Genomic DNA, 190,900 nt, shown 5'->3' on the forward strand with positions numbered 1-190,900 from the left:
CAGCATTTGATGGACTTATGCTTATAAATGATTGCAGAAAATTCCACCCCTTTAGTTCTGTGAGAACATAAAGGGGTGGAAAAAGTGTATTTGATTAGTTTCATTTACAAAATTTGTCGAAAATAGATTAACTTTGTGGATAAATCAAATGTTCATCTGTAATATTTTCAAGAATTTCTGTGTAGTATTTGTTGCAAAGATATTTTGCCATATTAAGATTCATGTCTAAGTAGTTACCACAATCCTTAGCACATGCACCTGGCACTTCACCTTCAAAGTTTCTCATAAAGTCGAACATTTCTTTCATTAAATCAACAATATCTTTTGATTCGTAATCTCCGGCTAAAACTAAATAGAAACCTGTTCTGCATCCCATTGGTCCAAAGTAAATTGTTTTGTTAGAAAATTCCTTATGGTTTCTTAAAAATGTAGCGCCTAAATGCTCTATAGTGTGAACTTCCGCAGTATTCATAACCGGCTCAAAGTTAGGTTGTGTCATTCTAATATCAAAAGTTGTAATAGTATTCTCACCAACTTTGTCTTTTCTTGAAACATATACTCCGGGTAATAGTTTCAAATGGTCTATTGTAAAACTCGCAATTTTTTCCATAGTATGCCTCCTGATAAATAATAAATTTCTAGAAATATATTAAATAATTGTATGAGAAAAATCAACCAAAATCAATTATATGTTAAGTTAAGTATTAAGCAAAATCAAAGCTGTGTTAAGTTAAGTATCAAGCAAAATCAAAGCTGGGTTAAGTTAAGTATCAAGCAAAATCAAAAATGTGTTAAGCAAAGTATAAGCTAAAGTCAAAGATGTATTAAACAAGCAGTGGCTAAAATAAATTTGTTTACATTGTAAAGGTTGTATAATAAGATATATTGCATAAGAAAAAGTCTATAAATTATTTTTAGGAGAAAGTTATGAAAAAGAAAAAAAGAATATACTTAACTATTGTGATAGTTGTTATATTGGCAATAATGTCCGGAGTTACTTACTTACTGATTCAGAGAAAAAACACTGTAAATCAAATTGAAAAAATCGTTGAAAACTGCGCAAAAAATAAAATTGATAACAAGTTTATAAGTAATATTGATGGAGAGAAAATTTATTACTCAATACAAAACAATTGGACTGAAGAAGGTGGGATAAATCTGAAAAAGCTAGAGTTCTATATAGAGAGAAAGAATTGGTGTAAAAACTATATTTGTATAGAGATAGATTATAAAGGAACATTGAAGAATGGACAAAACAACGAAGGATGTGAGTATTACAAAATCTATTTCAGAAAGAGGAATAATGGTATATATATTACAAAGGTTGGTGTTTCTGTGGGTGAAGCAGGTGTTTATAGTTACGAACCGGTAAGTAGTATAGATGAATAGTAAACCGATTGTTTAAATCAAATAATTAGACAAGATAATTAAACAAAATAATAAGGTAGATAGTAAGCCAAATGGCAACCAAAGTAGTAAATTAATTAAATAAAATCAGTAGTAAGTTAAATAGTTACTGATAAACAAGAATACATTGCAAAAAAAAGGAGACCAAAATGGAAAATATAAAAGAAATCAATTCTAATAACATAGATAACCAGGTTGCAAATAATCAGGACAAGCCCCACAAGCGTCGTGTAAGGTATAAGGGAACTCATCCTAGAACTTTTGCGGAAAAGTACAAGGAGCACAATCCTGAAAAATACAAGGATACAATTGAAAAAGTAATTAGCAAGGGTAGCACACCTGCGGGAATGCATATTTCTATTATGGTTCAGGAAATTCTTGATTTTCTTGAAATAAAACCGGGACAAAAAGGCCTTGATGCAACTTTAGGCTATGGTGGTCATACGTCAAAAATGTTGGACAAGCTAGAAGGAAAAGGGCATGTGTACGGACTTGACATTGATCCTATTGAAATAGAAAAAACTAAAAAAAGGCTAAAAGACAAAGGCTTTGGGAAAGATATTTTTACAGGTGTAAATATTAACTTTAAGGATATTGATAAGGTAGCAGAAAAGTATGGAAAATTTGATTTTGTTTTAGCTGACTTAGGAGTATCGTCAATGCAAATTGATAATCCGGAAAGAGGCTTTACTTACAAATATGAAGGACCGCTTGATTTAAGGCTGAATCCAAATCAGGGAATTTCTGCAGCAGAACGTATTAATACAATTTCAATGGATGAATTGGAAGGTATGCTTATTGAAAATTCAGACGAACCTTATGCTTACGAAATTGCAAAAACAGTTGTTGAAGAAAGAAGAAAAAAGAAAATCGAAACAACAACTCAGTTAAAAGATATTATTGAGAAGGCTTTGATTTACCTACCTAAAAAAGAAAGGGAGGAAGCTGTCAAGAAAAGTTGCGCAAGAACATTTCAGGCACTTAGAATTGATGTTAATAATGAATTTGAAGTTTTATATGATTTTCTGGAAAAATTGCCGGAGGTTTTGGCACCAAATGGTAGAGTAGCAATACTCACATTCCATTCAGGAGAAGACAGATTGGTGAAAAAGTCATTTAAGGCTCTAAAAAAACAAGGTGTTTACAGTGATGTGGCAAGAGATGTAATAAGACCGGGAAAGGCTGAATGCAACAGAAACCCAAGAGCAAAGTCGACAAAAATGCGCTGGGCAATTAAGAAGTAAAGGTTATAAAAGTATTAATGTATTCTATATTTGACGTTCAAATATTTAAAACTTAATTTGCGAACATTTTAATATCATAATATCGAAAAATAATTTGCAGGTAAAAAGCTTTGTAATTGTAGTAATTAAAGAACTGGTTCTGTACTTTTTTCTATACAATTTATTACAAAAGTGATACAATACAATGGTATGTTAAATAATGAACAAACAATATATTCAAGGAGAAAAAATATGCTAGGAGATAAGAAAGTTTCATATAGTGCCATGCAGTCAACAGGCACACTTACATTAGGAAATTATTTAGGAGCTCTTGACAACTGGTTAAAGATGCAGGAAGAATATGAGTGCTTTTATGCAATTGCAGATTTACATTCATTAACTGTAAGACAGAATCCTGCAGAACTTAGAAAGAGAGCAAGAGATTTATATACATTATATATTGCAGCAGGATTAGATCCTGAGAAGAACTGTATTTACTTCCAATCACATGTATCTGCACATGCAGAGCTTGCATGGATTTTAGATTGCTTCACATACATGGGTGAACTTAACCGTATGACACAGTTTAAGGACAAGGCTGCAAAGCATGCTGACAATATTAATGCAGGATTATTTACATATCCGTCACTTATGGCAGCAGATATTTTATTGTATCAGGCAGATGTTGTTCCTGTAGGTGTTGACCAGAAGCAGCATTTAGAGTTGACAAGAGATATTGCTACAAGATTTAATGGAATTTACGGTGATGTATTTACAATTCCTGAACCATATATTGGAAAGTCAACAGCAAAAATTATGAGTCTTCAGGATCCATCAAGAAAAATGTCAAAATCAGACGAGAATCCAAATGCAAGTATTTTGCTTATGGATGATCCTGACACAATTATCAGAAAGTTCAAGAGAGCTGTTACAGATTCAGATATGGAAATCAGATATTCTGATGACAAGCCTGGAATTCAGAACTTAATTAACATTTATTCATGTATTACAGGAAAGACTATTGAAGAAGTTGAAAAAGAATTTGACGGAAAAGGTTATGGCGAGTTTAAGTTAGCAGTAGGTGAATCAGTTGCAGACAGACTTAAACCATTACAGGACAGATTCTATGAAATTCAGAAAGACAAAGCATATCTTAATGGTGTTATAAAAGAAAATGACGAAAAGGCTGCATATTTTGCAAACAAAACATTAAGAAAAGTTCAGAAGAAAGTCGGACTTACAGAAAAAATCAGATAATGATAAAAAATATATTATTAGATTTAGATGATACAATTTTAGATTTTAAAAAGTGCGAGCATGTAGCATTGGATAAGGCTTTAACAGTTCTTGGAGTGCCACATGATGAAAGTACGATTAAGCTTTATAGCAAGATAAATGATCTTCATTGGAAAAAGTTGGAAACAGGAGAACTGACAAGAAATCAGGTACTTCTAGGCAGATTTGAGATGCTGTTTGAGAAGATAGGTGTTCAGTGTTCAGGGCAAAAAGCTTGGGAAACATACGAAGAAATGTTAAGTAATCAGTATTTCTTTGTGGCTGGAGCAGTAGAGCTGTTGGAGAATTTAAAAGACAAATATAATTTATACATAGTTTCCAACGGAACCGCTTCAGTTCAGGATAGAAGAATAGCCGGAGCCCACTTAGACAAATATTTTAAGAAAATATTTATTTCGCAAAGAGTTGGAATAAACAAGCCGGACATTAGATTTTTTGAAAGATGTTTTGCTGAGATTCCTAATCTAAATAAAGATGAAACAATTATCGTGGGCGACAGCTTAAGTTCAGACATACAGGGTGGAATAAATGCAGGTATTAAAACATGCTGGTACAATCCACATAATCTAACCACACCTGACAATATGAAAATCAATTATGTTATAGGCAACTTAGAAGAATTGTATGATGTTCTAAAAAAAGAAAAATAAAGAATTATTTCCTAGTGGAATATTTTATAGGTAATAGGAATTTCAGAGAAATTTTATATTACTTACATAAAAAACATTAAGTATTTATTGAATGACCAAAAGTTAAATTGGTAATAAAAGTTAAACTTGTAATATAAGTTTAACTTGAAACATAACAGTTTAAAGGTTGATTCAAAGAAATACTTAATGTTTTTTTGCTTTTAAATTGCTTAAAAATTTATCTGCAAAAACAATAATAGTATTAACCGCCAGAAATATAACGGTAATTACCACAATGTAGAGTAAACACTTTCTCATACCCAAACAGTCATAATTTAGAAAGAAGTATGGGTATTTAGGTACATTTCTAAATTCTTCCGGTGTGTTACAGGCACATCTTGTAAAAAATGCGAAAATATATACTAATGGGAAAGCAAGCCAACTGAAAATATAACTCCATTTAAATAATCCCTTGGGCTGGAATATAAGCCAGTCAAAAACAAACATAAACGGCACAATATAGTGGGCGATGATGCTTTCCACAGGTAAGCCAAGAGGTGTCATAGTGTCTTGTTGCAATATTATTTTATGTTCTGAAAAATGATAAATTAAAAATGTACATGTAATGCAGGACAGTGCCATGCCCTTAAAATAAATTAAAAGAGTAGAGCGGGTATTCTTTTTTGTAAAATGTTTAATTAAAAGAACACTCATAAATACGGCACAGAAAATATTGCTCCACAATGTAAAAAAACTAAATTCGTGAACATTAACATCCCTGTCATTAATGTCAAAATGAATGGCGATTCCTGTAATTGATATGATTATAAATAAAATTCTGTAAATTAACTCAAATCTTTTTTTCATAAAACAAACACTCCTGATAATAATATTATTACCAGGAGTATGAAAAAAACATTTGTAAAATATTTCATTGTTAATTGCGTGTTTTAAAATCTCAAACACTTTTATAGATTAAAAAACATGTTTGAGTAATATGTTAAAAAATCTAATATATTTAAACTATTATATTAAAATTATTATATTTAATCTAATATATTTAAATTATTATATTGTTGTAGTTTTTACGATTACAGATTTTACATAACTATAGTTTGCGTATGAACATTTGTGTATGAACAAATTAAGTTCCCAAATAAGAGAAATGCATGTAGTCTTTTCTGTTGCCCCAAAAGCCTCTTTCAAAGCCATACTTATTTAAAATTTTTACAAGCGGGCATTTTAGTGGAATTGAATATTTGCTTTTTTTAGGTTTCCAAAAAGAACCTGCTAAAATCTGACCGTTGTCAATCATATAGTTTTCATTTGAATTAATATCAAAGGCTGTGCCGATACAGTGTTCAGAGGCTGAGCCGTTTCCACGCCAGTTGTAGCAACCAATGTCGTGAATAGGAAAACGTTCCTTTGTTTTGTAAATTTCTTTAAACATTTTTTTTACAGAAGGTGCCAGTCCCTTGTTCACCGTAACATAAAAATGTCTTGTATATTTTTTGCCACCGGTTGTTCTGTCCCAAACCTTAATTCTAACTGTTTTCATATTTTTATTTGCAATTTTTGAAGTTTTGTACCAGGCAGTTTTACTGTTGCCAAACAGTCTTTGTATACGACTGTCATAAGGTTCATTTTCAAAAGAGTAGTAGTTACAGTATTTTTCATAATAGCCGGGTTCAACGCTTAGAAGCATTTTTCCGGAAACTGTTTTATAGCTGTAAACCTTGTAATAATAGGCTTTGCCGTTTTTTACTTTTTTATGAGTGTAGTGTAATTTGTTGTTACCCTTTAAGGTGGCAAGCTTTTTGTATTTGCCATTGTATTTTGTTGAATAATAAATTACATAACCGTTACCATCTGAAATTTTCTTCCAGTAAAGAGTGTTGGTCTTTGGTTTTTTTGAATATGTAGTAGTAATTTTTGCACTGTCAGTTCGAACCTGGGCATATTTTACTGTAGAAAAATTACTGTAATATTTTACATTGTCATAAGTTACATAAGCACGTATTTTATAGTAATAGGTTTTACCAACTGTAAGTTTTTTATTTGTGTAACTGTAAGGTGCCATATAGTAATCAAAAGAGGTAGTCTTTACGGTTTTTATTAATGAATAACTTCCATTTGAAGTGGTGCTTCTGTAAACTTCGTAGCCTTGTGAGTCCTTTGTCCCGTTCCAGCTAAGTGTTATGCCATGAGACTTAACGGCAGTTGCTGTTTTTAATGTTGGTACAGCAAGAGGTGTAAAAACATCTTCTACGAAAATTGCCTCGCTTGTTTGCAAATCATCATTTTCATCGAAATATACTGTCTCGATTTTATAAAAATAATGCACGCCGGCACTGAAATTATAATCAGTATAATAAGGGAAATAGCTTTGTGACAATAACTGATAGTCGCCGTCCTTAGAAGTGGCTCTGTAAATATTAAAGTAGTAGTAATCATCATCACTAACATGCCATTGTAGTTCAACTGAGTCTGCAGTCTTATTTACATTGTCAATAACTGGCTGATAGTTTGTGGATAATGTGTCAGCAAAAACATTAACATTAAAAATAAAAGCAATATTAAATAGTAATGTGACAATGAAAAGCCCGACTAAACTATATTGTTTCTTTTTCATTTTCATATCTCCTTGTAAAATATTTTAGGCATAAACATACCCTGTCTACAAGTTTACCATAAAAGATGATTTTATAATAGAAAATAATATTTTATAACAGAAAATCATTTGAAGAAAGAAAATAAATATTGTATAATATATTGGTTAAAGTGGCTTTTTGCGTTCTGACGTTGGAAAGCTTAGACTTACTTAATGGAAAAGAGATATTATGATTTTAAAAACTAATCAATTGGACATAGATACATATTTAAAGTTAAGAGAAAAAGTAAACTGGAAGAAATTGACCAAAACTCAGGCAGAAGCAGCAATAAAGGGGAGTCTTTATACAGTAGTGGCTTATGAAGATAATGAGCCTGTAGGCATGGGAAGAATTGTAGGTGACGGGGCAGTAATCTGCTATATACAGGACCTTATAGTTGTTCCTGAATATCAGAAAAAAGGCATGGGACATGCAATTATTACTAAGCTTATTGATTATGTAAAGGAAATAAAGTTAAGTGACACAGAGATAATGCTTGATTTAATGTGTGCAAGAGGCAGAGAAAACTTTTATAAGAAGGAAGGCTTTATTTCAAGACCTAATGATAAGTTAGGTCCGGGAATGATTATGTACATAAAATAGAATTTTGGAAGGAGTAAGATTATGAATATTTACTTAATAAGACATGGTAGACAAAACAGTACATTATGTAATGTAGATGTGGAACTTTCAAAAGAAGGTAGAGAGCAGGCTGATTTATTAGGAAAAAGACTTGCAGAAAATGATTATGGCATAGAAGCTGTTTATTCAAGTCAGCTTATTAGAGCAAAAGAGACAGCAGATATAATTAATTCTCATTTGAATAAAAAGAGAGTAATAGATGAAAGATGGCAGGAAGCAAACTTTGGCGGTATGACAGGACTTGAGAATTCTGTTATTAAAGAAAAATATCAGGATTTTCTTTCTAAGAGAGTCTTAATGGAAGAAGATTTGCCATATCCTGACGGTGGTGAAAACTGTGAAATGGTGTTTAACAGAGTAATGGAAGCACTAAAGGATTTAACAAAGGAACCATACGAAAATGTATGCGTTGTAACTCATGGTGGAGTTTTAAGAGCTTTGCTTACAGGAATTATGGGAGCTGATTATTGTAAATGGCTTACATACGGAAGACAAATTGAAAATAGCAGTATCACTCACATTATGTATGATGAAAAAATGAAAACTTTCCATATTGAAAGATTTAATGATTTTGCACATTTGGAAGGAAAAGATTATTTAATGAGAAAGCATTTTGGAACAGGTTTTTTCAGAATGCAGAAAGATAAATAAATTTAAGACAGGGAGTTTTTTATGGCTAATAATTATGATGGAAATAGTATAGCGGTACTTGAAGGACTTGAACCGGTAAGAAAAAGACCGGGAATGTATATTGGTAGCGTAGGTACTAAAGGACTTAATCATCTTATATATGAAATAGTAGACAATTCGGTGGATGAACATTTGGCAGGGTACTGTTCTGAAATTACAGTAACTTTGGAAAAAGACGGTTCGGCTACAATTAAAGATAATGGACGAGGCATACCGGTAGATTTAAATGAACAAACAGGTAGGCCGGCAGTGGAAGTTGTTTTTACAACACTTCATGCAGGTGGTAAGTTTGGTGACAGCAACTACAAGATTTCAGGTGGTCTACATGGTGTAGGTTCATCTGTAGTTAATGCTTTATCACTTTGGCTGGAAGTTAATGTAAAAAGAGACGGAAAAGTTTATAATCAAAGATATGAACAGGGTAAGATTTGCTACGACTTAAAAGAAGTTGGAAAATGCAGAAAAAATGATACAGGTACAACTGTTAGCTTTTTCCCTGATGGAGAAATTTTTGAAAAAACATATTTTAAGGCAGATGCAATTAAAAGCCGTCTCCATGAAACAGCATACCTTAATCCTAATCTGACAATTATTTTTGAAAATAAAAGAGTAGGGGAAGAGGAGACAGTAACATTTTCTGAACCTGACGGAATTAAGGCTTTTATAGCTGATATGACTAAGGACAAGGAAAAAGTAACAGACATTATTTATTTTAAAGATGATATTGAGGGCATTGAACTTGAGATTGCTTTTCAGTATATAAATGAATTTACAGAAAATATTTCAGGCTTCTGTAATAACATTTACACACAGGAAGGCGGTACACACATAACAGGTTTCAAGTCAGTTTTAACACAGACAATTAATCAGTACGCAAGAGAACTTGGTGTGTTAAAAGAGAAGGATTCAAACTTTACAGGGGCAGATGTTAGAAATGGTTTAGTGGCTGTTGTGGCATGTAAGCATCCTGATCCAAGATTTGAAGGGCAAACAAAAACAAAATTGGACAATCCTGACGCTGAAAAAGCAACAAAGAGCATCGCAGGAGAACAGCTTGTTTTATTTTTTGATAAAAATATTGAGACTTTGAAAAATGTAATTAGCTGCGCTGAAAAATCTGCAAAAATCAGAAAGTCAGAAGAAAAAGCAAAAACAAACATGCTTTCAAAAAGTAAATTTTCCATTGACAGTAATGGTAAACTTGCAAACTGCGAAAGCAGAAAACCTGAAAAATGTGAGATATTCATAGTGGAGGGAGATTCTGCGGGTGGCTCAGCCAAGACAGCAAGAGACAGAAAGACACAGGCAATTATGCCAATTCGAGGAAAAATATTAAATGTTGAAAAAGCATCAATGGATAAGGTACTGGCAAATGCAGAAATTAAAACAATGATAAATGCTTTCGGATGTGGTTTTTCAGAAGGCTATGGAAATGATTTTGACATTGAAAAATTAAAATTCCACAAAATTATTATTATGACTGATGCGGACGTTGACGGTTCTCATATTGATACATTATTACTTACATTTTTCTATAGATTTATGCCTGAATTAATTAATCACGGTCACGTATATATTGCAACACCACCTCTTTACAAGGTTGTTCCAAAAAGAGGAGAAGGTGAATATTTGTATGATGACAAGGCATTGGAAAAATACAGAAAGACCCACAAAGGTTTTACACTTCAACGTTACAAAGGTTTAGGTGAAATGGATCCTGACCAGTTATGGGAGACTACGCTTAATCCTGAAACAAGAATTTTGAAACAGGTAGAAATAGAGGATGCAAGACTTGCTTCTGATGTAACAAGTATGTTAATGGGAAGTGAAGTAGGTCCAAGAAGAGAATTTATTTATAATCATGCAAAAGACGCTGATTTAGATATTTAGGGAGATATTAATGGCAGAACAAATTATAAAAACAGAATATTCTGAGGTAATGCAGAAAAGTTATATTGATTATGCAATGAGCGTTATTTGTGCCAGAGCACTTCCGGATGCAAGAGACGGATTAAAGCCGGTACAAAGACGTGTACTTTATGCAATGGATCAGTTAGGCTTATCTCATGATAAACCACATAGAAAATCAGCCCGTATCGTAGGTGATACAATGGGTAAATATCATCCACATGGTGATAGTTCAATTTATGAAACTTTAGTAGTTTTGGCACAGCAGTTCAAAAAAGGAATGGCGTTAGTTGACGGTCATGGAAATTTTGGCTCAATTGAAGGTGACGGAGCCGCTGCAATGCGTTATACTGAAGCTAAACTACAGAAATTTACAGAAGATGTTTATTTGGCAGACTTAAATAAAGATGTTGTAGATTTCGTACCAAACTTTGATGAAACAGAAAAAGAACCACAGGTACTTCCTGTACGTGTACCAAATCTTTTGGTAAATGGTGCAGAAGGTATTGCCGTAGGTATGACAACAAATATTCCTACTCATAATTTAGGGGAAGTTGTGGATGCGGTTATTGCTTACATGGACAAGAACAGCATTACAACAGAAGAATTAATGAAGATAATTCCCGGTCCGGATTTTCCCACAGGAGGAATTGTTGCCAACAAGTCTGATTTGCCTAAGATTTATGAAACAGGTACAGGTAAAATTAAGCTTCGTGGAAAATTAGAATTTGAAAAAGGCAAAGGCAGAGAAAAAGACAAATTAGTTATTACTGAAATTCCATACACAATGATTGGTACAGGAATAAGCAAGTTTATTTCAGACGTAATTGACCTTGTTGAAACAAAGAAAACAAATGATATTGTTGATATTTCCAACGCATCAAATAAAGATGGTATTAGGATTGTTTTAGAGTTGAAAAAGGGAGCAGATGTTGAAAAATTAACAAACATGCTCTATAAGAAAACTAAACTTGAAGATACATTTGGAGTTAATATGTTAGCCATTGCAGAGGGTAGACCGGAAGTAATGGGCCTTAAACAGATTGTTAAACACAGTGTTGATTTTCAGTATGAACTTGCCACAAGAAAATATACAACTCTTTTAAATAAGGCTTTAGAACAGAAAGAAGTTAAGGAAGGTCTTATTAAGGCAACTAACATTATTGATTTAATAATTGAAATAATCAGAGGTTGTCAAAGCCAGAAACAGGTTAAGGACTGTCTTGTAAACGGTAATACTGAAGGCATTAAATTTAAGAATCCTGAGTCAGCTTTATTAGCAGGCAATTTATGTTTTACAGAACGTCAGGCCCAGGCAATTTTGGACTTAAGACTTGCCAAGTTAATCGGTCTTGAAATTATGGCTCTTCAAAAAGAATACGAAGAACTTGTAAACCAGATTGCTGACTACGAAGAAATTCTTAACAGTAAAAGAGCCATGACAAATGCCATCAAGAAGGATTTAAGAGCCATTAAAAAGGAATACAACAGACCACGTAGAACTCTTATTGAAGATGGAAAAGAAGCTGTGTTTGATGAAAACGCATTTGTTGAACAGGAAGTTGTATTTGTTCAGGACAAGTTCGGTTATGCCAAACTTTTAGAGCCGGCAGCATTTGATAGAAATATTGAAAGTGTTACAGCCAATAACAAATATTACTTTAACTGTATGAACACAGATACAATTTGTATTTTTACAGATAACGGCAATGTTCATCAGATTAAGGTACAGAATATTCCAACAAAGAAAGTAAGAGAAAAAGGTGTCCCAATTGACAATTTAGGCAATTACAGTAGTCAGGGGGAAAACATAATTGCATTAATGTCTTTTGATATGATTAAAGATAAGAAACTTTTATTTACAACTAAAAAAGGAATGATAAAGCTTGTTGATGGTAGCGAGTTTGAGACTAACAGAAAAACAGTAGCAGCCACAAAGCTTGGAAAAGATGATGAGTTAGTATCAGTAGTTATTACAAGAGTTTCAGAGAAGGAAGTTGTGGAAGACACTGAAATGCCTATTGCATTATCAGGTGGTTCAGATGACTTTGAAATGCTTGATTATGAGCAAATGGAATTTACCAATATGGATACTGACAATCATCAGGAGAAAGAATTACAGTATACAAGAGAAATCTTAGTTTTACAGACAAACGACGGTATATTCTTAAGATTCCCAATTAAGGAAGTACCTGAATTGAAGAAGGCAACACTTGGTGTTAAGGGTATTAAACTTAATGCAGAAGACTTTGTTACACACGTATATCTTTTGGATATTGGTGATAATGAAGTTGTTGAATATAAAGGAAAACAGGTAGAACTTAGAAAACTCAAAATTGGAAAGCGCGGTACTAAAGGTGTAAAAGTTCGCAGATAATGAGACTTTGAAGAACTTGTAACTTGTTGTTATGCAAAAAAGGATGAAATATATGAGAGCACGCAAAAAAACAGTAAAAAACACAATTATAATAATTGTTATAGTAACCATGATTGTAAACTTGTTTTTTGGAATATCTTTTGACAGCAGAGAAGTAATGGCAGCAGATTCGTTTGAGACAAGTATTAAAGGTTTTCCTGGCAGTTATAAACCATATTTAAGGAAGCTTCACAAAAAATATCCTAAGTGGAAATTTGTTCCTTATAATACAGGTATTAATTTTAATACTGCAGTGGAAAATGAATTAAAAGATGACAGAAGCTTAATTGAAAAAAGTTACAGCAAGTATTTAAAGTCTACAGAACCCGGAGATTATAATGCTTCTACAGGAGCTTATATAGCAAAAGACGGTAGTAGTTGGGTAACAGCCTCAAAGGTAGCCGTCCAGTATTTTATGGATCCGAGAAACTTTTTAAATGATACGCATATTTATCAGTTTGAAAAATTAGCATACGATTCAACACAGACTGCAAGTGGAGTGGAGGCAGTTTTAGAAGGCTCTTTTATGTACAAAACAAACATTGGTTATTTAACAACTGCTGGCAAATACAAGTCAACAGATGTTAAATATTCATCAAAAATTATAGAAGCTGCAAAAGAAAGTAAGGTAAGTGCTTATTATATTGCCTCAAAAATACTTCAGGAAGTTGGTTCAAAGAAGAATTCAAAATATGCAGGTATGGGAGCAAGTGGTAGTGTTAATGGAGAGTATTCTTCTAAGTACAAGGGAATTTATAATTTCTATAACATTGGGGCTTACACAAGTTCTAATCCAATAGCTAACGGACTGGCATGGGCAAGCTCTGGTAATACATATAATAGAAAGTGGAATGCACCGGGAAAATCTATTATAGGTGGAGCAGAATATATAGGAGAAAAATACATTAATGCTGGTCAGTACACTACATACTTCCAAAGATTTAATGTAAATAAAAACTCTACATACGGTTTATACCAGCACCAGTACATGACTAATATTTACGGAGCAGCTTCAGAAGCAGCACTTGGAAGTGATGCTTATAATGAGATGGGTGTCACAAAACTTGCTTTAACTTTTGTAATTCCTGTTTACAAAAATATGCCATCTACAAGTGCCAAGGTAACAATAGGTAGCAGTTCAAAACAGGGGACGGTTATCTCAACAGTTAATTTAAGACAGGGTGCAGGCACTAATACAAATACATTAACAACTTTAAGTAAGAATACAAATGTTACAATATTAGAAGGTGTAAGAACAAGTAATCTGTTTGGCTCATCTTGGTTAAGTAACCCATACTGGTATAAAGTAAAATGTGTGAAAAACCACAAGACTTACACAGGCTATATTGCAGCATCTTATTTGAATGTTCACAGTGAAAAGTCAATTTCAAAAGGTGCTAAATACAAGTTACCGGTGTCAGTTACAAAAGGTCAGAGTGTTTATTATATGAGTGACAATCCGGCAGTTGTAAAGGTTGACCAATCAGGTTATGCTACAGCATTAAAGAAAGGCACAACAACAGTTAGAGCTTATACGGCAGCAGGCAATATGAGTGCTATGACAATAACTGTTGGACAATCCTATAAACCTTCAAAGCCTGTAGTTTCAGGTAGCTCAAAGAATTACAATTCTGTTACTGTTAAATGGAATGCTCAGAATAATATCAATGGATATTATTTATATAGAAAAAACGCAGCAGGAAAGTATGTTATAATAGCAAAGCCTAAGGGAAATGTTAACAGTTATGTGGACACAAATCTTGTATCAGGTACAGTATATAGCTACAAGGTAAAAGCCTATAGAACTGTATCAGGCAAGAAACACAAAAGTGCAAAATCAAAAGCAGTAACCATAAAACCAATACCTTCAAAGGTAAAAAAGCCAACTGTTACTAAGCAGGGCAAAACTTTGAAAGTTACATGGAAAAAGGTAGCTGGTGCAAGTGGTTATGTTATTTACAGGTCGACAGCAGCAAAGGGACCATTTACAAGAATAGCAGTTACATCCGCTAACAATGTAAATTGCGTTGATAAAAATGTTCAGGGCAAAAAGACATATTTTTATAAGGTTGCTGCATATAGAACAGTTGGAAATAAGAATATTTATGGAAAAAAATCAACAAAAAGGAAAATTATAAATTAAAAATAACTAGGAGGCAAAATGATTAATTTTATTGTGTGTGGTTTAGAAGGCACATTAATAGATGAAAATAATAAAACAATTTCAGAAGAAACAATTGACTTAATCGCTACACTGTTAGAAAATGATTTTAAATTTGCTGTAGCAACAGGATTAAATTACAATCTTGTTAAACCATTATTTGGAAAAATACAGGATGATATTATTTACATTTGTAATGATGGTGGCGTGATTTTTCAGGGAGAAAAAGTAATAAGCAAGACAACAATTGACCGCCTTGTTTGTTTAGATGTACTTATTGAAATGGAAAAAGATGAATATAATAATGATATTCGTTTGGTTTTTTCAAATGAGAAAGATACAGCTATAAAAACTCATGATTACGAGTTTCTCAAATACTTAAATAATAAAGGAATTGAGCCTGAACATATTGATGACTTAAAAGAATTAAATGGGGATGTTACAAAGATTACATTATGTTCCAAAGATGGATTTGATGAGAAGAGCTTTGAGAAGATTTACAAAAGATGGTCTGCAAAAGCCAATGTATCAATTTCATCTCCTAATGAAATGTTTATAACAGGACAATATGTAACTAAAGGTATGGCAATAGCCTTAATTCAGCATTTTTATGAAATATCAGAAGAAGACACAGTTGTGTTTGGAACAGGTTTTACTGATATAGATATGTTTGAACATTGTTTTTACAGCTATGCAATGCAATGGGCAGATTCTCAGGTAAGACATGCGGCAAAACATATTACGGAAAGTGTTGATACTATTTTGGAAGATATTATGAGAATGTAAAACATAAATAGAGACTGGCAGGAAGGAAGAAAAAATGAATTTTTCAAAATTGAAAAGAATTGCAGCTACAGGAATTGCAGTTACATTAACCGCATCATTTTTAACAGGTTGCGGCATAAAAAGTGACACATTCATATTAGGAAAAATCTTTGGATTAAGCAGTGATGAAATTTTTAAAATAGATGACTTAACATGTTCTAAAAGTGAATACAAATTGATTTTTATGAACTATGTGAATAAATATAAAAAGGACTTTGGCGGAAAAGTTGACTGGAATGCAAAAGTGGACAAGGACACAACGTTAAAAGATTTCGTTATGGAAAAAGTTAAAGAAGACATGACTGTTAAGTATACAATTGCAGCCATGGCAGACACAGAGGGTATCAAAATAGATAAAGATGACATGCGTTCAATTAATGATGTGGCAGACAAGTTTTATAATTCATTAAGTCAAAGTGAACTGGAATACACAGACGCGGATTTGGATACAGCAACAGTATTGTACAGAAATTATTATTTGGCGGACAAGGTTTACAACAGAGTTACCGAGAAGGTAGATGAGACTGTAAGTGAAGAAGATGCAAGAGTAATAAAAATACAGTACATTCGTATGTCATCAGATAATACAGCCCCTGATACAATCCAAAAGAAGTTACGTTCCATTGCTAAAAAGGTAAAAAAAGGAACTACGAATTTCGAAAAGGAAGCAAAGCAGATAAGCGAAGATGACTCAGCTACAAAAGTTATAAAGAAAAATGAAGCTACAACAACATTGGAAAAAGAAGCCTTTAACGTTAATAAAAATCAGACCAGTGAAATTATTAATGACGGAAATGATTATTACCTGATTTACTGCGTTGATAATTATATGAAAGATGAGACAGCTAAGAACAAGGAAAATATCATCAAGAAGCAAAAAAAGGCACTATTCCAGAAAGAATATAACAGTTTCCTAAAGGACAGCAGTTATGATTTTAATACGTCAGAATGGGAAGATATTGTCCCTGAAGATATAAAAGATTTAAAATCATCAAACTTCTTTAGTTTGTATGGAGATATTTAGTCGTATAATATTAAGCTATAAAAGAACAAAATACAAGAAAGATTTGGTTTGCAGTATTTGTTAGCAATTGGTACCGTAGGTCTTATAATGATAAAAATAGCAAATAAAATGGAACCGTAAAATGAGGGCAGTTGATATACCATTGATTAATAAATTTAAGATGGAATTTATTGCAAGTTTGATTTATTAAAATTTATAAAAAAGAAGTTTTGTTTAACAATTAAATTTGTTAAGCAAAACTTCTTTTTGGTTTTCTATAGATATTATTGATAACGATAATTATTCATCATCACTTTCATCTATTTATTATCACTTTCATCGCTAATTTCAACAGGTTTAGCTACCTGAACTTTCTTTACAGTACCCTTTGAAAACTTAGCTAAAATCTTATCTTTGAAAGTTAAGCCAAGGAATACAAGAAGTGAAAGCATACTGATTAAAATACCACTTCCAAGACCCTGTGGTTTATACTTAAATGTTACCTCATGTGTACCTGAATCAACTAAAACACCGATTTGAGCACCATCACAAATAGGGGTAATGGCACTTTCAATGCCATCTACATATACGCTCCAACCTTTGTCGTAAGGAATAGAAGTATACATAATACCCTGTTCTTCTGAAGTTACTGTACCTGTAATTTTTGTATCACTGTATTCTGATACAGTGTATGGATTTGCATTTAATAATTGGTAATCATATGACCAGGCATCGTTATCAAATGCGTATGCATAACAACTACTAATTGCCTGATTATCGCTGGCTGTAATTGTGATTTTTGAGCCAGGTGTTACATTTCCTAAATGACAGATATAATTCTGGTTTGTAGAAGAAAATGTCTTTGTTGTAGTAGATGTCTGTGTACCGTTCTGGTTTTCCATAATGCTACCGTCTGTAACTGTAGCAGTTAATGTTTCTGATGAAGTTACACAGAAGAAGTAAACATCCATTGTTTTCTCGTCTATTGAAGGAGTAAATTTGTCGCCTTTTTCTAAACTGTATTCAGCACTAAATTTACCGACTTCAGATGATGTAAGCTGGTGGAAAATATTCTTACCATCATTTACAGCAGACTTAATGAAATTATTCTGTGTAGCAAATGGATTGCCTGTATTCTTTTTCCAACTAGCTTCTGTATTTAGATTCATCATAAATCCAAGTGGAAGAGTCTGATTATATTTGTATAATTTAAGTGAACTCTGTCCGTTAACAGTTTTATATGACTGCTGACTTAGTAAAGTCATATAATTTGGCAAAGTAGGATTTCCTGTTGTATATTCATATTTCACTGCAGATAAAGCAGCAGTAAGAGGAGTATGACCATAATATGAATATGCGTTAAATGATGTCTGTAATCCAATCTCATCATAATAATCCTGCATAGCTGCTGATGCTACAGAAGAGAATGTTGAAATACTGTTGTACCCAAATCTTGCACCATCATTTCTTGTTGCATGGTATTCGCCTTCTGTTCTAAAGAAGTTGTAATTATCTTTCTTTGCATCGCTTTTGGCTACTTCGTTAAGTTTATCATAAGCTTCTGTTGCTTCATAGTAGCCGCTTCTAGAAGAAGTACTTGGAATACTTGTAACAGTCATGTTAAGAGTCAATTCACAGAATACAAGTAGAATAAGTAAATATGTGAAAAACGCTTTCATGTCACGATATTTTCTGAAACAGAAGAAGATTACAAGGTATGCACCAATAAACAAAATGCTTAAGTAAGCAATTTGTGTCATGTTTGTACTAATATCTAAATCTGTAAATAATTCTGAACTTTTGAAAATTTCTTCAAAAAGTAAAATTAAACCAACAGATACTCCTGCCGAACCGATAATGTGTGCCGGCTTAAATTCCCTAATATGAGTAAATGCTTCATATCCCATAGTTACAATTAAGAAAATATATAAGAATGATTCTCTACAAGGTAAACTATTTGGAAAATGTAAACCATGCCAAATATAGTTTGGAATATTGAAACTAAAACTTAATAACATAATAACAGCAATAACTGTTTTTCCGATACGTTCTTTTTTACTAATTTTTTTGCATAACCAAAATAGTGGTATTAAAATAAACATTGCAACACCACAATAGATGTTAGGATCATGTGGGTATTTCAAATCAGCTATTGGAACACAAATAAGTGATCTAAATAGCATATACATCATTGAAAAATATTCTTCCAAAGCTTCAGGGAATGATGTGTCTGCTGACTTAGTAATAAGCATGTTAAAATACTCAGGAAGAATAATGCAAGCAGCAAGCCCACCACCTAAAACTGAATATATTGCAAAATCCTTAAAAGCTAAAAGTCTTGCTTTTAAAGCACCGATTTCACTGTCAAAATCAGATACACAAAGAAGATATACAAAATATATTACACTGTAAAGACAAAGCATAATACCAATGTAGTAGTTAGAAAAAATACCAAAGGCGAGAGCTAAACAGTACATCTTGTATCTTTTTTGTGTTACTAATCTTTCAAGACCTAATATAATAAATGGAAGAATCCACATACAGTCAAGCCACATAATATTCCAGCTAAATGCTGCAAAATATGCTGACAATGCGTAAAACATACCAAAGATTACAGTGTTAATGTTTTTTGACTTAAATCTTTTTGAAAGATAATAAGTTGTAGCAAAGCCTGCAAGTCCCATTTTCAAAATAATTGAAAAGTTTACAAAATCAGCCATGTTTGTAGGCCAGAGAATTGTAAGTAAGTTAAATGGGCTGGATAAATAGTAGGCTGCAATTGCCACAAAGTTCATACCGGCACCAATTTCCCATGTGTAGAATAGGCTGCCACCACTTTGAAGTTTCTTTTGAAGTATTTCCAAATAAGGTGTGTACTGATGATAGCAGTCGCTTCGTAAGTACATTTCATCACCAAATGGGAAAACTCCCTTCACTGCGTAAACGACAAGCATTGATACTACCGGAATAAGAAATGCCAGTAAGTATAATCGGTTGTTGTCAAACCATGTTTTTAATGAAAAATTATGCTGTTTTTTGGATTTCATTATGAGTCCCCTTTCTGTTGTTAAAAATAAATAATATACTAAACACATAATTTAATATTATCGTAATAATCATTGCGATTAGTTTTGCTAAATATTTGTTACCGTTAATTAGCTTTTCGTTAATCAGCAGAATAATTTCAGTCATAATTAAAGTAGCAAATCTAACATAAGCAAATCGCATAAATTCTGCAAATACTTCAGTAAATCCGTGAGTTTTACTTTTAAAAACCCAGAGTTTGTTAGTAGTATAAGCAAAAACAATGGCACAAATGGTAGAGATTATATTTGAAATCAGTGCAGTACATCCATAGGAAGTTATTAATGAAAAAATACCTATATCAATAATGAAAGTACCAGCACCAAAAAAAATATAGTATACCATTTCGTAGCTTAACAAGCCTATAATTAAAGACTGTAATTTTTTGTTACTAACATGTGCCAACAAAAATTCCCTTAACCTAATTATAGTTTCTTTCATTTGTCTGTTGTCCTTTTAAATTATAAATGGTTTTCAATAGTTTAATTTGTTTATATTTTTAGACTTTTATGGGCTAGGGTAAATTAGTCCATAATCCTATATATTTTACTATAAATTGCCATTAGTGTAAATAAAAACAAAGATAATAGACAAAAATGCAAAATGTATGGATATAAAAATAATATAATTGACCCAGTTTTAAAAATATTTTATAATATATAGTAATTATGGAAACGTTTCCAAGGAAGAAATAATATTACTATACAAATTAAAATTATAAATGTACGGAGGTTAATATAATGGAAAGAAAGTGGTGGCACAACAAAGTTGCATATCAGATTTATCCTAAGAGTTTTAATGACACAAATGGTGATGGAATTGGTGATATTAAAGGCATAATTGACAAGCTGGATTATTTAAAGGAATTAGGCATTGATATTATATGGATTTCTCCAATATATCAGTCTCCTTTTGTAGATCAGGGCTATGATATTTCGGATTATTACAGAATAGATGAAAAGTTTGGCACAATGGAAGATTTTGACACATTGCTTGAAGAAGCAAAAAGCAGGGATATGCACATTGTTATGGACTTGGTTATTAATCATTGTTCAGATAAACATGAATGGTTTAAGAAGGCATTAGAGAATCCAGCAGGAAAATATGGAGATTATTTTTATTTTAGAAAAGGAAAAGACGGTAATCCGCCAAGCAACTATCGCTCATACTTTGGTGGAAGTGCCTGGGAAAAGGTTGAAGGTACGGATTTATATTATTTACATATGTTTGCAAAAGAACAGCCGGACTTAAACTGGTACAACAAAGAAGTTTTAGATGAACTTTATAAAATGATAAACTGGTGGCTTGATAAGGGTGTTTCAGGCTTTAGAATTGATGCCATTATTAACATTGCAAAAGATTTGAATTTTGAAAATCTTGAGCCTGACGGTGAAGACGGACTGGTACATGCCGGCAAGGTGGCAGAGCACGCAACAGGCATTGGTAGCATGCTTGAAAATTTAAAGAAAAATACTTTTGAAAAACATGATGCGTTTACAGTAGGTGAAGTGTTTAACATGAAAAAAGATGAACTGGGAGAATTTATCGGAGAAAACGGTCACTTCTCATCTATGTTTGATTTTTCAGCTCAGTGTTTGTCTTTTGGTGAACATGGCTGGTATGATGCACCTGATTTTACATTTAAACAATATAGAAATGCTATTTTTAATGCTCAAAAAGAAAGTGAAAATGTTGGCTTTTTGTCAAACATAATTGAAAACCATGACGAGCCAAGAGGGGCAAGCAGATATCTTCCTGAACATGCAAGAAATGCCCAAGGCACCAAAATGCTTGGGACAATTATTGTTTTGTTACGTGGAATTCCTTTCATATATCAGGGACAGGAAATAGGCATGACTAATACAAGATTTGAAGACATATCTGAATATGATGATATTAACACAATAAATGAATATAATTTGGCAATTGAAGCAGGCAAAACAAAAGAAGAGGCAATGGATATTTGTTACAAACACAGTAGGGATAATGGAAGAACTCCTATGCAGTGGTCAGATGAAAAAAATGCAGGATTTACAACAGGTACACCATGGCTTAAAGTTAATCCGCTGTATAAACATTGCAATGTAGCTGCTCAGTTAGAAGATGAAAATTCTGTTCTGAGTTATTATAAAAAATTGATTGCTCTAAGAAAACATTCTGAATATTCAGATTTGTTTGTGTATGGTAAAACAGTACCTGTTTTTACAGACAAAGATTATGTGTTTGCCTACAAACGAATTCTTAAAGATAAGGTAATATTAGTAATTGCTAATTTTGGCAAAGAGGAAATAACACTAAATATGGAAAAGGAAAAATGGAAAGTATTACTTAATAATATGAAAGAATATGAGATACTAGGAAAACAGCTTGTAATAAAAAGCTGTCAGGCATTGGTGATGGAATAGAAATGTTTACAAAAAATATTGTGCTAAATGTTGTTTTGCTAAAATGGAACATTTATGAAATATAATAGTTATAGCTATATAGTATAAGGCTGTCAGAAAATGTTTTTGATAGAAATTTTTTTAGAAAAAATTAAAACATTATTTTGACAGCCTTATTTTGCATATAAAAAGAAGTTTCTGTATTTTATTACAAAAATGTATGTGATATAATTTTAATTTGTTGAGACATATTCATAGAATAATTAAAAAGTTGAAAAGCTAATTATAGTCTATATTTGTTCCAACTCATAAAAGAAATACTTATAAAATATTACTTTTGTTTGACAACAGTAAAACAATAAAAGACATGTGTTGTTTACAAACAAAGGTTTTAAATAAATAAACTAACTAATTTTTATTAAAAGAAAGAGAGGAAAAATATTATGAAGAGAATTTTAAGTTTTGTATTGGCAATGATAATTGCTATTTGTGGTATTAGTTTTGGTGACTATAAAGAAGTAAAAGCAACAGAGTTAAAAAATATTTATGAAATAGGGACTTATGATAATAGTAACATTTATCTAGGTGGAAATCTAGAAGTTAAAATGATATTTTTAGATGAAAATATGGAATTAATCAAAAATCCTGATTTATCTAATTATACAATATTATGGGAAAAATATAATAAAAATAAAAAAAGTTGGGAATATTATTCAAATAATAAAAATTTAATAATTAAAAATGCTAAAAAAGATGATTTTACAAATTATAAAATAACATTAACAAATAAAAATACAGATGGATATAGTCCTTCATTAACATTAGAAATAAAAGAAATATCAAAAAATCAGTATGAAAAAGAAAATCCAACTGAAGAACCAACTACAGAACACAAATCAGAATTAAAAGATTTTAATTATAATTGTAGAATTTCTGGATTAAAAAATAACTATAATTATATAGGAAAAGAAATTAAGCCTTCAATACAGGTTTATTCAGAAAATTTAAATGGAACAAAAGCAGAAACTAAACTTGATCCTAAATATTATACAGTAACTTATAAAAATAACATTAAACCTGGTAAAGCAAGTATAACAATTAAAGGAAAAACTCCATATTATGGATCAAAAACTATTACATTTAAAATTAAGGCTATAAGTCCTAAATTATCAAAAGTTAAAGTTAAAAATAAGAAAATTAAAGTTACTTGCAAAAAAGTTAAATGTGATGGATATGAATTTAGATACAAAAAATCAACTCTTAAATGGGGTAAATCAGCATCTAAAAAAGGATGGAAAACAAAAACTCAAAAAAGTAATAAATTTACATCAAAGAAACTTAAAAGTGGTAATTATTTTGTTCAAGTAAGAAGTTATGTAAAGAATGGTAATAGTAAAAAATATTCTTCTTGGACATCAAGAGATCAGATGACAGTTGTTGGTAAATCAACAAAAATTGAAAAAGGCAGATTTAAAGAAAAATTTGAATGGGATGGTCAGAAATGTAAATTTTATGCTCCAAAATATGTATCAAAACGTTGGGGAAAATCAAGAGATTGGAGTTGCACTTGGGGTGATAGATCATTATATGGAGTTAAAGAATATAATTATGTTCCTGTAGTAAAATGGATTATATCATATAAAAGAAATACTGGATACATTTGTATGGCTGACAAAAATGGGGTTATAGTTGAAGAAGGTCGTATTGAAAAGATTTATAAATAAGGAGAACTATATGAAATTTTATACTGATGGATCAAGGATCAATGGTAAAGAAGATTTCATTATAGGATGGAGTGCTGTTTGTGAATTAGGAGTTCTTGCTTCTAGTTCACAAATTGGTGGTTCCAATATTAATGCTGAAATTTTTGCCATTAGAGATCTATTAAAATATTTAACAAATAAAAGAGTTAAAATATTTAACAAATAAAAGAGTTAAAATTTTAGATAACGAAATAGAAGTTGAAATAGTAACTGATAGTTTAACATCTATTCAGATTATTAATGGTTATTTAAAAGATCCTCTAAGTTTTAATCTATCTGAAAGTATCAATTATGTAACAGCTGATAAAATTTCTGATTATATAAAAGAATTAAATGAAAGAAATATAGAAGTTAAATTTAAACATGTTAGAGGTCATGGAAAAGATAGTTCTATGGAAAAAGAAGATGTTTGGGGAAATTTATTCGCTGATTATGTAGCTACTTATGAATCTCAGAAATTAAGAGATTCTTTATCTTAAATTTTGTTTAATATTATGGATATAATATTAATAAGGAGGAGTGCAAATGAACACTAAAGAAAACAGTTATATGGAGGTATTAGATAAGCAAATAGATTTATTAAACGAAGCCCGAAAAAAAATAGTTGATAAACTAAAAGGTTACAATTCAAGGTACATGAGTGTAGAAAAGAAAGGGGGGAGAGGATGTGGCTTGAACTCAAGGAGCGATAATGACAGAAGAATGTATATGTGGATACAGACCAATTACAATGGAAAAGAGTACATAATTAATTTGTTCAAGAGTGAAATTGATTATAAAAGTGGTAATTGTCATTCACAAATTGGAAGAATATCGTTTACAAAAGGATATGTTACAAATAATAGCAAAACAACATCTCCAAATGTTATACTTAAAGATATTAAGGGAAGATGTCAAACAAATGCTGATAGAACTGCGTTGATTTTTAATTCACGTAATTGGTTTGATCCTATTGAGTATTTTGAAAATAAAGATAAAAATAAAATTAAAGAACAATTGGCAAATAAGCATTGGATATCAATAGATGATATTTTAAATAATGAAGAAATATCAGAAAAATTAGTAGTGGCTTTCGAGAAATTTATAAAGGAAGATCAAACTGCTGAAGAAAATGAATAAATATAATAAATGGTCTCTTATGAAATTTCATAGGAGACCATTTATTATGTTAAATATTTTAATCAAATAAAATTCAATTATTTCTGAAGTCCGTTTTCTTTCTTCATCATAGCTCTAACCTTTAGTGGTAAGCCAAATAATGTGATGAATCCTTCAGCATCATGGTGGTCATATAAATCACCTGTTGTAAATGATGCAAGGCTTTCACTGTATAATGAATATGGAGAAGTAGTTCCGGCTTTGATGATGTTTCCTTTGTAAAGTTTGAATTTAACTTCACCTGTAACGTATTCCTGTGTTGATTCAACAAATGCCTGTATAGCTTCACGAAGTGGTGTAAACCATTTACCCTCGTAAACAATCTGAGCTAATTTGTTGCCCATATCTTTCTTTGTTTCCATTGTGGCACGATCAAGAACTAATTCTTCAAGCTGTCTGTGAGCTTCCATAAGAATTGTTCCACCTGGAGTTTCATAAACACCACGAGACTTCATACCAACAACACGGTTTTCAACAATATCAATAATACCAATACCATGTTTTCCACCAAGTCTGTTTAATTCACGAACAATGTCAGATACTTTCATTTTTTTACCATTAACAGATGTTGGAACACCCTTTTCAAATGTCATTGTTACATATTCACCTTCGTCAGGAGCCTTTTCTGGAGAAACACCTAACATTAAAAGATGTTCATAGTTTGGTTCGTTTGCAGGATTTTCTAATTCTAATCCTTCATGACTAATGTGCCATAAGTTTCTGTCACGGCTGTAGCTCTGGTCTGTACCAAATGGAAGATCAATTCCATGAGCCTTACAATATTCAATTTCAGCTTCTCTTGAATCCATGTTCCATTTGTCATCTCTCCAAGGAGCGATAATCTTAATGTCAGGAGCAAGAGCCTTAATTCCAAGTTCGAAACGAATCTGGTCATTACCTTTTCCTGTAGCACCATGACAAATTGCAACAGCATCTTCTTTTCTTGCAATTTCAACTAATTTCTTAGCAATACCAGGTCTAGCCATAGCAGTACCAAGTAAATATTTATTTTCATAAACTGCATCTGCCTGTACACAAGGTACAATGTAGTCATCACAAAACTCATCTGTAATGTCTTCAATGTATAATTTTGCAGCACCTGAATATTTAGCTCTTTCTTCAAGACCATCTAATTCTTCGCCCTGTCCACAGTTGATGCAACAGCAAACAACATCATAATTATAATTTTCTTTTAGCCAAGGGATGATAGCAGTTGTATCAAGACCACCTGAATAAGCTAAAATAACTTTTTCCTTTGCCATAATATTAATCCTCCATATAATATATATTCTTTCCACGAGTTACTATACATCAATAATGCATAAAATGCAAGAAAAAATATAAATTTATGTATAATTATGCATAAAACTTAAAGAAAACTTGCATATTATACATAATAGGTGTATAATTTCTACATTGCAGTAAAATCCCTTGTATTTTATGTAATATGATTATAAAATTAAACAGGTCCATAAATACCATATTTTATGGCTGAAAAACACTATTAACACATAATGAAATGAAGAGCTTCATTATTATAAAATGAATAGGTTCAATATTATATTTCATTATTATAATAGGTTAGATTAATAGATTTGACTGCTTATATATAGGAGGAAATTATGATCAAGGTTGGAATTATTGGCGCTACAGGATATGCAGGAGTAGAAATTGTAAGATTAATTATGCAGCATAAAGAAGCTGAAGTTGTATGGTTTGGCTCAAGAAGTTATGTTGATCAGGATTACGCATCAGTATTTAGAAATATGTTTCAGATTGTTGATGCAAAATGTTTAGAAGATAATATGGAAGAATTAGCAGAAGCTGTAGATGTTATTTTTACAGCAACACCACAGGGCTTATGTGGTTCATTAGTTAATGAAGAAATATTAAATAAGGTAAAAATTATAGATTTAAGTGCAGACTTTAGAATTAAAGATGTTGCAACTTACGAAAAATGGTATGGCATCAAACACCAAAGCCCACAGTTTATAGAAGAAGCTGTATATGGACTTTGCGAAATTAATAGAGACAAAGTAAAAGGTGCAAGAATTATTGCAAATCCGGGTTGCTATACAACATGCAGTATCCTTTCAATTTACCCAATGGTAAAAGAAGGCTTAATTGATCCTAAGTCAATTATTGTTGATGCAAAGTCAGGAACTTCAGGAGCAGGCCGTGGAGCAAAAGTTCCAAACTTATTCTGCGAAGTAAATGAAAACATCAAAGCATACGGTGTAACAACACACAGACACACACCTGAAATTGAAGAACAGTTAAGCTATGCAGCAGGTGAGGAAGTAATGATTAACTTTACTCCACATTTAGTACCAATGCAAAGAGGAATATTAGTAACTGCATATGCTAATTTAAAGAAGCCTGTTTCTTATGAAGAAGTAAAGGCAGCCTACGACAAATACTACGGAGACGAATTCTTCATCAGAGTATTAAATAAAGACGAAACACCTGAAACACGTTGGGTTGAAGGCAGTAACTTCGTTGATGTAGGCTTCAAGATTGATGAAAGAACAAACAGAATTGTAATGATGGGAGCTCTTGATAACTTAATCAAAGGAGCAGCCGGTCAGGCAGTTCAAAACATGAACATACTATTTGGATTACCGGAAAGCGAAGGCTTACAACAAGTACCAATGTTCCCATAGAACATAATTCTACCAGGCATAAGAAAAAAGGTGTTGCAAGCTCGCTTGCAAACAACTGAAAGGAAACTTAATAACATTAAAAAGAAAGCGCTGGTAGCCCGTCGGTTCATCAAGGCAGCAAAGTCGGCTTGATAGAACCGCTACGAGGCGGACGCAGCGGGAGCGGGCTTTCGATAATGTTATTAAGTTCCCTTTCAGATGGATAACATCTTGTTGTAGAAGGAATTGAAGTTGAAAATTTTTAGGAGGAAAACAATGAAAGTAATAGATGGCGGCGTTACAGCTGCAAAAGGCTTTAGTGCATATGGTCTTAGAGTCGGCATTAAAGAAGGTAATACAGAAAAGAAAGACATGGCTATGATTTATAGTAAAGAACCATGCGTTGCAGCAGGTACTTTTACAACAAATCAGGTTAAAGCTGCCCCTGTAAAATGGGACAATAATATAGTAGAAAACAGTGATTTTGTACATGCCGTAGTTTGCAACAGCGGAGTGGCAAATGCATGCACAGGGGCTGAGGGAATGAAATATTGCGAAGACATGGCAGAAGCTACAGCTACAGCTTTAAATGTAGGTAAAGATGAAGTATTAGTTGCGTCAACAGGTGTAATTGGTGCCCAGCTTCCTATGGAGAAAATCACAAAAGGCATTGAAATGCTTGTGCCTGAATTAAATGACACAGTTGACGGAGGTCATAATGCAGCATTAGCCATTATGACAACAGATACAGTTCCAAAGGAAATTGCCTACGAAGTAGAAATCGGTGGTAAGAAATGTACTATTGGTGGCATGTGCAAAGGTTCAGGAATGATTCATCCTAATATGTGTACAATGTTAGGTTTTATTACTACAGATATTAATATTTCAAAGGAACTTTTAACAGAGGCTTTGAAAGAAGACATTAAGGATACATTTAACATGATTTCTGTTGATGGAGATACTTCAACAAACGACACTGTTTTATTGTTAGCAAACGGTTTATCAGGTAATGACAAAATTACAGAAAAAAATGACGATTACTATAAATTTGTAGAAGCATTACATAATGTTAATGTATTTTTGTCAAAGAAAATTGCTGGTGATGGCGAAGGGGCAACAGCTTTATTTGAAGTGAAAATCGTTAACGGAAGTTCTAAAGAACAGGCAGTTACACTTGCAAAATCAGTTATTACATCAAGTTTAACAAAGGCTGCTATTTACGGACATGATGCTAACTGGGGAAGAATTTTATGTGCTCTTGGTTATTCAAGTGCAAAAATTAATCCTGACACAGTAGATATTTATTTTGAAAGTAAAGCAGGTAAGTTAAAGATAGTTGAAAATGGAATGGCAACAGATTACAGCGAAGAAAAAGCTACAGAAATTTTGTCAGAAAACTATGTTACAGCTATATGTGACATGAAAATGGGAGAGGCAGAAGCTACAGCCTGGGGCTGTGATTTAACACATGAATATGTAAGCATTAACGCTGACTACAGAAGTTAAAAATAATAAATATAATTATAGTGTCAAAATGTTTTATCAACTTGTGCTTATACAATATTGAAAAAAGACATTGAGCCACAACAGGACTGATAATAAATATGCAGATTAGGTAAAGAAAAGGAGAGAGAAGCTATGATAATGAAGGGACAGCAGCAACTTGATATGGATAAATGGATTGAAAAAGGAGATGTTCTTATTGAAGCATTACCTTATATTCAAAGATTTAACAGAAAAATTATTGTTGTAAAATATGGCGGTAGTGCAATGTTTGATGAAAACTTTATGAAGAGTGTTATTCAGGATATTACACTTCTTAAATTAGTAGGTTTTAAACCTATTATTGTTCATGGAGGCGGTAAGGCAATCAGCCGTCATATTGACAGACTTGGAATGGACACTAAGTTTATTAACGGACTTAGAGTAACAGATGAGGACACATTAGAAGCTGCTGAAATGGTTCTTAACAGTGTAAATAAGAAATTAGTTCAGATAGTAGAACAGTTAGGCGTTCGTGCCATTGGTATTAGTGGTAAAGACGGTAGACTTCTCACTGTAAAGAAAAAATTATCAGAGGGCGAAGATATTGGATATGTAGGTGAAGTTACACACGTTAATGAAGATATACTTCTTGAATTACTTGAAGATGATTTCTTACCAATTGTATGTCCTATTGGTTTAGATGAAGATTTCCATGGCTATAACATTAACGCTGATGATGCTGCAAGTGCTATTGCAGAGGCAGTAAAGGCTGAAAAACTTGCGTTTTTAACAGACACTGAAGGTGTTTATATGGATAAAGATGACAGCAGTACGGTAATTTCTGAAATGACAGTTTCAGAAGCAGAAAAGTTAATTGAAGACGGTATAATCGTAGGTGGTATGTTACCAAAGATTAGAAACTGTATGGATGCAATAAAAAATGGTGTCTCAAGAGTTCATATCCTTGACGGAAGAATCCCTCATAGTATTCTTTTGGAAATCTTTACAAACAAGGGTGTTGGAACAGCAATTTTAGGCGATGAACAGACAAAATTCTTTAATAAATAATTTAGATTAAAAGAAAGGTTTTGGGTGAAAATATGAAAGATACAGAGTATATGGACAAGGCAGAACAATATTTTGTACATACTTATAATAGATTTAAAGTAGTTATTGATAAAGCAGAAGGGGCTTATATTTATAATGTAAATGGAAAGAAATATTTAGATTTTGCATCAGGAATTGGCGTATGTAGTTTAGGCTATGGCAATGAAGTTTACAAAGAAGCCTTAAAGAATCAGATTGACAAAATAACTCATACATCTAATTTATTTTACAATATACCATCTATAGAAGCTGCTGAAAAAATTGTTAAGGCAGCAGGGCTTGAAAAAGTGTTCTTTACAAACAGTGGTGCAGAAGCTATTGAAGGTGCTTTAAAAATGGCAAAACGATATGCTTATGACAGAGACGGTCATGCAAATCATGAAGTGATTGCAATGAATCATTCTTTCCATGGTAGAACAATGGGTTCATTGGCACTTACAGGAAATGAACATTATCAGAAACCTTTTGGGCCTATGATTGGTGGCATTAAATTTGCAGAATATAATAATTTAGACAGTGTAAAAGAATTAGTAAATGATAAAACCTGTGCAATTATTTTGGAACCACTACAGGGTGAAGGTGGAATTTATCCTGCAACAAAAGAATTTATTGAAGGCATAAGAGAGTTATGTACAGAAAAAGACATAATTATGATTTGTGACGAAGTGCAGTGTGGTATGGGTAGAACCGGAAAAATGTTTGCTTTCCAAAATTATGATGTAGTACCGGATATTATTGCTTCAGCAAAAGGACTTGGCTGTGGTGTACCTGTAGGTGCATTTATTGCCGGCAAGAAATGCTGTAACTCTTTAGTTCCGGGCGACCATGGAACAACGTATGGTGGCAATCCATTAGCAACACAGGCTGTATCAACAGTCCTTGATATTTATGAAAAAGAAAATGTTTTAGATAACGTAAAAGTTGTTGGTGCATATTTAGAAGAGCAGTTAGACAAAATTGTAGAAGATTTCGACAACGTAAAAGGAAGACGTGGAAAAGGCATGATGCAGGGACTTGTTCTTGAGACACCTGTAGGCGATACAATTGCAAAAGCAATTGAAAACGGACTTTTTGTTATATCAGCAGGGGGAAATGTTCTTAGAATGTTGCCACCGCTTATTATAACAAAAGAGCAGGTTGACGAAATGATTACTATTTTACGTAAATGTTTATAAAATTATAATTTGACTGATTTAGCAATTTGGTGGCAGGTTTGTGTCATCGGATTGCTTTTTCTTTGTTAAATTGAATTGTTTTTACAAAAATTGCAATATTGTAAAAAAAGTTTTGTTTTTTGTAAAAACTGTGATAAAATTTTACATAGACTTTACATTAGATTGTTAAGGTGGTTTACGGAAAACTTATAAATTTATATGATTAAAATGAACTATGTTCAGATAATAAAATTTATGGGAGAAAGAAAATGTATGTATTAATTACACAATTGCTTAGTGGATTGGCACTATTCCTTTTTGGAATGAAGTATATGAGCGACAGCTTACAGCAGGCGGCAGGTGGTAGGTTAAGAACCATTTTGGACCGTTGTACAAGAAATAAATATATAGCTGTTGTATGTGGTGCTTTATTCACAGCGTTTATCCAGTCATCCGGTGCAACAACCGTTATGGAAGTTGGTTTTGTTAATGCCGGTATCATGACTTTGGAACAATCTGTAGGAATTACATTTGGTGCGAATATTGGTACAACAATTACATCACAGCTTGTTTCATTGAAACTTACAGCAGTGGCACCATTTATTATTTTCATTGGTGCGGCAATATTATCATTTTGTAAGAAACCAATGTTAAAGAAAATCGCAGCCGTTATTTTTGGTTTCGGTTCATTATTTTTAGGAATTAATTTTATGACAGAAGCACTTCATGGAATTAAGGAAATACCTGAATTAATGAATGTGTTTGGATATTTAACTAACCCAATAATATCAGTGCTTGTAGGATTGATTTTTACATCAATTCTTCAGAGTTCATCAGTAACAGTCAGTGTGCTTGTATTGTTGGCAGGTTCAAATATTATTATTGATCCGGTAACAGGTGGAACAGATTATCTTGCATGTTTATATTTTATTTTAGGTGCAAATATTGGTTCATGTATGCCAGCGGTTATGGCAGCAATGAATGCAAACCGAAAAGCAAAAAGAACAGCTTTTATCCATGTAATGTTTAATGTTGTAGGATTAGTTGTAATTGGTGCTATTTTAATCTTTGCTTCAGAACCAATTGTTAATTTGATTAATTCAATTAGTGGAACAGATAAGCGTTTTGTAGCAAATGCAGATACAATATTTAAGGTATTCCAGTGTATTATTTTATTACCATGTTCTAACTTACTTGTTAAGTTATCCAAGAAGGTTATTCATTCTAGATCTGGTGAAGAGCAGGATGAAGACGAGATGGTATTAAAGTATATTGGAAAATCAGGTCTTACAAACCCAACTACTGTTGTGGTTGAAGTTGTTCAGGAAATTCAGCGTATGGCTGACATGGTTAAGATTAACTTAGAAGAATCATCAAAAGCCTTAATTGACAAGGAATTTTCAACATATAAGGAAGTATATGCCAGAGAAAAATATATAGACTTTTTAAGTCATGGTATTACTGAATACATGGTTGATGCTAACAGATACGGTTTACCACTTAAGGATAAAGAAAGATTAGGTGGACTTTTCCATGTAGTAATTGACGTTGAAAGAATCGGCGACCATGCAGTTAATATTATGGATGATGCCTTGAAAGAGAAGAATCAGAAAATCGAGTTCTCTAAAGAAGGCAGAGACGAAATGCTTACTATGTATGAGAAAGTTATGGAAATATACGAGAAGGCAGTTGAAATCTTTGTAAATGAAGATAAATCAAAATTTGATGAAGTTGACCGTTTAGAAGATGTTATAGATCAGATGAAAATTGATTGTCAGGAAGGTCATGTTAAGAGAATGGCAGGCGGAAAATGCTCAATTGAATCAGGACTTGTGTTTACTGATTTAGTAATTGGTTACGAAAGAATTGCAGATCATGCTGTAAATATTGCATTTTCTATTTTATCTGAAAAGAAAATAAACTAGAAAAGATACTAACGAAAATGGGCATGGAAACGTGCCCATTTTTTTCGATAAGGAGAAAATACATGCAGAAAATATATATAGTTGAAGATGACAAGAATATAGCTGAAATCGAAGAGTTTGCATTGAAAAATTCAGGCTTTGAAGTTTATACATTTTCAAATGCCAAGGATTTCGATAAAAAAATGGAAAATAAATATCCGGATTTAATTATTATGGATATTATGCTTCCTGACAGAGATGGCTTATCCCTTGTAAAAGATTTAAGGGAACATCCTGAAACAGCTTCCATACCGGTTATTATGGTTACTGCCAAATCATCTGAAATGGACAAAGTAAAAGGTCTTGACCAGGGAGCGGATGACTACATGACAAAGCCTTTTGGTGTAATGGAGCTTATTTCAAGAGTAAAGGCAATGCTTAGAAGAGCTAATCTTTCTGTTGAAACATCACTGGAATTTGAGGGGATTGTTCTTAATGATGCAAAACATAAGGTAACTGTAGATGGTAAGCAGTGTGATTTAACATATAAGGAGTTTGAATTATTAAAATACCTTATGCAAAATTGGGGTATTGTCCTTCAAAGAGGCAGAATCCTTGACAGAGTATGGGGAATTGATTACGAAGGAGAATCAAGAACTTTAGACATGCACATTAAGACTTTAAGAAAGAAATTAGGTGACAAGGGTGCATTAGTTCAAACTGTTAGAAATGTTGGTTACACTTTAAATTATAAAAAGGAAAAGTAGATATACCTGTAATAATTAAAGTGGTAGAATGTGAACAGGTGAAAAATTAGTTCTATCCGGAATCATAAACAATATTTAATTACAACAGTGTATAGAAAAAGAGGATAAGATGAAAAGAAAAATCTATATTAGAATGACGTTAGTATCAGTAATAATGATGCTTTTTACAATGAGTGTTACAGTGTTTACCTTTTATAATTTGTTTAGTGAACAGGTTATGGAAGATTTGAAAACACACGTCCATATTCTTAATACAACAGAAGCTGTTTTGCAGTATGTTGAAAAAGATTTTGATCCCAGGATTGATAATTTAAGAATAACGGTTATTGATACAAAGGGCGACGTTTTATACGACAGTAATGCAGATATTGGAACTATGGATAACCATGTAAACCGACCTGAAATTAAAGAGGCATTAGAGCATGGACATGGTGAGGCAACAAGAAAGTCTGATACCTTAGACAAGACAACCTACTACTATGCCGAGAAGCTGGAGAATGGTCAGATTCTTCGTGTGGCAAAAGAAGTAGTAAGTGTCTGGCAGTTTATTTTTAAGATTTTACCAATATTAATAATGGAACTTTTATTGGTAGCAATAATCTGTTTTATCGTATCAAAGCTTCTTGCAAAGAGATTGGTAGAACCCATAGAACAGCTTGCTCAAAATATGGATGAGGAAGAAGTAACAGAAACTTACGAGGAAATTAAGCCGTTTTTAAATAAGATACACAGTCAGCATAAAGCCTTGAAAAAGAGTGCTAATATGAGACAGGATTTTACGGCAAACGTTTCTCATGAATTAAAAACACCTTTGGCATCAATTTCGGGCTACGCAGAGTTGATTGAAACAGGTATGGCAAAGGAAGAGGATATATGTAGATTTGCCGGTGAAATTCATAAGAGCTCATTAAGACTGTTGTCTTTGATTAATGATATTATTGAACTTTCAGAACTTGATGTTATGAATGGTCAAATGTCAAAAACTAAAGTAAGTCTTACAGATGAAGTGGTTAATTGTGTGGAAATACTTCAAATGAATGCAGAAAAGCATAATGTTAATATTTCATTGGATAAGTGTGAAGATGGCTGTGTAATTGATGCAAATCAGGATATGATACAGGAAATTATTTATAATCTTTGTGATAATGCTATTAGATACAACAAGCCGGAAGGAAATGTTTGGGTATCAGTATTTAGAGAGAAAGACAACATTATTCTTCAGGTTAGGGATAACGGTATTGGTATACCTGAAAAAGAGCAACAGCACATATTTGAAAGATTTTATCGTGTTGACAAGGCAAGGTCAAAGAAAACAGGTGGTACAGGTCTTGGACTTGCAATAGTAAAACATATAGCAGAACAACACAACGCAGAAATAAAAATAGAAAGTTATATAAATGAAGGAACTACAATTTCTGTGATTTTTTAACTGAAAAGAAAAAGTGATGTCGCCCCATTCCTGCATTGCGTTAAGAATAGGTCCCATGGTCTTTGAAGAAGATTTTTTAAATTGCATAAAAGTTACATATTTGGAAATCCTAAAGAAAAAGTTTTTTAGGAGGAAGTTATGTGGGGATTTATTATTGCATTAATATCAGGTGCGTTAATGAGTATACAAGGGGTTTTTAATACGGGAATAACAAAAAGCAGTAGTATGTGGGCAGCAAATTCGTGGGTTCAGCTAACTGCTTTTTTAGTTTGCGTAATTGCATGGTTTGTTACAGGAAAACAAAATGTAATGGGGATGTTTCATGTTGAAAATAAGTACATGCTTTTAGGAGGCGTTATAGGTGCTTTTATAACAATGACAGTTATAAAAGGTATGAACAGTTTAGGTCCGGCAAAAGCTGTGCTTATTATTGTTATATCTCAGATAATTGTTGCATATTTAATTGAGCTGTTCGGTCTGTTTGGCGTAGACAAAGTACCTTTCCAGTGGAGCAAATTGGTTGGTGCCTTAGTTGCAATTGTGGGAATTTTTATTTTTCACAGGTAATTCAATTTTAAAATTGTTAAAAAAGTCAGTTGATAAGTATTGTTTATTTTTGTACAATTAGAGTAGCGTTCGTAGGGAAGCTCCGAAAGGAGAATGAATGGCAAATAAAATAATTATTATGATAACAGTTGTACTTGCAACATGTTCTTTTTTTGTTGGCTGTGGAAAGGATAATTCGGTGCAATTATCCGGTGAAAGTTCTAACGAAAGTGTGTTAGAATCAGGTAGCAAAAAACAGGAAACAAAAAATGATAATATATACGTATATGTTAACGGACAGGTTAAGTATCCGGGTGTGTATAAATTGAAGAATGGTGACAGAGCTTATAAGGCAATTAAGAAAGCCGGCGGTTTAACGAAGAATGCTAAGAAAAACAACATTAATTTAGCAGAAACAGTTGTAGATGCTCAAAATATTTATGTAATGTCTAAGAAAGAATACAAAAAGAGTCTTTCAAAGAAAAGCATATCTGGTGAAACTAATGATAGTTTAAGCGAAAATCAGGATATAAATAGCAGTCTGATTAACATAAATACGGCAAGGGAAAGTGAATTAACCAAGTTGCCTGGAATTGGAAACTCAAAGGCGGCAGCAATTATAAAATATAGAGAAGAGAATGGTAGTTTTTCTTCAAAAGAAGACATTAAAAATGTATCAGGTATAGGCGACTCAACCTATTCCAATATTGAAGATTTAATTACCGTATAGGATATAGATAGTAGGAGAGAAATAAAATGAAGGCTTTAGTGGTAGATGATGAAAAGTTAATTGTTAAAGGACTGAAATTTAGTCTTGAGCAGGACGGATATGAAGTGGATTGTGCCTATGACGGACAGGAAGCCATAGATAAGGCAAGAGATAAAGAATATGACATTATGCTTTTAGATCTAATGTTACCTGTATTTGACGGATATCAGGTTTGTCAGCAGGTTAGGGAATTTTCAGATGTTCCAATAATTATGCTTACAGCAAAAGGCGAGGATATGGATAAGATTTTAGGACTTGAATATGGAGCAGATGATTATATCACTAAGCCTTTTAACATTCTTGAAGTGAAAGCAAGAATTAAAGCGATTATAAGACGTAATCGCAGAAAAACTCCTACAGTACAGGAAGAACCAAAAGTAATTGTGTCAGGTAGCATGAAATTAGATATAGATGCAAAACGTCTGTACATAGATGAAAAGGAAATAAGACTTACTGTAAAAGAGTTTGATATTTTAAAACTTTTAGCTGAAAATCCCGGCAAGATTTATTCAAGAGAACAGTTGCTTACTTTAATTTGGGGTACAAAGTATCCGGGAGATGCGAGAACTGTAGATGTTAATGTAAGAAGATTAAGAGAAAAAATAGAAGAAAACCCTGCAAAACCAGAGTATGTTCATACAAAGTGGGGCATGGGTTATTACTTCCAGGGATAGAACAATGGAAAAAAAGTGGTTAAAAAAAATAATTAATTTATTAAGAAGCTTAAGATTTAAGATATTTATATCGGTGTCTTTACTAATAATGATACCAACAATAATTGTTAGTATTGTATTGGTAAATTTATCGGTAGACTCTTATAGTGATAAGAAGATAGAACGATTTAAAATAAACAACTCCATGCTAAAAAATAGCATAGTAAGTGAGGGTTATTTAGAAAAAAATAACCAGTCTAAGGTTATAGAAACTCAAATAGCACAGCTTGCAGGGGAACATAACTGTAGAGTACAGATTATTAACAGCCAGTATGTTATTGTTGAAGATACAGACAACAGTGCAGTTGGAAAAACAAGTGTTGCTGAGAATGTAATCAAGGCAATGGAGGGAAAAAGCATATTTATTAACAGCAAAAAAGGTAAATATGTTGAATTTGCCCAGCCTTTGATTATAAGCGTTAATGTTTCAAATAATATAGTTAATAACAAGTCAAGCATTATAGGTGTTTTGTATATCAGATATTCTATGGAGGATGTACAAAGCTATAGAAAAACAGTTGACAGATTTGCAGCAATTGCAGATTCGTTAGTTGCTGTTTTTGCACTTATTATGGCATGGATTTGTTCGGTAGCGTTTAACAGACCGATTAAGGAAATGTACGGTTCAATTAAGAGAATTACACATGGTCATACACATGATGAAAATAAGAGTAAATATCCTGAAATAACGAAAATAACAGAAGATTTCTCTCATTATGTAGATAGAATGAAAGCACAAAATAAAACAAGACAGGAATTTGTTTCAAATGTTTCCCATGAGTTAAAGACACCGATTACATCAATGAAGGTGTTGGCAGAATCCTTAATTGGAAATCAGGGGATGCCTGAAGAATTATATCAGGAATTTTTAGGTGATATTTGTAAGGAAATTGACAGGGAAAATGACATTATAACCGATTTGTTAAGTTTGGTTAAAATGGAAAAGCCGGATGTAGAACTTAATATTTCAACTGTAAATATCAATGAAATATTAGAGACTGTATTAAAACGACTAAAACCTATTGCTGAAAATAAAAACATCGAGCTTGTATTTGAAAGTTTCAGACCAGTTATTGCCGATGTAGATGAGATAAAATTTGCAAGCGTTGCAACTAACTTAGTTGAAAATGCAATAAAATATAACAATACGGATGGGACGGTTACAGTTTCACTTAATTCAGACCATCAGTATTTTTACCTAAAGGTAATTGATACAGGTATTGGTATTGCAGAGGAAGATCAGGAAAGAGTTTTTGAAAGATTCTTTAGAGTGGATAAGGCAAGAGCCAGAGAGACCGGTGGAACAGGTTTAGGTTTGGCTATTACAAAAGATATTGTTCTCAAGCATCATGGATCAATTAAGATTCATAGTAAAGAAGGAGAGGGAACAACATTTATTGTAAGAATTCCGCTTAAATATATTGTATAAGGGTGTAAAAATGAAAACTACAAGAATTTTAATTATTACCGTAATGTTAAGTATGGTTGCATCTTTGTTTGTTGCCTGTGGCAATAATGAAGAAAAGAAAAAATCAGGTTTGTCGGTTTACTACGTTTCAAAAAGTGAAAATACAGTTGCAACTGAACAACATAACCTGAAAAATAAAAGTACAATTCAAAGTATTGGTGAAATACTTGATTGCTTAACTACTCAGGGAAAAGAGCAGAATTATAAAAGTGCAATACCAAAAAGTGTAAAGGTAAACGGCTATGACTTTTTAGACGGAGTAGTGAAAATAGATTTTAGTAAGAAATATTATGACTTAAGTTCTAAAAGAGAACTGCTGCTTAGGTCTTCAGTTGTTTTAAGTCTTATACAGTTAAAGTCAGTTGAGTACGTTGCATTTACTGTAGAAGGAAAACCATGTACAGGAAAAGACGGAAAGTATTTAAATGCAATGAATGCTTCTGATTTTGTATCAGATTTAGGAAACAATAAGCAGGATAAACAGGATTTTATTTTATATTTTTCTAATGAAAAAGGGACAGCATTAAAAGAATATAAATTAAAAAATGTTAAATATGGAAATAAAACAAAGGAAAGATACATTGTTGAACAGCTGATTAAAGGTCCTTCCAGAAAAGGATTTGTAGGAACTTTGTCTTCCCAAATTAAGATATTAAGCGTTGTTACAGCGAACAGTATCTGTTATGTAGACTTTGACAGTAATTTCTTAACAGAACGAAATCAGGTGGCACCTAAAGTTGTTATTTATTCTATTGTTAATTCACTATCGGAACTTGATAAAGTTCATAAGGTTCAGATAAGTGTTAGAGGTGAAACTTCAATTAAGTACAATGAGGAAATTTCTTTAGAGCAGCCATTTATAAGAAATTTAGATTTAATTAAATAGAAGGTGAAAAGCATTAAACGACCAATTTTTATATCATTTTTGGCTTTTGTATTTGGAGAGTTTATTGCTGAAACTAATTTATATAGTGGAATAAGGATTGGGATTATAATTACTTCCATTGTATTTATAGTAGGTTATACAATCATCACTAAACAACAGGTAAGTTTTTTAGTGGTGATTTTTTTGTTTTTGGTTATGGGTTTAGTTATTACGAAATCAGAACAGGCTACCAGAGATGAGATATATTCCATTGAAGACGGTAATGTTAAAGTAAGTGGGATAGTTGCAAAAATAACAGAAACGAAAATGGGGTACGGAATTTATTTAAGGAAATCCAAATTTGACGCTGGAAAAAATGAAAATATAATTGTATATGCAGAGGATGTTTCTAAAATAAAAATAGGCAATGTAATAGAAGTGCGGGGAGATTTTGAACAATTTGAAAATACACGTAATCAGGGCAATTTTGACAGCAGGAAATATTACGAAAGTCTTGGTATATACGGGACGCTTAGTGCTAATAAGATTGTTGTAATCGATAAAAGAGTCAACATTTTTAAAGAAAATATACGCCAGTTAAAAAGCTTTATTGAAAAAAGACTTGATGATATATGCAATAAAAATAAATGGAATTTGGAAATATTAAAAAATAAAGATTCCATGTATGAGGCAATACTGTTAGGTGATAAAAATAATCTGGATACTGAAATAAAAGACTTGTACGCTTTTTCGGGAATTGCTCATGTGCTTGCTATTAGTGGGTTGCATATAAGCATCATTGGCATATTTATTTACAATAGCCTTAGAAGGAAATTTAAGTTTTTTGTATCAGCATTTTTTTCAATAATAGTGGTGTTTTTATTTGGCTTTCTGTCAGGCATGGCTGTGGCAACAATTAGGGCAATGGTTATGTTTGCATTAAGATTAATAGGTGATGCCATAGGAAGAAATTATGATGGTCTTACGTCTATGTCCCTTGCAGGAATACTGTTACTTATCAACAATCCTTTTATTATTTACAATTCGGGCTTTCAGATGTCCTTTGCAGCAATTTTTTCCATAATAATAGTATGGAAAAAAATAGAGTATGTTTTTCAGTTTAAAGAAAAAATTAGAAATTTAGACAAAAACAAAGAGAACGATAACGTTATATCTAAAAAAGATAGAAGAATAAATAAATTAAAAAAAGCAAAGTACAAATGTGAAAGCTCCTTAATGTTTAGTGCAGTAGTGTCAATATTTATGAGCCCTATAGTAGCATATAATTATTATTCATTGCCAACCTACGGGTTCTTACTTAATCTTATAATTATTCCGCTAATGAATATTGTTGTTATATCAGGAATTGTTGGAATTATGTTGTCTTTAATAACAACAACGTTAGGAGTAGTAGGCATAATGCCGGGAGCGTTGGTTTTAGAATTTTATGAGAAATTATGTGATTTAATGGCTGATGTACCCTTATCAAATATAACTGTGGGAAAGCCTGAAGTATGGCTGATAGTGTGTATTTATATATTATTTCTAATAGGAGTGTGTTGGTTAGAAAAAAGAAGAAAACAATTTGAAAGGGAAGAAAAAGTATTACGGAAAACTGTTCCTTTAGGCGGGATAACAATGATTGAAAAATTAAATATAGAAAGAAATAGAAGAGTAAAGGAGTTACAATTATACAGCGTTTTCCTTTTGCAAATTGTTTTATTCCAAGTTGTGATTTATGGTTATTATCCTGTAAAAAATAACATTGTGAATAGTAGAAAACTAAATATATCAATGCTTGATGTGGGACAGGGTGATGGGATATTTTTAAGAATGCCTAACAACACAACAATGCTAATAGACGGTGGAAGCACCACAGTAAAAAATGTGGCAAAGAACAGAATTGTACCAACTATTCAGTCAAGGGGACATGGAACAATAGATTATGTGGTAGTTACACATTGTGATGAAGACCATGTTAACGGTATAAACGAGCTTTTAAACAGTAGTATCAAAAAACTAAAGATTAAAAATATCATATTGCCTGACATATATTTAAAGGATGAAAAATACATGTCAGTTGTAAACAGTGCAGAAAACAATAAAATAAATGTACTTTACATTACAAAAGGGAATAGCCTGAAAATAGGTAATGTGAAATTTACCTGTTTAAGTCCCGGAACGGAATACATAAATGATGACCGAAATGATTATTCAACGGTTTTGAGATTGGAGTACCATCAGTTTTCAATGGTTTTCACAGGGGACATATCCGGTGAAATCGAAGAAAAAATACTGGAGGACAAGTTAGTTGTTAATAATATAAGGGCATGTGTTGCCTTAAAGGTAGCTCACCATGGTTCAAAATATTCTACAACAGACAGGTGGCTTGAGAAAATAAAGCCAACTTATTCATTTATTTCCGTAGGAAAAAACAATATGTACGGGCATCCCACACAGGAAACTTTAGATAGATTGGAGCAGGTGACTTCCAAAATATTTAGAACAGACTATTCAGGAGAAGTGGATATAATAAGTGATGGCAAGGAGATTAATATAATAGAAAACATAAAAAATACAGATAAGTAATAGTGGTTACTTGTTCATAAATTTAATGTATGTTAAAATTATGAACAATGTAAGAAAAAAGATACAATTATGGAAAGGCAGAAAAGTGAAAACATTATCAGAAGATATAAAATCAGGAAATTTTAAAAATGCATATTTAATTTGTGGTGAAGAGGAATACCTAAAGCTTAATTATAAGAATCAGATGATTAAGGCAATTGCAGGTGACGATACCATGAATCTGGCTTTATATGAAGGAAAAAACTTCGATGTTAATGAAGTAATAGATAATGCTGAAACATTTCCTTTTTTTGCAGAACACAGATTAATAGTTATGGAGTCAACAGGGCTTTTTAAAAGCGGTGGTGAACAATTAGCGGAGTATATGTCAAAAATACCTGAAAGTACGGTTTTTTTGTTTGTAGAACAGGATGTGGACAAAAGAAGCAAGATGTACAAGGCTGTTAAGGCTAATGGTTATATTTGCGAGATTAACAGACAGACGGAAAAAGACTTAAGTATGTGGGCTGCAAGAATATTTGCACATGACGGTAAGAAAATAACTAATGCTAACATGTCGTATTTAATAGGTAATGTTGGAACGGACATGGAAGTCCTTTCCAGAGAAATCGAGAAGCTTATTAGTTATGATCTAGACAAGGACGTTATATCCAAAGAAGATATAGATGCGGTGTGTATTAAACAGTTGAACGTTAGAATATTTGACATGGTGGATGCAATTTCCGTAAAGAATCAAAAGAAAACTTTGGACTGTTATTATGAGTTAGTAGCAGAAAAAGAACCACCAATGAGAATATTGTTTATGGTTTCAAGACAGTTTAACTTAATCCTTCAGGCAAAAGATTTATCAGCAAGAGGCATGGATAGAAATGCAATAGCATCTGTAATGGGTGTGCAGGGATTTATTGCAAACAAAAGCATTAATCAAAGCAGAAACTTTTCTGTAAATGAATTAAAGCTGGCATTAGCAGATTGCGTTGCAACAGAAGAGAATATAAAAAAAGGCATAATGGATGAAAACATAGGAGTAGAAATGCTCTTAGTTAAATACAGTAGAAAGAATTAAAATAAGAAAAAATAAATAAAAAAATAGAAAGAATAAAACAAAAAGAATAAAATAGAAGAACTAAAAACAAAAGAGATAAACAAAAGATAAAAATAAGCAAAATAAAACGCCGGTTAAAAACCGACGTTTTATTTTGTTTGCTTAAAATTAAGCAATTGTGTTTACTAATTTTGTTAATCTAGAAACTTTTCTAGCTACGTTGTTCTTGTGGTAGATACCCTTTGAACCAGCCATTGTAATAGCCTTTGTAGCTGCCTTTAAAGCTGCTTCAGCTGCTACCTTGTCGTTAGCTGCTACTGCTGCTTCAACCTTCTTGATTGAAGTCTTAACTGCTGACTTAACGCCTTTGTTTCTTTCGTATTTTGTCTGATTAACTAAAATTCTTTTCTTTGCTGACTTAATGTTAGCCATTTTTCTTACCTCCGCGATAAATAAAAATTATAAAATTTGATTTCCGTTGAGAGAGATTGGAAATCAGTTTCATAGTCTGTATCCTTTGGAATATGCGGACTAGATACAGACATCAAGATTTATTCTAGTAAAAAAGCACAATGTTGTCAATACTATTTGTAGATAAAAACAGAATAAAAATAAAATAACAAATGACAGAACAAAAAAGGTAAAGCAAAAAGGAGATTAACCATGAAAAATATTTATACAGATTTAGCGCTGGAAGAAAGAGAAAAGTTTAACAGGGATATTCAAATAGAAGGAGTTGAAAGTTATCAGAAAAAAGAAAATAGCGTAAACATGCTGACCACAGTTGTAAAAATTGTTAATGAAAAAGGAAAAGAAACCATGGGCAAACCAATTGGAAGCTATATTACAATGGAATCTCCCAAAATCAGATATTCTAAAGAAGCCCATAGAAGAGAGCTGGGAAAGTTTTTATGCAATTATTTAAAAGAGATTACATCAAAAGAAAATATCAAATCAATCCTTATAGTAGGTCTTGGAAATTCAATGGCGACCCCTGATGCATTAGGTCCCAAAACTGTAAGGGATATAATATGCACTAAGAACATATATTGTATGGCACCGGGGGTTTTATCACAAACAGGCATGGAAACTTACGACATTATAAAAGGTGTGGTGTCCCAAATTGATCCAGATTTAATTATTGCAATAGATTCTTTAGCAGCAAGAAACGTTAGAAGAATTACAACAACAATTCAAATAACAAACACAGGCATTACCCCAGGCTCAGGAATCGGAAATCACAGAAAAGGTCTAAACGAAGAAAGTCTTGGAAAAAAAGTAATAGCCATAGGCGTGCCAATGGTTGTAAGTGGTGCAACAATTGTAAATGACACAATGGAAAATTTAATAAGAATACTTTCAAAAATAGAAAACAATCCGATTGGAAATGCTTTTAAAGACTACACACCACAGGAAAAATATCAATTGTTTGAGGAACTATTGTCAGAAGAAACAGAGGACTTGTTTGTGACACCAAAAGATGTAGATGAAATTGTTGACAACTTAAGTAAAATAATTGCACATGGCATTAATGATTTTTGCAGGGAAGTGTTGTCATAAACTAAAGCTTTTCCACATATATTATATAAGTGGGACAAAGGTGGGGGAAATATGTGTAAAGGTACTTTTTTTCAAAATCTCATGAAAATAATAATCGTAATATTATGTGTATATATTGGAGTAAGGTGCGTAAGCATAATGACTAAAGAGGAGATAAAAGACCAGACAGGCAATGTTATAAACGATGCATCGGACATAATTGTCAAGGAACTTGTGGAAAATGGTGATGTAATGAAACAATATATGTTATATATTGAAAATCACAAATCTTTATCGACAGCAGCAAAGAAAAAAGTCCTTAACGAAATAGTTTCTGAGTATATTGCAAAAAGTGAATACACTTATAATATTGATGATCCGGGTTACAAACAAGTAATTAATCTGGTGTATGAAAATGCGAAAAGCACGGAAACAAAAGAAAATCCCACAACAAAGAAAAATATAGATAAGACAAACAAAACAACAAAGAAAATCAAAAAAGATAAAGCTGTTAAAACAGCCACAAAAACAATTGTACCAAAGCCAAAAATTAATGGAAAAGTTTATACGGAAAGCAATATTGGAAGTTTCAACAACATTCTTAGCAAGTATTATATTGTAACGTCTGCCACAACATTTAAAGAAGCGGATATGCCTTTAAAATCAGCCATTAATGAAAAATTCAAAATAAAGGGAAATAATAAAAAGCCCCAGATTCTAATATATCATACTCATTCAAGGGAGGAGTTTGTAAATAGCAACGGAAATGATGACACCACAATAATCGGAGTAGGTGACAGACTTTGCAAAATCCTAAAGGAGCAGTTTGGTTATAATGTAATCCACGACAAAACTTATTATGACATTGTAAATGGAAGACTGGACAGAAATGAAGCTTATGACCAGTCAAGAGTAGGCGTAAGAAAAATTATAAAAAAATATCCGTCTATAAGTTTGATTTTAGATGTTCATAGAGATGGTGTAAATACAGGGACAAAACTTGTAACTGAAATAAATGGTAAGTCTACAGCACAGGTTATGTTTTTTAATGGGATGTCAAGATTTAAGACAACTGGAGATATAGGATATTTATACAATCCTTATTTATATGAAAATCTAGCTTTGGCATTTCAAATGAAACTTAACGCGGAATGTTATTATCCGGGTTTTGCAAGGCATAATTATGTAAATGCATATAAATACAATTTAGATTTGTGTAAACAATCTATGCTTATAGAAGTGGGTGCACAAACTAATACATATCAGGAGGCAAAGAACGCAGCAGAACCGTTAGCCTGGTTAATAAATATCGTAATGGGAAAAAATAAGGATAATAACTAAAAAAGTTACTATCCTTAAAAACATTATAAAATCCATATTATATATTGATTTATAAGTTATTTATTATTATTAATTAATAAATAGTTGATTTGATTATAAATAGTTAATAATCAAATAATCATTAATCAACTGTTATTTGTTTCCTGTAGAACCAAATCCGCCAACTCCACGAACTGTTTTTGAGAGTTTCCCAACTTCTGTAAAGTCAACTTTTAAAAATGGAGCAATTACCATCTGGGCAATTCTGTCACCAGGTTCAACAGTTTTAGCCTCGTTAGAGTGATTGTATAGTGCAACAGTGATTTCACCTCTGTAGTCAGCATCAACAACTCCGACTTTATTTGCAGGGGCAAGTCCTTCTTTACATGAAAGACCGCTTCTGGCATATACGAAACCTGCATAGCCCATAGGAATTTCCATTGCGAGTCCTGTGCCGATAAATTCAGTTGCTCCGGGAGCAATTGTAACAGGATTATCAATTGCAGCATATAAATCTGCACCTGCTGCGTATTCAGAACCGTATGTTGGTATTACAGCATTTTCCTTTAATTTTTTTATGTTCATAAAATACCTCGTCTATTAAATGTAAAATAATTTTTTTGACAATATTGCAAAACTACAGTTGCTTTTCCCACAAGACAATTTTCTTCTCTTTTAGAGTTTCAGGAATTTTAATTAATCTCTGATTCTCTGAGCCTCTAAATGTAAGAGAAATGTTTCGTAAGGCTTCAATGTAAGGCCCGTCAACTAAAACATCTATATAAGATAACAACTCTCTTGTCTCAGGATACTTAACATACATGTTTTCCATAATATCCTTTTCAAAAACATAACCTGTAAAACACCAGATGGTTTTGTCGGGATAGACTTCTTTTATTTTGCGTGCCAATGGTAAAAGACCACGTTGGTTTTCAATTTCCAATGGTTCGCCACCAAGAAAAGTAACGCCGGCATAAGCACCAAAACTTAAAGTGTCAATAATATAATCAATAGTTTCCTGTGTAAACTCTTTCCCGTAATTAAAATCCCAAGCCTGTTCATTAAAGCAACCGGGACATCTATGATTGCATCCGCTGACAAAAAGGGAAAGTCTGATTCCCGGTCCATTTGCAATATCATATGTTTTTAATTCAGCGTAATTCAAAAAATCACTCCTTAAATATTGTTTCTGACAGCTTTACTTACAACATCTGCAACATCAGGATTAAATGCTTCAGGTAAAATATTTTCATCATTTAATTCATCATCAGGAACAAGTGATGCAATTGCAAGAGCAGCAGCTAATTTCATTTCTTCTGTAATCTGCTTTGCACGACCTTCTAAAGCACCCTTGAAAATTCCAGGGAATGCTACAACATTGTTTACCTGGTTAGGGAAGTCAGAACGACCAGTTCCAACAACTCTTGCACCTGCAGCCTTTGCTACATCAGGCATAATTTCAGGAACAGGGTTAGCCATTGCAAAAATAATAGCGTCCTTATTCATTGTTTTAACCATTTCTGCTGAAACCATGTTTGGAGCAGAAACACCAATGAAAATATCTGCACCAACTAAAGCGTTTGCAAGTTTTCCCTTTTGACCTGAAAGGTTAGTAACTTCTGCCATTTCTTTCTGAGCCCAGTTTAAATCTTCAATATCTTTTGAAAGAATGCCGTATAATCCACAGATAGTAACATCCTTAAAACCGTAAGTTAAAAGAAGTTTGCAAATTGCAATTCCTGCAGAACCGTCGCCATTAATTACAACCTTGCAGTTTTCCTTTTCTTTTCCAACAACCTTAAGAGCATTAATAATTCCTGCTAAAACAACGATAGCAGTACCATGCTGATCATCGTGGAAAACAGGTATATCAAGTTTTTCCTTAAGTTTGCTTTCTATTTCAAAACATCTTGGAGCTGAAATGTCTTCTAAGTTAATGCCACCAAAGCCGGGAGCAATTCTTGCGACGGTGTCGACAATTTCATCAGGATCCTGTGTGTCAAGGCAAATAGGAACGGCATTTACACCACCAAATTCCTTAAATAAAACAGCTTTTCCTTCCATAACAGGCATTGCTGCTTCAGGACCAATATTTCCAAGACCAAGAACTGCGCTGCCGTCAGATACAACAGCTACAGTGTTTGCTTTCCATGTATATTTGTAAACATCATCAGGGTTTGCAGCGATTTTTCTGCAAGGTTCTGCAACACCCGGTGTATAAGCTAAAGATAAATCTTCGCGGGTTTTTACGTGACATTTAGCTTCTGTGCTTAATTTCCCATTTAATTCTTCATGCAATTTTAATGCTTTTTCATTAGTTGTCATGATAAACCTCCATATATATTTAATTTTACGTGTTATGAAACTACACAACTCAGATAAGTATACCATAATTTAAAAATTAACACTATGATTTTTTGGTGGTGTGTGTTAGAATATGTATCTAATGAATTTAAAAAGTCTTTAGGGAAGTCCCCTAGTGAATCCCATGTGAATTATAAATCAATATTACTTTTTATATTTACAATATGAAAATCAATTTATTTACTACGGACAGAAAATTTGGCTCTGTTTGTGAAAGGAGATTATTAGTAAAATGAGAGAAAAATTGCAATCATTACCAGTGGGAGAGTTAAGAAAAATTGCAAAAGAAAATGGCATAAAATCTGTTACAACATTAAGAAAACAACAGTTAGTTGACATGATTTTAGAAGTTACACAGAGAAAAGAAAAAGAAGCTTCAAGCAGTGAACCGGAAACAGTTGAAAAAAGTGAAGCAGAAACAGCCACAAACAGTGAAGCAATACAGAGTGACGATAATAATGAAAAGAATATAGAAAAAGAAAGTGGAAAATCTCATCCTACAGCAGAATATGGTACGGGAGAACATAGAGTTAGAAGAAGAGTTGTTCATAAGTCAAAGGAGGAACAGATAGAACATAAAGATGAAATTCCAAATGAACAAGGCAAAATGAGAACAGGTATTTTGGAAGTTATGCCTGATGGATTCGGCTTTATAAGATGTGATAACTTTCTACCGGGAGATAATGACGTTTACGTTGCACCATCTCAGATTAAAAGATTCAGACTTAAAACAGGAGATTATGTAACAGGTAGAGTTAGAGAAAAAAGAGAAAATGAAAAATTCGGTGCTTTATATTATTTAGAAAAGGTTAATGACGAACCACTAGATAAAGTAATGAACCGCCCTAATTTTGAAGATCTTACACCGATTTTTCCAAATGAAAGATTACACTTAGAAACAGATGGTCACAGTACAGCAATGAGAGTTGTGGATTTGGTAAGCCCTATTGGAAAAGGACAAAGAGGAATGATAGTTGCCCCACCAAAGGCAGGTAAAACAACATTACTTAAAGAAACAGCAAAAGCTGTATTAAAAAATAATCCCGAAATGGAAATCATAATTCTTTTAATAGATGAACGTCCGGAAGAAGTGACAGATATTAAGGAAGCAATCAGAGGTGACAATGTTGATGTTATTTATTCAACATTCGATGAATTACCGGAACACCACAAGAGAGTTTCAGAAATGGTAATAGAGAGAGCTAAAAGATTAGTAGAACATGGGAAAGATGTAATTATCCTTTTAGACAGTATTACAAGACTTGCAAGAGCCTATAACATGACTGTTCCACCAAGTGGAAGAACTTTATCAGGTGGTTTGGATCCGGCAGCACTTCACATGCCAAAAAGATTTTTCGGTGCAGCCAGAAATATGAGAGAAGGTGGCAGTCTTACAATTCTTGCAACTGCGTTAGTTAATACAGGAAGTAAAATGGATGACGTAGTATATGAAGAATTTAAGGGAACAGGTAACATGGAACTTGTACTTGACAGAAAATTATCAGAGAAGAGAATATTCCCTGCAATTGATATTGCACAGTCAGGAACAAGACGTGAAGATTTATTGTTAAGCAATGACGAATTAGGTGCTTCATATATAATAAGAAAAGAAATGAACGGCATGAGAAAAGAAGATGCAGTAGAGCAGATTCTAAATTTATTTGCCAGAACCAAAAATAATGATGACTTTATTAAGCAAATCGCCAAAATTCGAGTAAGCCATAGCAGAAGATAAGTTTTTTTATAAAAAAATGAAATCTTTTTGATAAAAGGGTTGTAAACTATGAAATGCTATGTTATAATGGCTAGGCTATTGAGTAAAAACGGATTGGCGTTGCCAATATGCATAAAAAATAATTCAAAGAGGTGAATGTAATGAGAGAAGGAATCCATCCAGATTACCAGGAAGCAACCGTTACATGTAACTGTGGTAACACATTCGTAACAGGTTCAACAAAACCAGAGCTTCATGTTGAAATTTGTTCAGCATGTCATCCATTCTACACAGGACAGCAGAAAGCTATTTCAGCTCGTGGTAGAATTGATAAGTTCAACAAGAAATATGGTATCAAATAATTTTTAAGGATAACAGGTTGAGAAGCAATTCTCAACCTATTTTCGTAATTAGATAAATTTTTGTTACAAAAGGTGAATTATATATGAGAAATAACAAACTAGGCTCTTCCGGCATTGGCGGTCAGGCTGTCATGGAAGGGATTATGATGAGAAATAAGGAACACTATGCTGTGGCAGTAAGACAGTCAGACGGTTCCATAATTGTAGATACACAGGAATATAAAGGCGTAACAGGAAAGAGTAAGAAATTTCAATTACCATTCATCAGAGGAATTTTTAGTTTTGTGGATTCTTTAGTATTGGGAATCAAGACACTAACATATTCCGCACAGTTTTTTGATGATGATGAAAACTTTGACGAGGAACCGGGACAAATTGAAAAATGGCTTTTAGGAAAAGTTGGTGATAAAGCTGAAAAAGTTATAATGGGACTTACAGTGGCGTTTTCCGTTATAATTGCAGTAGCTTTATTTATGGTTTTGCCATTATTTATTGCTGACTTAATGGAGAAATGTATTCCATGGGTTAAAACTTCTTACGTGCCGGCTATTGAAGGCGTGGTAAAGATTCTTATTTTCATAGGATATTTATTATTAATTTCTTTAATGAAGGATATTAAGAGAACGTTTATGTATCATGGAGCAGAGCATAAATGTATTAACTGTATTGAGAACGGTCATATACTAACAGTCAATAATGTAAGAAAAAGTTCACGTTTTCACAAAAGATGTGGTACAAGTTTTCTTTTAATTGTTTTGGTTATTAGTATTATGTTTTTTATGATTATAAGAACAGATGTTGTTTGGTTAAGATATTTTCTTAGAATTCTGATGGTGCCTGTAATAGCAGGCGTGTCTTATGAGTTCATTAGAAAAGCAGGTACATCTGATAACAAAATCATCAATGCTTTAAGCATGCCGGGCCTTTGGATGCAGAAAATAACAACAAAAGAGCCTACTGACGACATGATAGAAGTTGCCATTGAGGCTGTTGAAGCTGTATTTGATTGGGAACAGTATTTAATTGATAATGGAATTGCTGCAAGAAGACCAAGAAAAGTTAGAAAGCAGGTTTCAAAAGAAAATATAGCGGATATTAATCCGGATGTTGATAGAGTGTTAAATATGTCAATAGATAATGCATTAAAGAGAACATATGTTGATAATTCTGTGAATCCTGAAAGGGATAACATTGGAGATAATGACTTTGAAACATACAATCAGGGAGTTAATAATCAGCAGGAAGAAAAGAAAGTTAAAACAGGTTCAGGATATAATTGGAAGTTTTAGTTATTGAACTGATAAAAGATGCCATACAACAGTTAGAGAAAGCAAACATAGCAGATGCAACGGTTGACAGTTGGCTTTTATCAGAGGACATATTAAATGTAAAAAAACAAAATTATTATATGAATATGGGTATTACTGTTAATGAAGAATTAGCAGCAAAATACAAAGAAGCTGTTAATAAAAGAGCAGAGCATATACCTTTACAGCATATTATTGGGTATCAGCAGTTTTTGGATTATAAGATTTTGGTTAATGAGAATGTTTTAATCCCAAGACCTGAAACAGAACTTTTGGTTGAAAAAATTACTGGTTTTATAGGTAATAATGAAATGAAAGTTCTTGATATGTGTACAGGCTCAGGTTGTATAGCAATAGCTGTTGATAAAATGTGTGACAAGGCATCAGTTGTTGGAGCAGATATTTCAAAAGATGCCTTAGAGGTTGCTGTAAAAAACAACGCCTTAAATCATGCAAATGTTGAATTCACAAAGAGTGATATGTTTTCAAACATAGAAGGAAAATATGACGTAATTGTTTCCAATCCACCGTACATTCCAACTAAAGATGTTGTGGAATTAGAACAGGAAGTAAAGGAGCATGATCCACTTCTTGCGTTAGATGGAAGTGATGACGGATTAAAATTTTATAGAATTATTAGCGAAAATGCTGTAGAATACTTAAGGGAAAAAGGAATGCTTTTTCTGGAGATTGGATATGACCAGGGAAAAACAGTTCCTGATTTGCTAAAAAACAATGGATTTACAAATATAAAAGTTTTTAAAGATTTATCGGGGCTTGACCGTATGGTTGTTGCCGGAAAGGAATAAAAATGTTTGATAAATTAGATGGTATACTTGAAAGATATGACGAAATATTAGAACAGTTAAATGATCCTAACGTTGTTAGTGATCAGTCAAATTTTAGAAAACTTATGAAAGAACAAAGCGACTTGGCTCCTATTGTTGAATTGTACAAGAAATATAAAGAAGCTAAGCAAACTATTGAAGACAGCCTTGCAATTCTTGATGAAGAATCAGATGAAGATATGAGAGAACTTGCAAAGGAAGAATTAAACGGAGCAAAGGCATCTATTCCGGAAATGGAAGACCAGTTGAAAATTCTTCTTTTACCTAAAGATGAAAATGATGACAAAAACGTTATTGTTGAAATCAGAGGTGGTGCAGGTGGTGATGAAGCTGCTTTATTTGCCGCTGAATTATACAGAATGTATTGCATGTACGCTGAAAGCCAGAAGTGGAAAACAGAAATGATTTCTGTAAATGAAAATGGTCTTGGAGGTTTCAAGGAAGTTGTATTTATGATTAACGGTCAGGGAGCTTACTCAAGATTAAAATATGAAAGTGGTGTACATCGTGTACAGCGTATACCTGTTACTGAGTCAGGTGGTCGTATTCATACATCAACTGCAACAGTTGCAATTATGCCTGAAGCAGAAGAAGTTGACGTAGAAATAGATATGAACGATTGCCGTTTTGATGTATTTAGAGCATCAGGTAACGGTGGACAGTGTGTAAATACAACAGACTCTGCTGTAAGACTTACACATATACCAACAGGAATTGTAATTTCATGTCAGGATGAAAAATCACAGTTAAAGAACAAGGATAAAGCTTTAAAGGTACTTCGTGCCAGACTTTACGAATTAGAATGTCAGAAGAAACAGGACGCAGAGTCTGAAGCAAGAAGAAGCCAAATTGGTACAGGAGACCGTTCTGAAAAAATCAGAACATACAATTTCCCACAGGGACGTGTAACAGATCACAGAATTAAATTTACTACACATAGACTTGAAAACATTATGAATGGTGACTTAGATGAAATCATCGATAATTGCGTAGCAGCAGATCAGGCTGCAAAATTAGCACAAGTAGAAGATGAATAAAGTGGATCGAATAATTTATCTTTCCCAGTAAAAATAGCTACAGTTAGAAATACACCTTGTTCTAACTGTAGCTATTTTTTATTGTGAAAAGCAAATAACATAATTTTCTATACTGAATAGCATGGTGTGCCTAATATTGTTTCGTAGGATGAACAAATCTTGTCTGCCAGACTTACAATGTAGCTTTCTCTGTATTTTGGTGGCTTAATGTTTAATGGAAACATATGCTTGGCAATAATGTCCATTTCAATGTTTGTTAATTCAAAATCTTTACTTGCATTATTTAAGGCTGTTTGCGCGTGACTAAAACCATGCCATTTGTGGGAATCGTCTGCCACGTGCCAATCATAAAGAAAATAATCGTGTAGCAGTGCACCACGAATTAAACTGTTATAGTCGCATCTTAAATGCATTTTCTTTGCAATGTAAAAACTAACGTAGGCAACAGCTACACAATGTTCTAAAGTTGAAGTGTCGCCATGTTGAATGTATTTATCCATTCTTTTTACTTTTTCATTTTCAATTATAGGTTTTGCAATTCCTGCAAACTCAATTCTAATAATTTCCTTATTCATAGTAACCTCATTGTAAAAAACTCTAACTATTTAATTATATGGTAAAAAAACTGGATTTGCAATTGTTTACTTATTATTCTTAGGTTATAATTTAAATATGTAAAATTTGTGAAAATACTAAAGTGAATTATTTTTAAACGAAAGAGATTAGAAGGTTATTTGCCTGCTTATATGCAGACAAAGGTAAAATAAAAATTTTTGACTCTGTAGTTTAAAAAGCTTTTTTAGTATTTCAGAAAAGGAAGAATATGCCAAATATTATTGAAATACAGGATTTAAACAGTGAAGAATTAGATATATACGGAAGATTTTCAGAGAGCAGATTATTAAATTTATATGCACCTAATGGCGGGATTTTTATTGCTGAAAGCCCAAAAGTTATTGAGAGAGCATTGGATAGTGGTTACAAGCCTGTGTCTGCTTTAATTGAAAAGAAACATATTGAAACACAAAGTCAGGAAATCATAAAGAGATTAGGGGATGTACCAATTTATACAGGAGAGTTTGATTTGCTTACTAACCTAACAGGCTTCAAGCTGACCAGAGGAATGCTTTGTGCAATGAAGAGAAAAGAACTTCCTACGGTAAGTGAGGTTTGCTATAATGCAAAAAGAATAGCTGTGCTTGAAGACGTGGTAAATCCAACAAATGTGGGGGCAATTTTTCGGTCGGCGGCAGCTTTAAATATTGATGGAGTAATACTTACATCAACTTGTAGCAATCCTCTGTACAGAAGAGCAATAAGAGTAAGCATGGGGACGGTTTTTCAGATAAAATGGACAATTGCCCACACTAAGAAGAAAAACATTAACGAAATTTTACACGAATTAGGCTTTAAGACGGCAGCAATGGCTTTAAAGGAAGAAAGTGTAAATATTGATAATGATGCTTTAATGAATGAAGATAGGCTTGCAATAATTCTTGGCACTGAAGGGGAAGGTCTTACAGAAGAAACAATAAATGGAAGTGACTATACAGTGTGCATACCAATGTCTAACGGCGTGGATTCGTTAAATGTTGCGGCGGCAAGTGCAGTTGCGTTTTGGCAGTTGGGAAATAAATAAAAGGTATTGATTTTATAATGAAAGAACAAAACAACAGAATAGTTCGAAAAGAAAAATATAATATAGCCGGGTTGAAAGTTTTAATGACAACTTATTACGAAGAAACATACAAAAGAGCAGAAAAATATATTGCTAAAGATGAAAACTGGGATGAAAAGGAGGCTGACATTGTCATAGACTTGGGTAATGAGACCTATGAAAAAATCTATGACGAATATATGCCTTATTTAAACTGTGAAGCCATAGAGTATATATATACAGGAAGTTATTTTCATCATCTATTGTTAAAATACAATGGGTGTATGCTTCATTCATCAGGTGTGGTTGTGGATGGATATGCATATTTGTTTTCGGCAAATAGCGGCACCGGGAAATCAACTCATACAGGGCTGTGGTTGGAACATTTTAAAGATAAAGCTTATATAATTAATGATGACAAACCGGTGTTGAAAAAAGAAAATGACAGTTGGTACGTTTATGGAACACCATGGAGTGGTAAATATGACATTAATGCAAATAAAAAAGAACTTCTTGGTGGGATAGTTTTTTTGGAGAGGTCCAAGACAAATTATATAGAACCATTGCAGGTAAAAGATGCAATTCCGTTATTCTATAATCAGACAGTAAAAAGTTTCAAAAAAGTTGAAAACATCGAGTTAGTGTTAAAAACTTTAGAACAGGTATTAACGGAAAATCCCATATACAAAATGGGCTGTGACATATCAGATAGTGCAGTGGAAATGGCTTATAATACAATCAAAATTACGGAGGCTAGGATGAAAATAAAACAGGGATTTATTTTAAGAAATGTTGCCGGGAACAATGTTGTTGTGCCTGTAGGTGAGGCAACAATAGATTTTAATGGCATGATGAGTTTAAATGAAACAGGCGCGTTTTTGTTTGAGAAAATGATAGAGGGAACAACGAAGGAGCAGTTAATTGAGCAATTAATGAGCCAGTACGAAATTGATGCAGATACTGCAAAAAATGACGTTGAAGAATTTATTGAGAAGGTAAAGAAGGAGAATTTGTTTGAATAAAATAGTTCAAATAGAAGATATAGTTCCCATTATTGAAGAACAGCTTAAATCAGGCGGCAAGGTTAGTTTTACGCCAAGAGGAACAAGTATGTTACCTTTGTTTCGGGACAATGTGGATACGGTTATTTTGGCAACACCGGAATTTACATTGAAAAAGTACAATATTGTATTTTATAGAAGAAATAACGGTCAGTATATTTTACATAGAATTGTTAAAGTACAAAAAGACAGCTATAAAATACGGGGAGATAATCAGGTAGTTAATGAGTATGGTATATCAAAAGATAACATAATTGCTGTGGTTGTGGGATTTAAAAGAAATGGAAAAGAATATACAACAGCTAATATTTTATACAAAATTTACAGCATTATATGGGTTAAAACGGTTCTGCTTAGAAAATGTTATAGGAAGGGTAGAAGAATTCTGTCCGGAATAAAAAGAAAAACATTAAGAAAAGACGATTAAAACGATAAATGAAATGAGTAACAGAGACAATATGAATAAAAATTCAGGGTTAAAATGGACAATAAAAAATAGTAAAAAGCAAATGCCATGGATTATTGCACTAAGTGTTTCTAATATAGTGTTGGCTTTGATTGGCACTATATTAGCATTGGCAAGTAAGTTTGCAATAGATGCCGCTCAAAAAGCAGCTACGTCAAAGACGAATGTAGAATTTGTGCATTACAGAAATTTAATTATTATTTATGGCATTATAATTTTCGGTATAATAGCCGGAAGAATGATATTAAGAATTTTTGCACAAAGTCTGTCTGTGAAAATTCAGGCAAAATTGGAAATGAGTATGAGAGAAAGCCTATTCGCAAACATTATCAGCAAGGAATATGACAAAATAAATGTTTATCATAGTGGTGAACTAATGAACAGATTAACAGGTGATGTGGCAATTGTGGCTGGGGGAATAGCAAATATTGTCCCACAGTTTTTATATTTTGCAGCACAGTTTATGGGCGCTTTTGTTATTTTAATTATTTTTGATTGGAAATTTACACTGGTATTTTTAATAGCAGGCATAATAATCTTTGTGGTTACTTTATTTTTTAGAGGAAAATTAAAAAATCTTCACAAGAGAGTTCAGGAAACAGATGGCACTGTAAGGTCTTTTTTTCAGGAGACAATTGAGAGTATATTAGTTGTTAAAACTTTTGGCGTAGAAGAACAGTTTGAAGCAAATGGTAGAATTTTACAGCAGGAAAATTACAATACAAAAATGAAAAGACGTACCATAAGCATACTGGCAAACACAGGCTTTTCCTTTGTATTTAACGGTGGTTATTTATTAGGCTTAATATGGTGTGCCATGAAAGTTAGCATGGGGTTGATGACCTATGGAACTCTTGCGGCGGTGCTACAGTTGATTTCACAGGTGCAGACACCTTTTGTAAATATTACGAAAGTCGTACCACAGTATTACTCAATGATAGCCTCAGCTGAAAGAATACAGGAAATTGAAAAAATTCCAAGTGAAGATGTGGAAGAAACAAAGATAGACACGCAGGAAATTTATAAAAAATTAAAAGAAATAAACATTAATAATATTTCATTTAGTTACGGTAGGTCTGCTATTATAGAAAGTGGTAATGGTAGGATTGCAAAAGGAGATTTCGTTGCCATCAGGGGCATATCAGGAATTGGAAAAAGTACATTAATGCAAATACTTCTAGGTGTTTTTAAGCCAACAGAAGGTTTCGTTGTTTTAGAATTTGATGATAATAGTGTAATGGAAATAAGTCCTAAAACAAGACCGTTGTTCTCTTATGTACCACAGGGAAACTACCTGTTTAGTGGAACTTTGCGTGAGAATATAATGTTAGCAAACAACAAGGCTACACAAGATGAAGTGGAAGACGCTTTAAAAATTAGCTATGTAAAGGATTTTGTGGACAAACTTCCTAAGGGCTTGGATACAGTTATCGGTGAAAAGGGATTAGGCATTTCAGAAGGGCAGGCACAAAGATTTGCAATAGCAAGAGCGTTAATCAGCGACGCACCGATACTTTTGTTAGATGAAGCAACATCAGCATTAGACATTGAAACAGAAAAAGAAGTTCTAAAAGAAATAAAGAAATTAACTGAGAAAACAGTTATAATAATAACACATAAAGAGGCTGCACTGGAAGTGTGCAATAAAGAGATAATAATAAAAGATAAGATATTACATGTGAAAAATATTTAGACAAAAAAAGTCCGACATAAAAAGTGTCGGACTTTTTTGGAGCTGTCTATGTATATTTCGTTGTTACTTTAGCTGTAGTTGTAAGTTGCTCCCATAGGGCATCGTGGAATAACATTGCAAGCTCCTCCCAATGTTTGTGTTGTTGCTTTTCGAAAAAAAGTTCTTTTTTCAAATTATCAACTTCCTGTTGCAACTTCATTGTTTCTTGTAATAAAGACGTATCTTCGGCAAAATTCACACTATCACCTTCCCCCAAAAGTTATATGTAATTACCCTCTACAAGATTATAGCATTTAAAGTGAAATTTGTGGAAAATTTTCTTCGACTTTTAGCGACATAAAAATACAAAATAATATATATGGTCATAAAAACTATTCAAAACATTGTAAATAAATAGTTAATATTATATAATTGAAAGGATAAAATTCTGATGGAGGAATTACAAATGGGAAAATATTTTGGAACAGATGGATTTAGAGGGGAAGCAAATGTGAACCTCACAGCAATGCATGCATTTAAAGTAGGAAGATTTATTGGATGGTACTATGGAAGATTTCATAAATGTTCTGTAGCCATTGGAAAAGATACAAGAAGAAGCAGTTACATGTTTGAAGATGCTTTATCAGCAGGTTTAACATCAACAGGAGCCGACGTATACCTTTTACACGTAACAACAACACCTAGTGTTTCATACGTTGTTAAGACAGAAAACTTCGACTGTGGAATTATGATTTCTGCAAGTCACAATCCTTTCTATGATAACGGAATCAAACTTATTAATGGTAAGGGCGAAAAAATGGAACAGGAAGTTATTGATGAGGTAGAAAAATATCTTGATGATGATTTCGATTCTATACCATATGCAACAGGTGATAAGATTGGTAGAACAGTTGACTACTTTGCGGGAAGAAACAGATATATGGGTTATTTAATGACTCTTGCAAAACATTCATACAGAAACATAAAGGTTGGACTTGACTGTTCTAACGGTAGTGCATCATCAATTGCCAAAGGTGTTTTTGATGCATTAGGCGCAGAAACTCATGTAATTAACAATGAGCCAAATGGAACAAACATTAATATGGATTGTGGTTCAACACATATTGAAGTTTTACAGAAATATGTAAAGGAAAATCATTTAGACGTAGGTTTTGCATATGATGGTGATGCAGACAGATGTTTGTGTGTAGATGAGAATGGTAATTTAGTTGACGGGGACTTGATTTTATATGTTGCCGGAGTTTATTTAAAACAAAACGGAGAACTTGATAATAACACAGTTGTTACAACAATTATGTCTAACATTGGTTTATATAAGGCATTTGATGCAGTGGGAATTAATTATGAAAAGACAGATGTTGGTGACAAGTATGTATATGAATGTATGAGAAATAATGACTACAGACTTGGCGGAGAACAGTCAGGCCACATTATTTTTAGTAAACATGCTACAACAGGTGATGGTATTTTAACTTCAATTAAGTTAATGGAAGTTATGATTTCATCTAAGAAGAAAATGTCAGAACTTACAAGTCCTGTTACAATTTACCCACAGTGCTTAAAGAATATTAAGGTTATTAGCAAACCTGAAGCAAGAGCAGATGAGGATGTACAGGCAGAAGTAAACAAGGTTGCAGAGGCACTTGGTAACGATGGAAGAATTCTTTTAAGAGAAAGTGGTACAGAACCTGTTATCAGAGTAATGGTTGAAGCAAAATCAGACTTACTTGCAGAAAAGTATGTAGACCAGATTATTGATGTGATTAAGAAAAAAGGTCATGCAGTATAAATGAATAAGAAAAGAACACTATGGGCAGTAAGAATTATTCTTATTGCTCTTATAGTTTGCTGGATGATGATTATATTTGATTTTTCAGCTGCAAATGGTCAACAGTCCCAGTCTTATAGTGATGGGATTACAATTAAGATAATAAGACTTATAAAAAAAGACTGCAATATGTTATCTAAGGACAGGCAGCAGGAGTATTTTAATAAGGTTAGTTTTTTTGTGAGAAAGACAGGGCATTTTGGTGAATATGGAATATTATCACTTTTATGGTCAGGTTTTTTACTTACATTTAAATCCATAAGAAAAATAAAAAAGAAAATATTTATATTAATACCAACAGCAATTTCATTGGTATATGCGGCTACTGATGAGTTTCATCAGGGATTTGTTGATGGAAGAAGTCCTGGAGTAAGGGATGTATTTATTGACACTTTAGGAGGATTTACAGCTACAGTTTTTATAACGGTAATTGCATGGCTGGTATTTAGGAGGAAAGATGAACGCTTGGGAAAAAAATGTTAGAAAGGTAACACCGTACACACCGGGAGAACAGCCAAAGGTTGATGACGTAATTAAGTTGAACACAAATGAGTGTCCTTATCCACCATCACCTAAAGTTGTGGAAGCATTGGAAAACATGAACAAGGATAAATTAAGATTATATCCTGATCCTGATGCTACAGAGTTAGCAGATGCAATTGCAGAATACTACAATGTAAACAGCAATCAGGTTTTCGTTGGAGTAGGTTCAGATGATGTAATAGGAATGGCTTTCCTTACATTTTTTAATTCTGATAAACCCATATTATTTCCAGATATTACATATTCTTTTTATGATGTGTGGGCTGATTTGTTTAAGATTAAATATGAAACAAAGAAGTTGGATGATAACTTTAATATAAAAGTTGAGGATTATTTCGAACCAAATGGTGGAGTGATTTTCCCAAATCCAAATGCACCAACATCAATTGAAATCTCTTTAGATTCCATAGAAGAAATAATAAAAAATAATCAGGATGTTGTTGTAATTGTTGATGAAGCTTATGCTGATTTCGGCAAAGTTACAGCCCTTGATTTAGTAAACAAATATAATAATCTTCTTGTAGTTAGAACATATTCAAAATCAAGAGCAATGGCAGGAATGAGAATAGGCTATGCAATTGGAAATGAAGCTTTAATAAGTGCAATGAAAGCTGTTAAATTCTCTTACAATTCATATACAATGAACATGCCAAGCATTGTTGCCGGTGTGGCTGCAATTAAGGATGATAAATATTTTAAGGAAATTGTAGGTAAGATTATAAAAACAAGAGAAAATGCCAAGGAAAAATTAGCAGATTTGGGCTTTGAATTTGCTGACTCTCAGGCGAATTTTATATTTGCAAAGCATAAAAATGTTAGTGCAAAAACAATTTTTGAAAAATTAAAAGAAAAGAAAATATATGTGAGATATTTTAATAAACCACGTATAGATAATTATCTTAGAATAACTATTGGAACTGATGACGAGATGGACAGGCTTTTTAAGGCGTTAGAAGAAATAGTTAAATAAAAAATATATTCAGGAGAAGTTATGGGAGTTATTGATATCTTATTTATTGGAATAGGACTTTCCATGGATGCCTTTGCAGTGTCTATATGTAAAGGACTTAAAATGAAAGTTGTAGACCTAAAACAGTGCCTGATGATTGCTTGGTTTTTTGGAATATTTCAGGCTATTATGCCCACCATTGGTTATGTGTTAAGTTCAAAGTTTGTTGAATACATTAATGCGTATAGTCATTGGGTAACATTTGTACTTTTAACAATTATCGGTGCAAACATGATAAGAGAATCAGTGGGAAATGAAGAAGAGGAAACTGATGGAAAACAGGTTGTAGGAATTAAGGAACTTTTTGGACTGGCTATTGCAACAAGCATTGATGCGTTGGCAGTTGGAATAACATTTGGTACAATGGGAAGTCAACTTCACTTATCCATTTGGCTGTCAGTTACATTAATAGGAATTACAACTTTTATTATTTCAATAATAGGAGTTTTTATTGGAAACATATTTGGTTCCAAATACAAAACCAAAGCTGAAATAGTAGGTGGTATAATTTTGATTCTTATAGGAGTTAAGGTTGTATTAGAACATTATTTATAAAACACAATTAAGGAGGAAATATGCCGTACACAGAAGCAAGTAAAAGAGCAACTCTTAAATACATGAAGAAATTAAAGAGAATACCTCTTGATATGCAAATACCCCAGTATAGTCGACTTAAGGCATATTGCGACCATAAAGGTAAGCCGGTAAATACTGTAATTAAGGAAATTATTTTTGAAAAAATAGATTCTGAAATGGGTGAAGACTGGAAAAATTAAATAAATAGCATAAGTTAAGAATGTCTGAATACTAAGTGTGTTCAGACATTTTTGCATAACAAAAAAGTAACAAAATATTAAATTTATGAATAATGATTTATAAAAAATAAGTTGTATATTAATAAATAGTTCAAGAAATGGACTATAATAAGTATGGAATGCCACTGACCAAAGGGAGGAGACATTTTATAATTATATGAGGAGGTAGGTTGTATGAACATAAGTAAGTTTACACAAAAATCAATTGAGGCCATACAGAATACTGAAAAGATAGCAAACCAGTATGGCAATCAGGAAATTGATCAGGAACATTTAATATATGCGTTGATTAATTTAGAAGACAGTTTAATACTTAAACTTATTGAAAAAATGGAAATTCAGCCTGAACACTTTAAAAATAGAATTGAGCAGGCGATTGAAAAACGTACAAAAGTTCAAGGTGGAAACATGTACATGAGTCAGGCTTTAAATGATGTATTGATTAATGCAGAAGATGAAGCAAAAAGAATGGGTGATGAATATGTTTCAGTTGAACATTTATTCTTAATGCTTATTAAGAAACCAAACAAAGAAGTTAAGGAAATTTTTAGAGAATATGGAATTACAAGAGAGAGATTCTTAGGTGTTTTGGAACAGATAAGAGGTAATGTAAGAGTTACATCGGATAATCCTGAAGGCACATACGATGCTTTATCAAAGTATGGCGAGGATTTAGTTGAAAAAGCAAGAAATCAGAAACTTGATCCTGTAATTGGACGTGATTCTGAAATAAGAAATGTAATCAGAATTCTTTCAAGAAAAACAAAGAACAATCCTGTACTTATTGGTGAACCCGGTGTTGGTAAAACAGCAGCAGTTGAAGGTTTGGCACAGCGAATTGTTAAAGGTGATGTTCCTGACGGCTTAAAGGACAAAAAGATTTTTGCTCTTGATTTGGGTGCCTTAGTTGCAGGTGCAAAGTATAGAGGTGAGTTTGAGGAAAGATTAAAAGCTGTACTTGAAGATGTAAAAAATAGTGAAGGAGAAATCATTTTATTTATTGATGAACTTCACACAATAGTAGGAGCAGGAAAAACTGATGGTGCAATGGACGCAGGCAATATGTTAAAACCTATGCTTGCAAGAGGTGAGTTGCATTGTATTGGAGCAACAACGTTAGATGAATATCGTCAGTATATTGAAAAAGATAAAGCTTTGGAAAGACGTTTCCAACCTGTTATGGTTAATGAACCAACAGTTGAAGACACAATTTCAATTCTTCGTGGATTAAAAGAAAGATATGAAGTTTTCCATGGTGTAAAAATTACTGATGGTGCCTTAGTTAGTGCAGCAACTTTATCTGACAGATACATTACGGATAGATTTTTACCTGATAAGGCAATTGACTTAGTAGACGAGGCGTGTGCCCTTATTAAAACTGAGATGGATTCAATGCCAACAGAAGTTGATGAATTGCGACGCAAAGTAATGCAGTTAGAAATTGAGGAAGCTGCTCTTAAAAAAGAAACTGATAATCTAAGCAAAGAAAGATTAGAAGAACTTCAAAAAGAACTTGCAGAGTTAAGAGATGACTTTAATAACAAAAAGGCAAAATGGGAAAATGAGAAAAACTCTGTAAACAGATTGCAGGAGTTAAGAGAAAAAGTCGAATCAGTTAAAAAAGAGATTGAGATGGCTCAAAACGAATATAATTTGGATAAGGCAGCTCAGTTACAATACGGTACTTTACCTGAACTTCAGAAGCAGTTAGAAGAAGAGGAAGCAAATGTTAAAAATAAAGATTTGTCACTTGTAAGGGAAAGTGTAACTGATGAAGAGATTTCAAGAATTATTTCCCGTTGGACAGGCATACCTGTTGCAAAATTAACAGAGACAGAACGAAATAAAACATTACATCTTGACGAACAGCTTCACAAGAGAGTTATAGGTCAGGACGAGGCTGTAACAAAAATTACAGAGGCAATTATACGTTCTAAGGCAGGAATTAAAGATCCAACAAAACCAATTGGTTCATTTTTATTCCTTGGACCTACTGGTGTTGGTAAAACAGAGCTTGCAAAAGCATTGGCTGAGAACATGTTTGATGATGAAAGTAATATTGTCAGAATAGATATGAGTGAATATATGGAGAAATACAGTGTGTCAAGATTAATAGGAGCGCCTCCGGGATATGTTGGATACGATGAAGGTGGTCAGTTGACAGAAGCTGTTAGAAGAAAACCATATTCAGTTGTATTGTTTGATGAGGTTGAAAAAGCACATCCTGATGTATTTAATGTACTTTTGCAGGTTTTAGACGATGGTCGTATTACAGACTCACAGGGTAGAACTGTAGATTTCAAAAATACAATTTTAATAATGACTTCTAACATTGGTTCGCCATATTTGCTTGATGGTATTGATGATCAGGGGAATATCAAAGAAGAAAATCAGGAACTTGTAATGAATGATTTGAGAGGTCATTTCAGACCTGAATTCTTAAATAGACTAGATGAAATAGTGATGTTTAAACCGCTTACAAGGGAGAATATTGGTGGAATTGTTGATTTGATTATTAATAATTTAAATGAACGTTTAGCTGATAAAGAATTAAAGATTAGCCTGACACCGGAAGCTAAAAAGTACGTTGCTGATAACGGATATGATCCGGTATACGGAGCAAGACCTTTAAAGAGATATTTACAGAAGAATGTTGAAACATTAGCAGCAAAAGTAATCCTTGAAGGAAAAGTAAGCCTTGGAGATACAATTGTATTTGACGTGGAAGGTGATAAATTAGTAGTTAAATAAAACAATTGAGAATCAGATTAAAGAGAAACATTTCTAATATTGCTGAAATAATGCAATAGGAGTGTTTCTCTTTTTTTATATAATAAGAAATTACTTTGGAATTTCTTATTATATAAAAAATGTTCCACTAGGGAGGCACCCTGATGCAAAAAGAAAATAGTTGTATGACAACAAGCACTCGGTTCGTAGAATTTCGTAAGCGATATTCTTTCTTGCGTAATAAGAAAATATGTATTGACAGATAGAATACAAATATGTATTATAAACATATGAACAATCATTCATATGTTTATAGAAGGAAGGAGGATATATGAAAAAAGAAGACAAATTAGATGCCGAAGTAAAAGATGAAATAGAACATTGTTGTAATAAGAAACATGCAGAAGATATAGAACATTTAGATCACAATATGCCTGACGAAGGAACTTTATGTGACTTGGCGGAATTTTTCAAGGTGTTTGCAGATTCAACAAGAATTAAAATCCTATACGCATTATCTAACAAGGAATTATGTGTGTGTGATTTGTGGCAGGGATTGGGACTTACTCAATCGGCTGTATCTCATCAGCTAAGAATTTTAAAGCAGATGAGATTGGTTAAGTACAGAAAAGAAGGAAAGACTATATATTACTCATTAGATGACGACCATATCCAATCAATTTTAAATGGTGGATTAGAGCATGTAATGGAATAGTTATTCTTAAAAAATACCACTGCCCAAATGGAGGGCAATATGTATTATTTTAGGAGGAAACAAAATGAACGAAGTTTATTTTTAGAATGTTTTCGAGGAAATGCCTATAATCAAAGGAAAGGAACAATACATATAATAGTAGGAGGAAAAGAGATGAGATTGCAGGAAAATATAAAAAACAGAAAAATGATGCATCATGACGATACTGCAGGACATGGACATAATCATGAACATCATCACGACCACGATGACTGCTGTTGCGGACATGAACATGGACACAGTCATGGACATGGATGTGATTGCTGTGAAGATGGTGTAGAAATTGAAAAAAATAAAACAATAGCGGGAGTTGCAGTATTCCTTGTGGCTTTTGTGGTTTTCCATATACCGGGACTATTTAAGTCATTTAGTGATACAACAATGGAAAATATTGAATTAATAGTATTTTTACTTATTTATTTGGTTACAGCAAAGGACATTGTTCTAAACGCCATTAAGAACTTATTTAAGGGCAAGGCATTAGATGAACAGTTCCTTATGTCAGTTGCAAGTTTAGGTGCATTTATTGTTGGCGAATATCCTGAAGCCTGTGCCGTTATGTTATTTTACATGGTTGGTGAATTGTTCCAGGATTATGCAGTAGATAAGTCAAGAGATTCTATTACAGAATTAATGGATATCAGACCTGATTATGCAAACATCTTAAAGAAAGATGGAACTATTGAAAAGGTTGATCCTAACAAGGTAAAAGTAGGAGATACAATTATTGTAAAACCTGGTGAAAAGGTTCCTCTTGATGGTGTAATTATTGAAGGTCAGGGAACACTTGATACATCAAGTCTTACAGGAGAAAGCCTACCAAGAGAAGTAGGATTACAGGAAGATGTTATTAGTGGTTCAATAAGCGTAAGCGGTGTTCTTACAATCAAGGTTACTAAGGCATTTGGAGAATCAACAGTTTCAAAGATTCTTGAATTAGTAGAAAATGCAAGTAGCAAAAAGGCAAAAACAGAAAGATTTATAACAAGATTTGCAAAGATTTATACACCAATCGTTGTTGGTTTAGCAGTTGTGTTGGCAATTGCACCACCACTTATAATGGCAACAACAGGTTCAAACATTACTGATTTCTACGGTGTATGGAGCCCATGGATTTACAGAGCACTTACATTCTTAGTAGTTTCATGTCCTTGTGCGTTGGTTATTTCAGTTCCACTTAGTTTCTTTGCAGGAATTGGAGCCGCTTCAACAAAAGGTGTTTTAGTTAAGGGAAGCAACTATTTAGAGTTAATCTCAAAATGTGACACTGTAGTATTTGATAAGACAGGTACATTAACAAAGGGTGTTTTCAAAGTAAGTAAGATTAATGCCAATGTAGATGAAAAGAAATTTCTTGAAATGGCAGTTGTTGCTGAAATGTATTCTAATCATCCAATTGCAAAATCATTAAAGGATGAATTAATTAAGAAAGACAAGAGTGTATTTGACGGCATTCAGGCAAGACAGAAAGACATTAAGATTGAAGAAATTCATGGTAGAGGAATTAAGGCAGAATTAGACGGTAGTGAAATTTTAGCCGGCAATGGCAAATTGTTGGATATGTTCAAGATTCCTTATGAAAAAACCGGAGAAATAGGAACTATTGTTTATGTTGCTGTTGATAACCAGTATTTAGGATATGCCGTAATAGAAGATATAGTAAAAGAAACATCATTAGAAACAATTAAGCAGTTAAAGTCATTAGGTGTGAAAAACACTGTTATGCTTACAGGTGACAGAAAAGAAATTGCTGAAAAAATAGCAAAGGAATTAAATCTCGACAGTGTTTATTCAGAATTACTTCCTGAAGATAAGGTAAGACATGTTGAGGAACTTCTTAAAACAAGTGGAGTTTTAGCGTTTGTTGGTGATGGTGTAAATGATGCTCCTGTACTTGCAAGAGCTGATATCGGTATTGCCATGGGCGCAATGGGAAGTGACGCGGCAATTGAAGCAGCAGACATTGTTTTGATGGATGATAATCCTAAAAATATTGGCAAAGCAATTAAGATTGGTCGTAAGACAATGGGCATTGCTAAACAGAACATTATATTTGCTTTAGCTGTTAAAGTTTTAGTATTAATACTTGCAGCAGTTGGTATTGCATCAATGTGGGCAGCTGTTTTCGCAGATGTTGGTGTATGCGTAGTTGCTATTTTAAATGCAATGAGAGCAGGAAAATTAAAATAGAAAAACATATTCTGTAAGAAATGTTCATAAGATAAATAATAATATGTACAGAAGGTTTTTTATGAAAAAAGTATATGTATTAGTAATTTTTGCATTAGTTGTGCTAAATGTTTTTCTTTGGGGCGTTTTGGTCATTAATAATCTAAATGAAAAAAACAACAGGCTTAATGAAACTACAACTTATAAAAAACAACCAAAAGTTAAAAACAATGGTATCAAAAAAACAGATTCAAAAATATCGAAACCAAAAGTAGCAATTACTTTTGATGATGGACCAAGCACAGTTTACACAAAAATACTTTTAGATGGTTTAAAAGAACGTGGCGTTAAAGCTACGTTCTTTTTGACTGGTCAGGAAATACAATACAGCAAAGCAGTTGTTAAAAGAATGGCAAAAGAAGGGCATATAATTGGTAATCACACCTATTCCCATATTGATTTGAAAAAGGTAAACTATGCTCAGGGAAAAGATGAAATAGAAAAAACAAATGACATTATTAAGGATTTAACAGGAAAAAAGCCGGAATATATAAGACCACCTTACGGAGACTGGGACAAAAGGCTAATGAATGAAACAGATATGTCAATTGTGTTATGGAGTGTGGATCCTGAAGACTGGAAAGACCAAAATGCCAATATAGTTGCCAACAGAGTGATTAAAAACACCTCCGATGGTGACGTGATTTTGCTACATGATATTTTTAAAACTTCAGTGGATGCAGCGTTTATTATAATTGATGATCTACGGGAAAAGGGCTATGAATTTGTTACAATAGATAAAATAGACAGTGTAAAAGTAATAAAAAATAAGAACATTAACAAATAAAATATTGTTAAAAACATACACGGATGTTATACTGTCATAGATGTAAAAAAAATAAGAAAAGAGGATAGTATGATCAAGTATTTAACAATTTTTTTAATATCAATGGTACCTATTGTTGAGTTGAGAGGGGCACTACCATACGCAGCAGTATTCGGTTTGCCAATGCTTCCATCTTACATAATCTGTGTAATAGGGAACATGCTTCCGGTACCATTTATTTTCTTTTTTGCAAGAAAGGTATTAATATGGGGGGCTGATAAGAAGTTTATAGGAAAGTTTTTCACATGGTGTCTTGATAAAGGAGAACGTGGTGGAGAGAAATTAAAGTCAAAAGCAGGAAAAGGTTTATATGTGGCATTACTTCTTTTTGTAGGAATTCCACTTCCGGGAACAGGCGCCTGGACAGGAACATTAGCCGCAAGCTTTTTAGACATGGACTTTAAGAAAAGTGTTGTTGCATGCATGGGAGGCGTATTACTTGCAGGTGTAATAATGGGAACATTAAGTGCATTGGGAGTAACAGCTTTTTCAGTAGCATTTTAACGTAAGAATAGAGATTACAACAATGTTTGAAGTTTTCAAACGTGGAAATTGGAGTAAATAATGAGCAAAAAACAAATGAATTATGATTATATGTATAAGGGCAAAAAGAACGGTTCCCCAATGAGAACAGGTTATGAAAAATATACACCTGGAATTGTTGGGAAAATCGCTCTTGGAATTACAGTTCCTTCAGCATTAATTGCCTTAATATCTGTTTTAATAGCAGCTTTTGGAATGATACAGGCAATAGTAGTTACATTCTTTACTTTTATTATTGCTTTCGTAGGAAGTGTTGTTATTGCCATAGATATTGTCAGATTTAACAGACAGCAGAAGAAAGTAACAGACAAAAGGGAAGGCCCAAAGGAAATGGATATTATGAGAATAGTTCATTTGCTTATTGGTGTTGCCGCTGGTGTTATTATAGGTTATTTAATCTGGGGTGTTAAACATTAATTATATGGAGGAAATATAATGAGTCAGTTACCAAAGGATCCTGTAATGCTGCTTAGCGTAGTTAATACAAATCTTAGAGATTTTTATTTAAGTCTTGATGAATTTTGTAACGCAAAAGATGCAGATAAGAATGAAATAGTTAATGCATTATCAGCAATAGGATATGAATATAATGAGGAAAGTAATCAGTTTAAATAAAGATTACATAAAAAGTGGGTATTTATTACGAATGACTGTAATAAATACCCACTTTTTTATATCTTATAATATTAAGAAAAATTAGCTTTTTCTACGTTTGCTTAATGGAACATATTTTGTTGGTTCAGCAACATTCTTATATGCAGGACGAATAATTTTACCTGCATTAATGATTTCTTCAATTCTATGAGCACTCCAACCTGACATTCTTGCAGCTGCAAAAAGAGGTGTATATAATTCATCAGGCAGGCCTAACATTGAATATACAAATCCGCTGTAGAAGTCTACATTGGCACTTACAACTTTTTTACGTTTATGTGCTTTTGAAATTACATCAGGTGCAAGACGTTCAACATTCTTGTATAATGCTAATTCATCAGTACGACCTTTTTCAACAGCAAGCTTTTCTGTAAACTGTTTAAGAAGAATTGCTCTAGGATCAGATATGGCGTAAACTGCATGTCCAATACCGTAAATAAGACCTGACTTATCGTACAGTCTCTTATCAAGTATACCACGAAGATATTTCTTGATTTCTTCATCGTCATTCCAATCATTAACAGCTTCCTTCATGTTGTCAAACATACGCTTAACCTTTACGTTAGCACCACCATGTCTAGGACCTTTTAAAGAACCAAGAGAAGCAGCAATGGCTGAATATGTATCAGTACCTGATGAAGATACAACGTGAGTAGTGAAAGTAGAATTGTTACCACCACCATGCTCAGCGTGTAATACTAAAGCTAAATCTAATATTTTGGCTTCCAGTTTTGTGTATGTACTGTTTGGTCTAAGCAGTCTTAAAATATTTTCAGCTGTCGAAAGATTTGGATCTGGATTAATAATATGCAAGTCATCACCATAATGATAATGTCTCATTGCGTGATAACTGTAAACAGATATTAATGGAACTCTTGAAATAAGACTGATACACTGTCTTACAACATTTGGTATGGATGTGTCATCGGGATTGTCATCCCATGAATAAAGAGATAAAACACATCTTGCCAATTGGTTCATCATATCTGAACTTGGTGCTTTCATTATAATATCTCTAACAAAAGTAGCAGGCAATGTTCTGTATTCTGCAATTACTTTATTAAAATTTTCTAATCTGCGGGCTGTTGGTAATTCGCCAAATAAAAGAAGATATGTAACTTCCTCAAATCCAAAACGGTCTTCTTTAATAAAACCATTAACAATATCATTTATATCAATTCCACGATAAAACAATCTACCTTCACAAGGAACAGATTTACCATCGACAATATCAAATGAGTGAACATCACCGATTTCTGTTAGCCCTGTAAGAACACCCTGACCACCTTTTTCACGAAGACCACTTTTTACGTTGTATTTGTCATATAAAGCAGGGTCAATACATGAATTAGTTATGCATCGGTCAGCATATTTGTTTATTTGTGGCATTAATTTTTCTTCGTCTACATGTTTACGAATATTTGGCATAAAATGTGCCTCCTCTCTGTAACAATAAAATATGTAATTATGTAAAAATTAATAAAAGTAATTAATCTGCTAAATAAAATTAAATGGCAGGTTAATTAAATAAATAAACTGTAATGAGATTTGTACTTTCACAGTTTAACACTTTAATTAAGTATTTTACCATAAAATAGCATTTTTCTCAATGAGTGTTAAAAATATAGATTATTTCTTCATATTCTTATTTTTATGTGGTAGAATATGTAGGAATATGGGGTTATATACCCTAATATAAATGATTATGCAGAATCAAGAGACGAAATCTTTTGAAAATGTAATTATTTTAGTTAAAAAAATTAGAACAAAAGAGGCAAAATATGGATATTTTTGACTATGCAAGAAATATAAATAGCGAAAAAGAATCACCTTTGGCAAGTAGATTAAGACCGACTACTTTAGAAGAGGTTGTAGGTCAGGAACATATAATTGGCAAAGGCAAATTGTTATATAGAGCAATTAAAGCTGACAAGATAAGTTCAGTAATCTTTTACGGCCCTCCGGGAACGGGAAAAACTACATTGGCGAAAGTAATTGCAAATACTACAAGTGCAGAATTTACACAGCTTAATGCAACTGTAGCAGGGAAAAAAGATATGGAAGAAGTTGTTGAAAAAGCCAAAAACAACATGGCAATGAGTGGTAAGAAAACAATTCTTTTTGTAGATGAGATTCACAGATTTAATAAGGGACAGCAGGATTATCTGTTACCTTTTGTAGAAGATGGAACGGTAATCTTAATAGGTGCAACAACTGAAAATCCATATTTTGAAGTAAACACAGCTTTAATATCAAGATCAATTATTTTTGAACTACAACCACTTACGGCAGATAATATTAAAACGCTTATATATAGAGCTGTTAATGATGCAGAAAAAGGTATGGGTGTGTACAATGCGATTATTGACGATGAGGCAGTAGGCTTCTTAGCAGAACTTTCAAATGGTGATGCAAGAACTGCCCTTAATGCAGTGGAACTGGGAGTTTTAACAACTGATCCAAGTGAAGATGGAAAGATTCACATAACCCTGCAGGTAGCAGAACAGTGTATTCAAAAAAGAGCCCTTAGATATGACAAAGGTGGAGATAATCATTACGATACTATTTCTGCATTTATAAAAAGTATGCGAGGTTCTGATCCTGACGCAGCAGTGTATTATCTGGCAAAAATGCTTTATGCAGGAGAAAGTGTTGATTTTATAGCAAGAAGAATTATGATTTGTGCTGCAGAGGATGTGGGACTTGCCAATCCACAGGCGTTAGTTGTTGCAACATCTGCGGCTGATGCAGTTCACAGAGTGGGTATGCCTGAAGCGCAGATTATTTTATCAGAAGCTGTTATTTACGTGGCAACTTCTCCAAAAAGCAATGCGGCATGCAATGCAATTTTTAGTGCCATGTCTACTGTTAAGAATACAACAACAGAGAAGGTGCCAACTCATTTAATGGATGCACATTATAAGGGTTCAGCGAAACTTGGACATGGAATAGGTTATAAATATGCTCACGATTATCCAAATCATTATGTGGACCAGCAGTATTTACCTGATGGTTTGGTGGGAACCAGATTTTATGAACCCGGTGATTTAGGATATGAGCAGGAAGTAAAAGAGTATTTTAAGCTAATAGGAAAATAATTTTTGAGGTAATTTAATTGAAAGTATTAATGGAAAGACTTGCATCAGGTAATGTTTCATACGAAATTGCCGATGCTTTAATATCTGAAAATAAAATAACTGTTGAACTGGATGCTGATGAAACTATTGAAGGTGACATTGCAATTGTTGGAAAAAACTCAATGGACATAAAAGGGATTGCGTATTCTTCAGACAGCCATTTTGTGTTTAGATACAATCAGTTTAACGGTATAAAAAATAGATTACATTATATTATAAATGGGAAAAATCTTGTACCAAACAAAGTGTGTATAGGAAAAATAAATATAATAACAACAGCAGGTGAATTTGAGATACCTTTTGAAATAAAAGTAAAAGAAAGGGAAATTGTTACAGAAATAGGAGTGCTAAAAACACTTGAGGACTTTGTGGAATACGTTAGAACTAATTATGACGAAGCCTTGATTTTGTTTATTTCAAAGGAATTTTCTGAATATTTCTTAAAGGGTGATAATCATGGTATAGCTCTCTATAAGCAGTTAATGAGAAACGCAAATAGAGATGTTGCCTTAGAAGAATTCATGGTTGCAATGGGCTTAAAAGAACCTGTAAAAATATCATTAAAAAGTGAAACAAAAGAATATGAGAATTTAACAGACAATTATGGTGACACATTAATTATTACAAGAAACACATGGGGCTATGCCGAAATTGATGTGGAATTAGAGGGAGAGTTTTTCTATAACTGTAAGGAAAGAATTACAAGTGAACAGTTTAACGGAAAGACAATGGAATATTCTTATTATTTAAACACTGCAAAGCTTCATTGTGGCATGAATGAAGGAAAGATTATTTTTAAAACAGCAGGTGGAAAAGAAGAATACAAGGTTGTTGTAAAGAATCCCAAAAATGACAACAGTGATTATATAAAGCTAAGAACAACAGACGGTTTCTTAATAAAGAATTATTTGAAATTCAGAACAGGTAACATAACAGGCAGAAAGTGGATTGATGATGCGGCAGATATTGCTGAACAGAGATTAACTGTAGATAACAGTGATATTACAGGTAATCTGTTAAAGGCGCAGGTGGCTATTCTTAATAACAACAAAGAACTTGCCAAGTTAGCATTAGATGAGTCAGCTAAATATATTCAAGACAGCAATCCTAAAAATGTAATTGCCTACTGTTATTATTTATATCTGGCAGCTTTGTACAAGAACGAATATGACTTTACAAATGAAGCTAAGAAAAAAATAGAACAGTATTATGAGGGTGGTCACGATAACTGGCAGATACTTTGGATTTTATTTAATATGGACAGCAGATATGACGAAAATCCAAGTCTTAAATACACATTAATTAAAAGAATGTTTAATAAAGGCTGTACAAGTCCTGTTATGTATTATGAAGCTGCTAAAATCATTAATAAGCAGCCTGAACTTCTTCGTGTAATGAACAGATTTGAAATTCAGGTTTTAAACTTTGCAGGAAAATATTCAATGGTAAAAGTAGAGCTTGCAAAGCAGGCAGCTGACCTTATGAATAGCGAGAGAAGTTTTAAGCCGTTATATATTGATATTTTAAGCAGAATTTATAAAGAAACTAAGGACAATGAAGTTTTAACTTCAATATGCAGTGAAATAATTAACAGCGGAAAAATCAATAATGAATATTTTAAGTGGTTAAGAGAAGGTGTAAGAAAAGAATTAAAAATTACTAACCTTTATGAATACTACATATATTCAATAGACATTAACAGTTATGAACCACTGGAGAAAACAGCCTACAAATATTTTTCTTATGGTACAGATACATTGGTTTATAACAAAGATTATTTTTATGCCAATATGCTTGAAAACTTAGGAAAAAATGATGAACTATATCCTAAGTACAAAGCCGGCTTGGAGAAATATGTAACAGAACAGTTGCTTAAAGGAAACAACAATATACATTTAAAGAGAATATATTCGTATATATTAGATGATGAATTTTTAGATGGTAACTTAGATGAATATATGCCTGGAATTATGAACACTTATAGAATGAAGGTTAATAATCAGGACATAACAAATGTTATTGTTTCCCACAAAGAAGTGGAAAGTATACAGAGCATGCCATTAACAGATGGTGAAGCGTATATTACATTGTATACAAAAGAGCCGGTAATTGTTTTCATTAATCATAGTGGAAAAGTATTAGCAGATGTAGATTATACCATGGAAAAAATGGAGGTTACGGCACCACTTACAAAGACAGGCAATAATCTAATGACAATGCTATGTCAGTTAGAAGATGTTATGGATTCTCCTGAAAAATATGTAGGGCAGGTTGTACAGCTTAAAGAAATAGAAGAATCTGACACATTAACAGTTGAGTTTAAAAATTACTTAAAAGAGTTTATTGTTGACTATTATTACAAGGAATTTGATAAGGGACAGTTTGATGACTATATACTTGAGTTTGACATGGAAGAGTTGTCAATGGCATCAAGAAACAAGTTACTTGAAATTCTAATTAAAAAAGAACTTTGGGAAAAGGTTATGCCATATTTAGATAAGTATGGTTATTTGTCAATTAACGAAGGTCTTTTAGAAAAAGTCTGCAGGCATTATGTTGCAGAACAACACTACAGTGAAAATGAATTATTAACAGAAATCTGTGGTTATGTATTTGAGAAAGGCTGTACGGATGAAGCTGTTCTTAAATACATGGCAAAATACTATAATTCAGGAACAGAGAATTTGTACAAACTTTATACTCAAATGAAAGTAATGAATATAACAGACAATGAATTTGTAGAAAAATTACTTGTACATGTTATTTTTGAAGGACAGGTTAATGACAGATTATATGAATTGTATAAAGAGTATATAAAAGGCGTAACAAGAACAGTAATAAGAAAAGCATTTTACAGTTATGTAACATACAATTATTTTGTTAAAAAAATCCAATGTCCGGATAGTGTTTGGGAGATTTTGGAACAGGAATATTTTAACGGGTTGGCAACACCTGTTATTGTTAAAATAGCTTTTGTGGAAAAAATGTCCTCAAAAACTAATATTACTGAAAGACAAATTAAAATTTGTGAAGGATTAATAAAGAGTCTTGTTAAGGATAAGATTATTTTTCAGTTTTATAAAAAGTTTAACAGATGGTTTAAAATACCATTTGACTTAATAGACAAAACAATAATTGATTATAGAACTAATCCAAAACACAGAGTTAATATTGTTTATACAATTAACAAAAACGGTGGTGAACAGGTAGAAAATACTGAAGAAATGAATAGCATTTATCCGGGGATTTTTACAAAGAATATCATTATGTTCTATGGGGAAAAAATTACTTACAAGATTTTGGAATATTCTGATGAGTATCCTTATGGAAAAGAAGTTGCAACTGACTCAATATGTATTAGTGAGAAAAATACATACAATGATGAAAGTAGATTTGGAATGATTAACAGTATGATGATATGCCGAAAAATTGGAAGAGAAGACGCAGCGAGAGAAATGATGCAGTCTTATCAATTGTGTAAGGAAGCAGGTAGAGAAATATTCAAATTACTATAAATTATTGTAGAAAACACAGAAATATATTTGAGATACAAAAACAAGGGAGGAATGAAAGTTGGCAAAAGAAATAATTTTAGGAATTGATTTTTCAAGAGATTATTCACAACTATCATATTTAGATGATACAGGAAAACCAAAGTCGGTTAGTATAGGAACAGAAAATAACTATCTTATACCAACTGCTGTTTGCTTTAACAGTGAACTAAAAGAGTGGTCTGCAGGAGATGAGGCAATAAACAAAAGCCACAGTGAAAACAGCAGACTGATTAGGGAACTACCTTTATTATTTAATGAGGATACAGAAGAAGATGTAGGGAAAATAATGACGGTTTTCTTTGCATATTTATTGAAACTTGCAGTTAATCAATGTAATGGAAGACTTATAAAAAATATTTTAGTAACTGTTGAGGAAGTTAATCAAAATGTACTAAAAGGCATAAAAGAAGTTTTGACTGACCTAGGTTACCAGAAAGATGATATCAGAGTAATAAGTCATTCAGAAAGTTTTGTTTATTATACACTTAATCAGAATAAAGATATTTGGATTAACAAAGTTCTGTTTTTGGAGTTAAACGAATATGAATTTGCCTGCAGACGTTTAGAGGTTGTAAGAGGTCGTGAACCACATGTTGCCGATGTAAAAGTAGAAGATTTAAGTAATCTTTTTGACTTGGAAATGGCAAAAAAAGACATTCATTCATGTGATAGAATTTTGGCAGATTACATGGATGAGTTATTAAAGAAACATGTAGTTTCAGGAATTTATTTGTCAGGTGCAGGTTTTTATCTTGATGGCTGGCAGAAGACTCTTCAGACAATCTGCAGAAACAGAAGAGTATTCAAAGGTAATAATTTAATTGTAAAAGGTGCGGCATACGGAGCAAAAGAATGTTTCCTGCCACCTACTCTTGATAAATATCTTATTTCATGTAAAGGAAGAACAAGAGTAAAGATAACAATGGCTGTAGAATACAAAGGTAAGGACAGTAACATAACCTTATCAAACATTGGAGATTACTGGTATGATGCAACATCGAAAATGGAATGCATTATGGAAAAGCCAACAAAAGCAGTTTTTGAAATTCAGGATTTAATTAATCATTCTAACGATACATTCAAAATTGACTTAAGGGATTTTCCTGAAAGAGAGCCCAACACCACAAGAATAGAAGTTGATTTCAGATATGTGGAAGAAAACAAATTTGAAATAACAATAAAAGATTTAGGCTTCGGTGACTTTTTTGAAAGTTCAGGTATGACTGTCACAAGAGAAGTGACTTTACAGTAAATCATGGAAAGGCAAGGTACAAAACGTGAACTATATTAGATTATGTACAACTCATTGTGATAAACCTTTTTACATAAAAGAAGTAAATAAAAATATTTATTCAATTGAGGAATTAAGTTATTATCTGTACAATTATCTGTATTTAATTGATGACAAATTTTTTAGTGATGAGTTAATAGATTACATCGACAAGGATTTAAAGCAGCATAATATTGCAGCAGGCATAAAACAGATAATTGCTAATGAAGGTGAAATTGGTGAGAAGATTGCTTATGTTATAAAGAACTCAGAGTATTTTACAGATAAAATGGCTGAAAAGCTGGGTAATCATTTAGAGGCTCTTTGCTCAAAAACAGCAGCAGAAAGATGGAAGGCAAAAGCTGACATTCTAATGGATACTGAAAAATATAACATGGCAATAACTTATTATAACAACATATTAAGTAAGGCAATTAACAATGATTTGCCAGAGAGATTTTATGGTGATGTGTACAACAACTTAGGTGTTGCCTATGCAAGACTTTTTGAGTATGAACAGGCAGCAGCAGCTTTTAGAAGTGCTTACAGATTAAACAAAACCAACGAATCTTTAGAATCAATTATTATGTGTGATCTTATTACAGATAACGACAAAAGATTGAAAATAGACCAAAACAAATATTCAGTAACTGACACTGTTGTAAACAGACTTCGTTCCGAACTTATAAAAATGAAAGTGGAAATTCAGTCAGATTGGGATAAGGAAAAAGAAGAGGATTTTATAAGAAAATGTCAGAAAGAATATATTGTAGAAATTAATAGTTAAAATTTCGAAGATTATATTGAATGAAAAAGCACCCTCAAATGAGGGTGCTGAATTTGTTATGAGTATTGTTATTTGTATATAATGATTTTATTCTAAGTTACTTATTTTTAAACGTAGAATTCGGTCAACTTTATATTTGCATGAAACATATGAGATTGACTCAAAAGTTTTTTATGACTACCCCTTGCGTATAATCGGGAACATACATCGCAAGCTTTTTTGATAATGTAGGGCTACTACTTGTTTTACTACCAATTGAATAGCCGTACATTTTTGGCTTGTTGGCGTTGCATTGTCCTGCCCACAATTTTCCTTTAGCGTATGTAAGATAATTTTAGATAAATTTTTCATAACATACCTCCTCCTGCGTAAATATATCACAAAATAAATATAAAAGTTAAATTAATTGATGTGTTAAGTGGAAATTAGTTTAAATGTTATAGAAAATGTGATATTATATGCTGATAGGACAAATATGAGAGATATAGGGAAATATGAAAGAGAATTTCTCAAAAAAAGATACAAACATAATAAAAGGTATAGCAATTTTATTTTTAATGTTTCATCATTGCTTTTTATCAGGAGACAGATATAGAAATTTGCAAGTAGTCTTTAGTCCTTTTTCGGAGAGTATTGTGAATTATATAGCTGCTTTTCTAAAAATCTGTGTACCGATTTTTGTTTTTTTAACAGCTTATGGCATTACAATATCATTAAAAAAACAATATCAGTTGTCAAAATTGAAATATGACAATATTTCCGAATATGTTAAACATCGATTTTTTAATTTGTATATAGGCTGGATATTTGTGTTTTTATTCTGTGAAATATTTGGACTTATTTACAACAGACTTCCAATCGAGATATATGGGAAAAATATTCAAGGAGTAATATATTTCTGTTTAGATGGACTGGGGATAGCCAATTTGTTTGGTACACCTACGTTAGTAGGAACATGGTGGTATATGAGTTTGGCTGTTACACTTATTTTGATTATTCCACTTGCAATTAAGATATACGAAAAAATTGGTTTTGTGTATATGTTTGTTTTGTTTTCAATTTTATCAAGACAATTAGCAGTGACAGATTCGTCTATAATACATTGGTTACCTGTTGTGTTTTTAGGAATTGTAAGTGCTGATAAAAAGTGGCTTGTGAAAATTGCAAATTATGAAGTGATAAAAAAATCAAATATTCTTAATAAAACAGTTAAATTATTAGTAGGAATTATTTTAATACTTGCATCCATTAAATTTAGACAGAGTGGAGTATCAGCAATTTTGTTTGAAATAAAAGATGGGGTAATTCCTTTTATAGTTATTTGTTTTTGCTATGAATTTATAAATCCTATAAAATATTTAAACACAGCACTTGGTTTTATAGGAAAGCATTCAATGAATATTTTCCTGATACATACATTTATCAGAGCAACGTATTTTAGAAAGTTTATTTATAGTTTTAAATATCCACCGGTTATAATTATTGTTCTACTTGCAATAAGCCTAATGGTATCAATGATTGTCGAATTGATGAAAAAGTATTTGGGATATAATAAAATGACTGATAAAATCAGAGAAAAAGTTGACAAACATAAATAAAATTTATATTATATTTCTATATGTCAAATGCGATGATGAAAAGGAGTAGCAAATAACCTTTGACAGAGAGAAGGGAATGGTGGAAGCCCTTTAGAGAAGTGTTTGTGAAGGTAGTTTTTAAGCAGTTGTGGTGAGAAAGAGTCCATTAGCCACAATCGGTTCGTCTCCGTTATAGGATAAGAGAAGAGATAAATGAAGGTGGTACCGCGAATTTATTCGCCCTTTAGTGCTACCATTGGAATACAGAAGAAAAAGAGTAGCGTTGCTGCTCTTTTTTCTTGTATGTGTACTAATTGACAAAAATAGACACACATTGCCACCAGCCGAAGGCAGGGCAATGTTACAGGAGGAAAAAATGAAGGAAATTGAGAAGAATTACAATCCCGCAGAGATTGAAGACAGACTTTATGAGAAGTGGCAGGAGAAGAAATACTTCCATGCAGAAGTAGACAGAAGTAAGAAACCATTTACTATTGTTATGCCACCTCCAAATATTACAGGACAGCTCCACATGGGACATGCCCTTGATAATACAATGCAGGATATTTTAATTAGATTTAAAAGAATGCAGGGCTATGAAGCTTTATGGCTTCCTGGAACTGACCATGCATCAATTGCTACAGAAGCAAAGATTGTAGAAAAGATGCGTGAAGAAGGCGTAAAAAAAGAAGATATTGGAAGAGAAGCTTTTCTTGACAGAGCATGGGAATGGAAGAAACAGTATGGTGGACGTATTGTTTCACAGCTTAAGAAGATTGGTTCTTCATGTGACTGGGACAGAGAAAGATTCACAATGGATGAAGGCTGCTCAAAGGCTGTAAAAGAAGTATTTGTTAATTTATATAATAAGAAACAGATTTATCGTGGTGAAAGAATCATCAACTGGTGTCCACACTGCTTAACATCAATTTCTGATGCAGAAGTAGAATATGAAGATCAGGCTGGTAAGTTCTGGCATTTAAGATATCCTTTAACAGATGGTTCAGGCTATATTCAGCTTGCTACAACAAGACCTGAAACATTACTTGGTGATACAGCAGTAGCAGTAAACCCAAATGATGACAGATATAAAGATTTAGTAGGAAAGACTCTTACACTTCCTTTAGTTGGAAGAGAAATTCCTATTATTGCTGATGACTATGTAGGTATTGATTTTGGTACAGGTGTAGTTAAGATTACACCAGCTCATGACCCTAACGATTTTGAAGTTGGACTTCGTCATAACTTACCTGTTATTAATGTATTAACAGATGATGCTAAGATTGTTGATGATTATCCAAAGTACGCAGGTATGGACAGATATGAAGCAAGAAAAGCAATTGTTGAAGACTTAGACAAAGAAGGCTTCCTTGTTAAGATTGAAGATCATGAACACAACGTTGGTACATGCTACAGATGTCATACAACTATTGAACCTAGAGTATCAAAACAGTGGTTTGTAAAAATGGATGAAATTGCAAAACCTGCAATTGACGCTGTTAAGAATGGCGATACAAAATTTGTACCACCACACTTTGATAAAACATATTTCCACTGGCTTGAAAATATTCGTGACTGGTGTATTTCACGTCAGTTATGGTGGGGACACAGAATTCCTGCGTTCTACTGTGATGACTGTGGAGAAATGGTTGTAACAAAAGAAGACCATGCTACATGTCCATGCTGTGGTAAAGAAATGAGACAGGACCCTGATACACTTGATACATGGTTCTCATCAGCTTTGTGGCCATTTAGTACACTTGGTTGGCCTGACAAGACAGAAGAGTTAGATTATTTCTATCCTACAAATGTTTTAGTAACAGGATATGATATTATTTTCTTCTGGGTAATCAGAATGATGTTCTCAGGACTTGAACATATGGGAGAAGTTCCTTTTAATACAGTATTAATACATGGTTTGGTTCGTGATTCTCAGGGACGTAAAATGAGTAAGTCTCTTGGAAACGGTATTGATCCACTTGAAGTAATTGATAAATACGGTGCAGATGCATTAAGATTTACACTTATTACAGGTAATGCACCAGGTAACGACATGAGATTCTACTGGGAAAGAGTAGAAGCATCAAGAAACTTTGCTAACAAAGTATGGAATGCTTCAAGATTTATTCAGATGAATCTTCCTGAAGAAAATATTGATTTAAGTAAGAAACCTGAAAATCTTACAGATGCGGATAAGTGGATTTTATCAAAAGTTAACACTTTAGCCAAAGATGTGACAGAAAATCTTGATAAATTTGAACTTGGTATAGCAGCCGACAAAATTTACAACTTTATTTGGGAAGAATTTTGTGACTGGTATATTGAAATGGTTAAGCCAAGATTGTACAATGATAGCGATGATACAAAACAGGCTGCATTATGGACACTTAAGAAAGTATTAATTGATTCATTAAAACTTTTACATCCATATATGCCATTTGTTACAGAAGAAATATTCTGTACAATTCAGGACGAAGAAGAATCAATCATGATTTCAGCATGGCCTGAATATACAGAAGAAAATACTTTTGCAAAAGAAGAAGCTGCAGTTGAAACAATCAAGGAAGCTGTACGTTCAATTAGAAATATCAGATCAGAAATGAATGTTGCACCTAGCAAGAAAGCAAAAGTATTTGTTGTATCAGATGATGCTAGCATAAGAGAAATTTTTGAGAATGGTAATGTTTTCTTTGCAACACTTGGATATGCAAGTCAGGTAATTATACAGGAAGACAAGACAGGTATTGAAGATGATGCAGTATCAGTTGTTATTCCTAAGGCAACAATTTACATGCCATTTGCTGAACTTGTAGATATTGAAAAAGAAAAAGAACGTCTTGAAAAAGAAGTAACAAGACTTGAAAAGGAACTAGCACGTGTTAATGGAATGCTTTCAAATCCTAACTTTGTAAGTAAGGCTCCTGAAAAGAAGATTAACGAAGAAAAGGAAAAGAAAGTTAAATACCAGCAGATGATGGAACAGGTTAAAGAGCAGTTGTTAAGATTGTCTTAATGACTATAACCTAAGGAGGTTATTATGATTAATTTTGATGAGGAAATAAAGAAATTTCATCCTAGTCTTGAAATAGAAGAGGCAGAAGATGCCATATATAACAATAATATTTCAGACATAACAGATGTTATGATACAGATGATTAACGAGTTAAAATCAGAAGAATAACAGTGAAGGATGGAAAAATAAATGATTTGCTACAATTGTGGAAATGTACTTACCAACAGTGACTACTGCAGTCACTGTGGTATGGATGTTAGTGTATACAAAAGAATAGTAAGATTGTCTAACACATATTACAATGCCGGTCTGACAAAAGCAAGAAACAGAGACTTATCCGGTGCTGCTGATACACTTAGACGATGCGTAAAATTAAATAAGCGAAACATTGATGCCAGGAACCTGCTTGGACTTGTTTATTTTGAAATGGGTGAAACTGTACAGGCATTCTCAGAATGGGTTATGAGTACAAACATACAGCCAAATAACAATCCGGCAGATAAATATCTTCTTGCAATCCAGCAGGAAAAAGGCAAGGTAGATGAGTTAAACCATACAATTAAGAAGTTTAACGTGGCTTTAGACTATGCCAGAAACGGCACAGATGATATGGCTATAATACAGCTTAAAAAGGTTCTTAATCAGAATCCTAACTTTATTAAGGCATATCAGTTACTGACTCTTTTATATACAAAGAATGGTCAATATGAAAGAGCCAAAAGAACAATAAAGAAATCTATGAAAATAGATAAATGTAATCCCTTAAGTATCAGATATTTACGTGAAATAAATGAATACATTGAGGATGAAAAGAAAAATGATCCTGATAAGAGAATGGAGAGAAGAAGAAGTTTAAGAGGTGTTATGGTGGACAGACCATATCTAAGTGGTAATGACACAATAATGCCAAAGGAAAACTTCAAAGATGCATTAACAGGTGCACAGAGCATTATGTATGTAATTGTTGGTATCTTATTAGGAGCAGCCCTAGTTTACTTTATAGTTACACCTGCAAGAATATCCAGCGTAACAAGTAAGGTAAATGACACAAAGGTCGAATATAATCAGAAGATTGCAATAAAGAATTCAACAATATCTGAGTTACAGAATCAGGTTGAAACTCTTAAGTCAGACAAGAAGAAGTTGAAAACAAGTCTTGCACAGTATACAGGTACAGGAAATACAATTAGTTCAAACTATAGTAACCTGTTAGAAGCTGTTCAGTATTTCATTGCAAAGGATTATACAAAGAGTGCCACAGCTTTAGAAAATGTAGACGGCAAGATGAAGATGGATTCAGAATCATTTACATCTGTTTATAATACTTTAAACAGCAATTTGTCATCTAAGGTGGAACAGTTAGCATTTAATGCAGGTATGGACGCTTATGAAAGTGCAGATTATAACGAGGCAATAAAGCAGTTTACAAAAGCTCTTGATGCCAACGCTGAAAATGATGAGGCTATGTACTACTTAGGATATTCTTATAGAAGAAAAGGTGATTCTACCAATGCTAAAAAGTGGTTCAAGGAAATTGTTGACAAACATCAGGATTCAGATTTTTACTCAAGAGCACAGAATCTGTTAAATGACAGTGGAACAGAATAAATTAATATTAATTTACTAAAGAGAAGAACAAAAAAAGTTCTTCTCTTTTTCTTTTGCAAAACAGTATTCTAAAGAATACTTTATTAATAAAAAATAAGGAGGACAGTATGGAAGTTTTATATGAAGTGAGAGGAGACAATTTGTTTATTTATTTACCGGAGGAGTTGGACCATCATAATGCCAAAATGATAACAGAACAGTCAGACTGGTACATAATATCAAACCAGATAAAAAATATTGTATTTAATTTTTCGAATACGAATTTTATGGACAGTTCAGGTGTTGGCGTAATTATGGGCAGATACAAGCTTATAAAGCCAAGAGGGGGCAACGTTACGGTAACTAACATAAACAAGACAATTGACAGAATTTTAACGATTTCAGGGCTATATAAAATCGTAAGTAAGACTGAGACATCAAGTTTAGCACAATTATAGGAGGTTAAGATGGAAAATAATATGAGTATGGTGTTTGATGCAAAATCAGAAAATGAAGGATTGGCAAGAATGGTAATATCAGCTTTTATTACGGAACTTGATCCTACAATTGAAGAGTTAAATGACGTCAAAACAGCGGTTTCCGAAGCTGTGACAAACTCAATAATTCATGGGTATAACGGCACAGAGGGAAAAGTGTACATGGATTGCAGTTTGGATATGGAAGAAAATGAAAATCATGGCACATTAAAAATAACTGTAAAAGATCAGGGCGTTGGCATCGAAAATGTAGAGAAGGCTAAAGAACCGCTTTTTACAACTAAACCGGAACTTGAGCGTTCTGGTATGGGATTTATGTTTATGGAAATGTTTATGGATGATTTATATGTGGAATCAAAATTACATAATGGAACAACTGTGTGCATGACTAAGAAAATAAAAAATAATAGAAAATAAGATAGAGGGAGTATGGATACAATAAATCTAATAAAACAAGCTCACATGGGAGACAAAAATTCCAGAGATCAGATTCTCATTGAAAATACTCCGCTAATATGGAGTATTGTGAAAAGATTTCTTGGGAGAGGCTACGAAGGAGAGGATTTATTTCAGATAGGGTGTATTGGTATGTTAAAGGCAATTGACAGATTTGACTTAAGTCTTAATTTGTCTTTTTCAACTTATGCAGTACCTTTAATTACAGGAGAAATCAGAAGATTTTTAAGGGATGACGGAATTATAAAAATAAGTCGGACAATAAAAGAAAATCAAAACAAAATCATGCTGGAAAAAGGACAAATTGAAGAAAAAGAAAACAGAGAGCCTACAATAGAGGAACTCTCTGTTAAATGCGATATATCAAAAGAAGACGTAGTTATTGCTTTAAATGCAATGGGCGCTGTTCAATCCATAGACAAAGAAATTGCTTATGGAAACAGTGAGAAAAAAATAACCTTAGGGGAAAAAATAGAAGATAAGACACAGAGCCAGGAAAAAGTAATTAATAAACTGTTTGTAAAACAAATATTAGAAACGTTAGAGGAAAAAGAGAAAACAATAATTGTTTTAAGATATTTTAAAAATAAAACACAGTCGGAAATTGCTAGCAAGCTGGGATTGACTCAGGTTCAGATTTCCAGATTAGAAAAGAAAATTCTAAAAAAATTAAGAGCACAAGTAAATTTTTAAAAAAATGGAATATTCCACAACTTACTGGAGATAATGTTATAAAACAATTAACTAACAATTTCTATAAGTTTTGGTTAATGAAAGAAATTGAGGAACATTGATTTATTTTTAGTAAGAGGTGGAATATGAAATTTGTAAAAATTATTTTAATAGTAGCAGTTGCTTTGACCATGGCATTGGGAGGCATTTATTTAATGTCGGAAAAAAAGGAAACAACAGAAATTAAGGCGGCAGTTTTAATTTAAAAATGAGTGATACATTATATATCAAAATGGATCAATGTGTGGAAGTAACTAAAAGTTACGTGACAATAGGTGACCTTGGAAAATTAGAGTGCAAAAATAAAACAGTTGTAAACAGACTAAAACCAATCAAACTTCTAAATGACAATTCTAATGGTAAAAAACGATATATTGTTTCGATTATGAAGATATTTGAAATAGTAGATAAAGAATTTGAAAATGTAGATGTACAAAGCATAGGAGAAACAGACTGTATAATTGAATTTAAAAAAGCAAACAGTGATAATAAAGCCTTTGAAATCTTAAAAGTCATAGGTATATGTATAATATTATTTTTTGGTGCAGGCTTTTCCATTATGTCTTTTAACAACGATATTACCATCGGAGCAATGTTTGAAAAAATATGCAAGCTGGTTGCCGGCAGCAAAAATACAGGTAAGACTGTTATGGAAGTATCTTATTCCATTGGGTTAGCAGTTGGAATACTTGTATTTTATAATCATTTCGGACCTAAAAAACTCTCAAAAGATCCTACACCTATTGAGGTAGAAATGAGAAAATATGAAACTGAAATCAATCAGGCATTAATTGACGGTCATAACAGACAGGACGGAAAACTGGATGCTAAATAATAGCTATAAAATTAACATTTAAACAACTATTAAAAGGAAAGATTATGATATTAAAATATATAATTTTAGCACTAATTGCTTTTGGCGGTGGAGCAGTCATTTCCGGAGCTGTCTTTGCATTAATTACATCAACAGGTGTAGTTACAAGGATGGCTGACACTTCAAGAACTGCAAAGCATGTTAGAGCGTATGAAAGTGCAATTGTTTTTGGCGGTGCATGGTGGAATTTATTTTGGATATTCTCAATAAGTCTACCTTTTGCTCCTAATATAGTACAGGGATTCCAACTGATAATGGGGCTGACACAGGGAATCTTTGTTGGTTGCCTCGCAGTTTCATTGGCAGAAGCACTTAACGGAACAGCAATTTTTTCAAGAAGAGTAAAACTAAAATACGGTTTAAACTTTATAATTTTGTCAGTGGCTTTGGGAAAAATGATGGCATCGTTAATACAGTTCGCAAACGACATGGCAAAAAAATAACAGCAAGATAAATAATATAAGCTAAGAAAGACTAACATAAGCAGGATAATTTTGGATAGAAGAGGATAATATAAGAAAGGCAATCTAAGATTGGAAAGGATAATTTATGGCTAGTGAAGAAAAGAAAAAAGCCTACAATGAATATGTAGAAAGAATAACTCCTAATAATAATTTGTTTAAGGATATGTGGAATGCATTCTGGATTGGAGGTTTAATATGTTTAATGGGACAGGTTATAAATGAAATTTTTATGAATTTCGGGATGGAAAAAGAAAATGCAGCAGCTTTTACAACTTTGGTTTTAATATTAGAAAGTGTTATTTTAACTGGAATTGGACTATATCCTAAAATAGCAAAAGTAGGCGGGGCTGGCTGTCTTGTACCTATTACTGGATTTGCCAATGGTGTAGCTTCACCGGCAATTGAATTTCAGGCAGAAGGGCAGATTTTCGGTGTAGGTGCCAAAATTTTTACCATTGCAGGACCTGTAATACTATATGGAATTTTTAGCAGTTGGCTTGCAGGAATTGTATATTGGATATTAAAATTACTGAATGTAATATAGTGGAATAATTAGAATATAAAATTATTAAATTATATGTCAGACAAGTTTTTAGTTTTAAATTATTGAGCATTTTTTAGATAGTGACAAATATCAAGCGAAAAAATAGTGGAAAAAGAGATAGTGAAAAAAACGAAATAATTTGAAACATTTTTATATTTGTCAATTGTAGAACCTTTATGTATTATAAAAAAAGCAGTAATAAATTAACGAAAGTAATACAGGAAAAGGGGAACAATGGAATTATCAAAAGAAAAGAAAAAGTATCTTACATTGTTGGCTGAAAAATATCCAACAAAAGAACATGTATCAAGAGAGATTATTAACTTAAAGGCAATCCTAAATTTGCCAAAAGGAACAGAGCATTTTATGAGCGATATACATGGTGAGTATGAAGCTTTTTATCATATTTTAAATAATTGTTCAGGGGTAATTAGAGAAAAAGTTCAAATGGTTTTTAAGGATACATTAAGTACAAAAGAACAACAGGATTTATGTACTTTGATTTATTATCCGAAAGAGAAATTAAAACTTTTGAAAAAGCAGGACGTCATTAATGATGACTGGTATACAATGACGCTTAGAAATCTTATAAAACTGGCAGGTTTTCTTTCATCAAAATATACCCGTTCCAAAGTTAGAAAAGCAATGCCTGAAGAGTACGCTTATATTATAGACGAGTTACTTCATGCACAGCCTGATGAAGACAATAATCAATTAGTTTATCATCAGAAAATCATTGAAACAATTATAGGAATTGACAGTGCAGAAGACTTTATTATTGAGCTTACTTCTTTAATTAAAAGACTGGCTGTGGACAGACTACATATTGTTGGCGACATTTTTGACAGAGGTGAGAGGGCAGACGAAATAATTGATATGTTAATGAAATATCATACACTGGATATTGAATGGGGCAATCACGATATTTTGTGGATGGGGGCTGCAGCAGGTTCGGAAGCCTGTATTGCAAATGTTGTAAGAAATAACATTAAATACCAAAATATGTCTGTTTTAGAAAACGGATATGGAATTAGTTTAAGAAGACTTCTTTTATTTGCCCAGGAAACATATCCGCATATGGAATTGTCAGATGCAGTTTACTATTCAATTACGGTGATTTTGCTTAAATTAGAAGGGCAGATTATAAAAAGACATCCTGAATATAACATGGATGACAGACTGCTTTTACATAAAATTAATAAAGAAAAGAATATAGTTGAAATAAATGGAAATGAATATGAAATAAAAGGCGAACTTTTTCCAACAGTTACAAAAGAGAATCCATACGAACTTTCTATTGGAGAAGAAGATGTTGTGAACGAATTGAAATTCTCATTTTTAAATAGTAACAGATTAAAAGAGCATGTGGAATTTTTGTATTCAAAAGGGGCAATATATGTTTGTTGTAATAACAATCTTTTATTCCATGGCTGTATTCCTTTAGATAAAGATGGAAACTTCCAGATAGTTGAGTTTGATGGCAAACTGTATAAGGGTAAAAAACTTCTAGACTATGCAGATGCCGTTGCAAGAAAGGCATATTTTGGCAAGCATAATCAAAATAATTTGGATTTTATGTGGTATCTTTGGAGTGGAAAAAAATCACCTTTATGTGGTCGAAACATAAAAACTTTTGAGCGAACATTTCTAGATAATGAAGAGTTGGCTTTTGAGGAGAAGGATCCTTACTATAGTTATTATGAAGAAGAAAAAACAGCAGGTATGATTCTAATTGAGTTTGGTCTGTTTTCTCCATTATCACATATAATTAACGGTCATACACCAATTAAGGTGGGACAGGGTGAGACACCGCTAAAAGCAAATGGCAAGGTTATAGTTATTGATGGAGGTTTCTGTAAGGCTTATCAGAAAACCACAGGAATAGCAGGGTACACATTGATTTATAATTCCCATGGTATGAGAATTAAGGCACACCAGCCTTTTGAGTCAATAGAGAAAGTGCTAAATGAAAACAAGGACATAGAGTCAAGCTCTGATTCCTTTGAAACGGAACCTTATAGAGTGATGGTTGAAAACACAGATGATGGAAAAGAAATCACTGAAAATATTAAGGATTTAGAAATGCTCCTAATGGCATATAGAGAAGGAATAATTATATAAACAGAAATAAATAACGGTTTATAACCAATTTGAGTTAACAGACTTAATTACAGATTTTAAAAAGAACAGTAACATAAAAGAGTAGTAACAAAACAATAATAATAAATAATAATAAAAAAGAGATGTTATCATATCATTATCAATGTGTTGACAGCATCTCTTTTTTATGTGAAAAATTATATTATTTTCTATATTTCCATCACTTTGCTTAAAGCAAATGATGAAGTAGTTTTATATTTATTAAATAGTTAAATAATTACATTTAAGCATTTTTTACTGAATCAAATTCATCAATAATTTCCTGTTCAGGTGCCTTTGTAAGTAAACTTATAACAATAATGAATACGCAGGCAACAATAAATGCAGGAAGTAATTCATAAATATCCCAGGCACCGCCTAATGGTCGAACGACAAATTTCCAAATAAATACCATTGCACCGCCGGCTACCATACCTGAAATAGCACCGTATTTGTTTGAACGTTTCCAGAATAAGGCAAATAACATTACAGGTCCAAAGGTTGAACCAAAACCTGCCCAGGCAAAAGAAACAATCTGGAATACTGAGCTGTCAGGATTTGATGCTAAGAATATGGCAACAATTGCAATACCAATAACTGTACATCTTGCCACGATTACTTTTGCTTTTTCTGATAATTTAATTCCTAAAACTCCGTCCATTAAGTTTTCAGTTACACTTGATGAAGCAGCAAGGAGCTGTGAATCTGAAGTTGACATTGTTGATGCCAAAATACCTGCAAGGATTACACCGGCAATTATTGCAAATAAAATACCATGTGAACTTAAAACATTTGCAATCTGAACAATAATTGTTTCTGAATCTTTTAAGTTATCAATAACGCCAACCTGTGACATTGTGTGACCGATAACACCAATGAAGATTGCTACAGCCATTGCAATAACAACCCAAACGCTGGCGATTCTTCTTGATAATTTGATTTTATTTTTATCTTCAATAGCCATAAATCTTAAAAGAATATGTGGCATACCGAAATATCCAAGTCCCCAAGCCAATGTTGAGAAAATAGTTATTATTCCATAAGGTGAAGATGAGTTAGTTGTTGCATCAAAGGTTGCGTTAAGATTAATGTAACCTGGTAAATCTTTTACATTAGAAGCAACAACATCAATACCACCTACTGAATATACTCCGTATCCAATAACAATTATTAATGCGACAGACATTACAATACTTTGGATAAAATCACTTGTACTTGCAGCCCAGAAACCACCAAGAGTAGTATAAGCAACAATTACGATTGCACTAATAACCATGGCAGCCATATAGTCAACTCCAAATAATGAATGGAATAACTTACCACAGGCAGCAAAACCTGAAGCTGTATATGGTACAAAGAATATAATAATCATAAGAGCTGATACGCATTTAAGAACTTTTTTGTCTCTGTATCTGTTAGCAAAAAAGTCAGGAACTGTAATTGCATCTCCACAGATAACAGAATATTTTCTAAGTCTCTTTGCAACGATTAACCAGTTTACGTATGTACCAATGCCAAGACCTACAGCAGTCCAGAAAGCATTACAAACACCTGTAAGGTAGGCAACGCCCGGTAGTCCCATAAGAAGCCAGCTACTCATGTCTGAAGCTTCGGCACTCATTGCAGTAACGAAAGGTCCCAATTTTCTTCCGCCTAAATAAAAATCTTCGGTACTATTATTTACTTTTGAATAATAAACACCAATTCCAATAATTGCTACCATATAAACAATGATAGAAATTAAAATACCAATTTCTGATGTTGTCATAAAATTCTCCCCTCATAACAAAATTCTTCTATATTCTATAAAAAAAAAGAAATTTAATCAAGTAAAACACTAAAATAGTGGGTAAAAACCAAAATAGTGACAAATAAAATATTAAAAAGCAACTAATAAAATATTAAAATAGTAACTAAAAAAGTAATTAATAAAAATAGTAAATAGGAATAAATTGAAAAATTAAGTGCAAAATAATAGTAAAAATTAAAGTGAGGATGGAAATATGGGTAGAATAATGGGAAAACAAAGCATAGCTTTTGATAATCCACCATATATTTTGGAAGGTGCTTCCATTGTTGGACAAAAAGAAGGTGAAGGACCCATGGGAAAGTTATTTGACGTGGTAGAACAGGATCCAATGCTTGGTCAGGATACATGGGAAGATGCAGAGAGTCTTTTACAAAAAGAAGTAATACAGAAACTTCTTTTTAAGTCTAATTTAAGTAAGGAAGACATCAGATACATTTTTGCAGGGGATTTGTTAGGACAACTTATAGCTACTACATTTGGCATACTGGATTTTGAAATACCTTTCTTTGGTCTGTATGGTGCCTGTTCCACAATTGGTGAAGCGTTAAGTATTGCGGCAATAACGGTAGACGGTGAAAATGCAGAAAACGTAATTGCCATAGCTTCAAGTCATTTTGCAAGTGCAGAAAGACAGTTTAGATTTCCTCTTGCCTATGGAAATCAAAGACCTTATGCTGCAACCTGGACGGTAACCGGAGCTGGCGCAGTGGTGGTAAGTAAAAACAAAGGTTTTGCAAAAATCACAGGAATAACTACCGGCATAATTGTGGATTATGGTGTAAAAGATGCACAAAATATGGGGGCCTGTATGGCACCGGCAGCAGCAGATACCTTGTACAGACATTTTAAGGATTTCAACACCACACCTGAAGATTACGACAAAATAATAACCGGTGATTTAGGCATAGTTGGAAAGACAATTCTAATGGATTTATTAAGAGAAAAAGGATATGACATATCCAAAAAGCATATGGACTGTGGCGTGGAAATGTTTGATGGTAGTAGTCAGGACACACATGCAGGAGGAAGTGGCTGTGGTTGTGCTGCCACAATTCTAACATCATACATTTTTAAACAGTTAAAAAAGAAGGTCTGGAAAAAGATATTGTTTGTGCCTACAGGTGCTTTAATGTCTCCGGTAAGTTTTAATGAAGGAAACAGCGTTCCGGGAATTGCACATTTAGTACAAATAGAGGCAGATTAAAATGGCAATTAATATATACGTTTTAACTATAATCTCATCAGTAAATGAAATTGGTTAATAAGATGAATAAAATTAGATTAAATAAGATAAAAATAGAAGATCAAATAAGTACAGGTTAGTGACAATAAAAAGTATATAATAAATAAAATTTAATTAAATATAAGAAGGATTAGAAATGATATTTATAAAAAGTTTTTTGGTAGGTGGAATTATTTGTGCCATTGTGCAAATATTTATTGATAAAACAAAACTAACTCCTGGAAGAATTATGGTAGGTTTAGTTTCCTTGGGAGTAATTTTAGGGGCAATAGGAATTTATGAACCTTTTTCAAAGTGGGCAGGCTGTGGCGCAACAGTGCCATTACTGGGCTTTGGAAATAATCTGTGGAAGGGAATGAAAGAAGCCATAGAAGAATCTGGTTTTTTAGGATTGTTTAAAGGCGGTTTTACTTCCAGTGCAGTTGGAATTTCAGGGGCGTTAATTTTCGGATATTTAGCATCTTTGATTTTTAAACCCAAAATAAAATAAAAGGTGACAAAATAGTAAAAAATCATTAAAAAAATAGCAGATGAAATAGTGAAAAAATTAACAAAATAAAAGAAAAAGTTTGCGCATAAAAGTGAAAAATAAAGTACGCTTAAAAGTATTAAGTAATCGCTATAAAAATTCAGTCCACACTTAATAAAATAAAGCTCTAAAACAAAACACTTTACAATATTAAGTTTAATGTTTGAAATACTTGATAAAGTAAAGAAATTAATATATAATCCTCTTTAGTGTGTTAAAGTGTAAAAAAAAGTAATACACGAGATTAAGAAAAATATATTAAGGAGGGCTACAAATATGTCATATGTAGACGAGGTATTAGCTAAGGTTCATGAAAAGAACGCTAGCGAACCAGAATTTTTACAGGCAGTTGATGAAGTATTAGAATCACTTAGACCTGTAATCGAAAAGAACGAGGAAAAATTTAAGAAGGAAGCATTACTTGAAAGAATTTGCGAACCTGAAAGACAGATTAAGTTTAGAGTTCCTTGGGTTGATGATAATGGACAGGTACAGGTAAATACAGGATACAGAGTACAGTTTAACTCAGCTATTGGACCATATAAGGGTGGTTTAAGACTTCACCCATCAGTAAATCTTGGTATTATTAAATTCTTAGGATTTGAGCAGATTTTTAAGAACTCACTTACAGGACTTCCAATCGGTGGTGGTAAAGGTGGTTCTGACTTTGATCCTAAGGGAAAATCAGATAGAGAAGTTATGGCATTCTGCCAGAGCTTTATGACAGAACTTTGCAAATATATCGGAGCAGATACAGACGTACCAGCCGGTGATATTGGAACAGGTGCAAGAGAAATCGGATATATGTTCGGACAGTATAAGAGAATTCGTGGATTATATGAAGGTGTTCTAACAGGTAAGGGACTTACATACGGTGGTTCTTTAGCTAGAACAGAAGCTACAGGATACGGATTACTTTACTTAACACAGGAATTAATGAAAGATCATGGCGAAACAATGGAAGGCAAGACAGTAGTTGTATCAGGTGCTGGTAACGTTGCTATCTATGCTATTCAGAAAGCTCATCAGATGGGAGCTAAGGTTGTTACATGTTCTGATTCAACAGGATGGATTTATGATCCAGAAGGAATCGATGTAGATCTTCTTAAAGAAGTTAAGGAAGTTAAGAGAGCAAGACTTACAGAATATGCTGCAGCAAGACCTTCAGCTGAATATCATGAAGGACGTGGAGTATGGCAGATTAAGTGTGATATCGCTCTTCCATGTGCTACACAGAATGAATTACTTATTGATGATGCTAAGCAGTTAGTTGCAAACGGATGTAAAGCTGTTTGTGAAGGTGCTAATATGCCTACAACAATTGATGCAACAGAATACTTACAGGAAAACGGAGTTTGGTTCGTTGGTGGTAAGGCTGCTAATGCAGGTGGTGTTGCTACATCAGCTCTTGAAATGTCACAGAACTCGGAAAGACTTTCATGGACATTTGAAGAAGTTGATGCTAAATTACAGACAATCATGGTAAATATTTATCGTAACATCAGTGATGCTGCTAAGAGATACGGATTTGAAGGCAACTATGTAGTAGGTGCTAACATCGCCGGATTCGAAAAGGTTGCAGAAGCTATGGAAGCACAGGGTGTTTGCTAATTATTGTAATCAAATATGATAACATAAATAAAGGCGTGTTACTGTATGGTAGCACGTCTTTTGTTTTCAATTACAAGAAATGAAATACTTAAAAAGGAGAAAAGTGAATATGAAAAGAATAATAACATTGGCAACAATAGGAGTATTGTCTATTAATTTAATGGCATGTGGTAATGTAAAAGACAAAGCAAAAGGAACAGAAAACACAACGACGACAACAATAACGAAAAGCACAAAGGAAAATATAACTTTTAATCTTACAGAAAAAAGTGAACAAATATTAAAGGTGCTTAAAAATGAGAAAAAGTATTACAATGCTGAATTAAAGAGAGAATGTTACATTAAGGATTATAATTCAGATAATTATATGACTGTAAATTCAAAGGGCAAATATGAATACCAGAAAGAAAGTAATGCTGAAAAAATAAACATTCAATCCTGGTGTCAGGTGGATATGGATGCTGACGGAGAACAAGAGGTCATCTTACAAACAGGTACAGGAAACGAAATTGTATTAACTTATAAAGATGGAAAAGTGTACTCTTATGCATTCCCATTTAGAGGCATGAAGAATATAAAGACAGATGGGACTTTTGAAAGTTCAGGAAGTGCTTCAGATACATATATTGGCAGATTGAAATTTAATAATGGTGAGTGCTATTATAGTGAAATTTGTACAGCTGATAGCTCAAATGAAAAATCAGCTATTTATAGAATAAATAATAAGAAAACTACAAAAGAAAAAGTTGATAATTTCCTGAAAAAACAGAATAAAAAAGAGAATGTAATGTGGAATACGGAAAATCCAATTGCTAAACAATGAAACTAAACAATAAAACTGGAAAAAATCTTAAATATAGTTTAATAACAAGAGAGAAAGAGGGGAATATGGAACAAATAATAAGCATATACAATGAATTTCATGGCGATATTTTTATATTTGTAATTAGAGTTCTGATTGGAATCTTGCTTATATAATAAAAGGCTCTAGCCGTTTGGCTAGAGCCTTTTGTAGTGGGAATCTATTCTTCAGAAGTATTTTTCTTTGATGAATTACCTGAAGTTTTTGACTTTGTATCAGCTTTGGCTTTTACAGTTGGTTTGTTATTGTTTTCTTTTGTAGAACCTTTAGAATCTGGATTGCTTTTAGCCTTAGCTGTTGTTTTACTTCCTGATTTAGCAGTTGTCTGATTCTCACTGGCGTTTGTAGTAGTAGAACTGTAATATTTTTTCTTTGTGTAGTAATTATTGCTGTTACTGTATGATTTTGTGTAACTGTTTGAATGATAATTACATTTTGCCGGTTCACTACCTTTTTTGTAATATTCAACATGAGTTTCAGGACAAACACCGTCAATGGCAACTTTTCCTGAAGAATCGCATATATCGTATGCTTTTACATTTTTTCCCTGTTTAAAGTTTGTCTTTTTGTATTTTTTTACTTTATCAATTTTGCTAACAATCTTTGACCACATTCTTTCATGGAATGCCTGATCACCTGATAATGACTTATTTTCATCATATCCTGTCCATATTGAGGCTGTAAGATATGGTGTGTAACCACAGAACCATAAGTCATATTCACTTGAAGTAGTACCTGTTTTTCCAGCTACAGGCATGTCGTCGTCAAGCTGGCAGGCTGTACCTGTACCGGAAGTAACAACGCTTTCCATTGCTTCTGTTAAAAGAACCGCTGTAGATTCTTTTAAAACTGTGTGAGTAGTAGGAGTAGTTCTGTCAAGAAGAACACGTCCGTTTTCGTCAATTACCTGTGAATAAAAAGCAGGTTGTGTATATGTTCCTAAGTTAGCAATGGTTGCGTAAGCGGCAGTCATTTCTAAGTTAGTAACACCATCTGTAATACCGCCTAAAGCTAAAGGCTGATGTATATCAGATGTAACTGAACCATCTTTTTCAACACGATTATCAACAAGAGTTGTTATTCCAAAATTACATAAGTAATCGTAACCAAGTTGTGGTGTAATTGCTGTAATTGTTTTTACTGCACATACATTCATTGAGTCGGCGATGGCTTTCTTAACAGTTACTGTTCCACGATAACCACTGTACCAGTTATTAACTGAACGACCATTTGAATATCTATATGGCTCATCAACAATAGTAGTTGAAAGAGTATAGCCCATTGTGTCAATTGCAGGTGCATAAGCAGCTAATACCTTAAAAGTAGAACCCGGCTGACGGGTTGAATCCGTTGCTCTGTTAAGAGAAAGGTTTACATTTTTCTTTCCACGTCCACCAACAATGGCTTTAACATAGCCTGTATTCTGATCCATTACTGTAAATGAAACCTGAGGTTGTGGATTATAGTACAATGTTTCAGCCTGAATGTAGCCTAATTTTTTCTTTACACCTTTTTTGTAATACTTTTGTTTTAAATGTTTCTTGTAAGCGTCAACTTCAGCCTTGGCTGATTCTTTTGATGAAAAGATTAACTGATAATTGCTTTCGCCTAAAACTTTTCTGTGGTAGGTACTAATATCACTTTCATCATAATTATCAACTGTTCCGTCAGGATTTTGAACTGTCCATGCCCAGTTAATTGAGTAATAAATTGAGTATGGATAATTTGCATCATTAGATGTTTCTTCGTCACAAATCTTCTGAATGTCACTATCCTGTGTTGAGTAAATTTTTAATCCGCCACTGTACACTGCGTTGTAAGCCTGAGTGTATGAGTAGCCTTTGATGGACTGTAAATCAGCCATAACCTGATTAATAACTTCATCTACAAAATATGAATTAATTGAATTACTGTTTTTTTCAATTTTGTTATTAACCTTCTGAATTCTTGAGTAAACATCATCTTTTAAAGCTTGTTTATATTCCTTCTTTGTAATATGACCTGCGGCTTTCATGTTCTTAAGAATCTTTTTACGTCTTTTAGCATTATGCTTAGGATTCAAAATCGGATCATAGTAAGAAGGATTCTGTGTAATAGAAGCAATTACTGCTGATTCAGAAATTGTTAATTTCTTTGCCTTCTTATTAAAATATCTTCTTGAGGCTGCCTCAACTCCTAAAGTATTAGAACCTAAGTTAATAGTATTTAGGTATGTTTCTAATATTTTGTCTTTTGATGTGACTTTTTCTAATTGAACTGCAAGATACTGTTCCTGAATCTTTCGTTTAAAAGAAGCAAGGAAAGAACTTTCATTTGTCCAGTTAGTAAAGACATTATTCTTCAAAACCTGCTGAGTTAAGGTACTGGCACCTTCTGACGGATTCATTGTTGTAAGTGCAATGAAAGCAGCTCGACCGATACCCTGTACATCAATACCGTTGTGTTCGTAGAAACGAGAGTCCTCAGTATCAATAAAAGCCCATTTCAAATGATCAGGAACCTGATCCAGACTTATCTTGATTCTGTTCGAACCAGATGTTACAAGGGTACTGATTTTTTTATTATTAGAATCATAAACAGTAGTAGCTGATGCCGAAGGCGTGATGGAAATATCATCTACCGATGGGGCACTTTTGATAATTCCATGTAAAAGTCCTAAGCCCAGAAATCCTACTGTAATAATAAGGAGAACTAAAAGATAAAGAAATACTTTTAATACTCCAACTAATGATTTTGAAACCACTTTTCTTTGTACAGAAACTAAATCTTTTTGTTTGTCAATGGTCTCTCTGTATCCAAAATTCATAGAAAACCTCCTATTCCGTTCAATTATATCAAAAGACATACATTAAATAAAGGGGAAGTTTGTCGCCAAAAATCGAATGCAAATATTAGTTTTTATGATAAAAAAGATTTGCAATATTTGTCAGTGTGGATATGGAGAAAAAAGTATGTTAAAATGGCAGAGATAAATTTTAGTTAAAGTAAAAGGAAAAGGTACATTAATGGAAGAATTTTACATGGTCGACGGTCCGGCTCAGGGAGAAATCGTAGAGAAAAAATCAAGGTTTATTGCCAATGTTTTTCCCGTTGATTCTGAGGAACAGGCATTAGAAATAGTAGAGAAAACTAAGAAACAGTATTGGGATGCAAGGCATAACTGTTTCGCTTTTGTAATAGGAAAGAACAATGAAGTGCAGAGATTCAGTGATGATGGAGAGCCCCAGGGAACAGCAGGTAAACCGATTTTGGAAGTGCTGACAAAAGGTAATATCCATAACACCCTTATAATTGTTACAAGATATTTTGGTGGTACATTGCTTGGCACAGGTGGGCTTGTAAGAGCGTACGGTCAAAGCTCTAAGGCAGCAATAGAAAACAGCCGGCTTTTGAGAGTTTGCGAAGGTGTTAGTTTCTCAGTTGAGTGTGATTACAATAGCATTGGAAAAATAAAATATATAATTGCACAAATGAATATAGAAGCAAAAGAAGAGTACGGCGCAAATGTTAAATTAGATATTGAAATGCCAAAAGAAAATTTTGAAAAATTTAAAAGTCAGGTGGTAGAGGCTACTAACGGACAGGCGGTATTTAGCAGAGTTGATGATATTGAATATAAGCAAAAATGTACTGATTAACTTCACTATATAAATACAAAATAGAAATAATGGAAAAAACGCTAGTTGTAAACGTAATAAAATACAAATAAATCCGTTATGATAGGAAAAGATTGAAAAAAATTAAGTTTGTGATAAGATAGATAAGGTTATGCCTATGTGCAGATTAGTGAAAGTGAGTTTTTAAATTACTTTTGAAAAAGTATATAACGTAGGTTTATTATAGAAACTAACAATTAACGCATATTATAAAAAGCAGATTAATAAATACAAATAAGGAGATAAAAGATGATTAGAGAAGATGTTAGAAACATTGCCATTATTGCCCATGTAGACCATGGTAAAACAACTTTAGTAGATGAACTTTTAAAGCAAAGTGGTGTTTTTAGAGAAAATCAGGAAGTTGCTGAAAGAGTAATGGATTCAAATGATATTGAAAGAGAAAGAGGTATTACAATTCTTTCTAAGAATACAGCAGTAACTTATAAGAATACAAAGATTAACATTATTGATACACCGGGCCATGCTGATTTTGGTGGAGAAGTAGAACGTGTTCTTAAAATGGTAAATGGTGTTGTTTTAGTTGTTGATGCTTTTGAAGGTGCAATGCCTCAGACAAGATTCGTTTTAAAGAAAGCATTAGAATTAAGCTTACCTGTTATTGTATGTATCAACAAGATTGACAGACCGGAAGCAAGACCTAACGAAGTAATTGATGAAGTATTAGAGTTATTTATCGACTTAGATGCTAACGAAGATCAGCTTGAATGTCCTTTTGTATTTGCATCAGCAAAGCAGGGATTTGCCAAATTAAAAATGGAAGATCCTGATGTAGACATGAAGCCTTTATTTGAAACAATTATTGATTATATACCTGCTCCAGAAGGTGATCCTGAAGCAGATACACAGGTTCTTATTAGTACAATTGACTACAACGATTATGTAGGTAGAATCGGTGTTGGTAAGGTTGATAATGGTACAATCAAAGTAAATCAGGATGTAGTTTTAGCAAACTATCATGATCCTGAAAACACAAAGAGAGTAAAAATCAGCAAACTTTATGAATTTGAAGGATTAAATAAAGTAGAAGTTAATGAAGCAACAGTTGGTTCAATTGTAGCTATTTCAGGTATTGCGGATATTAGTATTGGGGATACAATCTGCTCAATCGAAAATCCAAAGCCAATACCATTCCAGAAGATTTCTGACCCAACAATTTCTATGCAGTTTATGGTAAATGACAGTCCACTAGCAGGTCAGGAAGGTAAGTTTGTTACATCTCGTCATTTAAGAGACAGACTTATGAGAGAATTAAACACTGATGTTTCTTTAAGAGTTGAAGAAACAGATGAGAAGAATTCATTTAAAGTATCAGGTCGTGGAGAACTTCATTTATCTGTACTCATTGAAAACATGAGACGTGAAGGTTACGAATTTGCAGTAAGTAAAGCAGAAGTAATTTACAAGGAAGATGAACGAGGCAAGAAGTTAGAGCCAATGGAAATTTGTTACATTGATGTACCTGAAGAATTCTCAGGAGCAATTATTGAAAAATTAAGTAACAGAAAAGGTGAATTACAGGGAATGGCACCAACAGGTGACGGATTTACAAGACTTGAATTCTCAATTCCATCAAGAGGTCTTATTGGATACAGAGGTCAGTTTATGACTGACACAAAGGGTAACGGTATCATGAACGCAATGTTCGATGAATACGGTCCTTATAAGGGAGAAATCCAGTACAGAAAACAGGGTTCACTTATTGCTTTTGAAGCAGGTGAAGCGATTACTTACGGCTTATTTAATGCTCAGGAGCGTGGTACATTATTTATAGGACCTGGCGAAAAAGTATATTCAGGTATGATTGTAGGTCAGACAGGTAGAGCTGAAGACATCGAAGTAAATGTTTGTAAGACAAAGCATTTATCAAACACAAGAACATCAAGTTCTGATGAAGCTTTAAGATTAGTGCCTAAGAAGGAATTAAGTCTTGAGCAGGCATTAGAGTATATTGATACAGATGAATTACTTGAAATTACACCTGAAAGCCTAAGAATTAGAAAGAAAATATTAGATCCAACATTAAGAAAGAGAGCTAATATTAGAAAACAGAATCAGTAATATTTGATTTTTATCAGGTATGTGGAAAGCATAAAATCGTGTGTGAGTTTTAATCGCACACGATTTTTGCGTTATTATTGAAAATTAATTGCACAAAAAAGTTATTTTTGACACATTCTTAAAAATAAAATCAATTACTAAATTCCTAAAGTAAAATGTAAGAGTAGCATTTAGCTGACAATATTTTAATATTTACCGGAGGAAGAATAGTAATGAATTATGAGAAGTTTGTAAAGGAAGTTAAAAGAGGGGTTGAAGACATTGTTGAAAAGGAATTAGGTGAGGGAGTAGTTGTAGTACGAAATGTTTTAAAGAACAACAATGTTAGAAGAAAAGCCATTAGTATTGTAAGGAAAGAAGAGGTGGCTACACCTACGATATATTTAAGAAATTATTTTGTAGATTTTAAGCATGGAAGAGACATGACAAATATATGTACTGAGATTTTTAATATGTATTTATATAGTATGGATAGCTTTAATGCAGATATAGATTTAAGAGACATAGCAGATTTTGAGAAAGTAAAGACCATGATACATTATAAGTTGATTAATTATGAAATGAACAAAGAATTATTAAACAAAGTACCTTATTTAAAATTTTTAGATTTGGCAATTGTATTTTATATAATGGTTTCGGAAGATGGGGAAGGTCAGGCAACTGCATTAATTCATAAGGAACATTTGGAAGGATGGGGAATTTCCAGAAAAGAACTTAGGGATATTGCGTTCAAAAATACATGGGACAAATTCCCTGTTGTAGTTACACCAATGGAAGATATTATTTCAGATATGATATTAAAAGATATATTAGGAGATGAAGACTGGGTGGAAGATGAGTTTGGAAGTAATTATGGAAATGGATATGGAGACGAATTTGGAGAAAGTTTTGAAGGTGATGATGGCGAAATAATAAGTGAAGATACGATGTACGGCGATTACACTTACGGAGAACTTAAGACTTTAGTAAGAGAAGAAGTTAATAATATGAAAATAGAAGATGTTAATATGTATGTTATGACCAATACTATGAAATTAAATGGTGCAACCTGCATTACATATCCACATGCAATAGAGAAATTTGCCAGTGAACATGATAGTGATGTATACATTATTCCAAGTTCGATACATGAAGTGATTTTGATTCCAGATATTAGTTGCTCAAGAGAGTATATTGATGAAATGATAAGGGACGTTAATCGAAGACAGTTAGATCCGGTAGATGTATTATCAGACCATGTTTATATGTATAGAAGAGATATTGGTGAGATAGAATAAAATGCATCTGGCCAGAATCGAACTGGCATTATCGCCTCCGGAGGGCGACGTTCTATCCATTAGACTACAGATGCATAGCCTTTATTTTACATTAGAATTAAGAAGGGTTCAATACCTGCTAAGTTGAATTTTAGTTTTATTTTTGATATTATGAGAGAAATTGTTGAATAAAGGAGATGTGAAACGTGGATAATCCAAAGGATTTCGAAGAAGATGAAAATAAATTATCCAAGGAAGAGCTTGATGCACTTCTAGAGGAAGTAGAAAACGATAGCAGACAGGTAGTAAGAAGAGAACAACCTGTAAAAAAGAAAAATATTAGATTTGATATGATAATTGCAGCAGTTATAGCATTTGTTATTGTAGTTGGAGGTGTTTTATTAGTAAGACATTTTGTTGTTAATACTCCATCAAAGGCAGAGAAAGCTGTAGCTGAGAATCCACTACAGGACGATAAGTATCCTGAAATAACTGACGTTGTAAAAAATTATCTCAATGCTTTTTTAATTGAAGATGACGCAAAGAGAGCTGAGATAATCGCACAGTATGTTGGAAACTTATATGACATTAACAGCGTGAAGCAAAGAACTTATGTATCGGAATATAGTGATGTTGAATGTTACACAAAGAAAGGTCCTTATGATGACACGTATGTAGTTTATGCATATTATCAGATGGGACTTAAGAATATTGACACAACAGTTCCTGCAATTAGCAGATTATATGTTGTTAGGGATAAGAAAACAGGAAATGTTTATATTCAAAATGATAGTGGTGATGATATTCAAAAATACATGAATAAAGTTACAAAAGATTCTGATGTTCAGGATTTATTAAAAGATGTTCAGGAAGAATTTGAAAGTGTTAAGGCATCAGATCCTAAGGTTAAGGCTTATTATGATGCTATTAATGCTAAAGCAAATGAAAAGAAAAATGAGACTACTACAGGAACTTCAAACAATAAGAATGAAACAACTGCATCTCATACATCTAACAATGCAACAACAAAAGCATCTGTGACAACACAGGCACCTACTACAAAGGTGAATAGTACAACAAAGCCACAGACAACAGCTTCAAAAAATAACAAAAACAAATAGAAATTAGTAGGTCAAATAAATGGAAAACGTATGTTATATAGTTGGTGCCGGAGATAACTCCGGTACCAATTTTACTAAAAAAGAAAATGATTTTGTAATAGCGGCAGATGGCGGTTTTGAGAAAATACACCAACTTGGAATAGAACCTGATTTGGTAATAGGTGATTTTGACTCTTTAGGATATGTTCCTGTTGGTGGCAATGTGGAAAAGCACAAAGTAATGAAAAACGAAACAGATATGATGATTTGTGTTAAGACAGCATTGCACAAAGGCTTTAATAACATTGTGATTTTCGGAGGAACCGGTGGAAGGATAGACCATACTTTTGCCAATATACAAACACTTTTATATGCATCACAATTAGGAGCCAACATTAAGATGGTTGATGGTAATAACACATATACAGTTGTTTCAGATGGTTCGATTTCAATAACAGGAAAAGAAAAAAATATATTTTCGGTTTTTGCGATAAACGGAGTTGCTCATAATGTTACAATAAAAAATGCATTATATAATATAGAAAACTATAAACTTGAGGAAAACAGACCTTTAGGGGTAAGCAATCAGTTTGTAAATGCAAATCCTGTTATATCAGTTGGAAAAGGAAGTCTTCTAATTGTATATTAAACTAATCAGATATGTATACAATACTTTGCCAACTTGACAAAAAATGTTAAAGAATATAGAATAAATAATGAAAAATATGTCGCTAGGGGTGCCGGATGGCTGAGAGATGTATGTCGACCCTCACTACTTGATATGGTTAGTACCATCGTAAGGAAGCATTTAGTTATGTATAGGTTCTCTGGTGATATTATATTCTAAGGAGGACTTTTTTTATGGAAAAAACAAAGAAAACAGGAACATTGGTAGAATGTTCAGTTTTGATTGCTATGGCTTTTGTGTTAAGCTTTATTAAGATTATCGACATGCCATACGGTGGAGCAGTAACAGCGGCAAGTATGTTGCCTATTATAATTGCAGGTTACAGGAATGGATTAAAATGGGGACTTATTACAAGTTTTACATATAGTATTTTGCAATTATTAACAGGTCTATCAAATGTTTCTTATGCTACATCAACAACAGCTATGATTGCCATAATTCTTTTAGATTACATTGTGGCTTTTACAGTGCTTGGTTTACTTGGTGTTGTTAAGAAAAATAAACATCAGACAGGTGCCTTAGTTTTAGGAACATTGATTGTTTGTTTATTAAGATATTTATGTCATTTTATTACAGGTTGTACAGTATGGGCAGGTGTATCAATTCCAACAGCTGATGGAGCATTATATTCTTTAGTATACAATGGAGCATACATGATTCCTGAAACTGTAGTTACAGTATATGTTATGGCGCTTGTTTCAAATTCAATTGATTTAAGAGCAGCAAAACCTGTAACAAGAGAAAAGTCAAAGAACATTATGGCTGTTTTAAATGGCGTATTAGTATGTGGTATAGCAATAATTGTTGACTTCCTAATTATATTTAGACAAATCCAGACAGAAGACGGATTTAAGATAACACTTATCGCAAATACAAACTGGATGTTAGTAGGTGTGATTTTATTAGTAGGTGTTATTGTTGGTGGCTTAACTTATGTAATTACTAAATTAGTAGTTTCAAAAAAGAAAACTGTTTTGCCTAGAAGAGAAAATTAATAAATCAGAAACAAACCTTGAAAGAAAATAAAGCTGATTAATAAGCAAATTAATTACTAAAGCGAATTAATTACCAAAACTAATTAATTGCAAAAACGAATAATTAATCATGCTGAAAAATAAATAATAATATTTATAGATATGTATTTGTGTGAATGTAAAATATAAATAAGGGTATTAGAAATAAATTAAACTATAAACTATTAGAGGGAGAGTACATGTTCTATAAATTTGTTAGCTGAAGCTGTAACAAAATTGTTGCAGCTTCTTTTTAGCATTTTGTAGCTGAAGTTTCATTTGTTTTAGTTTGAGTTAAAGTTTTATTGCTTTATATATTAGTTAAGGTTTTTGATAATATACAGCTTCTCTTATCTTATTTTTGTTGACGTTGTTTCTAGTATCATTTATCATTATTAAGATGTATAATTTAGAAGGATTTATTTAGAATAATTTAAGTTAAAAATACTAAAATAAGGTATGTATATGGATAATAAAAGATTAAAAGAACAGAAAAGTAATACAGAAGAAATAAGATTAAATAAATTTTTAAGTGATGCAGGTTTTTGCTCAAGAAGACAGGCTGACAGATTAATAGAAGAAGGGCATGTTAAGGTAAACAACGAAACTGCTTTGATGGGGCAGAAAGTAAATTTGTTAGACAAAGTTACTGTTGATGGAAAAGAAGTTTCAAGAGAAGAAGAACAGATTGTTATAGCTTTTAATAAGCCTGTTGGAGTAGAATGTACAACTGACAAAAATAATCCCGATAATATTGTTGATTATATTAACTATAGGAAGAGAATTTATCCTATTGGAAGATTGGACAAGAATTCTCAAGGGTTAATATTGTTAACGAATGACGGGGCGTTGGTTAATAACATTTTAAAAGCTTCCAATTATCATGAAAAGGAATATGTTGTAACTGTTGATAAACCCATTACAGAGGAGTTTATCAAACAAATGTCCAAAGGAGTAAAAATATTAGATCAGGTTACAAGACCTTGCGTTGTTAAAAAAGTTAATAAACATACATTTAATATTATTTTAACTCAGGGCTTAAATAGACAAATTAGAAGAATGTGCGAAACTCTTGGCTTTAAAGTTCAGAAATTAAAAAGAGTCAGAATTATGGGAGTGCATTTGGATAATTTACCAATTGGAAATTATAGAAACTTAACAAATAGTGAATTAGATTCATTAAAGAAAAATTAAAGCGGTTTATCAAAATATGTAAGTGAGGGGTAGATTTAAAGTGGATAAAAAAGAAAGAATCAAAGAGTTAGTAGATATATTAAATAAGGCGAGTAAAGCATACTATCAGGATGCAAAGGAAATAATGAGCAACTTTGAATATGATGCTTTATATGATGAATTAGTACAGTTAGAAAAAGATACAGGAATTGTTTTGGCGAACAGCCCCACTGTTAATGTAGGCTATGAGGTTGTAAGTGAACTTCCTAAAGAACAGCATGAAAGTCCAATGTTATCTTTGGACAAAACTAAGGAAGTAAGTGTGCTGGCTGATTTCGCGGGAGACAAAAAATCATTATTGTCTTGGAAACTTGATGGCCTTACAGTGGTTTTAACATACCAGCAGGGAAAACTTTTTAAGGCTGTTACAAGAGGTAATGGTGAAATTGGTGAAGTTATAACAAATAATGCAAAAACATTCAAAAACATTCCTTTAAGCATTCCTTATGAGGGAAGACTGGTGTTACGTGGAGAAGCCATTATAAAATATTCTGATTTTGAAAAAATCAACAGGGAAATTGAGGATGCTCAGGCAAAATATAAGAACCCAAGAAATTTATGCTCAGGTTCCGTAAGACAATTAAACAGTGAAATTACTGCTAAAAGAAATGTAAACTTTATAGCTTTTGCCTTGATTAGTGCAGAAAATGTTGATTTTAAAAATTCAATTGAGCAGCAATACTTATGGCTTGAACAACAGGGATTTGAAGTTGTTGAAAGAAAAGAAGTAACATCTTCAAATATGGAAGAAACTGTAAAATATTTTGCAGAAAAAATCAAAGAATACGATTATCCTTCAGATGGTTTGGTTTTAATGTATGATGATATTGAATATGGTTTATCTTTAGGTAGAACTGCGAAGTTCCCAAGAAACGGAATTGCTTTTAAATGGGAAGATGAACAGGCTGAGACAACTTTAGAATATATCGAATGGAGTCCAAGCAGAACAGGTTTGATTAATCCTGTTGCAGTTTTTAAACCGGTAGAACTTGAAGGGACTACAGTTACAAGAGCAAGTGTTCACAATATCAGCATAATGGAGGAACTTAAATTAGGAGATGGGGATACAATTAAAGTGTACAAGGCTAATATGATTATCCCTCAAATTTCCGAAAACGTAACTAAATCAGGCAAGTGCGTTATACCTGAAATTTGCCCGGCATGTGGAGAAAGAACAGAAATAAAAAATGACAACGGAGTAAAAACTTTATATTGTCCGAACAAACAATGCCCCGCAAAGCATGTTAAATTATATTCATTATTTGTTTCAAGAAATGCAATGAACATAGATGGATTATCAGAGGAAACTTTAGAGAAATTTATCGATGCAGGATACATTCACGAATTTGCGGATATATTTAATTTAAGCAGATATCAGAAAGAAATTGTGGAAACACCTGGATTTGGCCAAAAGTCTTACGACAATTTAATTGATTCCTTAAACAAGGCAAGAGAGGTAGAATTACATGCTCTTTTATATAGCCTGGGAATTCCGAATATCGGTGTGGCAAATGCCAAGCTTATTTGCAAATACTTTAATAATGATATTGAAAAAATCACACATGCTACAGCAGAAGAGTTAGTTAAAATAGATGGCATTGGTGACAAGATGGCTGTTAAATTTGTGGAGTATTTTTCTGATAAAGAAAATATTAAAAAGTTTAACAACTTATTAAATGAATTAACAATTATAAAAGAAGAAAACAACGAAGAACAAAACATGGCAGGTCTTAACTTTGTGGTTACAGGAAGTGTGGAAAGGTTTGCCAATCGTAATGAAGTAAAAGATTATATCGAAAAAAGAGGTGGCAAGGTTACAGGCTCAGTAACTTCAAAAACTAATTATTTAATTAATAATGATTTACTATCAAATTCTTCTAAAAACAAAAAAGCCAAAGAACTGGGTATAGAAATCATTAATGAAGAACAGTTTTTAGAGCGTTGGAAATAAAAAAATAATATCTTAAGTATACACAGAAAAGCAGTTGACAATACAACTGCTTTTTATTTATAATTGGATTGTATTACACCAAGTAGTACAAATGAAAAAGAAAGGGGTAAGGAATGCTTACTGTAAATTTCAGTTCCAGAACACCGGTATATCAGCAGCTATACGATGATGTAATAAGACTGGTATCTTTAGGTGTTTTGAAAAGTGATACAAAATTACCACCGGTTAGAATTTTGGCTACAGAATTGGGAATTAATCCAAATACTGTTCAGAAGGCTTACAAAATGCTTGAAAAAGATGGATATATATATTCTACAGTAGGAAGAGGAAGTTTTGTTTCTAACAAGTTAGATCAAAACCAGGCAGAAAAAATCCAGGCGAAAAATGATTTGAAAGAATCAATAGATAAAGCATATAAAAAGGGGATTACCAAGGATGAAATGATTGAGTTGGTAGATGAAATTACAAGCGGAGGAAGAGTGAATGATTGAAATAAAAAATCTCACAAAAAGATTTGAAAAAACAGTCGCAATAAATAATTTAAACTGCGAAATATCAGAGGGAATGATATTCGGTTTGGCAGGTAGCAATGGCAGTGGAAAAAGTACATTACTTAGAACATTGTCTGGAGTTTATGAACCTAATCAGGGACAGGTTATAATTGACGGTCAGAATGCCTTTGATAACCATGTTATAAAAGAAAGATGTGCATACATTGCTGACTATCCGTATTTCTTTAATGATAGTACAGTTGATAAAATGGCAGACTTGTACAGAAGAATGTATTCAAACTGGAGCGAGGAACGTTATTTGAAATTATGTTCAATGTTTCCAATTGCAACAAACAAAAAAATTGTAAACATGAGTAAAGGTATGCAACGTCAGGCGTCTGTTATTTTGGCGTTTGCAACAAATCCTAAATATTTATTTTTAGATGAAATTTTTGACGGCCTTGATCCTGTAATAAGAAATACATTGAAAACATTGATAATTGAGGATGTAACAGACAGAGAGATGACATGTATTATAGCATCTCATAATCTTAGAGAAATAGATGATATTTGTGACAAAATCGTACTTTTACATAAAGGTACATTGGTAACTAATGAAGAGACCGATGAACTAAAAAGCCAGATGCATAAAATACAGCTTGCTTTTAATAAGTCAATTGACAGAAAAGTGTTTAGACAAATTGGGGCTGACATAATGAGGCAGGTTGGAAATTATTATGTACTTATGGTAAAGGGAGATATTGAGGAAATCATGAAAGAATTAAATGAATTGGAACCTGCATTTATTGAGGTTATGCCTTCTACATTAGAAGAAGTATTTATAAGCAAAATGGAGGGGGTAGGATATGGCAAGTAATATACCGACAGCTTTCAGTCAAAGGAAGAAAGCTTTAAACTTATTTAGATGGACTAACAAAAGATACAGAGGCATATTAATTGCATATATTCTTTTATTATCAGTATCATCTCCTTTAATGGAACTTATTATTAAATTAAAAAACAGAAACATAGAAGAAGTTGCAAATGCGGCACCGGTGCTTATTGGAACAACATTTACATTAGTGGCAATGATTTTTTCTACAGTCTTTGCCTTTGTGTCATTTTCATACATACATAATAAAAGATGTGTGGATATGTTTGGTAGCTTTCCTGTAGATAGGGCGACAATGTTATTTACAAGATTGTTTTCTGTAATATTCCAGACAGTTATACCAATATTTATAGTTGGCTTAATTAGTGCAATGATGACTTTTGACTTGGATGGATTTTTGCACGTGTCAAGAAATGTATTGTTTGTTGCAATTGCTGTTGTAGGCAACGTGGCATTTATTTCAGTAGTTTCACTTTGCTGTGGAACAGTTGTGGATACAGTTGTAAGTTATATAGCCATAAACGGAATTTATCCGGTATGCATTTTGATTTGCTACCTGTTCCCAAATTCAATACTTCCGGGATACAGCGTAAAGTCAATGAATAACTACGAAATTTACACATTTTTAAGTCCTTTCCTTGCACCGTTTGCAGGGGCTTTCGGAAAACACAATCTGCTCTATGTATTATGGTGGGTAGGTTTTAGTGTAGCATTACTTATTGCAAGTTACTATCTCGTTAAGAAAAGAAAAGTTGAAGTTGCACAGAACTCATCAATTTATATAGGACTTGAGCAGACTATAAAAGTATTTGCCGGTTTTGCAGTTGGTTTCTGTTTCGGCTGGATACTTGTTGCTATTTCTGGAAAAGAATCAACAGGGTTACAGTTTATATGGTTTACTGTTGGAATTTTAATTGGCACAATTGCAACAGTTATAATACTCCATTTAATTTATAACAGAAGTCTGGCTGACATTAGAAAAAGTGTTTTAGTAATAGGAATCGATATAGTTTTTGTATTAATTTTTTTGATTTCAATTGCCAGAGGCGGTTTAGGATTTGACAAGAGAATACCTAATGAAAAAGATGTAGAGGCAGTTGCAGTTTCAATGGACAGCAGTTCAAGCTTCATTGTAAACGGCGTTAATATTAGTGAGTATTATATTAAGGATAAGAACGCAATTGAGGCAACTTTAAATGCACATAGAGCTGTTGTTAAACAGGTACTTGAAGATAAGAGTATAATATATCCTATTTACGGAAGTAAAGATGTAACATTCGCAGAAGAAGGCGTGGATGAAATAACAAAGGATTATTATAGATTAAACATTTCATATAAGCTGAAAAATGGTTCTTATATAAACAGAACTTATGATGGATGTTTTTATGGGGATGAGTTTGACAGATTGTCAAAAATCGTTAAGAAACAAAATAATATAGTTGGTAATCTTATGAAAATACCTGCTTCCTATCTGTCGTATGTTGAGATAACTGACACTGTTAATGACAGAAGTACAGGCTTAGATGAATTTACTGAAAAAGGAAAGAAGGAAATTTACGAAGAGCTGAGAAATGCAGCAAAGAAAGATTACGACCAAATGGGTGAAAAATTCTTTAGCACAAAGAATATGAAATGGCAGTTGGCATTATCATTTATAGAAGACACTTATAATGGTGACGATAATCAAATATACGTAACACTCAACATTAGTAAGAAACATAAAAACTTATATAAATTCTTAATAGATAATGGATATGAAAATATTGAATTAATTAACTTAAAACAGGAAATGCATAGTGGTCAGGACAATAATTATGGCACAATGACCGGAAAAGAACAACGCACTGTTTATTTTAAAGTTCCAAAGTATTGGAACAATACTAAAGAGATAAGAGCCTTTTTATACGACAGTGATAAATTTGATTTTTACACAACATCTTTTAGTGTTAAAGAATCAAAATGTGAGAGAGTTAAGGGAAATCTTTGGAAATATACATATTCTTTAGGTAGTAACATGGAAACAGGCACTTTAGATAAGGTGTTTGATAAAATTATGTTCTGTCAGGTAGAAGAGAATGGCGTACAGACTACAGGATGTGTAACATTACCTAAAAATAGGGAAAAGAAATGCCTGAAATTAAAAAACGGTAAGTTTGGTCTTAATGGTGATGGCATTAGAGATTCTTTATATAACTATAAGTGGGAAAAATTAAAGTAGTCTTATTGACCGAGAAAAAAATAGTGATATAATTGAATAAGGTTTTGATTTAAATACACATATGTCAAAATATTAGACAAATTGATAATACGGAGGAATAAAAGATGGACAAGAAAAATATTGACTGGGCAAATCTTGGTTTTGGTTATGTAGATACAGACAAGAGATTTGTGGCAAATTTCAAAGATGGCAAGTGGGATGATGGAGTATTAACAGAGGACTCAAACGTAGTCATTAACGAATGTGCCGGAGTATTACAGTATGCTCAGACTATTTTCGAAGGAATGAAGGCGTACACAACAGAGGATGGCCGCATAGTCACATTCCGTCCTGACTTAAACGCATCTCGTTTCGCTGATTCAGCAAGAAGATTAGAGATGCCTGTATTCCCAGAGGATAAATTCGTAGAAGCTATTAAAGAAACAGTAAAGGCTAACGCAGCATACGTTCCACCATATGGTTCAGGAGCTACATTATATGTAAGACCTTATATGTTCGCAAGCTCATCAGTAATTGGTGTTAAGCCTGCAGAAGAATATCAGTTTAGAGTTCTTACAACACCTGTAGGACCTTACTTTAAAGGCGGTGCAAAGCCAATTACAATTAAGGTTAGTGATTTTGATAGAGCAGCTCCTCATGGAACAGGACATATCAAAGCAGGTCTTAACTATGCAATGAGCTTACATGCAATTGTTACTGCACATGCAGAAGGTTTTGATGAGAACATGTACCTTGATGCAGCAACAAGAACAAAGGTAGAAGAAACAGGTGGTGCAAACTTCATTTTCGTAACAAAAGATAATAAAGTTGTTACTCCAAAGTCAAATAGTATTTTACCTTCAATTACACGTCGTTCAATTATGTATGTTGCAAAAGAATATCTTGGACTTGAAGTTGAAGAAAGAGAAGTATTCATCGATGAAGTTAAAGATTTTGCAGAATGTGGTTTATGTGGAACAGCAGCAGTTATTTCACCTGTTGGTAAGATCGTAAATCATGGCGAAGAAATCTGCTTCCCAAGTGGAATGGATGAAATGGGACCTATTACAAAGAAATTATATGAAACATTAACAGGTATCCAGATGGGCAGAATTGAAGCTCCAGAAGGCTGGTTAGTAGAAATTAAGTAATGACAATAAAAAGTCCGCTTATGTAACAGTAGGCGGGCTTATTTATTAATTGGGATTTCAAAGAAATCACAATTAATAAATAACGTTCCACTAGGGATGCACACTGGCGCAAAGGGAAAAATGTTGCTGAAGCAACATGCGCTCGATGCGTAGAATGTCACAAGGGACATTCTTAGTTATATAATTGGGATTTTTTAAAAACCCCAATTAATTTGTTGTAGCTATTACTATTATGAAGGAGAAAAATATATATGTGGACAAGAGCAGAATTAAAAAGTACAGCCAGACAGATACTACAGAAGAATTACTGGAGTGCGGTACTTGTAACTTTGATATTATCCATTGTTATTGGCAATTTTAGTTTTGGAACATCAGTTAATTTTAATGACGTAACAGATTACATAACTAACACGGGAAATTCTATATTAACAGACAACTCTTATATGGAATATACAGATCAAAGTGCGAATTTACAGTTTAATATTTTAAGAACAAGATTACTGGGAATTATAAAAAATATTTCATACACACAGATTTCCATGGTGTTAATACTTGGAATAATCATTTTCCTCGCAGGTCTCGCTTTAGCTTTCTTAGTTTTTGCGCAGTTAGAGGTTGGCTGTAAGAGATGGTTAATTAAAAACAGAACAGTGAATCCTCAATTTAGTGAAATGACAGAAGGGTTCAGAAATGGGTATTTAAACATTGCAAAAACAATGTTTTTAAAATCATTATATACATCATTATGGTCACTGTTATTTATTATACCCGGTATAGTTAAAATGTACGAATACAGAATGATACCATATTTGCTCGCTGAAAATCCTAATATGAGTTCCAGCGAAGCTTTTAGAAGAAGCAGACAAATGATGATGGGAAATAAAATGAATGCGTTTGTCCTTGACTTATCATTTATTGGTTGGAATATTTTGGCATCATTTACATGTGGTATACTTAACATATTCTATGTTGTACCATATAAATATTTAACAGATGTAGAATTGTACGTGACTCTATGTGGTTATCCTAAGCACAATAATCAGCAACAGCATGATAATTTTAATACAAATTATGACAGTTACGAAGAAGTTTAGAAAAAAGTCACTTTTTGGAAACAAAATTCGATTATTATACTAGACAAAGGAATTATAATTTGTTAAAATTATAACAAAGTTGAAAATCTTTTTAAAAATTATATATATGGAGGATTAATATTATGTCAAAAAAAGTAGTTATTGCAGGCGCATGTCGTACAGCAATCGGTAAGATGGGTGGAGCTTTAAGCACAACTCCAGCACCAGTTTTAGGATCTATTGTTATTGAAGAAGCTCTTAAGAGAGCAGGCGTACCAAAGGACGCTGTTGATCACGTATACATGGGATGCGTTATCCAGGCTGGTCTTGGACAGAACGTAGCTCGTCAGGCTTCAATCAAGGCAGGTCTTCCAATTGAAACACCAGCAGTTACAGTAAACGTTGTTTGTGGTTCAGGTCTTAACTGTGTAAACATGGCTGCACAGATGATTAAAGCAGGAGATGCTGATATTGTTGTTGCAGGTGGTATGGAAAATATGTCAATGGCACCATACGCACTTCCAAAGGCAAGATTTGGTTACAGAATGAACAATGGTACAATCATTGATACAATGGTAAATGATGCTTTAACAGATGCATTCAACAACTACCACATGATGATTACTGCTGAAAACGTAGCTGAACAGTGGGGAATCTCAAGAGAAGAATTAGATGAATTCTCAGCAAACTCACAGCAGAAATGCGAAAAGGCTATGGCTGACGGTAAGTTCAAAGATGAAATCGTACCTGTTGTTGTTAAGAATAGAAAGGGCGATATCGTTGTAGATACAGATGAAGGACCAAGAGCTGGTACAACAGCTGAATCACTTGGTAAATTGAGATGCTGTTCAGGAAAGCCTGATGGTGTTATTACAGCAGGAAATGCTTCAGGTATTAACGATGGAGCTGCAGCAGTTGTAGTTATGAGTGAAGAAAAAGCTAAAGAATTAGGTGTTACACCTATGGCTACATTTGTTGGCGGAGCACTTGGTGGTGTTGCACCTGAAATCATGGGTGTTGGACCAGTTGCTTCAACAAAGAAAGTTATGGAAAAAACTGGCTTAACAGTTGATGATATGGACTTAATCGAAGCTAACGAAGCTTTCGCAGCACAGTCAGTAGCAGTTGCTAGAGACTTAAAGTTCGATATGAGCAAAGTAAACGTAAACGGTGGTGCTATCGCACTTGGACATCCGGTAGGAGCTTCAGGTTGCCGTATCCTTGTTACATTACTTCATGAAATGCAGAAGAGAGATGCTAAGAAGGGTCTCGCTACTTTATGTATCGGTGGCGGAATGGGTTGCTCAACAATCGTTGAAAGAGACTAATTGAATACATAAAAAGCTGGTGGCAATTTTTTACTACCAGCTTTTAGTGTGTTTTTCTACCATAAGAGTTTATCCAAACTCTTAATACAATTATAATTTTTTAAGGAGAAGTGATATGGAATTTATTACTTATGAACAGGATGGATTTGTTGGAGTAATTACAATCAACCGTCCAAAGGCATTAAATGCATTAAACAGCCAGGTTCTTGATGAATTAAATGCAACTTTAGATGCAGTTAATTTAGATGAAACAAGAGCATTAGTTTTAACAGGTGCAGGAGAAAAATCATTTGTAGCCGGTGCTGATATTGGAGAAATGTCAACATTAACAAAGGCTGAAGGTGAAGCATTTGGTAAAAAAGGAAACGATGTATTTAGAAAGTTAGAAACATTTGACATTCCTGTAATCGCTGCCGTAAACGGATTTGCTTTAGGTGGTGGATGCGAAATCTCAATGAGTTGTGATATTAGACTTTGTTCTGAAAATGCAATTTTCGGACAGCCTGAAGTAGGTCTTGGAATCACACCTGGATTTGGTGGAACACAGAGACTTGCAAGATTAGTTGGTCCTGGAATGGCTAAGCAGATGATTTACACAGCTAGAAACATTAAGGCTGATGAAGCTTACAGAATCGGTCTTGTAAATGCTGTATATCCACAGGAAGAATTATTAGATGCTGCAAAGAAGTTAGCTGCAACAATTGCTAAGCAGGCTCCTATCGCAGTTAGAGCTTGTAAGAAAGCTATCAATGATGGTCTTGATGCAAGCATGGATGATGCTATCGTTATTGAAGAAAAATTATTTGGAAGCTGCTTCGAAACAGAAGATCAGAAGGCAGGAATGGGTAACTTCCTTGAAAAAGATAAAGAAAAGAAGTTAAAGGTTGTTCCTTTCCAGAACAAATAATTAAATAAGGAAAACACCACATGGATTTAATTTCATTGTGGATACAATTTAAATTTTATAAAAATATTTTTGGAGGAAAATAAGATGAAAGTTGGAGTAATTGGTGCTGGTACAATGGGCCAGGGAATCGCAAAGGCTTTTGCTATGGTTGATGGTTACACAGTAGCTTTATGTGACATCAAGCAGGAATGGGCAGAAGGCGGAAAAGACAAGATTGCTAAAGGATATGCAAGACTTGTTGAAAAAGGAAAAATGACACAGGAACAGGTTGATGGTATTCTTGATAGCATCACACCAGGTCTTAAGGAAGACTTATGTGCAGATTGTGACTTAATCGTTGAAGCTGCATTTGAAAACATGGAAGTTAAGAAAACTACATTTGGTGAATTAGATAAGATTTGCAAGCCTGAATGTATCTTTGCTTCAAATACATCATCACTTTCTATCACAGAAATCGGAAATGGTCTTACACGTCCTATGATTGGTATGCATTTCTTCAACCCTGCTGATAGAATGAAGTTAGTAGAAGTTATCGCAGGCGTTAATACACCTGACGAAACAGTAGAAGAAATCATTAAGATTTCAAAAGAAATTGGAAAGACACCTGTACAGGTAAATGAAGCTGCAGGATTTGTAGTAAACAGAATTTTAATTCCAATGATTAACGAAGCTGCTTTCATTAAGATGGAAGGTGTTTCAGATATCGCTGGTATTGATGCAGCTATGAAGCTTGGTGCTAACCACCCAATGGGACCACTTGAATTAGGTGATTTCGTTGGTTTAGATATCTGCCTTGCAATTATGGATGTACTTTATAATGAGACAGGAGATAGCAAATATCGTGCATGTCCATTAATCCGTAAGATGGTTAGAGGTGGAAATCTTGGTGTTAAGTCAGGTAAGGGATTCTACGTTTATAACGCAGACCGTACAAAGACACCAGTAGATGCTCAGTAATTTAGAGCAAACTATAAATATGGAGGAAAGATAAATGGATTTTACTTTAAGCAAAAAACATGAAATGGCTAGAACTCTTTTCAAAGAATTCGCTGAAAATGAAGTTAAACCTCTTGCTCAGGAAACAGATGAAAATGAACAGTTTCCAGTAGAGACAGTTGAAAAGATGGCAAAATATGGTTTCCTTGGTATACCGGTTCCTAAGGAATACGGCGGACAGGGATGTGACGTTTTAACATATGTAATGTGTGTTGAAGAATTATCAAAAGTATGTGGTACAACAGGTGTTATCGTATCTGCACATACATCACTTTGTATCGATCCTATTATGACATTCGGTACAGAAGAACAGAAGAAGAAATATGTTCCAGATCTTGCAAGTGGTAAGAAGCTTGGAGCTTTCGGTCTTACAGAACCTGGTGCCGGTACAGATGCACAGGGACAGCAGACAAAGGCTGTATTTGATGAAGCTACAAATGAATGGGTATTAAACGGTTCTAAATGCTTCATTACAAATGGTAAGTACGCAGATGTTTACATCGTAATCGCTGTAACAGGTAAAGTTGAAAAACGTGGTAGAATGATGAAAGAAATTTCAGCATTTATCGTTGAAAAAGGAACACCTGGATTTACATTTGGTACAAAAGAAAAGAAGATGGGTATCCGTGGTTCAGCTACATACGAATTAATATTTGAAGATTGCCGTATCCCAGCTGAAAACTTACTTGGTAAGAAGGGTAAAGGTTTCGGTATCGCTATGCATACACTTGATGGTGGACGTATTGGTATCGCTTCACAGGCTCTTGGTCTTGCTGAAGGTGCTCTTGAAACAACAATCGAATATGTTAAGGAAAGAAAACAGTTCGGTAGAGCAATTGGTCAGTTCCAGAATACTCAGTTCCAGTTAGCAGATATGGCTACTAAGGTAGAAGCTGCTAAGATGTTAGTATACAAGGCTGCAAGAGCTAAAGATACTCAGAAGGAATATGGTTTCGAAGCTGCTCAGGCTAAATTATATGCAGCAGAAGTTGCAATGGAAGTTACAACTAAGGCTGTTCAGTTACACGGTGGTTATGGTTATATCAGAGAATATGACGTTGAAAGAATGATGAGAGATGCTAAGATTACAGAAATCTACGAAGGTACTTCAGAAGTTCAGCGTATGGTAATCTCTGCAAACTTATTAAAGTAATAGGAGGTACTAATCGTGAAAATTATCGTTTGTGTAAAACAGGTACCTGATACAAAGGGCGGAGTTAAATTCAACCCAGATGGTACATTAGATAGAGGTGCAATGCTTACAATTATGAACCCTGATGATAAGGCAGGCCTTGAAGCTGCACTTAGATTAAAAGATCAGTACGGTGCTGAAGTAACAGTTCTTACAATGGGTCTTCCAAAGGCTGAAGATGTTCTTCGTGAAGCTATGGCTATGGGTGCTGATAACGGAATTTTAGTAACAGATAGAGTTTTAGGTGGTGCTGATACTTGGGCTACATCTACAACAATCGCTGGTGCTATCAGAAATATTAAAGATTATGATATCATTATTACAGGACGTCAGGCTATTGATGGTGATACAGCTCAGGTTGGACCACAGATTGCTGAACATCTTGGAATCCCTGTTATTTCATACGCTGAAGGTATTGAAGTTGACGGAGATAGCGTAATTGTTAAGAGACAGTATGAAGATAGACATCATATGCTTAAAGCTAAAATGCCTGTATTAATTACAGCTCTTTCAGAATTAAATGATCCTCGTTACATGACTCCAGGTGGAATTTTTGATGCTGTTGATGCTGAAATCACAACTTGGGGAAGAGCAGACTTAGTAGATGTAAACGATGGAGACCTTGGCCTTAAGGGCTCACCTACAAAGATTGCTAAGGCATCAGATAAGGTTCGTAAGGGTGCTGGAGAAAAGGTTGCTCCTGATTCACCTGATGAAGCAGTTGAGTACATCATGGACAAATTATTAACAAAGCACGTTATTTAGTAGAGAGGAGATTATAATTATGCAGAACATTAATTTAGAAGATTATAAAGGCGTATATGTCTTCGCTCAGCAGGTAGATAACGAATTAAGCGGTATCGCATTCGAGTTACTTGGAGAAGCAGGAAGACTTGCAAAACCATTAAATACAGAAGTAACAGCCGTACTTCTTGGATCAAACGTTGGAAATTTAGTTGATCAGTTAGCTGAATATGGCGCTGATAAGGTTATCGTTGTTGATAATCCTGAACTTGAAACATACAGAACAGAACCATATGCTCAGGCTTTAACAGCAGTTATTAATGAATTCAAGCCTGAAATTATGTTAGTTGGTGCTACAGCAATCGGTAGAGATTTAGGTCCTACAGTTTCAGCTAGAGTAGCAACAGGTCTTACAGCTGACTGTACAGTTCTTGAAATTGGTGATTTCCCAATCAATCCAATTCCAGGTAGAGAACAGAAACATAATCAGCTTCTTATGACTCGTCCTGCATTCGGTGGTAATACAATTGCTACTATTGCATGTCCGGATCATAGACCACAGATGGCTACAGTTCGTGCCGGTGTTATGCAGAAAGCAGAACCAAAGCCAGGTGCAAAGGCAGAAGTTATTAACTTTGACGCTAAGTTAGAAAAGAACAGCAAATATGTTGAAATTCAGGAAGTAATTAAGTCTGTAACAGAAACAGTTGACATTATGGACGCTAAGATTTTAGTATCAGGTGGACGTGGTGTTGGTTCAGCAGAAAACTTCAAACTTCTTGAAGATTTAGCAGAAGCTCTTGGTGGTGAAGTAGCATGCTCAAGAGCAGTAACAGATAACGGTTGGTTACCAGTTGACAGACAGGTAGGACAGACAGGTAAGACAGTTCGTCCACAGGTTTACTTTGCAATTGGTATTTCAGGTGCTATCCAGCACGTTGCCGGTATGGAAGAATCAGACCTTATTATCGCAATCAATAAAGACGAAGATGCTCCAATCTTTGACGTAGCTGATTACGGTATCGTAGGTGATTTAAACAAAATCGTACCACAGCTTACAGCAGCAATTAAGGCAGCAACAAGTGAAAAATAATCGCGAAGCTTTGAGTAAAGCGACGTAAACATAAAAAGCGAGAAGGTGGAATCGTGCTTGCACGAATGAAACCTTCTCGCTTTTTATGTAACACGCGGCATTTTACGAATGCCGCGTGCTTCTAGATTTGTTTTACAAATCAAGAAGAAACGTCGCTTCAAAGAAATGAAAATGAAAATAATGTCAAAAAAATTTCTTATGGAAAAATATAATATTGATATTAGTGAATATGATTTGATAATAGGGTATAGAGCTGATGATTCTTATTTCAGATTTGCAGAAGACTTTTTAAATAATTCAATAAGTGTTGAAAAATTAGAAAGAGCAAAGGATATTAACAAAGCCAGTGTGGGAACAGAAAAAAATATTGCTGAAACTTTAGGATGTAATATTGAAGAAATAATTTAATAAAGTTAAAAAATGATTTGCATGATTAAATAATTTTAGAAAAATGGCAGAAAATAATAGTAAATGTTAAAAAAATGAAAAAACACTGTAAAAACGTTTAAAAATCTGTTAATATTATAAGGCAATAGCAAATAATAAGAAAGGAAAGTATAGCTAGGCTATACAAAAGAGGAGAATGTTAGAGAAAATATTTAAACTCAAACAGAACAATACTTCTGTTAAGACAGAAGTAATTGCGGGTCTTACAACATTTATGACTATGGCATATATTCTTGCTGTAAACCCAAGTATTTTAAGTGCTTCCGGAATGGATAAGGAAGCGATTCTTATTGCTACATGTTTAGCTTCATTTATTGGTACAATGTGTATGGCGTTTTTTGCAAATCTTCCATTTGCTTTATCAGCAGGTCTTGGACTTAATGCTTATTTTGCATACACAGTTTGTGGAGAAATGAAATATTCATGGCAGATAGCATTATTTGCAGTATTTGTTGAAGGTATTATTTTTATAATTCTTTCTTTAACAAATGTACGTGAAGCTATTTTTGATGCAATTCCATTTAATCTTAAGAAGGCAGTATCAGTTGGTATTGGTTTATTTATTGCTTTTATTGGTTTACAGAATGCAGGACTTGTTCAGAATTCTGATTCAACACTTGTTACTATTACAGACTTTACACAGAATTTCCATACAGCAGGCATTACAGCATTATTAGCTGTTATTGGTGTATTCATTACAGCTATACTCTATATTAAGAGAGTAAAAGGATCAATTCTTATTGGTATCGTATCAACATGGATTCTTGGAATTATCAGTGAATTAGTAGGATTGTATGTTCCTAATGTAGAAAAGGGAGTATATTCAGTTATTCCAACTAATTTTGTAAGTTTTGATTTTTCAGCATTAGGAAAAACATTTGGTCAGTGCTTCAACCTTGACTTCAAGGCTGTTGGTCTTGTTAACTTCATCATTGTTGTATTTGCATTCCTTTTTGTAGACTTATTCGATACGTTAGGAACAATCATTGGTGTAAGTACAAAAGCAGGTATGCTTGATGAAGATGGTAAGTTGCCAAAGATTAAACCGGCACTTTTATCTGATGCTATTGCTACATCAGCAGGTGCTATTCTTGGTACATCAACAACAACAACATTCGTTGAATCATCAGCAGGTGTTGCAGAAGGTGGACGTACAGGTCTTACAGCAGTTGTTACAGGATTATTATTCTTAGTAGCTGTTATTTTCTCACCTTTATTTGTTACAATTCCATCATTTGCTACAGCTCCGGCACTTATTATGGTTGGATTCCTTATGTTTGGAGCTATTGCAGATATTAAGTTTACAGATGATAATTTAACAGAAGCTATTCCAGCTTACCTTTGCGTAATTGCAATGCCATTATTTTACAGCATTTCAGAAGGTATTTCAGTAGGAATTATCTCATATGTATTAATTAACTTAGTATGTGGAAAAGGTAAGAAGGTTAAGCCTTTATTGTATGTTTTAGCTGTATTATTTATTTTAAAATATATATTCTTATAAAATAATATAACTATAGATTTGAAAATTGAATATTAACTGCATATATATAATGTTATATGCAGACAAAATAAAGGTTATGGTACTAACTTGGTAGTTGGTATCATAACCTTTTATGTTATATATATGTTTACCATTTTAGTCAAAGCAGTTATAATGTAAAAGAAGAAAAATGTATATATGAAAATATGTAAATAAGAAAATATATAGTGCTAATTAAAAATAGATAATGGGAAAAGCTAGGTGGAAGCATTGTATATAATGTAACATTCTTCCAAGGTATATTTACATAGACAATATATAAAATAGTTATATAGGAGAAATTTATGAATATAAAAATTGAGTGGAAACAGTGTTTGAAAATTGGAATAAGTATATTCGCACTTTTTTTGTGTATTAACTACTGGAATGCGGTAGCTAATACGATAAGTGTGTTTATTAGTGGTGTTACTCCGATTTTAATAGGGTGCGTGGTTGCGTATATGGTTAATATTTTTATGTCAGGACTTGAAAAAAGATATTTTCCTAACAGCACCAAAGAAGGTGTTATAAAAAGCAGAAGACCTGTATGCATGGCACTGGCAATCGTTATTGTTTTAGGTGTGATAGCACTTTTGATTTATATGATTATACCAGAATTAATCAGATGTATTGAGACTTTTATTAATGGCATGCCGGATTTAATAAAAGAAATTTCTCAAAATAAATATGTTAAAAGAATGGTTTCTCAGGAAACATTAGACCAACTAAAAAACATGAAATGGGATAGCTATTTGGAAAAAATAGGTGGCTTTCTGTTTTCAGGAATTGGTGGTGCGGTAAATGCAGTGGCTGCTGTTGCAAGTTCTGTTATATCTGTTGTGGCAACTATTTTAATTGGAATTATTTTTTCTATATATTTTCTAACAGGAAAAGAAAGATTAATTAATCAAACAAAAAGAGTAATAAAAGTTGTTTTTAAGGAAAAATGGTATAACAAAATAATGCATTATATTTATATTTTTGATGATTGTTTTCATGGTTATATTGTGGGCAAATTAATTGATGCAGTTGTCCTTGGTGGGATGTGTATGCTTACCATGTTTATTTTAAGATTGCCATATGCGGTTATGATTGGAACACTAATAGGTTTTACTGCATTAATACCAGTTGTTGGTGCATATGTAGGAACTGCTGTTGGGGCAATTATGGTATTAACTGAGTCACCAATGCAGGCTATTATATTTATAATTATTATTATGGCAATTCAGTTAGTAGAGGGAAATGTAATTTATCCAAAAATCATGGGCAATTCAATAGGTCTTCCCGGAATTTGGGTTTTGGCAGCTGTAACTGTAGGTGGTAGTTTGTTTGGAATAATTGGTATGTTAATTGGTGTTCCAATTATTGCGGGATTCTATAAGATAGCATCTGAAAGTATTCATAAAAGGGAAGAAAAACTAAAATAAATCCTTTTAAAAAGTGCAAAAACAACGCTAGAAATATTATTGAAAAAATACTACAAAAGAAGTATTATATATTTTGTAGAACTAACAAAAGTTAGTAAGGACAAACAACTAAGGAGGAAAAGAAAATGGATGTATTAAAGAAAGTAGGAATGTTCGCAGCTGGAACATTATTTGGAACAGCAGGAATTAAAGTTTTAACAAGCAAGGATGCAAAGAAAGTATATGCTAACTGTACAGCAGCAGTTTTAAGAGCTAAGGACTGTGTAATGGATACAGTTACAGCAGTACAGGAAAACGCAGAAGATATTTATTCAGAAGCACAGCAGATTAATGAAGAAAGAGCTGCTGAAGAAGATTTTTTTGAAGATGAAGATGTAGTGGAAGACGAAGAAGGCGAAGAAGAATAATGAAATTTGTTATTAAACACGATATAAAAGGAAGAATTCGTGTACATTTCATTAATGGAAAAATGTCTTACAGAGACGCTGATATTGTTCAGTATTATTTTGAAAATCTGGCTTGTATAGAAGCGTGTAAAGTGTTTAATAGAACAAGTGACGTTGTACTTAATTATACATGTACACGAAATAACGTACTGAAACTTTTACAGACTTTTTCTTATAAAAAAGTTAATGTGCCTGATACATATTTAGAGAATACAGGTAGAGAACTAAATGAATATTATAAGGAAAAGCTTATTGACAGGGTAATGGTACGCTATGGATGTAAGTTTTTACTTCCAACAAGTGTAAAGATAGCATTGACACTTTATAATGCTACAAAATATATCGTCAAAGGCATAAAGGTTTTGGCAAAAGGCAAACTGGAAGTGCCTGTTTTAGATGCTACAGCCATAGGTGTATCTGTATTCAGGGGAGATACATCTACAGCAGGCTCTATTATGTTTTTACTTAGTATAGGCGAGTTACTTGAAGAGTGGACTCATAAGAAATCTGTTAGTGACTTAGCAAAGAGCATGTCGCTTAACATTGAAAAAGTCTGGGTTAAGCATGGTGAAATTGAAGAGCAGATTGAATATAACAAAGTTAAACCTGATGATATTGTAATTGCAAGAATCGGCGAGATGGTTCCTTTTGACGGAGTTGTAGTTTCCGGTGAAGCAATGATTAACCAGTCATCAATGACAGGAGAATCAATACCTGTAAGAAAGGTTACTGATAATTATGTATATGCAGGAACTGTTATTGAAGAAGGTCAGATAGAAGTTAGAGTTAAACAGACAGGTGGAACAGGTAAGTTTGATCAGATTGTTACAATGATAGAAGAATCTGAAAAATTAAAATCTTCAATAGAAGGAAAAGCTGAACACTTAGCTGACAAACTTGTTCCATTTTCATTAGGTGGAACACTTTTAACATATCTGTTTACAAGAAATGCTATCAAGGCAATTTCTATACTTATGGTTGATTATTCCTGTGCATTGAAATTGGCTATGCCTGTTTCTGTGCTGGCAGCCATAAGACAGGCGAGAGAACATAATATTACAGTAAAAGGTGGTAAGTTCCTTGAAAAAGTTGCAGTAGCAGATACTATTGTGTTTGACAAAACCGGTACATTAACAAAAGCTGAACCGGTTGTTGTGGATGTGGTGCCTTTTAACGGTTATTCAAAAGATGAACTTTTAAGAATAGCAGCCTGTTTAGAAGAACATTTTCCACATTCTATTGCAAACGCAGTGGTGAATAAAGCAATAGAAAGAAATTTAGTTCACGAAGAACTTCATAGCAAAGTTGAATACATAGTTGCCCATGGAATAGCTACAACTATTTCCGGAAAACGTGCAGTTATTGGAAGTTATCATTTTGTTATGGAAGATGAAGGCTGTGTTATACCTGAAGGCAAGCAGGAATTATTTGATAGTTTACCTAATGAATATTCACATTTGTATCTTGCAATTGAAGGCAAACTTGAAGCAGTAATATTAATTGAAGATCCTTTACGTGAAAATGCAAAGGACACAATTAAAAAGTTAAAGAAGAATGGCATTAAGAAAGTTGTTATGATGACTGGTGACAGTGACAGAACAGCAAAAGCCATTGCAAAAAAAGTCGGTATAGATGAATACTATTCAGAAGTTTTGCCGGAAGATAAGGCAAAGTTCGTAGACAAAGAAATTGCAATGGGACATTCTGTGATTATGATTGGAGATGGCATTAATGACTCACCTGCATTATCTAAAGCAGATGTTGGAATAGCCATGAACCATGGAGCACAGGTTGCAAAGGAAATTGCAGACATAACTATTGATGGCGAGGATTTAAGCCAGATAGTAACATTACTTAAAATAAGCAAATCATTAATGAAAAGAATTAATAGAAATTATCGGACAATTGTTTCCTTTAATAGCGGTTTGATTGTAATGGGAGTTGCAGGAATCATTGCACCTACAACATCAGCGCTGTTACATAATGCATCTACTTTGGCAATTGGTTTAAGTAGCATGAAGGATTTAGATTTGGAAAGATAATAGTTGTGGTATAACACAAATAGTTGAGTGGAATATCATAGACAACAACTTGAAAATAAAGAATCAAAAGAGGACTATAGTTTGGATGTAGAAACATTCAGGCTATGGTCTTTTTTTGCGCAATACGAAAAAAAGTTACTGAGGGGAAAATCCCTTTATTCCTACTAATTTTCTATGAAAAAATAAAAAAATAAAAAAACACTTGATTTTTTACCATAGTTAGAATATTATAACTATAGTTAGATATAACTAACTTCTTTTGAATAGACATTTGGACTCCGAAGAAAGCCCGGAGGGAGTAGCTACCCTCCGTTCGGAATCCTCCAAAAACAACCAGAAAGGTAAGAGAGGAGACACAATGAATTTTTTAGAAATTGAAAAAGTTATTGGAAGAGAGATTATTGATTCCAGAGGTAATCCTACTGTTGAAGCAGAGGTATATTTAGCTGATGGAACAGTTGGAAGAGGAACAGCACCTAGCGGAGCTTCCACAGGAGAATTTGAAGCCTTAGAGCTTAGGGATGGTGACAAAGACAGATATTTAGGAAAAGGTGTTGCCAAGGCTGTTGATAATATCAATACAGAGATAAATGATTTACTTGCAGGAATGGATGCAAGTGATATTTATGCAATAGATAAGGCTATGATTAAAGCCGATGGAACAAAGGACAAATCAAAGTTTGGTGCTAATGCAATTCTTGCTGTATCAATTGCAGCGGCAAAAGCAGCAGCACAGTCTTTAGAAATTCCCCTTTACAGATTTTTAGGAGGAATTTCAGGAAACAAACTACCGGTTCCTATGATGAATATTTTAAATGGTGGTGCTCATGCGGCAAACACAGTAGATGTTCAGGAATTTATGATCATGCCTGTAGGGGCTGATTCATTTAAAGAAGCATTAAGATGGTGTTCAGAAGTGTTCCACAATTTAAGTGCTTTATTAAAAGAAAACGGACTCGCAACATCAGTTGGTGACGAAGGAGGGTTTGCTCCTGACTTAAGCAGCGATGAAGAAGCAATTGAATACATATTAAAGGCTGTTGAAAGAGCAGGTTATGAACCTGGAGGGGACTTTATGATTGCAATGGATGCAGCATCAAGCGAATGGAAAGGTGAAAAGAAAGGTGAGTATATTTTGCCAAAGGCTGGTACAAAATATACATCAGAACAGTTAATTGAACATTGGAAGAATTTAGTAGAAAAATACCCAATCATTTCAATTGAGGATGCCCTTGATGAAGAAGATTGGGAAGGATGGAAAAAACTTACAAAAGAACTTGGTGATAAAGTTCAGTTAGTAGGTGATGACTTGTTTGTTACAAATACAAAGAGATTAAGTAAGGGGATTGAACTAAACTGTGGTAATTCGATTTTAATAAAGTTAAATCAAATTGGTTCAGTTTCTGAAACATTAGAAGCCATTAAGATGGCGCATAAAGCAGGATATACAGCAATATCTTCACACCGTTCTGGAGAAACAGAAGATACAACAATTGCAGATCTAGCCGTAGCACTTAATACTTGCCAGATTAAAACAGGAGCACCAAGTAGAAGTGAAAGGGTTGCAAAATACAACCAGCTTTTAAGAATAGAAGAACAGTTAAAAGATGCGGCTGTTTATCCTGGCATTAAAGCTTTTAATATTAAAAAATAGTATAATAAAGGCATTTTTAGAGGAAAAAATATGGTTGAAAAATATTTAATTGAATGGTGTTCATCCACTTTGGCGTCGTTAAAGACTGCAAGCCTTTTTAATTGGCACTACGTTCACGACAATATTACTTTAGAACAAGTGAAAAGCAGTATTGATGAAATGAATGAAAAATTCAAAGAAAAAGGAATTCAGATTGAAATACTTCGTGAAGAAGAAACCTGGGCGCTTATTTATGTGTACAGAGTAAAAAAACTTGAAGAAGACTTAAAGAAAAATGAGGTTAGTAAATTTTTAAGAGAAAATGGGTACAAAGAGACTTGTGTAAATTATGCGATAAGCTTACTTAAAAAAAGACTAATGGATTTAAAAGCTTTTCCGCATGAAATAGGAGTGTTTTTAGGATATCCAATAGAAGATGTTATAGGGTTTATTAATAATAAAGGGTGCAACTTTAAATGTTGCGGGTATTGGAAAGTTTACGGGGATAAAGAGAAAGCAATCAAAGAATTTGCAAGGTATGATAAGTGCAGAATGATTTATACAAAGTTATGGAATCAGGGGAGAAGCATATTGAAATTAACGGTGGCAGCATAACTGTTTAAAATATATTTTTCAACAATATTTATTTCATGTTTTGAAATAATAAGGGGTTAGATGGAAAATAAAACTATGAAATGGGAAAGAGTAAAAATAACGAAAACAAAAATATGTACTTTAATGAAGAATGTGAAGTATAAGAACTATGGAAACTACAGAATTAAACACAAAAAAGACTAAATAAATAATGTAATTATTATAGTAGAAAGAAGGAAAGAAATGAGTAAAATAGCAGTAGTATTTTGGAGTGGAACAGGAAATACAGGAGTAATGGCTACTAATGTTGCAGAAGGTGCAAAAGAAGCCGGAGCAGAAGTTGATGTAATATATGTATCAGACTTTAGTGCTGATAAGATGGATGATTATGACGCAATTGCGTTTGGTTGCCCGTCAATGGGGGCTGAACAGTTAGAAGAAAGTGAATTCGAGCCTGTATTTTTAGCTTGTGAACCAAAATTAAGTGGAAAGAAGATTGCCTTATTTGGCTCATATGGCTGGGGCGATGGCGAATGGATGAGAAATTGGGAAGAAACATGCAAAAACGACGGTGCAGTTTTAGCAACAGATTTTGTAATCTGTAATGAAGCACCTGACGATGATGCAATTGAACAGTGTAAAGCTTTAGGAAAAGCATTAGTTTAGGTTACTATTTTAAATATCTATATAAGGGCAATTAAAAATATAGGTATTTAATTTAATAATACATACACGATACTTACATATATTTTGTAATTTTAATCTTAATCCAAAAAAGGCCGAAGCATTAGTGCTTCGGTTCTTTTTTTCTTGACCGAATTATGTGTAAGTGCTATTATTTAAAATAGTTTATAACGGATTACTATGTTATATATATTAAATAAAAAAATGTGAGGTATACGAAGATGACAAAGAGTTTTGACGATTTACTAGCAAAGGTTTCACAGTGCTCAAAGAAAACTGTAGCAGTTGCATGCGCACAGGATGATGCAGTACTTGAGGCTGTAAAAGCAGCAAAGGAAAGAGGAATTGCAGATGCAATTTTAGTAGGCAATGAAGCTGAAATTAAAACTATTGCAAGAACATTAAAAATGCATATAAATGAATATAAGATTATTAACGTAGAGGATCCTGTTGAGGCAGCAAGAACAGCAGTAAAGTTAGTTCATGATGGCGAAGCAGACATGTACATGAAGGGACTTATTGATACTAAGACATTCTTAAAGAGTGTACTTGATAAGGAAGTTGGTCTTAGAACAGATAAAACATTATCACACGTTTGTGTATTTGAAATCAAAGGTGTTGATCGCTTATTATTCTTATCAGATGTTGCTTTTGTACCATATCCTGATTTAGCTACAAAAGCAAATATTATTAAGAATACAGTAGAAATTGCTCACGCATGTGGAGTTGAATGCCCTAAGGTTGCACCAATTGCAGCAGTTGAAGTTGTTAATCCAAAGATGCCATGTACAGTAGAGGCTGATGAGTTAACAAAGATGAATGAAAATGGTGAAATCACAGGTTGCATCGTTGATGGACCACTTTCACTTGACTTAGCAATTGAACCACAGGCAGCTTTCCATAAGGGAACAACAGACAGAAAGATTGTTGGTGATGCTGATGTATTATTATTCCCTGATATTCATGCAGGAAACATTACATACAAGTGCTTAGTTCATACAGCTGAATGTAAGAACGGTAACATCTTAACAGGTACAAGCGCACCTGTTATCTTAACATCACGTTCAGATGAATTTGAAGTAAAGGTAAATTCTATTGCTTTAGCAGCGATTGTAGCTGAAGCAATGAACAAATAAATATGACTTTTTAATCGCTCGTTAATTGCGGGTGATAATCTATACATTAAAAATAAGGAGATTTTAAAATGGCTTATAAGATTTTAATTATCAATCCTGGTTCAACATCAACAAAGATTGGTGTATACGAAGATGAAACACAGGTAATGGAAGAAACACTTAGACATTCAACAGAAGAGATTGCAAAATATGAAACAATTTATGCACAGAAAGATTTCCGTAAGGAAGTTATTTTAAATGTACTTAAAGAAAAGAATGTTGACTTAAACGATATAGATGTAGTAGTTGGACGTGGTGGTTTATTAAAACCAATTCCAGGTGGTACATACGCAACAACACCTGAATTATTAGAAGACCTTAAGATTGGAAAACAGGGACAGCACGCATCAAACCTTGGTGGTATTTTAGCACATGAAATCGCTGCTGAAATTAATGTAACATCATATATCGTTGATCCTGTAGTAGTTGACGAACTTCAGGATGTAGCAAGATTATCAGGACATCCTTTATTCCCACGTATTTCAATTTTCCATGCATTAAATCAGAAGGCTGTTGCTAAGAGATATGCAAAGGAAGTTGGAAAGGCTTATGAAGACCTTAACTTAATTGTTGTTCATATGGGTGGTGGTGTTTCAGTTGGAGCACATAAGAATGGTAAAGTTATTGATGTTGCAAATGCATTAGACGGAGACGGTCCATTCTCACCTGAAAGATCAGGCGGACTTCCATCAGGTTCATTAATGAAGCTTTGCTTTAGTGGTGAATACACAAAAGAAGAAGTTGGAAAGATGATTAACGGTAACGGTGGTTTTAACGCATACGTTGGAACAAATGATATGAGAGATCTTTTAAAGATGGCTGAAAATAATGATGAAAAGGCTCAGTTAGTAATGGACGCTTTCCATTATCAGCTAGAAAAAGAAATCGGTGCAATGGCAGTTGTTCTTGGCGGAAAAGTTGACCAGATTATCTTAACAGGTGGTATTGCATATAGTGCAAATACTCAGAATCACATGAAGAATGCCGTAGAATGGATTGCTCCAGTTACAATTTATCCTGGAGAAGATGAACTTCTTGCATTAGCTCAGGGTGCTCTTAGAGTTATGAATGGTGAAGAAGAAGCTAAAGTATACTAGGAGAAATTAATGAAGAAAAAACTTATAAGATCATCAAGTGACAGAATGTTATGTGGTGTATGTGGCGGTCTTGGAATTTATTTTAATATAGACTCAACAATTGTAAGGCTTATTTGGGCAGTAGTTACTTTATGTTCCTGTGGTACAGGAATTTTAGCCTATATAATTGCCACATTAATAATTCCTAATGATGATATAATACAGTAGTGAATATATTTTAGAGTTTAAGGAAGAATATATAATATAAATAAAGGCTATGGAGATTTAGAGAATTTGTCTCTAATATTCATAGTCTTTATTTTTAAGAGGAAAATTATGTTTAAGTTATTAAAACATTTAAAAGATTACAAAAAAGAATCATTATTAGCTCCATTATTTAAAATGTTGGAAGCGTGTTTTGATTTGCTTGTTCCATTAGTTGTGGCAGCAATAATTGATAATGGTATAGCAGAAAATGACACAGCCTACATTTTGAAAATGGGTGGTGTATTGCTTTTATTAGCTGCAATAGGTCTGACATTTTCAATAACAGCACAATATTTTGCGGCAAAAGCAGCAGCAGGTTTTGGTAGAGGGTTAAGACACGATTTGTTTAAACACATTGGCGGTTTATCTTATACACAAATTGATCAGTACGGACCATCTACTTTTATTACCAGAATGACTGCTGACGTAAACCAAATACAGAATCAGGTGAACATGATGCTAAGACTTTTATTACGTTCACCTTTTATAGTAATTGGTGCTATGATTATGGCATTTACAGTAGATGTAAAAACAGCAGTGGTTTTTGCAGTGGCAATTCCAGGACTTTCAGTGATTGTATTTGGAATAATGTTAATCACAATACCTATGTACAAAGTTGTGCAGAATTCTCTTGATGTTGTAATGGGGCATACAAGAGAAAATTTAAGTGGTACAAGAGTTATAAGGGCTTTTAACAGGGAAGCTCAGGAAGTAAAAGAATACAATGAAGAAACTCAGGTTTTAAACAGATTTCAAATTATTGCAGGAAGAATTTCAACACTTATGAATCCGGCTACTTTTATTATTATAAATGTTGCTATCATAGCAATTTTGTGGTACGGCGGAATTAGAGTAAATGTTGGTGGACTTTCTCAGGGACAGGTTGTTGCGTTAGTCAACTATATGTCACAGATTTTAGTTGAGCTAATAAAACTTGCCAGTCTTATTATTAATCTGACAAAAGCCTTTGCCTGCGCAAATCGTGTAAATGAAATATTTGATATTCCTTGTGAGGAAGATATGGGTACATTAGATAATGGACCTGATTTAGATACAAAAGTTGAATTTGATAATGTTTCCTTAATCTATGAAGGAGCAGGGGAAAGCTCCATTGAAGGTGTTAATCTGAAAGTAAAATCAGGAGAAACAATAGGTGTTATTGGTGGTACAGGTTCAGGAAAAACAACTTTAGTAAATATGATACCGGGATTTTATTATCCAACAGAAGGAACCTTGAGCATTGAGGGCGCAGATATTAAAGAATTCAAAAAATCAGCATTACAGAAGAAAATATCAATAGTTCCCCAGAAGGCTTTATTATTTAAAGGAACAATTAGAAGTAACTTATTGTGGGGGAATGAAGATGCAACTGAAGAAGAATTAACAGATGCATTAAAGAAATCACAAAGTTATGATTTTGTAATGGAAAAAGAGAATGGAATTGACTCCTATGTTACTCAAACCGGAAAGAATTTTTCAGGGGGACAGAAACAAAGATTAACCATCGCAAGAGCGTTAGTTAAGAAACCTGAAATATTAATTTTAGATGACAGCTCATCGGCACTTGATTTTGCAACAGAGGCAAATTTAAGAAAAGCCATAAGAAGCTTAGAGAATGTTACAACATTTATAGTTTCTCAGCGAACATCATCTATTATGGATGCAGACCAGATAGTTGTATTAGACGACGGAAAAGTAGTAGGTGTTGGAAAACACGAACAATTATTGGAAAATTGTGAAGTTTACAAAGAGATATACCAATCACAGTTTAAAAATTCAGAGAAGGAGGGCAGATAAATGAATAATATGACACAAAAAGATGCCCTAAAAGAACTTCTTAAGAGAATAAAAAAATACTGGTACATGTTGTTACTGTCAGTGGTTTTTGCTACAGCTTATGTAATATTGTCTTTGTATATTCCAAAACTAATCGGACTTGGAACAGACAGAATTATTGGTCAGGGAAAAGTTGATTTTGTAGGATTAAAGGGCGTTATTCTTCAAATTGTTGTATGTACAATGATTGCCGCAGTAGGTTGGTGGATAATGGGATTATGTAACAACAAAATAACTTACAACGTTATACGTGATATTAGAAAAGAATCTTTTGATAAAATTCAAAAATTACCTGTAAGTTATATTGACTCAAAATCAAGTGGTGACATTGTAAATAACGTTATTACAGATGTAGACCAGCTTGCAGATGGTCTTTTAATGGGCTTTTCAAATTTATTTACAGGTGTAATAACAATACTGTTTACATTGATTTTTATGATACAGATTGATTTGAAAATTGCTTTAGTAGTAATTTGCGTGACACCTTTATCATTTTTTGTGGCAAGCTTTATTGCCAAGAGAACATATTCCATGTTTAGAGTTCAGTCAGAAATAAGAGGTGAACAGACAGGAATTGTAGATGAAACATTAAGCGGTTTGAAGGTCGTGAAGGCGTTTGGTCAGGAAGACAGCATATTAGAGGATTTTGATGACACAAATGACAGATTGTGGAAGGTAAATGTTAAGGCAACATTCTTTTCTTCAATTACTAACCCAAGTACAAGATTTGTAAATAACATTGTATATGCGTTAGTAGCAATATTCGGTGGTTTGGAGGCTGTGATAGCAAAAGGAATAACTGTTGGTGGTTTAATGACTATTTTAAGTTATGCAAATCAGTATACTAAGCCTTTTAACGAAATTTCAGGAGTTATTACAGAATTACAAAATGCAATTGCATGTAGTGCAAGAGTTTTTTCTTTAATAAATGAAGAAGAAATTGTAGATGTAAAAGAATCAGAAGAAACAGTCTTAAAAAATGTTGATGGAAGCATTGGTATAGACAATGTGAACTTTTCATACAACAAAGATAAAGAATTAATAAAAGACCTTAATTTGCATGTAAAACCGGGACAAAGAGTTGCCATTGTTGGACCAACCGGTTGTGGAAAGACAACAATTATTAATTTGTTAATGAGATTCTACGATGTTGATTCAGGTAAAATAACTGTTGATAACAGAAATATAACTGATATCACACGAAAAAGTTTGCGTGAAAATTACGGTATGGTTCTTCAGGAAACATGGCTGCAAAAAGAAACAATTGCAGATAATATTGCTTTTGGAAAAACTGATGCAACAAGGGAAGAAATAATTGAAGCAGCAAAACAAAGTCATGCCCACAGTTTTATTAAACGTTTACCGAAGGGATATGATACGGTAATTGGTGAAGATGGTGGTATCTTATCACAGGGACAAAAACAGTTGCTATGTATTGCAAGAGTAATGCTTGCCTTACCACCAATGCTCATTTTGGACGAAGCAACATCTTCAATTGACACAAGAACAGAAATAAGAATCCAAAAAGCGTTTAATAAAATGATGAAAGGCAGAACTACATTCATAGTAGCCCATCGTCTTTCAACAATAAAAGAAGCAGACATAATTCTTGTAATGAATAACGGAAAAATAATTGAACAGGGAAATCATCAGCAATTGCTTGAACAAAAAGGATTTTACTATAATTTATATAATAGTCAGTACCAATAAAGTAATGTTGCATAATATTTATATAAATGGTAGAATAAACAGTAAGAAAAACAGAATGAAAAACTAACAAAACAAAAGATTGTATTGAAAAACATTAACAAAAACACATAAACTCTCACATAACCATAATGTAAGTATAATCAAATGTATTTGTGGTTATGTGGGAGTTTTTTTATAGTGGTTATAAAAAATCTGTTGTTCGAAAACAACTTTGTGTTTAATGTTAGGGGAGGAAAAGTAATGAAGATAGCAGTGATAGATAATGATGAGAAATTTGCTAATGAAATGGCGAAATACATAAAGAGGATGTATGAAAATGAAGAGAAAATAGTTGTTGATTATTATTCGTCAGGGAAAAAATATATACATAGCAAAAAGAGTTATGAAATAGCTTTTTTGAACTTGATTTAAAAGGAGAAGAACCGTTTAGAATAATTAACATTTCAAGAAATATAAGAAAAGAAACATTGAATGTAATTATAACAACAAAGATTGAATTGTGTAGGAAAGGATATTTGGTAAACGCTTTTAGATTTATATACAAAAATGAATTTAAAAACTTTTGCAATATTTTTTGTATGTAATACGTTTAAAAAGTATAAATAAAAGGAGGTACTTTGATATGAAAAATAAAAAAGCAGTAAAACTATTAGCAACTATTAATATTTTGGCAATGTTGACTATGTTAGGACAGCCGGTTGTAAAGGCGCAACAACCAAAAGATATTTATCCTGTAGAAATTAATGAAACTAATTTCCCGGATGAACTTATTAGAAAAGACATAATTAACATAGTAGATGATAACAAGGACGGAAAGATAGAAAAAAGTGAAGCTGACAAAGTTCATTATTATTCAATTAATTTCTATGAAGGACTTGGAAAACTAGAAAAATATAATACAGGATTGGGAGAATTTGTAGATGAACCGGCTACTATTAATTTAAAAGGATTAGAGGTACTGGAAAATTTGGAGGAACTCTCTGTTGGTATTGAGCATAAAATCAAATTGGAAAATCTCAGTACAGTAGAGAAATTTAAAAAATTAAAGAAATTAATTTTGCTTAATGGAACAAATACAGCATTAGACAAGATTAATCTTGAAAACAATAAGAATCTTAATACCTTAGTGATTTGTGGCAAGCTTAAAAATAAAAATCTTAATTTCATAAAGAAAAACAAAGAACTAAAGAATGTTAATTTTACATATTTGCGAGGCATTAAAACTTTGGATTTCTCTAAGAATAAGAAATTAAAAAATGTTGTTATAGCAGAAGGAGACTTTAAGAAAATTAATTTTGGAAAAAATAGTAATTTAACTAAACTTCAGATTGATATGAGCAACAAGTTTACGGGATTAAACATAAAAGGTTTGAAAAAACTAAAAAAATTAAGAATTACTCAATGTAATAAAATAAAAAGAATTTATTCAGGAAAAAAGCAAAAGGTGAAAAGTGTAAAAGTAAAAGACTGTAAGAGAATATCAAAGAAGGATGTTAAAAGAATAAAAAAATAAATACTTGAAAAGCGTTCTCAACCATTTTTTTATAATGGGAATATTTTTAGGATGTAATACGTTTAAAAAGTATAAATAAAAGGAGGTGCTGTGATATGAAAAATAAGAAAGCAGTAAAACTATTAGCAACTATTAATGTTTTAGCAATGTTGACTATGTTAGGGCAGCCAGTTGTAAAGGCACAACAACCAAAAGAGGAGTATTTAGTAGAAATTAATGAATCTAATTTTCCAGATAATTTACTTAGAAGATACATGAATTTGGTTGTTGACTCAAATCAAAATGGAAAGATTGAACAAGATGAAGTTCAAAAAATAAAATATCTGAAATTAGGTGAATATGAAGGTGAAGGCGAGCTGGAAAAATTTACTAATTTAGGTGATGAAGGTGTAGTAAGAAATTTTAAAGGCATAGAATATCTGACTAATCTTGAGAAAATGAAGATAGCAATTCCAACTAAAATGACAAATAAAGAATCTCTTTATAAACTTACTAATTTAAAAAGTGTAACAATGCTTGGTGGATTTGGAAAAACAGATTTAAAGACTTTTGATTTTTCAAATTACAGAAAATTAAATAAAATTCAAATTGTTCAATTGAACAACCTGAAGAAAATCAACATATCAAAGAATAGTAATTTAAAAAGCTTCGAGTGTTGGGCAGGTGGTAAATTAAATGAAGTAGATTTTTCAAAATGTAAAAAAGTATCAAATATAAAAATCGTAGATACTAATATTAAAAAAATTAACATTGGAAAAAATAAAAAGTTAAAAAGCATTACCATAAAAAATGACAACAGTTTAAAAAAGATTGATATTTCCAAAGCCGGAAAAATTAAGTCTTTAAAAATTGTAAATGCTCCAAAGCTGAAGAAAATTATTACATCTAAAAAACAAAAGATTAAAAGTGTAATAGTAAAAGGATGTAAAAACATCAAAAAAAAGGACATAAGGAAAATAAAGAAAAAATAGAAAATAAACAAAAAGTAAATAGAAATACTATAGTAAAACAGGATGGAAGTTGAAAAGCTTTCATCCTGTTTTTTGTAATGGAAAAATTTTTAACTAGAGGCATACTTAGCGCGTAGAATATCATAAGTCATATTTACTGATTAAAACACATTTAAAACTGCTTAATATTTTTCCAGTAAGTATAAAAGAAAAATGAAAAGACACCGGCTAAAACTACTGCGCATACTCCGTTAGAAAAGTAACTATACAAACGTGTTTCTGAATTACAAAAAGAAAAAATATATCTGATAAGATAACAGCAAAGCATACTTATACTTAGCCAAATTACAGGCTTAATTATAAAGTCCATGCAATTAAGTTTGTGTCCAATATTCTTTTTTATACAATAATTATGCAGTAAAGTAGTTATAAGATTGCTACCAAGAAGTCCCCATAAATATCCTTTAATACCGATTGCAGGAACCAAAAACCATAGACAGAAAAGACGAATAACAGTTCCAACAACATTATGTATAAAAGCCTGATTAGTTTTGCCAAGTCCATGTAATATGGCACCCATGGTAATGGACAAATACATAAAAGGGCATATCCAGGCAAGAATTTTTATATAATCACCAGCCTGTCTGTGACCGAAGATTTCGCCACCAATAAAATCTCCAAAATACAGGAAAAATCCAATAAAGAAAATCCCCATAATTATAGAAAAACAAATAGAAGTTTCCGTAGCTTTTTTTACCTGATTATTTTTACCGCTGGTGTTAGCGTCTGCAATGGCAGGCAAAATCATGGTTGAGACAGAGGTATTAATTGCCAAGGGAAAAGTTATAACAGGAACTGCCATGCCCGTTAAAATTCCATAGACACTAAGAGCATTGTCCTTTGACAAACCACTTTTAACCAAAACAATAGGCACTAAAATTGCTTCAAAACATTGGAGAAAAGTTATCATGATTTTGTTAATTGTAAGCACATAGGAAACAGAAAAAAGTTTCTTCATGGATACAAACAAATCTTTAATTTTAAAAGAGTATTTTGGTTCTCCTGTCAAAGCAATAACACAGAAAATCACACCAATAAATTCTGAAATAATCATGGAATAAACTGCAACCATAGGTGTAATTTCGATTTTGTTTGTTATGACAACCATACCAATAATATAGACAGATGCTACTTTTGCAAGTTGTTCAAGCACTGTAGAAAAAGCAGGAACAAAAGTCTTTTTCATACCAAGATAATAACCGGTTATACAGGAGTGAAAAGCTGCAAGGGGGACAGTAAGAGACGCATATTTTATCATTTCATAACACTGGCTGTTTTTTATAATATTAACAGAAATAGGCAGAGCAAATTTATACAAAATAAAAGCCGTAAAAGCAGACAGAACAGCAGACATTACAAGGCTGCTTATTAAAATCATAAATTTGCTGTTTTTGTTTTTGCTTTCTGCAACAAATCTTGAAACAGCTATTTGGATACCACCGCAACTTACAGAGGTGGCAAATCCCAGAACCGGAAAAATTAATTGAAAAAGGCCCATTCCTTTTGCACCCATTAAGTTTGAAAGGAATATTCTATATAAAAAACCAAGAATTCTACTTAATAAAGTGGCAGATGTAAGGACAATGGTTCCTTGAATAATTTGCTTTTTTACAGACATAGTACCACCGAAAAACACTTTATTATAATTTATTCTTAACATTAAAAAAAAATGCTATTAATATTATTAAGGAGAAACCATGATTTATTTGGACAATGGGGCAACAACAAAAATATGCAAAGAAGCAGCAGAAGCCATGGAACCATATTTAAATGACATGTATGGAAATCCGTCAGGCATATATACATTATCAAAAAAATCAAGAAAGATTATAGAGGAAACAAGGGAGAAAATAGCCGGAGTTTTAAACTGCAAAGGGGAAAATATTATTTTTACGTCAGGAGGAACTGAGTCGGATAATTGGGTTTTGGAAAACGCAAAACAGTGGGGAAATCATATTGTTACTTCAAAAATAGAACACCACGCTGTTTTAAATAAATGCAGTGAGCTAGAACAAAAAGGTATGCATGTTTCCTACATTGGAACAGACAGAGAAGGGCTGATAAATCCCTACGAAATTGAAAGTTACATTAGGAATGATAAAACAATAAAAACAGGGCTAATTTCCATAATGTATGCAAATAACGAAATTGGCACAATACAGGAAATAGGAAAAATTGCGCAGATTGCTAAAAAACATAATATACTGTTTCATACAGATGCTGTGCAGGCTTTTTGCCATGTACCAATTGATGTGGAAAAATTGCAGGTGGATATGTTAAGTGCCAGCGCCCACAAGTTTTACGGCCCTAAAGGAATAGGCTTTTTGTATATAAAAGAGCCGAAAAAAATGAATCCACTGGTGTATGGTGGAAGTCAGGAATTTGGCAAAAGAGCAGGCACTGAAAATGTAGCAGCTATTGTGGGCATGGGGGTGGCGGTAGAAACTGCCAAAAATATAATAACCAAAAGATTGGAAAAAGAGAGCAGACTTAGAGATTATCTAATTAACAGAATGTTAAGAGAAATTCCATACGTGAGATTAAACGGCCATCAGATAAAACGACTACCGGGAAATGCTAATTTTACAATAGCAGGAATTGATGGAACATCACTTGTAATACTAATGGATAATGAAGGTGTGTGTATTTCTGCCGGTTCAGCATGTTCTTCTTCATCAGATAAGCCGTCTCATGTTATAACCGCAATTGGCGTATCGGATAAATTTGCATACGGAACCATTAGAATTACATTATCCTACGAAAACACAAAAGAAGAGATTGATTACACAGTAAATAAACTGAAAGAAAATATTTTGAAAATGAGAAAAGCGGGAAATTAGAAAAGGAGCTGTGCGCCGGTGATTAGATATCTTTAAGGCGACAGCTCTATGTTTAAATTAAAGCGTAAATATTTTTAAATCAAAAGAATTAGCAATTTCGTATGCTTTATCAAAACCGTAACCAATGTATTCAGCTTTATGAGCGTCAGAACCAAGGGTAACATATTTTCCACCTAATTCCTTATATCTTTTAATAATATCAGTATGTGGATTAAAAAAGTCAAAACCTTTAGATAAGTTAGAAGTGTTAATTTCCAACTTAATGTCTTTTTCTATAATGAATTTTAAAATCTCATCAATAACATCCTGGTAATCACGTGGTGAATAGTTTGAGTCTCTGTTTGGACTGTATCTTACAACATAGTCTAAATGACCTAAAGTATCAATTTGGCTGAATTCTAATAAGCCTTCCAAAAGAGTTTTAAAATAAAGTTCAAAAGCATCCCTGTCCTGTCTGTTTTTCCAAAAATCTGTATAATATGGGTCCATGTTGTCCACAATATGACAGGAGCCAATTATAAAATCCAACGCTGATGCATTTATAAGCTCCAGGCATTGAGTACCTGTACCTTTCATAAGCCCCAACTCAATGCCTTTAAAAAGTTTAATTTTATTTTTGTATTGTTCTTTTTTTTGAGATAAAACCAAATTATATTTAGGAAGGTCAATAAGAGGAGTTTCGCCTTCAACAGGCCAGTTAAAATCCTCATGGTCGGTTATGACAATTTGGTTCATTTTTAACTCAATTGCTTTTGAAATAATATTGTCGATTTTTTCTTCTGAGTCAAAAGAAAATTTGCTATGAACATGATAATCTGAAAACATAATATTAGTCCTTTTTATTTTTTTGCAAAATTCACGTTAAAATTTAACTTAGAATTTTAAATAAAATATAGCAAAAACAACAATAAAAATCTACAATAACGTTTCATTATCAAAAAATTGACAAAAATTTAACAAAAAACCAAGAAAAACCATAAAAACACCTTGATATTTACAGAGTAATTATGTAAAATAATCAATAGGTTAATGAAAATTAACAATAAAAATTTTAAATTTTTCAGGAGGAAAAATCAAATGGCAGTTAAAGTTGCAATTAACGGATTTGGACGTATTGGACGTCTTGCTTTCAGACAGATGTTTGGTGCTGAAGGTTATGAAGTAGTAGCTATCAACGACTTAACAAGTCCTAAAATGTTAGCTCACTTATTAAAGTATGATTCATCACAGGGTAAATATGAAAAGGCTGATACAGTTTCAGCTACAGAAGATTCTATCATCGTTGATGGTAAGGAAATCAAGATTTATGCAGAAGCTGATGCTTCAAATTGCCCTTGGGGAGAATTAAACGTAGACGTAGTATTAGAATGTACAGGATTCTATACATCAAAGGACAAAGCACAGGCTCATATCAAAGCTGGTGCTCGTAAGGTTGTTATTTCAGCTCCAGCTGGAAATGATCTTCCTACAATCGTTTACAATACAAACCACAATACATTAAAGCCAGAAGATACAATTATCTCAGCTGCTTCATGTACAACAAACTGTTTAGCACCTATGGCTGATGCTCTTAACAAGTACGCTCCAATCCAGAGTGGTATCATGTTAACAATTCATGCTTACACAGGTGATCAGATGACTCTTGATGGCCCTCAGAGAAAGGGTGACTTAAGAAGATCAAGAGCTGCTGCAGTTAACATCGTTCCTAACTCAACAGGTGCTGCAAAAGCTATCGGATTAGTAATTCCAGAATTAAACGGAAAATTAATCGGATCTGCACAGAGAGTTCCAGTTCCAACAGGATCAACAACAGTTCTTACTGCTGTAGTTAAAGGAAAAGATATCACAGTTGAAGGTATCAACGCAGCTATGAAGGCAGCTTCAAACGAATCATACGGATACAATGAAGACGAAATCGTTTCTTCAGATATCGTAGGTATGAGATATGGTTCATTATTTGATGCTACACAGACAATGGTATCAAAGGTTGACGAAGACACATATGAAGTACAGGTTGTTTCATGGTATGACAATGAAAATTCATACACAAGCCAGATGGTTAGAACAATCAAATACTTCTCAGAACTTGCATAAGTTTAAGAATATTAAGATCCAAAAGGGTCCGGCTTTAATGGGCCGGGCCCTTTGTCTATGTATGGGCTTTTAGTTTATACAGTATGGATTTTTAAATATGAAAATTAGAAAGGAAAGTTAATATGCTTAACAAAAAATCAGTTGATGATATCAATGTAAAAGGATTAAAGGTATTAGTTCGTTGTGATTTCAACGTACCTTTAAAGGAAGGCGTTATTACTGATGAAAACCGTCTTGTAGCAGCTCTTCCAACAATCAAAAAATTAATTAATGATGGTGGTAAGGTTATCCTTTGCTCACATCTTGGAAAGCCAAAGGGAGAACCAAAGCCTGAATTATCACTTGCACCAGTTGCAGTAAGACTTTCAGAATTATTAGGACAGGAAGTTAAGTTTGCAGCAGATGATAATGTTGTAGGTGAAAATGCAAAAGCAGCAGTAGCAGCTATGCAGGATGGTGACGTAGTATTACTTCAGAATACACGTTATAGAGCAGAAGAAACAAAGAACGGAGAAGCTTTCTCAAAAGAACTTGCTTCACTTTGTGATGTATTTGTAAATGATGCATTTGGTACAGCTCATAGAGCACATTGTTCAAACGTTGGTGTAACAGAATATGTTGACACAGCAGTAGTTGGTTACTTAATGCAGAAGGAAATTGATTTCTTAGGAAATGCAGTAAACAATCCTGTAAGACCTTTCGTAGCTATTCTTGGTGGTGCTAAGGTTGCTGACAAATTAAATGTTATCAATAACTTACTTGAAAAGTGCGATACTTTAATTATCGGTGGTGGTATGGCATACACATTCGTTAAGGCTCAGGGCGGAAATGTTGGTATCTCTTTAGTAGATGACAGCAAGCTTGATTACTGTAATGATATGCTTAAGAAAGCAGAAGAATTAGGAAAGAAGATTTTACTTCCAATCGATACAGTTGCAGCTGATGGATTCCCAGATCCAATTGATGCAGAAATCGAAACAATGATAGTTCCAACAAATGCAATTCCTGATGACAAAGAAGGACTTGACATTGGACCTAAAACAAGAGAATTATTTGCTGATGCAGTAAAGAATGCTAAGACAGTAGTATGGAACGGACCTATGGGTGTTTCAGAAAATCCATGTCTTGCAGCAGGTACTATTGCAGTAGCTCAGGCTTTAGCTGATACAGATGCTACAACAATTATCGGTGGTGGTGATTCAGCAGCAGCAGTAAACAACCTTGGATTTGGTGATAAGATGACTCACATCTCAACAGGTGGTGGGGCAAGCTTAGAATTCTTAGAAGGAAAAGACTTACCAGGCGTTGTGGCAGCAAACGACAAATAACGCTAAGGCAAATGAGTCCATTTACACAAAAACAAATTAAGAACAATGAATGCTTGCATTCATTTGTTCAATGATTTGTTTTTGTGAAGCTGGCGAATGCCAGCGTGCTTATTGATGCTTTGCATCAATAAGAAAACGGCGAAAGAATGGTAGGTCATAACGTTGCCAGCGTGCTTATTGATGCTTTGCATCAATAAGAAAACGACGAAAGAATGGTAGGTCATAACGTTGCCAGCGTGCTTATTGACGTAGAACGTCAATAAGAAATGGCGAAAGAATAAAGGAGATTTCATAATGAGAAAGAAGATTATTGCAGGCAACTGGAAAATGAACAAGACTCCAAGTGAGGCAGTTGCATTAATTAATGAATTAAAACCATTAGTAGCTAATGATGAAGTTGACGTAGTATTCTGCGTACCAGCAATCGATTTAGTTCCAGCTATGGAAGCTACTAAGGGGACAAATATTAATATTGGTGCTGAAAACATGTATTTTGAAGAAAGCGGTGCTTACACAGGTGAAATCGCTCCTAACATGCTTACAGACATTGGTGTAAAATATGTTATCATCGGACATTCAGAAAGAAGAGAATACTTTGCTGAAACTGATGAAACAGTAAACAAAAAAGTTCTTAAGGCTTTCGAACATGGTATTACACCAATTATCTGCTGTGGTGAAACTCTTGAACAGAGAGAACAGGGAATCACAATTGATTTCATTCGTCAGCAGATTAAGGTTGCATTTAACAATGTAACAGCAGATCAGGCTAAGGAAGCAGTTATTGCTTACGAACCAATTTGGGCAATCGGAACAGGTAAGACAGCTACATCTGATCAGGCTGAAGAAGTATGTGCAGCTATTAGAGCTTGCATCGCTGAAGTATATGATGATGCTACAGCAGCAGCTATCAGAATCCAGTATGGTGGATCAATGAATGCAGGAAATGCTGCAGAATTACTTGCTAAACCTGACATTGATGGTGGTTTAGTTGGTGGAGCCAGCCTTAAGGTTGACTTTGGACAGATCGTTAATTACAACAAATAATATATAACCCACAGGACACTGTTCCGCAGTGTCCTGTTTTAGTAAAAAAAGGGGATAAGATAATTATGAGAACAGGTAGAATAAAAGTATTATTATCAATAGCTGCCGTATTGTTTATGTGTACAATGTTTAATTGTAATGCACAGGCAAAAATGAATGTGACAGTGTCACCGGCCAAATTAGTTCAAAATGCAAAAAAACACCCAACAGTATATGATAGCTCAGTTGCTCATTGTATGGCTTTAAATGAATATACAGAGAGCATGAGAAAAGCAGGAGGAGGAAAACTTACATTTAAAAAAGGAACATATAGATTCCAGTATTCTGTATGTATACCATCTAATGTAACAGTTGTTTTTGAAGATGGTGTTGTTATTGAGAATATATTTGATACAAAAGCACATATTAAACCTGCAACAGCTATGTGGCAGTTGGTTCCAAAGAACATGACTTACAAGAATAAGGCAATTGGTAAATATAATGGAACATCGAATGCAAAAATGATAGCTAAAGGCAAGGTTGTATTCGATATGAAGTATATTAAAGGTTTATCCATTGTAGCAGTTCATTGTAAGAATATTGAAATTTCAGGTATTACTTTCAAAGGTATGAATGGTAATCACTACATTGAAGTAAATGGTGCTAAAAATGTAAAAATTAACAAGTGCAAATTCAACAAAGCAAAGAAAGGTTCACCACAAAAAGCTTATGTTAAAGAAGCAATTAACATTGATATGGCTGATGAAATAACAGGTGGTGTTGGTTGTACTTGGGCAAAACAGGACAAAACACCATGTGTAAACATTAAAGTTACTAATAGTGTATTTCAGGGAATGAGCAGAGGTGTAGGAACACATAACTATTCTCAAACAAAGAAAAAGAAAAATATTTATCATTCAAAGATTTTAATTAAAGGAAATACTTTTAAAAATCTTTATGATGCAGGTGTTTATCTGATGAATTGGAAAAACACAAAGATATTAAATAACAGATTTATTAAAAATGGAAAAGGAAACAATCTAACAAGCACTAACACAGGTCATGCAATTTCAGGAAGTGGCGTTAAGAATATTACAATAACAGGAAATCATTTTAAACAAATTAAAAAGAATCCTATTAATTTTAACGGTCAGGAAAATGTAGGAAATGGTGCAGGTGCATATACTAGAATTTATGTATATATAACTAAAAAAGAAGCTGAAAAAATGCTTGATAATACTTCCGAAAAATGTGGTAACGATCCAAAGTTCCCAGGCTACGATGTAGTTTATTTTAGAAATGACGGAAGAAGAACAAAAGAAAACGCAGTGGGCATTAATTTTGCTAAACAAAAAGTAAATTTTAACATAGAATAAGGAGAAAAGAAAATGGCAAAGAAACCAGTAGTATTAATGGTCTTAGATGGCTATGGATTAAATGAAAAGACAGAAGGAAATGCTATTGCAATGGCAAACACACCTGTTATGGACAAATTAATGGCAGAATATCCTTTTGTAAAAGGAAATGCATCAGGTTTGGCAGTAGGACTTCCTGATGGTCAGATGGGCAACTCAGAAGTAGGTCATATGAATATTGGTGCAGGAAGAATTATATATCAGGATCTTACAAGAATTACAAAAGATATTGAAGATGGTACATTCTTCGAAAACAAAGTATTATTACAGGCAATTGAAAACTGTAAGAAAAACAATTCAGACTTACATTTGTGGGGCTTGTTATCAGATGGTGGTGTACACAGCCATAACTCACATTTATATGGTTTATTGGAAATGGCAAAAAAGAATGGCCTTGAAAACGTGTATGTACACGCATTCTTAGATGGTAGAGATACACCTCCTGCATCAGGAAAAGATTATGTACAGCAGTTAGAAGACAAAATGAAGGAAATAGGAGTAGGAAAGATTGCTTCATTATCAGGCCGTTACTATGCAATGGATAGAGATAACAACTGGGATCGTGTAAAATTAGCTTACGATTCATTAGTTACAGGAGAAGGTGTTAAGGCTACAGATGCTGTTAAGGCTGTAGAAGATTCATACGCAAATGACAAGACAGACGAATTTGTATTACCAACAGTTATTACAGATGAAAATGGTCAGCCATTATCATTAGTAAAAGATGGTGATTCAGTTATCTTCTTTAACTTCAGACCTGATAGAGCAAGAGAAATCACAAGAGCATTTTGTGATGACAAATTTACAGGCTTTGAAAGAGATTTCTTAAAATTAACATATGTATGCTTCAAGGATTACGATGAAACAATTCCTAACAAGCTTGTTGCATTTGAAAAAGAAGAAATTAAAAATACATTTGGTGAATTTTTAGCAGCACATGGAAAGAAACAGCTACGTTTGGCAGAGACAGAAAAGTATGCTCATGTTACATTCTTCTTTAACGGTGGTGTTGAAGATCCTAACGTGGATGAATTCAGATTATTAGTAAATTCTCCAAAGGATGTTGCTACTTATGACTTAAAACCAGAAATGAGTGCACCTGAAGTAGGTATGGACTTAGTTGAAGCTATTAAATCAGATAAGTATGACGTAATCGTTATTAACTTTGCAAATCCTGACATGGTAGGTCATACAGGTGTAATTCCTGCAGCAGTAAAGGCTGTTGAAAGAGTTGACAGTCTTGTTGGAGATGCTGTTCAGGCAGTAAAAGACGTAGATGGTGTATTGTTTATTTGCGCTGACCATGGAAATGCTGAAAAGATGATTGATTACGAAACAGGTGCTCCGCATACAGCACATACAACAAATCCGGTTCCATTTATTTTAGTAAATGCAGATCCTTCATGGAAATTAAGAGAAGGTGGATGTTTAGCAGACATTGCCCCAACACTTATTGAAGTAATGGGAATGGAACAGCCAAAAGAAATGACAGGAAAGTCATTGATAATTAAATAATAGCAATTAAAATAGTCATCAGACAAACTAATGTAAGTTAGAATTGTTTGATGACTATATTTGAAAAAAGGGAAATTATGACAAACAGAAGAAGAAAAGTACGCAAAAATTATAATAAGTATCATTCAATATACCACAGACATAGAAGATTAAACGTTAAACGTATAGTAATAAGTGTGGGTACATTAATTGTTTTAGGTGTATTAATGGTTATAGGAATAACGACCTTAGTATCAAACAACAAATCAGTTAAGGTTGTTCAAAATAATATAGAATTGCCAACAAAAGTAGCAGATAAAAAAGTAAAAAATACAGTTAAAAATGCAGCCCAGAATATTAAACCTACAGAAGTTTCTATAGTTGCAGTAGGGGATAATCTGGTTAGTGACTCGGTTCTTTATACTGCCAAACGTTATGGTGGTGGCAAATATGATTTTTCAGAAGTATTTGAAAAAATGAAATCTGATTTTAAGGCAGCAGATATTGCCATAATTAACCAGGAAACAATGTTAGGCGGAAAGCAGTTTGAATATCAGGGTTTTCCGTTATTTAACACACCTGATTCTATGGGAAGGGCTGTAATAGATGCCGGATTTGATATAGTTCAGTGTGCTTCAAATCATTCTTTGGATACCAAAGTTGAAGGTATGCAACATGCAATTAAGTTTTGGAAGAAACATAAGAATGAAATAATGATGGTTGGCTTAAATGAAAATGAGGAAGAATATAATAGTATACCAATTTACGAATGTAAGGGTATAAAATTCGCAGTTCTAAATTATACGTATGGACTTAATGGTTTAAAACTTCCACAGGAGTATTCATATATAGTTAATTTAATGGACAAACAACATAAAGAAAAAGTAAAATCCGATATTGAAAGAGCAGAAAAAGAAGCTGATTTTACAATTGTCCTACCACACTGGGGGCAGGAATATGTACAGCCTGAACCAATTAAGGAACAGGTGCAGTGGGCGAAGCTTATGGTAGAAGCCGGAGCTGATTTGATTATTGGAACTCATCCCCATGTATGTGAAAAGATTAAGTGGCTTAAAACAGACAATGGAAATAAGGCGTTGTGCTATTATTCATTAGGTAACTACACATCAGGTCAACAGCAGTGGGAAACACTTATGGGTGCCATGGCAACTCTTACAGTTAGAAAAGACAATAAAGGAACAAGAATTATAAAGAAAACAGCTGGAGTTGTGCCTACAATCAATCATTATGTTTGGGGCAAATCTGAAAATGTTATAAGAAAACAATATACCTACAGACTAACTGATTATAATGACTCAATGTTAAGAGAACATAGTATTCAATGGTATGATCCTGTAAAATATCAGGACTACGTTGATTTGTCCAAAAAAGTGTTTGGCAAATTTATAAAAAAATAAAAGGATAAAAATCTCCTAGATGTGCAAAATAAGAAAAAGCATGTTAGGAGGTTTTTTATGTATAAATTTTTAAAAATTGTTAATGTAAAAGGCAGAGAAGTAATGGATTCAAGAGGAAATCCAACAGTTGAAGCAGAAGTTACTGTTAAGGTTGACGGTAAGGCAGGAGAGTTATATACAGGTTGTGCCATTGTGCCGTCAGGGGCTTCAACAGGAAAGTTTGAGGCAGTGGAACTACGTGATAGGGGTGAAAGATATAATGGAAATGGCGTGAAAAAAGCCGTAAAAAATGTAAATGAAATTATTTATCCTGCATTAGAAGGCATCAATGGCTTAAATCAGAATAAAGTAGACAGCATAATGTTAAAGCTTGATGGAACATCTAACAAGGAAAATATTGGAGCTAATAGTATTCTTGCAGTATCAATGGCAAATATGAAAGCCTGTGCAAAAGCATTAAAGCTTCCTGATTATAAATATATTGGTGGTATTTGTGGAAGAAAAATGCCTATACCAATGATGAATATTTTAAATGGTGGTGCTCATGCGTCAAATAATGTGGATATACAGGAGTTTATGATATTACCTGTAGGGGCAAAATCTTTTAAGGAAGGGCTTAGATGGTGCAGTGAGGTCTATCATTGCCTTAAAGGGCTGTTAAAAGAACGTAATTTGTCAGTAGCTGTTGGAGATGAAGGTGGCTTTGCACCGGATTTAGAAAGCGAAGAACAGGTTCTGGATATTATAGTTGAAGCAGTAGAAAAGAGTGGCTTTCAAAAAGGAAAGGACTTTAAAATTTCTTTGGATGTGGCAGCATCTGAATGGAAAGGAAGTTCAGTTGGAAAATATACTATGCCAAAGAAAAATAAAAATGTAACATCAGATGAATTAATTGAGATGTGGGAAAATATAGTTAATAAATATCCTATTTTTTCAATTGAAGACCCATTGGATGAAGAAGACTGGGATGGTTGGAAGAAACTAACGCAGAGAATAGGAAGTAAAGTAAGATTAGTAGGTGATGATTTATTTGTCACAAATGTAAACAGACTGCAAAAAGGCATTAAAGAGAAAAGCGCCAATGCAATATTGATTAAACCAAATCAGATAGGCTCAATTACTGAAACTATAAAGGCAGTACAATTGGCACAGAAAAAAGGCATGATAGCCATAATGTCTCATCGCTCAGGAGAAAGCGAGGATACAACAATAGCAGATTTGGCAGTGGCACTTAATACAGGCTATATAAAAACCGGTGCCCCATGCAGAGGAGAGAGAACTGCCAAATATAATCAATTACTACGAATTGAGGAAATGTTGTAAAAATCCTTAACACAAACTGCTGTAAAAATACTCTTGATTTAGAGAGCATAATATGATAATATTGTCTTTGTGTGATACGAAATATTAAGGATTGGTATCCTTGTAATAGATAGAGGAGGAAAAAACTAATGACATTACTTAGAGTATTAACAGTAGTATTTATGATCGTATGTTTAATTATTACAGTAGTAATCTTACTTCAAGAAGGAAAACAGGCAGGACTTACTGGTGCAATCAGTGGTGCAGCTGACACATATTGGGGAAAGAACAAGGGCCGTTCAATGGAAGGTAAACTTGAGAAGGCTACAAAGATTTGCGTTGTATTATTCTTTGTACTTTCAGTAATTCTCAATATGGGATTTATCGGATTTTAAGATAAAATAAAATGTTGACTGATTAAGGTGTAGGTTTCTACACCTTTTTTCTTTGTAAAAAAATACCAAATAAGTATAAACAGTTTGGACAGATTAAGGTATAATGTTTTTGGATATTATTTAAGAAGAAAACGGAATTTATGATAGACAAATAGATAAAGGGAGATTTGAATGGATTTAATAGAAGAAAAGAAAAAAATAATACTTCAGTTAATGAATGACAAACATTATGTACCAATGAAATTTAAAGAGTTGGTTGTTATTTTAAATGTTAGAAAAGAAGACAGAGGGTTGCTTGACATTGTTTTAACTGAATTACTAAACGAAGGGAAAATAACAATATCAAAAAAAGGAAAATATAGTATTCCACAGGAAGAGTACAGACAGGGACTTTTTATTGGAAATGAAAAAGGTTTTGGCTTTGTAGAAGTTGAAGGCGAGGAAGAGGATTATTTTATACCAAAAGGAAATGTTAATGGTGCCTTTCATCATGATATGGTATTGATTGCGGTAGATCCTATCCAAACAGGAAAGAGAAAAGAAGGCAAAGTTATCAAGATTATTTCTCACGAAATCAGAGAAGTAGTAGGTTATTTTCAGAAAAATAAAAGTTTTGGTTATGTTATTCCTGACAATAAGAAAATTTTCAGTGATATTTATATTGCAGGGAAAGATACAAAAGGGGCAGTAGATGGTCACAAAGTTGTTGCAAAAATTAAAACTTATGGCACAAAGGATAGAAAACCTGAAGGTGTTGTAACGGAAATTCTAGGTCACGTAAATGATCCAGGTGTAGATATTTTATCGATTGTGAAAAATTACGACATACCTTGTGAGTTTCCTGAAGAAGTAATGGAACAGATTGAAAATATTCCATCTGAAGTGGCAGAAGAAGATAAGGTAGGCAGATTTGATATTCGAGGCCTTCACACAGTAACTATTGACGGTGAGGATGCTAAGGATTTAGATGATGCTATTACTTTGACAAAAGAAGATGGGATTTACACTTTAGGTGTTCATATTGCAGATGTATCCCACTATGTTACTGAAAATTCACCATTAGATAAAGAGGCTGTGAAAAGAGGAACAAGCGTATACTTAGTAGACAGAGTTATTCCTATGTTACCTCATAAATTATCCAATGGAATTTGTTCACTTAATCAGGGTGAGGACAGGCTTGCCCTTAGCTGTATAATGAAAATTAATGAAAAAGGTGAAATCGTAGACCATCAGGTCAAAGAAACTTTAATAAATGTTGATAGACGAATGACATATACAGCAGTAAATGATATTATAACAAATAAGGATGAAGCCACAATTAAGCAGTATGAGGATTTTGTGCCAATGTTTAATTTAATGGCTGAGTTATCAAAAATACTTAGAGATAAAAGATACAAAAGAGGTGCCATTGATTTTGATTTTCCAGAGTGTAAAATCAAACTTGACGAAAAAGGTTATCCTATATTAATTGAACCTTATGATAGAAATGCAGCCACAAAAATTATTGAAGATTTTATGTTGGCAGCTAATGAGACAATAGCCGAATATTTTTATTGGCAGCAGGTGCCTTTTGTATACAGAAATCACGAAAAGCCGGATAGTGACAGAATGAAAGCTTTGGCAACATTTATTACCAACTTTGGTTATTCTGTAAAATTATCAGGAGAGGAAGTACATCCAAAAGAAATACAAAAATTGTTAAATAACATTGAAGGAACACCGGAAGAGGCTATGATAAGCAGGGTAACTCTTCGCTCAATGAAAAGAGCAGAGTACACACCTGAATGTTTGGGACATTTTGGCTTGGCTGCAAAATATTATACGCATTTTACATCGCCTATTAGAAGATATCCTGATTTGCAGATACATCGTATTATAAAAGAATGTATTAACGGGAAGATGACGGATAAGCATGCTGAACATTACAAGAGCATACTACCTGAAGTGACAAAGAATTGTAGCACAAATGAAAGACGTGCAGATGATGCAGAAAGAGACACAGAAAAGCTAAAGCAGGCAGAATATATGCGTGGACAAATTGGCGAAGAATTTGTAGGTGTGATTTCAGGTGTTACAAACTTTGGTTTGTATGTAGAATTGCCTAATACAATAGAAGGTTTGGTGCATGTTTCAAATATGTGTGACGACCATTATATATATGATGAGGATTCTTTCTCAATGACAGGTGAAGCCACTAAGAAGACATATAAGTTGGGCCAGCCTGTAAGAATACGTGTTGAGGCGGCAGACAAATTAACAAGAACGATTGATTTTAGTCTGGTGTAAATTATTTGAAACAGATTATATTTTGTATGAATTATTTGAAATGAATTAAAGCCGGTATAAAAAATTCGAAACAAATTAGTTCTGATTTAAACAATTTGAAATAGATTATATCCGGTATGGTAATATAAAATATTATTAGTGATTAACTTTAAAGAAAGGAAAGAGTATGGCTTCAGGAAAATTAATTGCAAGCAATAAGAAAGCAAGACATGATTATTTTATAGAAGATACTTATGAGGCAGGAATTGTTTTACATGGAACAGAAGTTAAGTCTTTACGTGCAGGCCATTGCAGTATAAAAGAGTCATTTGTAAGAATTGAAAATGGCGAAGTTATAATATACGGAATGCATATTAATCCTTATGAAAAGGGAAACATTTTCAACAAAGATCCTTTAAGACCAAAGAAATTAATGCTTCATAAATATGAAATTAATAAATTAGTTGGAAAACTAAATGAAAAAGGGTTGACCTTAGTACCTTTAAGAGTTTATTTTAAAGGAAGTCTGGTAAAGGTTGAAATAGGACTTGCCAGAGGTAAAAAACTATATGACAAGAGAGCAGACATTAAAAAGCGTGATTTGAAGAGAGAGCACGAAAAAGAGTTTAAGATTCATATGCGCTAGTTATAAATAAGGAGGATAAAATGTATACAGAATCATTAGTAAAGTTAGGAAAAGTACGTTCAGAAATCAGAGAAATTTTTGAATATGGTAATAAGAGAAAGGCTGAAATCGGAGCAGAGAATGTTTTTGATTTTAGTATTGGTAATCCAAGTGTACCTGCACCAAAAAGTGTAGATGATGCCATTATTGATTTAGTTAATAATTTTGATTCAGTAGCCCTTCATGGATATACATCAGCTCAGGGTGATGCACATGTTAGGGAAACAATTGCAAATTATATTAATGACAAATTTGGGACGAATGTTACAGCAAACAATATTTACATGACATGTGGAGCAGCAGCATCACTTACAATTGTAATGAATGCAATTTTACAAAAAGATGACGAGTGTATTGTATTTACTCCTTATTTTCCTGAATACGGGGTGTTTATTGAAAGAACAGGCGCTAAATTAGTAGAAGTTAAGTCACAGGAAAAGACTTTCCAGATTGACATGGATAATTTCGAAAAAGCCATTAATGAAAAAACAAAGGCAGTAATAATTAATTCACCTAACAATCCATCAGGTGTTGTTTATACTGTAGAAACAATTGAAAAAATGTGTCAGTTATTAAAAAAGAAAGAAGAGGAATATGGACATCCTATTTTCCTTATTACTGATGAACCATATAGAGAGTTAGTTTATGATGATACAGAAGTACCATATGTTATTAATTATTATGACAATACTTTTGTATGCTATTCATATAGTAAGGCATTATCTCTTCCGGGAGAAAGAATTGGATACATAGTAGTATCACCAAAGATGATTGATGAAGAAGATGCTTACGCAGCAGTTTGTGGAGCCGGAAGAGCTTTAGGCTATGTATGTGCCCCAAGTATGCTTCAAAGAGTAATTGAAAGGTGCATAAGTGATACATCTGATATTTCAATTTATAAAGAAAACAGAGATTTATTATATAATGCTTTAACAAAAATGGGCTTTGAATGTGTTTACCCTGATGGTGCATTTTACTTATTTGTAAAAGCCATGGGAGAGGACGCTTACGAATTTTGTGAAAAGGCAAAAGAATACGAATTATTACTTGTACCTGCTGACAGTTTTGGAACACCGGGATATGTAAGAGTTTCTTATTGTGTTCAGACAAAGCAGATTGAAGATGCGCTTCCTGCATTTGAAAAGTTAGCAGAAAGTTATAAGTAAACAGGAGTTTAACAATGAGTGATCAATATAGTTGTGAATTTTGTAGCAATTACGTATATGACGAAGAATATGAAGAATACGGCTGTGTTGTAAATATGGATGAAGATGATTTAGCCATGTTAATGCAGTTTAAGAGAGCAACATGTCCGTATTTCTCCTATGGTGATGAATACAGAATTGCAAGAAAACAGTAGAATTATTTCGGAGAAAAAATGAAACAGGAAAGCTATATAAAAATAACAGAAGCTGTTAGAAAAAAGAAAAACGGAGTTAAAATAGTTACAGGAATAAACAGGATAGTTACAATAATGATTTATGTTTTATTTGCTGTAATTATTTTAATGTCTGCGTTTATGCAGTATCAAAACAATAGTGGTACCTGTGTAAGAGTTGTGCTTGTATGTAGCATATCTTTTGTGGCAGTTACAATATTCAGATATATTATTGACGAAAAAAGACCTTATGTTGTATATGATTTTTCACCGTTGATTGTAAAAGAAAAAAAAGGTCAGTCAATGCCAAGTCGTCATGTTTTTTCTGCCTTTGTAATTGCTATGTCAGCTTTGTATATTTGTATCCCTTTGGGGATTTTTATGATGCTTCTTGCTGTTATTATGGCATTTGAGAGAGTAATTTGTGGAGTTCATTTTCCAAAGGATGTAATAGCAGGGGCAGTTATAGGAATTGCATCAGGAATAATTGGATTTTATTTAATTTAACAATTACATTGTCAAAAGGTTTTATACCATCTGTACAGCATGAGTGGATAACCTTAGGACAAGCTAAAGGATGAGGAAAATTATGTCAAAAGAAAATAAGTTTTTAAAGGACATGACAAAGGGCACACCTTGGAAATTGCTTTTGCAGTTTGCAGTACCTTTGTTTATTGGAAACATATTTCAGCAATTGTATAACATGGTGGATTCCATAATTGTTGGAAATTTTGTTGGCCCTAATGCGTTAGGCGCAATCGGAACAACAAACTCACTTAATTTTTTATTCTTTTCCTTAGTAGCAGGTTTATCTGTTGGAATAGGAATAATTGTCGCACAGTTTTTTGGCTCAAATAATGAAGAGAAGGTAAAAGACACAATAGGAAATGCAATATGGATTGTGCTTATAAGTTCAGTAATAATGGCTTGTATAGGCTTTTTTATAGCAAAACCGGTATTAGTGTTACTTAGAACAGATAAGGTTATTTTAGGTGACGCAACAGCTTATTTAAAAGTTACATCCATAGGTATTTGCTGTACAGGTTTATACAACGGAGTATCAAGTATACTTAGAGCCTTAGGAGACAGTAAAACACCTTTAATATTTTTAATATTTGCAAGTCTTGTTAATGTTGTGCTTGATTTGTGGTTTGTATTAGGACTTGGCTGGGGAGTTGTAGGCGCAGGTGTTGCCACAGCATTTTCACAGTTTTTATCAGCAGTTACATGTATTTTTTATGCATATAAGAGCAATACTTATTTTAGGCTAAAAAAGAAGAATTTAAAACTTAACAGTTATATTGTAGAGAAGAGTTTAAGACTGGGTATACCTGTAGCATTACAGAATTCATTAATAGCCTTTTCATTAATAGTATTACAGGCTATTGTTAATGGTTATGGAGCAACATTTACTACAGCTTTTACAGTTATTTCAAGAATAGAAACATTAGTTCAGCAGCCATTCATGTCACTAGGAGCAGCAGTTTCTACATATACAGGTCAGAATCTTGGTGCAGGAAAGACAGACAGAGTTGTGAAAGGATTTAATTCTTCAAATGTTATGAATGTAATATTTTCAGCAGTAGTCCTTGTTCTGTTTTGGACTTTCACATCACCAATTGTGTCAATATTCGGAAAAGATGCTGAAGTTTTACGGATAGCTTCAGATGGTCTTAGAATAACAAGTTGTTTCTATGTATTTTTAGGTCTCATTTATACAACACGAAATGTATTAAATGGTGCCGGGGATGCAATGTTTTCTCTTTTTACGGGCATAGTGGAATGTATAGGAAGAGTTGGATTTGCATATCCATTAACATTAATTCCATTTTTAGGTAGTTATGGTGTATTTGTTGCAACAGGAATTACATGGATGCTAAACGGGTTATTTAGTTTAATAAGATACAAACGTGGAAAGTGGAAAACTATTAATTTAGTTGTACATAATGAATAGAGTGTGAAGTTGGTTAAGGAGGCAGAATGTACGAAAATAAAGAAGAATTGGAAAAAGTAATTCTGGTGGCTGTTTCCACAGGTCATGAGGAAGATGCACAGGAATCATTAGATGAATTAGAAGAATTAGTAAGTACAGCCGGGGCTGTTGTAGTTGGAAGAGTTGTACAGAATCTTGAACATATAAATAATACAACCTATGTTGGAACAGGTAAAGTAAAGGAAATTAAAGATTTAATTTGGGAAACAGATGCAGATGCCATTGTATGTGACGATGAACTATCACCTGCCCAGTATAAGAACCTTGAAGATGAATTGGAAGTTAAGGTTATGGACAGAACCCTTATTATATTAGATATTTTCGCAGGTAGGGCAAAAACTGCTGAAGGTAAGATTCAGGTAGAATTGGCACAGCTTAGATACCGTTCAACAAGACTTATAGGTATGAGAAATCTATCAAGACAGGGTGGTGGAATCGGTACAAGAGGACCTGGTGAAAAGAAACTTGAAGTTGACAGACGTTTAATTAGAAACAGAATTTCACAGTTAAAAGAACAGGTTTCAGAAATGGAGAACCACAGACAGGTAACAAGGGCGAAACGTCAGGACAATCCTGTTCCGGTAGTTGCGATTGTAGGCTATACAAACGCAGGAAAATCAACACTTCTTAACACAGTAACAAACGCTGAAGTTTTAGAAGAGGATAAGCTTTTTGCAACCCTTGATCCAACAACAAGAAACTACAAATTACCGGATGGGCAGGAAGTGCTTTTGACAGATACAGTAGGTTTCATAAGAAAATTACCACACCACTTAATAGATGCTTTTAGAAGTACGTTAGAGGAAGCAAAATATTCTGACATTATTATTCATGTAGTGGATGCCTCTAATCCGTCAATGGATAAAAATGTTCACGCAGTGTACGAAACTCTCGATAACTTAGGTGTAAAAGACAAAACGATTATTACCGTTTTCAACAAAGAAGATAAGTTGGAAACAAAACCTATATTAAGAGATTTCAAGGCAGATTACGTTGTACATGGTGCCATTAAAAAGGGCATAGGAATTGATGACATAAACGAGGCAATTGAGAATGCAGTTAAGTCAATGCGTGTATTGTACGAAAACGTATTTACTTATGCCGAAGCAGGCAAGACAGGCCTTATTAGAAAATATGGTCAGTTACTTGAAGAAGAGTATAAAGAAGACGGTATACACGTAAAAGCATACGTGCCAACATCTTTAATTGGAAGATTAAATTGACAATGATATTTTTATATGGTATATTCTCAATAGTTTAGCATAGTAAAGCACTAACACACGAAAATGAAAGAAGAGGATAAATTATGAAAAAGAAAATAGCATTATTATTATCAGTGGTAATGGTAGCATCTTTATGCTTAGTTGGATGTGGTAGCAGTAAGAAGAGCGGAACAGACAGCAAGGTATATGCTGTAGAAGCAGGTTCAGCAGGTGAGCAGGCTGCAAAGGACAAAAAGTGGAAAACAAATGCAGTTTCATCACAGGCAGATGCTTTAATGGAAGTTAAGTCAGGTACATCTGATGCAGCTATTATTGATTTACTTATGGCTGGTGCAATGATTGGTGAAGGAACAAGCTATCCTGACCTTAAGTACACAGGTAAGCTTACAACAGAAGAATATGGTGTTGGCTGTAGAAAAGATTCTGATTTAACAGATTACATTAACAACTTCTTCAAAGATACATATGCATCAGGCGAAATGGAAAAAACAGCAAAGAACTATGGTGTTCATGAAGCTATTTTAAAACAGGATAAGCCTGGTAAGTATGTTGAAGGTGATGATGTTAAATACATTAAGAAAAAAGGAACATTAATCGTTGGTATTACAGAATTTGAACCAATGGATTACAAAGATAAAGACGGTAATTGGATTGGATTTGATGCTGACATGGCATCACTTCTTGCAAAGAAATTAGGTGTTAAAGTTAAATTTGTTGTAATTGACTGGGATACAAAAGCAATGGAACTTAAGTCAAAGAACATTGATGTTGTATGGAACGGTATGACATTAACAGATGAAGTTAAGAACGCAATGAACTGTACAACTGCTTACTGCAACAATGCACAGGTAGTTGTTGTTCCATCAAAATAATATAAACAAATACTTTAAATATGTAGACTAATAAGGCAGGGAGAAAACTCTCTGCCTTATATATGCGTAAAAAGCTAAGGAGAAAATTTTATGTTTTGGGATGTAACAGAAACATTATTAAATGGACTTGGAACAACTTTTGAAATTTTTATTTTTACATTGTTGTTTTCTCTTCCATTGGGACTTATAGTTTCATTTGGAGCTATGAGTAAATTTAAACCACTTAGATATTTAGTACAGATATTTACTTGGATTATAAGAGGAACACCACTTATGCTTCAGTTAATTATTATTTTCTATGGTCCTGGTTTATGGCTAGGACATAATATTTGGAGCGGTGATGAATGGGGAAGAATTTCAGCTACAGTTGTTGCATTTACAATTAACTATGCATGTTATTTTTCAGTAATATTCAGAGGTGGTATCGAAGGTGTACCTGCAGGTCAAAGAGAAGCAGGACAGGTTTTAGGTATGACAAAATCACAGATTTTCTTTAAGATAACATTATTACAGATGATAAAGAGAATTGTGCCACCAATGTCAAATGAAATAATAACCTTAGTTAAGGATACATCATTGGCAAGAATTATTGCTGCATACGAATTAACATTTACAGGTTTTGCTTTTATGAAATCAGACGGTATTACATGGCCATTGTTCTACACAGGCGTGTTCTATTTGATTTTTGTTGGTATATTAACTTTATTATTTAACTACATAGAAAAGAAATTAGATTATTTTAAATAGGAGGTGCTATAAATGGCAATTTTGGAAGTAAAAAATATAGAAAAACATTTTGGTAGCACCAAAGTCTTAAAAGATATAAGTTTTGATTTAGAAGAGGGACAGACATTAGCAATAATTGGTTCTTCAGGTTCTGGAAAAACAACATTGCTTAGATGTTTGAATTTCCTTGAAACACCAAATCATGGAACTATTTCCGTAAAAGGTGAAAAGTTGTTTGATGCCTCATTACCTAGAGTTAAGAAGGATAAGGCATTAAGAGATAAAAGACTTCATTTTGGTATGGTTTTTCAATCATTTAATCTTTTTCCACAGTACACAGCATTAGAGAATGTTATGTTGGCAGAAAAGCTTCTTGCAGAGGAAAGAGAAGATTACAATAAAAATAAAAAAGAAATTTTGGCAGAAATTGAAAATCATGGAAAAGAACTTTTAAAGAAAATGGGTCTTGAAGACAGAATGGATCATTATCCACATCAGTTATCAGGTGGTCAGCAACAGAGAGTTGCCATAGCAAGAGCTTTGGCTTTGCAACCTGATATTTTATGCTTTGATGAGCCCACATCAGCTCTTGATCCTGAACTTACAGGAGAAGTTTTAAAAGTAATTAAGGGACTAGCAGAAGAAAAAACAACCATGGTCATTGTTACTCATGAAATGGCTTTCGCAAGAGATGTGGCAGACACGGTTGTATTTATGGACAAAGGTGTTATTGTTGAGCAGGGCGATGCAAAAGAAGTAATTAACAATCCTAAAGAAGAGAGAACTAAACAGTTCTTATTAAGATACAGTCAGGGATAAAAGGCTAAAAATTTTATATTTATTCATACGCAGGGAAAAGCTATTTTGAATTTGTATAGCTTTTCCTTTTTTACTTTTCTATTTATTAATTAAATTAAAAATGCTATACTTGTTTAAGATTTTTAAAAACAGGAGGATTCAATGAGTTACGCAGATAAAATATTTGTAAATATGTGTAGAGACATTTTAGATAACGGAACAGATACAAAAGGTGAGAAAGTACGTGCAAAGTGGGATGATGGTTCATTTGCATATACAATAAAGAAATTTGGTGTTGTAAACAGATATGATTTAAAGAAGGAATTCCCGGCTTTGACTCTTAGAAAAACAGGTTTTAAAAACTGTGTTGACGAGTTACTTTGGATTTGGCAGAAAAAGTCCAATAATGTTAATGACTTAAACAGCCATATTTGGGATGCATGGGCTGACGAAACAGGCTCAATTGGAAAAGCTTACGGCTACCAGATGTCGGTTAAACATCATTATCCTGAAGGAGACATGGATCAGGTTGACAGAGTGTTATACGACTTAAAAAACAATCCTTACAGTAGAAGAATCATGACAAACATTTATGTACATCAGGATTTATCAGAAATGAATTTATACCCATGTGCATATAGTATGACGTTTAATGTAACAAAGAATAAGGAAACTGGAAAACTTATTTTAAACGGAATACTTAATCAGCGTTCACAGGATGTTTTAACAGCAAACAACTGGAATGTGTGTCAGTATGCAGCTTTGTTACATATGTTTGCTCAGGTCAATGACATGGAGGTTGGAGAGTTTGTACATGTTATTGCTGATGCGCATATTTATGATAAACATGTAGATTTAGTTGAGGAATTAATTACAAGAAAACAGTATCCGGCACCAAAACTTTGGATTAATCCTGAAATCAAAAACTTTTATGATTTTACAGTAGATGATATAAAACTATTGGATTATGAACATGGTGAGCAGATTAAAATTCCTGTAGCAGTTTAGAATAATGCTACGGGTGAGGGTTAAGAAGTTTTAACGTAATGTAGTAGCGTGGATTATGGATTTGTGAAAATAATAGTTAGTTATTTAACCGATTTATTATTTTCGGATTGACGAGAAAGGAATCTTTGCAAAGATTAAGGTGAAACATGAATTTAATAGTAGCAGTAGATAAGAACTGGGCAATTGGAAACAACAATGAATTATTAGTTAGCATACCCGATGACATGAAGTTCTTTAGAGAACATACAACAGGAAATGTTATAATTATGGGTAAGAAAACATTAGAAAGCTTTCCAGGAAAAAGACCACTTAAGAATAGAGTAAACATTGTAATAACAAAGAATCAGAACTATAAGGTTGATGGTGCAATTGTTGTACATTCTATTGAAGAGGCAGTTGAAAAAGCAAAAGGATATAATGAAGATGTGTATGTTATAGGTGGTGGCTCAATTTATAAGCAAATGCTACCATACTGTGATACAGCCTATGTAACATACATTGATCATCAGTATGCGGCAGATACATTTATTCCAAATTTAGATGAAATGACTGACCAGTGGGAGTTGGCAGAAGAAAGTGATGAGAACACTTATTTTGATTTGGAATATTATTTTAGAACATATAAAAGAAAATAAGAATATTTGAATATTGAATAGAAATATTTGAATGTAATATAAAAGAAGTTGTGGCTTATGTACCGACCCCCAAAAGTTAGACCTAAAAGTCTAACTTTTTGGGGTCACATCATTATTATTTTTTAGACACAGCTTCTTTTTTGACTTCGTTAGTGGAGATAGTGAAAAAAAGTGATTACGCTCAAATAGGAGAGGTATGTTCATGGCAAGGAGAAAAAAATCCGTTTGCATTAACATAGTAATGATATTGTCTATATTGTTTAGTACAAACAATCAGGCGTATGCAAATAATACAGAAAATGAAATTACAAACATTGCACAGATTTATAGTTCAACTGACACAGAGGAAAAGCGGATATATGAAAATGTTGTCATAAAACATTAAGTAATCCATATAATGTATAGATTAAAAAAGTATGGAAAAAGTATATGCTTATAAAAATGCAGGTAAATTCAGGAGATATAGGTGAATTACAAATAAATGTAGTTGACAGTAATAATGTGCCAATAAAAGATGCAAGGGTAATAATTAGCAGAAAAACAAATGAGAATGAACCGCTAGATAATGAGACAACACAATTAGAGCAATTATCAACGGATTCTTCAGGTCAGACAGAAGTAGTAGACTTAGATGCCCCACCTTTAGAGTACAGTTTGGATGAAAATAATGATAATATGCCTTATGCCAATTATAATGTTGAGGTAGATGCACCGGGATATGAGTCGGAAAATATTGATAACGTTGAAATATTGCCAAGGTCTTTGGCAATACAAAATGTAAAACTTGAAAAGGTTCAAGGCGAAGAAACTGAAAATATAATTATTCCACCGCACACTCTTTATTATGAGTATCCGGCAAAAATTCCTGAAGATGACATAAAGGATGTAAATGAGCCGGGAGAAATCGTATTAAGCAGAGTGGTTGTGCCTGAATATATTGTTGTACATGATGGTACACCAAGTAGTAATGCAAGAGACTATTATGTAACTTATAAGGATTACATTAAGAATGTGGCTTCGTCAGAAATATATGCTACATGGCCAAGAGCAACCTTAGAGGCTAATATTTTGGCAATTATGTCATTTACATTAAATAGAGTGTATACGGAATGGTACAGAAACAAAGGTTACGATTTTACAATTACATCTTCCACAGCCTATGATCAAAAATGGATTAATGGCAGAAATATTTTCGAATCAATTAGTGTTGTAGTTGATAGTATATTTGATCAATATTTATCGTTTCCTGATGTGAGACAGCCAATACTTACACAGTATTGTGATGGTAGAAGAGTAACCTGTCCTAACTGGCTAAGTCAATGGGGCTCATGCAATTTAGGAGAACAGGGGTATTCAGCATTGGAAATAATCCGTAATTATTATGGTAGTGAAATGTATATTAATACAGCAGAACAAATATCAGGTATACCTGCTTCATGGCCTGGATATGATTTAACAATAGGTAGTAGAGGACAGAAAGTTCAGCAGATACAGGAGCAGTTAAATACAATCGGAAAAGTGTATACAGCCATTGGAAATGTAAATGTAGATGGTATTTACGGTGAAGACACCCAAAGAGCCGTAAGAAACTTCCAAAAAATATTTGACTTGCCACAAACAGGCATAATTGATTTTGCAACCTGGTATAAAATATCACAAATATATGTGGGCATAACAAGGATTGCAGAAGGAATTCCACGTTAAAATGTAAATTTATAAAATTTTTTGAGAAAATATGCATTCTAAGGAGTGCATATTTTTTCATTTCTGCTATAATAAAAAATTAAGAGAAAAATCAGAGATTGACTAATAGAATTAAAAAATGTTGGCAAACATATTGAAAGAAATGTCGATATTTGATATAATCTTGTAAGTTTAGGCAAAAATACTAAAACAAACGAAAGGAAAAACATTTATGAACGCATTTCTTATCTTAGAAGACGGTACAGTTTTCGAAGGAAAATCAATTGGTAGCAAAAAAGAAATTATTAGTGAAATCGTGTTTAACACGTCCATGTGGGGTTATTTAGAAGTATTGACTGATCCATCATACGCAGGACAGGCAGTATGTATGACTTACCCACTTCAGGGAAATTATGGTATATGTCATGAGGATATGGAATCATTACATCCTTGGCCGGATGCTTACATAGTACATGAATTAAGCAGAATGCCAAGCAACTTCAGAAGTGATGATACAATTCAGAATTTCTTAGTTGAAAATGACATACCGGGAATTTCAGGTATTGATACAAGAGCACTTACAAAGATTCTTAGAGAAAAAGGTACCATGAATGGTATGATTACAACAAACGAAAATTATAACTTAGACGAAGTATTACCTAAGATTAAGGAATACAAAGTAACAGGAGTTGTAAAGAAAGTTTCATGTAAGGAAAAGAAAATGCTTAAAGGTGATAAGTACAATGTGGCTTTACTTGATATTGGAGCAAAAAATAACATTGCAGAATCATTAAATAAGAGAGGCTGTAATGTAACAGTTTTACCATGTGATACATCAGCAGAAGAAATTATTGCAATGAATCCTGACGGTATTATGTTATCCAACGGACCGGGAGATCCAAAAGAATGCGTTTATCAAATTGAACAGATAAAGAAATTATATAATTCAGACATTCCAATTTTTGCAATTTGTTTAGGTCATCAGCTTATGGCACTTGCAACAGGAGCTGATACAAAGAAAATGAAATATGGCCATAGAGGTGGAAATCATCCTGTAAAGGATTTAGATTCAGGTCATGTTTATATTTCATCACAGAACCATGGATATATGGTTGACGGAGATACAGTTAATCCTGAAATTGCAAAAGTTGCATTTGTAAATGTAAATGACAAGACAGTTGAAGGTTTAAGATACAAAAACAAAAACATATTTACAGTTCAGTTCCATCCGGAAGCTTGCCCGGGACCACAGGACTCAGACAGACTATTTGATGAATTTATTGAAATGATGGAGGTGAAGAAGAATGCCTAGAGATTTAAGCATAAAGAAAGTTTTAGTAATAGGTTCAGGTCCTATTGTAATAGGACAGGCAGCAGAGTTTGACTATGCCGGAACACAGGCATGTCGTTCTCTTAAAGAAGAAGGTATTGAGGTAGTATTATTAAACTCAAACCCTGCTACAATTATGACAGATAAGGATATTGCAGATGAAGTTTATATTGAACCATTAACAGTACCTGTTTTAAAGAAGATTATTCAGAAAGAAAAACCGGACAGCATTCTTCCAACTCTTGGTGGTCAGGCAGGACTTAACCTTGCAATGGAAATTGCTGAAACAGGATTTTTAGAAGAAAATAACTGTAGATTAATTGGTACAACTTCAGAAACAATTAAGAAGGCAGAAGACCGTTTGGAATTTAAGGAAACTATGGAGAAGATTAATGAGCCATGTGCCCCATCTCTTGTAGTTGAAACAGTTGAAGACGGTATTGAATTTGCTAATAAGATTGGTTACCCTGTTGTACTTCGTCCCGCATATACACTTGGTGGTAGTGGCGGTGGTATCGCTAACAACCAGCATGAATTAGTGGAAATCCTTGAGAATGGTTTAAGACTTAGCCGTGTAGGACAGGTTTTAGTAGAAAGATGTATTGCAGGTTGGAAAGAAGTTGAATACGAAGTGATGAGAGACTCAGCCGGCAACTGTATTACAGTATGTAATATGGAAAATATTGATCCTGTTGGCGTTCATACAGGTGACAGTATAGTAGTTGCTCCATCACAGACATTAGGTGATAAGGAACATCAGATGCTTCGTACATCAGCACTTAACATTATTAACGAATTAAACATTACAGGTGGATGTAACGTACAGTATGCACTTCATCCTGAAAGTTTTGAATATTGTGTAATTGAGGTAAACCCTCGTGTTAGCCGTTCATCAGCATTAGCTTCAAAGGCTACAGGTTATCCAATTGCAAAGGTTGCAGCAAAGATTGCGTTAGGTTATACATTAGATGAAATCAAGAATGCAATTACAAAGAAAACATATGCAAGTTTTGAACCTACACTTGATTACTGTGTAGTTAAGATCCCAAGACTTCCATTTGATAAATTTATTACAGCGAGTAGAAAATTAACAACTCAGATGAAAGCTACCGGTGAAGTTATGAGTATTTGCAATAACTTTGAAGGTGCATTAATGAAAGCTATCAGATCACTTGAACAGCATGTTGAATGTTTAATGGATTATGATTTTACAGAATTAAACGATGACGAATTAGAAGATATGCTTCACAAAGTAGATGATAGAAGAATCTGGGTTATTGCAGAAGCTTTAAGACGTGGTGTAAGTTACGACCATATACATGACATTACAAAGATTGACAAGTGGTTTATTGACAAACTTGCAATTATCGTAGAAATGGAAAATGCGTTAAAGACTCAGCCACTTACAGCAGAATTATTAAAAGAAGCTAAGAGAATTGAATTCCCTGATACAGTTATCAGCAGACTTACAGGAAAGAGCGCAGATGAAATTAAACAGATGCGTTATGATAACAATATTGTTGCAGCATATAAGATGGTTGATACATGTGCGGCAGAATTTGAAGCTGAAACACCATACTATTATTCAGTATACGGTGGAGAAGATGAAGCAATTGAAACAAAACCACAGAAGAAGGTTCTTGTTTTGGGTTCAGGTCCAATCCGTATTGGACAGGGTATTGAATTTGACTTCTGTTCAGTTCATTGTACATGGTCATTTAAAGAAGAGGGTTATGAAACAATTATTGTAAATAACAATCCTGAAACAGTATCAACAGACTTTGATATTGCTGATAAACTTTACTTTGAACCATTAACACCTGAAGATGTTGAAAATATTGTAAACATTGAAAAGCCTGATGGGGCAGTTGTACAGTTCGGTGGTCAGACAGCTATTAAGTTAACAGAAGCTCTTATGAAGATGGGAGTTCCAATTTTAGGTACAGATGCAAAAGATGTAGACGCTGCAGAAGATAGAGAATTATTTGATGAAATTCTTGAACAGTGTGGAATCCCAAGACCTACAGGTGGTACTGTATTTACAGCAGAAGAAGCAAAAGAAGTTGCAAACAAATTAGGTTATCCTGTATTAGTAAGACCTTCTTATGTACTTGGTGGTCAGGGTATGCAGATTGCAACATGTGATGAAGAAGTTGAAGAATTCATGGAAATCATCAACAGAATCGCACAGGATCATCCTATTTTAGTAGATAAATATTTACAGGGAACAGAAGTAGAAGTTGATGCTATCTGTGACGGAGAAGATATTTTAATTCCTGGTGTAATGGAACATATTGAAAGAGCCGGAGTTCACTCAGGTGACAGTATTTCAGTATATCCTGCATACACATTATCACAGGATATTATTGATACAATTGAAGATTATACAAAGAAACTTGCAATGTCACTTCATGTAAAAGGTATGATTAACATTCAGTTTATTGTATGTGACGGACAGGTTTATGTAATAGAAGTTAATCCACGTTCATCAAGAACAGTTCCATACATTAGTAAGGTTACGGGTATACCAATTGTAAAACTTGCTACAAAATGTATTATTGGACACAAGATTAAAGAACTTGGATATACACCTGGCTTACAGCCAAAGGCTGATTACTATGCAATTAAGATGCCTGTATTCTCATTTGAAAAGATTAGAGGAGCAGAAACAAGCTTAGGACCTGAAATGAAATCAACAGGTGAATGTTTAGGAATAGCCAAGACATTTAACGAAGCTTTATACAAAGCATTCTTAGGTGCAGGTGTAGTTCTTCCAAAACATAAGAAGATTATTATGTCAGTAAAAGATGCTGACAAGCAGGAAATTATTCCATTGGCTAAGCGTTTTGAAAAATTGGGATACGAGATTTACGCTACAAGAAGCACAGCAGATGTTTTAAGAAAAAATGGAGTAGATGCAATTAAGGTTAATAAGATTCACCAGGAAGCTCCTACAGTAATGGACTTATTACTTGAGCATAAGATTGACATTGTTGTTGATACACCAACTCAGGGACGTGATAAGAGTAGAGATGGATTCTTAATCAGACGTACATCAATCGAAACAGGTGTAAACTGCTTTACAAGTTTGGATACAGTAGATGCTTTACTTACAAGCTTAGAAAGCGATGCAAAAGAAAATCTTACATTAGTAGATATTGCTACTTTATAAGAGGCTTAAGATTGGAGAGAAGCACATCCGGAAAGGTGTGCTATATGGACAAAATAATAAATACGGTAGTTGGAGGACGATATTATGTATTGGAGAACATAGGAACCGGAGGTAGTTCCTGTGTGTATAAGGTTAAAGATGTTTATACTTCAAAAATGTTTGCCTTGAAACAGTACATAACATCAGATCCTGCCAACAGAGAAAAATTATTGGAAGGAATGGAAAAAGAACTTAATGCGCTTAAGCATTGTAGTCATCCGGTCCTTCCAAAAATTTTTAATTTAATAAAAGAAGATGGAAGATTCTATCTGATTATGGAGTATGTAGAAGGTATAAACTTAGATGACTATGTGAAAATCAATGGTTGCATGAACAGAAAACAACTTGCCAATGTGGCAGAACAGTTGTGTAGTGGGCTATATTATTTGCATTCCTTAGAGAAACCTATTATTTACAGAGATTTGAAACCGTCTAATATTATTATGAAAAAAGATGGCAGAATCAAGTTAATAGATTTTGGAATTTCTAAACGATATAGTGTTGATGCTGTTGATTATGTAGCTTTAGGAAGTGTGGGATTTGCCGCACCTGAACAATATGGAGACTGTAAAGGTATTAGTTTGTATAATACAGACATTCGAACAGATATATACGGTATAGGAACAACGTTATATTTTTTGCGCACAAAGAAAAAATATAATAACAAAATAAAATCTTTTAGAGTTAATGGTAAGTTAAGAAAGATAATAAAGAAATGTACAAAAATTAACCCAAAAGACAGATATCAAAACTGTATTGACCTTCTATGCGACATTAAAAAACTTGCATAATATACAAAAATATTTTATCCTTAATAATATGTAAGAGAGTCGTTATAATTGATAATCACAAAATTAATTTCATGGCAGTTATGTTATGGAAATTTTAATGATGGAATTGAAAGGAAAGCGAGGAAATATGAGTTACGATGATATTAAAAAGTTATTAGAGGAAAATAATCAGGAGCAGTTATTAAAGTATTATAATGAACTAAGCGATACTCAAAAAGCAAATTTATTAGATCAGATTAGTAAGCTTGATTTTAGTTTAATTGATTTAATTAAAAATAAAGATCATTGTGGAGATAAAGGTGTTATCACACCATTAGATGATGCTGTTTCCATTAAGGACATAGAGGAAAACAGAGAAAAGTTTACTGCTGTAGGTGCAGATGCAATTAAAAAAGGAAAAGTTGCAGCACTTCTTTTAGCAGGTGGTATGGGAACAAGACTTGGTTCAGATAAGCCAAAGGGCATGTACAACATTGGTGAAACAAAAGATGTTTATATTTTTGAAATGCTTATTAGGAATTTAATGGATGTTGTAAATGAAACAGGTGCTTGGGTTCCTTTATATGTTATGACAAGTGAAAAGAACAATGATGATACAATTAATTTCTTTAAAGAGATGAATTATTTTGGGTATAATCCTGATTTTGTTGATTTCTTTATTCAGGAAATGGCACCGGCAGCGTCTTTTGATGGGAAGATTTATCTTGAAGGAAAAGACAGAGTATCAACTTCACCCAATGGCAATGGTGGTTGGTTTATTTCTTTTGTTAAATCAGGTTTATGTAAAAAGGCAAAAGAAATAGGTGTAGAATATATTAATATTTTTGCTGTTGATAATGTTTGTCAGAGAATGGCTGATCCTTGTTTTGTAGGTGCTATGATTGACGGCGGCTACCGCTCAGCAGCTAAGGTTGTATCAAAGGCAAACCCTGAGGAAAAAGTAGGCGTGCTTTGTTTAGAAGATGGAAAACCATCAATAGTTGAATATTATGAACTTACAGAAGATATGCGCTATGAAACATTGGATAATGGTGAGTTGGCATATAAGTATGGTGTAATATTAAACTATTTATTTAATATAGAAGATTTAGAAACGAATCTTGAAAACAATTTATCAGTTCATATTGTAAAGAAGAAAATTCCATACATAAATGAGAACGGTGAATTAGTTAAACCTGAAACAGAAAATGGTTACAAGTTTGAAACTCTTGTTTTAGATATGATTCACATGATGGATAACTGTCTTGCCTATGAAGTGGTAAGAGAAAAAGAATTTGCCCCTATTAAAAACAAAACAGGTGTGGATTCAGTAGACACTGCAAAAGAGTTATTAAAATTAAATGGTGTTGAATTATAAAATATAATTAAATACATAAAGAATGGAGAGCATAATGAAAAAGTTACTGGAACTAATAACAGAGGAATTTGAAAAAGCATTTGAAAAATGTGATTATGATAAAAAATTAGGAAAAGTTAGTGTTTCTAACAGACCTGATCTTTGCGAATATCAGTGCAATGGTGCCATGGCCGGTGCAAAATTATACCATAAAGCGCCTATTATGATTGCAAATGATGTTGTTGAAGCAATTGGAAATAATGGCATGTTCAAATCAGTGGAAGCTGTAAATCCCGGATTTATTAATATTAATTTGAATAGCGACTTTTTAGCAAAATATTTAAATGAAATGAATTTGGCAGATAAGCTTGGAATAGAAAATGACAATATTGAAACAGTTGTAGTTGATTACGGTGGAGCAAATGTTGCAAAACCACTTCACATTGGTCATTTACGTTCAGCAGTTATTGGTGAAAGTGTAAAAAGAATTTCAAAGTACATGGGAAATAAAGTTATTGGAGATGTTCACTTAGGGGACTGGGGACTTCAGATGGGACTTATTATTACTGAGTTACAGGAACGTAAGCCGGACTTACCATATTTTGATGAAAGCTTTACAGGAGAATATCCAAGTGAAGCACCATTTACAATTTCTGAATTAGAAGAAATTTATCCATGTGCAAGTAAGAAATCAAAAGAAGATGCTGCTTTTAAGGAAAAAGCCCATGAAGCAACATTAAAACTTCAAAGTGGATATGCTCCATACACAGCACTTTGGAAACATATTATGAATGTTTCAAAAATTGATTTAAAGAAGAACTATGATAACTTAAATGTTGAATTTGATTTATGGAAAGGTGAAAGCGATGCTCAGCCTTATATACCTGGATTAATTCAGGATTTAATTGATAAGGGATTAGCATATGAAAGTCAGGGAGCTTTAGTTGTTGACATTGCAGAAGAAGGAGACAGCAAAGAACTTCCTCCATGTATAGTTAGAAAGTCAGATGGAGCAGCTTTATATGCAACATCAGATATCGCAACTTTAGTTCAAAGAGAACAGGACTTCCAGCCAAATAAGTATGTTTATTTAGCAGACAAGAGACAGGATTTGCACTATACACAGTTCTTTAGAGTTGCTAAGAAGGCAGGCATTGTTAAACCTGAAACAGAATTGAAATTTATTGGTTTTGGTACAATGAATGGCTCAGACGGTAAGCCTTTTAAGACTCGTGAAGGTGGCGTAATGCGCCTTGAAAATCTTATTTCACAGATTAACGAAGCTGTTTATAATAAGATTATGGAAAACCGTTCAGTAAGCGAAGAAGAAGCCAGAGAAACTGCAAAAATTGTAGGTTTGGCAGCTTTAAAATATGGTGATTTGTCAAATCAGGCATCAAAAGATTATGTTTTTGATATTGATAGATTTGCTTCTTTTGAAGGAAACACAGGTCCATATATTTTATATACAATTGTTCGTATTAAATCAATTATCGAAAAATACAAAGAAGAAGGAAAGACAGTAGATAATCTTTCTATTATTGATACAGATAATGATGAACAGTTACAGTTAATGCTTGAAATTGCCAAGGCAAATGAAGTAATTGAAAATGCAGCTAAGGAATTAGCCCCACACAAGATTTGTTCATATATTTATGATTTATCAAATGCATTTAACAGATTTTATCATGGAACAAAGATTCTTTCTGAAGCAGATGAAAAGAAGAAAGAAGGTTATATTGCATTAATTAATATGGCAAAGAAAGTATTAGAGACAGGTATTGATTTACTTGGTTTCTCAGCACCAGAGAAAATGTAATGTTTATACATTACTTTTTCATAAATTTTATATTTTTAATATTTTTTATGGTTATATTTATAACCTTATTATCCAACAGGATTTATTTCTAAGAAACGGTGTTTCTTAAAAAAGGCATCACTTAGTTGTTTTAGCTAAGTGGTGCCTTTGTTGTTGTGTTTATAGACGACTTTCTAATATATATAATTTCTTGACTTTTTTATCCCGGAAAATAAATAATTCGCTGCTATCTTCCTGAGATTTGTAATATGTTAAACAATTATTGTAATCAGGTCGCATATTTCAACTTTTATTTCATCAAGAAAAGAATTAGAAGCTTCTTTCATAGAAGAACTTAAAGACCGGATAGCTTATTAACTATCCGGTCTTTATAAACTGTTTAATAGTTATCTACTAGCTGTTTATTTAGTAGTAGTCTGTTCTGTAGTTGCTACAGTAGTAGTCTGTGTAGCACTGTTGTTAGTTGTTCCCTTTACATTTGAATCACCGTTCTGAACAAGAGCGTTTCTAATGCTTTCAAGCTGGCTCTTAGATAATTCAGTGTGTGATGTAGTTGTTGCAGGTGTATAAAGACCTGTTGTAACTGCAATTGAATAACCCATGTATCCTATAAAAATAATTGCCACTAATGTAGTTACAACATAAGCTGCGATTTTCTTCACGTTTCTTTTCTTTGTGGCATGTTTTCTGTTGTACTTTTCCTGTTTGTACTTGTCTACTTTTTCTTGACTCATTTTTATGTACCTCTCAAAAATTTAATATTAGATAATTCAGAAAAATCACTGGATGTAAGCGATAGTCAATTCTGTCTTATCATTGGTTTAAATATAATGAATACAATCAAAATCGTTTTCATTTTCCGAAACCAAAACACTATTAAATTATAAAGCAAAAACGGATGTAAAACAAGTGGGTTTGTGTTATAATAGTTTGAAAATTGCGTGAAAGAGGAAATCTATGAAAGAGTACAAGGTTATAATTTTTGATTTAGATGGAACCATTAGCGATTCCGGTGTTGGAATAACAAAGTGTGTTCAGTATGCTTTGAAGAAACTAAATATTATAGAAGAGGATTTGGAAAAATTAAAACATTTTGTGGGACCACCTCTTAAAGATGAATTAATAAAAACTTATGGTTGTTCAGAAGAACAGGCAAAGCAGGGTGTTGAATTTTATAGAGAAAGATATACACCTATAGGAATATATGAAACAAGCCTGTATGAAAAGGTGGAGCAGTTACTTATATCTTTGAAAGAAAAAGGTAAAATCATTGCTTTGGCAACATCAAAACCGTTAGGCATGGCGAAGGAAGTTATTAAATATTTACATATTGAGCAATATTTTGATTATGTAATGGGAGCAGATTTAAATGGTCCTATACATAATAAGAACGATGTTTTGCTAGCTTTACTTAATGAAATTAATTCTGTAGATAAACATGAAACGGTTATGATTGGAGATACTATTTTTGACATTGAAGGTGCAAATTCAGTTGGAATAGATTCAATAGGTGTTTCATATGGATATGGAGTTGTAGAAGAAATGAAAGAAAAAGGCGCAAAGGCAATAGCAAATACGCCTATTGAATTGTTGGATTTAGTTTAAAGGAGTATGCTTTGAAAGAAAGAACTTTAGGAAGAAAACTTTGGGGTATAGTGACTCCAATGTTAATTTATTTATGTATACAAATAGCGGTAATAGTTATTATTCAGGGTGGAATTACAGCGTATGGTATTTTCCATGGCATGTCATTATCAAAACTTCAACAATATTTAACAGAAATTACAAATAGCTATGCTATGTTACTTACAGGTATTTCTGCACTTGGAACAATTCCGATTATGGGACTGATGATGAAACTTGATATAGACGCAGATAAGAGAACAGGTGATTTTAAAAGATATGAATCAGTAAAAAAATGGAAATATTTATTGATACTGCCGTTTGGAGCTTTTTGTATGTGGTGGGCAAGTATGCTTGTGTCAATATTACAAATGTTTATGCCACAGTTTATGATTGACAGTTATTCAAGTACACAGACTGCCATTAATTCAAGCTCATTTATATCTCAGCTTGTTACAGCAGGCTTCATTGCACCTATTGTAGAGGAAATGATTTTTAGAGGGCTGATTTATAAAAGATTAAAAGTCTTATCTAATGTTACAATAGCTGCAATTTTATCGGCAGTATTATTTGGGGTATTTCATGGAAACTGGATACAGGCACCATATACTATTATTATAGGCTTGCTTGCTGTTTGGTTATATGAAAAGTATAAGTCAATTGTTGCTCCAATATTATTTCATATGGGAGCAAATATTACATCAGTGTTAGTTTCGGCAATGTCTGAGGCAGCGGCCACAGGAAGTGAAACAACAGAAACAATATCTAATAGCGAACTTATTTATGGCTTATTTACAGTGATGATTGTTTTTGCTTTGGCATCATTGGTTATTGGTGTTATAATAAACAAATTAGTCAAACCTAAGGAGGTATAAAATGAAATTATTAACAGTAGCTATTCCATGCTACAATTCAAGTGAATATATGGACAAGAGTATAAGAAGTGCAATTAGCGGCGGTGACAGAGTGGAAGTTGTAGTGGTTGATGATGGTTCATCTGATAATACATTAGAGATTGCGAACAAATATCAGAAGAAATTTCCTGATATTGTAAAAGTTGTTCATCAGGAGAATGGTGGTCATGGTGAAGCTGTAAATACAGGTATCAAAAATGCTACAGGTCTTTACTTTAAAGTTCTTGATAGTGATGACTGTCTTGGAAAAAATGCTTTACAGAGAGTCCTTGATTTATTAGAGGATATGGTTTCAAAAGATGCAGGACTTGACATGCTGATTTCTAACTTTATGTATGATAAGCAGGGAGCAAAGCATAAGAAAATTATGAAATACAAAAGTGCAATGCCTGTAGGAAGAATGTTTGGTTGGGATGAGTTACACTTTGGCACATCACAGTATTTATTAATGCACTCTGTTATATATAGAACAAAAGTATTAAGAGAATGCAAGATGCAGCTTCCAAAACACACATTTTATGTGGATAATATTTATGTGTTCCAGCCATTACCATATGTAAAGAACATTTATTACTTAGATGTATGTTTATACAAATACTTTATAGGAAGAGATGACCAGTCTGTAAATGAATCAATTATGATTAAGAGATTGGATCAACAGTATAGAGTCACACGTATAATGTTAGATGTATACAACAATACTGTTATAGAAAATAAACACACAGATGATGCCATGGTTCATTACTTTGATATGATGATGTGTGTCTCATCAATTCTTTCTATATTGGAAGGTTCAGAACAAAGATTAAAAGATAAAGAAAAATTATGGCAGGACGTTTTAGAAAGTAATCCTGTGTTATATCAAAAGGTTAGAAAGTCACTTCTTGGTAGAACAATGAATCTACCTGGTAAAGTTGGAAGAAAATGTTCTGTAATAGGCTATGCATTAGCTCAAAAAATATTTGGATTTAACTAAAATGAAAAAAGCTAAGTCTCATTAATGAAAAGGAATGTAAACCAAACATTAATGAGATTTAGCTTTTTATATTAGAAACTAAATTATTTTTTTATAAAAATAAAACAATTATAAGTATTATAATCTAAGAATTGTAATTATTTTCTTTTGTTTAAGAAATAAAGAACCTGATGTTGTTTAGGATCTTTAATTTTTGGAGCAGGAAATTCTGTATTTCTAAACCACCATTTAAATACTATAAAGTACATTATAAAAGCTAAGGCGGTTCCTGCTAAAACATCTAAAACAGAATGTTGTTTTAAAAACAATGTTGACATACATATCAAAATAGCTAATATAAGCGATATTACTTTAATATGTTTTCTTGAATTTAAGCCCTGCATGTGTGGACTTTTTACTAAACAAATGTGTGCGCTAATAGTCACGTATACGTGAAGACTAGGAAAAACATTTGTTGGTGTATCGTTATTGTATAGGAAATGGACTAAGTCAATAAGTATGTTTTCCCTACCGATATTAGAAAGTCGAAGTTCTAAACCGTTAGGATAGAATGTACATACCAGTAAAGCAATAGTCATTCCTGTAAACTCATAGGCACAAATACGATAAAATTCATTTTTTGAATGATAAAAAAGAAAAACAAATATAGCAGGTATATATAAAAACCATAATAAATATGGTATTACAAACCATTCGCAAAATGGAATAATATCATCCAAAGGACAATGCATAATATGAAGTCCCGGAAAATCTGCCGGTATATATTTTTCTAAAAGAATGAACCATGGCATATATATGAAAACATATAGTAAGGGCCATGCGTGTTTGTACTTACGAAGCTCATTGGTTATTTTGCTCATAAGTCACCTTCATCTAATTGTTTATTTATTTTGAACTAATGATTTTACGAGAAATAAATTTCGTAGACACCAAAAGTATAATAGACACATTATATTAAAAAACTATTACAAAATGCACACAAATTTATAAAAATTTGATAGAATAGTTATGGTCTTAAAAAGTATAACATTGTGAAAAAAAAAAATAAAGAGTTAGTATGTAGAAAAATATTATATTTAATATAAGAATATTAGAGAACAATTAAAGAAGGTAGGAAAAATGAACATTAATGAAATTATTGCAGAAGAATTAAAAGTAAAGGTTTGGCAGGTAGAGGCGGCAGTAAAGTTAATAGATGAGGGAAATACAATTCCTTTTATTGCCAGATACAGAAAATCTGTAACGGGAGAGTTAAATGACGAACAATTAAGAGACTTAGACGAAAGACTAAAATATTTACGCAATTTAGAAGAGAAAAAAGAGACAGTTATAGCTTCCATTGAGGAACAGGGAAAAATGACTGACGAATTAATGAAGCAGATAAAAGAGGCGAAGACTATTGTTGCAGTGGATGATATTTACAGACCATATAGGCCAAAAAGAAAAACAAGGGCAACAGAAGCTAAAGCAAAAGGTTTAGAACCGCTTGCAAATATATTTCTTCTTCAAAAGAGTACAAAAACACCGGAAGAAGAAGCAAAGAATTACATTAATGAAGAATTAGGTGTGGAAACAGTAGTAGATGCCATAAATGGTGCAAAAGACATTATTGCAGAAGCCGTGTCAGATAACGCAGAATATAGAAATGCTATAAGACATACAGTAATTAAGCACGGAAACATAACTTCTAAGGCGAAGAATGAAGAAGAACAGACACCTTATGAAAATTACTATGATTACAGTGAAGCCATTGATAAAATTCCAGGTCATAGAATATTAGCAATTAATCGTGGTGAAAAAGAAAAGGTACTTAATGTAAAAATAGAAATGCCTGATGAAAATATTATTAGAGTTTTGGAAAAATCCATAATTGTAGGCCAAAATCCTTTTTCAGACGTTTTAAAAGAAGCAATTGAAGATGGTTTTACAAGATTAATAAAGCCAGCCATTGAAAGGGAGATAAGAAACTCTTTAACGGAAAAGGCTGAGGACGGAGCAATTTCAGTTTTTGGACAGAACTTAAAACAGCTTCTTATGCAACCACCAATCGCAGGAAAAACAGTATTAGGATGGGATCCTGCTTTTAGAACAGGCTGTAAGCTGGCAATCGTAGATGAAACAGGAAAAGTATTATACACAAAAGTGATTTTTCCAACAGCACCACAAAATAAGGTTGAAGAGTCAATTAAGATTGTTTTAGATCTTGTAAATAAATACAATGTTAGACTTATATCGTTAGGAAATGGTACAGCTTCAAGAGAATCAGAAGCAGTTGTATGCGAAATAATTAAGAGATGCCCTACAAAATTAGAGTATGTAATAGTAAATGAAGCTGGAGCTTCTGTTTATTCTGCAAGTAAACTTGCAACAGAAGAATTTCCTAATTTTGATGTGGGACAAAGAAGTGCAACTTCAATGGCAAGAAGATTACAAGACCCTTTAGCAGAGCTTGTAAAAATCGAACCAAAGGCAATTGGAGTAGGACAATATCAGCATGACATGAATCAAAAGAAGCTTGAAAATGTACTTGGAAATGTTGTAGAAGATTGTGTAAATAATGTAGGTGTTGATTTAAATACAGCTTCAGCCTCTCTTCTTGAATATGTTTCAGGAATAAGCAAAGCTCTTGCAAAAAACATTGTTGCATATAGAGAGGAAAACGGTCAGTTTACAACAAGAAAGCAGCTATTAAAAGTTGCTAAATTAGGTCCAAAGGCTTTTGAACAGTGTGCAGGTTTCCTTAGAATCAGAAATGGAAAAGAACCTTTAGATTATACAAGTGTTCATCCTGAAAGTTATACAGTAGCCAAAAATCTTTTAAAGAAATTTGGTTACACAACAGAGGATTTATTATCAGGAAATGTTAAAATCGCAAAAGATGTGAAAGATATTAAAGCTGTGGCAGAAGAAATTGAAACAGATGAAATAACTTTAAGAGACATGATAGCTGAAATGGAAAAGCCGGGTAGAGATCCAAGAGAAGAAATGCCTAAGCCAATCCTTAAAAGTGATGTTTTAGATTTTGATGATTTAAAAGAAGGCATGGAACTAAAGGGAACTGTAAGAAATGTAATTGATTTTGGTGCCTTTGTTGATATTGGTGTTCATCAGGACGGTCTTGTTCATATTTCAGAAATGAGTGATAAGTTTATAAAACATCCATTAGATGTGGTATCTGTTGGAGATGTTATAAATGTAAAAGTATTAAGTGTTGATAAGCAAAGAAAGCGTATTCAGCTTACTATGAAATTATAATATAAGATTGCAGTTTGATGTAAGATGCGGTTTAATGTAAGATTGCAGTTTGATGTAAGATTGTAGTAGAAAAATGGTTTGCTTCCTATAAGGAGTCAAACCATTTTTTTGTATATTCAAGAAAGTTTTGTTCATCTTCTGTAAGAAATTTATCCTTATCCCATGCAATAGCAAGAGAACGGGATACTTTTTCTTTAAGTGGAACTATTGTAACTTTATCTGAATGTTGCAAATTACAAAAAGTGAAATAGAAATAATACATAGAGTTTAAAAAGATAAAATTTACATAAAGGATGAAAAATGATACAATATTCTATGTTGAAGGGGTTGAAAGACTTAAATTATATTTTCAAGAAAATTCTAAATTTCTAAAATAAGTATGAAAAAAAATTCCCAAATCCCCAATAAAATATTATACGCGGAGGAAGTGTTTATGAAAAAAAGAACATTAAAGTATTTATTTTTAATTGCTACAATTATGTTTTGTGTAAGTAGTAATACAAAAGTACAAGCAGCATCAGATTTTGTTGTTAAAAAGAGTGGGCAGGAGTACATACTGACAGAATATAAGGGAAGAGATACTACAGTATATGTTCCTAAAAAAGTAACTATTATAAACGGTGCTTTTAAGAATAATAAGAAAATCAAAAAGATTGTTTTATCAGATAAGGTAGATAGTATTTATGATGGTAGTTTTGATACGTTGAAGAACCTGAAAGAAGTAGTTTTTTCAAAAGGTTTAACAACAATAGAAAAAGGAGCTTTTAGAAAGTGTCCTAAAGTAAAGAGCATTAAAATTCCTAAAAAATGCAAATATATAGGTGATTATGCTTTTGCCGGATTGTCAGGTTTGAAATCAATAAAAGTTGAAAAAGGCAACAAATCTTTTAAAGTGTACAAGGGAGCATTATTTAACTGTAAGAAGACGGAGTTAATTTGCTATCCAAGAAAATATAGTGGAAACAAAGTATTTACTGTTCCCAAAACAGTAAAAGTTATTGCAAGTTACGCGTTTAAGGATAATTGCTATTTGGAGAAATTAATAATCAAAGGTGATGCTTACGATGGTGGCTATGATGACATGAAGGCGTTTACTAATATGAAAAAACTCAAGACTGTAGTGTTTAAAACAACACAGAAGAGAGATAATATTAGTTTTCGTAATTGCAAAAAATTAAAAAAAGTTGTCTTAGCTGAAGGAACTGAAAAGATTGTAGACAAGCAATTTTATGGTTGTAAAAATTTAACAACCATTAATATTCCAAAATCTGTGAAAATAATTGAAAAGAATGCATTTAAAGGTTGTCCAAAATTAAAATTGTAGAATGGAGAGAAAAGGCATCGAAGATAAGGTTATAAAAAACTTTATTTTCGATGTTTTTTTATGTAATGGAAAATTATTCTGGAGATTCTATTATGCCATAAAAGCTATAGATATGTCTATGAGATTTGGTTCTATAACAAAGGAATAATAGAGTGGAATTTAGATATGCAAAATTGCCAAAATAAAAAATATTAAAAAAATAAAAAAAGTGCTTGACAATTTTCGCACAAAAGTATATATTAATAAAGCAGTTTGAAAGCAACGGGATCTTAGCTCAGCTGGGAGAGCATCTGCCTTACAAGCAGGGGGTCACAGGTTCGAGCCCTGTAGGTCCCATTTATAAGTTTTCAAATGACAATTTAATAATTAACACTTACGTGTTATTCATTGTGGCGAGATAGCTCAGTTGGCTAGAGCACACGGTTCATACCCGTGGTGTCGAGGGTTCGAATCCCCCTCTCGCTACTTTTTTATTGCCCTAAAATATATTTTTTGTTTTAGGGTTCTTTTTTTACCAAAACTAAGGGATTAGATAACTTTTTTCGTTTTTGTACATAATATAATGATTTTATTAAAAAGTGTGGTATAATAAAAACATCTTTGCGGAAAAATATAATTTAATAGGAGAATACTATGAGAATAGGGATGGGATATGATGTCCATAAATTAGTAGAAAACAGAAAATTAATATTAGGCGGAGTGGAGATTCCATACGAGTACGGACTTCTTGGACATTCAGATGCGGATGTTGTTGTTCATGCAATTATGGACGGGTTACTTGGTGCAGCAGCATTAGGTGATATAGGAAAACATTTCCCTGATACTGATCCACAATATAAGGATATTTCAAGTATTAAATTATTGATGCATGTAGGAAAATTATTAGAAGAAAATAATTATGTAATAGGAAATATTGATGCAACAATTATATGCCAGAAACCAAAACTTGCACCTTTCAGGGAACAAATGGTAAAAAACGTGGCAGATGCATTAAATATTAATGTGAATCAGGTGTGCATAAAAGCAACAACAGAAGAAGGGTTAGGTTTTACAGGGGAAGGACTTGGAATTTCATCACAGGCTATTGTATTGTTAGAGGAGAATATACATAACAGATAGAAGGCAAAATATGAAAGATTATCAATTACACGAAATAAAAATAGAGGACTACAACCAAATAAATGAATATTACAATTTAAGAAGACCGGAGACGGCAGACAGTAATATACTTGATTTGTTCCTTTGGGAGAATTGTTATCCTACATGGTATTTTACAAATGAACATGGATTAATGTGGGTGGCAAAGAGTGAAGATAATCAATACTATTCATCAGTGCCTTGTTGCAGGGAAGAAGACTTGAAAGAATGTTTCCTTGAAACACAGGACTATTTCAACAATGTATTAAAGAAGAAACTAACAATGTACCTTGTTGATAAGAAGGCTCTTGAAACTTTAGATTTGCCGGAAGATGAATATATAGTAATACCTGACAGAACATACTACGATTATGTATATGATGCTGAAAAACTAAGAACTTTCAGTGGCAAAAAATACCACAAGAAGAAAAATCATCTAAATGCCTTTAAGAAAGAATATGAAGGTCGATACTCATTTAAGATTCTAGGTAAAGAAAATGAAAAAGAAATTTTAGAATATTTGGAAAAATGGAAAGAAACAAAAAGTCATGCTGAAGAATATGAGTTTATAGACAGTGAAGCAAAAGGAATCAAATACATTTTGGATAATGAAGAAGTTTTTGATTACAAAATTGGCGGTGTGTATGTAGATGACAAATTAGAGTCTTTCTGCATAGGAAATTATTATGAACAGGAAGATATGGTTTATCTTCCGGTAGAAAAGGCAAATCCGGAAATAAGAGGACTTTATCAGTATATTTGTAGCCAGTTTTTAATTGAAGCATTTCCACTGGCAGGAAAAGAAAACAGAGAAGACGACATGGGAATTGAGGGACTTAGAAAATCCAAATTATCATATAATCCTATTTATATGGTAGAGAAATACACAATAATTCAGAAGTAGAGAGAGTGGTTATGGTAAGATTACTTGAGAATAATGAAAAAACAAAAATAAGAGATTTGTATGAGCATTGTTTTGAAGAAGATACAAAAGAGTTTGTTGATTACTACTTTGACAAACGAATTCGTGAAAACGAAGTAGTGGTTAATGAAAAGGATGGTGAAATTGTATCTGCTATTCATTTGATTCCAAAAGATGCAGTTGTAGGAAACCTGAAAACAAATGTAACTTACATTTATGCAGTTGCTACATGGGAAAAATATAGAAAAAAAGGATATATAAAAGAAATATTTCAGGATGTTATTTCAAGTATGTTTTTAAATATGGATGTTTTTACATATTTAATTCCATCAAGTCCTGAAAATGCAGAAATATATAGAAAATTCGGTTTCGAATTTGTTATGGACAAGCGGGAAATGATAGAGAAAGAGCATAGAAGAAAGCCAAGCCATTCTGTTATTAGAAGAAAAGCCGAAAAGTCAGATTTAGTAAAGCTATCAATTTTTGCACAGCAGGCAATGGACAGTAACCATCGCATTGCTTTATCAAAAGATTTAGACTATTTTAAGCAAATGCTTGAGTTAGTTGAAGTTGAAAATGGCGAAATAGAGTTGTTTATCCAAAAGAAAGTAATTGTTGGGTACAGAATATTTATAGATGGTGAAATATTAGAAGAAGTGTTAGACAGCAGTTTGCAGACTCTTAGTTGGCAAAGTGATGTTAGAAAACCATACGCAATGGCAAGACTTATTAATATTAGAAAAACATTGAGGTTGTTATCTTTTAAGGATTTTAAAGAAAGAACAATAAGGATTACAGATCCGATTTTAAAGGAAAATAATGGATGCTTTAAGATGAATTTCCATCATGGAAGTGTTAAGCTGGACAAAATCGAAAATCAGGAAGATGTAGATTTTGATGTTAGTATTGGAGAACTTACAGCACACATATTTGGCTATAAAAAAATACCAAATTTTCCAACGGTTTGTAAAAAAGACAGCTTTTTCATAAACGATTATGTTTAGGAAAAGTGGTATACTTTAGAAATTGTGGTATTATAAAGAATTGTAGTGTCATAATTAATTAAGTATTTGACTGATAAGATATTAAATTAAAAATATAATGCATATATAGTAATTAGACGAATTTAGTTTGGAGATTAAAATGGGATTTTTTAAATTTTACAAGGAAGAAGTGGAAGTAATAAAGGATAGAGATCCTGCAATAAAAAAAGATATTGAAGCAATATTGTATCCAAGTTTTTGGGCAATTTATAATTATAGAAAAGCTCATAAGCTATATTTAAAAGGAAAAGTTTTTAGAGCAAGACGCATATCACAAAGAACAGCCAGAAAGACAGGTATAGAAATTCATCCTGCAGCACAGATTGGTAAAGGACTATTTATTGATCATGGTCATGGTGTGGTTATAGGTGAAACAGCTATAATTGGAGAAAATGTTACTTTGTATCAGGGAGTTACCCTTGGAGGTACCGGCAAAGAAAAAGGTAAACGTCATCCTACTATAGGCAATAACGTTATGATTGGAGCAGGAGCAAAAGTACTTGGTTCCTTTACAATAGGTGACAACTCAAAAGTTGCAGCAGGCTCTGTTGTATTGGAGGAAGTACCACCAAACTGTACAGTTGTAGGTGTTCCGGGTATTGTGGTAAAACAGGATAATGTTCCGGTTCAGCACAATGATTTAGATCAGGTACACATTCCACATCCTGTACAAAATGAATTAAAGAGATTAAACGATGAAATAGAAAAGTTAAAAAACAAATAGTCTACATAAAGGAGATAATATGAAAATTTACAACACTTTAACAAAGAAAAAAGAAGTTTTTAAACCTATATCAGAAGAACAGGTTGGCATGTATACATGTGGACCTACAGTTTATCATTATGCGCATATTGGAAATCTTCGTAGCTATATTATGGAAGATGTACTTGAAAAAGAGTTGCGTTATGAAGGTTACAACGTAAAGAGAGTTATGAATATTACTGACGTTGGCCATTTATCAAGTGATGCTGATACCGGCGAAGATAAAATGTTAAAGGGTGCAAAAAGAGAACATAAGACAGTTATGGAAATTGCCAAATTCTATACAGATGCATTTTTCTCAGATTGTAAAAAATTAAATATTAAAACTCCTGACGTAGTTGAACCTGCAACAAATTGTATTGATGAATTTATTAATATGATTAAGGTTCTTCTTGAAAAAGATTATGCGTATGTAGCAGGTGGTAATGTATATTTTGATACATCAAAGCTTAAAGAATACTACACATTAACAAGTCATGATGAAGATGAACTTATGGTTGGTGTAAGAGATGATGTAGATGAAGACGAAAACAAGAAAAATAAAACAGACTTTGTATTATGGTTTACAAAATCAAAGTTTGATAATCAAGAGTTAAAATGGGATAGTCCTTGGGGTGTTGGTTACCCTGGATGGCATATTGAATGTTCTTGCATTAGTATTAAACATTTAGGAGAACATTTAGATTTACATTGTGGTGGAATTGATAATATTTTCCCACATCATACAAACGAAATTGCACAGAGTGAGTCATTTTTAGGTCATAAATGGTGCAATTACTGGTTCCATGTACATCATTTAAATGATAAGAGTGGTAAGATGAGTAAGTCAAAGGGAGATTTCCTTACAGTTTCATTATTAGAAAGTAAAGGTTATGATCCGGTTGTGTACAGAATGTTCTGTTTACAGTCTCATTACAGAAAACCACTTCAGTTTAGTTACCAGGTACTTGATTCTGTAGCTGCCGGCTATAAGAAGTTGAGAAACCGTATTGGCAAGCTTACAAATGATGGCGAAATAAATCAGGAATTAGTAAAGGAATACAAAGAAAAGTTCATTGATGTTGTTGGAAATGATTTAAATACAGCTTCAGGTATTACATTAGTATATGATGTATTAAAAGAAGATACTAATGAGGCAACAAAATTAGCTATTATAAATGATTTTGACAAAGTTCTTTCATTAGACCTTACAAAGGGTGCTATTGAAGAAAAGAAAGAAGAAAATATTGACAGCGAATTAGAAACATACATTAATGAAATGATTGCTAAGCGTGCAGAAGCAAAGAAAAACAAAGATTTTGCTACAGCAGACTCAATTAGAGATGAGTTAGCTTCTAAGGGAATTATTTTAAAGGATACACGTGAAGGAACAACTTACCATATTGAAAAGTAAGTTTAGCGAAAATGGAGATAATTCAAAACATGGATTTATTCGAGATAATAAAAAACAAAATGGAGTTAGAGGAGATAACAATTACTGATTATTCTCCTTTGACTTTGGCTTATATAGGTGATGGAATATATGAAATCATCATTAGAACAGTAATTGTTGACGAGGCAAACCGTCAGGTAAACAAAATACATAAGGCGGCTTCTAATCTGGTCAAAGCCCAAACACAGGCAGAAATGATTCATTTAATTATGGATGATTTAACAGAAGAAGAAGTGAAAATCTACAAACGTGGAAGAAATGCCAAGGCAATTACAAGAGCCAAGAATGCATCAATGTCTGATTACAGAGTTGCAACAGGTTTTGAGGCACTAATGGGATGGTTATATTTAACAAAGCAGTCAGACAGAATGATGGAACTTATAAAAATGGCTGTTAGCAGATTTAAGAATAACGAAGAAAATAAGAGAGGTTAATTTTGAGATACGAGGAATTTGTAATAGAGGGACGAAATGCCGTAATTGAAGCTTTCAGAGCCGGGAAAACAGTAGATAAGTTGTTTGTGTTGGAACATTGCAAAGAAGGTTCAATGAACACTGTTTTACGTGAAGCAAAAAAACACGATACGATAATTAATTATGTAAAAAAAGAAAGACTTGATCAAATGTCAGAAACAGGAAAGCATCAGGGAGTTATTGCATATATTGCAGCTTTTGAATATGCAACAGTTGATGATATTTTGAAAAAGGCAGAAGATAAAGGGGAACCACCATTTGTTGTTATTTTAGATGATATTGAAGATCCACATAATTTAGGGGCAATTATCCGTACAGCAAATTTAGCAGGTGCCCATGGTATAATTATTCCAAAACACAGAGCAGCAGGACTTACGGCAACTGCAGTTAAAGCATCAGCCGGAGCAGTTAGCTACACACCGGTTGCCAAGGTTACAAACATCTCAAAAACAATAGAAGAGTTAAAAGATAAAGGTTTATGGTTTGTGTGTGCAGATATGGGTGGCACAACAATGTACGATTTAGACCTTAAAGGACCTATAGGTTTGGTTGTTGGAAACGAAGGAAAAGGTGTTAGCAGACTTGTAAAAGAAAAATGCGACTTTATTGCATCAATTCCCATGTTCGGAGATATTGATTCATTAAATGCTTCTGTGGCAACAGGAGTTTTGGCGTATGAAATCGTAAGACAGAGAATGAAATAAAAATACAAGCTACTTTCAAATGATTATGAAAGTAGCTTGTATAAATGATAAATAACTGAAATCAAAAAGAGTGCATTAAGTTTTAATGCACTCTTTTTAGCTATAAAGCTGCCTAGGGGACTTGAACCCCCGACCTCCGCCTTACCAAGGCGACGCTCTACCGACTGAGCCAAGGCAGCTTGCTGCAACAAATATTAGTATATAAAATTTATATTTTTTAGTCAACAGAATAATTTTCTTTTTGCACAAGTGTGCGTCCCTAATGGAGCACTTTGGGGGAATAAGAAAATGTGGATAAATTTCTTGCTGTATAAAACAGATATAAAATATATTAAAAAAGATCAAGAAAAAATGTTATATTCATATATTGTAAATAGGATAAATTTTTGATAAAATTTACAAGGAATGATAAATACGTTTCATTGACAAAAATGTTATATGTGATAGTATTAATTGATAGAAACTGAGAAAAGGGGAATACATTATGAACAAGAAAGTTTTATCAGTATTAGTTGACAATACATCAGGTGTATTGAACAGAATAGCAGGCTTATTTAGCAGAAGAGGATACAACATTGACAGCTTAACTGTTGGTGAAACTGAGAATCCACTTTATTCAAGAATGACAATAGTTGTAACAGGTGATGATGACATTCTTGAACAGATTATAAAGCAGATTACTAAATTAGAAGATGTTAAAAGAGTTGATGTTTTAGAACCATCTAATTCAGTAACAAGAGAACTTATTTTAGTTAAGATTAAGACAACACCTGAACAGAGACAGCAGGTTATGGCTATGACTGAAATTTTCAGAGCTAACATTGTAGACGTAGCAAAAGAAAGTGTAATGATTGAAATTACAGGTAGTCAGTCAAAGTTATCAGCGTTTTTAAGCTTATTAGAAGATTACGAAATCTTAGAACTTGTAAGAACAGGTATTACAGGTTTAGCAAGAGGTATTAAATAAAGTCGATTTAGGAATAGGCTAGGTAAAAAAGATTATTTTATAGTTTAACTATAATAAAATAAAAATATACATATGGAGGCAAAGAAATGTCAGAAGCAAGAATTTTTTATCAGGAAGATTGCAACTTATCATTATTAGATGGAAAGAAGATTGCAATCATCGGTTATGGTAG

The 190,900-nt window shown here is 33.0% G+C and carries 167 protein-coding genes, 4 tRNA genes, 1 riboswitch and 1 other annotated feature; of the genes, 149 read left to right on the plus strand and 22 right to left on the minus strand.

Features of this window, described 5'->3' with window-relative positions; translation table 11 throughout:
- Positions 1-127 precede the first annotated feature (127 nt).
- A complete protein-coding gene (locus DW006_RS02155; protein WP_117998844.1) occupies positions 128-610 on the minus strand; it encodes an S-ribosylhomocysteine lyase in 483 nt (160 codons plus the stop codon).
- A 317-nt stretch (positions 611-927) separates the two neighbouring features.
- Between DW006_RS02155 and DW006_RS02160 the strand changes: the two genes are divergently transcribed.
- The 4 genes from DW006_RS02160 (at position 928) to DW006_RS02175 (ending at position 4,576) form a co-directional block, all read left to right on the plus strand.
- Positions 928-1,389 carry a hypothetical protein gene (locus DW006_RS02160; protein WP_117998845.1) on the plus strand — a complete coding sequence of 154 codons (462 nt, stop codon included), beginning with the start codon at positions 928-930 and terminating at the stop codon, positions 1,387-1,389.
- 167 nt (positions 1,390-1,556) lie between these two features.
- Entirely contained in the window at positions 1,557-2,651 is a 1,095-nt protein-coding gene (rsmH, locus tag DW006_RS02165; RefSeq protein ID WP_117998846.1) for a 16S rRNA (cytosine(1402)-N(4))-methyltransferase RsmH, read from the plus strand.
- 231 nt (positions 2,652-2,882) lie between these two features.
- The gene (gene trpS / locus DW006_RS02170) at positions 2,883-3,887 is read left to right on the plus strand and encodes a tryptophan--tRNA ligase (RefSeq protein WP_117998847.1); all 1,005 of its coding nucleotides are present in this window, start codon (positions 2,883-2,885) and stop codon (positions 3,885-3,887) included.
- Positions 3,887-4,576 (plus strand): YjjG family noncanonical pyrimidine nucleotidase, encoded by a 690-nt coding sequence (locus DW006_RS02175; protein WP_117998848.1) that lies wholly within the window; start codon positions 3,887-3,889, stop codon positions 4,574-4,576. The genes trpS and DW006_RS02175 overlap by 1 nt, the downstream gene beginning before the upstream one ends.
- Before the next feature lie 183 nt (positions 4,577-4,759).
- Here DW006_RS02175 and DW006_RS02180 read toward each other — a convergent pair whose 3' ends face one another.
- Positions 4,760-5,422, minus strand: a complete 663-nt coding sequence (locus DW006_RS02180; protein WP_117998849.1) for a Pr6Pr family membrane protein — start codon at positions 5,420-5,422, stop codon at positions 4,760-4,762.
- A gap of 277 nt (positions 5,423-5,699) precedes the next feature.
- A complete protein-coding gene (locus DW006_RS02185; RefSeq protein WP_158561039.1) occupies positions 5,700-7,187 on the minus strand; it encodes a M15 family metallopeptidase in 1,488 nt (495 codons plus the stop codon).
- 208 nt (positions 7,188-7,395) lie between these two features.
- On the opposite strand from DW006_RS02185, the gene DW006_RS02190 reads away from it, so the two are divergent.
- Genes DW006_RS02190 through DW006_RS02220 form a run of 7 tightly spaced genes read left to right on the plus strand, consistent with a single transcriptional unit; the run spans position 7,396 to position 16,872 of the window.
- Positions 7,396-7,809 (plus strand): GNAT family N-acetyltransferase, encoded by a 414-nt coding sequence (locus tag DW006_RS02190; RefSeq protein WP_117998851.1) that lies wholly within the window; start codon positions 7,396-7,398, stop codon positions 7,807-7,809.
- Between the two features lie 21 nt (positions 7,810-7,830).
- Positions 7,831-8,499: a histidine phosphatase family protein gene (locus DW006_RS02195; RefSeq protein WP_117998852.1), complete on the plus strand. Its 669-nt coding sequence runs from the start codon at positions 7,831-7,833 to the stop codon at positions 8,497-8,499.
- A 21-nt stretch (positions 8,500-8,520) separates the two neighbouring features.
- Entirely contained in the window at positions 8,521-10,428 is a 1,908-nt protein-coding gene (locus DW006_RS02200) for a DNA gyrase subunit B (protein WP_117998853.1), read from the plus strand.
- Positions 10,429-10,438: 10 nt separating this feature from the next.
- Entirely contained in the window at positions 10,439-12,823 is a 2,385-nt protein-coding gene (locus tag DW006_RS02205; RefSeq protein ID WP_117998854.1) for a DNA topoisomerase (ATP-hydrolyzing), read from the plus strand.
- 52 nt (positions 12,824-12,875) lie between these two features.
- Positions 12,876-15,005: an SH3 domain-containing protein gene (locus DW006_RS02210; RefSeq protein WP_158561040.1), complete on the plus strand. Its 2,130-nt coding sequence runs from the start codon at positions 12,876-12,878 to the stop codon at positions 15,003-15,005.
- A gap of 18 nt (positions 15,006-15,023) precedes the next feature.
- Complete coding sequence (locus tag DW006_RS02215) at positions 15,024-15,809, plus strand: HAD-IIB family hydrolase (protein WP_117998856.1); 786 nt, start codon at positions 15,024-15,026, stop codon at positions 15,807-15,809.
- 34 nt (positions 15,810-15,843) lie between these two features.
- Complete coding sequence (locus tag DW006_RS02220) at positions 15,844-16,872, plus strand: peptidylprolyl isomerase (protein ID WP_117998857.1); 1,029 nt, start codon at positions 15,844-15,846, stop codon at positions 16,870-16,872.
- A 299-nt stretch (positions 16,873-17,171) separates the two neighbouring features.
- Here DW006_RS02220 and DW006_RS02225 read toward each other — a convergent pair whose 3' ends face one another.
- Together DW006_RS02225 and DW006_RS02230 are read right to left on the minus strand one after the other, a co-directional pair.
- A complete protein-coding gene (locus tag DW006_RS02225) occupies positions 17,172-19,898 on the minus strand; it encodes a YfhO family protein (protein ID WP_158561041.1) in 2,727 nt (908 codons plus the stop codon).
- On the minus strand, positions 19,876-20,376 hold the full coding sequence (locus DW006_RS02230; protein WP_022164792.1) for a GtrA family protein: 501 nt from the start codon (positions 20,374-20,376) through the stop codon (positions 19,876-19,878). The genes DW006_RS02225 and DW006_RS02230 overlap by 23 nt, the downstream gene beginning before the upstream one ends.
- Before the next feature lie 299 nt (positions 20,377-20,675).
- Here DW006_RS02230 and DW006_RS02235 point away from each other — a divergent pair, with 299 nt between their 5' ends.
- The 4 genes from DW006_RS02235 to DW006_RS02250 all read left to right on the plus strand — a co-directional run bounded on the left by DW006_RS02235 (position 20,676) and on the right by DW006_RS02250 (position 25,201).
- Positions 20,676-22,340: an alpha-glucosidase gene (locus tag DW006_RS02235; protein WP_117998859.1), complete on the plus strand. Its 1,665-nt coding sequence runs from the start codon at positions 20,676-20,678 to the stop codon at positions 22,338-22,340.
- Positions 22,341-22,762: 422 nt separating this feature from the next.
- Positions 22,763-24,043 (plus strand): hypothetical protein, encoded by a 1,281-nt coding sequence (locus DW006_RS02240; protein WP_117998860.1) that lies wholly within the window; start codon positions 22,763-22,765, stop codon positions 24,041-24,043.
- A gap of 10 nt (positions 24,044-24,053) precedes the next feature.
- Positions 24,054-24,248, plus strand: a complete 195-nt coding sequence (locus tag DW006_RS02245) for a hypothetical protein (RefSeq protein WP_117998861.1) — start codon at positions 24,054-24,056, stop codon at positions 24,246-24,248.
- Positions 24,249-24,607: 359 nt separating this feature from the next.
- A complete protein-coding gene (locus DW006_RS02250; RefSeq protein WP_117998862.1) occupies positions 24,608-25,201 on the plus strand; it encodes a hypothetical protein in 594 nt (197 codons plus the stop codon).
- A gap of 77 nt (positions 25,202-25,278) precedes the next feature.
- Here the strand turns inward: DW006_RS02250 and DW006_RS02255 are convergent, their stop codons facing one another.
- Complete coding sequence (locus DW006_RS02255) at positions 25,279-26,502, minus strand: argininosuccinate synthase (RefSeq protein ID WP_022164794.1); 1,224 nt, start codon at positions 26,500-26,502, stop codon at positions 25,279-25,281.
- Between the two features lie 360 nt (positions 26,503-26,862).
- Here DW006_RS02255 and argC point away from each other — a divergent pair, with 360 nt between their 5' ends.
- The 14 genes from argC (at position 26,863) to holA (ending at position 43,744) form a co-directional block, all read left to right on the plus strand.
- A complete protein-coding gene (gene argC, locus DW006_RS02260) occupies positions 26,863-27,903 on the plus strand; it encodes an N-acetyl-gamma-glutamyl-phosphate reductase (RefSeq protein ID WP_117998863.1) in 1,041 nt (346 codons plus the stop codon).
- A gap of 255 nt (positions 27,904-28,158) precedes the next feature.
- Positions 28,159-29,388: a bifunctional glutamate N-acetyltransferase/amino-acid acetyltransferase ArgJ gene (argJ, locus tag DW006_RS02265; RefSeq protein ID WP_117998864.1), complete on the plus strand. Its 1,230-nt coding sequence runs from the start codon at positions 28,159-28,161 to the stop codon at positions 29,386-29,388.
- A gap of 132 nt (positions 29,389-29,520) precedes the next feature.
- Positions 29,521-30,435, plus strand: a complete 915-nt coding sequence (gene argB, locus DW006_RS02270) for an acetylglutamate kinase (RefSeq protein WP_117998865.1) — start codon at positions 29,521-29,523, stop codon at positions 30,433-30,435.
- 32 nt (positions 30,436-30,467) lie between these two features.
- On the plus strand, positions 30,468-31,649 hold the full coding sequence (locus tag DW006_RS02275; RefSeq protein WP_117998866.1) for an aspartate aminotransferase family protein: 1,182 nt from the start codon (positions 30,468-30,470) through the stop codon (positions 31,647-31,649).
- A gap of 248 nt (positions 31,650-31,897) precedes the next feature.
- Positions 31,898-33,553 (plus strand): Na/Pi cotransporter family protein, encoded by a 1,656-nt coding sequence (locus DW006_RS02280; RefSeq protein ID WP_117998867.1) that lies wholly within the window; start codon positions 31,898-31,900, stop codon positions 33,551-33,553.
- A 62-nt stretch (positions 33,554-33,615) separates the two neighbouring features.
- Entirely contained in the window at positions 33,616-34,299 is a 684-nt protein-coding gene (locus DW006_RS02285) for a response regulator transcription factor (protein ID WP_117998868.1), read from the plus strand.
- Between the two features lie 109 nt (positions 34,300-34,408).
- Entirely contained in the window at positions 34,409-35,728 is a 1,320-nt protein-coding gene (locus DW006_RS02290) for an ATP-binding protein (RefSeq protein WP_243002558.1), read from the plus strand.
- 138 nt (positions 35,729-35,866) lie between these two features.
- Positions 35,867-36,295: a DMT family transporter gene (locus DW006_RS02295; RefSeq protein WP_117998869.1), complete on the plus strand. Its 429-nt coding sequence runs from the start codon at positions 35,867-35,869 to the stop codon at positions 36,293-36,295.
- 97 nt (positions 36,296-36,392) lie between these two features.
- On the plus strand, positions 36,393-37,004 hold the full coding sequence (locus DW006_RS02300; protein ID WP_117998870.1) for a helix-hairpin-helix domain-containing protein: 612 nt from the start codon (positions 36,393-36,395) through the stop codon (positions 37,002-37,004).
- 26 nt (positions 37,005-37,030) lie between these two features.
- Positions 37,031-37,717, plus strand: coding sequence for a response regulator transcription factor (locus tag DW006_RS02305; RefSeq protein WP_117998871.1), 687 nt, complete (start codon positions 37,031-37,033; stop codon positions 37,715-37,717).
- Between the two features lie 4 nt (positions 37,718-37,721).
- Complete coding sequence (locus DW006_RS02310; protein WP_158561042.1) at positions 37,722-39,185, plus strand: HAMP domain-containing sensor histidine kinase; 1,464 nt, start codon at positions 37,722-37,724, stop codon at positions 39,183-39,185.
- A gap of 10 nt (positions 39,186-39,195) precedes the next feature.
- Positions 39,196-40,110, plus strand: a complete 915-nt coding sequence (locus DW006_RS02315) for a GerMN domain-containing protein (protein WP_118436231.1) — start codon at positions 39,196-39,198, stop codon at positions 40,108-40,110.
- A 3-nt stretch (positions 40,111-40,113) separates the two neighbouring features.
- Positions 40,114-42,678, plus strand: a complete 2,565-nt coding sequence (locus tag DW006_RS02320) for a DNA internalization-related competence protein ComEC/Rec2 (RefSeq protein WP_117998874.1) — start codon at positions 40,114-40,116, stop codon at positions 42,676-42,678.
- An 85-nt stretch (positions 42,679-42,763) separates the two neighbouring features.
- The gene (gene holA, locus DW006_RS02325) at positions 42,764-43,744 is read left to right on the plus strand and encodes a DNA polymerase III subunit delta (RefSeq protein ID WP_022164807.1); all 981 of its coding nucleotides are present in this window, start codon (positions 42,764-42,766) and stop codon (positions 43,742-43,744) included.
- 147 nt (positions 43,745-43,891) lie between these two features.
- Here the strand turns inward: holA and rpsT are convergent, their stop codons facing one another.
- Positions 43,892-44,155, minus strand: a complete 264-nt coding sequence (gene rpsT, locus DW006_RS02330) for a 30S ribosomal protein S20 (protein WP_117998875.1) — start codon at positions 44,153-44,155, stop codon at positions 43,892-43,894.
- A 231-nt stretch (positions 44,156-44,386) separates the two neighbouring features.
- Between rpsT and gpr the strand changes: the two genes are divergently transcribed.
- Complete coding sequence (gene gpr / locus DW006_RS02335; protein ID WP_117998876.1) at positions 44,387-45,283, plus strand: GPR endopeptidase; 897 nt, start codon at positions 44,387-44,389, stop codon at positions 45,281-45,283.
- 138 nt (positions 45,284-45,421) lie between these two features.
- Positions 45,422-46,603 (plus strand): stage II sporulation protein P, encoded by a 1,182-nt coding sequence (gene spoIIP, locus DW006_RS02340; protein ID WP_158561044.1) that lies wholly within the window; start codon positions 45,422-45,424, stop codon positions 46,601-46,603.
- Between the two features lie 132 nt (positions 46,604-46,735).
- Here spoIIP and dut read toward each other — a convergent pair whose 3' ends face one another.
- From dut to DW006_RS02355, 3 genes are read right to left on the minus strand one after another with little or no spacing between them, the layout of a single operon-like run.
- Positions 46,736-47,167, minus strand: coding sequence for a dUTP diphosphatase (gene dut, locus DW006_RS02345; RefSeq protein ID WP_117998878.1), 432 nt, complete (start codon positions 47,165-47,167; stop codon positions 46,736-46,738).
- A gap of 52 nt (positions 47,168-47,219) precedes the next feature.
- Positions 47,220-47,747, minus strand: a complete 528-nt coding sequence (gene nrdG, locus DW006_RS02350) for an anaerobic ribonucleoside-triphosphate reductase activating protein (RefSeq protein ID WP_117998879.1) — start codon at positions 47,745-47,747, stop codon at positions 47,220-47,222.
- An 11-nt stretch (positions 47,748-47,758) separates the two neighbouring features.
- Entirely contained in the window at positions 47,759-48,907 is a 1,149-nt protein-coding gene (locus DW006_RS02355; protein WP_117998880.1) for an NADP-dependent malic enzyme, read from the minus strand.
- Between the two features lie 271 nt (positions 48,908-49,178).
- Here DW006_RS02355 and rho point away from each other — a divergent pair, with 271 nt between their 5' ends.
- The 5 genes from rho (at position 49,179) to prfA (ending at position 54,214) form a co-directional block, all read left to right on the plus strand.
- Complete coding sequence (gene rho / locus DW006_RS02360; protein WP_117998881.1) at positions 49,179-50,681, plus strand: transcription termination factor Rho; 1,503 nt, start codon at positions 49,179-49,181, stop codon at positions 50,679-50,681.
- Positions 50,682-50,821: 140 nt separating this feature from the next.
- Entirely contained in the window at positions 50,822-51,022 is a 201-nt protein-coding gene (gene rpmE, locus DW006_RS02365) for a 50S ribosomal protein L31 (protein ID WP_022165814.1), read from the plus strand.
- 83 nt (positions 51,023-51,105) lie between these two features.
- Positions 51,106-52,311 (plus strand): DUF1385 domain-containing protein, encoded by a 1,206-nt coding sequence (locus DW006_RS02370; protein ID WP_117998882.1) that lies wholly within the window; start codon positions 51,106-51,108, stop codon positions 52,309-52,311.
- Positions 52,299-53,138 carry a peptide chain release factor N(5)-glutamine methyltransferase gene (gene prmC / locus DW006_RS02375; RefSeq protein ID WP_243002559.1) on the plus strand — a complete coding sequence of 280 codons (840 nt, stop codon included), beginning with the start codon at positions 52,299-52,301 and terminating at the stop codon, positions 53,136-53,138. The genes DW006_RS02370 and prmC overlap by 13 nt, the downstream gene beginning before the upstream one ends.
- Positions 53,139-53,140: 2 nt before the next feature.
- Entirely contained in the window at positions 53,141-54,214 is a 1,074-nt protein-coding gene (prfA, locus tag DW006_RS02380) for a peptide chain release factor 1 (RefSeq protein WP_117998883.1), read from the plus strand.
- A gap of 107 nt (positions 54,215-54,321) precedes the next feature.
- On the opposite strand, the gene DW006_RS02385 is transcribed toward prfA, so the two are convergent.
- Positions 54,322-54,789 (minus strand): HD domain-containing protein, encoded by a 468-nt coding sequence (locus tag DW006_RS02385; protein ID WP_117998884.1) that lies wholly within the window; start codon positions 54,787-54,789, stop codon positions 54,322-54,324.
- A 248-nt stretch (positions 54,790-55,037) separates the two neighbouring features.
- On the opposite strand from DW006_RS02385, the gene DW006_RS02390 reads away from it, so the two are divergent.
- The 4 genes from DW006_RS02390 to DW006_RS02410 are packed head-to-tail and all read left to right on the plus strand — an operon-like array spanning position 55,038 to position 59,091.
- Complete coding sequence (locus tag DW006_RS02390) at positions 55,038-55,853, plus strand: RNA methyltransferase (protein WP_117998885.1); 816 nt, start codon at positions 55,038-55,040, stop codon at positions 55,851-55,853.
- A 17-nt stretch (positions 55,854-55,870) separates the two neighbouring features.
- On the plus strand, positions 55,871-56,893 hold the full coding sequence (locus DW006_RS12230) for a PqqD family peptide modification chaperone (RefSeq protein ID WP_243002560.1): 1,023 nt from the start codon (positions 55,871-55,873) through the stop codon (positions 56,891-56,893).
- Complete coding sequence (locus DW006_RS02405) at positions 56,886-57,359, plus strand: S24/S26 family peptidase (RefSeq protein WP_117998886.1); 474 nt, start codon at positions 56,886-56,888, stop codon at positions 57,357-57,359. Before DW006_RS12230 ends, DW006_RS02405 begins: the two co-directional genes overlap by 8 nt.
- Before the next feature lie 31 nt (positions 57,360-57,390).
- Positions 57,391-59,091 carry an ABC transporter ATP-binding protein gene (locus tag DW006_RS02410; RefSeq protein WP_158561045.1) on the plus strand — a complete coding sequence of 567 codons (1,701 nt, stop codon included), beginning with the start codon at positions 57,391-57,393 and terminating at the stop codon, positions 59,089-59,091.
- A 46-nt stretch (positions 59,092-59,137) separates the two neighbouring features.
- On the opposite strand, the gene DW006_RS02415 is transcribed toward DW006_RS02410, so the two are convergent.
- A complete protein-coding gene (locus DW006_RS02415) occupies positions 59,138-59,329 on the minus strand; it encodes a hypothetical protein (RefSeq protein ID WP_117998888.1) in 192 nt (63 codons plus the stop codon).
- A 207-nt stretch (positions 59,330-59,536) separates the two neighbouring features.
- Here DW006_RS02415 and glmM point away from each other — a divergent pair, with 207 nt between their 5' ends.
- The 12 genes from glmM (at position 59,537) to DW006_RS02475 (ending at position 70,983) form a co-directional block, all read left to right on the plus strand.
- Positions 59,537-60,880, plus strand: coding sequence for a phosphoglucosamine mutase (gene glmM, locus DW006_RS02420; RefSeq protein ID WP_117998889.1), 1,344 nt, complete (start codon positions 59,537-59,539; stop codon positions 60,878-60,880).
- A complete protein-coding gene (locus DW006_RS02425) occupies positions 60,881-61,402 on the plus strand; it encodes a VanZ family protein (RefSeq protein ID WP_117998890.1) in 522 nt (173 codons plus the stop codon).
- The gene (hisC, locus tag DW006_RS02430) at positions 61,377-62,432 is read left to right on the plus strand and encodes a histidinol-phosphate transaminase (RefSeq protein WP_117998891.1); all 1,056 of its coding nucleotides are present in this window, start codon (positions 61,377-61,379) and stop codon (positions 62,430-62,432) included. Before DW006_RS02425 ends, hisC begins: the two co-directional genes overlap by 26 nt.
- Before the next feature lie 21 nt (positions 62,433-62,453).
- Positions 62,454-63,026: a manganese efflux pump MntP family protein gene (locus DW006_RS02435; RefSeq protein ID WP_117998892.1), complete on the plus strand. Its 573-nt coding sequence runs from the start codon at positions 62,454-62,456 to the stop codon at positions 63,024-63,026.
- A gap of 20 nt (positions 63,027-63,046) precedes the next feature.
- Positions 63,047-63,247, plus strand: a complete 201-nt coding sequence (locus DW006_RS02440; protein WP_117998893.1) for a hypothetical protein — start codon at positions 63,047-63,049, stop codon at positions 63,245-63,247.
- 213 nt (positions 63,248-63,460) lie between these two features.
- Positions 63,461-66,037 carry an ATP-dependent chaperone ClpB gene (clpB, locus tag DW006_RS02445; RefSeq protein WP_117998894.1) on the plus strand — a complete coding sequence of 859 codons (2,577 nt, stop codon included), beginning with the start codon at positions 63,461-63,463 and terminating at the stop codon, positions 66,035-66,037.
- Between the two features lie 310 nt (positions 66,038-66,347).
- A complete protein-coding gene (locus tag DW006_RS02450; RefSeq protein ID WP_117998895.1) occupies positions 66,348-66,731 on the plus strand; it encodes a metalloregulator ArsR/SmtB family transcription factor in 384 nt (127 codons plus the stop codon).
- A 153-nt stretch (positions 66,732-66,884) separates the two neighbouring features.
- Positions 66,885-68,960: a heavy metal translocating P-type ATPase gene (locus DW006_RS02455; RefSeq protein ID WP_243002561.1), complete on the plus strand. Its 2,076-nt coding sequence runs from the start codon at positions 66,885-66,887 to the stop codon at positions 68,958-68,960.
- Positions 68,961-69,021: 61 nt separating this feature from the next.
- Complete coding sequence (locus tag DW006_RS02460) at positions 69,022-69,786, plus strand: polysaccharide deacetylase family protein (protein WP_158561046.1); 765 nt, start codon at positions 69,022-69,024, stop codon at positions 69,784-69,786.
- A gap of 69 nt (positions 69,787-69,855) precedes the next feature.
- Complete coding sequence (locus tag DW006_RS02465) at positions 69,856-70,329, plus strand: small multi-drug export protein (protein WP_117998897.1); 474 nt, start codon at positions 69,856-69,858, stop codon at positions 70,327-70,329.
- 60 nt (positions 70,330-70,389) lie between these two features.
- Positions 70,390-70,785 carry a hypothetical protein gene (locus DW006_RS02470; protein WP_117998898.1) on the plus strand — a complete coding sequence of 132 codons (396 nt, stop codon included), beginning with the start codon at positions 70,390-70,392 and terminating at the stop codon, positions 70,783-70,785.
- An 18-nt stretch (positions 70,786-70,803) separates the two neighbouring features.
- On the plus strand, positions 70,804-70,983 hold the full coding sequence (locus DW006_RS02475) for a DUF4250 domain-containing protein (RefSeq protein ID WP_117998899.1): 180 nt from the start codon (positions 70,804-70,806) through the stop codon (positions 70,981-70,983).
- Between the two features lie 81 nt (positions 70,984-71,064).
- On the opposite strand, the gene DW006_RS02480 is transcribed toward DW006_RS02475, so the two are convergent.
- On the minus strand, positions 71,065-72,450 hold the full coding sequence (locus DW006_RS02480) for a citrate/2-methylcitrate synthase (RefSeq protein WP_117998900.1): 1,386 nt from the start codon (positions 72,448-72,450) through the stop codon (positions 71,065-71,067).
- Between the two features lie 353 nt (positions 72,451-72,803).
- Between DW006_RS02480 and DW006_RS02485 the strand changes: the two genes are divergently transcribed.
- From DW006_RS02485 to DW006_RS02500, 4 genes are read left to right on the plus strand one after another with little or no spacing between them, the layout of a single operon-like run.
- On the plus strand, positions 72,804-74,120 hold the full coding sequence (locus DW006_RS02485) for a replication-associated recombination protein A (RefSeq protein ID WP_117998901.1): 1,317 nt from the start codon (positions 72,804-72,806) through the stop codon (positions 74,118-74,120).
- A gap of 17 nt (positions 74,121-74,137) precedes the next feature.
- A complete protein-coding gene (locus DW006_RS02490) occupies positions 74,138-77,674 on the plus strand; it encodes a DUF5717 family protein (protein ID WP_147337630.1) in 3,537 nt (1,178 codons plus the stop codon).
- A 58-nt stretch (positions 77,675-77,732) separates the two neighbouring features.
- Positions 77,733-78,965 carry a DUF5716 family protein gene (locus tag DW006_RS02495; RefSeq protein ID WP_117998903.1) on the plus strand — a complete coding sequence of 411 codons (1,233 nt, stop codon included), beginning with the start codon at positions 77,733-77,735 and terminating at the stop codon, positions 78,963-78,965.
- Between the two features lie 25 nt (positions 78,966-78,990).
- Entirely contained in the window at positions 78,991-79,770 is a 780-nt protein-coding gene (locus DW006_RS02500; protein ID WP_117998904.1) for a tetratricopeptide repeat protein, read from the plus strand.
- A 177-nt stretch (positions 79,771-79,947) separates the two neighbouring features.
- On the opposite strand, the gene DW006_RS12020 is transcribed toward DW006_RS02500, so the two are convergent.
- The gene (locus DW006_RS12020) at positions 79,948-80,121 is read right to left on the minus strand and encodes a hypothetical protein (RefSeq protein WP_158561047.1); all 174 of its coding nucleotides are present in this window, start codon (positions 80,119-80,121) and stop codon (positions 79,948-79,950) included.
- A gap of 143 nt (positions 80,122-80,264) precedes the next feature.
- Between DW006_RS12020 and DW006_RS02505 the strand changes: the two genes are divergently transcribed.
- From DW006_RS02505 to DW006_RS02550, 11 genes are all read left to right on the plus strand, one after another.
- Positions 80,265-81,368 (plus strand): acyltransferase, encoded by a 1,104-nt coding sequence (locus tag DW006_RS02505; RefSeq protein ID WP_117998905.1) that lies wholly within the window; start codon positions 80,265-80,267, stop codon positions 81,366-81,368.
- 23 nt (positions 81,369-81,391) lie between these two features.
- Positions 81,392-81,595, plus strand: a binding site (T-box leader).
- Positions 81,596-81,723: 128 nt separating this feature from the next.
- Positions 81,724-84,360, plus strand: coding sequence for a valine--tRNA ligase (locus DW006_RS02510; protein ID WP_117998906.1), 2,637 nt, complete (start codon positions 81,724-81,726; stop codon positions 84,358-84,360).
- Between the two features lie 24 nt (positions 84,361-84,384).
- Complete coding sequence (locus DW006_RS12135; protein ID WP_022165840.1) at positions 84,385-84,528, plus strand: hypothetical protein; 144 nt, start codon at positions 84,385-84,387, stop codon at positions 84,526-84,528.
- Positions 84,529-84,549: 21 nt separating this feature from the next.
- On the plus strand, positions 84,550-85,968 hold the full coding sequence (locus DW006_RS02515) for a tetratricopeptide repeat protein (protein WP_117998907.1): 1,419 nt from the start codon (positions 84,550-84,552) through the stop codon (positions 85,966-85,968).
- A gap of 107 nt (positions 85,969-86,075) precedes the next feature.
- Positions 86,076-86,405 (plus strand): anti-sigma factor antagonist, encoded by a 330-nt coding sequence (locus DW006_RS02520; RefSeq protein ID WP_117998908.1) that lies wholly within the window; start codon positions 86,076-86,078, stop codon positions 86,403-86,405.
- 9 nt (positions 86,406-86,414) lie between these two features.
- Positions 86,415-86,861, plus strand: coding sequence for an anti-sigma F factor (gene spoIIAB, locus DW006_RS02525; RefSeq protein WP_117998909.1), 447 nt, complete (start codon positions 86,415-86,417; stop codon positions 86,859-86,861).
- A 12-nt stretch (positions 86,862-86,873) separates the two neighbouring features.
- On the plus strand, positions 86,874-87,593 hold the full coding sequence (locus tag DW006_RS02530; protein WP_117998910.1) for a SigB/SigF/SigG family RNA polymerase sigma factor: 720 nt from the start codon (positions 86,874-86,876) through the stop codon (positions 87,591-87,593).
- Positions 87,594-87,840: 247 nt separating this feature from the next.
- A complete protein-coding gene (locus DW006_RS02535; RefSeq protein WP_117998911.1) occupies positions 87,841-88,467 on the plus strand; it encodes a stage V sporulation protein AA in 627 nt (208 codons plus the stop codon).
- A gap of 44 nt (positions 88,468-88,511) precedes the next feature.
- Positions 88,512-88,949 carry a stage V sporulation protein AB gene (locus DW006_RS02540; protein WP_117998912.1) on the plus strand — a complete coding sequence of 146 codons (438 nt, stop codon included), beginning with the start codon at positions 88,512-88,514 and terminating at the stop codon, positions 88,947-88,949.
- A 106-nt stretch (positions 88,950-89,055) separates the two neighbouring features.
- A complete protein-coding gene (locus tag DW006_RS02545; protein ID WP_117998913.1) occupies positions 89,056-89,514 on the plus strand; it encodes a SpoVA/SpoVAEb family sporulation membrane protein in 459 nt (152 codons plus the stop codon).
- A gap of 234 nt (positions 89,515-89,748) precedes the next feature.
- Positions 89,749-91,635: a fructose-1,6-bisphosphatase gene (locus tag DW006_RS02550; protein ID WP_117998914.1), complete on the plus strand. Its 1,887-nt coding sequence runs from the start codon at positions 89,749-89,751 to the stop codon at positions 91,633-91,635.
- 262 nt (positions 91,636-91,897) lie between these two features.
- Here DW006_RS02550 and DW006_RS02555 read toward each other — a convergent pair whose 3' ends face one another.
- Complete coding sequence (locus DW006_RS02555) at positions 91,898-93,421, minus strand: sodium/proline symporter (protein WP_117998915.1); 1,524 nt, start codon at positions 93,419-93,421, stop codon at positions 91,898-91,900.
- Between the two features lie 235 nt (positions 93,422-93,656).
- Here DW006_RS02555 and spoVAD point away from each other — a divergent pair, with 235 nt between their 5' ends.
- From spoVAD to DW006_RS02575, 4 genes are all read left to right on the plus strand, one after another.
- On the plus strand, positions 93,657-94,667 hold the full coding sequence (spoVAD, locus tag DW006_RS02560; RefSeq protein ID WP_117998916.1) for a stage V sporulation protein AD: 1,011 nt from the start codon (positions 93,657-93,659) through the stop codon (positions 94,665-94,667).
- 175 nt (positions 94,668-94,842) lie between these two features.
- Entirely contained in the window at positions 94,843-95,196 is a 354-nt protein-coding gene (spoVAE, locus tag DW006_RS02565) for a stage V sporulation protein AE (RefSeq protein WP_117998917.1), read from the plus strand.
- A 315-nt stretch (positions 95,197-95,511) separates the two neighbouring features.
- Positions 95,512-96,846, plus strand: a complete 1,335-nt coding sequence (gene gdhA, locus DW006_RS02570; protein WP_117998918.1) for an NADP-specific glutamate dehydrogenase — start codon at positions 95,512-95,514, stop codon at positions 96,844-96,846.
- Between the two features lie 109 nt (positions 96,847-96,955).
- Positions 96,956-97,669, plus strand: coding sequence for a hypothetical protein (locus DW006_RS02575; RefSeq protein ID WP_117998919.1), 714 nt, complete (start codon positions 96,956-96,958; stop codon positions 97,667-97,669).
- Between the two features lie 199 nt (positions 97,670-97,868).
- Here the strand turns inward: DW006_RS02575 and DW006_RS02580 are convergent, their stop codons facing one another.
- Positions 97,869-100,514: a transglycosylase domain-containing protein gene (locus DW006_RS02580; protein ID WP_158561048.1), complete on the minus strand. Its 2,646-nt coding sequence runs from the start codon at positions 100,512-100,514 to the stop codon at positions 97,869-97,871.
- Between the two features lie 199 nt (positions 100,515-100,713).
- Between DW006_RS02580 and DW006_RS02585 the strand changes: the two genes are divergently transcribed.
- The 3 genes from DW006_RS02585 (at position 100,714) to DW006_RS02595 (ending at position 104,723) form a co-directional block, all read left to right on the plus strand.
- The gene (locus DW006_RS02585) at positions 100,714-101,346 is read left to right on the plus strand and encodes a YigZ family protein (RefSeq protein ID WP_117998921.1); all 633 of its coding nucleotides are present in this window, start codon (positions 100,714-100,716) and stop codon (positions 101,344-101,346) included.
- A gap of 267 nt (positions 101,347-101,613) precedes the next feature.
- Positions 101,614-103,446, plus strand: coding sequence for a translational GTPase TypA (gene typA, locus DW006_RS02590; RefSeq protein WP_117998922.1), 1,833 nt, complete (start codon positions 101,614-101,616; stop codon positions 103,444-103,446).
- A gap of 212 nt (positions 103,447-103,658) precedes the next feature.
- Complete coding sequence (locus DW006_RS02595) at positions 103,659-104,723, plus strand: DUF5688 family protein (RefSeq protein ID WP_117998923.1); 1,065 nt, start codon at positions 103,659-103,661, stop codon at positions 104,721-104,723.
- Positions 104,724-104,725: 2 nt separating this feature from the next.
- Here the strand turns inward: DW006_RS02595 and DW006_RS02600 are convergent.
- Positions 104,726-104,797: transfer RNA gene (locus tag DW006_RS02600), tRNA-Arg, on the minus strand.
- 111 nt (positions 104,798-104,908) lie between these two features.
- Between DW006_RS02600 and DW006_RS02605 the strand changes: the two genes are divergently transcribed.
- The 32 genes from DW006_RS02605 to DW006_RS02755 all read left to right on the plus strand — a co-directional run bounded on the left by DW006_RS02605 (position 104,909) and on the right by DW006_RS02755 (position 140,094).
- Positions 104,909-105,823 (plus strand): hypothetical protein, encoded by a 915-nt coding sequence (locus DW006_RS02605; RefSeq protein WP_117998924.1) that lies wholly within the window; start codon positions 104,909-104,911, stop codon positions 105,821-105,823.
- A 19-nt stretch (positions 105,824-105,842) separates the two neighbouring features.
- Positions 105,843-106,451 (plus strand): thiamine diphosphokinase, encoded by a 609-nt coding sequence (locus DW006_RS02610; protein WP_117998925.1) that lies wholly within the window; start codon positions 105,843-105,845, stop codon positions 106,449-106,451.
- 74 nt (positions 106,452-106,525) lie between these two features.
- Positions 106,526-106,622, plus strand: a riboswitch (TPP riboswitch).
- A 41-nt stretch (positions 106,623-106,663) separates the two neighbouring features.
- Positions 106,664-107,485, plus strand: a complete 822-nt coding sequence (locus DW006_RS02615) for an energy-coupled thiamine transporter ThiT (RefSeq protein ID WP_117998926.1) — start codon at positions 106,664-106,666, stop codon at positions 107,483-107,485.
- A gap of 483 nt (positions 107,486-107,968) precedes the next feature.
- The gene (locus DW006_RS02620; RefSeq protein WP_117998927.1) at positions 107,969-108,697 is read left to right on the plus strand and encodes a pseudouridine synthase; all 729 of its coding nucleotides are present in this window, start codon (positions 107,969-107,971) and stop codon (positions 108,695-108,697) included.
- 40 nt (positions 108,698-108,737) lie between these two features.
- On the plus strand, positions 108,738-110,687 hold the full coding sequence (gene ligA / locus DW006_RS02625; protein ID WP_117998928.1) for an NAD-dependent DNA ligase LigA: 1,950 nt from the start codon (positions 108,738-108,740) through the stop codon (positions 110,685-110,687).
- A gap of 113 nt (positions 110,688-110,800) precedes the next feature.
- The gene (locus DW006_RS02630; protein WP_022165362.1) at positions 110,801-111,178 is read left to right on the plus strand and encodes a GntR family transcriptional regulator; all 378 of its coding nucleotides are present in this window, start codon (positions 110,801-110,803) and stop codon (positions 111,176-111,178) included.
- Positions 111,171-112,055, plus strand: coding sequence for an ABC transporter ATP-binding protein (locus DW006_RS02635; protein ID WP_117998929.1), 885 nt, complete (start codon positions 111,171-111,173; stop codon positions 112,053-112,055). The genes DW006_RS02630 and DW006_RS02635 overlap by 8 nt, the downstream gene beginning before the upstream one ends.
- Positions 112,045-114,288: an ABC transporter permease gene (locus DW006_RS02640; protein WP_117998930.1), complete on the plus strand. Its 2,244-nt coding sequence runs from the start codon at positions 112,045-112,047 to the stop codon at positions 114,286-114,288. The genes DW006_RS02635 and DW006_RS02640 overlap by 11 nt, the downstream gene beginning before the upstream one ends.
- A 104-nt stretch (positions 114,289-114,392) precedes the next feature.
- Positions 114,393-115,418 carry a branched-chain amino acid aminotransferase gene (locus DW006_RS02645; RefSeq protein WP_117998931.1) on the plus strand — a complete coding sequence of 342 codons (1,026 nt, stop codon included), beginning with the start codon at positions 114,393-114,395 and terminating at the stop codon, positions 115,416-115,418.
- Between the two features lie 251 nt (positions 115,419-115,669).
- Entirely contained in the window at positions 115,670-116,512 is an 843-nt protein-coding gene (locus DW006_RS02650) for a DUF975 family protein (protein ID WP_117998932.1), read from the plus strand.
- A gap of 122 nt (positions 116,513-116,634) precedes the next feature.
- A complete protein-coding gene (locus DW006_RS02655) occupies positions 116,635-117,819 on the plus strand; it encodes an acetyl-CoA C-acetyltransferase (protein WP_117998933.1) in 1,185 nt (394 codons plus the stop codon).
- Between the two features lie 115 nt (positions 117,820-117,934).
- Positions 117,935-118,726: an enoyl-CoA hydratase-related protein gene (locus tag DW006_RS02660; RefSeq protein ID WP_022165356.1), complete on the plus strand. Its 792-nt coding sequence runs from the start codon at positions 117,935-117,937 to the stop codon at positions 118,724-118,726.
- An 84-nt stretch (positions 118,727-118,810) separates the two neighbouring features.
- Entirely contained in the window at positions 118,811-119,683 is an 873-nt protein-coding gene (locus DW006_RS02665; protein ID WP_117998934.1) for a 3-hydroxyacyl-CoA dehydrogenase NAD-binding domain-containing protein, read from the plus strand.
- A 34-nt stretch (positions 119,684-119,717) separates the two neighbouring features.
- On the plus strand, positions 119,718-120,875 hold the full coding sequence (locus DW006_RS02670; protein ID WP_022165354.1) for an acyl-CoA dehydrogenase: 1,158 nt from the start codon (positions 119,718-119,720) through the stop codon (positions 120,873-120,875).
- Between the two features lie 15 nt (positions 120,876-120,890).
- A complete protein-coding gene (locus DW006_RS02675) occupies positions 120,891-121,679 on the plus strand; it encodes an electron transfer flavoprotein subunit beta/FixA family protein (protein WP_022165353.1) in 789 nt (262 codons plus the stop codon).
- A 19-nt stretch (positions 121,680-121,698) separates the two neighbouring features.
- Positions 121,699-122,751, plus strand: a complete 1,053-nt coding sequence (locus DW006_RS02680) for an electron transfer flavoprotein subunit alpha/FixB family protein (protein ID WP_117998935.1) — start codon at positions 121,699-121,701, stop codon at positions 122,749-122,751.
- Between the two features lie 108 nt (positions 122,752-122,859).
- Positions 122,860-123,159: a DUF3990 domain-containing protein gene (locus tag DW006_RS02685; protein ID WP_117998936.1), complete on the plus strand. Its 300-nt coding sequence runs from the start codon at positions 122,860-122,862 to the stop codon at positions 123,157-123,159.
- Between the two features lie 175 nt (positions 123,160-123,334).
- Entirely contained in the window at positions 123,335-124,702 is a 1,368-nt protein-coding gene (locus DW006_RS02690; protein ID WP_117998937.1) for an NCS2 family permease, read from the plus strand.
- Positions 124,703-125,025: 323 nt separating this feature from the next.
- Positions 125,026-126,147, plus strand: a complete 1,122-nt coding sequence (locus tag DW006_RS02695) for an AI-2E family transporter (RefSeq protein WP_117998938.1) — start codon at positions 125,026-125,028, stop codon at positions 126,145-126,147.
- Positions 126,148-126,272: 125 nt separating this feature from the next.
- Positions 126,273-126,554, plus strand: a complete 282-nt coding sequence (locus DW006_RS02700; RefSeq protein ID WP_117998939.1) for a DUF6110 family protein — start codon at positions 126,273-126,275, stop codon at positions 126,552-126,554.
- On the plus strand, positions 126,554-128,635 hold the full coding sequence (locus DW006_RS02705) for a heavy metal translocating P-type ATPase (RefSeq protein ID WP_117998940.1): 2,082 nt from the start codon (positions 126,554-126,556) through the stop codon (positions 128,633-128,635). Before DW006_RS02700 ends, DW006_RS02705 begins: the two co-directional genes overlap by 1 nt.
- 358 nt (positions 128,636-128,993) lie before the next feature.
- Positions 128,994-130,289, plus strand: coding sequence for a phosphopyruvate hydratase (gene eno, locus DW006_RS02710; RefSeq protein ID WP_117998941.1), 1,296 nt, complete (start codon positions 128,994-128,996; stop codon positions 130,287-130,289).
- Positions 130,290-130,319: 30 nt separating this feature from the next.
- Positions 130,320-130,883: a DUF3793 family protein gene (locus DW006_RS02715; RefSeq protein WP_022166028.1), complete on the plus strand. Its 564-nt coding sequence runs from the start codon at positions 130,320-130,322 to the stop codon at positions 130,881-130,883.
- A gap of 222 nt (positions 130,884-131,105) precedes the next feature.
- Complete coding sequence (locus tag DW006_RS02720) at positions 131,106-131,528, plus strand: flavodoxin (protein WP_117998942.1); 423 nt, start codon at positions 131,106-131,108, stop codon at positions 131,526-131,528.
- A 239-nt stretch (positions 131,529-131,767) separates the two neighbouring features.
- Complete coding sequence (gene ptb / locus DW006_RS02725; protein WP_117998943.1) at positions 131,768-132,682, plus strand: phosphate butyryltransferase; 915 nt, start codon at positions 131,768-131,770, stop codon at positions 132,680-132,682.
- Between the two features lie 68 nt (positions 132,683-132,750).
- Entirely contained in the window at positions 132,751-133,818 is a 1,068-nt protein-coding gene (buk, locus tag DW006_RS02730; RefSeq protein WP_117998944.1) for a butyrate kinase, read from the plus strand.
- Between the two features lie 9 nt (positions 133,819-133,827).
- Positions 133,828-134,025, plus strand: a complete 198-nt coding sequence (locus DW006_RS02735; RefSeq protein ID WP_117998945.1) for a PspC domain-containing protein — start codon at positions 133,828-133,830, stop codon at positions 134,023-134,025.
- Between the two features lie 108 nt (positions 134,026-134,133).
- A complete protein-coding gene (locus DW006_RS02740) occupies positions 134,134-135,861 on the plus strand; it encodes an ABC transporter ATP-binding protein (RefSeq protein ID WP_117998946.1) in 1,728 nt (575 codons plus the stop codon).
- Positions 135,862-137,610: an ABC transporter ATP-binding protein gene (locus DW006_RS02745; RefSeq protein WP_117998947.1), complete on the plus strand. Its 1,749-nt coding sequence runs from the start codon at positions 135,862-135,864 to the stop codon at positions 137,608-137,610. It abuts the gene before it with no gap.
- Between the two features lie 240 nt (positions 137,611-137,850).
- Positions 137,851-138,021 carry a hypothetical protein gene (locus tag DW006_RS12025; protein WP_158561049.1) on the plus strand — a complete coding sequence of 57 codons (171 nt, stop codon included), beginning with the start codon at positions 137,851-137,853 and terminating at the stop codon, positions 138,019-138,021.
- A gap of 211 nt (positions 138,022-138,232) precedes the next feature.
- On the plus strand, positions 138,233-139,123 hold the full coding sequence (locus DW006_RS02750) for a hypothetical protein (protein WP_117998948.1): 891 nt from the start codon (positions 138,233-138,235) through the stop codon (positions 139,121-139,123).
- Positions 139,124-139,218: 95 nt separating this feature from the next.
- Entirely contained in the window at positions 139,219-140,094 is an 876-nt protein-coding gene (locus DW006_RS02755; RefSeq protein WP_117998949.1) for a hypothetical protein, read from the plus strand.
- A gap of 151 nt (positions 140,095-140,245) precedes the next feature.
- On the opposite strand, the gene DW006_RS02760 is transcribed toward DW006_RS02755, so the two are convergent.
- Entirely contained in the window at positions 140,246-141,751 is a 1,506-nt protein-coding gene (locus DW006_RS02760; RefSeq protein WP_158561050.1) for a polysaccharide biosynthesis protein, read from the minus strand.
- A 79-nt stretch (positions 141,752-141,830) separates the two neighbouring features.
- On the opposite strand from DW006_RS02760, the gene DW006_RS02765 reads away from it, so the two are divergent.
- On the plus strand, positions 141,831-142,973 hold the full coding sequence (locus DW006_RS02765) for a cysteine desulfurase family protein (RefSeq protein WP_117998951.1): 1,143 nt from the start codon (positions 141,831-141,833) through the stop codon (positions 142,971-142,973).
- Between the two features lie 57 nt (positions 142,974-143,030).
- On the opposite strand, the gene DW006_RS02770 is transcribed toward DW006_RS02765, so the two are convergent.
- Complete coding sequence (locus DW006_RS02770; protein ID WP_117998952.1) at positions 143,031-143,798, minus strand: histidinol-phosphatase HisJ family protein; 768 nt, start codon at positions 143,796-143,798, stop codon at positions 143,031-143,033.
- Positions 143,799-144,050: 252 nt separating this feature from the next.
- On the opposite strand from DW006_RS02770, the gene gap reads away from it, so the two are divergent.
- The 27 genes from gap (at position 144,051) to argS (ending at position 175,195) form a co-directional block, all read left to right on the plus strand.
- On the plus strand, positions 144,051-145,067 hold the full coding sequence (gap, locus tag DW006_RS02775; RefSeq protein WP_117998953.1) for a type I glyceraldehyde-3-phosphate dehydrogenase: 1,017 nt from the start codon (positions 144,051-144,053) through the stop codon (positions 145,065-145,067).
- A gap of 122 nt (positions 145,068-145,189) precedes the next feature.
- A complete protein-coding gene (locus DW006_RS02780) occupies positions 145,190-146,395 on the plus strand; it encodes a phosphoglycerate kinase (RefSeq protein ID WP_117998954.1) in 1,206 nt (401 codons plus the stop codon).
- Between the two features lie 291 nt (positions 146,396-146,686).
- Positions 146,687-147,439 carry a triose-phosphate isomerase gene (gene tpiA / locus DW006_RS02785; RefSeq protein WP_117998955.1) on the plus strand — a complete coding sequence of 251 codons (753 nt, stop codon included), beginning with the start codon at positions 146,687-146,689 and terminating at the stop codon, positions 147,437-147,439.
- Between the two features lie 65 nt (positions 147,440-147,504).
- Complete coding sequence (locus tag DW006_RS02790; protein ID WP_117998956.1) at positions 147,505-148,794, plus strand: hypothetical protein; 1,290 nt, start codon at positions 147,505-147,507, stop codon at positions 148,792-148,794.
- A 12-nt stretch (positions 148,795-148,806) separates the two neighbouring features.
- The gene (gpmI, locus tag DW006_RS02795; protein WP_117998957.1) at positions 148,807-150,348 is read left to right on the plus strand and encodes a 2,3-bisphosphoglycerate-independent phosphoglycerate mutase; all 1,542 of its coding nucleotides are present in this window, start codon (positions 148,807-148,809) and stop codon (positions 150,346-150,348) included.
- 77 nt (positions 150,349-150,425) lie between these two features.
- On the plus strand, positions 150,426-151,745 hold the full coding sequence (locus DW006_RS02800) for a CapA family protein (RefSeq protein WP_158561051.1): 1,320 nt from the start codon (positions 150,426-150,428) through the stop codon (positions 151,743-151,745).
- Positions 151,746-151,802: 57 nt separating this feature from the next.
- Positions 151,803-153,068: a phosphopyruvate hydratase gene (gene eno, locus DW006_RS02805; protein ID WP_117998959.1), complete on the plus strand. Its 1,266-nt coding sequence runs from the start codon at positions 151,803-151,805 to the stop codon at positions 153,066-153,068.
- Positions 153,069-153,196: 128 nt separating this feature from the next.
- Positions 153,197-153,442: a preprotein translocase subunit SecG gene (secG, locus tag DW006_RS02810; RefSeq protein ID WP_117998960.1), complete on the plus strand. Its 246-nt coding sequence runs from the start codon at positions 153,197-153,199 to the stop codon at positions 153,440-153,442.
- A 171-nt stretch (positions 153,443-153,613) separates the two neighbouring features.
- Positions 153,614-155,728 carry a ribonuclease R gene (rnr, locus tag DW006_RS02815; protein ID WP_117998961.1) on the plus strand — a complete coding sequence of 705 codons (2,115 nt, stop codon included), beginning with the start codon at positions 153,614-153,616 and terminating at the stop codon, positions 155,726-155,728.
- 166 nt (positions 155,729-155,894) lie between these two features.
- Positions 155,895-156,353 (plus strand): SsrA-binding protein SmpB, encoded by a 459-nt coding sequence (smpB, locus tag DW006_RS02820; protein ID WP_022165943.1) that lies wholly within the window; start codon positions 155,895-155,897, stop codon positions 156,351-156,353.
- 20 nt (positions 156,354-156,373) lie between these two features.
- Complete coding sequence (locus DW006_RS02825; RefSeq protein ID WP_117998962.1) at positions 156,374-157,558, plus strand: pyridoxal phosphate-dependent aminotransferase; 1,185 nt, start codon at positions 156,374-156,376, stop codon at positions 157,556-157,558.
- A 14-nt stretch (positions 157,559-157,572) separates the two neighbouring features.
- On the plus strand, positions 157,573-157,752 hold the full coding sequence (locus tag DW006_RS02830; protein WP_022165945.1) for a DUF6472 family protein: 180 nt from the start codon (positions 157,573-157,575) through the stop codon (positions 157,750-157,752).
- An 18-nt stretch (positions 157,753-157,770) separates the two neighbouring features.
- Positions 157,771-158,277, plus strand: a complete 507-nt coding sequence (locus DW006_RS02835) for a phosphatase PAP2 family protein (RefSeq protein WP_117998963.1) — start codon at positions 157,771-157,773, stop codon at positions 158,275-158,277.
- Positions 158,278-158,359: 82 nt separating this feature from the next.
- A complete protein-coding gene (locus DW006_RS02840) occupies positions 158,360-159,724 on the plus strand; it encodes an MATE family efflux transporter (RefSeq protein ID WP_243002563.1) in 1,365 nt (454 codons plus the stop codon).
- Between the two features lie 26 nt (positions 159,725-159,750).
- Entirely contained in the window at positions 159,751-160,986 is a 1,236-nt protein-coding gene (hflX, locus tag DW006_RS02845) for a GTPase HflX (RefSeq protein WP_117998964.1), read from the plus strand.
- A gap of 83 nt (positions 160,987-161,069) precedes the next feature.
- Positions 161,070-161,858 (plus strand): transporter substrate-binding domain-containing protein, encoded by a 789-nt coding sequence (locus DW006_RS02850; RefSeq protein ID WP_117998965.1) that lies wholly within the window; start codon positions 161,070-161,072, stop codon positions 161,856-161,858.
- A 90-nt stretch (positions 161,859-161,948) separates the two neighbouring features.
- Positions 161,949-162,605, plus strand: coding sequence for an amino acid ABC transporter permease (locus DW006_RS02855; protein WP_022165950.1), 657 nt, complete (start codon positions 161,949-161,951; stop codon positions 162,603-162,605).
- A gap of 12 nt (positions 162,606-162,617) precedes the next feature.
- Complete coding sequence (locus tag DW006_RS02860) at positions 162,618-163,403, plus strand: amino acid ABC transporter ATP-binding protein (RefSeq protein ID WP_117998966.1); 786 nt, start codon at positions 162,618-162,620, stop codon at positions 163,401-163,403.
- 141 nt (positions 163,404-163,544) lie between these two features.
- Positions 163,545-164,390 carry a thymidylate synthase gene (thyA, locus tag DW006_RS02865; protein WP_022165952.1) on the plus strand — a complete coding sequence of 282 codons (846 nt, stop codon included), beginning with the start codon at positions 163,545-163,547 and terminating at the stop codon, positions 164,388-164,390.
- Positions 164,391-164,536: 146 nt separating this feature from the next.
- Positions 164,537-165,025 (plus strand): dihydrofolate reductase, encoded by a 489-nt coding sequence (locus DW006_RS02870; protein WP_022165953.1) that lies wholly within the window; start codon positions 164,537-164,539, stop codon positions 165,023-165,025.
- A 202-nt stretch (positions 165,026-165,227) separates the two neighbouring features.
- Complete coding sequence (locus DW006_RS02875) at positions 165,228-165,410, plus strand: hypothetical protein (protein ID WP_117998967.1); 183 nt, start codon at positions 165,228-165,230, stop codon at positions 165,408-165,410.
- 44 nt (positions 165,411-165,454) lie between these two features.
- Positions 165,455-166,729 carry a peptidoglycan-binding protein gene (locus tag DW006_RS02880; protein ID WP_117998968.1) on the plus strand — a complete coding sequence of 425 codons (1,275 nt, stop codon included), beginning with the start codon at positions 165,455-165,457 and terminating at the stop codon, positions 166,727-166,729.
- A gap of 211 nt (positions 166,730-166,940) precedes the next feature.
- Entirely contained in the window at positions 166,941-168,020 is a 1,080-nt protein-coding gene (locus tag DW006_RS02885; protein WP_117998969.1) for a carbamoyl phosphate synthase small subunit, read from the plus strand.
- Positions 168,013-171,210: a carbamoyl-phosphate synthase large subunit gene (gene carB, locus DW006_RS02890; protein ID WP_117998970.1), complete on the plus strand. Its 3,198-nt coding sequence runs from the start codon at positions 168,013-168,015 to the stop codon at positions 171,208-171,210. Before DW006_RS02885 ends, carB begins: the two co-directional genes overlap by 8 nt.
- Before the next feature lie 44 nt (positions 171,211-171,254).
- Positions 171,255-172,040, plus strand: a complete 786-nt coding sequence (locus DW006_RS02895) for a serine/threonine-protein kinase (protein ID WP_147337631.1) — start codon at positions 171,255-171,257, stop codon at positions 172,038-172,040.
- A gap of 85 nt (positions 172,041-172,125) precedes the next feature.
- Positions 172,126-173,397, plus strand: coding sequence for a UTP--glucose-1-phosphate uridylyltransferase (locus DW006_RS02900; protein ID WP_347475017.1), 1,272 nt, complete (start codon positions 172,126-172,128; stop codon positions 173,395-173,397).
- Between the two features lie 34 nt (positions 173,398-173,431).
- Positions 173,432-175,195 (plus strand): arginine--tRNA ligase, encoded by a 1,764-nt coding sequence (gene argS / locus DW006_RS02905; protein ID WP_022165435.1) that lies wholly within the window; start codon positions 173,432-173,434, stop codon positions 175,193-175,195.
- Between the two features lie 401 nt (positions 175,196-175,596).
- Here the strand turns inward: argS and DW006_RS02910 are convergent, their stop codons facing one another.
- Positions 175,597-175,929: a hypothetical protein gene (locus DW006_RS02910; RefSeq protein ID WP_117998972.1), complete on the minus strand. Its 333-nt coding sequence runs from the start codon at positions 175,927-175,929 to the stop codon at positions 175,597-175,599.
- A gap of 223 nt (positions 175,930-176,152) precedes the next feature.
- Between DW006_RS02910 and DW006_RS02915 the strand changes: the two genes are divergently transcribed.
- From DW006_RS02915 to DW006_RS02925, 3 genes are read left to right on the plus strand one after another with little or no spacing between them, the layout of a single operon-like run.
- Entirely contained in the window at positions 176,153-176,800 is a 648-nt protein-coding gene (locus DW006_RS02915) for an HAD-IA family hydrolase (RefSeq protein WP_117998973.1), read from the plus strand.
- Between the two features lie 11 nt (positions 176,801-176,811).
- Complete coding sequence (locus tag DW006_RS02920) at positions 176,812-177,693, plus strand: CPBP family intramembrane glutamic endopeptidase (protein ID WP_117998974.1); 882 nt, start codon at positions 176,812-176,814, stop codon at positions 177,691-177,693.
- 1 nt (position 177,694) lies between these two features.
- Entirely contained in the window at positions 177,695-178,708 is a 1,014-nt protein-coding gene (locus tag DW006_RS02925) for a glycosyltransferase family 2 protein (protein ID WP_117998975.1), read from the plus strand.
- A 137-nt stretch (positions 178,709-178,845) separates the two neighbouring features.
- On the opposite strand, the gene DW006_RS02930 is transcribed toward DW006_RS02925, so the two are convergent.
- A complete protein-coding gene (locus DW006_RS02930) occupies positions 178,846-179,568 on the minus strand; it encodes a phosphatase PAP2 family protein (protein WP_243002564.1) in 723 nt (240 codons plus the stop codon).
- Positions 179,569-179,827: 259 nt separating this feature from the next.
- On the opposite strand from DW006_RS02930, the gene DW006_RS02935 reads away from it, so the two are divergent.
- The 11 genes from DW006_RS02935 (at position 179,828) to rlmB (ending at position 189,761) form a co-directional block, all read left to right on the plus strand.
- Complete coding sequence (locus DW006_RS02935) at positions 179,828-181,963, plus strand: Tex family protein (RefSeq protein WP_117998976.1); 2,136 nt, start codon at positions 179,828-179,830, stop codon at positions 181,961-181,963.
- 433 nt (positions 181,964-182,396) lie between these two features.
- On the plus strand, positions 182,397-183,287 hold the full coding sequence (locus DW006_RS02940) for a leucine-rich repeat domain-containing protein (protein WP_158561052.1): 891 nt from the start codon (positions 182,397-182,399) through the stop codon (positions 183,285-183,287).
- A gap of 263 nt (positions 183,288-183,550) precedes the next feature.
- Positions 183,551-183,623 (plus strand) — tRNA-Val (locus DW006_RS02945).
- Between the two features lie 55 nt (positions 183,624-183,678).
- Positions 183,679-183,752, plus strand: a tRNA-Met gene (locus DW006_RS02950).
- Positions 183,753-183,920: 168 nt separating this feature from the next.
- Positions 183,921-184,406 (plus strand): 2-C-methyl-D-erythritol 2,4-cyclodiphosphate synthase, encoded by a 486-nt coding sequence (gene ispF / locus DW006_RS02955; RefSeq protein ID WP_117998978.1) that lies wholly within the window; start codon positions 183,921-183,923, stop codon positions 184,404-184,406.
- A gap of 10 nt (positions 184,407-184,416) precedes the next feature.
- A complete protein-coding gene (locus tag DW006_RS02960; protein WP_117998979.1) occupies positions 184,417-185,328 on the plus strand; it encodes a phosphatidylglycerol lysyltransferase domain-containing protein in 912 nt (303 codons plus the stop codon).
- Positions 185,329-185,339: 11 nt separating this feature from the next.
- A complete protein-coding gene (locus DW006_RS02965) occupies positions 185,340-186,350 on the plus strand; it encodes a GNAT family N-acetyltransferase (protein WP_117998980.1) in 1,011 nt (336 codons plus the stop codon).
- A 139-nt stretch (positions 186,351-186,489) separates the two neighbouring features.
- Positions 186,490-187,113: a serine O-acetyltransferase gene (cysE, locus tag DW006_RS02970; RefSeq protein WP_117998981.1), complete on the plus strand. Its 624-nt coding sequence runs from the start codon at positions 186,490-186,492 to the stop codon at positions 187,111-187,113.
- A 19-nt stretch (positions 187,114-187,132) separates the two neighbouring features.
- Positions 187,133-188,545 carry a cysteine--tRNA ligase gene (cysS, locus tag DW006_RS02975; protein ID WP_117998982.1) on the plus strand — a complete coding sequence of 471 codons (1,413 nt, stop codon included), beginning with the start codon at positions 187,133-187,135 and terminating at the stop codon, positions 188,543-188,545.
- A gap of 29 nt (positions 188,546-188,574) precedes the next feature.
- Positions 188,575-189,018 (plus strand): ribonuclease III domain-containing protein, encoded by a 444-nt coding sequence (locus DW006_RS02980; RefSeq protein WP_022164861.1) that lies wholly within the window; start codon positions 188,575-188,577, stop codon positions 189,016-189,018.
- A gap of 2 nt (positions 189,019-189,020) precedes the next feature.
- Positions 189,021-189,761, plus strand: coding sequence for a 23S rRNA (guanosine(2251)-2'-O)-methyltransferase RlmB (rlmB, locus tag DW006_RS02985; protein ID WP_117998983.1), 741 nt, complete (start codon positions 189,021-189,023; stop codon positions 189,759-189,761).
- 106 nt (positions 189,762-189,867) lie between these two features.
- On the opposite strand, the gene DW006_RS02990 is transcribed toward rlmB, so the two are convergent.
- A tRNA-Thr gene (locus DW006_RS02990) sits at positions 189,868-189,940 on the minus strand.
- Positions 189,941-190,245: 305 nt separating this feature from the next.
- Between DW006_RS02990 and ilvN the strand changes: the two genes are divergently transcribed.
- A complete protein-coding gene (gene ilvN / locus DW006_RS02995) occupies positions 190,246-190,728 on the plus strand; it encodes an acetolactate synthase small subunit (protein WP_117998984.1) in 483 nt (160 codons plus the stop codon).
- Positions 190,729-190,900: the final 172 nt, after the last annotated feature.

The sequence above is a fragment of the Eubacterium sp. AF36-5BH genome, from assembly GCF_003460505.1.
Classification (GTDB): domain Bacteria; phylum Bacillota; class Clostridia; order Lachnospirales; family Lachnospiraceae; genus Eubacterium_G.

What these genes read in the sequence shown, in the direction of transcription:
- DW006_RS02155 (WP_117998844.1), bottom strand. Translation starts at nt 610, where the DNA reads ATGGAAAAAATTGCGAGTTTTACAATAGACCATTTGAAACTATTACCC.
- DW006_RS02160 (WP_117998845.1), top strand. Translation starts at nt 928, where the DNA reads ATGAAAAAGAAAAAAAGAATATACTTAACTATTGTGATAGTTGTTATA.
- rsmH (WP_117998846.1), top strand. Translation starts at nt 1,557, where the DNA reads ATGGAAAATATAAAAGAAATCAATTCTAATAACATAGATAACCAGGTT.
- trpS (WP_117998847.1), top strand. Translation starts at nt 2,883, where the DNA reads ATGCTAGGAGATAAGAAAGTTTCATATAGTGCCATGCAGTCAACAGGC.
- DW006_RS02175 (WP_117998848.1), top strand. Translation starts at nt 3,887, where the DNA reads ATGATAAAAAATATATTATTAGATTTAGATGATACAATTTTAGATTTT.
- DW006_RS02180 (WP_117998849.1), bottom strand. Translation starts at nt 5,422, where the DNA reads ATGAAAAAAAGATTTGAGTTAATTTACAGAATTTTATTTATAATCATA.
- DW006_RS02185 (WP_158561039.1), bottom strand. Translation starts at nt 7,187, where the DNA reads ATGAAAAAGAAACAATATAGTTTAGTCGGGCTTTTCATTGTCACATTA.
- DW006_RS02190 (WP_117998851.1), top strand. Translation starts at nt 7,396, where the DNA reads ATGATTTTAAAAACTAATCAATTGGACATAGATACATATTTAAAGTTA.
- DW006_RS02195 (WP_117998852.1), top strand. Translation starts at nt 7,831, where the DNA reads ATGAATATTTACTTAATAAGACATGGTAGACAAAACAGTACATTATGT.
- DW006_RS02200 (WP_117998853.1), top strand. Translation starts at nt 8,521, where the DNA reads ATGGCTAATAATTATGATGGAAATAGTATAGCGGTACTTGAAGGACTT.
- DW006_RS02205 (WP_117998854.1), top strand. Translation starts at nt 10,439, where the DNA reads ATGGCAGAACAAATTATAAAAACAGAATATTCTGAGGTAATGCAGAAA.
- DW006_RS02210 (WP_158561040.1), top strand. Translation starts at nt 12,876, where the DNA reads ATGAGAGCACGCAAAAAAACAGTAAAAAACACAATTATAATAATTGTT.
- DW006_RS02215 (WP_117998856.1), top strand. Translation starts at nt 15,024, where the DNA reads ATGATTAATTTTATTGTGTGTGGTTTAGAAGGCACATTAATAGATGAA.
- DW006_RS02220 (WP_117998857.1), top strand. Translation starts at nt 15,844, where the DNA reads ATGAATTTTTCAAAATTGAAAAGAATTGCAGCTACAGGAATTGCAGTT.
- DW006_RS02225 (WP_158561041.1), bottom strand. Translation starts at nt 19,898, where the DNA reads ATGAAATCCAAAAAACAGCATAATTTTTCATTAAAAACATGGTTTGAC.
- DW006_RS02230 (WP_022164792.1), bottom strand. Translation starts at nt 20,376, where the DNA reads ATGAAAGAAACTATAATTAGGTTAAGGGAATTTTTGTTGGCACATGTT.
- DW006_RS02235 (WP_117998859.1), top strand. Translation starts at nt 20,676, where the DNA reads ATGGAAAGAAAGTGGTGGCACAACAAAGTTGCATATCAGATTTATCCT.
- DW006_RS02240 (WP_117998860.1), top strand. Translation starts at nt 22,763, where the DNA reads ATGAAGAGAATTTTAAGTTTTGTATTGGCAATGATAATTGCTATTTGT.
- DW006_RS02245 (WP_117998861.1), top strand. Translation starts at nt 24,054, where the DNA reads ATGAAATTTTATACTGATGGATCAAGGATCAATGGTAAAGAAGATTTC.
- DW006_RS02250 (WP_117998862.1), top strand. Translation starts at nt 24,608, where the DNA reads ATGAACACTAAAGAAAACAGTTATATGGAGGTATTAGATAAGCAAATA.
- DW006_RS02255 (WP_022164794.1), bottom strand. Translation starts at nt 26,502, where the DNA reads ATGGCAAAGGAAAAAGTTATTTTAGCTTATTCAGGTGGTCTTGATACA.
- argC (WP_117998863.1), top strand. Translation starts at nt 26,863, where the DNA reads ATGATCAAGGTTGGAATTATTGGCGCTACAGGATATGCAGGAGTAGAA.
- argJ (WP_117998864.1), top strand. Translation starts at nt 28,159, where the DNA reads ATGAAAGTAATAGATGGCGGCGTTACAGCTGCAAAAGGCTTTAGTGCA.
- argB (WP_117998865.1), top strand. Translation starts at nt 29,521, where the DNA reads ATGATAATGAAGGGACAGCAGCAACTTGATATGGATAAATGGATTGAA.
- DW006_RS02275 (WP_117998866.1), top strand. Translation starts at nt 30,468, where the DNA reads ATGAAAGATACAGAGTATATGGACAAGGCAGAACAATATTTTGTACAT.
- DW006_RS02280 (WP_117998867.1), top strand. Translation starts at nt 31,898, where the DNA reads ATGTATGTATTAATTACACAATTGCTTAGTGGATTGGCACTATTCCTT.
- DW006_RS02285 (WP_117998868.1), top strand. Translation starts at nt 33,616, where the DNA reads ATGCAGAAAATATATATAGTTGAAGATGACAAGAATATAGCTGAAATC.
- DW006_RS02290 (WP_243002558.1), top strand. Translation starts at nt 34,409, where the DNA reads ATGAAAAGAAAAATCTATATTAGAATGACGTTAGTATCAGTAATAATG.
- DW006_RS02295 (WP_117998869.1), top strand. Translation starts at nt 35,867, where the DNA reads ATGTGGGGATTTATTATTGCATTAATATCAGGTGCGTTAATGAGTATA.
- DW006_RS02300 (WP_117998870.1), top strand. Translation starts at nt 36,393, where the DNA reads ATGGCAAATAAAATAATTATTATGATAACAGTTGTACTTGCAACATGT.
- DW006_RS02305 (WP_117998871.1), top strand. Translation starts at nt 37,031, where the DNA reads ATGAAGGCTTTAGTGGTAGATGATGAAAAGTTAATTGTTAAAGGACTG.
- DW006_RS02310 (WP_158561042.1), top strand. Translation starts at nt 37,722, where the DNA reads ATGGAAAAAAAGTGGTTAAAAAAAATAATTAATTTATTAAGAAGCTTA.
- DW006_RS02315 (WP_118436231.1), top strand. Translation starts at nt 39,196, where the DNA reads ATGAAAACTACAAGAATTTTAATTATTACCGTAATGTTAAGTATGGTT.
- rpsT (WP_117998875.1), bottom strand. Translation starts at nt 44,155, where the DNA reads ATGGCTAACATTAAGTCAGCAAAGAAAAGAATTTTAGTTAATCAGACA.
- gpr (WP_117998876.1), top strand. Translation starts at nt 44,387, where the DNA reads ATGAAAAATATTTATACAGATTTAGCGCTGGAAGAAAGAGAAAAGTTT.
- spoIIP (WP_158561044.1), top strand. Translation starts at nt 45,422, where the DNA reads ATGACTAAAGAGGAGATAAAAGACCAGACAGGCAATGTTATAAACGAT.
- dut (WP_117998878.1), bottom strand. Translation starts at nt 47,167, where the DNA reads ATGAACATAAAAAAATTAAAGGAAAATGCTGTAATACCAACATACGGT.
- DW006_RS02355 (WP_117998880.1), bottom strand. Translation starts at nt 48,907, where the DNA reads ATGACAACTAATGAAAAAGCATTAAAATTGCATGAAGAATTAAATGGG.
- rho (WP_117998881.1), top strand. Translation starts at nt 49,179, where the DNA reads ATGAGAGAAAAATTGCAATCATTACCAGTGGGAGAGTTAAGAAAAATT.
- rpmE (WP_022165814.1), top strand. Translation starts at nt 50,822, where the DNA reads ATGAGAGAAGGAATCCATCCAGATTACCAGGAAGCAACCGTTACATGT.
- DW006_RS02370 (WP_117998882.1), top strand. Translation starts at nt 51,106, where the DNA reads ATGAGAAATAACAAACTAGGCTCTTCCGGCATTGGCGGTCAGGCTGTC.
- prfA (WP_117998883.1), top strand. Translation starts at nt 53,141, where the DNA reads ATGTTTGATAAATTAGATGGTATACTTGAAAGATATGACGAAATATTA.
- DW006_RS02385 (WP_117998884.1), bottom strand. Translation starts at nt 54,789, where the DNA reads ATGAATAAGGAAATTATTAGAATTGAGTTTGCAGGAATTGCAAAACCT.
- DW006_RS02390 (WP_117998885.1), top strand. Translation starts at nt 55,038, where the DNA reads ATGCCAAATATTATTGAAATACAGGATTTAAACAGTGAAGAATTAGAT.
- DW006_RS12230 (WP_243002560.1), top strand. Translation starts at nt 55,871, where the DNA reads ATGAAAGAACAAAACAACAGAATAGTTCGAAAAGAAAAATATAATATA.
- DW006_RS02410 (WP_158561045.1), top strand. Translation starts at nt 57,391, where the DNA reads ATGAATAAAAATTCAGGGTTAAAATGGACAATAAAAAATAGTAAAAAG.
- glmM (WP_117998889.1), top strand. Translation starts at nt 59,537, where the DNA reads ATGGGAAAATATTTTGGAACAGATGGATTTAGAGGGGAAGCAAATGTG.
- DW006_RS02425 (WP_117998890.1), top strand. Translation starts at nt 60,881, where the DNA reads ATGAATAAGAAAAGAACACTATGGGCAGTAAGAATTATTCTTATTGCT.
- hisC (WP_117998891.1), top strand. Translation starts at nt 61,377, where the DNA reads ATGAACGCTTGGGAAAAAAATGTTAGAAAGGTAACACCGTACACACCG.
- DW006_RS02435 (WP_117998892.1), top strand. Translation starts at nt 62,454, where the DNA reads ATGGGAGTTATTGATATCTTATTTATTGGAATAGGACTTTCCATGGAT.
- DW006_RS02440 (WP_117998893.1), top strand. Translation starts at nt 63,047, where the DNA reads ATGCCGTACACAGAAGCAAGTAAAAGAGCAACTCTTAAATACATGAAG.
- clpB (WP_117998894.1), top strand. Translation starts at nt 63,461, where the DNA reads ATGAACATAAGTAAGTTTACACAAAAATCAATTGAGGCCATACAGAAT.
- DW006_RS02450 (WP_117998895.1), top strand. Translation starts at nt 66,348, where the DNA reads ATGAAAAAAGAAGACAAATTAGATGCCGAAGTAAAAGATGAAATAGAA.
- DW006_RS02455 (WP_243002561.1), top strand. Translation starts at nt 66,885, where the DNA reads ATGAGATTGCAGGAAAATATAAAAAACAGAAAAATGATGCATCATGAC.
- DW006_RS02460 (WP_158561046.1), top strand. Translation starts at nt 69,022, where the DNA reads ATGAAAAAAGTATATGTATTAGTAATTTTTGCATTAGTTGTGCTAAAT.
- DW006_RS02465 (WP_117998897.1), top strand. Translation starts at nt 69,856, where the DNA reads ATGATCAAGTATTTAACAATTTTTTTAATATCAATGGTACCTATTGTT.
- DW006_RS02470 (WP_117998898.1), top strand. Translation starts at nt 70,390, where the DNA reads ATGAGCAAAAAACAAATGAATTATGATTATATGTATAAGGGCAAAAAG.
- DW006_RS02475 (WP_117998899.1), top strand. Translation starts at nt 70,804, where the DNA reads ATGAGTCAGTTACCAAAGGATCCTGTAATGCTGCTTAGCGTAGTTAAT.
- DW006_RS02480 (WP_117998900.1), bottom strand. Translation starts at nt 72,450, where the DNA reads ATGCCAAATATTCGTAAACATGTAGACGAAGAAAAATTAATGCCACAA.
- DW006_RS02485 (WP_117998901.1), top strand. Translation starts at nt 72,804, where the DNA reads ATGGATATTTTTGACTATGCAAGAAATATAAATAGCGAAAAAGAATCA.
- DW006_RS12020 (WP_158561047.1), bottom strand. Translation starts at nt 80,121, where the DNA reads ATGAAAAATTTATCTAAAATTATCTTACATACGCTAAAGGAAAATTGT.
- DW006_RS02505 (WP_117998905.1), top strand. Translation starts at nt 80,265, where the DNA reads ATGAAAGAGAATTTCTCAAAAAAAGATACAAACATAATAAAAGGTATA.
- DW006_RS02510 (WP_117998906.1), top strand. Translation starts at nt 81,724, where the DNA reads ATGAAGGAAATTGAGAAGAATTACAATCCCGCAGAGATTGAAGACAGA.
- DW006_RS12135 (WP_022165840.1), top strand. Translation starts at nt 84,385, where the DNA reads ATGATTAATTTTGATGAGGAAATAAAGAAATTTCATCCTAGTCTTGAA.
- DW006_RS02515 (WP_117998907.1), top strand. Translation starts at nt 84,550, where the DNA reads ATGATTTGCTACAATTGTGGAAATGTACTTACCAACAGTGACTACTGC.
- DW006_RS02520 (WP_117998908.1), top strand. Translation starts at nt 86,076, where the DNA reads ATGGAAGTTTTATATGAAGTGAGAGGAGACAATTTGTTTATTTATTTA.
- spoIIAB (WP_117998909.1), top strand. Translation starts at nt 86,415, where the DNA reads ATGGAAAATAATATGAGTATGGTGTTTGATGCAAAATCAGAAAATGAA.
- DW006_RS02530 (WP_117998910.1), top strand. Translation starts at nt 86,874, where the DNA reads ATGGATACAATAAATCTAATAAAACAAGCTCACATGGGAGACAAAAAT.
- DW006_RS02535 (WP_117998911.1), top strand. Translation starts at nt 87,841, where the DNA reads ATGAGTGATACATTATATATCAAAATGGATCAATGTGTGGAAGTAACT.
- DW006_RS02540 (WP_117998912.1), top strand. Translation starts at nt 88,512, where the DNA reads ATGATATTAAAATATATAATTTTAGCACTAATTGCTTTTGGCGGTGGA.
- DW006_RS02545 (WP_117998913.1), top strand. Translation starts at nt 89,056, where the DNA reads ATGGCTAGTGAAGAAAAGAAAAAAGCCTACAATGAATATGTAGAAAGA.
- DW006_RS02550 (WP_117998914.1), top strand. Translation starts at nt 89,749, where the DNA reads ATGGAATTATCAAAAGAAAAGAAAAAGTATCTTACATTGTTGGCTGAA.
- DW006_RS02555 (WP_117998915.1), bottom strand. Translation starts at nt 93,421, where the DNA reads ATGACAACATCAGAAATTGGTATTTTAATTTCTATCATTGTTTATATG.
- spoVAD (WP_117998916.1), top strand. Translation starts at nt 93,657, where the DNA reads ATGGGTAGAATAATGGGAAAACAAAGCATAGCTTTTGATAATCCACCA.
- spoVAE (WP_117998917.1), top strand. Translation starts at nt 94,843, where the DNA reads ATGATATTTATAAAAAGTTTTTTGGTAGGTGGAATTATTTGTGCCATT.
- gdhA (WP_117998918.1), top strand. Translation starts at nt 95,512, where the DNA reads ATGTCATATGTAGACGAGGTATTAGCTAAGGTTCATGAAAAGAACGCT.
- DW006_RS02575 (WP_117998919.1), top strand. Translation starts at nt 96,956, where the DNA reads ATGAAAAGAATAATAACATTGGCAACAATAGGAGTATTGTCTATTAAT.
- DW006_RS02580 (WP_158561048.1), bottom strand. Translation starts at nt 100,514, where the DNA reads ATGAATTTTGGATACAGAGAGACCATTGACAAACAAAAAGATTTAGTT.
- DW006_RS02585 (WP_117998921.1), top strand. Translation starts at nt 100,714, where the DNA reads ATGGAAGAATTTTACATGGTCGACGGTCCGGCTCAGGGAGAAATCGTA.
- typA (WP_117998922.1), top strand. Translation starts at nt 101,614, where the DNA reads ATGATTAGAGAAGATGTTAGAAACATTGCCATTATTGCCCATGTAGAC.
- DW006_RS02595 (WP_117998923.1), top strand. Translation starts at nt 103,659, where the DNA reads ATGAATTATGAGAAGTTTGTAAAGGAAGTTAAAAGAGGGGTTGAAGAC.
- DW006_RS02610 (WP_117998925.1), top strand. Translation starts at nt 105,843, where the DNA reads ATGGAAAACGTATGTTATATAGTTGGTGCCGGAGATAACTCCGGTACC.
- DW006_RS02615 (WP_117998926.1), top strand. Translation starts at nt 106,664, where the DNA reads ATGGAAAAAACAAAGAAAACAGGAACATTGGTAGAATGTTCAGTTTTG.
- DW006_RS02620 (WP_117998927.1), top strand. Translation starts at nt 107,969, where the DNA reads ATGGATAATAAAAGATTAAAAGAACAGAAAAGTAATACAGAAGAAATA.
- DW006_RS02630 (WP_022165362.1), top strand. Translation starts at nt 110,801, where the DNA reads ATGCTTACTGTAAATTTCAGTTCCAGAACACCGGTATATCAGCAGCTA.
- DW006_RS02635 (WP_117998929.1), top strand. Translation starts at nt 111,171, where the DNA reads ATGATTGAAATAAAAAATCTCACAAAAAGATTTGAAAAAACAGTCGCA.
- DW006_RS02640 (WP_117998930.1), top strand. Translation starts at nt 112,045, where the DNA reads ATGGCAAGTAATATACCGACAGCTTTCAGTCAAAGGAAGAAAGCTTTA.
- DW006_RS02645 (WP_117998931.1), top strand. Translation starts at nt 114,393, where the DNA reads ATGGACAAGAAAAATATTGACTGGGCAAATCTTGGTTTTGGTTATGTA.
- DW006_RS02650 (WP_117998932.1), top strand. Translation starts at nt 115,670, where the DNA reads ATGTGGACAAGAGCAGAATTAAAAAGTACAGCCAGACAGATACTACAG.
- DW006_RS02655 (WP_117998933.1), top strand. Translation starts at nt 116,635, where the DNA reads ATGTCAAAAAAAGTAGTTATTGCAGGCGCATGTCGTACAGCAATCGGT.
- DW006_RS02660 (WP_022165356.1), top strand. Translation starts at nt 117,935, where the DNA reads ATGGAATTTATTACTTATGAACAGGATGGATTTGTTGGAGTAATTACA.
- DW006_RS02665 (WP_117998934.1), top strand. Translation starts at nt 118,811, where the DNA reads ATGAAAGTTGGAGTAATTGGTGCTGGTACAATGGGCCAGGGAATCGCA.
- DW006_RS02670 (WP_022165354.1), top strand. Translation starts at nt 119,718, where the DNA reads ATGGATTTTACTTTAAGCAAAAAACATGAAATGGCTAGAACTCTTTTC.
- DW006_RS02680 (WP_117998935.1), top strand. Translation starts at nt 121,699, where the DNA reads ATGCAGAACATTAATTTAGAAGATTATAAAGGCGTATATGTCTTCGCT.
- DW006_RS02685 (WP_117998936.1), top strand. Translation starts at nt 122,860, where the DNA reads ATGCCGCGTGCTTCTAGATTTGTTTTACAAATCAAGAAGAAACGTCGC.
- DW006_RS02690 (WP_117998937.1), top strand. Translation starts at nt 123,335, where the DNA reads ATGTTAGAGAAAATATTTAAACTCAAACAGAACAATACTTCTGTTAAG.
- DW006_RS02695 (WP_117998938.1), top strand. Translation starts at nt 125,026, where the DNA reads ATGAATATAAAAATTGAGTGGAAACAGTGTTTGAAAATTGGAATAAGT.
- DW006_RS02700 (WP_117998939.1), top strand. Translation starts at nt 126,273, where the DNA reads ATGGATGTATTAAAGAAAGTAGGAATGTTCGCAGCTGGAACATTATTT.
- DW006_RS02705 (WP_117998940.1), top strand. Translation starts at nt 126,554, where the DNA reads ATGAAATTTGTTATTAAACACGATATAAAAGGAAGAATTCGTGTACAT.
- eno (WP_117998941.1), top strand. Translation starts at nt 128,994, where the DNA reads ATGAATTTTTTAGAAATTGAAAAAGTTATTGGAAGAGAGATTATTGAT.
- DW006_RS02715 (WP_022166028.1), top strand. Translation starts at nt 130,320, where the DNA reads ATGGTTGAAAAATATTTAATTGAATGGTGTTCATCCACTTTGGCGTCG.
- DW006_RS02720 (WP_117998942.1), top strand. Translation starts at nt 131,106, where the DNA reads ATGAGTAAAATAGCAGTAGTATTTTGGAGTGGAACAGGAAATACAGGA.
- ptb (WP_117998943.1), top strand. Translation starts at nt 131,768, where the DNA reads ATGACAAAGAGTTTTGACGATTTACTAGCAAAGGTTTCACAGTGCTCA.
- buk (WP_117998944.1), top strand. Translation starts at nt 132,751, where the DNA reads ATGGCTTATAAGATTTTAATTATCAATCCTGGTTCAACATCAACAAAG.
- DW006_RS02735 (WP_117998945.1), top strand. Translation starts at nt 133,828, where the DNA reads ATGAAGAAAAAACTTATAAGATCATCAAGTGACAGAATGTTATGTGGT.
- DW006_RS02740 (WP_117998946.1), top strand. Translation starts at nt 134,134, where the DNA reads ATGTTTAAGTTATTAAAACATTTAAAAGATTACAAAAAAGAATCATTA.
- DW006_RS02745 (WP_117998947.1), top strand. Translation starts at nt 135,862, where the DNA reads ATGAATAATATGACACAAAAAGATGCCCTAAAAGAACTTCTTAAGAGA.
- DW006_RS12025 (WP_158561049.1), top strand. Translation starts at nt 137,851, where the DNA reads ATGAAGATAGCAGTGATAGATAATGATGAGAAATTTGCTAATGAAATG.
- DW006_RS02750 (WP_117998948.1), top strand. Translation starts at nt 138,233, where the DNA reads ATGAAAAATAAAAAAGCAGTAAAACTATTAGCAACTATTAATATTTTG.
- DW006_RS02755 (WP_117998949.1), top strand. Translation starts at nt 139,219, where the DNA reads ATGAAAAATAAGAAAGCAGTAAAACTATTAGCAACTATTAATGTTTTA.
- DW006_RS02760 (WP_158561050.1), bottom strand. Translation starts at nt 141,751, where the DNA reads ATGTCTGTAAAAAAGCAAATTATTCAAGGAACCATTGTCCTTACATCT.
- DW006_RS02765 (WP_117998951.1), top strand. Translation starts at nt 141,831, where the DNA reads ATGATTTATTTGGACAATGGGGCAACAACAAAAATATGCAAAGAAGCA.
- DW006_RS02770 (WP_117998952.1), bottom strand. Translation starts at nt 143,798, where the DNA reads ATGTTTTCAGATTATCATGTTCATAGCAAATTTTCTTTTGACTCAGAA.
- gap (WP_117998953.1), top strand. Translation starts at nt 144,051, where the DNA reads ATGGCAGTTAAAGTTGCAATTAACGGATTTGGACGTATTGGACGTCTT.
- DW006_RS02780 (WP_117998954.1), top strand. Translation starts at nt 145,190, where the DNA reads ATGCTTAACAAAAAATCAGTTGATGATATCAATGTAAAAGGATTAAAG.
- DW006_RS02790 (WP_117998956.1), top strand. Translation starts at nt 147,505, where the DNA reads ATGAGAACAGGTAGAATAAAAGTATTATTATCAATAGCTGCCGTATTG.
- gpmI (WP_117998957.1), top strand. Translation starts at nt 148,807, where the DNA reads ATGGCAAAGAAACCAGTAGTATTAATGGTCTTAGATGGCTATGGATTA.
- DW006_RS02800 (WP_158561051.1), top strand. Translation starts at nt 150,426, where the DNA reads ATGACAAACAGAAGAAGAAAAGTACGCAAAAATTATAATAAGTATCAT.
- eno (WP_117998959.1), top strand. Translation starts at nt 151,803, where the DNA reads ATGTATAAATTTTTAAAAATTGTTAATGTAAAAGGCAGAGAAGTAATG.
- secG (WP_117998960.1), top strand. Translation starts at nt 153,197, where the DNA reads ATGACATTACTTAGAGTATTAACAGTAGTATTTATGATCGTATGTTTA.
- rnr (WP_117998961.1), top strand. Translation starts at nt 153,614, where the DNA reads ATGGATTTAATAGAAGAAAAGAAAAAAATAATACTTCAGTTAATGAAT.
- smpB (WP_022165943.1), top strand. Translation starts at nt 155,895, where the DNA reads ATGGCTTCAGGAAAATTAATTGCAAGCAATAAGAAAGCAAGACATGAT.
- DW006_RS02825 (WP_117998962.1), top strand. Translation starts at nt 156,374, where the DNA reads ATGTATACAGAATCATTAGTAAAGTTAGGAAAAGTACGTTCAGAAATC.
- DW006_RS02830 (WP_022165945.1), top strand. Translation starts at nt 157,573, where the DNA reads ATGAGTGATCAATATAGTTGTGAATTTTGTAGCAATTACGTATATGAC.
- DW006_RS02835 (WP_117998963.1), top strand. Translation starts at nt 157,771, where the DNA reads ATGAAACAGGAAAGCTATATAAAAATAACAGAAGCTGTTAGAAAAAAG.
- DW006_RS02840 (WP_243002563.1), top strand. Translation starts at nt 158,360, where the DNA reads ATGTCAAAAGAAAATAAGTTTTTAAAGGACATGACAAAGGGCACACCT.
- hflX (WP_117998964.1), top strand. Translation starts at nt 159,751, where the DNA reads ATGTACGAAAATAAAGAAGAATTGGAAAAAGTAATTCTGGTGGCTGTT.
- DW006_RS02850 (WP_117998965.1), top strand. Translation starts at nt 161,070, where the DNA reads ATGAAAAAGAAAATAGCATTATTATTATCAGTGGTAATGGTAGCATCT.
- DW006_RS02855 (WP_022165950.1), top strand. Translation starts at nt 161,949, where the DNA reads ATGTTTTGGGATGTAACAGAAACATTATTAAATGGACTTGGAACAACT.
- DW006_RS02860 (WP_117998966.1), top strand. Translation starts at nt 162,618, where the DNA reads ATGGCAATTTTGGAAGTAAAAAATATAGAAAAACATTTTGGTAGCACC.
- thyA (WP_022165952.1), top strand. Translation starts at nt 163,545, where the DNA reads ATGAGTTACGCAGATAAAATATTTGTAAATATGTGTAGAGACATTTTA.
- DW006_RS02870 (WP_022165953.1), top strand. Translation starts at nt 164,537, where the DNA reads ATGAATTTAATAGTAGCAGTAGATAAGAACTGGGCAATTGGAAACAAC.
- DW006_RS02875 (WP_117998967.1), top strand. Translation starts at nt 165,228, where the DNA reads ATGGCAAGGAGAAAAAAATCCGTTTGCATTAACATAGTAATGATATTG.
- DW006_RS02880 (WP_117998968.1), top strand. Translation starts at nt 165,455, where the DNA reads ATGCTTATAAAAATGCAGGTAAATTCAGGAGATATAGGTGAATTACAA.
- DW006_RS02885 (WP_117998969.1), top strand. Translation starts at nt 166,941, where the DNA reads ATGAACGCATTTCTTATCTTAGAAGACGGTACAGTTTTCGAAGGAAAA.
- carB (WP_117998970.1), top strand. Translation starts at nt 168,013, where the DNA reads ATGCCTAGAGATTTAAGCATAAAGAAAGTTTTAGTAATAGGTTCAGGT.
- DW006_RS02895 (WP_147337631.1), top strand. Translation starts at nt 171,255, where the DNA reads ATGGACAAAATAATAAATACGGTAGTTGGAGGACGATATTATGTATTG.
- DW006_RS02900 (WP_347475017.1), top strand. Translation starts at nt 172,126, where the DNA reads ATGGAAATTTTAATGATGGAATTGAAAGGAAAGCGAGGAAATATGAGT.
- argS (WP_022165435.1), top strand. Translation starts at nt 173,432, where the DNA reads ATGAAAAAGTTACTGGAACTAATAACAGAGGAATTTGAAAAAGCATTT.
- DW006_RS02910 (WP_117998972.1), bottom strand. Translation starts at nt 175,929, where the DNA reads ATGAGTCAAGAAAAAGTAGACAAGTACAAACAGGAAAAGTACAACAGA.
- DW006_RS02915 (WP_117998973.1), top strand. Translation starts at nt 176,153, where the DNA reads ATGAAAGAGTACAAGGTTATAATTTTTGATTTAGATGGAACCATTAGC.
- DW006_RS02925 (WP_117998975.1), top strand. Translation starts at nt 177,695, where the DNA reads ATGAAATTATTAACAGTAGCTATTCCATGCTACAATTCAAGTGAATAT.
- DW006_RS02930 (WP_243002564.1), bottom strand. Translation starts at nt 179,568, where the DNA reads ATGAGCAAAATAACCAATGAGCTTCGTAAGTACAAACACGCATGGCCC.
- DW006_RS02935 (WP_117998976.1), top strand. Translation starts at nt 179,828, where the DNA reads ATGAACATTAATGAAATTATTGCAGAAGAATTAAAAGTAAAGGTTTGG.
- DW006_RS02940 (WP_158561052.1), top strand. Translation starts at nt 182,397, where the DNA reads ATGAAAAAAAGAACATTAAAGTATTTATTTTTAATTGCTACAATTATG.
- ispF (WP_117998978.1), top strand. Translation starts at nt 183,921, where the DNA reads ATGAGAATAGGGATGGGATATGATGTCCATAAATTAGTAGAAAACAGA.
- DW006_RS02960 (WP_117998979.1), top strand. Translation starts at nt 184,417, where the DNA reads ATGAAAGATTATCAATTACACGAAATAAAAATAGAGGACTACAACCAA.
- DW006_RS02965 (WP_117998980.1), top strand. Translation starts at nt 185,340, where the DNA reads ATGGTAAGATTACTTGAGAATAATGAAAAAACAAAAATAAGAGATTTG.
- cysE (WP_117998981.1), top strand. Translation starts at nt 186,490, where the DNA reads ATGGGATTTTTTAAATTTTACAAGGAAGAAGTGGAAGTAATAAAGGAT.
- cysS (WP_117998982.1), top strand. Translation starts at nt 187,133, where the DNA reads ATGAAAATTTACAACACTTTAACAAAGAAAAAAGAAGTTTTTAAACCT.
- DW006_RS02980 (WP_022164861.1), top strand. Translation starts at nt 188,575, where the DNA reads ATGGATTTATTCGAGATAATAAAAAACAAAATGGAGTTAGAGGAGATA.
- ilvN (WP_117998984.1), top strand. Translation starts at nt 190,246, where the DNA reads ATGAACAAGAAAGTTTTATCAGTATTAGTTGACAATACATCAGGTGTA.